At 37.1% G+C, this 230686-nt stretch carries 229 protein-coding genes, 1 tRNA gene and 1 pseudogene (2 of these 231 cut by a window edge); 102 read left to right on the forward strand and 129 right to left on the reverse strand.

Annotated features, from left to right (window positions below; all coding sequences use genetic code 11):
- Positions 1-408 carry the 3' portion of a hydrolase gene (locus AC4CVF_RS08020; RefSeq protein WP_336951288.1) on the forward strand. 273 nt of this gene lie to the left of the window's left edge, so only the last 408 of its 681 coding nucleotides appear in the window; its start codon lies beyond the left edge, outside the window; its stop codon occupies positions 406-408.
- A 127-nt stretch (positions 409-535) separates the two neighbouring features.
- Here AC4CVF_RS08020 and cpaB read toward each other — a convergent pair whose 3' ends face one another.
- Positions 536-1234, reverse strand: a complete 699-nt coding sequence (gene cpaB / locus AC4CVF_RS08025; protein ID WP_419820448.1) for a metalloprotease secretion chaperone CpaB — start codon at positions 1232-1234, stop codon at positions 536-538.
- Positions 1234-3030 carry a metalloendopeptidase CpaA gene (gene cpaA / locus AC4CVF_RS08030; protein WP_490789186.1) on the reverse strand — a complete coding sequence of 599 codons (1797 nt, stop codon included), beginning with the start codon at positions 3028-3030 and terminating at the stop codon, positions 1234-1236. The genes cpaB and cpaA overlap by 1 nt, the downstream gene beginning before the upstream one ends.
- A gap of 562 nt (positions 3031-3592) precedes the next feature.
- Here cpaA and AC4CVF_RS08035 point away from each other — a divergent pair.
- Positions 3593-4516: a metal-dependent hydrolase gene (locus AC4CVF_RS08035; protein WP_490789187.1), complete on the forward strand. Its 924-nt coding sequence runs from the start codon at positions 3593-3595 to the stop codon at positions 4514-4516.
- Between the two features lie 163 nt (positions 4517-4679).
- Here AC4CVF_RS08035 and fumC read toward each other — a convergent pair whose 3' ends face one another.
- Together fumC and AC4CVF_RS08045 are read right to left on the reverse strand one after the other, a co-directional pair.
- Positions 4680-6074: a class II fumarate hydratase gene (fumC, locus tag AC4CVF_RS08040; protein WP_004821410.1), complete on the reverse strand. Its 1395-nt coding sequence runs from the start codon at positions 6072-6074 to the stop codon at positions 4680-4682.
- Between the two features lie 156 nt (positions 6075-6230).
- Positions 6231-7235 (reverse strand): SDR family NAD(P)-dependent oxidoreductase, encoded by a 1005-nt coding sequence (locus AC4CVF_RS08045; RefSeq protein ID WP_490789188.1) that lies wholly within the window; start codon positions 7233-7235, stop codon positions 6231-6233.
- A 69-nt stretch (positions 7236-7304) separates the two neighbouring features.
- Between AC4CVF_RS08045 and tusD the strand changes: the two genes are divergently transcribed.
- The 4 genes from tusD (at position 7305) to AC4CVF_RS08065 (ending at position 8785) form a co-directional block, all read left to right on the forward strand.
- Positions 7305-7673 carry a sulfurtransferase complex subunit TusD gene (gene tusD / locus AC4CVF_RS08050; protein WP_004720599.1) on the forward strand — a complete coding sequence of 123 codons (369 nt, stop codon included), beginning with the start codon at positions 7305-7307 and terminating at the stop codon, positions 7671-7673.
- Between the two features lie 43 nt (positions 7674-7716).
- Positions 7717-8067: a hypothetical protein gene (locus AC4CVF_RS08055; RefSeq protein ID WP_336951300.1), complete on the forward strand. Its 351-nt coding sequence runs from the start codon at positions 7717-7719 to the stop codon at positions 8065-8067.
- Positions 8068-8087: 20 nt separating this feature from the next.
- A complete protein-coding gene (locus AC4CVF_RS08060; RefSeq protein WP_490789189.1) occupies positions 8088-8372 on the forward strand; it encodes a DsrH/TusB family sulfur metabolism protein in 285 nt (94 codons plus the stop codon).
- 101 nt (positions 8373-8473) lie between these two features.
- Positions 8474-8785 carry a TusE/DsrC/DsvC family sulfur relay protein gene (locus AC4CVF_RS08065; RefSeq protein WP_419820453.1) on the forward strand — a complete coding sequence of 104 codons (312 nt, stop codon included), beginning with the start codon at positions 8474-8476 and terminating at the stop codon, positions 8783-8785.
- Positions 8786-8860: 75 nt separating this feature from the next.
- Here AC4CVF_RS08065 and AC4CVF_RS08070 read toward each other — a convergent pair whose 3' ends face one another.
- The 3 genes from AC4CVF_RS08070 to AC4CVF_RS08080 form a co-directional block, all read right to left on the reverse strand.
- Positions 8861-10159: a hypothetical protein gene (locus AC4CVF_RS08070; protein ID WP_490774016.1), complete on the reverse strand. Its 1299-nt coding sequence runs from the start codon at positions 10157-10159 to the stop codon at positions 8861-8863.
- Between the two features lie 420 nt (positions 10160-10579).
- Positions 10580-11059: a winged helix-turn-helix transcriptional regulator gene (locus AC4CVF_RS08075; protein ID WP_336951305.1), complete on the reverse strand. Its 480-nt coding sequence runs from the start codon at positions 11057-11059 to the stop codon at positions 10580-10582.
- 250 nt (positions 11060-11309) lie between these two features.
- Positions 11310-12527, reverse strand: a complete 1218-nt coding sequence (locus AC4CVF_RS08080; RefSeq protein ID WP_336951307.1) for an alkane 1-monooxygenase — start codon at positions 12525-12527, stop codon at positions 11310-11312.
- A gap of 191 nt (positions 12528-12718) precedes the next feature.
- Here AC4CVF_RS08080 and AC4CVF_RS08085 point away from each other — a divergent pair, with 191 nt between their 5' ends.
- Positions 12719-13639 carry a cupin domain-containing protein gene (locus AC4CVF_RS08085; protein ID WP_490789190.1) on the forward strand — a complete coding sequence of 307 codons (921 nt, stop codon included), beginning with the start codon at positions 12719-12721 and terminating at the stop codon, positions 13637-13639.
- Positions 13640-13755: 116 nt separating this feature from the next.
- On the opposite strand, the gene AC4CVF_RS08090 is transcribed toward AC4CVF_RS08085, so the two are convergent.
- The 3 genes from AC4CVF_RS08090 to AC4CVF_RS08100 form a co-directional block, all read right to left on the reverse strand.
- Positions 13756-15630, reverse strand: a complete 1875-nt coding sequence (locus AC4CVF_RS08090) for a SurA N-terminal domain-containing protein (RefSeq protein ID WP_490789191.1) — start codon at positions 15628-15630, stop codon at positions 13756-13758.
- 129 nt (positions 15631-15759) lie between these two features.
- Positions 15760-16032, reverse strand: coding sequence for an HU family DNA-binding protein (locus AC4CVF_RS08095; RefSeq protein ID WP_004720620.1), 273 nt, complete (start codon positions 16030-16032; stop codon positions 15760-15762).
- 160 nt (positions 16033-16192) lie between these two features.
- Entirely contained in the window at positions 16193-16678 is a 486-nt protein-coding gene (locus tag AC4CVF_RS08100; RefSeq protein ID WP_419327510.1) for a phasin family protein, read from the reverse strand.
- A 267-nt stretch (positions 16679-16945) separates the two neighbouring features.
- Between AC4CVF_RS08100 and AC4CVF_RS08105 the strand changes: the two genes are divergently transcribed.
- From AC4CVF_RS08105 to fdx, 8 genes are all read left to right on the forward strand, one after another.
- Positions 16946-17599 (forward strand): hypothetical protein, encoded by a 654-nt coding sequence (locus AC4CVF_RS08105; RefSeq protein WP_336951315.1) that lies wholly within the window; start codon positions 16946-16948, stop codon positions 17597-17599.
- A gap of 150 nt (positions 17600-17749) precedes the next feature.
- Complete coding sequence (locus tag AC4CVF_RS08110; protein WP_336951317.1) at positions 17750-18223, forward strand: Rrf2 family transcriptional regulator; 474 nt, start codon at positions 17750-17752, stop codon at positions 18221-18223.
- A 1-nt stretch (position 18224) separates the two neighbouring features.
- Positions 18225-19442 carry an IscS subfamily cysteine desulfurase gene (locus tag AC4CVF_RS08115; protein WP_336951319.1) on the forward strand — a complete coding sequence of 406 codons (1218 nt, stop codon included), beginning with the start codon at positions 18225-18227 and terminating at the stop codon, positions 19440-19442.
- Positions 19443-19552: 110 nt separating this feature from the next.
- Entirely contained in the window at positions 19553-19939 is a 387-nt protein-coding gene (gene iscU / locus AC4CVF_RS08120) for a Fe-S cluster assembly scaffold IscU (RefSeq protein WP_004720629.1), read from the forward strand.
- A 45-nt stretch (positions 19940-19984) separates the two neighbouring features.
- Complete coding sequence (gene iscA, locus AC4CVF_RS08125; RefSeq protein WP_034610390.1) at positions 19985-20305, forward strand: iron-sulfur cluster assembly protein IscA; 321 nt, start codon at positions 19985-19987, stop codon at positions 20303-20305.
- Positions 20306-20405: 100 nt separating this feature from the next.
- A complete protein-coding gene (gene hscB / locus AC4CVF_RS08130; protein ID WP_336951322.1) occupies positions 20406-20921 on the forward strand; it encodes a Fe-S protein assembly co-chaperone HscB in 516 nt (171 codons plus the stop codon).
- A gap of 65 nt (positions 20922-20986) precedes the next feature.
- On the forward strand, positions 20987-22846 hold the full coding sequence (hscA, locus tag AC4CVF_RS08135) for a Fe-S protein assembly chaperone HscA (RefSeq protein ID WP_419327508.1): 1860 nt from the start codon (positions 20987-20989) through the stop codon (positions 22844-22846).
- Positions 22847-22861: 15 nt separating this feature from the next.
- Complete coding sequence (gene fdx / locus AC4CVF_RS08140; protein WP_336951326.1) at positions 22862-23200, forward strand: ISC system 2Fe-2S type ferredoxin; 339 nt, start codon at positions 22862-22864, stop codon at positions 23198-23200.
- Positions 23201-23301: 101 nt separating this feature from the next.
- On the opposite strand, the gene AC4CVF_RS08145 is transcribed toward fdx, so the two are convergent.
- From AC4CVF_RS08145 to AC4CVF_RS08185, 9 genes and pseudogenes are all read right to left on the reverse strand, one after another.
- The gene (locus AC4CVF_RS08145; protein ID WP_336951328.1) at positions 23302-24750 is read right to left on the reverse strand and encodes an adenylate/guanylate cyclase domain-containing protein; all 1449 of its coding nucleotides are present in this window, start codon (positions 24748-24750) and stop codon (positions 23302-23304) included.
- A gap of 53 nt (positions 24751-24803) precedes the next feature.
- Positions 24804-25238, reverse strand: coding sequence for an HIT domain-containing protein (locus AC4CVF_RS08150; protein WP_336951330.1), 435 nt, complete (start codon positions 25236-25238; stop codon positions 24804-24806).
- A 229-nt stretch (positions 25239-25467) separates the two neighbouring features.
- Positions 25468-28929: a transcription-repair coupling factor gene (gene mfd / locus AC4CVF_RS08155; RefSeq protein ID WP_336951475.1), complete on the reverse strand. Its 3462-nt coding sequence runs from the start codon at positions 28927-28929 to the stop codon at positions 25468-25470.
- A 296-nt stretch (positions 28930-29225) separates the two neighbouring features.
- Entirely contained in the window at positions 29226-29582 is a 357-nt protein-coding gene (locus AC4CVF_RS08160) for a hypothetical protein (RefSeq protein ID WP_336951332.1), read from the reverse strand.
- 106 nt (positions 29583-29688) lie between these two features.
- Positions 29689-30631 (reverse strand): annotated as a pseudogene (locus AC4CVF_RS08165) (Dyp-type peroxidase).
- A 183-nt stretch (positions 30632-30814) separates the two neighbouring features.
- Positions 30815-31297, reverse strand: coding sequence for a DUF6678 family protein (locus tag AC4CVF_RS08170; protein WP_490789192.1), 483 nt, complete (start codon positions 31295-31297; stop codon positions 30815-30817).
- A gap of 50 nt (positions 31298-31347) precedes the next feature.
- Positions 31348-32133 (reverse strand): glutathione S-transferase N-terminal domain-containing protein, encoded by a 786-nt coding sequence (locus tag AC4CVF_RS08175; protein ID WP_336951336.1) that lies wholly within the window; start codon positions 32131-32133, stop codon positions 31348-31350.
- Positions 32134-32175: 42 nt separating this feature from the next.
- Positions 32176-32688, reverse strand: a complete 513-nt coding sequence (gene rraA, locus AC4CVF_RS08180) for a ribonuclease E activity regulator RraA (RefSeq protein ID WP_336951337.1) — start codon at positions 32686-32688, stop codon at positions 32176-32178.
- Between the two features lie 12 nt (positions 32689-32700).
- The gene (locus tag AC4CVF_RS08185) at positions 32701-33366 is read right to left on the reverse strand and encodes a Rossmann-fold NAD(P)-binding domain-containing protein (RefSeq protein ID WP_490789193.1); all 666 of its coding nucleotides are present in this window, start codon (positions 33364-33366) and stop codon (positions 32701-32703) included.
- A 213-nt stretch (positions 33367-33579) separates the two neighbouring features.
- Here AC4CVF_RS08185 and rpsT point away from each other — a divergent pair, with 213 nt between their 5' ends.
- The gene (gene rpsT / locus AC4CVF_RS08190; protein WP_004720657.1) at positions 33580-33846 is read left to right on the forward strand and encodes a 30S ribosomal protein S20; all 267 of its coding nucleotides are present in this window, start codon (positions 33580-33582) and stop codon (positions 33844-33846) included.
- A gap of 153 nt (positions 33847-33999) precedes the next feature.
- Here the strand turns inward: rpsT and ispF are convergent, their stop codons facing one another.
- On the reverse strand, positions 34000-34491 hold the full coding sequence (gene ispF, locus AC4CVF_RS08195) for a 2-C-methyl-D-erythritol 2,4-cyclodiphosphate synthase (RefSeq protein ID WP_004720660.1): 492 nt from the start codon (positions 34489-34491) through the stop codon (positions 34000-34002).
- Positions 34492-34591: 100 nt separating this feature from the next.
- Here ispF and AC4CVF_RS08200 point away from each other — a divergent pair, with 100 nt between their 5' ends.
- The 6 genes from AC4CVF_RS08200 (at position 34592) to AC4CVF_RS08225 (ending at position 39083) form a co-directional block, all read left to right on the forward strand.
- Positions 34592-35242, forward strand: coding sequence for an A1S_1983 family putative colistin resistance protein (locus tag AC4CVF_RS08200; RefSeq protein ID WP_004720662.1), 651 nt, complete (start codon positions 34592-34594; stop codon positions 35240-35242).
- A gap of 26 nt (positions 35243-35268) precedes the next feature.
- Positions 35269-35952, forward strand: coding sequence for a hypothetical protein (locus tag AC4CVF_RS08205; protein ID WP_490789194.1), 684 nt, complete (start codon positions 35269-35271; stop codon positions 35950-35952).
- Between the two features lie 45 nt (positions 35953-35997).
- Positions 35998-36597, forward strand: a complete 600-nt coding sequence (locus AC4CVF_RS08210; protein WP_224965442.1) for a hypothetical protein — start codon at positions 35998-36000, stop codon at positions 36595-36597.
- A 21-nt stretch (positions 36598-36618) separates the two neighbouring features.
- On the forward strand, positions 36619-37257 hold the full coding sequence (locus AC4CVF_RS08215) for a DUF4304 domain-containing protein (RefSeq protein ID WP_419327496.1): 639 nt from the start codon (positions 36619-36621) through the stop codon (positions 37255-37257).
- Positions 37258-37458: 201 nt separating this feature from the next.
- The gene (locus AC4CVF_RS08220) at positions 37459-38499 is read left to right on the forward strand and encodes an AlbA family DNA-binding domain-containing protein (RefSeq protein ID WP_419327494.1); all 1041 of its coding nucleotides are present in this window, start codon (positions 37459-37461) and stop codon (positions 38497-38499) included.
- Positions 38500-38540: 41 nt separating this feature from the next.
- Entirely contained in the window at positions 38541-39083 is a 543-nt protein-coding gene (locus AC4CVF_RS08225; protein ID WP_336951351.1) for a CbrC family protein, read from the forward strand.
- Between the two features lie 259 nt (positions 39084-39342).
- Here AC4CVF_RS08225 and AC4CVF_RS08230 read toward each other — a convergent pair whose 3' ends face one another.
- From AC4CVF_RS08230 to AC4CVF_RS08260, 7 genes are all read right to left on the reverse strand, one after another.
- Positions 39343-39714 carry a GNAT family N-acetyltransferase gene (locus AC4CVF_RS08230; RefSeq protein WP_419360409.1) on the reverse strand — a complete coding sequence of 124 codons (372 nt, stop codon included), beginning with the start codon at positions 39712-39714 and terminating at the stop codon, positions 39343-39345.
- 148 nt (positions 39715-39862) lie between these two features.
- On the reverse strand, positions 39863-40471 hold the full coding sequence (locus tag AC4CVF_RS08235) for a GNAT family N-acetyltransferase (RefSeq protein WP_336951353.1): 609 nt from the start codon (positions 40469-40471) through the stop codon (positions 39863-39865).
- Between the two features lie 61 nt (positions 40472-40532).
- Entirely contained in the window at positions 40533-40964 is a 432-nt protein-coding gene (locus AC4CVF_RS08240; RefSeq protein WP_336951355.1) for a hypothetical protein, read from the reverse strand.
- Positions 40965-41028: 64 nt separating this feature from the next.
- Complete coding sequence (locus AC4CVF_RS08245) at positions 41029-41880, reverse strand: EamA family transporter (protein ID WP_419327490.1); 852 nt, start codon at positions 41878-41880, stop codon at positions 41029-41031.
- Positions 41881-41996: 116 nt separating this feature from the next.
- The gene (gene fba, locus AC4CVF_RS08250) at positions 41997-43034 is read right to left on the reverse strand and encodes a class II fructose-bisphosphate aldolase (protein ID WP_004720677.1); all 1038 of its coding nucleotides are present in this window, start codon (positions 43032-43034) and stop codon (positions 41997-41999) included.
- Between the two features lie 128 nt (positions 43035-43162).
- Positions 43163-43441, reverse strand: a complete 279-nt coding sequence (locus AC4CVF_RS08255) for a hypothetical protein (RefSeq protein ID WP_004821354.1) — start codon at positions 43439-43441, stop codon at positions 43163-43165.
- 148 nt (positions 43442-43589) lie between these two features.
- Positions 43590-44777, reverse strand: coding sequence for a phosphoglycerate kinase (locus AC4CVF_RS08260; protein ID WP_490789195.1), 1188 nt, complete (start codon positions 44775-44777; stop codon positions 43590-43592).
- Between the two features lie 139 nt (positions 44778-44916).
- On the opposite strand from AC4CVF_RS08260, the gene AC4CVF_RS08265 reads away from it, so the two are divergent.
- The 3 genes from AC4CVF_RS08265 to AC4CVF_RS08275 all read left to right on the forward strand — a co-directional run bounded on the left by AC4CVF_RS08265 (position 44917) and on the right by AC4CVF_RS08275 (position 47718).
- Entirely contained in the window at positions 44917-45300 is a 384-nt protein-coding gene (locus AC4CVF_RS08265) for a DUF2237 family protein (RefSeq protein ID WP_004720680.1), read from the forward strand.
- Positions 45301-45321: 21 nt separating this feature from the next.
- Positions 45322-45915, forward strand: a complete 594-nt coding sequence (locus AC4CVF_RS08270; RefSeq protein WP_490789917.1) for a Maf family protein — start codon at positions 45322-45324, stop codon at positions 45913-45915.
- Between the two features lie 639 nt (positions 45916-46554).
- Positions 46555-47718 carry a ribosomal protein uL16 3-hydroxylase gene (locus AC4CVF_RS08275; protein ID WP_336951362.1) on the forward strand — a complete coding sequence of 388 codons (1164 nt, stop codon included), beginning with the start codon at positions 46555-46557 and terminating at the stop codon, positions 47716-47718.
- 280 nt (positions 47719-47998) lie between these two features.
- Here AC4CVF_RS08275 and AC4CVF_RS08280 read toward each other — a convergent pair whose 3' ends face one another.
- Entirely contained in the window at positions 47999-48454 is a 456-nt protein-coding gene (locus AC4CVF_RS08280) for a DUF6896 domain-containing protein (RefSeq protein WP_336951364.1), read from the reverse strand.
- Between the two features lie 99 nt (positions 48455-48553).
- Positions 48554-48769, reverse strand: a complete 216-nt coding sequence (locus tag AC4CVF_RS08285; protein ID WP_336951366.1) for a hypothetical protein — start codon at positions 48767-48769, stop codon at positions 48554-48556.
- Positions 48770-48955: 186 nt separating this feature from the next.
- On the opposite strand from AC4CVF_RS08285, the gene AC4CVF_RS08290 reads away from it, so the two are divergent.
- From AC4CVF_RS08290 to AC4CVF_RS08300, 3 genes are all read left to right on the forward strand, one after another.
- A complete protein-coding gene (locus tag AC4CVF_RS08290) occupies positions 48956-50626 on the forward strand; it encodes an FMN-binding glutamate synthase family protein (RefSeq protein WP_336951367.1) in 1671 nt (556 codons plus the stop codon).
- A gap of 212 nt (positions 50627-50838) precedes the next feature.
- Positions 50839-51462: a hypothetical protein gene (locus AC4CVF_RS08295; protein ID WP_336951369.1), complete on the forward strand. Its 624-nt coding sequence runs from the start codon at positions 50839-50841 to the stop codon at positions 51460-51462.
- Positions 51463-51474: 12 nt separating this feature from the next.
- Entirely contained in the window at positions 51475-52062 is a 588-nt protein-coding gene (locus AC4CVF_RS08300; protein ID WP_336951371.1) for a hypothetical protein, read from the forward strand.
- A 54-nt stretch (positions 52063-52116) separates the two neighbouring features.
- Here the strand turns inward: AC4CVF_RS08300 and prpC are convergent, their stop codons facing one another.
- Both prpC and prpB read right to left on the reverse strand, forming a co-directional pair.
- Positions 52117-53253, reverse strand: coding sequence for a bifunctional 2-methylcitrate synthase/citrate synthase (prpC, locus tag AC4CVF_RS08305; RefSeq protein ID WP_336951373.1), 1137 nt, complete (start codon positions 53251-53253; stop codon positions 52117-52119).
- A 4-nt stretch (positions 53254-53257) separates the two neighbouring features.
- Positions 53258-54142, reverse strand: a complete 885-nt coding sequence (gene prpB / locus AC4CVF_RS08310) for a methylisocitrate lyase (RefSeq protein WP_419820463.1) — start codon at positions 54140-54142, stop codon at positions 53258-53260.
- 236 nt (positions 54143-54378) lie between these two features.
- Here prpB and AC4CVF_RS08315 point away from each other — a divergent pair, with 236 nt between their 5' ends.
- The 4 genes from AC4CVF_RS08315 (at position 54379) to ppk1 (ending at position 58959) form a co-directional block, all read left to right on the forward strand.
- On the forward strand, positions 54379-55032 hold the full coding sequence (locus AC4CVF_RS08315; RefSeq protein WP_336951375.1) for a TetR/AcrR family transcriptional regulator: 654 nt from the start codon (positions 54379-54381) through the stop codon (positions 55030-55032).
- A 128-nt stretch (positions 55033-55160) separates the two neighbouring features.
- Positions 55161-56081, forward strand: a complete 921-nt coding sequence (gene argF / locus AC4CVF_RS08320; RefSeq protein WP_336951376.1) for an ornithine carbamoyltransferase — start codon at positions 55161-55163, stop codon at positions 56079-56081.
- 95 nt (positions 56082-56176) lie between these two features.
- A complete protein-coding gene (locus AC4CVF_RS08325) occupies positions 56177-56647 on the forward strand; it encodes a hypothetical protein (RefSeq protein ID WP_336951377.1) in 471 nt (156 codons plus the stop codon).
- A 206-nt stretch (positions 56648-56853) separates the two neighbouring features.
- Positions 56854-58959 (forward strand): polyphosphate kinase 1, encoded by a 2106-nt coding sequence (gene ppk1, locus AC4CVF_RS08330; RefSeq protein ID WP_490789196.1) that lies wholly within the window; start codon positions 56854-56856, stop codon positions 58957-58959.
- Positions 58960-59108: 149 nt separating this feature from the next.
- Here the strand turns inward: ppk1 and AC4CVF_RS08335 are convergent, their stop codons facing one another.
- The 3 genes from AC4CVF_RS08335 to AC4CVF_RS08345 form a co-directional block, all read right to left on the reverse strand.
- Positions 59109-60338, reverse strand: coding sequence for a CaiB/BaiF CoA transferase family protein (locus tag AC4CVF_RS08335; RefSeq protein ID WP_336951379.1), 1230 nt, complete (start codon positions 60336-60338; stop codon positions 59109-59111).
- A gap of 78 nt (positions 60339-60416) precedes the next feature.
- Positions 60417-61733 carry an MFS transporter gene (locus AC4CVF_RS08340; RefSeq protein WP_483769949.1) on the reverse strand — a complete coding sequence of 439 codons (1317 nt, stop codon included), beginning with the start codon at positions 61731-61733 and terminating at the stop codon, positions 60417-60419.
- A 247-nt stretch (positions 61734-61980) separates the two neighbouring features.
- Complete coding sequence (locus tag AC4CVF_RS08345; protein ID WP_336951382.1) at positions 61981-63204, reverse strand: acyl-CoA dehydrogenase; 1224 nt, start codon at positions 63202-63204, stop codon at positions 61981-61983.
- A gap of 345 nt (positions 63205-63549) precedes the next feature.
- Here AC4CVF_RS08345 and AC4CVF_RS08350 point away from each other — a divergent pair, with 345 nt between their 5' ends.
- Complete coding sequence (locus AC4CVF_RS08350; protein WP_336951383.1) at positions 63550-64503, forward strand: LysR substrate-binding domain-containing protein; 954 nt, start codon at positions 63550-63552, stop codon at positions 64501-64503.
- A 235-nt stretch (positions 64504-64738) separates the two neighbouring features.
- On the opposite strand, the gene AC4CVF_RS08355 is transcribed toward AC4CVF_RS08350, so the two are convergent.
- On the reverse strand, positions 64739-65074 hold the full coding sequence (locus tag AC4CVF_RS08355; protein WP_419360394.1) for a hypothetical protein: 336 nt from the start codon (positions 65072-65074) through the stop codon (positions 64739-64741).
- A 121-nt stretch (positions 65075-65195) separates the two neighbouring features.
- Here AC4CVF_RS08355 and AC4CVF_RS08360 point away from each other — a divergent pair, with 121 nt between their 5' ends.
- From AC4CVF_RS08360 to AC4CVF_RS08380, 5 genes are all read left to right on the forward strand, one after another.
- Positions 65196-65624 (forward strand): guanosine-3',5'-bis(diphosphate) 3'-pyrophosphohydrolase, encoded by a 429-nt coding sequence (locus AC4CVF_RS08360; protein WP_419360392.1) that lies wholly within the window; start codon positions 65196-65198, stop codon positions 65622-65624.
- A gap of 88 nt (positions 65625-65712) precedes the next feature.
- A complete protein-coding gene (locus AC4CVF_RS08365; protein WP_336951387.1) occupies positions 65713-66612 on the forward strand; it encodes a LysR family transcriptional regulator in 900 nt (299 codons plus the stop codon).
- A gap of 161 nt (positions 66613-66773) precedes the next feature.
- Positions 66774-67856 carry a tRNA (uridine(54)-C5)-methyltransferase TrmA gene (gene trmA, locus AC4CVF_RS08370; protein ID WP_419327482.1) on the forward strand — a complete coding sequence of 361 codons (1083 nt, stop codon included), beginning with the start codon at positions 66774-66776 and terminating at the stop codon, positions 67854-67856.
- Positions 67857-68098: 242 nt separating this feature from the next.
- Complete coding sequence (locus tag AC4CVF_RS08375; protein WP_336951389.1) at positions 68099-68329, forward strand: hypothetical protein; 231 nt, start codon at positions 68099-68101, stop codon at positions 68327-68329.
- Positions 68330-68461: 132 nt separating this feature from the next.
- Positions 68462-69529, forward strand: a complete 1068-nt coding sequence (locus AC4CVF_RS08380) for a hypothetical protein (protein ID WP_490789197.1) — start codon at positions 68462-68464, stop codon at positions 69527-69529.
- Positions 69530-69542: 13 nt separating this feature from the next.
- On the opposite strand, the gene AC4CVF_RS08385 is transcribed toward AC4CVF_RS08380, so the two are convergent.
- Positions 69543-69896, reverse strand: a complete 354-nt coding sequence (locus AC4CVF_RS08385) for a YnfA family protein (protein ID WP_004720731.1) — start codon at positions 69894-69896, stop codon at positions 69543-69545.
- 220 nt (positions 69897-70116) lie between these two features.
- On the opposite strand from AC4CVF_RS08385, the gene AC4CVF_RS08390 reads away from it, so the two are divergent.
- Positions 70117-71025 (forward strand): alpha/beta hydrolase, encoded by a 909-nt coding sequence (locus AC4CVF_RS08390; RefSeq protein WP_419327478.1) that lies wholly within the window; start codon positions 70117-70119, stop codon positions 71023-71025.
- Positions 71026-71084: 59 nt separating this feature from the next.
- On the opposite strand, the gene clpA is transcribed toward AC4CVF_RS08390, so the two are convergent.
- From clpA to AC4CVF_RS08415, 5 genes are all read right to left on the reverse strand, one after another.
- Positions 71085-73361: an ATP-dependent Clp protease ATP-binding subunit ClpA gene (clpA, locus tag AC4CVF_RS08395; RefSeq protein WP_336951392.1), complete on the reverse strand. Its 2277-nt coding sequence runs from the start codon at positions 73359-73361 to the stop codon at positions 71085-71087.
- Between the two features lie 9 nt (positions 73362-73370).
- A complete protein-coding gene (clpS, locus tag AC4CVF_RS08400; protein ID WP_004720737.1) occupies positions 73371-73796 on the reverse strand; it encodes an ATP-dependent Clp protease adapter ClpS in 426 nt (141 codons plus the stop codon).
- A gap of 21 nt (positions 73797-73817) precedes the next feature.
- Entirely contained in the window at positions 73818-74561 is a 744-nt protein-coding gene (locus AC4CVF_RS08405; protein ID WP_336951393.1) for a DUF6776 family protein, read from the reverse strand.
- Between the two features lie 82 nt (positions 74562-74643).
- Positions 74644-75693, reverse strand: a complete 1050-nt coding sequence (argC, locus tag AC4CVF_RS08410; RefSeq protein WP_419327475.1) for an N-acetyl-gamma-glutamyl-phosphate reductase — start codon at positions 75691-75693, stop codon at positions 74644-74646.
- Between the two features lie 135 nt (positions 75694-75828).
- Positions 75829-76914 carry a GGDEF domain-containing protein gene (locus AC4CVF_RS08415; protein WP_336951478.1) on the reverse strand — a complete coding sequence of 362 codons (1086 nt, stop codon included), beginning with the start codon at positions 76912-76914 and terminating at the stop codon, positions 75829-75831.
- A 332-nt stretch (positions 76915-77246) separates the two neighbouring features.
- On the opposite strand from AC4CVF_RS08415, the gene AC4CVF_RS08420 reads away from it, so the two are divergent.
- From AC4CVF_RS08420 to AC4CVF_RS08430, 3 genes are all read left to right on the forward strand, one after another.
- A complete protein-coding gene (locus AC4CVF_RS08420) occupies positions 77247-77384 on the forward strand; it encodes a hypothetical protein (RefSeq protein WP_336951395.1) in 138 nt (45 codons plus the stop codon).
- A gap of 298 nt (positions 77385-77682) precedes the next feature.
- Positions 77683-78435: an HD domain-containing protein gene (locus AC4CVF_RS08425; RefSeq protein ID WP_490789198.1), complete on the forward strand. Its 753-nt coding sequence runs from the start codon at positions 77683-77685 to the stop codon at positions 78433-78435.
- Between the two features lie 3 nt (positions 78436-78438).
- Positions 78439-79260: an alpha/beta fold hydrolase gene (locus AC4CVF_RS08430; RefSeq protein WP_490789199.1), complete on the forward strand. Its 822-nt coding sequence runs from the start codon at positions 78439-78441 to the stop codon at positions 79258-79260.
- Here AC4CVF_RS08430 and AC4CVF_RS08435 read toward each other — a convergent pair.
- The 5 genes from AC4CVF_RS08435 to rpiA all read right to left on the reverse strand — a co-directional run bounded on the left by AC4CVF_RS08435 (position 79250) and on the right by rpiA (position 82036).
- Positions 79250-79681 (reverse strand): GNAT family N-acetyltransferase, encoded by a 432-nt coding sequence (locus AC4CVF_RS08435; protein WP_336951399.1) that lies wholly within the window; start codon positions 79679-79681, stop codon positions 79250-79252. The two genes, AC4CVF_RS08430 and AC4CVF_RS08435, sit on opposite strands and share 11 nt — an antisense overlap.
- Positions 79682-79736: 55 nt before the next feature.
- On the reverse strand, positions 79737-80159 hold the full coding sequence (locus tag AC4CVF_RS08440; RefSeq protein WP_336951401.1) for a bleomycin resistance protein: 423 nt from the start codon (positions 80157-80159) through the stop codon (positions 79737-79739).
- Positions 80160-80188: 29 nt separating this feature from the next.
- On the reverse strand, positions 80189-80545 hold the full coding sequence (locus tag AC4CVF_RS08445; RefSeq protein WP_336951402.1) for a VOC family protein: 357 nt from the start codon (positions 80543-80545) through the stop codon (positions 80189-80191).
- Between the two features lie 52 nt (positions 80546-80597).
- The gene (locus tag AC4CVF_RS08450) at positions 80598-81272 is read right to left on the reverse strand and encodes a M48 family metallopeptidase (protein WP_419327471.1); all 675 of its coding nucleotides are present in this window, start codon (positions 81270-81272) and stop codon (positions 80598-80600) included.
- Positions 81273-81364: 92 nt separating this feature from the next.
- Positions 81365-82036 carry a ribose-5-phosphate isomerase RpiA gene (rpiA, locus tag AC4CVF_RS08455; RefSeq protein WP_336951404.1) on the reverse strand — a complete coding sequence of 224 codons (672 nt, stop codon included), beginning with the start codon at positions 82034-82036 and terminating at the stop codon, positions 81365-81367.
- A 115-nt stretch (positions 82037-82151) separates the two neighbouring features.
- Between rpiA and ilvA the strand changes: the two genes are divergently transcribed.
- The gene (gene ilvA / locus AC4CVF_RS08460; protein WP_336951405.1) at positions 82152-83690 is read left to right on the forward strand and encodes a threonine ammonia-lyase, biosynthetic; all 1539 of its coding nucleotides are present in this window, start codon (positions 82152-82154) and stop codon (positions 83688-83690) included.
- An 81-nt stretch (positions 83691-83771) separates the two neighbouring features.
- Here the strand turns inward: ilvA and AC4CVF_RS08465 are convergent, their stop codons facing one another.
- Positions 83772-84272 (reverse strand): hypothetical protein, encoded by a 501-nt coding sequence (locus AC4CVF_RS08465; protein WP_336951407.1) that lies wholly within the window; start codon positions 84270-84272, stop codon positions 83772-83774.
- A gap of 48 nt (positions 84273-84320) precedes the next feature.
- Positions 84321-84866 (reverse strand): hypothetical protein, encoded by a 546-nt coding sequence (locus tag AC4CVF_RS08470; RefSeq protein WP_483771074.1) that lies wholly within the window; start codon positions 84864-84866, stop codon positions 84321-84323.
- 245 nt (positions 84867-85111) lie between these two features.
- Between AC4CVF_RS08470 and AC4CVF_RS08475 the strand changes: the two genes are divergently transcribed.
- A complete protein-coding gene (locus AC4CVF_RS08475; protein WP_004720766.1) occupies positions 85112-85762 on the forward strand; it encodes a potassium channel family protein in 651 nt (216 codons plus the stop codon).
- 8 nt (positions 85763-85770) lie between these two features.
- Complete coding sequence (locus AC4CVF_RS08480) at positions 85771-87123, forward strand: TrkH family potassium uptake protein (protein WP_336951408.1); 1353 nt, start codon at positions 85771-85773, stop codon at positions 87121-87123.
- Between the two features lie 203 nt (positions 87124-87326).
- On the opposite strand, the gene zapE is transcribed toward AC4CVF_RS08480, so the two are convergent.
- Together zapE and AC4CVF_RS08490 are read right to left on the reverse strand one after the other, a co-directional pair.
- On the reverse strand, positions 87327-88475 hold the full coding sequence (gene zapE, locus AC4CVF_RS08485; RefSeq protein WP_004720770.1) for a cell division protein ZapE: 1149 nt from the start codon (positions 88473-88475) through the stop codon (positions 87327-87329).
- A gap of 108 nt (positions 88476-88583) precedes the next feature.
- Positions 88584-89594: an AraC family transcriptional regulator gene (locus AC4CVF_RS08490; protein WP_336951409.1), complete on the reverse strand. Its 1011-nt coding sequence runs from the start codon at positions 89592-89594 to the stop codon at positions 88584-88586.
- Positions 89595-89748: 154 nt separating this feature from the next.
- On the opposite strand from AC4CVF_RS08490, the gene AC4CVF_RS08495 reads away from it, so the two are divergent.
- On the forward strand, positions 89749-91272 hold the full coding sequence (locus AC4CVF_RS08495) for a flavin-containing monooxygenase (RefSeq protein ID WP_336951410.1): 1524 nt from the start codon (positions 89749-89751) through the stop codon (positions 91270-91272).
- Positions 91273-91359: 87 nt separating this feature from the next.
- The gene (locus AC4CVF_RS08500; protein WP_419360379.1) at positions 91360-92268 is read left to right on the forward strand and encodes a LysO family transporter; all 909 of its coding nucleotides are present in this window, start codon (positions 91360-91362) and stop codon (positions 92266-92268) included.
- A 203-nt stretch (positions 92269-92471) separates the two neighbouring features.
- On the opposite strand, the gene pyrF is transcribed toward AC4CVF_RS08500, so the two are convergent.
- Both pyrF and AC4CVF_RS08510 read right to left on the reverse strand, forming a co-directional pair.
- Positions 92472-93167 carry an orotidine-5'-phosphate decarboxylase gene (gene pyrF, locus AC4CVF_RS08505; RefSeq protein ID WP_490789200.1) on the reverse strand — a complete coding sequence of 232 codons (696 nt, stop codon included), beginning with the start codon at positions 93165-93167 and terminating at the stop codon, positions 92472-92474.
- 103 nt (positions 93168-93270) lie between these two features.
- Positions 93271-93819, reverse strand: coding sequence for a helix-turn-helix domain-containing protein (locus tag AC4CVF_RS08510; RefSeq protein WP_419360377.1), 549 nt, complete (start codon positions 93817-93819; stop codon positions 93271-93273).
- A 116-nt stretch (positions 93820-93935) separates the two neighbouring features.
- Here AC4CVF_RS08510 and AC4CVF_RS08515 point away from each other — a divergent pair, with 116 nt between their 5' ends.
- From AC4CVF_RS08515 to AC4CVF_RS08540, 6 genes are all read left to right on the forward strand, one after another.
- Positions 93936-94598 carry an AzlC family ABC transporter permease gene (locus AC4CVF_RS08515; RefSeq protein WP_490789201.1) on the forward strand — a complete coding sequence of 221 codons (663 nt, stop codon included), beginning with the start codon at positions 93936-93938 and terminating at the stop codon, positions 94596-94598.
- 1 nt (position 94599) lies between these two features.
- A complete protein-coding gene (locus AC4CVF_RS08520; protein WP_336951416.1) occupies positions 94600-94935 on the forward strand; it encodes an AzlD domain-containing protein in 336 nt (111 codons plus the stop codon).
- A 1075-nt stretch (positions 94936-96010) separates the two neighbouring features.
- Entirely contained in the window at positions 96011-96547 is a 537-nt protein-coding gene (locus tag AC4CVF_RS08525) for a fimbrial protein (RefSeq protein ID WP_004821263.1), read from the forward strand.
- Between the two features lie 87 nt (positions 96548-96634).
- Complete coding sequence (locus AC4CVF_RS08530; protein ID WP_419327461.1) at positions 96635-97339, forward strand: fimbrial biogenesis chaperone; 705 nt, start codon at positions 96635-96637, stop codon at positions 97337-97339.
- Positions 97340-97363: 24 nt separating this feature from the next.
- Positions 97364-99868, forward strand: a complete 2505-nt coding sequence (locus AC4CVF_RS08535; RefSeq protein WP_490789202.1) for a fimbria/pilus outer membrane usher protein — start codon at positions 97364-97366, stop codon at positions 99866-99868.
- Between the two features lie 15 nt (positions 99869-99883).
- Positions 99884-100951 (forward strand): fimbrial protein, encoded by a 1068-nt coding sequence (locus AC4CVF_RS08540; protein WP_490789203.1) that lies wholly within the window; start codon positions 99884-99886, stop codon positions 100949-100951.
- 141 nt (positions 100952-101092) lie between these two features.
- Here AC4CVF_RS08540 and AC4CVF_RS08545 read toward each other — a convergent pair whose 3' ends face one another.
- The 27 genes from AC4CVF_RS08545 to AC4CVF_RS08675 all read right to left on the reverse strand — a co-directional run bounded on the left by AC4CVF_RS08545 (position 101093) and on the right by AC4CVF_RS08675 (position 122502).
- Positions 101093-101458, reverse strand: a complete 366-nt coding sequence (locus tag AC4CVF_RS08545) for a lipopolysaccharide assembly protein LapA domain-containing protein (RefSeq protein WP_336951420.1) — start codon at positions 101456-101458, stop codon at positions 101093-101095.
- Between the two features lie 24 nt (positions 101459-101482).
- Positions 101483-101785 (reverse strand): integration host factor subunit beta, encoded by a 303-nt coding sequence (locus AC4CVF_RS08550; RefSeq protein ID WP_004720793.1) that lies wholly within the window; start codon positions 101783-101785, stop codon positions 101483-101485.
- A 159-nt stretch (positions 101786-101944) separates the two neighbouring features.
- Positions 101945-103627, reverse strand: coding sequence for a 30S ribosomal protein S1 (gene rpsA, locus AC4CVF_RS08555; protein WP_490789204.1), 1683 nt, complete (start codon positions 103625-103627; stop codon positions 101945-101947).
- 119 nt (positions 103628-103746) lie between these two features.
- Positions 103747-104436: a (d)CMP kinase gene (gene cmk / locus AC4CVF_RS08560; RefSeq protein ID WP_419327458.1), complete on the reverse strand. Its 690-nt coding sequence runs from the start codon at positions 104434-104436 to the stop codon at positions 103747-103749.
- An 11-nt stretch (positions 104437-104447) separates the two neighbouring features.
- On the reverse strand, positions 104448-104882 hold the full coding sequence (locus AC4CVF_RS08565; RefSeq protein WP_336951423.1) for an SRPBCC family protein: 435 nt from the start codon (positions 104880-104882) through the stop codon (positions 104448-104450).
- 85 nt (positions 104883-104967) lie between these two features.
- A complete protein-coding gene (gene tadA, locus AC4CVF_RS08570) occupies positions 104968-105492 on the reverse strand; it encodes a tRNA adenosine(34) deaminase TadA (protein ID WP_336951424.1) in 525 nt (174 codons plus the stop codon).
- 6 nt (positions 105493-105498) lie between these two features.
- Positions 105499-106620, reverse strand: a complete 1122-nt coding sequence (locus AC4CVF_RS08575) for an enoyl-CoA hydratase/isomerase family protein (RefSeq protein ID WP_336951425.1) — start codon at positions 106618-106620, stop codon at positions 105499-105501.
- On the reverse strand, positions 106617-107330 hold the full coding sequence (gene ung, locus AC4CVF_RS08580) for a uracil-DNA glycosylase (protein WP_419327453.1): 714 nt from the start codon (positions 107328-107330) through the stop codon (positions 106617-106619). The genes AC4CVF_RS08575 and ung overlap by 4 nt, the downstream gene beginning before the upstream one ends.
- 73 nt (positions 107331-107403) lie before the next feature.
- Positions 107404-108000 (reverse strand): 6-pyruvoyl trahydropterin synthase family protein, encoded by a 597-nt coding sequence (locus tag AC4CVF_RS08585; RefSeq protein WP_336951426.1) that lies wholly within the window; start codon positions 107998-108000, stop codon positions 107404-107406.
- A 220-nt stretch (positions 108001-108220) separates the two neighbouring features.
- Positions 108221-109177: a type II secretion system minor pseudopilin GspK gene (gene gspK, locus AC4CVF_RS08590; RefSeq protein ID WP_336951427.1), complete on the reverse strand. Its 957-nt coding sequence runs from the start codon at positions 109175-109177 to the stop codon at positions 108221-108223.
- A 48-nt stretch (positions 109178-109225) separates the two neighbouring features.
- Complete coding sequence (gene gspJ, locus AC4CVF_RS08595; RefSeq protein ID WP_336951429.1) at positions 109226-109882, reverse strand: type II secretion system minor pseudopilin GspJ; 657 nt, start codon at positions 109880-109882, stop codon at positions 109226-109228.
- On the reverse strand, positions 109882-110265 hold the full coding sequence (gene gspI / locus AC4CVF_RS08600) for a type II secretion system minor pseudopilin GspI (protein WP_336951430.1): 384 nt from the start codon (positions 110263-110265) through the stop codon (positions 109882-109884). Before gspI ends, gspJ begins: the two co-directional genes overlap by 1 nt.
- Entirely contained in the window at positions 110252-110818 is a 567-nt protein-coding gene (locus AC4CVF_RS08605) for a prepilin-type N-terminal cleavage/methylation domain-containing protein (RefSeq protein WP_419327450.1), read from the reverse strand. The genes gspI and AC4CVF_RS08605 overlap by 14 nt, the downstream gene beginning before the upstream one ends.
- Positions 110819-110823: 5 nt before the next feature.
- Positions 110824-111438: a TetR/AcrR family transcriptional regulator gene (locus AC4CVF_RS08610; RefSeq protein WP_004821232.1), complete on the reverse strand. Its 615-nt coding sequence runs from the start codon at positions 111436-111438 to the stop codon at positions 110824-110826.
- An 89-nt stretch (positions 111439-111527) separates the two neighbouring features.
- Complete coding sequence (locus tag AC4CVF_RS08615; RefSeq protein ID WP_419327449.1) at positions 111528-112301, reverse strand: TatD family hydrolase; 774 nt, start codon at positions 112299-112301, stop codon at positions 111528-111530.
- A gap of 27 nt (positions 112302-112328) precedes the next feature.
- Entirely contained in the window at positions 112329-112670 is a 342-nt protein-coding gene (locus AC4CVF_RS08620) for a PilZ domain-containing protein (RefSeq protein WP_336951434.1), read from the reverse strand.
- Between the two features lie 26 nt (positions 112671-112696).
- Positions 112697-113677: a DNA polymerase III delta subunit-related protein gene (locus AC4CVF_RS08625; protein ID WP_336951435.1), complete on the reverse strand. Its 981-nt coding sequence runs from the start codon at positions 113675-113677 to the stop codon at positions 112697-112699.
- Between the two features lie 52 nt (positions 113678-113729).
- Positions 113730-114491 (reverse strand): 3-deoxy-manno-octulosonate cytidylyltransferase, encoded by a 762-nt coding sequence (gene kdsB / locus AC4CVF_RS08630; protein WP_336951436.1) that lies wholly within the window; start codon positions 114489-114491, stop codon positions 113730-113732.
- Between the two features lie 4 nt (positions 114492-114495).
- Positions 114496-115512, reverse strand: coding sequence for a tetraacyldisaccharide 4'-kinase (gene lpxK, locus AC4CVF_RS08635; protein ID WP_419359222.1), 1017 nt, complete (start codon positions 115510-115512; stop codon positions 114496-114498).
- A 6-nt stretch (positions 115513-115518) separates the two neighbouring features.
- Complete coding sequence (gene msbA, locus AC4CVF_RS08640) at positions 115519-117249, reverse strand: lipid A export permease/ATP-binding protein MsbA (protein ID WP_490789205.1); 1731 nt, start codon at positions 117247-117249, stop codon at positions 115519-115521.
- Between the two features lie 3 nt (positions 117250-117252).
- Entirely contained in the window at positions 117253-117675 is a 423-nt protein-coding gene (locus tag AC4CVF_RS08645; protein WP_336951440.1) for an ExbD/TolR family protein, read from the reverse strand.
- A 20-nt stretch (positions 117676-117695) separates the two neighbouring features.
- Positions 117696-118328: a MotA/TolQ/ExbB proton channel family protein gene (locus tag AC4CVF_RS08650; protein ID WP_336951441.1), complete on the reverse strand. Its 633-nt coding sequence runs from the start codon at positions 118326-118328 to the stop codon at positions 117696-117698.
- A gap of 35 nt (positions 118329-118363) precedes the next feature.
- Complete coding sequence (locus AC4CVF_RS08655) at positions 118364-119254, reverse strand: ParB/RepB/Spo0J family partition protein (protein WP_490789206.1); 891 nt, start codon at positions 119252-119254, stop codon at positions 118364-118366.
- Positions 119251-120033: a ParA family protein gene (locus AC4CVF_RS08660; RefSeq protein ID WP_004720853.1), complete on the reverse strand. Its 783-nt coding sequence runs from the start codon at positions 120031-120033 to the stop codon at positions 119251-119253. Before AC4CVF_RS08660 ends, AC4CVF_RS08655 begins: the two co-directional genes overlap by 4 nt.
- A gap of 24 nt (positions 120034-120057) precedes the next feature.
- Positions 120058-120690, reverse strand: a complete 633-nt coding sequence (rsmG, locus tag AC4CVF_RS08665) for a 16S rRNA (guanine(527)-N(7))-methyltransferase RsmG (protein WP_336951442.1) — start codon at positions 120688-120690, stop codon at positions 120058-120060.
- A gap of 106 nt (positions 120691-120796) precedes the next feature.
- The gene (gene murU, locus AC4CVF_RS08670; RefSeq protein ID WP_336951443.1) at positions 120797-121486 is read right to left on the reverse strand and encodes an N-acetylmuramate alpha-1-phosphate uridylyltransferase MurU; all 690 of its coding nucleotides are present in this window, start codon (positions 121484-121486) and stop codon (positions 120797-120799) included.
- On the reverse strand, positions 121483-122502 hold the full coding sequence (locus AC4CVF_RS08675; RefSeq protein WP_336951444.1) for an aminoglycoside phosphotransferase family protein: 1020 nt from the start codon (positions 122500-122502) through the stop codon (positions 121483-121485). Before AC4CVF_RS08675 ends, murU begins: the two co-directional genes overlap by 4 nt.
- 119 nt (positions 122503-122621) lie before the next feature.
- Here AC4CVF_RS08675 and AC4CVF_RS08680 point away from each other — a divergent pair, with 119 nt between their 5' ends.
- The gene (locus AC4CVF_RS08680; RefSeq protein ID WP_096734006.1) at positions 122622-125072 is read left to right on the forward strand and encodes an LPS-assembly protein LptD; all 2451 of its coding nucleotides are present in this window, start codon (positions 122622-122624) and stop codon (positions 125070-125072) included.
- Positions 125072-126388, forward strand: coding sequence for a peptidylprolyl isomerase (locus tag AC4CVF_RS08685; RefSeq protein WP_336951445.1), 1317 nt, complete (start codon positions 125072-125074; stop codon positions 126386-126388). Before AC4CVF_RS08680 ends, AC4CVF_RS08685 begins: the two co-directional genes overlap by 1 nt.
- 435 nt (positions 126389-126823) lie before the next feature.
- Here AC4CVF_RS08685 and hfq read toward each other — a convergent pair whose 3' ends face one another.
- From hfq to tsaE, 4 genes are all read right to left on the reverse strand, one after another.
- Positions 126824-127339: an RNA chaperone Hfq gene (gene hfq / locus AC4CVF_RS08690; RefSeq protein ID WP_004720864.1), complete on the reverse strand. Its 516-nt coding sequence runs from the start codon at positions 127337-127339 to the stop codon at positions 126824-126826.
- A gap of 90 nt (positions 127340-127429) precedes the next feature.
- A complete protein-coding gene (miaA, locus tag AC4CVF_RS08695; protein WP_490789207.1) occupies positions 127430-128374 on the reverse strand; it encodes a tRNA (adenosine(37)-N6)-dimethylallyltransferase MiaA in 945 nt (314 codons plus the stop codon).
- Positions 128375-128380: 6 nt separating this feature from the next.
- On the reverse strand, positions 128381-130390 hold the full coding sequence (gene mutL / locus AC4CVF_RS08700; protein ID WP_490789208.1) for a DNA mismatch repair endonuclease MutL: 2010 nt from the start codon (positions 130388-130390) through the stop codon (positions 128381-128383).
- Positions 130391-130454: 64 nt separating this feature from the next.
- Positions 130455-130913 carry a tRNA (adenosine(37)-N6)-threonylcarbamoyltransferase complex ATPase subunit type 1 TsaE gene (gene tsaE, locus AC4CVF_RS08705; protein WP_419820483.1) on the reverse strand — a complete coding sequence of 153 codons (459 nt, stop codon included), beginning with the start codon at positions 130911-130913 and terminating at the stop codon, positions 130455-130457.
- Positions 130914-131060: 147 nt separating this feature from the next.
- On the opposite strand from tsaE, the gene AC4CVF_RS08710 reads away from it, so the two are divergent.
- From AC4CVF_RS08710 to AC4CVF_RS08720, 3 genes are all read left to right on the forward strand, one after another.
- Complete coding sequence (locus AC4CVF_RS08710; RefSeq protein ID WP_490789209.1) at positions 131061-131978, forward strand: pseudouridine synthase; 918 nt, start codon at positions 131061-131063, stop codon at positions 131976-131978.
- Positions 131979-132085: 107 nt separating this feature from the next.
- On the forward strand, positions 132086-132397 hold the full coding sequence (locus AC4CVF_RS08715; RefSeq protein WP_419327440.1) for a type II toxin-antitoxin system RelB/DinJ family antitoxin: 312 nt from the start codon (positions 132086-132088) through the stop codon (positions 132395-132397).
- Between the two features lie 94 nt (positions 132398-132491).
- Complete coding sequence (locus AC4CVF_RS08720) at positions 132492-132935, forward strand: GNAT family N-acetyltransferase (protein ID WP_490789210.1); 444 nt, start codon at positions 132492-132494, stop codon at positions 132933-132935.
- A 132-nt stretch (positions 132936-133067) separates the two neighbouring features.
- On the opposite strand, the gene AC4CVF_RS08725 is transcribed toward AC4CVF_RS08720, so the two are convergent.
- From AC4CVF_RS08725 to AC4CVF_RS08735, 3 genes are all read right to left on the reverse strand, one after another.
- Positions 133068-133292 (reverse strand): peptidyl-tRNA hydrolase, encoded by a 225-nt coding sequence (locus AC4CVF_RS08725; RefSeq protein WP_336951451.1) that lies wholly within the window; start codon positions 133290-133292, stop codon positions 133068-133070.
- Between the two features lie 2 nt (positions 133293-133294).
- Entirely contained in the window at positions 133295-134017 is a 723-nt protein-coding gene (locus AC4CVF_RS08730) for a pseudouridine synthase (RefSeq protein ID WP_419327439.1), read from the reverse strand.
- A 107-nt stretch (positions 134018-134124) separates the two neighbouring features.
- Positions 134125-135033 (reverse strand): NAD(P)/FAD-dependent oxidoreductase, encoded by a 909-nt coding sequence (locus AC4CVF_RS08735; RefSeq protein ID WP_336951453.1) that lies wholly within the window; start codon positions 135031-135033, stop codon positions 134125-134127.
- 101 nt (positions 135034-135134) lie between these two features.
- On the opposite strand from AC4CVF_RS08735, the gene AC4CVF_RS08740 reads away from it, so the two are divergent.
- Entirely contained in the window at positions 135135-135593 is a 459-nt protein-coding gene (locus AC4CVF_RS08740) for an RrF2 family transcriptional regulator (RefSeq protein WP_336951455.1), read from the forward strand.
- Positions 135594-135701: 108 nt separating this feature from the next.
- Positions 135702-136160 (forward strand): DUF441 domain-containing protein, encoded by a 459-nt coding sequence (locus tag AC4CVF_RS08745; RefSeq protein WP_490789211.1) that lies wholly within the window; start codon positions 135702-135704, stop codon positions 136158-136160.
- Between the two features lie 213 nt (positions 136161-136373).
- On the opposite strand, the gene AC4CVF_RS08750 is transcribed toward AC4CVF_RS08745, so the two are convergent.
- The 4 genes from AC4CVF_RS08750 to AC4CVF_RS08765 all read right to left on the reverse strand — a co-directional run bounded on the left by AC4CVF_RS08750 (position 136374) and on the right by AC4CVF_RS08765 (position 141446).
- Positions 136374-137387 carry a diguanylate cyclase domain-containing protein gene (locus AC4CVF_RS08750; protein ID WP_336951459.1) on the reverse strand — a complete coding sequence of 338 codons (1014 nt, stop codon included), beginning with the start codon at positions 137385-137387 and terminating at the stop codon, positions 136374-136376.
- A 913-nt stretch (positions 137388-138300) separates the two neighbouring features.
- Positions 138301-139521 carry a sodium/glutamate symporter gene (gltS, locus tag AC4CVF_RS08755; RefSeq protein WP_490789212.1) on the reverse strand — a complete coding sequence of 407 codons (1221 nt, stop codon included), beginning with the start codon at positions 139519-139521 and terminating at the stop codon, positions 138301-138303.
- Positions 139522-139829: 308 nt separating this feature from the next.
- Entirely contained in the window at positions 139830-140282 is a 453-nt protein-coding gene (locus AC4CVF_RS08760) for a hypothetical protein (RefSeq protein ID WP_419820486.1), read from the reverse strand.
- Between the two features lie 180 nt (positions 140283-140462).
- Positions 140463-141446, reverse strand: coding sequence for an ion transporter (locus AC4CVF_RS08765; protein ID WP_419327435.1), 984 nt, complete (start codon positions 141444-141446; stop codon positions 140463-140465).
- Between the two features lie 481 nt (positions 141447-141927).
- Here AC4CVF_RS08765 and AC4CVF_RS08770 point away from each other — a divergent pair, with 481 nt between their 5' ends.
- Complete coding sequence (locus AC4CVF_RS08770) at positions 141928-142413, forward strand: Lrp/AsnC family transcriptional regulator (protein WP_336952998.1); 486 nt, start codon at positions 141928-141930, stop codon at positions 142411-142413.
- A gap of 317 nt (positions 142414-142730) precedes the next feature.
- Positions 142731-144377 carry a malate dehydrogenase (quinone) gene (mqo, locus tag AC4CVF_RS08775; RefSeq protein ID WP_419820488.1) on the forward strand — a complete coding sequence of 549 codons (1647 nt, stop codon included), beginning with the start codon at positions 142731-142733 and terminating at the stop codon, positions 144375-144377.
- Between the two features lie 1454 nt (positions 144378-145831).
- On the opposite strand, the gene AC4CVF_RS08780 is transcribed toward mqo, so the two are convergent.
- From AC4CVF_RS08780 to AC4CVF_RS08795, 4 genes are all read right to left on the reverse strand, one after another.
- Complete coding sequence (locus tag AC4CVF_RS08780; RefSeq protein WP_490789213.1) at positions 145832-148471, reverse strand: bifunctional aconitate hydratase 2/2-methylisocitrate dehydratase; 2640 nt, start codon at positions 148469-148471, stop codon at positions 145832-145834.
- Between the two features lie 697 nt (positions 148472-149168).
- A complete protein-coding gene (locus AC4CVF_RS08785) occupies positions 149169-149438 on the reverse strand; it encodes a hypothetical protein (protein WP_004720907.1) in 270 nt (89 codons plus the stop codon).
- A 317-nt stretch (positions 149439-149755) separates the two neighbouring features.
- Entirely contained in the window at positions 149756-150130 is a 375-nt protein-coding gene (locus AC4CVF_RS08790; protein WP_336953003.1) for a hypothetical protein, read from the reverse strand.
- A gap of 71 nt (positions 150131-150201) precedes the next feature.
- The gene (locus tag AC4CVF_RS08795; RefSeq protein WP_483769969.1) at positions 150202-150966 is read right to left on the reverse strand and encodes a glutathione S-transferase family protein; all 765 of its coding nucleotides are present in this window, start codon (positions 150964-150966) and stop codon (positions 150202-150204) included.
- Between the two features lie 396 nt (positions 150967-151362).
- On the opposite strand from AC4CVF_RS08795, the gene AC4CVF_RS08800 reads away from it, so the two are divergent.
- The 7 genes from AC4CVF_RS08800 to AC4CVF_RS08830 are packed head-to-tail and all read left to right on the forward strand — an operon-like array spanning position 151363 to position 158775.
- The gene (locus AC4CVF_RS08800) at positions 151363-152568 is read left to right on the forward strand and encodes an SfnB family sulfur acquisition oxidoreductase (protein WP_483769970.1); all 1206 of its coding nucleotides are present in this window, start codon (positions 151363-151365) and stop codon (positions 152566-152568) included.
- 35 nt (positions 152569-152603) lie between these two features.
- A complete protein-coding gene (locus AC4CVF_RS08805) occupies positions 152604-153836 on the forward strand; it encodes an SfnB family sulfur acquisition oxidoreductase (RefSeq protein ID WP_483769971.1) in 1233 nt (410 codons plus the stop codon).
- A complete protein-coding gene (locus tag AC4CVF_RS08810; protein WP_490789214.1) occupies positions 153836-155269 on the forward strand; it encodes an LLM class flavin-dependent oxidoreductase in 1434 nt (477 codons plus the stop codon). Before AC4CVF_RS08805 ends, AC4CVF_RS08810 begins: the two co-directional genes overlap by 1 nt.
- A 55-nt stretch (positions 155270-155324) precedes the next feature.
- Entirely contained in the window at positions 155325-156206 is an 882-nt protein-coding gene (locus tag AC4CVF_RS08815) for a MetQ/NlpA family ABC transporter substrate-binding protein (protein WP_490773983.1), read from the forward strand.
- A gap of 10 nt (positions 156207-156216) precedes the next feature.
- Positions 156217-157053 carry a MetQ/NlpA family ABC transporter substrate-binding protein gene (locus AC4CVF_RS08820; protein WP_419327427.1) on the forward strand — a complete coding sequence of 279 codons (837 nt, stop codon included), beginning with the start codon at positions 156217-156219 and terminating at the stop codon, positions 157051-157053.
- A gap of 11 nt (positions 157054-157064) precedes the next feature.
- Complete coding sequence (locus AC4CVF_RS08825; RefSeq protein ID WP_490789215.1) at positions 157065-158135, forward strand: methionine ABC transporter ATP-binding protein; 1071 nt, start codon at positions 157065-157067, stop codon at positions 158133-158135.
- Positions 158116-158775: a methionine ABC transporter permease gene (locus AC4CVF_RS08830; RefSeq protein WP_336953011.1), complete on the forward strand. Its 660-nt coding sequence runs from the start codon at positions 158116-158118 to the stop codon at positions 158773-158775. The genes AC4CVF_RS08825 and AC4CVF_RS08830 overlap by 20 nt, the downstream gene beginning before the upstream one ends.
- 101 nt (positions 158776-158876) lie before the next feature.
- On the opposite strand, the gene AC4CVF_RS08835 is transcribed toward AC4CVF_RS08830, so the two are convergent.
- Positions 158877-159338 (reverse strand): hypothetical protein, encoded by a 462-nt coding sequence (locus tag AC4CVF_RS08835; protein ID WP_336953012.1) that lies wholly within the window; start codon positions 159336-159338, stop codon positions 158877-158879.
- A gap of 324 nt (positions 159339-159662) precedes the next feature.
- On the opposite strand from AC4CVF_RS08835, the gene ychF reads away from it, so the two are divergent.
- Together ychF and AC4CVF_RS08845 are read left to right on the forward strand one after the other, a co-directional pair.
- Positions 159663-160754, forward strand: coding sequence for a redox-regulated ATPase YchF (gene ychF / locus AC4CVF_RS08840; RefSeq protein ID WP_336953014.1), 1092 nt, complete (start codon positions 159663-159665; stop codon positions 160752-160754).
- A 465-nt stretch (positions 160755-161219) separates the two neighbouring features.
- Entirely contained in the window at positions 161220-161831 is a 612-nt protein-coding gene (locus AC4CVF_RS08845) for a superoxide dismutase (protein WP_419327426.1), read from the forward strand.
- 222 nt (positions 161832-162053) lie between these two features.
- On the opposite strand, the gene AC4CVF_RS08850 is transcribed toward AC4CVF_RS08845, so the two are convergent.
- Positions 162054-162596, reverse strand: a complete 543-nt coding sequence (locus tag AC4CVF_RS08850) for an Mpo1 family 2-hydroxy fatty acid dioxygenase (RefSeq protein WP_336953017.1) — start codon at positions 162594-162596, stop codon at positions 162054-162056.
- Between the two features lie 330 nt (positions 162597-162926).
- Between AC4CVF_RS08850 and AC4CVF_RS08855 the strand changes: the two genes are divergently transcribed.
- Complete coding sequence (locus AC4CVF_RS08855) at positions 162927-163628, forward strand: Crp/Fnr family transcriptional regulator (RefSeq protein WP_336953018.1); 702 nt, start codon at positions 162927-162929, stop codon at positions 163626-163628.
- A gap of 168 nt (positions 163629-163796) precedes the next feature.
- Positions 163797-164204 (forward strand): hypothetical protein, encoded by a 408-nt coding sequence (locus AC4CVF_RS08860; protein ID WP_419327424.1) that lies wholly within the window; start codon positions 163797-163799, stop codon positions 164202-164204.
- A gap of 79 nt (positions 164205-164283) precedes the next feature.
- On the opposite strand, the gene AC4CVF_RS08865 is transcribed toward AC4CVF_RS08860, so the two are convergent.
- A complete protein-coding gene (locus AC4CVF_RS08865; protein ID WP_419327423.1) occupies positions 164284-164766 on the reverse strand; it encodes a hypothetical protein in 483 nt (160 codons plus the stop codon).
- 102 nt (positions 164767-164868) lie between these two features.
- Between AC4CVF_RS08865 and AC4CVF_RS08870 the strand changes: the two genes are divergently transcribed.
- From AC4CVF_RS08870 to dapC, 6 genes are all read left to right on the forward strand, one after another.
- Positions 164869-165606: an AzlC family ABC transporter permease gene (locus tag AC4CVF_RS08870; protein WP_004720941.1), complete on the forward strand. Its 738-nt coding sequence runs from the start codon at positions 164869-164871 to the stop codon at positions 165604-165606.
- A 1-nt stretch (position 165607) separates the two neighbouring features.
- On the forward strand, positions 165608-165943 hold the full coding sequence (gene ygaH, locus AC4CVF_RS08875) for an L-valine transporter subunit YgaH (protein WP_004821146.1): 336 nt from the start codon (positions 165608-165610) through the stop codon (positions 165941-165943).
- A 168-nt stretch (positions 165944-166111) separates the two neighbouring features.
- Positions 166112-166609: a metal-dependent hydrolase gene (locus AC4CVF_RS08880; protein ID WP_336953021.1), complete on the forward strand. Its 498-nt coding sequence runs from the start codon at positions 166112-166114 to the stop codon at positions 166607-166609.
- A gap of 191 nt (positions 166610-166800) precedes the next feature.
- Positions 166801-168009 carry a formate-dependent phosphoribosylglycinamide formyltransferase gene (purT, locus tag AC4CVF_RS08885; protein WP_336953022.1) on the forward strand — a complete coding sequence of 403 codons (1209 nt, stop codon included), beginning with the start codon at positions 166801-166803 and terminating at the stop codon, positions 168007-168009.
- Positions 168010-168035: 26 nt separating this feature from the next.
- Positions 168036-170702 (forward strand): [protein-PII] uridylyltransferase, encoded by a 2667-nt coding sequence (glnD, locus tag AC4CVF_RS08890; RefSeq protein WP_490789216.1) that lies wholly within the window; start codon positions 168036-168038, stop codon positions 170700-170702.
- A 28-nt stretch (positions 170703-170730) separates the two neighbouring features.
- The gene (gene dapC, locus AC4CVF_RS08895; RefSeq protein WP_490773979.1) at positions 170731-171900 is read left to right on the forward strand and encodes a succinyldiaminopimelate transaminase; all 1170 of its coding nucleotides are present in this window, start codon (positions 170731-170733) and stop codon (positions 171898-171900) included.
- A gap of 50 nt (positions 171901-171950) precedes the next feature.
- Here the strand turns inward: dapC and AC4CVF_RS08900 are convergent, their stop codons facing one another.
- The gene (locus AC4CVF_RS08900; protein WP_419820497.1) at positions 171951-174173 is read right to left on the reverse strand and encodes a TonB-dependent receptor; all 2223 of its coding nucleotides are present in this window, start codon (positions 174171-174173) and stop codon (positions 171951-171953) included.
- Positions 174174-174604: 431 nt separating this feature from the next.
- Between AC4CVF_RS08900 and AC4CVF_RS08905 the strand changes: the two genes are divergently transcribed.
- Both AC4CVF_RS08905 and AC4CVF_RS08910 read left to right on the forward strand, forming a co-directional pair.
- A complete protein-coding gene (locus tag AC4CVF_RS08905; protein WP_442892794.1) occupies positions 174605-175780 on the forward strand; it encodes an efflux RND transporter periplasmic adaptor subunit in 1176 nt (391 codons plus the stop codon).
- Position 175781: 1 nt separating this feature from the next.
- Positions 175782-178952 carry an efflux RND transporter permease subunit gene (locus AC4CVF_RS08910; protein ID WP_490789217.1) on the forward strand — a complete coding sequence of 1057 codons (3171 nt, stop codon included), beginning with the start codon at positions 175782-175784 and terminating at the stop codon, positions 178950-178952.
- 137 nt (positions 178953-179089) lie between these two features.
- On the opposite strand, the gene AC4CVF_RS08915 is transcribed toward AC4CVF_RS08910, so the two are convergent.
- The 4 genes from AC4CVF_RS08915 to msrB form a co-directional block, all read right to left on the reverse strand.
- A complete protein-coding gene (locus tag AC4CVF_RS08915) occupies positions 179090-179710 on the reverse strand; it encodes a LysE family translocator (protein ID WP_490789218.1) in 621 nt (206 codons plus the stop codon).
- 72 nt (positions 179711-179782) lie between these two features.
- Positions 179783-180628, reverse strand: coding sequence for an AraC family transcriptional regulator (locus AC4CVF_RS08920; RefSeq protein ID WP_490789918.1), 846 nt, complete (start codon positions 180626-180628; stop codon positions 179783-179785).
- Between the two features lie 35 nt (positions 180629-180663).
- Entirely contained in the window at positions 180664-181146 is a 483-nt protein-coding gene (locus AC4CVF_RS08925) for a glutathione peroxidase (RefSeq protein WP_419359263.1), read from the reverse strand.
- Complete coding sequence (gene msrB / locus AC4CVF_RS08930) at positions 181143-181562, reverse strand: peptide-methionine (R)-S-oxide reductase MsrB (protein ID WP_004720961.1); 420 nt, start codon at positions 181560-181562, stop codon at positions 181143-181145. Before msrB ends, AC4CVF_RS08925 begins: the two co-directional genes overlap by 4 nt.
- A gap of 151 nt (positions 181563-181713) precedes the next feature.
- On the opposite strand from msrB, the gene AC4CVF_RS08935 reads away from it, so the two are divergent.
- Positions 181714-182949 (forward strand): pyridoxal phosphate-dependent aminotransferase, encoded by a 1236-nt coding sequence (locus AC4CVF_RS08935; protein ID WP_336953032.1) that lies wholly within the window; start codon positions 181714-181716, stop codon positions 182947-182949.
- A gap of 306 nt (positions 182950-183255) precedes the next feature.
- Positions 183256-184314 carry a type II asparaginase gene (locus tag AC4CVF_RS08940; protein ID WP_490789219.1) on the forward strand — a complete coding sequence of 353 codons (1059 nt, stop codon included), beginning with the start codon at positions 183256-183258 and terminating at the stop codon, positions 184312-184314.
- Positions 184315-184563: 249 nt separating this feature from the next.
- Here AC4CVF_RS08940 and AC4CVF_RS08945 read toward each other — a convergent pair whose 3' ends face one another.
- Positions 184564-185910, reverse strand: coding sequence for an esterase-like activity of phytase family protein (locus tag AC4CVF_RS08945; RefSeq protein WP_419359265.1), 1347 nt, complete (start codon positions 185908-185910; stop codon positions 184564-184566).
- Positions 185911-186020: 110 nt separating this feature from the next.
- Between AC4CVF_RS08945 and AC4CVF_RS08950 the strand changes: the two genes are divergently transcribed.
- The gene (locus AC4CVF_RS08950) at positions 186021-186560 is read left to right on the forward strand and encodes a hypothetical protein (protein WP_336953034.1); all 540 of its coding nucleotides are present in this window, start codon (positions 186021-186023) and stop codon (positions 186558-186560) included.
- Between the two features lie 67 nt (positions 186561-186627).
- On the opposite strand, the gene tsaD is transcribed toward AC4CVF_RS08950, so the two are convergent.
- Positions 186628-187644 (reverse strand): tRNA (adenosine(37)-N6)-threonylcarbamoyltransferase complex transferase subunit TsaD, encoded by a 1017-nt coding sequence (gene tsaD, locus AC4CVF_RS08955; RefSeq protein ID WP_336953035.1) that lies wholly within the window; start codon positions 187642-187644, stop codon positions 186628-186630.
- A gap of 145 nt (positions 187645-187789) precedes the next feature.
- Between tsaD and rpsU the strand changes: the two genes are divergently transcribed.
- Both rpsU and AC4CVF_RS08965 read left to right on the forward strand, forming a co-directional pair.
- On the forward strand, positions 187790-188005 hold the full coding sequence (rpsU, locus tag AC4CVF_RS08960) for a 30S ribosomal protein S21 (RefSeq protein ID WP_001136722.1): 216 nt from the start codon (positions 187790-187792) through the stop codon (positions 188003-188005).
- A 38-nt stretch (positions 188006-188043) separates the two neighbouring features.
- Entirely contained in the window at positions 188044-188490 is a 447-nt protein-coding gene (locus AC4CVF_RS08965) for a GatB/YqeY domain-containing protein (RefSeq protein ID WP_004720970.1), read from the forward strand.
- A gap of 106 nt (positions 188491-188596) precedes the next feature.
- Here the strand turns inward: AC4CVF_RS08965 and AC4CVF_RS08970 are convergent, their stop codons facing one another.
- The 6 genes from AC4CVF_RS08970 to AC4CVF_RS08995 all read right to left on the reverse strand — a co-directional run bounded on the left by AC4CVF_RS08970 (position 188597) and on the right by AC4CVF_RS08995 (position 193365).
- Positions 188597-189175, reverse strand: a complete 579-nt coding sequence (locus AC4CVF_RS08970) for a GNAT family N-acetyltransferase (RefSeq protein WP_490789220.1) — start codon at positions 189173-189175, stop codon at positions 188597-188599.
- Between the two features lie 38 nt (positions 189176-189213).
- Entirely contained in the window at positions 189214-189573 is a 360-nt protein-coding gene (locus AC4CVF_RS08975; RefSeq protein ID WP_490789221.1) for a hypothetical protein, read from the reverse strand.
- A gap of 149 nt (positions 189574-189722) precedes the next feature.
- Positions 189723-191120, reverse strand: a complete 1398-nt coding sequence (locus AC4CVF_RS08980) for a M48 family metalloprotease (RefSeq protein ID WP_419330590.1) — start codon at positions 191118-191120, stop codon at positions 189723-189725.
- Between the two features lie 172 nt (positions 191121-191292).
- Positions 191293-192258 (reverse strand): 2-hydroxyacid dehydrogenase, encoded by a 966-nt coding sequence (locus AC4CVF_RS08985; protein ID WP_419327416.1) that lies wholly within the window; start codon positions 192256-192258, stop codon positions 191293-191295.
- Positions 192259-192292: 34 nt separating this feature from the next.
- A complete protein-coding gene (locus tag AC4CVF_RS08990; protein WP_419820504.1) occupies positions 192293-193000 on the reverse strand; it encodes a hypothetical protein in 708 nt (235 codons plus the stop codon).
- A 152-nt stretch (positions 193001-193152) separates the two neighbouring features.
- Entirely contained in the window at positions 193153-193365 is a 213-nt protein-coding gene (locus tag AC4CVF_RS08995) for a hypothetical protein (protein ID WP_419327414.1), read from the reverse strand.
- A 732-nt stretch (positions 193366-194097) separates the two neighbouring features.
- On the opposite strand from AC4CVF_RS08995, the gene AC4CVF_RS09000 reads away from it, so the two are divergent.
- A complete protein-coding gene (locus AC4CVF_RS09000) occupies positions 194098-195726 on the forward strand; it encodes a long-chain-fatty-acid--CoA ligase (protein ID WP_336953043.1) in 1629 nt (542 codons plus the stop codon).
- A gap of 372 nt (positions 195727-196098) precedes the next feature.
- On the opposite strand, the gene AC4CVF_RS09005 is transcribed toward AC4CVF_RS09000, so the two are convergent.
- Entirely contained in the window at positions 196099-200628 is a 4530-nt protein-coding gene (locus AC4CVF_RS09005) for a translocation/assembly module TamB domain-containing protein (protein WP_490789222.1), read from the reverse strand.
- A gap of 35 nt (positions 200629-200663) precedes the next feature.
- Positions 200664-203408, reverse strand: coding sequence for an autotransporter assembly complex protein TamA (locus tag AC4CVF_RS09010; RefSeq protein ID WP_419359274.1), 2745 nt, complete (start codon positions 203406-203408; stop codon positions 200664-200666).
- A gap of 175 nt (positions 203409-203583) precedes the next feature.
- Between AC4CVF_RS09010 and AC4CVF_RS09015 the strand changes: the two genes are divergently transcribed.
- On the forward strand, positions 203584-204903 hold the full coding sequence (locus tag AC4CVF_RS09015) for an MFS transporter (RefSeq protein WP_490789223.1): 1320 nt from the start codon (positions 203584-203586) through the stop codon (positions 204901-204903).
- A 2-nt stretch (positions 204904-204905) separates the two neighbouring features.
- Complete coding sequence (gene coq7, locus AC4CVF_RS09020; protein ID WP_419820507.1) at positions 204906-205541, forward strand: 2-polyprenyl-3-methyl-6-methoxy-1,4-benzoquinone monooxygenase; 636 nt, start codon at positions 204906-204908, stop codon at positions 205539-205541.
- A gap of 154 nt (positions 205542-205695) precedes the next feature.
- On the opposite strand, the gene AC4CVF_RS09025 is transcribed toward coq7, so the two are convergent.
- From AC4CVF_RS09025 to AC4CVF_RS09045, 5 genes are all read right to left on the reverse strand, one after another.
- The gene (locus AC4CVF_RS09025; protein WP_490789224.1) at positions 205696-206220 is read right to left on the reverse strand and encodes a COG3650 family protein; all 525 of its coding nucleotides are present in this window, start codon (positions 206218-206220) and stop codon (positions 205696-205698) included.
- A gap of 27 nt (positions 206221-206247) precedes the next feature.
- Positions 206248-206679: a 2-amino-4-hydroxy-6-hydroxymethyldihydropteridine diphosphokinase gene (locus AC4CVF_RS09030; RefSeq protein ID WP_490773972.1), complete on the reverse strand. Its 432-nt coding sequence runs from the start codon at positions 206677-206679 to the stop codon at positions 206248-206250.
- On the reverse strand, positions 206636-207016 hold the full coding sequence (folB, locus tag AC4CVF_RS09035) for a dihydroneopterin aldolase (protein WP_419327409.1): 381 nt from the start codon (positions 207014-207016) through the stop codon (positions 206636-206638). The genes AC4CVF_RS09030 and folB overlap by 44 nt, the downstream gene beginning before the upstream one ends.
- 108 nt (positions 207017-207124) lie before the next feature.
- Positions 207125-208423, reverse strand: coding sequence for an ABC1 kinase family protein (locus tag AC4CVF_RS09040; protein ID WP_336953054.1), 1299 nt, complete (start codon positions 208421-208423; stop codon positions 207125-207127).
- A gap of 39 nt (positions 208424-208462) precedes the next feature.
- Positions 208463-209245, reverse strand: a complete 783-nt coding sequence (locus AC4CVF_RS09045) for a HesA/MoeB/ThiF family protein (protein ID WP_336953056.1) — start codon at positions 209243-209245, stop codon at positions 208463-208465.
- A 299-nt stretch (positions 209246-209544) separates the two neighbouring features.
- Here AC4CVF_RS09045 and AC4CVF_RS09050 point away from each other — a divergent pair, with 299 nt between their 5' ends.
- Positions 209545-210018: an Lrp/AsnC family transcriptional regulator gene (locus AC4CVF_RS09050; protein WP_336953058.1), complete on the forward strand. Its 474-nt coding sequence runs from the start codon at positions 209545-209547 to the stop codon at positions 210016-210018.
- A 162-nt stretch (positions 210019-210180) separates the two neighbouring features.
- Positions 210181-210654: a GrpB family protein gene (locus AC4CVF_RS09055; protein WP_419359281.1), complete on the forward strand. Its 474-nt coding sequence runs from the start codon at positions 210181-210183 to the stop codon at positions 210652-210654.
- 55 nt (positions 210655-210709) lie between these two features.
- On the opposite strand, the gene AC4CVF_RS09060 is transcribed toward AC4CVF_RS09055, so the two are convergent.
- Positions 210710-211459: a YebC/PmpR family DNA-binding transcriptional regulator gene (locus AC4CVF_RS09060; protein ID WP_004821088.1), complete on the reverse strand. Its 750-nt coding sequence runs from the start codon at positions 211457-211459 to the stop codon at positions 210710-210712.
- A 106-nt stretch (positions 211460-211565) separates the two neighbouring features.
- Positions 211566-212129, reverse strand: a complete 564-nt coding sequence (locus AC4CVF_RS09065; protein WP_336953062.1) for a 1-acyl-sn-glycerol-3-phosphate acyltransferase — start codon at positions 212127-212129, stop codon at positions 211566-211568.
- 622 nt (positions 212130-212751) lie between these two features.
- On the opposite strand from AC4CVF_RS09065, the gene AC4CVF_RS09070 reads away from it, so the two are divergent.
- The 3 genes from AC4CVF_RS09070 to AC4CVF_RS09080 all read left to right on the forward strand — a co-directional run bounded on the left by AC4CVF_RS09070 (position 212752) and on the right by AC4CVF_RS09080 (position 215173).
- Positions 212752-213180, forward strand: coding sequence for an MAPEG family protein (locus tag AC4CVF_RS09070; protein WP_419359284.1), 429 nt, complete (start codon positions 212752-212754; stop codon positions 213178-213180).
- A gap of 441 nt (positions 213181-213621) precedes the next feature.
- On the forward strand, positions 213622-214728 hold the full coding sequence (locus AC4CVF_RS09075; protein ID WP_419820510.1) for an OmpW/AlkL family protein: 1107 nt from the start codon (positions 213622-213624) through the stop codon (positions 214726-214728).
- A gap of 211 nt (positions 214729-214939) precedes the next feature.
- The gene (locus AC4CVF_RS09080) at positions 214940-215173 is read left to right on the forward strand and encodes a DUF2171 domain-containing protein (protein WP_419820511.1); all 234 of its coding nucleotides are present in this window, start codon (positions 214940-214942) and stop codon (positions 215171-215173) included.
- Positions 215174-215979: 806 nt separating this feature from the next.
- Here the strand turns inward: AC4CVF_RS09080 and AC4CVF_RS09085 are convergent.
- Positions 215980-216147, reverse strand: a complete 168-nt coding sequence (locus tag AC4CVF_RS09085; RefSeq protein ID WP_419327405.1) for a hypothetical protein — start codon at positions 216145-216147, stop codon at positions 215980-215982.
- A 319-nt stretch (positions 216148-216466) separates the two neighbouring features.
- Between AC4CVF_RS09085 and AC4CVF_RS09090 the strand changes: the two genes are divergently transcribed.
- The 8 genes from AC4CVF_RS09090 (at position 216467) to AC4CVF_RS09125 (ending at position 222808) form a co-directional block, all read left to right on the forward strand.
- Positions 216467-216613: a hypothetical protein gene (locus AC4CVF_RS09090; protein ID WP_336953072.1), complete on the forward strand. Its 147-nt coding sequence runs from the start codon at positions 216467-216469 to the stop codon at positions 216611-216613.
- Positions 216614-217181: 568 nt separating this feature from the next.
- Positions 217182-217258 (forward strand) — tRNA-Ile (locus AC4CVF_RS09095).
- A 223-nt stretch (positions 217259-217481) separates the two neighbouring features.
- A complete protein-coding gene (locus AC4CVF_RS09100) occupies positions 217482-218126 on the forward strand; it encodes an SOS response-associated peptidase (protein WP_490789225.1) in 645 nt (214 codons plus the stop codon).
- A gap of 92 nt (positions 218127-218218) precedes the next feature.
- A complete protein-coding gene (locus AC4CVF_RS09105) occupies positions 218219-218836 on the forward strand; it encodes a LexA family protein (protein ID WP_490789226.1) in 618 nt (205 codons plus the stop codon).
- A complete protein-coding gene (locus AC4CVF_RS09110; RefSeq protein ID WP_490789227.1) occupies positions 218833-220128 on the forward strand; it encodes a Y-family DNA polymerase in 1296 nt (431 codons plus the stop codon). The genes AC4CVF_RS09105 and AC4CVF_RS09110 overlap by 4 nt, the downstream gene beginning before the upstream one ends.
- A 71-nt stretch (positions 220129-220199) precedes the next feature.
- Positions 220200-220817 carry a hypothetical protein gene (locus AC4CVF_RS09115; protein ID WP_490789228.1) on the forward strand — a complete coding sequence of 206 codons (618 nt, stop codon included), beginning with the start codon at positions 220200-220202 and terminating at the stop codon, positions 220815-220817.
- A gap of 287 nt (positions 220818-221104) precedes the next feature.
- The gene (locus AC4CVF_RS09120) at positions 221105-222031 is read left to right on the forward strand and encodes a potassium channel family protein (RefSeq protein ID WP_490789229.1); all 927 of its coding nucleotides are present in this window, start codon (positions 221105-221107) and stop codon (positions 222029-222031) included.
- A gap of 246 nt (positions 222032-222277) precedes the next feature.
- Positions 222278-222808 carry a hypothetical protein gene (locus AC4CVF_RS09125; protein WP_490789230.1) on the forward strand — a complete coding sequence of 177 codons (531 nt, stop codon included), beginning with the start codon at positions 222278-222280 and terminating at the stop codon, positions 222806-222808.
- Positions 222809-222891: 83 nt separating this feature from the next.
- On the opposite strand, the gene AC4CVF_RS09130 is transcribed toward AC4CVF_RS09125, so the two are convergent.
- From AC4CVF_RS09130 to AC4CVF_RS09170, 9 genes are all read right to left on the reverse strand, one after another.
- Positions 222892-223392 (reverse strand): hypothetical protein, encoded by a 501-nt coding sequence (locus AC4CVF_RS09130; protein WP_490789231.1) that lies wholly within the window; start codon positions 223390-223392, stop codon positions 222892-222894.
- Positions 223393-223689 carry a ubiquitination-like system serine protease family protein gene (locus AC4CVF_RS09135; RefSeq protein ID WP_490789232.1) on the reverse strand — a complete coding sequence of 99 codons (297 nt, stop codon included), beginning with the start codon at positions 223687-223689 and terminating at the stop codon, positions 223393-223395.
- Positions 223690-224193, reverse strand: a complete 504-nt coding sequence (locus tag AC4CVF_RS09140) for a lysozyme (RefSeq protein ID WP_490789233.1) — start codon at positions 224191-224193, stop codon at positions 223690-223692.
- Positions 224180-224452, reverse strand: coding sequence for a holin (locus AC4CVF_RS09145; RefSeq protein WP_004823278.1), 273 nt, complete (start codon positions 224450-224452; stop codon positions 224180-224182). The genes AC4CVF_RS09140 and AC4CVF_RS09145 overlap by 14 nt, the downstream gene beginning before the upstream one ends.
- A 69-nt stretch (positions 224453-224521) precedes the next feature.
- Positions 224522-225274 carry a hypothetical protein gene (locus AC4CVF_RS09150; protein ID WP_490789234.1) on the reverse strand — a complete coding sequence of 251 codons (753 nt, stop codon included), beginning with the start codon at positions 225272-225274 and terminating at the stop codon, positions 224522-224524.
- Between the two features lies 1 nt (position 225275).
- Positions 225276-227171 carry an SGNH/GDSL hydrolase family protein gene (locus AC4CVF_RS09155; RefSeq protein WP_490789941.1) on the reverse strand — a complete coding sequence of 632 codons (1896 nt, stop codon included), beginning with the start codon at positions 227169-227171 and terminating at the stop codon, positions 225276-225278.
- Positions 227086-229575: a phage tail protein gene (locus AC4CVF_RS09160; RefSeq protein WP_490789235.1), complete on the reverse strand. Its 2490-nt coding sequence runs from the start codon at positions 229573-229575 to the stop codon at positions 227086-227088. Before AC4CVF_RS09160 ends, AC4CVF_RS09155 begins: the two co-directional genes overlap by 86 nt.
- Complete coding sequence (locus AC4CVF_RS09165) at positions 229572-229994, reverse strand: NlpC/P60 family protein (protein ID WP_490789236.1); 423 nt, start codon at positions 229992-229994, stop codon at positions 229572-229574. Before AC4CVF_RS09165 ends, AC4CVF_RS09160 begins: the two co-directional genes overlap by 4 nt.
- A protein-coding gene (locus AC4CVF_RS09170) for a DUF2163 domain-containing protein (protein WP_490789237.1) crosses the window boundary here: on the reverse strand, positions 229994-230686 show its 3' portion. The gene runs 165 nt beyond the window's last position; 693 of the gene's 858 nt are visible here — the last part of the coding sequence; its start codon lies off the right edge, out of view; it ends in the stop codon at positions 229994-229996. The genes AC4CVF_RS09165 and AC4CVF_RS09170 overlap by 1 nt, the downstream gene beginning before the upstream one ends.

Raw genomic sequence — 230686 nt, forward strand, 5'->3', positions numbered from 1 at the left:
GGTGAAATTAATGCTTGGCATAATCAAGAGTTCGTTGACGCTGTTAAAGCAACGGGTAAGAAGACCTTGATTATTGCGGGTACGATTACCAGTGTATGTATGGCATTTCCTGCAATCAGTGCAATTGCTGATGGCTATAAAGTTTTTGTTGTGGTTGATGCATCAGGTACGTATAGCAAAATGGCACAAGAAATTACCTTAGCGCGTGTGGTTCAAGCAGGTGCGGTACCGATGGATACAGCGGCGGTTGCTTCAGAAATTCAACAAACTTGGAACCGCGAAGATGCTGCTGAATGGGCTCAAGTGTACACTCAAATCTTCCCTGCTTATCAATTACTGATTGAAAGTTATTCAAAAGCACAAGAAGTTGTAACAAACAAAGAAGTACTTGATTCGGTACGTAAATAATTTTAAATAAATGATGATTTTAGACACCTTTCGAGGTGTCTAAATCTGCGCTATGACGCAATAATTGCTACTTTCATTTTGTTACTACTTCAAGTTTAGAGAATAAATCATATCTTTAGATTAAAAATTAATGTACATGATCCATCTCCTTTTCCGCTGCCTCAAGCGCAGCAGATTCATTGGCAACGTCATTGACCCATCCATAGCCATTTTTCATCAAAATGGCATAGGTTTTATCATCTGCTGTAATCGTACCCATGGTAAAATTATCTTTAATCGTTTGAGTAATATGAAACTTCTCACTATTTTGATCTCCTCCTTCTAGTGAGCCTGACCAACTGATAATATCTTCATCTGGATCAACCTCTATACGTTCTATAACGGCCTGTCTGTTTAAACCATAGCCCGGCACATTAAACACTATTTGATCACCAACATTCTTCGCCTCTAAGGTATATAGATCATTCCTTAGAAATATTCGCCCATCTTTTTTTTGTGCATCTGTCAAAGGAATAGGATTATACATAGACACCGTATCCACAGTACTCAAATAGAACATTTGTTGATTGAAAATTCCTGCACGTAATTTGTCCTCATCTAGCGATACAAGTTTACGGCGAGCATGGCTGTCTTTTATACGTTGCAATACTTGTGTTTCACTTAGATTTGCATTTAGCTTCGGTGAATTCACTTGATCAATTTGATCAGATTTGTTAGACGTCATCGTTTCAGCGGTATCCTCTTGACCTGAGATGAACCAAGCCAACAAAGAAACCACCAGAACAGTTAAAACAACGAAAATAATGAGATACATCCGTTTATTCATTATGGATTAACTGCCACTAAAAATTTTGAAATAGCTTCAACATTCTCATTAATTTTTCTCAAGCCATCAAATTTGTCAGTTTCACCTAAACGCACACCATATTCAGGGCTATAGATATCGGGGCTTGAATATAAGCCAATTTGATTTCCCCCCATAATAGTGCTGCCTAAAGGATGACCAAATCCCCAGTTATAACCTGTGGTTCGATCAAAACTATGTCCTAGCCCCATGTTATGCCCTAACTCATGCCGCATTGCGGTGATACCACAACCATAGTTATGTGATCCGATCATGTTGTACTTGCTCGGTGTGCTATTTATATAAGCTAAACCGCAACCTGAATGATCTGTAATGGTATATATCGCATCAGCAGCTGTTCTGGTTCTTTCCGCTTGTACGGTGGCATCTGAACGTCCTAAATTAATCGCATCACCGAGTGTCGTTCCAGGGATTCGATAATCCAAGTATCCAACTTCTTTGTAGTAGGCTTTTGCTTGCGAGTTTTCAAGCGCTTGATTGGTTAATCTAAGTGCTTCACGGGCTTGAATTTTTGCAGCTGTTGCACCGAGTTTTTCATTGACTACCGGGCTATTCACAAGTAGTAAATCAATTTGATAACTATCGATGTTCCAAACACCATTGTTAAATACTAAACGGATTTTATCGCCTTTTTTCAAACTTGCACTAATGTTGCCACCTGAAACAGTAAACGCTGTATCCGCAGAATTCGATAAGATGACCTTGTCACCCGACTGAGCCACTGGCAAGTTTACAACAGGTGCCCATTGTGCATTATCAGCGGTTATTTCAACGACAGGGGTTTTAAATGTAAAACCCTGTGCAGCGGCGTTTGCAGTTAATACGGTTTTAGGAGCCGAAGCCAACACCCAATACGATTTATCTGCAATATAAATGAACTCGTAACGATCGCCTTTGTTGAGTTTTAGCGTCGCTGTGGTATTGGTATTTTCATTTTCAATTACGGACTGCCAACTCGCACTTGAGCTAACAATGATACGATCACGGTCGTTAGCAATTTTTGGTAGTTCCAATGAAGGAACCCATGCTCCATCTCCAAAACGAATTTCGGTCTTAGGTGCAGTTAAATTCTGCAAAGCTGTGTTTAATACAGTAGTATTACCGTTTACAACGTTTACTATACGTGTTGGAACAGACAGTGGTACCCATTTACCCAGTTCTTGATTGTATTGAAAAATATAAGTGTCATTTTTATTGAGTACCAGTGTACTTGGAAACAAAGCATTCGCTGCATTAATTTTTGAAGCTTTAAGTGCATTAGACTTAACCACAAGAATCTGGCCATTCTGAGCTGACTGCGGCAAATTGATTGTATCAATCCAAGCAGCATCGCTTACAGCATACTCAGCCTGTGATTGTTGAAATACTGGAATAGCATTGCCGTTTTTTTCAGGATTAAAGCTGGCAGTTTCTGTTGCATAAAACGCCCACTTTCCATTACTAAATTTGAATCGATAACTGTTTCCAGATTTTAAAGTGAGGACCCCTTTTTTTTCAATATTTATATTCGTTAAATCAATATCACTATCATAACCCGCCGTTGATTGAATTGTAATTAATGCACCATCTTTTGCTACATTGGGTAAGGCAATATTCTTCACCCAATTGCCATTGGATACACTAAATATCAGCTCATCATAGCCTGTTGGGATATTCCCACTCTGGTTATTCTGGTTGGGTGATAGTGTGGTTGCGGCTATGGCAAAAGTGACCATGCCACTTGTAATGAAGACTGTAATAACTTTTATTTTATTCATATTATACCTGAGTCAATATTATAAAGTTGAGCTGATACTATAAATTAATTTTTATTGAAAAATAAAATTAAAAATTGTTAATAAAATCTATAAAACCAATAACAACCCCAAGCGCTATAAAATTTCAAATATTTGATATATATAAAAAAATTAAAAATAACATCCAAAAAAATGCAGTGATTTAAAAATAAAATTTAGTAAAATCATCAATATAAATCAATCAATAATTCGTGAACTATCATTCTTTTTATTGAATAATCAATGTGTTTAAATCTCAGTGTTAAAAGATAGAAATTTGATATTTTTATAGCTGATTCAACCCATTAAAATTATTTTATATCATTTCATCCACATTAATTATCACATCTTAACTTTCTAGATTTACAAGTTAAAAAATAACAATATCAATGATTTAAAATATAAAATTAAACCCTTAAATTAATATTTCCTACTCAAAAGAATAAAAATCATAAAAAAAAGTGTCCCTAAAGGATATGGTCGCAAATTATTCTAAATGGTAAAAACTTTTAATCGTTTAACAGTTTCATGTTGGATAACCACAATGATCACGGAAAGTCATCAAATTAAAGCAAGAAAAGTATATTTCGATTTTTCTGAGTCTTCTGTATGTTGGATGCCAGATGATCCATTATGTTCGCATATCGCCAATGGTATCAATATGCTTTTGCCTGCCGGTGAATTTTGGTTCTGTAGAGTATTTAATAAAACCCTTCCACATATTACAGATAAAAAATTAAAACAAGAGGTTATTGGCTTTGTCCGTCAAGAAGCTGCACATGCACGCGCACATGAAAAAGTACAAGATTTTTTAAGAGAAAATGGCTATGACATACAAGAACCATTAAATCGTGCCCATCTTGTTTTCAACATTTTATTAGGTGACAAACCATTAGGAATTCCATTTTTAAAACTAAAGAAATTTGACGAATATTGGTTAATCTTTCGTGTAGGTGTCATTGCAGCGATCGAGCATTTTACAGGTACGATTGGGCAATGGACGCTGGATAGCAAATCTTGGGATAAAGCAGATCCAGCCATGGCTGATTTATTCCGCTGGCATCTCGCTGAAGAAGTAGAACATCGTTGTGTCGCTTATGATTTGTTTGAGCATTTATTACAACAAAAATTAGGTTTTTATGTTTCCAGACAACTCATCATGATGGGAATTTTTCCACTCTTTATTTATTTCCTTGTTGATTTTGCTCGCAGTCTTGGACAACAAGATACTGAACATCAACACATTCAAAAATTAATGCGCCGTGGGTTCTTTTCTTTTATTCGAGAGTTTGAAAAAACTGCAACGAAAACAGATCACCTACCAACCATTAAATATTTATGGAAAGCCACTCTACGTTGGACATCTCCAAAGTTTAACCCAATTCATGAAGGTGATACTGAGCAGGCTTTAGCTTATATGTCACGTTCACCTGCTGTTCAATATTTTGAGAAAACGGCGCTCAATTAGAGGCTCATAACAAAATAGAGCGACCATAAAGTTAGCGAGAAACATGGTTAATGCGAGTCCTATAACTCCTCCAAATTCAAAATAAAAAAGCACCTTAAGGTGCTTTTTTAAACGACTGATGCTTTCTCAATAAATCATCAATAGTATAGTCGCTTACAACTCATTATTTCGCGTTTGGACGTACCATTTTTTCAGGTTGTACCACTTCATCAAACTGTTCAGCCGTGACAAAGCCAAGTTCTATCGCGACTTCTTTTAAAGTCTTATCTTCTTTATAAGCCGTTTTGGCAACTTTAGCGGCATTTTCATAACCAATCACAGGATTCAGTGCTGTTACCAACATCAATGAATTATGTAAGAAGTAATCAATTTTTTCACGATTTGGTTCAATACCTACAGCACAGTGTTCATCGAAGCTGTTACATGCATCGCCAAGCAATTGAATCGACTGAACAAGATTATATGCAATCACAGGCATATAAACATTCAGTTCAAAATTCCCCGCTGCACCTGCAAAGTTAATCGTGGTGTCATTCCCCATCACTTGCGCAACCACCATGGTCATTGCTTCACATTGGGTTGGGTTGACTTTACCAGGCATGATGCTTGAACCAGGTTCATTCTCAGGAATACGCAACTCGCCCAAGCCACAACGTGGTCCACTTGCTAACCAACGTATATCATTGGCAATTTTATTTAAACTTGCAGCTAAGGTTTTCAATGAACCAGAAGCAAATACAGCAGCATCACGACCAGCAAGTGCTTCAAACTTATTGGGATTACTTATAAATGGTAACCCCGTCAGTTTGGCTAATTCTTCCGCTGCTTTGTCTGCATATTCAGGATGCGCATTTAAACCTGTACCAACAGCTGTACCACCAAGTGGTAACTCATAGAGCCACACCAAAGCCTGTTGTAAACGTTTTAGTCCATGATCCAGCTGTGAAACATAGCCACTGAATTCCTGACCTAATGTAAGCGGTGTTGCATCCTGTAAATGAGTCCGACCAATCTTAACAATATCGTCAAACGCTTCAGATTTGCGATGTAAAGTGTCTCGTAAACGTTTTACTGCTGGAATAAGCAACTCATTGATTTGTACCGCAGCAGCCACATGAATCGCTGTTGGAAATGAATCATTGGTAGATTGCGCACGATTGACATGATCATTCGGATGCACCGGCTTTTGCGAACCTAATGGATTACCTAATTTTTGATTGGCAATATTGGCAATGACTTCATTACAGTTCATATTACTTTGCGTACCTGAACCTGTTTGCCAAACCACCAAAGGAAATTGTGAATCCCATTTGCCTGAAATTACTTCATCGGCAGCATCGACAATATACTGTGACAGATCATGCGGAATTTGGTTTAAGCTGGCATTGGTTATTGCCGCTGCTTTTTTAACCAGACCCATCGCTCGAATCATCGGGCGTGGCATATGTTCTGTACCAATTTTAAAATTTTCTACGCTTCGCTGAGTTTGTGCGCCCCACATTGCTTCGCTTGGGACTTCAACATCGCCCATTGTGTCATGTTCAATACGTGTTTGCATTTTCAACCTCTTCTTTATCCATATCTTATTTTCAAGTTAAAGCTTGTTTTGACAACATCTGCGTAAAAACACCAGCTTCAGCGAAGCGATTATGCTAAACAAATCAATTAAACATGTAAATGATAATTATTTACAAAAATAATCTATTCTGGATTTTTACCGATTATTTAAAGTATTTTGATAAAAACGCCATTCATCTTCGATCATTTGTTTAAGTGAGCGCTGAGCTTTCCATTTTAAAACCTCGAATGCTTTTTTGCTGGTAGATGCAACCTGATCCAGTTCATCTAATTTATAAACTGCATCAATTTGATGGATTTGACTTGACGTAACCTCTTCGATCAAGTGAATCAAGTTCTGTATCGAACTGACAGAACCTGAAATATCAAAACTTTGGTAAACATTGCCCTGCTCATGTAGCCAAAGAATAGTGGATCTAATTGCTTCACATAGGTCAAGAACATGTACAAAGCTACGCTCAGTCGTTTTATCCTGAGTATCTGAATTACGTTGTACTTCAATCAGATCACGTTGCTGAGCCGCAACTTGTAGAGCCAAAGGGACAACATTTTTAGGAAGTGGTACAACAAACTCCCCCAAGACACCATGCTCAAATGCACCGACAACATTTGAAACCCTTAAAATGGCAATTTTCCATTCTTCGTCAGTTTTAAATGTGTCTTTAATGATTTCTTCAATCATTTGCTGAGATTTTATATAAGGATTCGGATAACCATAATTAAATACGGTTTGTTCATTCAGTTCTAAACTCGATTGAGCATAAACCATAAGGCTAGAAAGATGTACTAAATTTCTGACACCGGTACGCTGCATCGCGCGTAATAAACTCATAATACAACTGAGATTGTCATTATAATATTCAAGTGGTTTTAAATTTGACTCTTCAATGGATTTAAATCCGGCACAATGGACAACGGTATCTATTGAATATTGTTCAAATACTTTATTTAAAGCGGGAGTATTACGAATATCAATTTTGACAAAGGGAATATACATTCCTGTAATAAATTCTAAGCGCTCTAAGCATTGCAGATTGGCATTGGCTAGATTATCCACAATGACGACCGCTTGCCCTTGAGCTAGCAAACTTAAAACCACATGCGAGCCTATAAAGCCTAAACCACCAGTCACTAAAATCATTGTATACTACCTATCATTATCAAGTTTGAATGTTGCAAACTGTCCATTCTCCAAGTGAATCGCCATCAAATGAGTACTTTATTACTAATCACCGCAGCACCGACTTCAATCCATGCATGGCATGCATTGGGTTTAGCGCAGGCACTGCAAGCTGAAGATCAAGAATTTCGTGTTTTCTTTTATCAAGATGGTGTACAAGTTGCGAACAACTTGCAATGGGTTCCTGACGATCAACGTAATTTATCTGTAGAATGGCAAAAACTCTCAATTCGACTTCCTGTCTGTGTGAGTGCTGCATTAGCGCGGGGGATAACAGATCAAGAGAATGCCAAACGTCACCAAATTCCAGCCGATAATCTTGCAAAAGGTTTTGAGCTTGTGGGTTTAGGCGAACTTGCAGATGCTGTTCAATCTACAGATCGTATCATTCAATTCTAAGTTGATCATCCCATTAGCGTGTTGCATTTAAAAGGTAATTTGTGTGAATACTGTGCTCGTTGTGATAACTCAAGCAAATTTAAATACATTGCAGATACATGAAAGCTTGTCAGCAACCATGGTGCTTGCAACTTTTGGCTGTAAAGTCAAAGTGTTACTTAAAGACGCTGGATTAAGCCTACTTAAATCAGAAATGGCTTTTGACCAATTAAATCACGTATTTAAGCTTGCTTCGAATCTAGTCGATAGCTTTGAATTCTATGATTTAACACCAGTTTTAGTAGAAAATATGAATAAATCCTCGAATTTTGTTACTCAATCACAACAAGAGTTGAAATTTGTAGAACTGAATGCTGAATTTATTCAGTCTTTTGATCATGTGTTGTATTGGTAAGCTGTAGATGGAAAGTTCAAATGTCAGATAAAACACTTTATTTAATTCAATCTTCTTTTATACATACAGACCATATATTGAATCAGTTGGATCAACTGTATGGTTCTCATGATCACATTGTTTTAATGGGTGATGCGGTACTGTTTGCAGCAGATCAGCGCTTAACAAACAAACAGAATCTTTATCTTCTTGAAAATGATGCTGAGATTTTATCTGAATCCATTCCTGAAAATTTTAAATCAATTTCTTACTCACAATTTGCTCAGTTGGTTTTAGACTTTAAGCGTTGTATCAGTTTAAAATAGTGGGCTAGGTTGTAAATTATCTTCGATTTTTTAAAAATCAATCTTTGATGTTTTATTGATCAAAAGTTGCATTGTTTCGTTTGTTTTATTTAGGTTGTTTTATGAGCTTTGAGTTAGACCAAGATGGACATTTAGTAGATTATACCATTTGGAATGAACAGGTTGCCCAAGAGTTGGCACAAAGTTTAGATCTACAACTGACCCCATGGCATTTTGAAGTGTTGTATGCAGTACGTCAATTTTATACCCAGTTTGGCCACTCTCCTGCAACTCGTCCACTGATTAAATTTTTAATGAAAACGATCAACCCAGCAATTGATAATGCTGTTCTACAAGAGAAGTTTAATACAGGACTGGTTGCCCGCCATTTAAGCCGTTTGGCAGGTATCCCGAAACCTGCAAATTGTTTATAACTTAGTTTATATAAATTGATTTGTTCACTTGAGAACCAATCACTGTAGACAGGGCTTATATCTTAGATAAATAGATTATTTCACTTTTTTTCTAAGTAAATCCCATTGGTATTTGAAAAAATATTTTAGTGTTTGATTTGGATTGACTGCAGTTTTATTTTTTAAATTTACGCCATCCGAATGATCATAATCTAAAAAATTAGCTGTAGTACCCTGTATAAATTGAAAGCTCGATCCTTTGGCTGTAATTTTCTGTGATTCAAACAAATGATCTAATCCAAAACGATGCCCTAATTCATGTACCACGACTTGATTAAATATATTTTGAGGACAGTTAAATAAAGTAACACTGTCACCACCAGCACCAACTGCATTCTTTATTTCTACAGTTGTGACGAAAACATAATTTTTAGTCGCTAAGTTTTTATCTTGATATTTTTTATAAAACTTAGTTAAGTCACTTAAAAAATAACCCGTGTCATTTATATTTAATTTATTCAAAGATATATTAACATCATCGTCTTTGCTACGATATTTGTTTAAATCAAATGTTGGGGCATTTTTTATTTCTACATTAATTAAAGCTTGGTTAAATGAGTTATGCTTTAAAAAATTTTCATAATCATGTGAACGGCTTGGTTTTTTTCCATCAGTTATAACGTCTACAAAGATAACTGATATAGTAGGAATCACAGCATTATGATAAAGCATTAGCTTCCCAACTTTCTCTTGGGTCTCTCCTTTTATTGCTGTTACAATGATTTCTTCATGTTTTTGCAAAGCACCTGTGCACTTAATATTCACTATTTCTGAAGCTAAATAATAAATCTCTTCTTCTCTTTTAGTATCTTCGCCTAAATCTCGCGTCATTTTTTTGGCGTAAATAAAATCTTCGACACTGAACTCTGCTGGTTCAATAATAATATTCGGATTTGAAACTTCAAACTTAATCTTTGTTCCATCATTTTTTAATGAAAAATTATTTTCTGAATCTAATAGTCTCAACTCTAAATTAAGCCTAACCCCTTGATTGACAGGGTTAGAACTATTGTTATCCTCCTGTGAGCTTGGGTACATTGCTAACCATGCAGGGATATATTCTGTGCCAAATGGGCTAATTTTGGTAATTTGGTCTTGAGTATATGTCGCTTTTAATGATTGTATCGAACCGCTGACTAAAGCAACTTTGTTTCCAAATTTTGTTGCTGCATTCGGTCTATAGTTGGTTAATTTTTTAAAGTATTCAGGTCTGTACCAATCAAAACCATAACTTCCATCATATATGTTATCTTCACATCTTCGAAAATGAATCGTAAACTTCTGTAGGCACGTATCACAAGTACTTCCGACTGTTGGGCTTGAACCAATTCCCATTCGATTACTCCATATTAAATATTTTATAAATTATTAAAATTTTGCATCAGTTAAATAAGTATATAAAAGTGAATGACTTGATCAAAATTATCTGTTTAAAAAATCGCTCTATTCTTTATCAAGCAATAATCCTTATTTTCTAAACTAAGATTACAGTTACTGTTTTTCATACTTTTACTTATTAATTTAAATTATATATTTTTTAAATTGAACAATCACATATTTTATATCTTGTTAACAAAAATCAAAAAACAATATAAGTAATTAAAAGTTCAAATTACTTGCAACGCTTCATCTAAACATTCTCACAAACACTTAAGATAATGAGTGCACCTGCTTTTAGATTTTTATGATATTTACCAACAACTTAATCTAAAATTAATTCATGATAAATATTAAAAATCATCTAAGGAATAGCAATCAAGCTAATTTTTTCTGCGCTAAGTATTGGAAAAACGCAGACGTAACGATTGGCTTCACCTGTCTCGCATTCACAGCCTGCTGACATTCTGAACATACCAATATCGGAGTAAACTCATGTCCACAGACGCTATGTTGATACACCATAGGCGCACCCAGCCCCTCATCCATCCATTTATCCGCCCATGCCACCATGGTTAATAAAATAGGATATAGATCTAAACCCTTATCAGTTAAGCGATATTCATAACGCTCTTGTCGATCTACATAAGCCACTTTAACCAATATTTCATGCTCAACCAAACGTTTTAGGCGTTCAGACAATACATGTCTTGTCACACCTAAATTTTCTTGAAAATCATCAAAACGACGTAAACCCATAAAAGCATTACGTAAAATAAGCATGGTCCATCGATCACCCAATACAGATAATGTACGCGCAATTGAACACGGTTGATTGCCTATTTCTTCCCATTTCATACGAAGTTCCAAATTACATTTGTAAATTTAAAATACCATTAATGAATACTATGAAATAAACAGAAAAAGAAAGATAGTATTTCAGGGATTTTTTTTACATTCATTGAAATTGAGTTACAAGTGCTTATGCTTTAACAAGGATGACTCACAACTAAAAGTAGCGTTAGTCAACATTTAAAATGCTGGGATATTTTTTAATGCTCAAAAACAATAAAAGCCCAATTCTGGGCTTTTATCTTAAAATTAAATTTTATTTATTCAACAATTTGTCCACGACCCCAAATTTTTTGAAAATGTTTGCTCGGCGTTTTGGATAAATACTGGCCTTATTTAAATCACCCTTGTAATGATCAAATACCCGCTTATCCATGATTTTAAACCACCACGACGGGATCATCGCTGGCAACAGCATACTTGCATAACCGCTTGGCAATTCAGGTGCTTCATCAAAGTGACGTAACGCTTGGAATGGGCGTGTCGGAAAGGCATGATGGTCTGAATGACGTTGTAACTGATACAAGAATAAATTCGTTACGATGTTGTTATTGTTCCAACTATGCTCAGGCATTGTGCGTTCATATTTGCCATTTTCATCTTTTTGGCGCAACAAACCATAATGCTCAATATAATTAATGATCTCAAACAACGTAATACTATAAGCTGATTGAGTTACCAAATAAGGTAAAATACCTTTACCGAATAACCCAACCATAGATGAATGGAATGCTGCGGTCATTGTCCAGCCTTGCAATAACTCATTATCTTTAGACCAAAATCCAAGGCCCTTACGTTTAAGACGATTGGTTTCAATTTCAATCGCTGATTTAAATGAACCAATGACAGTACGTGGTAAAAACTCATAAAGCGTTTCACCCATTTGCGATGAAGCTGGATCTTCAGGTGTAGCAGCGCGTTTATGGTGTCCATAAGGATGTTCGATACGGAAATGGTTATAACCTGATGGAACCAATGCTAAATGCGATAAAATATGATCCATACGGTCATGCTTATGGCTTAACTCATGTGCTGTGTTAATAGCAATACCATTAATTGCACCCATTGAGACACCAAGCAAAATCTTATCTAAAAGAGATGTTTGTTTACGTCCAACCAAATAACATGCATAAACATTGGCGACATATTGGATCGGAATAAAGGATTTGACCAAACGTGAATAATACGGATCTTGCTCAAGTAATTTTACATCTTCACTGGTCGGATTGTTTTTATCCTTACCAATCAATGAATCTATGGCTGGAATAATCACATGCAGTACAAGTGGCCCACCCAATGCAAAAACTTTTTTCAGTGGCTTAGGTGCAACATGATATCCCGCTAAAATTCCTAACCCAATCACGGGAAGTGATGGGCTAATCATCCAAAGATAACGCTTTTTATCAAGTGCCAAACCTGACTTTGGTTTTAATTCTTGCAATTGCTGCTCTGTCAGTTGAACTGGTGCATTCATGGCTATATCTTCCCTATCTTTCTACTTAGTTATATATTTATGTAAAATTCAACTTAAAGACAGTTGTAAGCGTCCATAAAACCTATGAAAAAGTCTTTGGCATCTTCAACATAGAGTTTGTCCTTTGCGCACATGTTTTAATAGCATGAAACATTTTTATTATTTGAGAACAGGAAATTTGAACTGAATCTATGGATGCTTTAAGTAAAATTTTTGATGATATTCATCTCAACCATTCAGAATATATTTACCTTCAAGCTCAAGGTGATTGGTCATTTCAGAGCCCAAAACAAGATGCCGTGATCGCGCATATTGTTCTGTATGGAAATGCTTATTTAGAATTTTCACCCAAAATGAATGTTGCACTACAAACCGGTGATATGTTTTTAATTCCAGCAGGTTTAGCACATACTGTAAAAAATCACTTAGACACGCAGTTGGTTGAAAGCCTAAATATAGAATCACTCTTTGATGGATTAAGACAAGACGCAATTGAATTTGGTCAAGGAAGTTCTGAGAAGACATTAATCCTCTCTGTACGTTGCCATATGAATGCAATCATGGCTCGCCCATTGATCAATGCACTCCCACCATATTTGCATATTCAAAATGCCTTGAGTGATGAGGCGCCTGAATGGCTTAAAATTGGATTATATTTTGTTTCTGCTGAAACGCGTAGAACTATAGCGGGAAAAAATAAAATTATGGATCATGTCGTCAGTATTTTGATGATTGAGTGTGTGCGTGACTATATTGAGCAAATGCAAGATCACAATAACTGGTTAAATGCCCTCGTACATCCAGAACTTTCAAATGCACTAGCAGCCATCCACAGTCGCCCAGAACAGAGTTGGACCGTAGAAAGCTTAGCTGAAACTTGTTGTATGTCACGTTCTAAATTTGCCAGCTTATTTAATCAAATTATTGGTGAAACACCTTTAGCTTATTTGCAACAGCATCGCTTACGTCTTGCCAGTCAGTTGATCAAACAAGGACAACTGCCTATTCAACAGATTGCCCACCAAGTGGGATATTCATCTGAAACTGCATTTAGCCAGGCGTTTAAGAAACAATTTGAACTTAGCCCAAGCCAATATCGCAATCAGATCTAAAAAAAGATTAAAGACATACGCTAATCAGATCTGACTGATATAGCTCCTGTACTAATTTTATATTTAATTTCACATAAAAAAAGCGCCGAGGCGCTTTTTTTATCCAAGAAGATCAATTATTTAATTTTTGCTTGTGATTTTAAATAACGCGAATAATCATCTAATAATTGTTCACCACGGAACTTCTGATACATTTGCGTAAGTTGTTGAATTTCAGCTGGATCCATCTGAGCAGTGTCTACTTTTTTCACATTCGCTACAGCTACAACAACTAACTCATTTGGTAGCTTGGCAGTGCTGACAGACCACATGCCTGCTTTAGGTACTGGCTGGCTAAAGGCAACACGCTCGATCTCACGCTTAAGGCCTTGTGAACGCGTAAATGTTCCCGCATGGACAAAATTAGATTGGTATTTCGCAGTAACTTCTTGAGCTGGTAATTTTTTGAAATCCGCAATCATGGCATTTAATTTTGCATGGGCAGCATCGAACGCTTTTTGTTCAATCAATTGTGCTTTTACACGTGCAGTTGCTTGCGCTAGAGGTTGTATACCTGCTGGGTGATACTTACGAACTTTAACCCATACCACATCGCCGTTGGCAGTTTGGATGTTACTTGAAGCCGTCGTATTTCCGCTTTTCACATCTTCATTAAATAATTTAGATTTAACAGCAGGATCAGCAAGAACTGGATTGGTTGTCGTTAAATTCACATTATTCGCAGATTGAATTTGAACTGTCTTAACTGCTTGTGAAACTACATCCAATGCATCACTGTTAACCACTTGCTCATTTAAACTATTTACAGTATCAGAGAAATAGTTAGCAGATTTATTCTTTAAAACCTCAGCAGTCAATTCAGCTTTTTTTGAATCAAACGATGGTACTGAATCTACGGGTGTATTCACTTCAATCAAGTGATAACCGAATTGAGTTTTAACAGGCTTAGAGACTTGACCATTGCTTGTTGAATTCACAGCTTTATCAAAATCATCACCAAAGGCACCTGGCGCATAGGCAGCAAGTGCACCACCTTTCGCCTTAGAATCAGGATCTTCTGAATATTGCGCAGCAGCTTGAGCAAATGACATACCTGCCTGAATTTTTGCATACACTTCATTTGCAAGTGTCGCAGCTTGCTCAGGCGTACGAGAATCAGTTGTAATCAGGATATGTTTAACATCTCGTTTCAAACCTTGCTTATATTTTTCTGTAAACTGTGAATATGCCTGTTGTAATTCAGCATCAGTCACTGCAACATTTGGCTGTGTCAATGCCGCAGGGCTTAACACCACATAATCCACATCCACTGAAGCAACTTGTTTGAACTTATTTTGATGCTTGTTGTAATAATCAGTAATTTCCTGATTGGTCACATTAACGTTGGTTTTATAGTCATCAAGTTTAACGCTTGATAAAAATAATTCACGTTGTTCAGATTGCAGATTGGCAATTTGTTGGATATCTAATTTACTAATCAATGCATTATCTGAAATTGTAGAACTTAGAATGCTTAAAGCAAAATCTTGGCGAATATTTTGGATAAATGCTTGGCTTGTTAAACCCTGTGAACGTAAATAGTTTGCATACAATGTATTGGAAAACTTACCATTTTCCTGAAAGGCAGGAATTTGCGCAATTTTCTGTTCAATTTGAGCATCGCTCAAAGTCACACCCAATTTATCAGCTTGCTGTCTTAAAAGACTTTGACTAATCAGATAATCAAGTGCTTTATTTGCAATAAATTCTTTATTCAATAATGATTCATCCCCATGAACAGCAGGATTTGCCAATAATTGATCTGTATAGCCTTTTGTAACCGTTTCTAACTCTTTTTTAGAAATATCTTGACCATTAACAGTTTTAGCTACGTCTGCTTTTTGCCCACCGCTGAAATAGCCTTCAATACCAACCACAGCAAATGGCGCTAAAAATAACACAAGGAGAACTTTACCAAACCAGCCCCTTATGAGAGTGCGAAACGATTCCATGAGTATTCCAATATTATATTTCGTAAGGATTCTAACTGAAATTGTGAAATGAATGAACGAGCAATCACTGATAATTTAATATATTTCATAAAAAACGCGCCACGAAGGCGCGCTTTCAATAAGCTCAGATTAAGCTACTGAGTCTTTTAAGCCTTTACCAGCTTTAAAGCTAGGTACTTTGCTTGCTTTAATCTGAAGCTCTTCACCAGTTTTAGGGTTACGGCCAGTACGAGCAGCACGGTCTTTAACACTGAATGTGCCAAAGCCGACTAAAGTCACTGTATCGCCTTTTTTAAGCGCTTCACCAATTGAAGCAATAGTCGCATCTAATGCTTTACCAGCATCGGATTTTGACAATCCCCCTTTTTCTGCAATCGCATCGATTAATTCTGATTTATTCATGAAGATTACGTCCTCTTATATCGTTTGTTTAAGTTCCAAGGCTGTAGATCAAAGGCCATGACGACTTTATAGCAATGCTTTGGGGGGAAACGCAAGACTCCAAACCCGCTTTTCACAAAAATTACGACTAAAATTTACGATTTTTTTGGATTAAAGGTAATTATTTCATTTTTTTTAGCAATTGTTCACGTAAGTTTTGGTTATCTTCTGCTAGCGCATCAACCTTATTGTGGAGTTCCAGTATCAAACTTTCCAAATGCTGAAGATCTTTCGCAGTTACCAAACCGATTCTATTTAATGAATGATTTACACTCTGATCTAAAAGCTTTTCAACCTTATCTTTGGTTTCTGCAACAGATTCTTTGGTTTTTTCAGTTACTTTATTGACTGTTTGATCAGTGACTTCAACTGTCTTGGACTCCAGCTCCTCCCCCACTTTGACTAAGGAATCGAATAGTTTGTTGCCCTCTTCTTCCGCTCTTGAGAACGCTCCCAATCCAGCCAACCAGATTTGTTTTGTATATTTTCTGAAATCTAATGCTGACTTTTTATGATTTCTAGGCTTTATTTGAGATTCATTAAATTCATTTTGATCTTGGTAAAGATCAGGTTGTTCCTTGTTACTCTTTTTCATATCTTGCTCCATTTACCCCAAACTCCAGCGTGTAATGACCCATATGACCAAATTAGGTAGAAAATATTGCTATATTATCAAATAAAACTATTGAACCTTTTGCTAAACTGTTCTACAAAGCAAAGTAATTGTTTTTAATGTTAAGGAACACTTGGCAATTCGACAATGCTTATTAAGATAATTTTTATATCATTGTTGAAATATTGTGTTTCATGTCATGGATGAGATTGTTTTATTTTTTAGAGATCGGACTCTCTGTTTTTGCTATAGGAATTTTTTATGAATGAATCGCAACAAAAGCAAGGTCATTCTCGTTTGTTGCTAAACATTGTCATGATTATATTGGAAACCATTTATTCTTTTGTATTAAAGCATGATCGTGTTGTTCGCTTACAGGCAAAAAAATTCGTCGAACAGCAGATTACAATTAAAATGAATAGCTATATTCCTTATTTTGACTTTTATGTTCAATTTACAGATCGTGGTATTCTTTTTGATTTACAGCCTCCAGAAAAAGCCATTGACCTTTCTGTGAGTAGTACACTTATCGATTTCATCCAAATATTTGTCTTTGCTAATCGTCGTAGCATGAAAAAAATGCGCCTGGATGGCGATAACCTCCTCAAGGAACAGTTTCGTGATCTCGTTGTACACTTAACTGCACCTAAATTGCTTTCAGACTGGAAGCAATGGCTAACCAATCCAGATGATGATAGCCAGACAAAAGCATCAAAAAAACGCATTGCTCCTTTGCTTGAAAAGATTGATCAGCAACGTTCTAAGATCAATACACTTCAAGTTGAAGTAAAACAATATCAAAATCGTGTTAAACGCTTGCAGCTCAACCAACAACGTTTATATACGGCTTTAGGCGTATTGGGCTTTCTATTTATAGCATTAGTCGTGTATAATCTTTGGCAAATATTTTCATAAAACTTGAACAAAAATTGAAATTTAGCCGCATTTTTTGTTCAAGTAATAAATTCTGACTAAATTAGTCAGAATTAAAATTAAAAATACTTGACTATTTTAGTCAGGATTCATAAAATTCATACATCTAGTCTAAAACATGTGTATCGAATCATGCGCCTAACTACTCGCGGTCGCTATGCAGTGACTGCACTACTTGACTTAGCACTGCAGCCACCTGAACAAACGATTACGCTTGCAGAAATTGCAAACCGCCAAACGATATCTGTCGCTTATCTTGAACAATTGTTCGCTAAGCTTAAGCGTCACGGCTTAGTTTCAAGTGTTCGTGGAGCAAATGGCGGTTATCACTTAGCGCGCCATGCTGAAGAAATTACTGTCTTAGAAATTATTGAAGCTGTAAATGAAACTGTCGATGCGACACGTTGTGACCACAAAGGCAATTGCCAAAATGGTGCAATGTGTTTAACTCACGATTTATGGCAAGAACTCTCTCTCCATATTGCCGATTATTTAGCTAAAATCACCCTTGCGGATTTAGTCGCTCGTGACAATGTACAAACCGTTGCGGTCCGTCAAAATTCAGCACCTCTTGATTCAGCCCTTTTATCGGTTACAGGTATTTGACATGAAACGTCCGATTTATCTTGACTATGCAGCAACTACGCCTGTTGATCCTCAAGTAGCAGAACGCATGATGGAGTGTTTAACCTTTGATGGTACATTCGGTAATCCTGCTTCTCGCTCACATGCTTATGGATGGCAAGCTGAAGAAAAAGTTGAATATGCACGTGAACAAGTCGCAAATTTAGTAAAAGCTGATCCACGCGAAATTGTATGGACTTCAGGTGCTACTGAATCTGATAACCTTGCCCTTAAAGGTGTTGCTCAGTTTTATGGTTCTAAACGCAAACACATCATCACAAGTAAAATTGAACATAAAGCAATTTTAGATACTTGTCGTGAATTAGAAGAAGAAGGTTTTGAGATTACTTATCTTGAACCTGAACCTAAAACCGGTTTAATTACACCAGAAATGGTTCAAGCTGAACTTCGTCCAGATACGCTACTTGTTTCATTGATGATGGTGAACAATGAAATTGGTACTGTGACAGATGTTGCTGCAATTGGTGAGTTAACACGTGCCAATAAAACTTATTTCCATGTAGATGCAGCACAAGCTGCGGGTAAAGTTGAAATCGATCTTTCTACCATGAAAGTTGATTTGATGAGCTTCTCAGGTCATAAGGTTTATGGACCTAAAGGTATTGGTGCTTTATTTGTACGCCGTAGCCCACGTGTTCGTATCAAAGCACAAATTCATGGTGGTGGCCATGAACGAGGTATGCGCTCAGGCACACTTGCAACCCATCAAATCGTCGGTATGGGTGAAGCATTTGAACTTGCTGGAAAATCTTTACAAGCTGAACAAACACGTTTACGTGTACTGCGTGACAAACTTTGGAACGGTTTACAGGATTTAGAACAAGTCTTCTTAAATGGCCACCCTGTATACAATGTTGCAAACTACTTAAATGTTAGTTTCAACTTTGTTGAAGGTGAATCATTGATGATGGCGTTAAAAGATGCTGCTGTATCTTCTGGTTCAGCATGTACATCCGCAACACTTGAACCTTCTTACGTACTTCGTGCCCTCGGCCTTTCTGACGAGTTAGCACATAGTTCAATTCGTTTTAGCTTTGGTCACTATACGACTGAAGAAGACATTGATCATGTAATTAAGATTACTAAAGCTGCTGTTGAGAAATTGCGTGAGCTTTCTCCGCTTTGGGATATGTACAAAGAAGGGATCGACTTAAGTTCAGTTGAATGGGCTGAACATTAAGTTCCTTGAAATCAAAACGCGGCATTTTATTGAAAATCAGTAAAATGCCACCAAATTAGATTGTAGAAATACATATTATCAACGCTGACCCCGAGGTTTGGAGAAGCAACATGGCTTATAGCGAAAAAGTAATAGATCATTACGAAAATCCTCGTAATGTAGGTGTTTTGGATAAAAATGCAGAAAATGTTGGTACAGGCATGGTGGGTGCACCTGCATGTGGTGATGTAATGCGTTTACAAATCCAAGTGAATGACAGTGGTGTAATTGAAGAAGCTCGCTTTAAAACTTATGGCTGTGGCTCAGCAATTGCGTCTAGTTCACTCGTAACTGAATGGTTAAAAGGTAAAACGCTTGACGAAGCACAGGCGATTAAGAACATCGATATCGCAACTGAACTTGCACTTCCTCCTGTAAAAGTACACTGTTCTGTGCTTGCAGAAGACGCAATTAAAGCTGCTGTTGAAGATTACCGTAGCAAGAAAACTAAAGCCTAGTATCTGTTCGTCAAATTTAGCAGATGATTTTTTAACGGAGTTTTCATGATCAATCTAACTGAAAATGCTGCAACTCATATCAGCAATTACTTAAAGAATCGCGGTAAGGGTGAAGGTATTCGTCTTGGTGTGAAAACTTCAGGCTGTTCTGGCTTAGCTTATGTACTTGAGTTTGTTGATGATATCGATACGCATGATCAAATGTTTGAACAGTTTGGTGTAAAAGTTTTTGTAGATCCAAAAAGTTTGGTTTATCTCGATGGTATGGAAATGGACTATGTTAAAAATGGTCTAAATGAAGGCTTCGAGTTTAACAACCCAAATAAAAAAGGTGAATGTGGCTGTGGTGAATCTTTCACTGTATAATCCGCCCTGCTTTTTCTCATGTTAAAACAGTGTCTTGCACTGTTTTAATCACATTTAATTACACCGTTTTCCTGTAAAACATCGTGGATGAGTATCCCCCATGAGTCATTTTGAGTTGTTCGATCTCCCAGAAGCACTCGATATTGATTTAGCGATATTAAAAGCTAATTTCTTAAAACTACAACAGCAATATCATCCAGATAAAGCTGAAAATAAAGACAAAGCTTTGATTAAATCAAGTGAAATTAATCAGGCATATAAAACTTTGTCCAATGTAGACAGTCGTGCTGCTTATCTACTTTCACTCAAAAAGCAAGATCACCACTTAGATCAATCGATTAGTGATTTTGAGTTCCTTCAGTCTGCTTTAGAAATTCGTGAGCAGCTTGATGAAGCAACTAATACCGAACAGTTGCATTCTTTAAAAAAAGAAGTGCGACAATGGATTGATGGCTTAGTTCGTGAATTCAAAATTGATTTTGAGGATGAAGATTGGGCTGAAGCGCGTGACACTGTGCGAAAGTTACGCTTTTTTCAAAAAGTCATGAATGATATCGATAAAGCTGAAGATCAGCTTTTAGATGATGAAGATTTTAATTTAGATGATGATTTCTAAATTTTAGCTTTGAATATATGTTTTAACCGAATTTGTTTTTAGTATTTATTTTAAGGATGTGACAAATGGCACTCTTGCAAATTGCTGAACCAGGACAATCAAGTGCGCCACACGAACACCGTATTGCAATTGGTATCGACTTAGGGACAACCCATTCTCTAGTTGCTACGGTATTATCAGGCAAAGCCAAAGTGCTGAACGATGAGCAAGGTCGTGTGTTACTTCCTTCTATTGTACATTATTCTAAAAATTCAACCGAATACGGCGATGCAGCAAAACCATTCATCACTGCTGACCCTAAAAATACCATTGTTTCTGTTAAGCGCTTTATGGGCCGTTCCAAAGCGGATGTTAAATTTCAACATCCATACACACTTGTTGGTGCTGAAAATGAAATGCCAGCTTTTGAAACAGCTCAGGGGCGTAAAACACCAGTAGAAATCTCCGCAGAAATTTTAAAACAACTTAAAGACCGCGCTGAACAAAGCTTAAGCAACCCTGTAAATGGGGCTGTTATTACTGTTCCTGCATACTTTGATGAAGCACAACGTCAAGCTACACGAGATGCAGCTGAGCTTGCTGGTTTAAATATATTACGCCTACTCAATGAACCAACAGCTGCGGCTGTTGCATATGGCTTGGATCAAGAGAGTAACCTAACAACAGATCGTAACTATGTCATTTATGATTTAGGTGGCGGTACATTTGATGTATCTATTTTACGCTTTTCTCAAGGTGTGTTTGAAGTTTTAGCCACAGGCGGTCATACAGCACTGGGCGGCGATGACTTAGATCGTCTTATTGTTAAGTGGGCAAAAAAACAACTCAATATTGAAGTTTTAGATGATGCAGAATATGCGCACTTTATTGTTTCTGCACGCAAAGCCAAAGAAGCATTAAGTGATGCAACATCGGTTGATATTAAAGTTCTGACACATCACCTCACTTTAGATCGCACAACATTTGAAGAAATCATTCAAGTGGCATTAGATAAAACGATCAATGTATGTAAACGTGTCATGCGTGATGCAAAACTTGAACTCGATGATATTCAAAATGTAGTTCTTGTTGGTGGATCAACCCGCTCTTATGCTGTACAGAAAGTCGTGCGTGAAGTATTTAAGCAAGAGCCACTTTGTACTATTAATCCTGATGAAGTTGTAGCGATTGGCGCTGCCATCACTGCAAATCAGCTCATTGGGAACTCTAAAGATGGCTCATTACTTTTAGATGTTACTCCGCTGTCATTAGGTTTAGAAACCATGGGTGGTTTGATTGAACGTTTAATTTCACGTAATACAGCAATTCCTGTTGCACGTCGTCAAGAATTCACCACATATCAAGATGGTCAAACTGCGATGTTAATCCATGTCTTGCAAGGTGAACGTGACTTAGTTGAACATTGCCGAAGCTTAGGCCGTTTTGTATTGCATGGTATTCCACCAATGACTGCGGGTCAGGCACGTATTGAAGTTACTTTTCAAGTCGATGCTGATGGTTTACTTACTGTTTCGGCCAAAGAAACCACATCAGGGGTCAATGCTCAAATCGACATTAAACCTTCTTATGGTTTATCTGAGACAGATACTGAACGTTTACTTTTAGACGGTTATAAATTTGCTGAAGAAGATAAAAATCTTCGCCATCTCAATGAAACCAAAGTTGAAGCTCAACGTGAACTTGAAGCTTTAACACAAGCGTTAAAGGTGGATTCTAAACTTCTCAGCACTGAACAACTGACTGCGCTCACTCAAGCGGCTGAAGCCTTAAAAACTGAGCTTGAAACGAACGATATCAAATTAATTGAACATGCTGTTGAACAGTTAAAAACTTATAGCGATGCCTTTGCAGCAGAACGTATGAATCAACACATTGATCATGCACTCAAAGGCACCAAACTTGATGATTGGTCTAACTCAAACTAATTTAAGGTAACGACTATGCCACGTATTAAAGTACTACCTCATGCAACGATTTGTCCAAACGGTGCTGAGTTTGAAGTTAAACCAAATGCCAATCTATGTCAAAGCCTGCTTGATAATGGTATTAAAATCGAACATGCCTGTGACATGTCTAAAGCATGTACCACTTGCCATGTAATCGTACGCAAAGGCTTTGATGAGCTTGAAGAAATGGATGATATTGAAGCCGATTTACTCGATCGCGCTTGGGGCTTAGAACCCGATTCGCGTCTGTCTTGCCAAGTTAAAATTACTGATGAAGATATGGAAGTTGAAATTCCAAAGTATACGATTAACCATGCTTCTGAAAACCACTAAGTTGCTTTTCATATAGACATAAAAAACCACTCTTTATGAGTGGTTTTTTATGTCTAAGCAATTTTTAATGGCCTAGGCATTTCATTTAATATTTAATAATTTTACAAATAATTTGAGTTCACTTCATCTTCAATATTAAGCTTTGCAACGCCTTGAGAGTTGGTAAGTTTTTGCTGAACCTTAATCCGTTCTACCATTTTTTCTAATACTTCAACCAGCTCAGGATATTCAAAGTTTTGTACTTCTTCTAAATTCAGCACTAGGTGGAAGCCTTTATACTCATAATCAAACCATTGCTGATTTTCATTCTTGGTTGCAGAGTATTTTTCCATCACTTGCCAAGTGCGCACCTTACCTTGAATCCCTTTCAGCTCAATCGGAGTTTTTGGTGCACAAAGATAATCATTTTTAATCAGCTTATAGGTTTCGTCTGAAACCAAAATTTCATCTATATCCGCAGCATATTGCAAACGCGCTGCTAAATTAGCATCTCGACCAACAATGGTATAGGCCATGCGATGTACAGCACCATAGTTTCCGACGTGACAATAACCTGTACTTACCCCCATTCGAATATGTAAAGCTGCATAGCCCATTTTCACCCAACGTTCACGAAGAAATTTCATCTGCTGACGCATTGCAATTGCCATATCAATACAGTTTTTCGCATCCTGCTCTACCCCTTGTGAATCAGGATCGCCAAAGAAAATCAGGATTGCATCCCCCATAAACTTATCAATGGTTGCACCATATTGCTTGGCAATTTCAGTCATATGACTTAAATAATCATTTAATACAAAGGCCAAATCATCTGGAATCAAAGTTTCTGATAGCTCAGTAAATCCTTGAATATCAGAAAAGAAAACTGTAATTTTTTTACGTTTATATTCAATTTTTGCTTCAGTATCGCCGCGCATAATCGCTTGCCAAAGCTGTAATGGCGCATAACGACTGAGTTGATTTGACAACTCAATATAGCGATTCATTTCATTAAAATAGGTGTTTTTCTTTGTTTCTACACTTTTGATACGACGATTTTGATAATAATTTCCAATATTTACAAACAAGATGATACTAATAAAAGAAAGAACGGATAGTTCAGGGCTAGTTTGCTGAAAATAATCATAAAAACCAAAGATAAAAATAATATTGGTATAAAACACAACAAAGGCAATTAAAATTGCCAGAGAGCCCATCATAAAAGAAATTTTATTATTAATCGCAGTATAAATCAGGGCAAATAACAATACAAAAGTCACCACCAGACTTAAATGAACAGCAGCCAATGCTGTAGAAACAACAATGATATCAATTAAAAAATAGACATTTTTTCGAATTTTAGAACCATATGAATATTCCAGCCAGCGTGATAACTTAGGACTGATAATAAAAATAAAGCCAATGAAAAAAGGCACGTAAAATTGATAACTTGCAATTGGGGAAGTGAAATAATAAACCATAACCAACAAAGCAATGATTAAGTACCCCATAAATCGCTGGAATATTTCAAATTGCTTTGGTTCTTTATCTAACATACGTTCAAATGGCAAAATATTTTACCTCGAATGTCATTTTATTAAACACTTCCTTGTGCTGTTTACACTTAATCCATACGCCAATCGAATGGCATATCACCTTGGCCACGTAACGCCAACATTAACGTTTGACGCATATGTGCTAACACTTCATTGCTATAAGGAACTGCTTGCAGACCAAATACAGGCTTAGGCCAAGCTACATCATTCTGATAACGAACTACATGATGAAAATGTAATTGTGGCACCATATTTCCAAGTGCTGCGACATTCATTTTATCTGCACGAAAAACACGAGACAACTGGCTAGATAACCAGCTAGATTCTCGTAAAAACTGCTCTTGGTCAGCTTGACTTAGTTCATATAACTCAGTGATACCAGGAACACGTGGAATAAGAATTAGCCACGGAAATTGCATATCATTCATTAAACGACATGTTGAAAGCGGAAAATCGCCTACAAAAAAAGTATCTTGAGCAAGTTGTGGATGCAAACTAAACATATCTTTATAAATGACGCAAAATTAAAAGGATGGCTAATACTAACACATCGGTTTTCGTGTGAATATTGGTTATCTTGTGTTTTGGTACAAATAAACACAGTTTGTTTTGAACCTGATCACAATTACACTTTAAAGAATCACAGAATTTTTTCAAGTGATTTACCAGAAAAAATTCATAAGCACTTTCAATCTCATACTGAGCATTATTTAAGCTCAAATTCCAGATAAATTAACGCTTTAATTCTGTCAGTAAATTGTTTAACAAATCCTGAATAAACTGAATTCTTTTGTCATTCTCTTCAAGCATCACCATCACTTTTAAGCGTTGCCCACCGTCCATACGAAACCAAGTTGGATGCTTTTGCATGAGTTGAATAATACTGATCGCTTGCACCGGAGTATCAGGTGAAAATTCGATCACTCCACCGTTAGCTCCTATATCAATTTTAGTAATTTCCAACGCCTCAGCCTTAATCCGAATTTGATGGACACTAAACAGCTGTTTTACTGGCAATGGCGGTACACCAAACCGGTCAATCAACTCCATACGTATATTGTCAAGTTTATCTTGAGTATCGGTATTACTAATACGTTTATAGAACATAAGACGCTGATGTACATCTCCCAAATATTCATCTGGGATCAAAGCAGGCATATGTAGTGTAATTTCTGAAGTGAGTGAAAGTGGTGTATCAAAATTAGGGGTCTTACCCTGTTGAATTGCTTTGGTCGCTTTGGCCAACATTTCCATATATAAGCTATAACCAATTGCATTCATTGAACCACTTTGTTGTTCACCGAGTAGCTCACCAGCACCACGAATCTCCAAGTCTTCCGTAGCCAGCATAAAGCCAGCGCCAAGATTTGAAGCTCTCTGAATGGCATCTAAACGTTTTTCTGCATCACCTTTAAGGCCTTTAATCGATGGCACCATCAAATATGCATAGGCTTGATGATGTGAACGTCCAACACGACCACGCAATTGATGTAATTGAGCTAGGCCAAGTTTGTCTGCACGTTCAATAATAATCGTATTGGCATTAGGAACATCAATCCCCGTTTCAATAATCGTTGAACAGACCAGCACGTTAAATTCTTTGTGATAGAACTGTTGCATGATTTGCTCAAGTTCACGTTCACGCATTTGACCATGTGCAACAGCGACACGAGCCTCTGGTACAAGTTGACGAATATTTTCCGCAGCACGCTCTATGGTATCCACTTCATTGTGCAATATATAAACCTGCCCACCACGTAACAATTCCCTTAGAATTGCCTCTTTCATGGTTTCATTGGTTTGTTCATTGACAAAAGTTTTAACGGCTAAACGACGTGCTGGTGGTGTAGCAATAATCGAGAGATCACGCATCCCACCAAAAGCCATATTCAATGTACGAGGAATTGGTGTTGCAGTTAACGTTAACATATCAACATCTGCGCGCATGGCTTTAATACGCTCTTTATCACGTACCCCAAAACGATGTTCTTCATCAACAATCATTAAACCTAAGTTTTTAAACTGCACATTTTCCTGAAGAATTTTATGCGTACCGATAACAATATCGACTTTACCATCGATTAAGTCATCAATGATTTTGGTATGACTTTTATTAGTTCCAAAACGAGAAAGTACCTCTATACGAATTGGCCAATCGGCAAAGCGATCTTTAAATGATTCAAAATGTTGTTGCGCCAATAAGGTGGTAGGTACCAAGACAGCCACTTGCCTATTATTTTGAACAGCAACAAATGCCGCCCGCATCGCCACTTCCGTTTTACCAAAGCCAACATCACCACAAACCAGTCGATCCATTGGTTTGGCTTGTTGCATATCATATAAGGTCGCTTCGATGGCATTGGCCTGATCCAGTGTTTCCTCATAAGCAAAACCACTGGAAAATTGCATATATGCACTTTGATCCAACTCGAAACTAATCCCAGGTTTAGACTGACGACGTGCTTGGATATGCAACAATTCAGCTGCCACATCATGAATCTGTTCAAGTGCTTTACGTTTTGCTTTATTCCATGCATCTGTACCCAATTTATGTAAAGGCGCTAAATCAGGATCACCTCCACTAAAACGGCTAATCAGGTGTAAATTGGTCACAGGAACATACACTTTTGCATCATCTGCATAGTTTAATTGCAGAAACTCATAGTCTTGTTCATCAATATTTAAGGTAACTAAACCTGCATAACGCCCAACACCATGATCAATATGCACCACTGGCGCACCAATATTAAGTTCCGTCAGACTTCGAATAAGAAACTCTTCTGAAACCTCTTGTTGACGTTTTCTACGGCGCTGTACTACACGGTGTTCATATAGTTGGTTTTCAGAAATAACCGATAGATCATTGCTGATGACCAACCCACGATCCAAAGGTGCATTGGTGATCGCCACAGAGAAATTAGATTGTTGAAATACAGCAAAACTTTCGACAACTGGAATTTCACCTAAACTTGCACGTAAAGCATCTTTTAATGTTTCACGACGTCCAGCACTTTCAGCCACCAACAACACTGGATGATTGGCCTCATCCACGTACTGTTTAACGGCTTTAAATGGCTGCTCTTGTTTAGGGTCTACAGGCAATCTTGGCGGTAATTCAACCGACAAATTGATACAACCTGCTTTTAATTCAATGGCTTCTGTTGAGGCAATAATTCTTGAAAATTGATTTAAATATTCGAATAGTTGATTCGGTTGTATAAAAATTTCTTCAGGTGGTAATAACGGCTGATCAGCATTATGGCGTCGGTCTTCGTAACGACGAATTACATCTGTCCAAAAACTCAACAATCCTTCATCAATGTGCTTATCTGTAATGACAATAGAATTACTTGGGAAGTACGAAACCAAACAACTTTGTGTTTGCATGGCTTGCTTTGAGAAGAATAATGGGAAGTAGAAATCTAATCCCGGAGAAGCAATACCTTCTAACACATCTTGATAAATTGGATTTTTTTTAGGATTTGCTGTTGGAAAACTTTCGGCATAGCGATCACGAAATGTTGAACGCGCTTCTTTCAACGGAAATTCTTTTGCAGGAAGTACAGTAAAACGTTCTAACTTTGTCGTTGTTCTTTGCGTTTCAGGATCAAAAAATTTTAAACTGTCTATTTCATCATCAAATAAGTCAATACGAATGGGTGCATTCTGCCCAGAGGCATAAATATCCATAATACTACCACGTACCGCAAACTCACCATGGTCATAAACAGTATCAACCAAATGATAACCCGCTTGAACTAATTTTAATTTTTGTTGTTCTAAAGCAAATTTCTGACCAACACGGATATCAAAATGCTCACCCAATACCCATGATGTAGGGGCAACACGTTGTGCCAAAGTGGTTGCTGATACCAATAAAATACCTTTTTGTGGCATATTGGAAAGTATCGACAGTCTTTCAGAGACAATATCTTGGTGTGGAGATAAACGATCGTATGGCAATATCTCCCAATCTGGAAATATTGTTGGTTTTACCCCATAGAATTCTAATTCACTTTCCAACTGCCCTAAGTGCTGATTATTTTTCGCAACCAAAACAAAGAGCTGATCCGATTTCTCTGCAATCTCCTTAAACAATAAGGCAGCAGATGAACCGAGCATTGTGCCGATCCAGCGTTTTTCGCCTGCTTTCAGTTGTTTTAAATTGAGGTCAGAGATTTCTTGTTTAAACATAATCGCATAGGGTCTAAAAGACATGAGCAATAGTTTAACATGATGACTTTATTCAGTTGAGTGATTTTATTTATTCTATTTGTCTAAGTAATGACTCAACTACAGTATTTTTCCCATCAGAACATAATCCACGCTTACTATAAGACAAACTAGCAGGATCACGAACCCGTGGAAGCTCTTGCCAAATGAGTTGCGAATAACCATTTAATAACAATTAAAAATCTAAGCAACATCACATATGATTCTTTGATGAAATATTCTGATTCCATCAAATGTTATCCATGCCTTAAGTTGATTTATTTTTCTCGTTTAAATTGTTTATAATAATCATTGAGTTTTTGTATAATTTTTTTGAATTGTTTTAAATTTTCTTCTGTATTGCCAAGCCTTTGCACATAGTTGTTTGTTGCGATTTCTAAATCAATCTTTTCATTGATCAAAATTGTTTTATAAAACAAGGCCTTTAAATCATCAAAATTATTGAGTTTTCGGTTAGAAAAGTATTCCAGCCTTTCAGATAACTCACGATTTAAAACAATACCATCTACAATAAAACCGTGCTCAGCATCAATTTGAATATTATTTTCTTGTAGAAAAACTTGCTCAGGACCGTTTTTACTACCCTTAAATAAGGTTGCAATTTTATCAAACATCATTAAAACCCAATTAAATCAATGATTCATCATAACAAACATGACTCAAGTTCGCAGTAAAAGGCCACTTTAAAGTGACCATTTACCTAAACATAAACCATCAGCGTTATTCGTCACCCAAATCATCTAAGAAATCGACAGTAGGCACAAAGAATAAAGTTCCTGTCACTGCTGTACTAAAATCTAATAAACGATCTAAATTACCCTCTTCATCACCTTGAAACATGTGCTCTAACATTTGTCGAGTCACACTAAATTTGCGTGCATAACCAATAAAGAAAGTACCATACTCATTTTTAGATGGATTTGAAAACGGCATATTTGCACGCATGATTTTAATTTCATTACCATCCGCATCATGTGCCTTACTTACTACATTGTGTGCTGTTTTAGGTTTTACATCATCACTCAACTCAAGATCATTAAACTTTTTTCGTCCGATGACTTTTTCTTGTTCTTCATCACTTAGCGCGCGCCACTTGTCCATATCATGCATATATTTTTGAATAAATGCATAACTGCCACCTTTTAAAGTCTGGATCTTCATCACCCACTAGTGCATATTCAGCCGCAATTTCAGGCTCTGGGTTTTCGGTCCCATCGACAAAGCCAATAATCGCTCTACCGTCAAAATATCGAAAACCATTCACTTCATCTACTGGGTAACTTACAGCTTTTAATTCAGTATTGATCATATCTGCCATTTCAAAACACAACGCTTGGCGATCAGCGCGAATATGGAAAAACAAATCACCTTCCGTTGAAACAGCCGTATATTTTGGCCCTTTAATTTCTTTAAACTGTTCTAATTCTTGTGGTTTAGCCTGATCAGGAAATAAACGCTCCCACGCATTTGCCCCAAATCCCATGACCGCACTAAATTGTGCATCTGGATAACGGTTGGTTAAACTACGCGTCAATGCAGAAAAATTTGCCGCAAAATCAATTACTGTATCAATTACTTCAGCCCCAAGCCTTAATCCTAAAACAATAAATAAGGCATTTTCCCCTGGACGATTCATAACAGGTTGAATTCGAGTTGAAGTCATAATATATCTCAAAATATTCTATTGGTTACAATCTAACATAGGCTGTTTTAAAGCTTAAGTTTTTATCGTTAACAATCCACTAATTCACAATATTTATATCGATATAAATGTTATGGAAAATAATTAAAGCAATAAGTTTTGACTTATTTTGTTTAGGCACATCGATTGTAAGTATTTTTAAAACTACTTTAGGTGATAAGCATAAATTTTAAAATAACAGTCTTTCTGATCAAACACGATATTCAAATGCTGCAACAAAGTACGAAATTGATCTGTTTGATCTAAAATCAAATCACTGATCAATCTCCCCCTCGACTTGCTCAGCATAGGCTTTACAATTAAATATTCAATTCCAATAAATACAGGCATAGCATCGTGATAGAAAGGATGCCAATCACCTATATACCACGGAATTTTCTTCACAAATTTATCTTCAGCTTGTTGATCTTTATTTTCAGTCACCAATTTGACAATAAATGCAGGTGGAAAATCCAAGTCTTTCATTGTATGTAGAAGTTTGAGCCATTTTGAATCACTCATACAAGATACCAACTGCCGTTGATACACGACCTGTTGAATTTTCAAAATATACTTTAAATAGGCTTGTTTAGTCTTTAAAGCATTTATATGATTTCGATATTCAAGATAATTTTCTTGTAAACCCATATTTATCCTTCAATTAAAAGCACCTGTTTAGATGCTTTTAACACATAGAGTTAACCATATTGTTTCTGTAAATAACGTACGATTACTGCTGACTCAAAGAGTTTTTCACCTGTATTTGGATCTTCTAAATAAGGCACTTGAATATCTTGCTTTGCACGCCCCATAACAGGAATAATTTTTTCACGTTTTCCGCCCACCAAAGCAAAATATTTACCAGGTTTTAAACGTAAAACTGCTGGTCCTAGATCTTGCCAACACTCTTTAGCCACATTATGAAAGATAAATGGAATTTCTAATTCAGTTAACTCAGCACGCACAACACGTGTATAGGGACTTGCTTCAAACCCCCATAACTCCAATAATTGCGCTGGGCTTATACGATCAACAATTTTTTTATTTACCCAAACCCCTCGCGCACCATTAATAATAGTTCCCACCATGGCGACCGTTGGATATTTAGGATAATGAGAATATTTCTTTGGCGTTTTGCCGGTTTTACCATAGTGCTTAAATAAGTAATCAACAATCTTTTTTGATTCATACATTGCTGTTCCCGTGTTTTCATCAACGAAATACGGAAAACGCAATTTCCCCCCTTTTTCTTTTACAACCTGACGATATTTAGTCCCACCTTTAGGGCATGGATAGACTTCATAATCCAAATTGAGCAAGGTCATTACTTCTCGTACACGGCGGCAAAATGGTGAACCTTCAAACTCATATAACTTTAAGGCCTTTTCTGGCTGGTTTGGAAATGGTGTTCCAGTTACACCACGGCCTCCCTCAGTCAGTGATGAAGCCAAAGCTTGTACAACTTTAATTTGATGATGTACCATTTTATACCCCCTAGATGATTGTTTTCGCTTAAATAAAGCTTTTTATAAATCCACTAATTTTTCTTTTGAAACCACAATTCCATTGTTATCTACATAGATATATTCACCAGAATTGAAAGTGACACTACCAAAATACACAGGAATATCGACCTCACCTATGCCTTTACGATTGCTTTTTTGTGGAATTGTAGCCAATGCATGAACGCCTAGATCAAGTTCAACTAGTGCATCTACATCACGTACACAGCCATAAATCACTACACCATTCCAGTGATGCTTAACCGCTGATTCAGCAATCATGTCACCCATCAAGGCACAACGCATGGATGCTCCACCATCCACAACCAAAACCTTGCCTGTTCCATCTGTAGCAAGTAACTCTTTCACTCGTGAGTTATCTTCAAAACACTTGACTGTCACGATTTGACCACCAAAGGTTTTACGAGCTCCATAACTTTTAAAAAATTTGCCATCGAGAGATGGAATCAGGGTTTGGATGTCTTGGTCTGGGTGATCATCTAATAAATCACAAGTTACAAAAGGTACTTTAGTCACGTTATCACTCCATTATTTGCTATTTTGTATACGTAAATTATCATAAATTTCAATTTTTTGAGTTTGTGTTTGAGCAGCCTCGACCATAGTATGAGCCACTTGTTGTGCTGTCACTGGCTTATATTTAAAAGAATTGGGTACCAAATGCGAAAATTTACCATATAACTTTTGCGCTACATCTTCCAAGAATCGCTTTTCATTCCGATCACCAAGGAGTAATGATGGGCGAATAATAGAAAAACGATATAAGTTCAACTTTTGTATATAGTCCTCAAGTTCACCTTTGACTTGATTATAAAAAATTGGCGAGCTGGCTTTTGCCCCCATCGCACTGACTAAAAGTAAATGAGTTTCAGTCATTTCAAATAAATCTGCAAAATGTGCATTGATCTCAAAATCAATATTATAGAAAGCTTCTTTAGAACCTGCCTTTTTAATGGTCGTTCCCAAACAACTGAATGCATGAGTGTAACCGCTGACATCTTGATCATTGAGTAGAAGTAAGTCATCCAATACAAATTGTTCAACTTTTTTAAATTTTGAAAAGTCTGGATTTTCTCGTCGCACAACAACTGTAATTTTTTCACAATCAGCCAATAAATTGAGCTGCTCAATGAGACGCTGTCCCACTAAACCTGTTGCTCCAATCACAATCGCATTTTTTATCGAATTAGTCATTTTTTAAACAATCTCCTAGATTTATTACTAATCTAACGTTTTATTTCAAATTTTTCTTCAACAAAAATGTTGTCAAAGCATGTCAACACTTGACTTTACTGGCCTCTTTAATCACAATATGGCACTTGTTTACGGGCTGGTGATAATCCTCTGATGTGGTTTTCAGATGTGGTTTCAGCCCGCCCAGACCCATCTAATTCAAGGAGTGCACGAGTGGCAAACTCTGCTCAAGCAAAAAAACGTGCTCGTCAAAACGTTAAAGCACGTAAACACAACGCAAGCTTGCGTTCAATGGTACGTACTTATATCAAACGCACAATCGCTGCTATCGCTACTGGTGAATATGCTGCCGCAACTGAAGCTTATAAAGCTGCAGTTCCAGTTATTGACCGTATGGCGGATAAAGGTATCATCCATAAAAACAAAGCTGCTCGTCACAAGAGCCGCTTGAATGCACAAGTTAAAGCGTTAGCTAACTAATTTTTGCATGTAAAAAGAGCCCTTTAAAGGGCTTTTTTTGTATGTAAAATTTGACTATAACGCTTTAAAATTAGAAAACATCAAAACTTATCTACCACTTCATCATTATTTCTCAGCAGATAGATAAGTAAGAGTTCTAAACTGTAAAAATAATTACTTTGCTAAATGTGAAATTAAGACTGTTGCAGTGGATAAAATACCTTCCTGACGACCAGTAAAACCCAATTTCTCTGTGGTTGTTGCTTTAACGCTAATTTGAGTCACATCAACATCTAACACATCTGCAATACTTTGACGCATTTCCAAATTGTGTTTGGCTAATTTAGGCCGTTCACATGCCACAGTAATATCGGCATTATTTAATTTATAACCACGGTCTAAAATTAATTGATAAACATGTTTTAAAAGTTTACGGCTATCCGCACCTTTAAATTCAGCATCTGTGTCTGGGAAATGCTGTCCAATATCCCCTAAAGCCAATGCACCCAATAAAGCATCACATAATGCGTGTAACACAACATCACCATCAGAATGTGCTTTTAAACCATGCGTATGTGGAATTTGAACGCCTGCCAAAGTTACAAAATCACCTTCTTCAAAAGCATGTACATCCATTCCCTGCCCAATACGAATCGGTATGATCATTCTTAGCTCCTTTTGCAGTTTTTAAAATTTAAAAATCTTGTATTCGTACTTTCTCTTTCGCTATAGTACGTATGCAAACATTGTGAAAGTATAAGCGATCATGCTGTTGAATACAGAATTTAATCAAATTAAAACACTCTTGTCTGGTCTCATTTTGAGCTGTATCAGTACATCAGCTGTTTATGCCCTGCCTCTTGACTGTAAGCATCAAGATTCATCACTTTTAAAAAAGTTATGTGGTTCACAGTATAGTGAACTACGCGCTCAATTGAATGAGAGCTATCTCACTGCATATCTGGTCACAGACGCACCAATACGCTTAATCAATGATACGCATCGTTTGTGGCTCAACCGTTTAAGCCAATGTAAAAGCAACGATTGTTTTAAACAACAGTTCGATATTCGCCTAGAAGACTTAAATTTTTACACCTCAATGAATCAAAGTTTAACCCAACATTTCATCAAATATGAACATGGTAAAATTTCGAAGCAACCCGCCCATTTACAAATCCATCAACTGACTAAAGATCGGATTAAAGTTGAAGGCATCGCCTATCGAAATCCCAATAACCGTAAAGATAGTCAAATCGTCTCATTGTTGGCTTACACCACGCCTGAAAAAAAGAATCAAATTTTGGACAATGAACATGACTGTAAATATGTGCTTAATTTCCAAAAAGCAATTTTGTCTGTGACAACAACACAAAAAGGCTGTGAGCGCTTTACTGGAATTTACCGTTTATATGATTAAGAATTATAATTAAATTTGGCAAAACCATGAGTACAAAACTAGCGTTAAGTAAAGAAAGATTAAAAATATTATCTGAATGTATGCAGAATTATGATGTGGGTGCTGATACAGATGAATGGCCTAACAATATTATTTCGCGCTTTACTAGCGTTTATAATGATGGTTCTATCTCAAAGCACAATATCCCATTGCAGCATGAAATTGATCCCGATGAATTAAAACTTTGTCAAAAACTAAGCGCTGAAATCGCCAATATCATGACAAATGTTGAAGTTGGTATGGGTTCAAACTCGGGTGATTATTTTCAAGATTTTTATATCATGCATTCACAAAACTCAGCTAGCCAAAAAATTACGCCTCAGCTGATTCAACAATACTTTGCCAATACTATTTTTCCTTTGGCGAACATTACGACTGAACCGCTTACAACAAATACACAGTGGTGGAAAGAAGTTGAACAAGATGGTGAAGAATCTCCAGCAGAATATTTTCAACCTTGGCACAAGATGATAAATTGGTTTGCAGCACAACACGATTTTATCGACTGTGCATTTGTTCGGATTGGAGACTCAGCACTTTTAGAACAAATCGATTCTGATGATTACCCTAAAGGAACAATCATTACAGGTTGTGTCTTGCCTCGACTTGCATTGGGCTTAACCCAGAATAGCAATTTGGTTGGAATCTTTGGATATGTTGTACACAGTTAAGATCTAACTAGCTTAATTAAAATATAAATAAAATAGGGAATAACAATGACTCAACTTTTAATTTTAGACCAAGTCTCACAACACCTTGATCAAACCTCTTTTGGTGGTCTTCCTGTTAAAACAATTGGCTTACAGGTTGAATGGCCTTGCTGCACAAATTGTGATGGTGCAATGCAATACCTTGGCAAAGTAAAAACTGATCTCGGTTTAGAATTGATCTTTATGTGTAGCCAAGATCCGGGGATGTGTGATGACTGGGATGCAGATGGTGGTGGTAATAAAGTGATTGTCATTACAGAGATTCATGCTCTTGAAAAATTCCAACCTTTAGAACCTGAAAATACCTTACGTGAAACGGAATATGGCGCCAAGATTTTCCAAGATTCGCAAGAAGAATATTCACAATCACGTGAACTTTGGCAAGGACCCAAGAGAGAAATTTTAGGTCAGCTTTCTGGCTCAGCTGAGTGGCTGCAAAATGATGAAACACCTGAATGTGATTGCTGCCAAAAGCCTATGCGCTTTGTTGCTCAACTAGAGACCGGACCTGATCATAGAACTGAGATGAATTTTGGTGGAGGAGGTTCCGCCTACCTATTTGATTGCCCTCAGGGTAAAACTGCTAAATTTCTATGGCAATGCTAGCCTCTACCATGGATATATCGAATGGATAAAAAAGTCATTTCCAAACTATTACAAAGCCAGTTTTATCCCATTTTAAAAGCACAGGGCTTTATAAAAAAAGGCGATGTATTTAGACAGGTTGAGGGGGAAGTTATTCGAATCGTCGATATACAACACTCCATTAAAAGACATTGTTTTCAAGTTAATCTCGGTATTCACCTCATCACATTAGGTGAATATGTTATGCGATGTACAGGTAACGCTTTAGATATTGAAAAAATGCGTGATTTCGATTGTGCATGGCGTAGTTCGATCCTGCCTTATTTGATCAATGATCATGACAACGACTGGTCATATACCTCAAATGAACAAGATGCCAACGAAATGGTGCAATTTCTAATATCTGAGTGGAATCGTCAAAGCCAAAATTTCTTTAATCAATTAGCACATTGGCCTGAAGATTTTCTCAAGAAAGCGCATCAGGCCTGTATAAATCCCTTACATCCCGCACACATGTGTACCCTCTGCTATGTGGCTGCTGCAGCTGGTGATTTACAATTGGTCAAGAGGCTCGCTGAGATTGCAATTGATGCTGTTCCTGAACGAGCCACCTCATTAAAAGAACGATTAGCATCATTTATCCAAAATCCAAGTTTAGCGATTCCGCAAATTATCGATTAATGACGAAATGAAGCAGTCAAATGCGCTATTCACCAAATTGAAATATTTGTTATATTTTCTAACAACTTTCACGATCCGATTTAAAGTTTTACGCTTTATTTCCTGACTTAATTAACTTATAAATAACTATATATAAATAGTCTGATGACATATTTGTTGTAAATACCGAACACCAAACAATAGAGGATCAAAGGTGTTGCTATGGATTTGAACATGTATCTCACCAATAAATTTAAGAATTTTAATGAGTTTCTAGAAACGCATTGGCATGACTACCCCAAGAAATACAAAGAAATCCAAACCCTGCTGTTTTTTCAAGCTTATACCACTAAGCCACTTTCTGAGAAATTTGAAATCAATATTGATCAGGCCTTAAAGTATCCAACCTTAAGATATTATTTCCAACAGATTGAAAAATATATCCATATACCGCCCAAGCAACTGTTTCCTAACTCATTTCATCGCCCTTATGAACATATTTTAAATGAGTTTAAATATTTAAGCTTTTACCAAGAAGCTTTTGAATTTCACAAAAATTTAGAAAAAATTAGAAATACTTTTAATAAAATTTCCATTCCAATTGCCAGTCATGCTATTTACACAGAAATTTTACAATATCTCAATTTGAGCTTTGAATACCTTGCTGATCCAAACTTAACAAACGATCTAAAGATTAAATTAATTTACCAATGGCAAGATATTCATAATTTAGAAACTGTTGCCGCATATAAATCATTAGAGAAAATTAAAACCACACTCAATCATTATCGGCAAAATTCCTGTTCAGAGTACTATTTTAATTTAATTCAACTGGGTGAAAATCAACGGATTGAATTTAAAGAACGTACCACAGACCTATTAACCAACCGCAAATCAGATAAATGGGTCAAAGCCTGCTTTGCATTTATGAATACCCGCAATGGCTATGTCTTTATAGGTATTGCTGATGATTTAACCATTGTAGGGATTGAAAATGAACTTGCGGAACACTTTAATAATTCACTCGACTTAATGAAGCGGAGTTTGATTGATAAACTGGCACACGAAAGTAACAAAATTTCAAATATTTATACCACACTAGAAGAAATACAGATTCAAGGAAAAACCATATTGGTCTTTAAATGTAATAAATCGGACCGTCCGTTGTATTACAAAGGCGAATTATTTATGCGTACCAATGGACAAACAACACGCGTTCCACCTGAACTGATTGAAAGTTTTCGTGTAGAATTTTATTGTTAGCATTCAATACTTAAAAATCTTTACCTAGAAGAATCAAAAATATGGATTATCCTCAGTTTAAATATCATCCCAACGCATACACACTTGATCTGTTTAAAAAAGAAGACGGTATTTGTTCGATTTGCAATCAACAACGTGATTTAAAGTACGTAAGTTCTTTTTATAGTGTAGATGAACCCGAGTATATCTGTCCGTGGTGTATTGCCAATGGTGCAGCAGCGCAAAAATACGATGGAGAATACAATGACTATTGTGGCATTGAAGGTATTTCTTCAAACCCAAATGTTCCATCCGAAAAAATCAACCCTGAATTTTTAGATGAAATCTGCTTCAAAACGCCAAGTTATCATAGTTGGCAACAAGAAGTTTGGCTCGTGCATTGCAATGAACCATGTCAGTTCATCGCTTATGCGGATAGTGAAAGGCTTAAACCAATTTGGGATGAGGTTAAAGCCGATATCGAAGAAAATGGTTATCCAGTAGAGCTTATCCAAGATCACCTCAGTATCGACGGTGATTTAACAGGCTATCTGTTTCAATGCATTCATTGCCAACAACATCGCTTACATATAGATTGTAGTTAAATACATAATTAAACCTTATAAGTTAAAGCTTATAGCTTTGGCTAAGTAACTGGCTTAAATGCTGTTTAATGCCCTGCCATTTATCTTTGATTATGCTGTATATAACAGTATCTCGAACAGTTCCATCTTTTCGTAGCTCATCTTGATGTTGCACATCATCATAATGCGCACCTAGACGCTCAATGGCGCCTTGACTTTTAACATTGCGAATATCCGTCCTTAATACAACCGAGTTGGCTGGTAGTTTTTCAAATGCTTACTAAAGTAATAACAACTTACAACGGGTATTGATATGACTGCACTGTGCTGATTCTGCATACCATATATAGCCAATCTGACCACGGCGCACCTCCCAAATCAAATCGCGAAAACTGGTGGTTCTTACAATACGACCATTCCGCTGATTTAAAACAACAAAAGGTACGTGTATTCCCAAAGATTTTTGTTCAAGTGCCTTGGCAATATAATCCTTGATCTGAGAATAATGTGGAACTAATGTATATTCTAATTCCCACAATCGGCCATCTTTACATACCTCAATTAAAGCATTTTCATGTTCTATTTGTAGTGGTGAAAGCTGCACTTGATGGGTTTGTAATGATGTATGCGTTGAAAAGATATCTTGATTCATAGCAATTACACCATTGTAAAGAATGCTCCTCCATTGTCCGCTATGTTTGAAAGTTTTATGATCAAAATATGAAATCACCATGACGATCTTTCAAATGATTTCAAGGGCATTTGCATGCCCTTGAATCGAATAAAATTCAATAAAATAGTTATTTTTTATAGTGTGCCAACATGTCTTGTAAATGTGCTTTTACATTGTTCCACTCACCTTGAGCAATACTGTACAACACTGTATCTCGAATAGTGCCATCTTTACGCATTTGATCGCCCCGAATAATGCCATCTTTTTTAGCACCTAAACGTTCAATGGCTTTTTGGCTTTTAAAATTAAATTGGTCAGTCCGCAACGCCACGGTATTGGCTTGAAGTTGTTCAAAAGCGAAACCTAATAGTAATAGTTTACAAGTTGTATTGACATGAGTCCTCTGTACAGATTGTGCATACCATGTATAGCCGATTTCAAAACGTTTTACGTTTAATAAAATATCGTGATAACTAGTCGTTCCCAAGACTTTCCCTGAGCTTTGCTCTATGACAACAAAGGGATAACGACTACCTTGTGCTTTTTGTATTAATGCTTTTTCAATATAATTTTTAACTTCTGTGTAATGTGGTGTTGAGGTAATTCGTAGATTCCACAATTCACCATCACGACACGCTTCAGCAAGTCCTTGCTCATGTTCAAGAGATAATGGTACTAAGCGAATATTATTTAGTTGTAAATCTAAATGAATAAATAATTGTTCAAATGCATCCATCTCATATCCACCAATTTAATCAATAAAGTTACCGTTTAATTTTATTGTAAAGTGATCAACATCAATATATATCACACTTTAATTTTACATCTGATAATGGTTTTATATTCTTAATAAAAGCACTCCCAGATGATGAACTGCTTAAATCATTTCTAGAAACGAAAACATCATCAAGAAAAATCTCTGCCTGAGCTTGATAAAAGCATCCATGTTTTAACGGAACACTGGGTAATTTTAATAATTTAACGTATTTTTTTGACTCATCATCAACTAAAAAACGTGTATGACCTAAATATGTTCCTTGAGTATCTTGATCTAAAAATTGAATTTTTAAATTATTCTCACCATAATCTGCATCATATCCATATAAATACTCAACAACTAAAGGAGATATTGCTTTATAGGTATAAGTCGTCATGGAAGGATTATCGCGATCTCCTTTTTCTTGTTCAGTCTTCACCAATGTTAAATTAGCTGCAAAAACATCTATCATGATAAATGTACCCAGTATTATGAATAGTATTCTTATCATTTTAATCTTTCATTCTCTTAAATCATTATATTGCCAAGGCTAAACATACCACTCCAGCCAAACCTAAAACCAGTCCTAGAGCTGTAATCACTTTAAGCTTTTCTTTAAAAATTAACAGCCCTGCAATTACTCCAAATAACACCACAAGGATATTCATCCCTGCAAAAACAATCGCTGGAGAATCTTTTAATAAAATATGCGCTTTGACATATAAAGCAATATTGGCAAAATTTAAAATCCCCAACGCCAAACCAGCAAAAAAGTTCTGAAGCTTCCACTGAGTTTTTCGAATCAGTAAATAACCTACAGATAATAGGAATGAACAGATAAACATCAAGGTTAATGTAACAGGAAACTGTAAACCAAGGCTGGTTGTATATTTTAATAAAACATCAACCAAAGCATAACCCACCCAAACACTGAGTAAAGAAAGGATACCTTTCTGATTGAGTAATGAATTTGATGGACTCGACTGAGAAAGTACAATACATAAAACTGCCACGATACCCAAACCGATACCAAGCATTTTTAATTGGTTAAATTGTTCTTGGAATAAAAAATATGCAGCCAATAATGATAAAACCACAGATAATCGCTGTGCAATTTCAGTTTTTAAAATTCCTGCACTATGTAATGATTTTGCTAAGCATAAAAAAATACTGGGTAATACAACACCTAAACCAAGAATCAACCACCACGGTGTATTTGAGATTGAAATATGGGCCAAATCAGGCTTAAACCAAATATAGCTCAATACACTGGCGATTGCATAATTCCAAGCAATCATTTGCAATGCATCAAAACCTTTTTGTTTGGTCCATTTTAAAAGCATTGAAACCAGCACACTACAAAGTGCTGCTAAAAATATGAGTTCCATAATTTACTTCTTATCTCACCAATCATTGCAAAATTTATGCGAAACCGAGTTCCTATGATTCAAGAAAAAGCCCACTAGCATGAGTGGGCTTTTAGGTGATCAACAACCATCAAAGATTATTTATAACGATCAACCATTTTTTCTAAAGAAATTGGGCGAATCTTGTCTGCATTACCCGCAGTACCAAATGCTGTATAACGATCTACACAGATTTGTTTCATTGCTTCAACCGTTTCACCGAAGAATTTACGTGGGTCGAATTCACTTGGTTTTTCAGCCATCATACGGCGCATTGCACCTGTAGATGCTAAACGTAAATCTGTATCAATATTGATTTTACGTACACCATGCTTAATTGCTTCAACCAACTGTTCAACTGGAACACCATAAGTCTCTTTGATGTCACCACCATATTGGTTAATGATCGCTAACCATTCTTGTGGTACTGAGCTTGAACCATGCATAACAAGGTGAGTATTTGGAAGCGCCGCATGAATTTCTTTAATACGGTCAATTGCCAAAATATCGCCTGTAGGTGGACGAGTAAACTTGTACGCACCATGAGAAGTACCGACTGCAATTGCTAAAGCATCTACATTGGTATCTGCAACGAATTGACGAGCTTCTTCAACAGAAGTGAGAAGTTGAGAATGATCAAGTACACCTTCTGCACCAACACCATCTTCTTCACCAGCCAAACCTGTTTCAAGACTACCCAAACAGCCAATTTCGCCTTCTACAGAAACACCACATGCATGTGCCATTTCAACAGTACGACGTGTTACATCAACGTTATACTCATAAGACGTTGGTGTTTTACCGTCTGCACCTAAAGAACCATCCATCATTACAGATGAAAATCCAAGCTGGATCGAACGTTGACAAACATCTGGGCTTGTACCGTGGTCTTGATGCATTACCACTGGAATATGTGGCCATTCTTCAATTGCAGCTAAAATTAAATGACGTAAAAATGGAGCACCTGCATATTTTCGTGCACCAGCAGAAGCTTGCACAATTACAGGTGAATTTGTTGCGTCAGCGGCTAACATAATTGCGCGCATTTGTTCTAAGTTGTTCACATTAAACGCTGGAACGCCGTAACTATGTTCACCGGCATGATCCAAGAGTTGGCGCAATGAGATAAGAGCCATAATATCCTCCCAAGTAATGCCCCATATTCTACATGTTGCTTTATTTCAATTCAGCAACAATATTGACTATTTCATAAAAAATCCCCGCGTTTGCGGGGACTTTTAACAAATAACAACATTTAGAAAGATTATTGAGCTTTAGGTGCTTCTTCTTCAGTCGCTGGCGTAGCCGCATCTGCTGGAGCATTTGCTTTTTCAGCAGCTACATCTGTATTTTTTTCATCCAAAACAGGCTGATCAAGCGCATCAATCACAGCTTGTTGTTCTGCAGATGTATTTGCTGATTCTGCTGAAGCAGCTTCAGAAGAAGATGTTTGTTCTGAGGCTGGTGCTTTTTCTTGTTTAGAACATGCAGTAAATGCCAAAGGAGCAATAAGAAGTGCTGCAAGTGTAAATTTAAATTTCATCACATTTCCCAGTGTTGGTGATTGGATTTGATCTAGTTTATTGCAGTTATATTTCATTTTTATTACTTTAAAATGAATCTCTCAGATAAAAAAGGCTGACACGAGGTCAGCCTTTCATATAAACGTCATAATTAAAATAATTTTTCAATTAAGCACGTTCAAGCAATACCGCTACAGCTGGAAGTGTCTTGCCCTCAACAAATTCAAGGAATGCACCACCACCAGTTGAAATATAACCAATTTTGTCTGCAACATGGTATTTATCAATTGCAGCCAAAGTATCACCACCACCAGCAATAGAGAATCCTTCAGATTCAGCAATCGCTAAAGAAAGTGTTTTTGTACCTTCGCCAAATTGATCCACTTCAAACACACCAACTGGACCATTCCAAAGGATCGTTTTAGACGTTTTTAAGATTTCAGCAAAAGCTTTCGCCGTTTCAGGACCGACATCCAAAATCATGTCATTGTCTGCAACATCTTCAACTTTTTTTACTGTTGCTTTAGCATTTGCTAATGAACCTAAGAAATCTGCAAAATCGATTGCAGAAGCATCTGCTACAACAACATCTGTTGGAAGTGGAACAGATACTTTTGCTGCAATCGCTTTAGCTGTATCAATCAAATCATTTTCACACAAGGATTTACCGACATTGAAACCAGCTGCGGCTAAGAATGTATTGGCGATACCACCACCAACGATCAATTGATCACAAATATCAGAAAGTGAAGTTAAAACATCAAGCTTAGTAGAAACTTTAGAACCTGCAACAATTGCGACCATTGGTTTTTCTGGTGTTTGCAGCGCACGACCTAAAGCATCTAATTCAGCTGCAAGCAAAGGGCCCGCTGCTGCGACTTTTGCTAAACGTGCTACGCCTTCAGTTGATGCTTCTGCACGATGCGCTGTACCAAATGCATCCATCACAAAAACATCACAAAGTGCTGCATATTTTGCTGAAAGTTCAGCATTATTTTTCTTTTCACCCACATTGAAACGACAGTTTTCAAGTAATACAACTTGGCCTGCTGCAACTTCAACCCCATCTAAATAATCTGTGAATAATTTAACGTCTTGACCAAGTGCCTCAGTTAAATAAGAAGCAACAGGAGCTAATGATTGTTCCGCTTTTGGTTCACCTTCAACGGGACGACCAAGATGAGAATACACCATGACCGCAGCACCCTTCTCAAGTGCCAATTTAATTGTCGGTAATGCAGCACGTAAACGTGCATCACTTGTAATCACACCATTTTTAACAGGTACGTTTAAGTCTTCACGAATAAGTACACGCTTGCCTGCTAAATCGAGGTCAGTCATACGCTGAAAATTCATGTATAGCTCTCTTATAGATATTAAAAATCGCGTAGATTCTAAATGATTACACAAAAAAAGGTTAGATACTTTTGTAGAAAAGCTGTAGAAAAGTTGAGATTTGATTATTATAGGGCGAACTTTTAAATTCTATACGCTTATGTCTTTTCATCCCGATCCTAAAATCAACGGTTTAAATGTCTTAGGTGAACCTTTAGCAAGTTGTTGTTTTTCTCCAATCACAGGTTATTTTCGTAACGGTTTCTGTCATACAGCAACAACCGACCTTGGTCAGCACACTGTATGCGCTGAAATGACTTCAGAATTTTTAAATTTTTCACAAAAAGTAGGAAATGACTTAATTACACCACTGCCAGAACACGGCTTTCCGGGACTACAACCTGGTGATTTTTGGTGTTTATGTGTGACGCGTTGGGTTGAGGCCTATCAAAATGACATGGCACCTCGTGTAAAACTACAAGCCTGTCATCAAGCAGTTTTGGCGTATGTTCCCTTAGATCTCTTGATGGAATATGCAGTATAACTAGGCATGAATTATTCAAAGATGAATCACTATGAAATTATTTTGGCTTCATCGAGCCAAACCCGTAAAGATTTAATGAATCGTTTGCGCTTAGACTATCATTGTATTTCTCCTGAAATCGATGAATCACCACGGGGTGAATCTCATGCCGATGATTTGGCTAAACGCTTGGCTTTTGAAAAAGCTCAAGTCATTGTACAAGACCATCCAAATGCCATTGTGATTGGGTCAGATCAGGTGGCTTGGCGTGAACATGCACCACAAGATTTTATTGGTAAACCTTTATCTGTAGAAAAAGCCATTCAACAGCTACAAGCCAATTCAGGAAAAAATGTCTTTTTTAGTACTGCCTTAAGTGTGCAACATTTAGCTTCTGGTTTTGAACAAACCTTGGTCGAGCATTATCATGTTAAATTTCGTGACTTAACTTTGGCTGAAATTGAGCGTTATATCGAAATTGATCAACCTCTGCATTGTGCGGGTAGCTTTAAGTGTGAAAGTCTTGGTATTGGTTTATTTGAGCAAATGATTGGGCAAGACCAAACCACTTTGATGGGTATGCCAATGATTCAGTTATGTGGAATTTTAAGGAAGTTGGGAATCCCGCTACCTTAATTTCCACACTGTATAATAAGCTCGATCTTATTATAAATTTCCATAATTACATGGGATTTGTGTTATTTGCTCATGCATTAAAAAGGAAGAAGACTTTTTGAGTTAATCCCATAAATCCTGATAATGCGTTGCAAATAACATCAACCCTTCTTTAATCTTAGCCTTAGATTCTGTTTAGCAGTCCCCAATCAAGACCAACTCAAAAGCAAGAATCATCTTGTTTAAATACTCTAACCCAATTTGATTTAATTGCGCCTCACTAAAATCATTCACTTGCGCTTCATTCACCACCCAAGTTGGAATAGAAATATTTTTGCCCTAGATAATCAATTATCGATACGAACGCAATACTAAAAGTGTTTTGTCTGCAATTTCTTTTTTTGGATCAGAATAATACGAAATAGGAAAAAATCTATATTCCTCAACCCAATTGAAAATGCTTTCTTTTAAATTAGGCAAATCTCGGATATATTATGAGATATTTTATAAAATCATGAATTTACAACTCCTTTAATTTTTCAAAAAGCAGGGCTGTTTTTATATAAATATATTTTGAATAAATTTACAAATACTTGCACCACCTGTCATCTCATAAGACAATAGCCGTATTATAGATTCAAATTTGCTTAGGCTATTTTCATGTCCCTACCTTTAGATGTTCTTGGCGGAATTACTGCTGAACAATTCCTCTCAGAATACTGGCAAAAAAAACCATTATTGGTTCGTAACGCTTTACCTGAAATTGCCAATATCCTTGTTCCAGACGATGTCATGGAGCTTGCTCTGGATGAAAACATCACAGCACGCCTAATTAAGCAAAAAGACAAAGATCCAAATCAATGGTCAGTAAAATCATCACCACTCATCAAAGGTGATTTTCAGAAAATGCCAAAGCTTTGGACTTTATTGATTCAAGCTGTAGATCATTATTCATTTGATTTAGCTGAACTTTGGAAGAAATTTCCTTTTATTCCACAGTGGCGTCGTGATGACATTATGGTCTCTTATGCTGCTAAAGGTGGCTCTGTAGGTCAGCATTTTGACTTTTATGATGTATTTCTTGTACAAGGATATGGACATCGTCGTTGGCAACTTGGACAAATGTGTGATGCTGAATCTGAGCTTGTCGAAGGACAGCCGTTAAAGCTACTTCCAGAAATGGAGATCCATTTTGATGAAGTTTTAGCGCCAGGCGATTTACTTTATGTTCCACCAGGATTGTCGCATTACGGAGTAGCAGAAGACGATTGCCTAACCTACTCTTTTGGTTTCCGTATGCCAAATATTGCCGACATGATGGATCGTGTCAGCGATAAATTTATCGAAGATCAACAACTACGCAATCCGCTTCTCGACATATTGCGAAATAAACAAACCCCGATTGGGCAAGTAACACAAGCTGAACTCGATTATTTAAAAGCTGAATTGTTGGCGAAATTAAATAATTCTAAAGTGTTAGAAGATGCCATTATGAGTTTAATGGCTGAAGCAAAGTACCCTGAAAATATTCCAGATGCTGAAGCGATTGGCACTGGCGATATAGCAGAAGTTCTTGAACAAGGCTATTTACTACAAATTGAGCCAGCCTCTCGCTTAATTTATCTTGAACAGGATCGTGAATTATTATTCTGGGCAAATGGTGAATCGATCTGTATTTCTGAACAATTTGCACTACATTTAAAGCAGATTGCAGATGGACAAAGTGTCAAACTCAATCATGAATTGTCTGATGATGAAATATTAGAAGACATTGCTGGATTGTTGAATGAATCTATCTTGATGCTTGTTCCCACTGACGAATAAAATTCGCAATCTAACAGAATAACACTCAAATAAAGCCTGAAAATTCAGGCTTTATTTCTATCAATTTATTTTCAGCATAATTTTAAGAAATAATTCATTCATCCTTGCTCAAGCTGATATTTGAATGAGCTTGAGGACTTAACCGAAGTATTGAGTTTAAGTCACTTCAGTTCTGCTAAAGTATAAATTTTCATAGGCATTAGAAAAGTAAACACTTCATCCCACTAGAGATGAAGACTTTGCTGTGACTTTATTGTCCTTTTATCAGACTGTTTTATACTCATAGTTTTCGATAAACTCCGAAATCTATTATCAATATTTTTTGTCGTTCAAGTTTTTCAAAAAAGTCTAAAGTACTACTAAAGGGATTAACGAAGTATTTTGTTAAGTGATTGAATTCAACTGTTGTCTTAAGAAAATTATAAAAAAAATATGGATCAAGATTACCAATACTTTCTTTGTTTCCAAGCGAAACTTCAAGAATTTGCCCTGTTATTAAATTCTCAAACATACAATGCTCTCCATGCACAAAAAAAGACCAATCTCCCGATAGCGTTTTTTGTCCATTTAAAAAATCAGCATCTTGTATTTCGTAATAGTGTCCCGCGTTAATTTTTACTTTTTTAGGTTGGTCTGTTTCTGTAATTAATTTATCAATAAGCACTTCAGCAATGGCTTTATAGTTGTCCATTGCTGTTAATAATTCCTGTTCTACATCAGAAGTAAGGTTGATCATATAATTACTGTCAAAATTTCAAAGCTAAATAATTAAAACTTATCCAATAAAGCCTGAAAATTCAGGCTTTATTTGTATCAATTTACTTTCAGCATAATTTTAAGAAATAATTCCTTCACCCTTGCTCAGGCTGATATTTGAGTGAGCTTGAGAACTTAGCTGATGTTTTAGCGTCTCATTTTCCTGCTTTAGATTTTTAATTTTAAAAAACTGGAAGAACAGTCCGATATACGCAATGATAACGATCACAGAAACATAAATGGCTAAAAAACTGATACTAGGGTTTAACAATTTTGTCAGAAACTCTTCAAACATTTTCGATTCCTTTTTGTTTTCATCGCATATTGAATAAATATTTCAGTTAAATTAACTCATATTGTTTAGAAAATAAATATTTCAATTATTAATCTAGAACCATTCTCAAGTCTAACAAATCATTACTTGAGCTTTTTCATCAATTTGGGCAATTTAGCGCTATATAAAGAATGAGATATTCACTTCATGGCAAGTCCTGCTCAAGCAATTCGACATCAACTTCTCAATACTTTTTTCTCCCGTTATTCTGTTTGGTTCCTTTGTATATTTGTATCTTTATATTTGACTTGGATTATTTTCTTTAACGAAGGTCATTATATTTATTACTTTTTTTCAGATACTGTACTGAATTTAGCTTGGATTATTTCATCCATACTGGCCGCAATTGGCTTTGCCGATATCATCCAAACACAACATTCTATTTTAAGAAATTACCCTTTAATGGGACATTTTCGATTTTTCTTTGAAGATATACGTCCTGAAATTCGTCAATATTTCATTGAATCTGATGATGATGCCTTACCTTTTTCACGTGCACAAAGAAGTTTAGTTTACCAACGTGCTAAAAATGAAAATGCAGATAAGCCTTTTGGTTCAATTATTGATGTCTATCAAGATGACTATCGTTTTTTAACCCATTCGATGACACCCAAAACACCTGCTGATTTTAATACATTTAGAATTAGTATTGGTAATGATCAATGCTCACAGCCTTATAGTGCTTCGATTATGAATATCTCAGCGATGAGTTTTGGTAGTTTGAGTGCAAATGCTATTCTTGCTTTAAATACTGGTGCAAAAAAAGGTAACTTTTATCATGATACAGGTGAAGGGAGCTTAAGCCCTTATCATCTGGAACCAGGTGGTGATATTGTTTGGGAAATTGCTAGTGGCTATTTTGGATGCCGTACTCTAGATGGTAAGTTTGATCCTGAAAAATTTAAACAACAAGCAGCTCTGCCACAGATCAAAATGATCGAAATCAAACTGTCACAAGGAGCAAAACCAGGGCACGGTGGTATCCTTCCCAAAGATAAAATCACCAAAGAAATTGCCGAAATACGCGGTGTTTCTATGGACGTGGATTGTATTTCTCCAGCGACACATTCTGCTTTTAGCAATCCTATTGAAATGATGCACTTTATTCAGCAATTACGTGAGCTATCCAACGGCAAACCAGTTGGTTTTAAATTGTGTATTGGGCAGCCTTGGCAATTTATGAGTATTGTAAAAGCTATGCTACTGACTAAAATCATTCCAGATTTTATCGTGGTTGATGGTTCCGAAGGCGGTACAGGTGCTGCCCCTATTGAACTGATAGATCATATGGGTACGCCTTTACGTGAAGGCTTGCTTTTTGTAAACAATACCTTGATTGGCGCAGGTCTACGTTCTCAAATCAAGATTGGTGCAAGTGGTAAGATTATTAGTGCCTTTGATATTGCCAGTACTATGGCTATGGGTGCCGACTGGGTCAATTCCGCACGTGGCTTTATGTTTGCAGTGGGTTGTATCCAAGCACAAAGTTGTCATACCAACCAATGTCCTGTTGGCGTTGCAACGCAGAACAAAGAACGTCAAAAAGCACTTGATGTGCCATCTAAAGCAGACCGAGTGTTTAGTTTCCAAAAAAATACCTTAAAAGCGCTCGCGGAAATGATTGCTGCAGCTGGTTTACAACATCCTGCTGAGATTAAAGCACATCATTTAGCACAACGAGTCAATGACCGTGAAATCAAGAACTATGCTCAATTGCACTTTTGGATGAAAGACGGCGAATTGCTCAGTTGTGAAAATAAAGATGAAGAAAACTTCTATTTTAGAATGTGGAATTTAGCAACTGCTGAACATTTTTAATTATTCGTAAGCGAAGTTTAATTAAGGAGATCAATACGATCTCCTTTTGTTATATCTAGTATTTATGGAATTAAAAGAAGCCTAATCATGTGCTTTTTTATTCTTCAGTATTTTATTTAAGTTTGTATTGTCATTTATTTTTACTCAAACACCATTTTAATCTAAACAATATTTAAGCAAGATACATTAAAACATATTAAGAATATTTGCGGATGAAATTTCTACAACATATAATCACCACCACTATCCTTACAACGTCATTACATTGTTATGCAACTGTCGGTGGTGGACAAACAATAGAAGTATTAGGTTATGAAGTAAAACAACAAAAACTTTATCTGTTACGACATTATGAAGATGGGCGTGGACGCTTGCCGCAGTTATATTATTATCAGCTCAACAGCAAAATACCAGATCATCTGATCGAAGTGCGATCCTTATATATCAATCCCAAAACGCATAAAATTGACTATGATCAAGATGGTATCCAGTTTGAAAAAGATCTAAACAAAATTAAAAAGCGTTTAATACCTTTACTCGTAGGAAATGCCAATAAAGCAAAAATTCAAATGGTGAAAAATCAAACTCATTACATTCCTGCTTGGCATGATCCATCCCAAAAGGTTCCTCAATATAAAACCATATACAAAGTTACAACAGCTTCTTTAAAAAGTAAAAATGAACAAGCTGTGCAATATGCTAAAACAATAAAAATCACTCAGAATTACGTCGTGCCACATCAGAATAAGATGTTAGTTATTGTCAAATACTTCGGAATCCCTGAGGAAACGGGTTATGATATTGAAGATGCTGTTTTGCTCTTACCAATAAAATAATGAGGATAAATCGTGTTAAAAATAATCACATCGACGCTCTTATTCAGTTTTAGCTCTCTCGCTTTTGCAAAAAGTTATAGCAATATTTCACTTGAAGTCCTCGGCTATGATTCAAATAAAAAAGCGGTTTTAATTCTTGAAAATTCAGCAAGCTATGAGATTCCAAGAGTTTATCGCTATTCACTGAGTGAAAAACGCTATGATCTTCTCAAATACGATGAAAATTTTACAGGTATTACAGATCAACAAGCCTTCCAGCAAAAACTTTTAAACATAAAGACTCAGCTTAAACCACTTAAAAATATCGTGCTTCAAGACGTTAATGTTAATCTACTCGAACAAAGATCTTCTGATACTCAAAGCTCTGCCCCATTTAAAACAATTTATGGCTCGATATTTACAATATCCACTCCGCAATATCAAAGTCTTCAACAGAATTTAACCAGTTACAGTCCAGAGATTAAACTTAAACAGGCTTTTGAACTGCCAAAAAACAAAGGGGTGCTGATTACCTTTGAATCACTCAGCTTACCTTTTGATGAAGGATATAGCCGTGAAGAAGCTGTGGTTTTATTTCCTGCGGGTCAGCCTCCCAAATAAAAAAAGCCTCTTAGGAGGCTTTTTTTACTGCTTTTATCAATCTTGATCAACTTATTACGCCGCAGAACGCTCAGTGATCGGTACAACTTTGCGGAGTTCAGGACCAGTATAATCCGCGCTTGGACGAATAATACGATTGTCAGCACGTTGTTCCATTACATGCGCAGCCCATCCTGTAACACGCGACATCACAAAAATTGGTGTGAATAGTTTTGTTGCAATATCCATGAAATGATATGCAGATGCGTGGAAGAAATCCGCATTACAGAACAACTTCTTCTCACGCCACATCACTTCTTCGCAGCGTACTGAAACTGGGTAAAGCACTGTATCACCAACATCATTTGCTAAACGCTCAGCCCAAATTTTAATAATGCCATTACGCGGGTCATTGTCTTTATAAATCGCATGACCAAAGCCCATGATCTTTTCTTTACGCTCAAGTTTACCCAACATTTCACGTTCAGCTTGTTCTGGAGATGTCCAGTTTTCAATCATTTCCATCGCAGCTTCATTTGCACCACCATGCAATGGTCCACGCAATGAACCAATTGCGCCAGTAATACACGAATGCATATCAGACAATGTTGAAGCACAAACACGCGCAGTAAATGTTGAAGCGTTAAACTCATGCTCAGCATAAAGAATTAACGAAACATTCATCACTTGTTCATGTAATTCATTTGGCTTTTCACCACGCAGTAAATGCAAGAATTGTGCACCGATTGAATCGTCATCAGTATTTTCTTCAATACGTACACCATCATGACTAAAACGGTACCAATAACAAATGATCGCTGGCAAAGTTGCAAGAATACGATCTGCCACATCTTGCTGTTGATCAAATGATTTTTCAGTTTCCAGATTACCTAACATTGAAACACCTGTACGCATCACATCCATTGGGTGTGAATCAGCAGGTATACGCTCCAACACTTCTTTTAAAGCTAGTGGTAACTGGCGAAGTGATTTTAATTTGGCTTTATATGTCGCCAACTGTTCTGCTGTAGGCAATTCACCAAAGAAAATAAGATATGCAACTTCTTCAAATTGGCAATTTTCCGCAAGGTCTTGCACATCATAACCACGATAAGTTAAGCCTGCGCCACTCTTACCTACTGTAGAAAGTGCTGTTTTACCTGCAACTTGACCGCGCAATCCTGCGCCTGTAAGTACTTTTCCTTCAGCCATTTTATTATTTCTCCTGGGTGAACAGTTTATCTAGAGTGTTTTCGAAAGTGTGATAATCAAGGAATTCGTAAAGTTCTTTTCGTTGTTGCATGCTATCCAGTACATTGACTTGTGTACCATTTTCACGAATTGAACGGAAGACTTCTAGGGCAGCCTTTTGCATTGCACGTGTTGCAGACAGTGGATACAACACCATGCTAATGCCCTGTTCAGCTAACTCTTGAGTGGTGTAATAAGGTGTATCACCAAACTCTGTAATATTTGCAAGAACAGGAACACCTACTGCATCACAGACTGTTTTATACATGGTAATGTCCGTCATTGCTTCAGCAAAGATCGCATCTGCGCCAGCCTCGACACATGCACAAGCACGATCAATCACGGCTTGCAACCCTTCTTTTTGCAATGCATCTGTACGTGCCATCACGACAAAGTTAGAATCTGTTTTTGCATCAACTGCTGCTTTAATGCGGTCAACCATTTCTTGTTGAGAAACAATTTCTTTATTTGGACGATGACCACAACGCTTTTGTGCAACTTGGTCCTCAATATGGACAGCTGCCGCACCAGCACCAATCATTTGTTTAATTGTACGTGCAATATTAAATGCACCACCCCAACCTGTATCAATATCAACAAGTAAGGGTGTATCTACACGTTCTGTAATACGACGAACATCTTCCAATACGTTGTCTAAGCTGGTCATACCTAAATCAGGTAAACCATAAGAATAGTTTGCCACACCAGCACCAGAAAGATAGATGGCCTTATAACCCACCTGTTTCGCCATCATCGCTGCATAAGCGTTGACTGTACCAATAATTTGTAATGGTTTTTCCACTTCTAGAGCTTGTCTAAATCTTAAGCCTGCAGACGTCTGTTGTGTCATATTCCCTTCCACAGTGGTCACTTGTTTATTGAGTTTTGAGTATAGTCATAATTTATATTTCGCATATGACCATTTAGGTATATTACTCTAAAACTTTAGTCAAAGAAAAATGAATTTTGATTCATTTTTTCATTTTTATACACTTTTTTTAATCATTTTTTCCAATAGCATGTTTGCTAAGAAATTTATTGACATCTTTGATATAATAGTTACAACCCATTTTTCATCAGTAATTTATGAACGAAGATTTAGCACAAGTTGAAGCTACAGGATGTGATTTTCCACAAACTAAACGTGGGCATGAACGTCGCTTGGCATTACTGATTAGTGCAAACGATCTTTTTTTAGAGAACGGTTATGATGCAGTATCTTTAGATGACATCGTGAATCATGCAGGCGGATCAAAAGCCTCGATTTACAAATATTTTGGCAGTAAAGAAGGTCTATTTACAGCGATCTGTGACTATCGTCGTGATTTATTTTTTAAGGATATCTGTATTCCATTTAACCCCGCGTTGAATGAGCTCAGAGCATATTTGATCAATACCTTAATTAACTTTTATAAGCATATGATCATTCCTGAAAATATTGCTTTCATACGCTTGGTTTTAGAGCGCTCCCAAAAGGATCCACAATTAGCTGTCTATATTCATGAGAAGGGACCAAAGCAAGTACAACTTTCTATTGCATGCGCCTTAGAGCGTTGTGTAGAAAATCAAATACTCACTTGCCCAAACCCCTTATTTTCAGCACAATTTTATTTTGGAATTCTCAGAAATTTAGAATGGCGGATTTTAATGGGGATTGAAATCAAAGATTCTGATCAAGAAATACTCAACTGCGTAAGTTATTGTGTAGATCGCTTCTTAGAGGGACATCAAAAGGTCTAATTTTTTTGCGTTTTCATATTCATATAGTATATTAGCTGATTCTCCTTTTTATTTTCATCAACCACCAACAATGAATTGTTGGTCAATTTCCCTATTGGTTTTGACTAAACAATTATTGTGGAGTAACCATGGCTCTACGACATTTTCTTACTTTACGTGATTTATCCACTGCTGAACTTAACCGTATCATTGAACGTGCTCAAGAGTTAAAGCGAAAACAACACAACAACGAAGTATTTCAACCCTTTGTTGGAAAAGTCATGGGGATGATTTTTGAAAAGTCGAGTACCCGTACTCGTGTATCTTTCGAAGCTGGTATGAGCCAATTTGGAGGCAGTGCAATTTTCCTTTCATCACGCGACACTCAATTGGGTCGTGGTGAGCCAATTGAAGATTCTGCACGAGTAATATCCAGCATGCTTGATATCGTGATGATTCGTACATTTGGTCATGATATTGTTGAACGTTTTGCTGAATACTCAACAGTCCCTGTTATCAATGCGTTAACTGATGACCACCACCCTTGCCAGCTACTTGCAGATGTACAAACATTTGTTGAACATCGTGGTTCGATCAATGGCAAAACGGTAGCATGGATTGGTGATGGCAATAACATGTGTAATTCATATATTGAAGCTGCGCACATGTGGGGCTTCAAGTTAAAAATTGCTTCACCGAAAGGCTATGAACCAAAACCTGAATTTCTTTCTGAATTTGCACATTGCGTTGAACTTTTTGAATCGGCAGAAGACGCAGCAGTGAATGCAGATTTGATCGTGACTGATGTTTGGGCAAGTATGGGCCAAGAAGAAGAACAAAAAATTCGTGAAAAAGCCTTTTCCGCTTACCAAGTCAATGAAAAACTAATGGATTTAGCACATCCAGATTGTCTATTTATGCATTGTCTACCTGCCCATCGTGGTGAAGAAGTTTCAGAAAATATGCTGGATCACAAAAATGCGGTGGTTTGGGATGAAGCAGAAAACCGCTTACATGCACAAAAAGCCTTGGTCGAATTTTTAATCAATGAAAATTTAAACAAAGACTAAACTATATTCTTTCAATAAAAATAAGCACCGACTATGGTGCTTATTTTTTGTTTCAGTATAATAAAATCCATACTTTTAATATGTGTATAATTCAAATGAAATTTAAAATAATTCCTTTATTCGCAATGTCAGTATACTTACTCATTTCTCAGAATAGTTATGCAACTGAATTAGATGATTATTTGATTCAAAAGAAGTTGATTGGGCAGCATTATAAAATTATAGATCAACAAAATTTAGATGATGTTTTAACTGCGTTAAGTGAAGAAGACTCTCGCGTACTTCCTGTACAAATTGATCAAAACACGGTGATTGAGAAAATTCATATGTATCATGATCATGTTGATTTGCAAGGCTTAATTACATCAGCAGATTTTAACCAATTTTCAAACAGCGTGGGTAAAGAAAAGACCCTGCAACTTTTAATGGAAGGTATGCTTGAAAATTGTCATTTACTTTTTGAAAATGAGTTCCAACGCCAAAATCCCTATTATGTAAAAATAAAACTGATGTCTGAACAGAAAACATATGAGCTCAAACTCAAAAATGAGCAATGCAAATTTTAATTTGTAATAATATTGTCTTGGTACATCGTATCAATTGGCATTTTGTCTAAACAGATTTTATTTTTTTCTACATGATTAAACGATTAAAAAATTAATATTTTTTAATCGTTTAAGTTTAAGACAATTTTCAACATTTTAGCTATCTGTAACAAATTTGTCATGTAGAATACTTACTATGCCCTTCAAGGTCGTTAAGACAGTTTCAAATGACGCAGATCATGCCCGCTTCAAAAAGTTTAACCACGCCTGAATTTCAACATAGCTCAAGCAGCTATATTAATCGTGAAATTTCCTTACTAGAATTTCATAAACGTGTGTTAGCCCAAGCAAAAGATGAAGCTCATCCTTTGCTTGAACGGTTGAATTTTCTCATTATTTTTTCACGTAATTTAGATGAGTTTTTTGAAATTCGTGTCGCTGGATTAATGAAACAACTGGATTTCAAAACCCTTACCACGGCACCGGATGGTATTCCAAACGAAGTGATTCTTGAGCAAATTTCGCATAACGCACATCTTGCGATTCAAGAGCAATACGACACTTTAAATCATGTGTTATTGCCTGCATTAGAAAACTATGGCATCAAATTCATCCAATATAATGACATTTTAGAAAAACACACGGAATGGATTAAAAATTACTTTTTTAAGCAAGTACAACCTGTTGTAACACCAATTAGCTTAGATCCTGCTCACCCTTTCCCGCGTTTGGTCAATAAAAGTTTAAACTTTATTGTCACCTTAGAAGGAAAAGATGCTTTTGGTCGTCAAATAGAATTGGCCATTGTACCCGCTCCGCGTTCTTTACCGCGTGTAGTGCGCTTACCGAACGAGCTCACAGACGGTGCAGAACATTACATTTTATTGTCAGCCATTATCCAACAACATATCAGTGATTTATTTCCCGGTATGACAGCAACAGGATGCTACCAATTCCGTGTCACCCGTAATGCTGATTTAACCTTGGCAGAAGATGTCGATGATTTGGCAGTGGCATTGAAAGATGAATTATCTTCACGTCGTTTTGGTCGCGCAGTTCGTTTAGAAATCGCAGATAATTGCCCAAACTCAATTAATGATTATTTATTAGAACAATTTGATTTAGATCCACAACATCTTTATCAAGTAAATGGTCCTGTCAATTTAACGCGACTGATTACCGATTTTGATATTCCAGAATTAAGATTTAAGCCTTATCAAGCTGTTATTCCAAAAGCCCTAAGAAATTCAAATAAAATATTTGAAATATTAAGCAAGCAAGATTTACTCTTACACCATCCATTTGATTCTTTCCAGCCCGTTATCAATCTACTCAAAGAAGCGGCAAAAGACCCCAATGTTTTAGCAATTAAACAAACCTTATATCGTAGTGGCCCAGACTCGGAAATTGTACAAGTGCTGGCAGAAGCTGCTCGCAATGGGAAAGAAGTTACAGCGATTATCGAGTTACGTGCGCGTTTTGATGAAGAATCCAATATTATCGTCGCAAATCTTCTGCAAGAAGCTGGCGCAGTTGTGGTGTATGGTATTGTCGGTTATAAAACCCATGCCAAAATGATTTTAATTGTGCGACGAGAAATCGATAAACTTAAACGTTATGTACATCTTGGTACAGGCAACTATCATGCGGGAAATGCACGAATGTATACCGACTATGGTTTACTCACCACAAATGATGAAATTTGTGAAGATGTACATAAGATCTTCCAAGAGCTGACTGGTATGGGTAAATTGTTAAAGTTAAAAAAACTCTTTCATGCTCCCTTCACCTTACACTCTCAGCTGTTACATTTGATTGAGCAAGAAACGGCACATGCAAAAGCAGGTAAAAAAGCCCGTATCATCATTAAAGTCAATGCATTGACTGAACCTAAACTCATTACAGCTTTGTATAAAGCATCTCAAGCTGGGGTTAAAATAGAGCTGATTATCCGTTCAATCTGTTGTTTAAGACCACAAATTGAAGGGCTTTCTGAAAATATTAAAGTTCGTTCGATTGTTGGGCGCTTCCTAGAACATACTCGTGTTTATTATTTTTATAATGATGCGAATGAGGACTTATACTGCGCAAGTGCTGACTGGATGGGTCGCAACTTATTTTCTCGGGTCGAAACTTGCTTCCCGATTGAAGATAAAAAGCTTAAAAAACAGATTATTGAATATGGGCTACTCAGTTATTTAAAGGACAACATTCGTGCTTGGGAACTCAATGCCAATGATCAATGGCATGCAATTCAACCCAAAGATAACGAAAAACCTTATATTGCACAACAAGTGTTGATGCAACAACGGATTATTCCCACTACAGCGTAATTCTTTCATATTGTTATTTTAAATGATTCAGGATGCCCTCCTTAAAAAAGGAGGGTTTGAATGATTAATGCGGCATTGAAGAACTCCAATTAAGACATAACTTTGATTGATCATATGCTTTGATTTCAATATTTCTTAAAATCAGCCGATTATAAGCCAATACCCTCAATAACCCCTTGTTGCTTTAATTGTAATAATTCATCATCTGAACAAAATTCTTCTAAAATCACTTTGGTATGTTCTCCTAAGCGTGGTGGCGCATTGCGATATTCAACAGGTGTTCCTGTCATTTTAATCGGTGAACCAATCACATTAAAATTAGGATTATCTGAATGTGGAATATTGACCACCATTTTACGATATTGAATTTGAGGTTCATCTAAAGCATCAGCAACTGAATTAATCACGCCAACAGGTACTTTTACCGCATGAATTACATCGACCCAATGCTTTGCGGTATTTGATAAAAAATATTCGGACAACAAACCGACCAATTCTTGACGATACTTCACTCGATCTTGATTACGGAGATAATTGGGTTGATCTAACAATTCAGGTTTTCCAATAGCAATACATAAGTCTTTAAATTGTTTATCATTACCACAAGCTAGAATAAATTCCTTATCTTGCGCTTTAAAAGTCTGATAAGGCACAATATTGGGATGATGATTGCCCATTCTTTGGGGAGCGACACCTGAACTTAAATAGTTCATACCTTGGTTGGCGAGTCCAGCAACCTGTACATCCAGCAAAGACATATCAATATATTGCCCCACACCAGTTTGCTGACGAGAAATCAGTGCTGCCTGAATCGCAATTGTTGCATATAGCCCTGTTTGGATATCGACCACTGCTACACCAACTTTTTGTGCGCTTGCCCCAACCTCACCTTCTTTTTCGCCAGTAATACTCATCAAGCCAGACATACCTTGAATGATAAAGTCATAACCCGGTTCTTCTGCACGCGGTCCATCTTGACCAAAACCAGTGATAGAGCAATAGATCAATTTTGGATTAATGTGCTTGAGGGTTTCATAATCCAATCCATATTTTTTCAAGGATCCTGCTTTAAAGTTTTCAATCAAAATATCTGCGGTTTTCACCATTTGTTGTAATAATCGCTGTCCATCTTGCGTTGCCATATCAATTGCCACTGAGGATTTATTGCGATTCGCAGATTGGTAATACCCAGATTCTCGTGTCGCTTTACCCTGTTGATCACGCATCCAAGGCGGACCCCACATACGGGTATCATCACCCACTTTAGGGCGTTCAATCTTAATCACTTCGGCGCCTAGATCTGCAAGAACTTGTCCACACCACGGACCTGCCAGTACTCGACTCAAATCTAAAACTCGAACTCCTTGTAATGCACCCATATGTTCTACCTCTATGTAAGGAGTAAGTGAATACTCCTCAATTTTGCGATTTATTAAATCTGTTTAAACAAGCGTTGACTAATGTTGTTGTGGGTCATATTGACGATCTTTGATAAATAAGCCAGGCAGTACCCCTGCAACAAAGTAAGCTGCGCCCATCACGATAAATGCCGTCATAAATGTTCCGCCCGAAGCAAGGAAACCAATGGTTGCTGGGGCAATAGCTGCACCCACTCGCCCAATGTTATATGCACCACCAATTGCTGTACCTCGCACATCAGTAGAAAATGATTCCGCCATATAGGTCGCATTTACGCCATAAGGAATGCCATATAAGAAACCAAAAGTGATCAATAAGTACAAAATATTGTCTGGTGTATTAAAGATAATAATCACAGGTAAGAAGACAGCGCTGGCTATAGTACCGAACACAAATACTGCACGACGATTAAATTTATCAGCCAGATATCCCGCTAAGATCTTACCTAAAATCATTGCTGTGTATGAACCCACCATATAACTGGTCATATTCTTAAAGTTCATATGCACTTCTGTTTCTAGATAACTTGGCATCCAATTGTTGATTCCGTAGTAACCAAATTGTAAGAAGAATGCCGTAGTCATCCACAATAAAAACATTTTACGATGCTTAAAGTTGGCAAAAATTTGTTTATAAATACTGCCACTTTTCGGTTTCTCTGGTACTGTGGCTTCAACTGGTTTTTTGCCTTGAAGCTGATTGATTTTGTTGAGCTGCCAAGACTTTGGTTCAGGTACAAAGCGTTGCAAGAAAATATTGATAAAAGCTGGAATAACCGTGATAAAAAACAAGACTCGCCAACCATGCTCAGGAATAATTGCACCAGCTAATAATGTGGCAACAATATATCCAACGGTTTGCCCTGTTTGTAATGTACCCAATACCGTAGTTCGATACGTTGTAGGAACGTATTCAGCCATAAGGGTATTGCATGCCATATAAAGGGCCCCAATCCCTAATGCGCCAATAAATCGTAATGCCATAAATTGTTCAAAACTTTGGGTAAAGCCTAACAAACATGTTGCAACTGAAAAAAACGATACAGAATTGGCAATGGTACGTACTCGGCCAAACTTATCACATGCCCATCCACCTAAAATCCCACCAATCCCCATGCCTGCTAGAGATGCACTGCCTAAAGCCCCTGCCTGAAAAGTAGATAATGCAAACTCACCTTTTAAACTGGTTAAGCTATAGGATAACAACATGATATCTACGCCATCGACGACCATAGCGAAATAAGCGAATAAAAGTGCCCATTTCCAAGTATTTGGGCCTATTTTTTCAAAAGTTCCAATATTGGATGGCATGGATAATTTTGTTGAAGTTGTAACTGATCGAACATCATTGTTCATTTTCCTCTACCTCATTTTCCCAAATGAGTCATCGGTCACTTTTTATCTTTCTCTCTACTTATTTCTTTGTTATTTTTATTGCATGAATCTAGAGTTAAGTATGAGAGTTAAAAGAATAATCAGATATTTTTCACGATGAATCCTTTTATCATTGATTTATTTTTACCTTAGTTTTTATAAAATTTAAGGCAAAAAATCCTATAAGGGATGCTAACTTTAAGCATCCCTGTTTTAAAACAGTTGATTTTTAGTTACTAAAGGCAGCAATACCTGTTTGTGCACGCCCGAGAATTAAGGCATGTACATCATGTGTACCTTCATAAGTGTTGACGACTTCAAGATTGACCAGATGGCGAGCAACACCAAATTCATCACTGATGCCATTGCCACCCATCATGTCACGAGCAACACGTGCGATATCTAAGGCTTTACCACAATTGTTTCGCTTAATCAGTGAAGTTCCTTCTACAGAAGCGATGCCTTCATCTTTCATACGTCCAAAGCGTAATGCGATCTGCAGTCCTAAAGCAATTTCAGTTTGCATATCTGCAAGTTTCTTTTGCACCAATTGATTTGCGGCCAGTGGACGTCCAAATTGTTTACGATCCATCGTATATTGATGTGCTGTATGCCAGCAAAACTCTGCCGCCCCCATCGCGCCCCATGCAATACCGTAACGTGCACTATTTAAACAAGTAAATGGTCCACGCAAACCACGAATTTCGGGAAATGCATTTTCTTCAGGAACAAAAACATTGTCCATTACAATTTCACCGGTAATCGATGCACGCAAACCGACCTTGCCGTGAATCGCAGGTGCAGAAAGTCCTTCCCAACCTTTTTCTAGAATAAAACCACGAATCTCACCAACATTGCCTTCAGCAGAAACTTCTTTAGCCCAGACCACAAATACATCAGCGATTGGACTATTGGTGATCCACATTTTTGCACCAGTCAAACGATAACCACCTTCGACCTTTTTGGCACGGGTAATCATACTGCCTGGATCTGAACCATGATCAGGTTCTGTTAAACCGAAACATCCAATAAACTCGCCAGAAGCTAATTTTGGTAAGTACTTTTGTTTTTGCTCTTCATTACCAAATTCATTGATAGGCACCATCACTAATGAGCTTTGTACACTTGCCATTGAACGATAACCCGAATCTACACGTTCAATTTCACGGGCAATGAGACCGTAGCTGACATAGTTTAAACCTGCGCCCCCATATTCTTCAGGGATTGTCGGTCCCAACAAACCCAATTCACCCATTTCACGAAAAATAGAAGCATCTGTTTTTTCATGTCGGAATTGTTCCAAAACTCTTGGCATCAGTTTGTCTTGAGAATAGGCATAAGCAGCATCACGAATCATGCGTTCTTCAGAAGTAAGTTGCTGTTCCAATAAAAATGGATCTTGCCAGTTAAATTGAACGCGTGCCGTTTTTGTAGAATTAACCATTTGATTCATAGCATCCTTTGCTGAACATATCTTGTTGTCTTAGTACTGATGTTAGGTGTGAAAATTCATACTTTCAAACGATTAATACTCACTCAGATATTCCATTTACGCATATCTTGTGTTTTTATAACATGGCTCGCTCAATGACTACTGTTCAATTATGTTGGTATTAAACGAGGCTTTTTAGCGAACTTTTATCACCTTTACGTCCTCTTATAAATTTTTATTTTAGATAAAACCAAGTGGTTTGATGAAAGTTTCATTGCAAACATCTACTTTGGTTTAAGCTCTTTTTGCTAGATATAAATAGATTAAATTTAGCCATTATTTAACTTTGATATTCAAGGAATGAATATGCGTAGAATGATTCCTTCATTACAATCACTGATATGTTTTGAAGCGGCTGCCAAGCACCTAAGTTATACCTTTGCAGCTCAGGAGTTGCATCTTACTCAAAGTGCCATATCTCGCCAAGTACAACAACTCGAAGATTTTTTAGGACTCAATTTATTTAACAGAACACGGCATGGCGTTGAATTAACCCAAGCAGGTGAGCATTATTATAAAAACATCAAAACTCATTTATTGGGTATTGAGCAAAGCACACTCGATTTAATGAGTCATAAGGGTTTAGGTGGTACTCTAAAATTGGGGGTTGTACCGACATTTGCAACACGCTGGCTCTTACCCCGACTGTATAAATTCAATGAAATATACCCTGAAATTACCATTCATTTAGAAACCAGTACCAAACCTTTTTTGTTCAGTGAGCATATTTTTGACGCTGCAATATATACAGGTACGCCTGCACAAATTGAAAATTGGCCAGGTGCAAAAGTCCACTATCTAATGAATGAAGATGTTGTTCCTGTGTGTTCTGCTGAGTTAATTTTTAAGCATTTTCCAGAGCTAAGAGAACCTTCTGGAGATTTACGTCGCAGCTTATCGGCGGAAGAGATTGCCACGCTGCCCTTACTTCAACAAACCACACGCCCCTATATTTGGAAAGAGTGGTTTGAAGTTTCTGGTTATGAGCATCCTTTTACATTAGAAGGACAACGTCATGAATTATTTTCGATGCTTGCGGTGGCAGCAATTCATCATATGGGGGTTGCACTTATTCCACAAAAACTCCTGGAAAAAGAACTGCGCTCAGGTGATTTAATTATCGCATCAGAAATAAAACTAAAAGGTTCACGTGCCTATTATTTTGTCTATGCAGAACAACAGCAAACGCCTCTCATTGCTAAATTTGTTGAATGGTTATTGACTGAAGTTGAGCGTTCAAAAAGTGCTTTTTTAAAATAACGCGATTTCGAGTTAAACAATAGCTTATTCAAGATTTATAGAATGTAGCTTAATTTCTATATTGTAATGATAAAACTCAAGTTGTAGGAGATGAAATCAACAGCGCCTACAACAGAAAATATAAGCCTACTCCGCTATTTTTAATTACTATTTGGAATTTTAATAAGAGTAGGCTAAAAGAAACACGATATTCAATTGCGCAGTATTTAAACCGAATAACTACCAATCTTAAAATTTAAGCGCCAAATCCAATATAACGATAAAAATCTTGATCCCCTACAACACCTAAGCTTATTTTATAAATCAGATAATGAGGATAACTACTCTCAGATAATTCATTTAAAATATTCAATCCCTGATCATCATGAGCATGGATTTCATCGACGCTACGCTGCATGGTCGCTTCAAATGCATCTGAAATATATTCAAAGCCCAAATCCATCGCAATAAACAAGGTATGCATACATGGTTGTAGATATTGTTCTTCATTCCAATCAATGACCGCATGTCGGCAATGTGGGCATGTAACATTTTCTTGAGAATTTTCTAAAGTGATCAGTTGAAATGGCATACGCTTTGGAACAGAATAAAATTGTATTTTAAACGAGTTAGAGAAATTTAACACTCGTTTTAGATAAATCTAAAACTGCTTTTAATATTTAATAAATACACGAAACAAAGCTAAGGATATTATGTCAACGATTGAAAAAGCGATTGCTTTAGCAGCTCGTAAACACGCAGGCCAAAAAGATAAAGCACAACAGCCTTATATTTTTCACCCTCTGAGGTTGATGTTCAAAGTTAAAACACCCAATCAACAGATTGTTGCTGTATTACACGACATCTTGGAAGATACCGATACCACTGTGGTCGATTTAATCTCACTTGGCTTTAGTCAAGAAATTGTCGATGCCGTTGTTGCCTTAACCAAAAAAGAAGGCGAATCTAGAATCGAAGCTGCCTACCGTACAGTAAAGAATCCAATTGCACGTGTGGTAAAACTGGCAGATGTTGCTGATAACATGGATATCACCCGTATTCCACACCCGACGACTAAAGACCTTTTGAGATTAGAAGAATATAAGCAAGTTCAGAATATTCTCATGACAGGCAATGCCTAATCTTAGAAAATTTTCACAATTAATAAGTTGACTTGATGCAACAGTTAAGTTTAATAGTGCATCATTGTTGCAATTATGGAATGTATTTATGCTCACTGATTTGGATGACTTTTACTGCTTTGGTTTGGTTGTAGAGCATGGGGGATTCAGTGCGGCTGAACGTGCAACGGATATCCCTAAATCCAAGCTCAGTCGCCGTGTATATAATTTAGAAGAAAAATTAGGAGTTCGTTTAATTCAGCGGAGTTCTCGTCATTTTGCTGTTACTGACATTGGTATGAATATTTACCGCCATGCCCAAGTGATGATGAATGCTGCACAATCAGCGCATGATTTGGTCGATCATCTTAGCGAACAACCTCGTGGTGTTATTAAAGTAAGTGTCCCTGTAACTGTTGCACAAAGTGAATTATCCAAAATTCTTCCCGATTTTTTAAAAGCTTACCCTGAAATCAGAGTACAACTTCTAGTGAGTAATCGCCGAGTAGATATTATCAATGAAGGTTTTGATGTTGCCTTGCGTGTTCGCGCAAATCTAGATGATGACCCGAGCTTAGTGCTGAGAAAATTTGGACAAATTGAACAGCATCTCCTTGCAAGTCAAGCATATTTAAATGAATTTGGTATGCTGAAAAAACCTGAAGACTTGTCTGAACACCGCATTTTAAGTATGGTTGATGAACATTTAGACCAACAAATGGTGTTACATGACAGTGAAAACCAGCAGAAAAAAATTAAAGTTAACCCTATACTCATGGGTTCCGATTTAATGATGTTGGCAAAATTAGCCAGTCAAAATTGTGGTATTGCCTTACTTCCAGACACCATTGCCAATGATTTTGTCGCAACAGGTGAATTGGTCCGTGTCTTACCTAACTGGAAAGCACCGCATGGGATCTTTCATGCTGTTTATCCTTCGCGCCGTGGCTTACTTCCTGCAGTAAGAGTTTTTATTGATTATTTGGTTAAGCACTTAAGCAAGTGTTAAACGGTTGCTCCACATTATAGTTTTGCTAAAGAAAACTTAGGATTATTAAATACACAAGCCATTCTCAATAAATTGACAAAGATGGACTGCAATATTGTGTCCATCTGTTCCTATTTTTGATACCATCGCTACTGCTTAATTCCAATGTTTTTCTGATTTATATGACTTCATCTTATCAACAACAGCTTGATGCCAAAATTGAACGAATCCAAACTCAATTCGCAGAATTTAATCCACCATCATTAGAAGTATTTGCTTCACCTGAACAAAACTTTCGTATGCGTGCAGAATTCAGAATTTGGCATACCGAAGATGATATGTTCTATGCCATGTTTGAACGAGATGAAAATCAACAAAAAACCGTTGCTCGCATTGATGAATTTCCGATTGCAGATCGAAGTATAAATCAGCTCATGCCAGTTTTATTGGCTGAGCTAAAAGCCGATTTAGTCTTATCAAAACGTCTTTTTGAAGTGCATTTTTTAGCAACGCTCAAGGGCGAAATGCTGGTTTCATTGATTTATCGTGCACCACTCAGTGAAGAATGGGAAGTTTTAGCAAAACAATTGGCTGATAAGTTGAATGTTAAAATCATTGGCCGCAGTCGCGGACAAAAAGTTATCTTAACCGATGAATTTGTTGTTGAAGAATTAAAAGTCTTTGAGCGTAAATTTCAATATAAGCAAATTGAAAGTAGCTTTACTCAACCCAATGCACAAGTTTGCCAAAAAATGTTGCAATGGGCTTGTCAGTCAGTAGAGGGCAAAAATAAAGACTTACTCGAGTTATACTGTGGTAATGGTAACTTTACCCTACCCTTATCCTTGAGCTTTAACCGTGTTTTGGCAACTGAATTAGCAAAATCTTCGGTGTACGCGGCACAGTGGAATATTCAACAAAATCAGATCGACAATATTCAAGTTGCACGTCTTTCAGCAGAAGAGTTTACTCAGGCCTATAACGGAGAACGTGAATTCCGTCGTTTACAAGAAGCAGAAATAGACATTCAGGGCTATGAGTTTGATACAGTTTTTGTCGATCCACCGCGTGCAGGGATTGATGACGATACGTTAATGCTTTTGCAAGGTTTTCAACGTATTCTTTATATTTCATGCAATCCGGATACATTACACGACAATTTAAAAACCTTGCTTAAAACCCATAAGATTGTGAAATTTGCGATGTTTGATCAATTCCCTTACACCCATCATGTAGAATCTGGGGTTCTTCTCGAAAAAATTTAAACAATTTATTACAAGATTTGACTGCCATGTAAATTGACATGGCAGCTATTTGTTTAAATTATTTATTGATATATCATTAAGTTATAATTCATTTAAATCATGGTCTTTTAACAAACCGTTTAAAACATCTCAAATCATCGAAAAAATCAGCCTATAACTCGATCATCTATTTCTCTCAGATCTTGTATTTTATTAAAAAACGGCTATATTTCGAACTATGTTAGGTTGTGTATGAAGGCTCTATGAGTTTTTGGCAAAAGCTGTTTACGGCTGAAGATACATTGCAAAATGAACATAAAAATCAAATTGCATGTGTTGAAAATGATTGCTCTTGTAAATCCAATGATCAACTTTTATCAGCTTTGATGAAAGCGACAGATCAGGATGTGATTACTGGGATTAAGAAGGTACTTGTCTCTAGAGGTTTCAGTAAAAAAGAGTTAAACCAATTACAGCATCCACCTATTCAATAGTCATGGATGACCGCTAAGAAAAAAAGCATTCAGTTTACTGGATGCTTTTTTAATTCTAATAGAACAATTTTTGATGTTTCTTCTTGGCTTGTATACAATTATTTCAAAGAATAGATAAACGCAGAATCAACAATGAAAATTAAAATTCTTATTTTTTTATTATCACTCAACGCTTCAATTAGCTATGCAGATATCAACGATGATGAAATTCAAGCCATAGAAGATTTAAGCGATCAAGTATTAGCAACCAAAAATCTGGCCAAAATTGAACCACAGATTAAGGCTCAAATCCAGAAGGCCCAACCCAATGTGCAAAAACTGTTAAAAGCCAAAGACATTGAATACAACGATTCTGTCTATTTACACAACTATGCAATTCTGACTTCTGGTTATGCTGAATATTTGCTTGAACAACATTGCACCACGCTCTCTCAGCCTTTTCAAGAACTTACTGAACAGGCTTATTTTGCACTAAAAAAACGTGATCCCAAAGATACAGTCGCAATCAATAACTTAGGTTTATTCTACGCGCAAATGTCAGTGTATTATCGGAAAAACATAGACCCAACCCCACGTCTAGACTATTTACTAAAGGCTGAACAACTATTTAAGACCTTAATGAAGTTGCAACCAGACAATGAGGAGTATGAGAAAAATTATTATGCTGTACTCAGTGACAAACTGATGCTGTTACAGAAATATCATCTTGAGGAGAATGAGCAAAAACGCCTCATTAATATACTTAAAAAGCCTTTATTTCACTATTTATCTGATCCCAATCAAGCTTTCGATGCAGGAAATTTTATTATTTTAGCGCAACAGTATTTTAAATATCTCAATCATGAAGACCCGAAGCTTGCTGAAAAATGGTTGCGTGATAATCAGATTGAAATTGAAGCTGTGGTGAATAAGAACCGTAAGCAAACTCAACGAGAAAAGGAATTCCTCGCTGAATTCTATGCGCTGCTTAGTCAAACGGATAGAGCACTCTCCTACTTAAAACAATTGGAATTTTCTGATGAGAACAATACAGAACCATCCTCTTTTGAAAATGAACCGAATCTTGCCAATTTAAGGCTGAATCCTGAATATCAGAAATGGTTTAAACAATATAAACAGGATTATGCTGCATATCGTAAAGCAATTCCCAAAGTATGTAAGATCAATCAACTTGAAGCAACACAAGATACTGTAAAATGATGCTGTTGAAGACTTAACGAATCAAACCTTGCGGTTGCAGAATAATCACCAAAGCCCCAATGATTACAATACAACCACCAAACAAATCCCAGCGAGTTAAACTGACTTGATCGACAAATTTCAGCCACATCAGTGCACTAAAGATATAGATACCGCCATATGCGGCATAAATACGCCCTGAAGCAGCAGGATGCAAGGTCAATAGCCAGACAAATACCGCCAAACTTAAAACGGTAGGTATCCATAACCAATGACTTTTATTTTGATTCAGAATCAAATAAGGAAAATAACAACCTAAAATTTCTGCAACAGCTGTGACAAGAAATAATAAAATCGTAGTTAAAATTTTAGTAAATGCAATGTCCATTGATACTCAAAGAATAATCATGAAGTTAGAGTATATGTGATTTTCACGCGAGCTAAGCAATAAAATTTTGAGCATACTAAAACGGCTAAGCTTTTATCTATAAATTGTACTTATTGTTTGCCTCATCCACAAAAGCATACATTTTTAAAATATATTGATGAGTTTGCCCTGTTTAAAACAGGATAAAATATCAGCATCTACAATTTTTGGCTTTTTATGGATGAAAATAAATCATTTCGTGTTTAATTTCTTCATTTTCCTATGGCTTAGCCAAAATGTAGATGCAGCAACACTGAGTCTTCCGCTATGGCCCAATAGCGCGACACTGGCACCATCCAATGAACAATTTACGATAAATAAGCATGGTGCTATTGAGCATATCAACTCTCCTCAACTGTGGGTATATTGCCCCAAACAGAGCAATCACATCGCTATTTTAGTCATTAGTGGTGGGGGTTATGCCAGAGAGGAATTGGCCAAAGAAAGCACGCCAACTGCACAGTTTTTACAAAAACAGGGATTTACCGTATTTGAATTAATTTACCGCTTACCTAATCAGGATGGTAATAATCTGCTTGTGCCCTTTGAAGATGGCCAAAGAGCCCTGCGTATCATTCGTTATCATGCAAATCAATTCAACATTGATCCAGACAAAATTGGTGTACTGGGTTTCTCCGCAGGTGGGCATTTAGCTGGCATCATTGCGACACAATGGCAACAACAATTTTCGAGTTTAAATGATCCGATTGATCAAATTTCCGCTCAGCCTAATTTTGTGGCGCTACTCTATCCAATCATTAGTATGCAAGCGCCGCTAGATCATACCCATGCTTATAAAAGCTTATTTGGATCAAAACATGATTTAGCCAAACAAATCTTGTTTTCAGTAGATTTACAAGTCAAACAGAATACACCTCCAACCTTTTTAGCACACGCCATCGATGATCCGATTTCACCTGTTCAGAATAGCCTCAATATGCAAACCGCTTTGCAGCAACACAAGATCGCTTATGAATTACATCTTTTCAAAAATGGTGGACATGGCTGGGGCTTAGGCAAAGCCAATACTGAAACAACACAATGGCCGACATTATTCTTAACTTGGTTAAAGAAAATTGATATTTTATAAGCGCATAATTCAAAAAATAACCCGCAATCAATGCGGGTTATTTTAAAGCTCATTCACAACTATGCTGGTTCAGCAGTCTGATCTTCAAAGACTTCTAATGTCAGCCCTACAGCCTTACCATTTTCTTTCTTCACAGAGACAGCAACGTTACCACCATGATCTGCAAGCTCACCAAATAGAATCATCTCAGCAAGTGGTTTCTTCAAATGTTCTTGAATCAAACGTTGCATTGGGCGAGCACCCATTAAACGATCATAGCCATTCTCAGCCATCCAATCTCGAGCAGATTGATCGACTTCAAGTACCACTTTTTTATCATCTAACTGGGCTTGAAGTTCAGTTAAGAACTTATCAACAACAGACTCAATCACTGTGGTAGGCAATGCTTTAAACTGAATTACGCCATCTAAACGATTACGGAATTCTGGTGCAAATGCACGTTTCATCGCTTCCTGATTGTCATGACTGTTGTCTTGTTCAGTAAAGCCGATACTGTTACGAGAAATACTTTCAGCACCAATATTCGTAGTCAATACAATAATCACATTACGGAAATCAGACTTACGTCCATTATTGTCAGTTAAAGCTCCATGATCCATGACTTGCAATAGCAAGTTAAAAACATCTGGATGTGCTTTTTCAATTTCATCTAATAACAGGACACAGTGTGGATTCTTATGAATGGCGTCAGTCAGTAAACCACCTTGATCATAACCAACATAACCTGGAGGCGCACCAATCAAACGAGAAACCGCATGACGTTCCATATATTCAGACATATCGAAACGAACAAGCTCTACACCCAACTGTTTTGCCAACTGCTTGGTCACTTCTGTTTTACCAACACCTGTAGGACCAGCAAAAACAAAACTACCTACGGGTTTATCTGGTGCTTTCAAACCTGCACGTGACAGTTTAATCGCAGAAGCCAAAGCTGTAATCGCTTCATCTTGACCAAATACCACACGTTTAAGATCACGCTCTAGATATTCAAGTACCGATTTATCATCTTTAGATACTGTTTTTGGCGGGATACGTGCAATCTTCGAAATAATATCTTCGATATTTTCAACTGTAATCAAGGTATCATCTTGTTCAGCTTTTAAACGACGCTGTGCACCAGCTTCATCAATCACATCAATCGCCTTGTCTGGCAAGAAACGATCATTAATAAATTTAGCAGACAACTCAACCGCTGAAACTAGCGCAGTATCTTCATATTTAACATGATGGAAATCTTCAAACTTGCTTTTCAAACCACGCAAAATATCAATTGTCTCCGAAATAGAAGGCTCATTCACATCGATCTTTTGGAAACGGCGTGATAGTGCATGATCTTTTTCAAATACTTGGCGATATTCTTGGAATGTGGTTGAACCAATACAACGTAAACTACCATTTGCCAACGCAGGTTTGATTAAATTCGATGCGTCCATGGTACTGCCCATACTTGAGCCAGCACCAATGATCATATGAATTTCATCAATAAATAAAATTGCTTCTGGTTTCTTTTTCAAAGCATTGAGAAGCTGTTTCAAGCGTTTTTCAAAGTCACCACGGTATTTTGTACCCGCAACCAATGCACCGATGTCTAAACTAAACACTTCAGCAGTCGCAAGTGGCTTAGGCGCTTTACCATTCACAATCAACCATGCCAGACCTTCAGCAATCGATGTTTTACCCACACCAGGATCACCCACAAGCAATGGGTTGTTTTTACGGCGACGGCAAAGAATTTGAGCAGTTCGTTCAATTTCTTTTTCACGCCCAATTAAAGGATCAGTTTTGCCTTTTTGCGCTTCAATATTTAAATTCAAGGTATAAAGTTCAAGAGGTCCAGCATTTGCTGAAGCACTTGATTCACCTTCTAAATCATCAGATTCTTCTTCAACTTGAATTTCTTCTTTACGCGCACCGTGTGACAAATATTGGGTTAAAGTCAAACGATTGATTTGATGTCGTTTTAGTAAATAAACGGCAAAAGAATCTCGCTCAGAGTACATCGCAACCAGTACATCTGCACCCTCTACTGTGCGGTCACCACCACTTGACTGAACGTGGAAAATTGCACGTTGTAAGATACGGTCAAAACTTTCAGTTGGATGAGGGGCTTGGTCGTTGTTTTCTCCTAGTTTAGGCGTATGTTGTTCTACATACTCCTCTAACTCTTTGCGCAAACTGATAATCTCAGCACCACATGCTTTTAGTGCATTTACCGCTGAATCGTTATCAAGTAAAGCCAATAATAAATGTTCAACCGTAAGAAACTCATGTCTCTTTTGACGAGCCATGCTAACAGCCAAACGGAGTGAAACTTCTAATTGACGACTGAGCATGAAACCCCCTTATTCTTTTGGCTCAATCTGACAAAGCAATGGATGACCTTGAGATCGAGCGTAGTTATTAACTTGGTTGGCTTTAGTCTCCGCAATGTCTCTTGGATAAACACCAGCTTCACCTTTTCCTTCATAATGTACTGTTAACATTACTTGAGTGGCTTGGTCAAGATTCAAAGCAAAGTATTGTTGTAAAATTTCAATTACAAAGTCCATCGGAGTGTAATCATCGTTCAATAAAACGACAGAATACATCGGTGGTCGTTTCACTTCAGGTGGTGCAGTTTGTACTGCAACATCCGCTTGATCATGGTCTGGATGGTTTGGATCTTCTGAATTACTTATACGAATACTCAAGTGCCAATCTATAAATCCTGAATCACGGAATGATGATTTCACTTCATTTAAACTCATTTGACGTTTATTAGTTCGCATATTTTTCAAAATACTTATGATTTATTGAGAATTAGCCGCAGCTTGAGGAACCTCTGCAGCGAACGCTGCTGCACTGTCTACAGCTTGCCCACGTGACCAACTAAAACGTTTAACCACTGGTGTGGCACCATTTAGACGGATTTCGATAAATTGTGGATTAAAACCCTTAGGCATAGTCCAACGTCCCGTTAAACGCTCATAATCAGTAAAGTTATAATTCGCATCTGCCATTGGCACTGTTAACACCTCAGTACCACTAATCAAACGAATTTCAACGGAACCGGTCGCACGTCTTGGACTGACTTGAATAAGATCAAGCTGATATTCATAAGCGTTTTCAGGTAATGGCTTAACGGCCAAATTTTGAATTGTTAAACTCAAACCACCACGTTGTTTTAACACTTCACGATAAATTGCACTCATCACATCTACTTGTGATTTTTCAGCATTGGCTTTGTTCAATGACTCTAACAAATCGTTAGAATTCGAAACAGCCACGTCTCGTTCCTGCACAGCAGCATTTAAGCTTTTGTTTAAATTAGCCAGCGTTGTTTTTTGTTGCTTCACAACTTCTACCAACTGTTCTGCATCTGCATCAAAACCGACTACCGTTAGCCCTTGGCGATGTCCAACTGTATAACCTAAAATCACACTGCCAGCACATAATACAACCCCACCGATCACCAAAGGCATATTCCCTTTTAAAAAAGGCTTTTTCGGTGCTTGAGCTGGTTGTGACGCGGTATTTGTTTCTGTGTTCTGCATCATCATCTCTAAGTATTATTGATAGAATCAAAACACACATTTAACCGCAAAGTTATATGTGTGTGAAGCAATAAAGCGTTTTTTATGGTAATAATCCGATACTTTGTAGACCAGCATCTTCAGTAAAACCAAACATTAAGTTCATATTTTGTACAGCCTGTCCTGCCGCACCTTTGACTAAATTGTCTTGAACAGACAAAACAATTAACTTGTTCGGATGCGGTTTATACAGTGCAATTCTCAGTTGGTTTGCACCACGTACAGAACGTGTTTCTGGTGAACTATTTGCAGGCATTACATCTACAAACATTTCATTTGCATAAAATTTTTCATAAAGACTTTGTAAATCTGCTGCTGCGCCTTGCTCTGTCAAATCAACATAGATTGTACTGAACATACCACGAATCATCGGAACCAAATGTGGTACAAAAAGAATCTGATCAAATACATTTTTTTGACCCGAAATATTTTCTAATGCTTCTACAATCTCAGGATGATGACGATGTCCAGCAACGCCATAGGCTTTAAAATTATCTGCATTTTCAGAATAAATCATGCCTAGACTAGCTTTACGCCCTGCACCTGATACACCAGATTTCGCATCAATGATAATACTTTCTGGTTTAACCAATGTTTCAGCTTGCTTAAAAAGTGGCGCTAATCCCAACTGAACAGTGGTTGGGTAACAACCCGGGTTACCGACAACATTGGCATTTTTAATTTGTTCACGATTAAGTTCCGATAAACCATAAACAGAGTCTTTCAGTATCTCTGGGCAGGCATGCTGCATCCCATACCATTTTTCAAACTGTGCTAAATTCTGCAAGCGAAAATCAGCGGCTAAATCGATAACTTTGGTATTTGCTGCCAAAAGTTGTTGTGCATGCTGCATTGCCACACCATGCGGGGTCGCAAAAAACACAACATCACATTTTTTTAATTCATCAATGTTTAAATCTGAATACTTAAGCTCTGTGTGCCCACGTAAGCTTGGAAATATATCATCCACACGGCGACCATCTTCGGTACGTGATGTCAGTACATTCACTTGAACATTTGGATGTCGTAGTAAAAGACGCAACAATTCAACGCCTGTATAACCTGTTCCACCGACAATACCCACTGAAATCACGTTTTTTACCTCGATTTAAAAGTATCCATTTTGTAGTGCTGTAGTATGACAGGTAGTTGATGCTTTCTAAACTATTTTACTGGGTTTTTATAATGTTTTAGCATTATGACAAAGTTAAATTCCCATAAATTTAATTCATGCATCTTGGGCAATACAGTTTCGTCCTCTACGTTTGGCCACATACAAAAGTTTGTCAGCAGCTTCTATACCACTCGCTAAATTACGATGTCTCACTTGTGTTAAGCCAAAGCTGGCTGTCAATAAGATGGATTGAGTTAAAAATTGCTCAGTTTCAATAGCAATCCGCATGCGCTCAGCAATTTTATAAGCCTCACTGAGATCTTCAACTTGTAATAAAACAATAAACTCTTCACCACCAAAACGTCCAACTAAGCCCTTTTCACCGACATGCTGACTGACAAGACGACCTACACTTTGCAAAATCTGATCACCGACCAGATGTCCATAGGTATCATTAATTTTTTTAAAATGATCAACATCACACATTAACAAAAAATATTGTCTATCTGATAAATCAATTAAATTTATTTTAGCTGCATCATAAAATCCACGGCGATTGAGTAGATGCGTTAATGGATCTCTACAACGTTCATCATTTAATTTCAAAATAATGTCTCGAACTAATGTTCCTATAAGTACGATCGCAAACCACATGCTCAGGATAATACTGGCAGCAAGCATCATTAACCACCATACTGAATTTACAAGCATATTGGCTTGAATATTTTTCAAAAAAAAGAAAATAATAATGACGCGAAAAAAAGTATATAAAACAATAAAAAGGTAAGAATAATCGACCAGCTTATTTAACCAATCACTTTGCTTATCATTTTTAAAAATTGAAGCCAAAACCAAGGATTCAACTACGGCAATGCTAAGGTTTAAAATCAGCATCCGCATCCATAGCTGTTCATCAACAAAAGAATAATAGACCAACAAGCATATTGTGATGAAGATCAAGATAAAAGCGGCTAAAGTATGTGAACTGGCGTTCTTTCTTAATGCCATAGTATATGCACTGGCCCACGCGCCAAATAGGTATAAACCACCTAAAAGTGGAGCAGAAAATGTTAATTGTTGGTTAGACATAAAGCTTTGTGCAGCTAAAGAAAATGATGGCACGATATATCCGAGACCCAACCAAAATAAATATGTAGGTGCCTTAAAAAAATAATGGCAGATCAAAAGTAAACTGCCCATTAATATCAGGCAGAACGGTACAATCAAAATAAAGTAATGAGTATCTGCAAAATTCACGTCTGATATCTTTATGATAAGAAATAGGAAATATTGGCAATTCGCCAAGTTTAGAGTATTTTTTTATTCACTCCCAACTTATGCTTAAAATAATCAGACTATTTTGTAATTTAACAGTTTTTATTAAGAAATACTTTTAAGGCATTATACTCTTACTTAAAATTTATGATGATCAATATACACACGCAGACTATTCAATGACATTGTCTATAAATCTATCAATCCAAAAATAGTCAACCCACCTAATTATTAATTCGTTTTTGTGTTTTTAAATCATGGATGGTTATTCTACCACGGGGCGACATGGATGTCGCCGTTGGACGGGGGTACAGGACGTACCCTTCGCCCATGAGCAAAAACAAAGCACTGCTTTGTTTGCAGCGCAAGGTTTGGCATCACCTACGCAAAGGTAATTAAACCTTAAATGTAAGATGTGGCATTGCAAGTATTTTTATAACCATCTCGTTTATTTTTCTATATAATTGATTTAAATAAAAATATTAATTGAGAAAAATTATATTCTTATGTCTGAGTTTTTTGACAGCTTGGCTATTTCAAAAAAAATAGTAAAAGGACAAACAATTTTAATTCTCATTTTTGGCATAAAAGACTATTCAAAAAATTCAAAGAAAACGGTCTTGTCTTGCTAAATGATTTATGCATAATAATTTAGAGTAATTACTCTAAATTCAACAAAAGGACCCATTGATCATGATTGGATCACGAGCGTGGATGAATACAAGCAATGGAAAACTTAGCTTTAAAGAAAAAACTCGGTTAATAAAACAAGTTCTAATCCCTGTCACATTGAACTATGGCAAGACATTTCTCAAAGCACCTCATGATTCAACTTTATTTACACTGGATAATTTTCATATTCCTGACACAGCAATTGCCAAAGAAGCGATGAACGAATTAGAACAAACGGCTTCACAAGCGATCATCAATCATTCTTGGCGGAGCTATTTTTGGGCTGTTGCTATTGCCCACACCAAACAATGGCAATTTGATCAAGAGAGCCTTTTTGTCTCATGTTTGATGCATGATTTAGGTCTAGTTGATCATTTGGATCAATATGCATGTCAATGTTTTAGCTTTGAAAGCGCCTTAAGAGCTGAAGCACTCTGTACCAAACACCATTATCCCAAAGTCAAAATAGATAATATTTCAGATGCGATTTGTTTACATATGAATGGGAATTTAGATGAGAATGAGCCAAGCCTTACTAAAGAAGTTCTATTATTACAAAAAGCCACTTCATGTGATGTGATTGGGACTGATCTCAGCTTATTTTCAAACAGTTTTAAAAACAAAATTTTAACCCAATATCCGCGGGTACATTTTAATTCAGAAATGCGTAAACTTATCTCAATTGAAGCAAAAAGAAACCCTCAATCACGGACTGCTTTAATGCACAAACTCGGACTTTCAAGCATGATTCAAATGAATATTTTTAAGGACTAAATCATGAAAAATACCTCTTTTACCCAAAAGAAGATTGATTTTGGGCCATATCCAATTGTAGTCGATATTTATTCAAACACTGAAAATAGCCAGAGTGTTATTTTGCTGGCTGCGCTAGGTATAGCAATCAGTAAATACGAGGTACTCATTACAGCTTTAAGCCAAAGTGGCTTGAATGTTATTGTGGCTGATTATCCTCATTGCGGGCGCAATACTCCACCTGTTTCAGCAAAGGTTGATTATGGTTATGCTGATTTACTCAATGAATTTATTCCTCAACTGGAAAAGCTGGCCTTAGAATTGAACCAGCAAGCCCCAATCTTATTTGGACATAGCTTAGGCGGACATTTAGCAACACTTTATGCACAAAATCATGCAAATAAAGTCATTGGTGTTGCCACTGGCAATATCGGTTTAAAAAATTGGGACTTAAAAGGTAAAATCAATATTTTAAAAGCAGTCACAGCGATCAACACCATGATTTTAAAAGATGGTTATTTTGCAGGCTATAAAATTGCTTTTGGGAATAAAGAGACAAAATCCTTAATGCGTGATTGGTCTAAAGTTATCTTTACAGGAAATTATGCACATATTATTGGGCAAGAAAACGTGGTGAATAACGCTGCCTTATTTGTCTATTTAAATGGCGATGATTTTGCACCAATGTCTTCAATGCTTGGCCTAAGTGGTTATTTTAAAAACCCACAAATAAACACGTTGGATTTAACCCATAAAACCAAAGGCAATCAACATAGTGCATGGATTAAACAGCCTGATGAAGTCGTCGAAATAATTATAGAATGGGTCAATAGTTTTACTGAATAAGTTTTGCTTTTGACATCAATATATATCCACCTTCTTCACTTTCTCCAGTGCTGATTGCTTCCCAGCCATGACCTAAATAAAAAGACAAAGCTTTTTTATTTTCAGATAAACATTTGAGATAGCCTGTACCCGTAAACAGTTGTTCTGCTGCGTGTAGCAATGCTGTCCCTACACCCTGATTTTGAGCATTTGGGGCAATAAATAGATGATGTAAAAAGTTCTCTTGCAGAAAAATAGATGCAAATCCCAAATATTCTTGGTCTTTTTCAGCTACTAAAATCATTTCATTTTGGGTGTATTTTTCAAAATCACTCAGCTCCCATTTTGAAGAATTCAACCACGGCCAACTTAATTTTCTGGTATTTAAAAAAAGTTCACTCAATGGTGCTCGGTCATAATACTGAAAAGATCTGATGTGCATCGCTGTACCTCAATTAAAGTCCCTATAACCTGACCTTATTTAAGCCAGCCTTAATTTAATCTAACGTTATCGCCCTTTCTCCAATCACCTCAACAATTCGTAATAAATAACCATCTGGATCTTGAACTAAAAATTGCTTTTGTCCATGCTCTATAGTTTCTGCACGGTACCAACGTTCTTCTAATGCTTCAAACAGCGGCCATTGTGCGACATCCAAACGATTTAAAATACTGTCGAGTTGGTCTACTTCGAACTGAAAGTTAATCCCTCTTCCCAATGGGTAGGCCAATACTCCTGTTAACCATTGCCCTTGTTGTTGTTGCTCCAACATAAACTGAACACCATCAAGTTCCACATAGATAAATTTTTCTTCAGTCCGTTGATACATTACAGAAAAACCCAATATTTCCACCCAAAAATGATAACTTTTATCCAAATCGGTGACGATCAGTTCTGGAACCAATTTATTCCACTGCATTTAAAAATCCTACTTAATTCATTAATTTTTTAATATTCAATATGTTGTAAAATATTTACAACCTTTCCAAATGGATCTTTGACATAGAATCGCCTAACGCCCCAATCCTCGTTAGTTAAGGGATAGAGGATGTCTAAATCTAATTTTTTGGCTTTTTCATAAAGTTCATCCACATTGTCGACCTCGATTGAAAAATCGGGTACATCTGTATTATTTCCCCCTTCGGAAGCAATACTGATTTGTGGATGCATCATTTCCTGACTGGCAAATGTTTTGATCCAGCCATGATCCATCACCAAGTCCATCGCTAAAAAATCACCATAAAAAGCTTGCGCACTGGCTAAATCTAAAGCTTTAATATTACCTATGATTCTTTTTACACTCATACGCTTTTCCTCATTTTTTGTTTTAATGCAATCTAGAAATTTACTTATTTTATTACGCCCACCACCAAGGTATTACGCTACCTTTTAAAACTTTACGATGTTGCTGATAGTGTTGATCATGCTTTTCAACTTCAAACCAAAAAGCAGCGCTATGATCAAAATGTTTGGTATGTGCCAATTCATGTACACAGACATAACGGGTAATTTGTTGATCAAATAAAACCAAGGCACTATTGAGCATAATATCATGACGGGCTGTACAACTTCCCCAACGTGTTTTTGGGTTTCGAACAGCACACTGTCCAAACTTTAAACGAGTTTCATCACTGACTTGCTTTAAATAGATTGGTAAATAATGCTTTGCATAAGCAATTACAAAAGCTTTTAAATAGTTTTCAGGCTGACGGTCGCTGACAAATAATTGAGGCTTTTGCTCATCTAAAATATAGCTATTTTTTTGAGTTTTATAAATAATTTCTATGGGGTGTTTTAAATTAAACAGTTGCAAGCTTGTCGGTAATATCTGATCAACTTGCTGTATTTTTTCCTGCTGTTTATGCCAGGTCTCAATCATCCATTGTTTAGACTCGTGTAAAAAATGCTGAATCTGACGTTGGCTACAATACTTAGGCACAGTTAAGCGAATCTGTGTTGGTTCAACACGTAAACGCAAGCGTGTTGCCCGTGCATGATGAGTGATTTTAATTTCAGGAAGATTTGCAGTCATAATACGCTTATTTTTAGAATCTCCCCCAACCGTTCTTTAAAGGCAAGGAGGAAGCCTCATCTTTACTCGAGCAGAAGTTAGGGGAAATTTTTTTATCCTGCGGTACGCTCTTCAATACCGTTATTGGTCGCAACTACAGCAACATCAGCTTTATTGATCGCAAAAATACCGTTACACACCACTCCAGGAATATCGTTAATGGTTTTTTCGACCTCTAATGCATTCAAAATATTTAAGTTATACACATCTAGAATGACATTACCGTTATCCGTTACCACACCTTCACGATAAACTGGGTCACCGCCTAGTGATACAATTTTACGTGCTACTGCTGAACGTGCCATAGGAATCACTTCAATAGGCAAAGGAAATTCACGGCCTAACTGATCGACCCATTTCGAGTCATCAACAATACATACAAACTTTTTCGCAATAGATGCCACAATTTTTTCACGCGTGAGTGCAGCCCCCCCGCCTTTAATCATATGTAAATGACGGTCAATTTCATCAGCACCATCCACATAAGCATCTAAACCACTGACATGGTTCATATCAACCACCTCAATACCTAATTTCTTAAGACGTTGAGCCGTTGCTTCTGAACTGGCAACTGCTGCTTCGAGTTGTAACTGAGGTAATAATTCAATTAAGAAGTTCACTGTACTACCAGTACCAACTCCCAAAATGCCCCCTCTTGGTAAGTGTTTTAAAGCGGCTTGGGCTGCAGCTTGTTTTTTCTCGTCCTGGGTTGCATAAAGGCTCATGACATCTCTCAATAAAATTTCAATTTCCTGCACATTTTGCATAATTTTAAAACGCAAAGGTACAACGGTTTGTTACAATGAGCGCTCATTTTAAACTGTTAGATGGAAAATTAACATGCTGTCTCGTTTGGTTCGACAAATATTACAGGCAACGGTGTATGACGTTGCAATCGAAACCCCACTCGAAGCAGCGCCACGAATTAGTGAAAAACTAAACAATAACATTCGCTTTAAACGCGAAGATTTACAACCTGTCTTTTCCTTCAAACTACGCGGTGCGTATAACCGTATTAGTCAATTACCGAAATCTCAGTTGGAACGTGGCGTTATTACTGCTTCAGCAGGTAACCATGCTCAGGGCGTGGCTTTATCTGGTCAAAAGTTAGGTATTCGCGCCATTATTGTGATGCCAAAAACCACCCCTGACATTAAAGTTCAAGCAGTAAAGCGTTTGGGTGGTGATGTTGTGCTTCACGGCGACTCATTTGATGTTGCTAATAAATATGCGATTCAACGTGCAAACGACGAAGGTTTAACCTTTATTCCGCCTTATGATGATGAACTGGTCATGGCCGGCCAAGGTACAATTGCCAATGAAATATTGCGTCAATGGCGTGATGTTGAATACGTATTTGTTGCTGTGGGCGGTGGTGGTTTAATTGCAGGTGTAGCAGCATATCTTGGTGATGTTGCTCCGCATGTCAAAATTATTCCTGTCGAATATGATGAATCTGCATGTTTAAAAGCAGCATTTGAAGCGAATCAACGTGTGGTACTCCCTTCTGTAGGATTATTTGCAGACGGTACAGCTGTTGCTCAAATTGGTGAAAAGCCATTTGAAGTGATTCAACTACAAAAATCTGATAACTCAGGTCCAATTGTTGAACGTGATGTCGTCTTGGTCAACACAGATGAAATCTGTACAGCAATCAAAGATACCTATGATGAATGTCGTAGTATTGTAGAACCATCAGGTGCGATGGCACTTGCAGGTATCAAAAAGTACGTCGCTGAGCATGGTCTTGAAGGCAAAAATATGGTGTCAATTGTTTGTGGTGCCAATATGAACTTTGACCGTTTACGTTATATTGCTGAACGTACCGAACTTGGTGAACGTAAAGAAGCTATTTTTGCAGTGACCATTCCAGAAGAAAAAGGTTCTTTCCTTAATTTCTGTCGTGCTTTGCAAGGACGTAATATCACTGAGTTTAACTATCGTGCCAGTGATGCATCTGCCGCTCAAGTCTTTGTCGGTATTAGCTTAAAGGCTGGTGAAAAAGAACGTCATGACATCTATGAAGCAATGAAATTACATTATGATGTCGATGATTTATCGGATGATGAAGTTGCAAAATTGCATATCCGTTATTTGATTGGTGGTCATGCTGATATTGCCAATGAACGTTTGTTCCGTGTTGAGTTTCCAGAACGCCCAGGTGCTTTATTAACATTCTTAGAGCGTCTTGGTCCAACCCATAACATTAGCCTATTCCATTATCGTAATCACGGTGCAGCAGAAGGCCGTGTTTTGGTTGGCTTGGATGCAGAAGATGCGGTACAGAATCCAGATGGACTGATTGAGACTTTGGAAAATATCAATTACCCATATCAAGAAATTACCAATAACTTAGGTTATCAACGTTTCTTAAAATAGAAAGAGCTTCAAAATAGAAATAGCCTATAAATTTTTTATGGGCTATTTTTTATAAAATCAGAACAATTCGAAAAAGTTAACTTAATAAATCGCCATATTTAAATCACCATCATCATTAAATGCGTCATTAAAAGCATCCACAATTTGATTTAACTGTTGCTCATCTTGTGTCGGCACAAGCATCCAATATGGATTCTCTCGATAGACCACCAATAAAGAAAGCTGATGTAGATTGGCAGTCACTTTAATTTTATCAAAAATAATTTCTTCGGTTTGTTCCATCGCATCGATTTGATTATCAAATGAGACGTCATCATCTTCCTCATCGTACTGATCAAATACTTCTGCTATTGCAACTTCGATTTCATTTTGCAATTGCTCAGTATCAATATTGTACTGGTTAAAGTAGAAATCATTTTCAATTCCATTGTCATAATATTCTTTTAATTCAATATAATGCAGGAAATCATGCTGTTGATTTATCCATTCACTAAAACTATAAAATTCAGTATTTTGAGGAATTTTTTGTGCATTTAGCTCGGGAATTAAATGTTGAAGTAATGAATATATTTTCTGTGACATGGATATCTCTCTATTTTATTATCAATAAGTTGAATTAATAGCAAAAAACTAAGTCGATCTTGAACAGTCAAATAATGCATAGTGTTCTATACTGACATCTTCATCATGAAATTGCTTATTAAAACACTTGCAGAACTTTTCAATTTTATATTCATGATTCGGTACAATCAACCAATAATAGTCTTCAGCATAAATCAGCAACAGTTCATGATCATGTTGTCTGGCCTGTTTTAATATTTCTTCAAAAACAACATCATAAACTTGATCTTGAACATTGTAATAGCGTCCAATAACATCTTTGTGTACTTCATAATGATCAAATAAAGGCTTCGCTCTTGCACGAATTTGAGTTTGAATTCCTAAGCTATCTACTGCATATTCATGAAAAACAGCACAACGCTCAATCTCATTTTCATGAAATTGCATACGATCAATTTTCATTAAATATCCACGAAATCGCCCACCAAACTTTTCAGCTTCGATCCAACTGAGAAACTCGACAAAACGTTTACGATATTTCTTTTTGGGAATATCTCTTTGCTCCAATGCTGGGAACCAATGTTGGAGAATTTTAAAAATTTTCTTATCGTCCATTTTTTTATCATCCATTTTTTATTCTTGGATCAAAAGCCCAATCTTGGCTTTGCATTTTTAAATTTCAAAGCAATGATATCGGATCAATTTTAAGTTTTTATGACATAAATCTGGTTTTATTTACATTTATCGCTTTTTATTCTCAGTTTGTAGATTGGCGTTGCAATACTTTAAAGATAAAATATATAAAAATTGAATATGATCATACCAACACAAAATCAGTGTCGGGATAAGGACTTTGTAGAATGGCGCAATTCGCTGTCATCGGTTTAGGCAGTTTTGGTGAAGCAGTTGCACTAGAACTCACCAACTTAAATCACGATGTAATAGGTATTGATACATTAAAGAAAAATGTAGAAAACATTGCCGATAAAATCAGTCATGCAGTTATTGCAGATGCTACCGATGAACATGTGTTAGATGAACTGAATATCAAAAATTGTGATGCCGTGGTGGTTGCCATTGGTGAAGATATTGAAGCCAGTATTCTATGCGTACTGCATTTAAAAAATTTGGGTATCGAAAAAATCTTTGTAAAAGCCAAATCTAAATCACATCATATGATTTTGTCTCATTTAGGCATTACAAAAATCATTCACCCTGAAGAAGATATGGGGATTCGTGTTGCACAATCACTTAGTTATCCAATGGTGAGACGTTATATGGCGTTAAATAATGATCGCTATATCGTCAAAATTGAAATAGGTGCAAATTTACAAGGCGCGCAATTTCAAACGGTCATGGAAAATACCCCCGAACTTACAACCTTGTTATTACAACGCGGTTCACATGTACTGTATGATATTGCACCGGGGACGATTTTACAGGAAAAGGATATTTTAATCCTTGAAGGGCCTGTAGAAATGTTAAGACAATTTTCGATTCGTTTCTTATAGTTATAACTATGCGTTTATCTAAAAAAGAACTAATCAACAAAAAACACAATAGTATTAATCTCAGCCCACCGAGCTTACTTGCTTTAGGTTTTTTAAGCTTCATTATCATCGGAACACTATTCCTTAAACTTCCCTTTGCTAATCAAGGCAATTTGACATGGCTAGAGGCCCTGTTTACTGCAACCTCTGCTGTAACTATCACTGGGCTATCTGTCGTCAATATTGGCGACTCCTTAACCACTTTTGGTCAAGTTGTGGTGATGATACTGATCCAATGCGGCGGCTTAGGTTTTATGACTTTTGCAATCTTAGCTGCTTTGAGTCTTTCCTCAAAAGTTGGTATTCGGCAGCAAGTCATGGCACAGGAAACTATTGGTCAAACCAGTTTGGCCAAAGCGACCTTTACAGTAAAAGGGGTTTTTCTTTACTCATTGTTCTTTGAAGCGATTGGTACAGGGATTCTAACCATGGCTTGGTCACATCACTATGACCTTGAACATGCATTTTTTTATGCGCTTTTTTATAGTATTTCTGCTTTTAATAATGGTGGGTTTTCTTTATTCCCCAATAGCTTAATGAGCTTCTCTGACCAGTATATGGTGACATTTACCATCAGTATGCTGTATATCATCGGTGGAATTGGTTTTGTTGTCTTGATGGATATAAAAAGAGCCAAGCGTTGGAAAAAGCTTTCTACCAATAGTAAGTTAATTCTGTCTACGATTGCTGGCTTAAACCTCTTTGCTTTTATTGTTATTTGGGCAATCGAAGCTTCTAACCCCTTAACACTTGCCCCCATGTCTATTGGTGATCAAGCTTTAAATGCATGGTTCCATGCCACTGTACCTCGTTCATCAGGTTTTAACAGCTTGGAAGTCAGCAGCATGACCAATGCATCAACCTTAATTACCATGGTATTGATGTTTATTGGTGGCGGCTCATTAAGTACTGCGGGTGGAATTAAAGTCGGCACATTCATTATTATGATTTTAAGTGTCATTACCTTTTTAAAGCGTTCAGATGAAATTACTGTTTTTGGACATTCTGTTTCTCATCAAGCCACGTTTAAAGCTCTTGCAGTCATTTCGATTACATCGTTACTGATCTTGATTGGCTTTTTTACCCTACTGATTCTAGAACCTGATAAAAAGTTTTTAGACTTACTATTTGAAGCCGTTTCTGCGGCTTGTACTGTCGGCCTATCTCGAGGGATCACAGAAAATTTGCATGCAGGAAGCCAAATCGCTTTAATTTGTCTAATGTTTGCTGGACGCTTAGGACCACTAACACTTGCGTATTTGATTGCGACACCGAATAAAAGTCGTGTTCGCCATCCAAATACTGAAATTCAGGTGGGTTAATTGTTTTAATCATCAAGTGAATACAACTGAAACTGCTTTGTAGGATCATTTTAATCTTATCACGTATATCTAAAATAGGCTGAGACTCCTTAAATAGATTGCTCAGACAATCCTTGCAAAATGTATACTGATGACAGTATCCCCCATAAAAAAAGCGATCTTATCAATGATAGGATCGCTTTTTTACATCTTTCTAAGGATGATTATTCTACTTCTAACTCACTATTGCCTTTAATCAAACGATGCTCTGACTGCAAATATTCATCTGATTGCATTTCGAGTAAACGAGAACGTGTACGTTCAATTTCAAAAGCCAGCTTCTCTCCATCATAAATTTCAATAATCGAGTCTTGAGAGGTCAGTAATAGCTTTACTCCACGATCATAAAACTCATCTACCAGATAAATAAAACGACGTGTACCTTCTGACAGCAAATCAGTTAAGTGCGGAACATTACTCACCAAAACGGTATTATAAATATTGGCAATTTCAATAAAATCCGATGGGCTACGCGGTTTCATACAGAGTTCTCTAAACTCACACCACAATACATCTTCGGTATGGCCTAAAGTTTCAACAACACGGTTATTAATCGTAATTGGTTCTTCTGACACTGTTTGCGATGTGGTTAATGCATTAAAACGCTTTGCCATCCAGACTTTATTATCATCTGTCAGTGGTGATTTAAACAATTGCGCTTGTTTTAATACCCGTAAACGATAGTCAACACCCGCATCAACATTCAATACCACACAGTGTTTTTTCACCATTTCAATCGTTGGAATAAAACGATCACGATGGATTCCATTTTTATATAAACCATCTGGGGCAATATTTGATGTGGCAATCAAGGTAATGCCACGGGTAAATAATTTTTGAAATAAATCACTGAGAATCATTGCATCCGTTACATTCGACACAAAGAACTCGTCAAAACAAATTACTACAGCTTCTTTATAAATTTGATCTGCAACGATATCTAACGGATTACGCTGCCCAGAAAGCTTGTTTAACTCCTTATGCACAAACTGCATAAAGTGATGAAAATGCATACGGGTTTTACGGCGAAAAGGAATCGAATCGTAAAATTGATCCATGAGCCATGTTTTTCCACGCCCGACACCGCCCCACATATATACACCTCTCGGTGCAGTTTGACGACGGAAACGACGAAAAGCTTTCTTCGATGCTTTATAACGATTGATCAATTCTTGCCATACCCGCTCCAACTCATGTACTGCTTGAGCCTGAGCATCATCTGGTAAAAACTGTCCAGATGACAATGCTTTTGCATAACGCTCAGCGGGTGATACGGGAGTAAATGCTGTTGAAGTTGTATTCTGATCTAACATATCATTTTGTTACTTTTAAAGGCTAAAGGAAGTATATCGAATATTCATTTTTGATAAATAAAACTTTGGGATAATTCTAACTCTATATCTCATATCAGCACTACCTGTTTATTTACCATATTGACGCGGGCTTTGCCCAAACCAACGTTTAAAAGCATGATTAAATGCAGCGGGTTCTGAGTAGCCAAGTAATTCAGCAATCACCTCAATTGAATATTCCTTATATTCAATTAATCGCAATGCTTTGTGCTTAATCAGCTGTTCTCGAATTTGTTTATAGCTGGTATTTAATTGCTGCAACTGATGGCGTAAGGTTCTTTCAGGCACATTCAACGCCTGAGCTACTTCGGCCATCGAGGGAATAATCCCTTGCTGTAATTCCAAATAATCATTTACCCGTTGAATCAATGGCGCAATTTTCTGTTCTTCAGCATTTAATCGCTCAATTTCAGCAATACACTTGGCTTCGTAAACCCGATGTGTGATCGGATCTGCGGAGGGAATCGGCAGTTGCATCACATCTTCATTGATCCAAAAAGCAGCTTTTTCACAATTAAAATGTAAATCCGAACCGTAATAATCATGATATTGCTTTAATACATTTAAATCCTGAGGCTGCTGAAAGGGTAATTCGATTCTCACGCTGGGCGCTGTAAGTCCCATCATTTTATAAATATCATCCAGAAATTTATAAGTGCCAGAGATTTCGCATTGTGCTCTCAACAAACCCATTTCTGTTTCTAAATCTACTGGTTTGTAAGTTAATGCAATTTGATGATCACCTTTCTCAAGTCCTAAGACACCGTATAAATAGGTTAGACCTTGATAATGAACACCATTTTGAATCGCATCACCAACATTACCACAGGTCACCAAGAGCATAAGCAATGGACCATAGCCCGCCAAAGAATAATGCTGACCAATAAACAACCCCGTTTCTGGCTGCACACCCTGCCCAATCACTTTTTGTATATCCCACTCTAAACTGGGGTGAATGATTGAGCTGGGATCGAGTGCATCTGCTTTGATCCCAATGCTAGAAAGTCGTGAATCTACATCGATTCCAGCATTACGCATACCATGAATTAAATACATTAAACCGAGAATCGAGCGTTTCATTAGATCATCATTTGATTTCTACCCAAACTTTGTACTACAAAGATGGTTTTTTGCAAATTGCCGAATATATCAATTTTTGTGTCAGTGCAATCATATTTCAAGCACTGCATTTCCGATATTCTATGCAAAACTGGAAAAGTCAGAGCGAACAAAAATGAGTACAGCCCCTACGACTGAAACAAAAACCCAATCAACGCAAGTTGCAATTATCGGATCGGGATTTGGTGGTTTAGCCATGGCGATCCGCCTATTGCAAGCCAATATTGATGATTTTATTATTTTAGAAAAAGCAGATGATGTGGGCGGTACATGGCGTGAGAACCAGTATCCGGGTGCGGCGTGTGATGTTCAATCACATATGTACTCGCTTTCTTTTGCACCCAAAACGGATTGGTCAAAACGTTATGCCGAAGCACCTGAGATTTTTGACTATATTCAAGATTTAATTCAGCAATTCAATTTAAAGAAATACATCCAATTTAATCAAGAAGTGGTTTCTACACATTATGATGAGCATAATTTCAATTGGCATTTAACACTAAAAAGTGGACAAAAAATTGAGGCTCAATTTGTTATTTTTGCATCAGGGCCATTGCATGTACCACAGATTCCTAAAATTAAAGGGCTTGAAAAATTCAAAGGCGAAGTTTTCCATTCATCACATTGGAAGCATGACTATAATTTAAATCAAAAAAATGTAGCATCCATTGGTACTGGTGGTAGTGCAATTCAATATATTCCTGAAATTGCTGCAAAGGTGCAAAATCTTTATGTATTTCAAAGAACCCCTGCTTGGGTAATTCCTCGTGATGAACGTGCCTATAATGCACTTGATAAAAAACTATTTAGTCGCTTTGAATGGTTTAGGAAATTACACCGTGCACGCTTGTACTGGTCAAATGAATCACGTGTCGTCCCCATTGTAAAACCACAAATCATGAAATATGGTCAGAAACTTGCTGAAGCTTATATAAAATTCCAAGTTAAAGACAAAGAAATCGCCAGAAAACTGACCCCTGACTATATTATGGGCTGTAAGCGTATTCTGATTTCCAACAAATACTTTCCAACATTCAACCGTAAAAATGTTGAATTAATTACCGATGGAATTCAGGAAATTACTGAAAATAGCATCATCACCAAGGATGGCAAAGAACGTCAAATTGATTGTTTAATTTATGGTACTGGTTTTATTACAGACCCACGCATCTATTTAAAATCATTTGATTGCTATGGTGAACACGGCGTTGAATTAAAAACGGCATGGAAAGATGGTGCAGAAAGTTTTTATGGGATCAGCACCAAAGGCTTTCCAAATCTATTTCAATTGCTTGGTCCAAATACCGTACTGGGGCATAACTCTGTAATTTTCATGATTGAATCTCAAGTGAATTATATTTTGCAGTTGATTCAAATGGTTGCAAAAACACAGACTCAAGCAGTGACGGTAAAAGCTGAAGTACAAGATCAATTTAATGAAAATGTACAGAAACAGCTTGAAGGTACTGTATGGCAATCAGGCTGTGTCAGTTGGTACCAACAAGATGGTGGTAAAAACTTTGCATTATGGCCAACCTATACCTGGAAATTTTGGCTCAGCACTCGCAAAGTAAACCCAGCAGATTTCCGCTTATTAGGCCGTGAGCAAAGCGCAAAGCAAAAATCAAAAGCTGCATAAACTTGGTTAATATTCTTCTATAAATTTTCAACCGCGTTTCTGTGCTTCGACTATAATAGATAGGTATCCATTGCCTATCTATTTTTCATGCAATCACTTTGGCTTATTTTCCAACTTTTATTTTGTTTATGCTTAGGGTTTATTTTAGCCCGCAGAATTCCACAATCCATTGAAAAAATAGCTTTTAAAATACTGCCTTATTTTACCTATATTCTTTTAATTGCGATTGCAATGGAGTTTTCTCAAACAATTCATAATATTGCCAGCCCTGCACAGATTCTCACCAGTTCCATCACAATTGCATTCAGCACATCATTGGGTGCATTTTTTTGTTGTTATCTGGTATTTACAGCAATTGGCTACAAACCATCACAAGGTAAAGTTTCTGCTGAATTATTGATGGGTTCATTACTCAACATCAGCTATGCATTTATTGCACTAGCTGTAGGGTATGGCTTAGCAGAGTTGGCCCACCTTTTCGATGTTCCACTACATGTCAGCACATGGAATTTACTTTTAGTTTACATGTTACTGATCGGCTTGGATCTGGCTTACTCGCCACTGGATCGTTCTTGGTTAAACTGGAAAATTATGCTGGTACCGATTGCCTGCGTGATTGGCTCACTATTGGGTGCTGTTGCGGCATTTTTCTTGATTCAAGACATCAGTATGAAAGATTTAATCATGCTATCGCAAGGTTACGGCTTCTATTCTATGACAGGGATTGTGGTGACTGAATTAAAGAATGCCCATCTGGGAAGTATTGCGTTAATGAACGATTTATTTAGGGAGATTTTTGCCATTTTATTTATGTATATGATTGGATGGCGTTATCCACGTTCAGCAATTTCTTCTGCTGGTGCAACCGCAATGGATGTCACCTTACCTATGGTGAAACAAGCTTGCGGCAATGATTATATTCCACATGCAATGGTCAGTGGTTTTGTTCTGTCGGTATTGGCACCAATTGCGGTAAGTGTTCTAGCTGCACTTTAAAATTAAGTGCTGAATGTAGCATCCATCGTACTTTATCTGACGAGATAGCAATACTGATCAATAGAATCACTGGAATAAAAAGTTTTTTAAACTTCTGAAAAAAGACCTAGTAACGCAGATACACTACAGTGTATACACAGCAATTTTTATTATATAAATCAAAAAATCACCCTCTTAATCCAATGACAAAGAGGGGTTTATTTTTATAGAGTCGCTAAAATATCTTGTATGGTTTTACTTGGATGTTCAGATTGAGTAATTGGACGACCAATCACTAAATGAGTAGAACCATCAAGCATGGCTTGCTTAGGTGTTACAATACGCTTTTGATCATCTGCATTTGCACCAGCTGGACGAATTCCAGGTGTTACTAAAGCAAATTCGGCACCTAAGTCCTGACGTAACATCTTGGCTTCCTGGGCCGAACATACCACGCCATCCAGACCACTTTGTTGAGTCAATTTAGCCAGACGTTTCACTTGTTCAAATGGCTCAATATCTAAACCAATATCACGCAAGTCTTCACGTTCCATTGAAGTAAGAACAGTAACCGCTATCAATTGTGTTTTATAGTTACCTGCTTTTAACCGTTCTACACAAGTTTCCATCATTTTACGCCCACCAGAGGCATGGACATTGACCATCCATACGCCCAAATCAGCCGCAGCACAAACCGCCTGTGCGGTTGTGTTTGGAATATCATGAAATTTTAAATCGAGGAATACTTCAAAGCCCTTATCATGTAGTGCCTTCACAACAAGAGGGCCTTCATGAGTAAATAGTTCTTTACCGACTTTTAAACGACATAGTGATGGGTCAAGCTGATCAGCAATTGCTAGGGCGTCATATTGGCTTTTTGCATCTAAGGCAACAATAATACTCACGAATCTCAGTTCCATCACATAAATTTTCGCTCATTATAAAGCGATTCACTCAATGTACAAAGTCAGAAAATCGACTTCATCACAAATCAATCAACTTTTCTTAAATATTAAGAATGATTTATCTCTGCTCTGAAATCAAAATTGCACGTGTATCTTGCTCTAGTGCTTCAAAAATATGCGCTTGATCTGCGGGATAAGAAATATAGTCCCCTGCTTGAAGCAACTCAGCACTGTCTAATAAACCGACTTTGGCAGAGCCCTGCATGATAATAATATGTTCAACACTACCAATAGGATGCGGTTTACTGCAACGCGGCTCACCCGGTTGGGTTGTAAGCATATACACGTCTCGTCGTGCATTGGGTGGGCATGTCGCCAACAAAACAGCCTGATAATTTGATATTTCAGAAACAACTGAAGCACCTTCGCCATAACGAATCACTTGTGTAGTTTGGGCTTGTGCTTCCATAAGTTTGGCAAAAGGAATATTTAAAGCCACACAAAGTGCCCATAAAGTTTCTAGACTCGGATTACCCTGCCCAGATTCAAGTTGCGAAAGCGTGGATTTCGCAATGCCTGCACGTCGAGCAACTTCTCCCAAAGATAATGCAGCACTTTTTCTTTCTTTTTGCAGATTATTTGCAATGATTTCAATTGGTATAGACATTATTCTTCCAAAAAATACGATCGTTCTGTTTGACGAACAATAACAATCAAACTATTATAACAAATGATCGTTCATTTTATCGAACGATCTTATTAACCCAAGCAAGGCTCATCTAAATGAAGTATAAAGAAATAAAAAATTTACCCAAGGCCCTGATAAAATCAATCGTGATTCTCTGCATCGCAACCGCACTGATCGGGATTTCATTAGGTACGCTTGCAGTCAATTATCAACTACCGATCTGGATACCTTTACTACTTTCGATCTGTGTCTTGGCTGGTGCTGCCGAGTTTACTTTCATTGGCATGATTGCTACTGGAAGCAGTCCGATTACAGCTGCGATTGTAGGGTTGCTGATTAATTTACGACATCTGCCTTTTGGTTTAGCGATTACCCATTTTATAGAAAAAAATAAATTAAAATATTTTGCTACACATATTATGAATGATGAAAGTGTTTTATTTGGTTTAAGCCAATCTTCAAATGAGCTAAAACTGAGTGCTTATTGGCTGTGCGGAGTCGGAATTTTATTTGCTTGGCCCATAGGCGTTTTAAGCGGTTATGTATTGGGAAGTCATTTAGCTTATGCAAAATTACTGGGTATCGATACGATTTTTCCTGTCGTATTGTTTGCTCTTACCTTTAAAGCACTAAAAAGAAAATCTGCTCGAAAATCGGCAATGACTGGTGCAGTCATCAGCCTCGCTACTTTTCCATTTCTACCCTTAGGGATTCCGATACTTATGTCATTATTTGGCTTGCTTGTAGGAAGAAAATAACATGCATCAACAATTTATTATTTTGATCGGGATCATGCTGCTGGCGATGGGTACTTATCTGATTCGATATGCGGGACTTTCCCTCAGCCAATATTTCACAATCACTCAACATCAAGAGCAACTCTTTAATGATGCCGCAACAACTTTACTGTTTTCTATTGCGATTCTCAGTACTTTTTTTGAAGGTGCGGATTGGGCAGACTTAGGCAAAATCATGGGGGTATTGGTGGGTTTATTTCTGATTTGGAAAAATCACTCCCTTATCACGACGATTGTGATCGCAATGCTGACCACCACAATATTTCGCTTTGCAGAGTTTTTCTGGCTAGCCCAATAAAACTATTAAAGCTTAAAAAAGCGTTTTACAACAATCAAAGCGCTTTTTTAACAGCATAATGCAAATGATTACGCATGCTTAATTATTGATTAAATATACTGTTTTAATCTCTATGCTTATTTTTTATGGATACTTATTCAATCAATCTTAAAGCGCTTAAAATTCGTTTTATATTTGATCATTGTGAAGTACCTCACTTACTCCACCAAATAAAAATTTTCAAAACACTGCCTTTTCTAGATTTTAATCCTTACAACAGATAAATTCTTTTTCATATATTTAAAAACCTATACAAACTTAAAATAATATTAAATTAAAATTATATTTTTCTTATTCATTGCATCCATGTTTACACTAAATTTTTTATTTTTAATTTATCTATCTGCGCTATTTCCAAATATATTCTTTATAACTAAACAAACATTACATCATAACTAAACAATTAATCTCTTTGATAAAAAAAAAGTAATCATATTAAGTGAAGCAAAGTCGCATTAAAAAAACCTTCTGTTTTTAAAAGCAATCTAAGATGAACGCGATTTTATGATGATTTAAGCATTTAAAAATAGTTTACAGAGAAGCTAAATAAAATACTAAAAAATCATTTAAATTCAAGTTAATAATTTTTTTAATGAAAATGATCTAGTACAATGCAGCGTATTAAAATAAAATCCAAAATTTAATTAATCATGATAACAAATTATTTTAGAAAATCTTAAAAACTTATTCTCGCTTAATATAAGCAGATCAAAATAATTTGCTATAATATGACGCTATTCACAAAAAGTGACATTTTTAGTCACTTTTTAGTAAACAGAAACAAATTCTTGTTAAAATAAATAAACATATTAATTATAAATATCCTCTTGTATTTAAATAATAAAAAATAAATCCAAAACAAATAACGTTATATTGTATTTGTAACACAAAAATAATGTGATATTTGTCTCTTTTTTTCATTGTTTTTATTTAGGAAAAATTTATAGTAGCCCTTATTGTTTAGCTCCTAAACACTTCCCCTTTATTAGGAAAGTACCAGTAAAGGGCAAATCAACGCAGTATTGAGAGAAATTCTATGAAAAATATTCAATTGGGTTTAGCGATCATTGGCTTAGGTTTAGCATCTTCAACAGTTTTTGCGGCTGCTGATGGTACAGTAACAGTTACAGGAAAAATCGTTGATCAAACCTGTACAGTTGGTGGTACTGCTGGTAACTACACTGTTGTTTTACCGACTGTAGGTAAATCAACTTTAGCGACAGCGGCGACAACAAATGGCGACACTAAATTTACTATTAATTTAACAGCATGCCCTGTAGGTAATGTAGGTGTTTATTATGACAACACCAATGCAAATATTAATACTGCAGGTCGTTTAAACAATACCGTAACCACTGGCGGTGCAACAAACGTAAATATTCAATTATTAAACTCTGCAAAAGCAGTGATTGACCTAACTAAAGATCGTACAGGTCAAAACATTGTGACTTCAAATGTGGCAACTGCAAATGGTTCTGCAAATCTTGATTTTTATGCACGTTACTATGCAACAGGTGCAACAACAGCTGGTGATGTAAGCACAACTGCAACTTACTATGTTGTATATCAATAATTAAACATTTGGGTCTGTAAGTTTTTTAAACAGGTCTGGTTAATTTTTATATCTTAACCAGACTTGCATCTTCCCAAGGGTCTTTCAATGAAAAAACTATTTTTTATTTCTAGCTTGTTAATGCTCAGTACTTTGATTACATCCGCTCATGCTGGTATTGTGATTACAGGTACCCGTGTAATTTACCCAAGTGATAAAGAATTTGTATCTGTGCAATTAACCAATGTAGGTGATCAAATTGCATTAGTACAATCATGGGTGGACAGTAAAGACATTATTGCAGATCCAACCACAACCCAAGCCCCATTTATTGTTACCCCTCCAATAACCACGATTGAAGCTGCTAAAGGTCAATCTTTACGTGTCATTTTCAATCAAAAACAAAAACTTGCTACTGATCGAGAAACATTGTTTTGGCTCAACGTACTTGATATCCCAGCCAAGCCAACAGCTGAAGCAAATTACTTACAATTTGCGATTCGTAACCGCTTAAAACTGTTTTACCGACCAACTGGCATCAAAATGGAACAGCAACAAGCGTTTCAAAAAGTTGAAGTACAGCGTGTAAATAACCAATTACAAATCAATAATCCGACACCTTACTACCTAAATTTTGGTAAATCGAATCTTGTTTTAAAAAATGGTACGCCAGACGAAATTAAAAATCTAAGTTTTATAGAACCATTTTCAAAACAACAAATTGAGGTCGAAAATTTATCAGACGCTAAGTCCGTACAGCTTTATTTAATCAATGACTACGGCAGTTTATCGACAATAGAGAAACAGTTTTAATCTAAATTATTGGGAGAATTGTGCTTGAAACATTTCACACTTAGGTATAGTGTTTTGGCGCTAAGTCTATATCTATGCAATCAAAATGTTATAGCGCAAGCACCACAATTCGATAATAGCTTTTTATACGGCCAAAATTCTAAAACAATTGATCTTGAAAAATTTATTTCAAGCGATAAAGTCGCGCCAAATGATTACATCCTTGATATTTACCTAAATGGTCGTTATATCACTCGCTCTATTGTGCATATTTCAGATGATCCTGAATCACCTGAAAAGCAACGCTATTGTATTCCACGCAGTACTGTTAAGCAGCTTGATTTCAATCATAAACTTATCGATTTAGATAAAGTGAGCGGAGACTGTATCGATACACGCTTAATGAATCATGTCGTATTCTGGAAACTGAATATAGCAGAACAACGTGTGGATGTTTCAAGCCCTCAATCGATGTTAAATGAGCGACCATTTGGCTATATAGATCCATCACTTTGGGAAACTGGTGGAAATAGTGCTTTTCTCAAATATTACTACAATTACTATAATTCAGATTATGGTCAGGACAACAAACAAGCTTCTAGTTTTCTCAATATTAATTCTGGTATCAATATTGATGATTGGCAATTCCGTCATTCTGGTAGCACCAGTATGGGAGATAGCAGTCATTCAGGCCAATATACCAGCTATGAAAATAAACTTATGCGAGTACTGCCTAGTTTAAAAACCCAGCTTACTCTTGGTGATTTCTATACCAATACAAAAACCATCAACAGTAATTCGAGTATTGCCATTCGTGGTGTACAACTTGCTAGTGATGACAGAATGCTTCCGATTTCATTGCAAAGTTACGCACCCACAATTTCAGGTTATGCAAAAAGTAATGCTTTAATACGCGTTCGCCAAAATCAACAAATTATTATGGAACGCACTGTTCCTGCTGGTGCATTTAATATTACAGATCTCCAAACACCTGGGACGGGTGGTACATTAAATGTAGATATTATTGAAGCAAATGGTGAAATCCGCAGTTTTGATTTACCTTATAATAATTTTATTCAATCTATCCGCGCACAACAGTATCGTTATCAAATTGCAGCAGGTACTTTTCGTCAAAATAGCAAATCCTATGATGAGAAATTAATCAATGCATCTTTTGATTATGGATTAAATGATTTTATCTCAGTAAGCAGTTCAGCACTGGTCAGTGATCATTATCAATCCTATATTCTAGGAACCGCATTCAATACTAAACTCGGTGGTATTGCTTTAGAAAGTAATTATGTTAAAGCAGATATAAACCAGTCCAACCAAAATTTAGACAGTTCTTTGGTTACGCTACGCTATAATCTTGCACTAAACAGTGCGAAAACAAATATCAGTTTAAACAGTACTATTTATGGAAATGATCAGTATTATTCCTTTGATGAAGCCATGCAGAATCGTTATATTCAAAAAAACAGTGCTGCATTGGTACTTAATGGTCGGCCCAAGTCATCAAACTATATTCAACTGAGCCAGAACCTAGGTCATCAGTTTGGTGCTGTTTCAGCCAGTTTTTCACAGTATGAATTCTGGCATCAAATCAATACACAAAAATTTTATCAAATTAGCTATAGCAATAGTTTTAAAGGCATCAGTTACTATGTGGGTATGCAACATACTCAAAATGATCAATACAAATTAGATAAAGACACTCAATACTTTGTGAATGTGAATATTCCTCTGTCGTTTAAAAAGAAAAATAGTAATTTACGTCTAAGTAGTGAAGTCTATCCAGATAATAATGCACTCAATACCAATCAAGTCGGCATATTTGGAAATTTAGGTGAAAATCAGCAGTTCGGCTATAACTTCAATTATTCAAATAGTAAAGATAAAGATCTCTTCAGCAGTTCTTTGAGTTATCGAACTAATCCGGTTTATTTAGCATCAACTTATGCAACCGACTTTGACCAACAGCATCAATACTCTTTACAAGCACAAGGCGCTATTGTTGCACATCAACACGGCATTACTTTAGCCAATGATTTAAATGATACTTTTGCAATTATTCATGCCAAAGGCTTAGAGGGAACCAGCCTCTCCAATGGAAATAATATTAAAATTGATCGCTGGGGCAATGCGATTATTCCCTATCTAAATCCTTACCAATACAATAGTATCAACTTAAACCCCAATACAATTCCACTCAATACCGATGTTGATGCTACCCAATTACAAGTTGTACCTAAATTAAACGCCAGTATTTTGGTGGATTTTAAAGCATTAAAAAGCACAAAAGCCTTAATTGAACTTAAACACGCAAATGAGGTGCTCATTCCAATGGGTGCTCAAGTGAAAGATGCTTTGGGTAATGCAGTGACTACAGTAGGACAAGGTCAGCAAATTTTTATGCAAAATATAAATCCTGGACGCTATAGCGTTTATTGGAGTAATACTGATTCTTGTCAATTCGATATTTCCAAAGAAATATTGGAGCAAAGTAAAACTCAAATCCCTTTTGCAAGCTTTAACTTAAACTGCAAATAAACACGGAGTAATTTTATGCTGAAATATAAATTGTTATTTATGTTATCTATACTCCCTGCAAGTTTTGCAGTATTTGCAGATTGCAGTGTCGGTAGCAATTTCACCAGCGGTTATAGCATGCCAACGATGAATGCCAGTACCATGAATATCAATAAATATGAAGGAACATCAGTACAGTCCAATGTATATTCCCGCGAAGTTGCTTCAGCAAATTTTGATATTTTCCGTGTCTATACTGGATGTACTGTTGGGGTAAATAGAACCATTTTTGGTAATGTTTTTGCCACCAATGTGACGACCTATGATGCCAATATTTCGCGCTTAAATGCTTACCCAGCTTTAGGGATTAAAGTTGAAATGGGCGATGCACCGACGAGTGGTACATTAAAAACACTAAATACTACTGAATTAGCAATTTATAGTTATAGTGGTGATACGCATGGTGTAAAAATGAGGGTGACATTATATGTTTTACCCAGAACATCAACAATGACCTCATACCCAACCACGATCAATGTTTCGAATCTACGAATAGCAACCATCAGTTTAAAACGCGTTAGTGATAATGTTCTTATTCCTGCAAATACACAAATTCCAGTGTATTTAAATGCAACAGTCAATATCTCTGAATCCACATGCTCACTGAGTCAAAGCAGCTATACCATTGCGCTACCTGATGTTAGTGTACGAAACTTGGGTTTAGTCGGAAATGAAACCGCATTGAGCTCAAGCAATACAGCAACCCTCAGTATAAATTGTGCAAATTTAAATGATGGTGCAGGTCGTGAAATAAAAGCTTATACCACCGATGCATTGAATCAATCCAATGCAACAAATATATTAGAGAATCAAATCGGGGCTGGATATGCTACAGGTGTGGGGATTCGTTTACGTGATAAAAATAATGCGATAATTAGTCTAGACCCAAACCAATCAAGAAGTACCAATAAATGGACCTTTGGTAATTTAAATACATCACAATTGATTCAGCATGTAATTAAAGCCAATTACGTAAGAACAGCAAATACCGTAACACCAGGTTTGGTGAGATCTCAAGCTTATTTAAATATCGTATATGATTAAAAAATAGTGAAATTATATTCTTTTGTTTTATTTGATGATATTAAACAAGGTTTTTGATGTTAAATAATCAACAGACTCAGAAATCAGTAAAAATAAAAAAGCGCTTTCCAGTGGTGGTAAAGCGCTTTTCTATCATAATGATTAAAGCGGATTGACATTCTTATTTTCTGGTTGAATATCTAATACCGTCTTTTCATGACGAGCACTTGCGGCAGCTTCAGCAGCGGCCAATTGTGCTGTCTGTATTTGTTCTTTTCGAAGATGATCAATATCTTTACGAAGACGCTTAACTTCCCATGCGTTTTGGAATACACGAAATACCTGTACGCCAAGCAACAATCCAAGAACAATCCCGAGCACCAAAGTTAAGAGTAGCAATAACCCTAAACGCATTGCTGGTACTTGAGTAAACAATAAATCTACAGGTAGTTCCGCTGGATTCTGCAAGACTAATGCTAAAGCGTAACCAAAGACTACCAGTAGTAATGCAATTAAGAAATAGCGCATACTCACCTCATTCGAATTTTTTTATTAATTAGCAGATTCGTTTACTGCATCACGGAGTGCTTTACCAGGTTTAAAGTGAGGTACAGCTTTTGCTGCAACTTCCACTGATTTACCTGTTTTTGGATTACGACCCACGCGTGGCTCACGGTGATGTAAAGCAAAACTACCAAACCCACGAATTTCAATACGGTCATCTGAAGATAATGATGCAATCATTTGATCGATCATAATCTTAACTGCTTCTTCGACTAATGGCTCTGCTAAATGCGGATTTTTGAGAGCAATTCTTTCTATTAAGTCAGACTTATTAAGTGCTTCAGTTGTCATTTAAGACCTCATTAATTTTAATGCTAATTGATATACACCAGATAATATCCTTTTTAAATACAAAAAGGTAGCGCAGTAATCATATACTACGCTACCTTTTACACTATTTGAATAAAAAATATTAATTAATTACATTAAATAATACTTCTTAACAATCACTTAGTGGTTCATCTGCGCTTTGATTAAATCACCAATAGTCTTAGGACCATTGTCTTGACCAGTAGGCGCAGTTGTAGTTTTCAAGTTTGCTACAGCTTCTTTTTCTTCAGCTTCGTCTTTAGCTTTAATCGACAAGTTAATAGAACGTGATTTACGATCTACATTGATGATTTTAGCTTCAACTTCTTGACCAACTTCTAAGAATTTAGTTGCATCTTCAACGCGATCGCGGTTGATTTCAGATGCTTTCAAAGAAGCTTCAACTTCGTCAGCTAACTTAATTGTTGCGCCTTTAGCATCAACAGCAGTTACTGTACCTTTAACCAACGCACCGCGTTCGTTAGTCGCTAAGAAGTCATTGAACGGATCGCTGTTCATTTGCTTGATACCAAGACTGATACGGTTGCCTTCAGCATCTACAGACAAGATAACTGCTTCAACTGTATCACCTTTCTTGTAACGACGAATAGCGTCTTCGCCTTGCTCATTCCAAGAAATATCAGACAAGTGAACTAGACCATCGATACCGCCAGGTAAACCGATGAAGATACCGAAGTCAGTAATAGACTTGATCGTACCAGAAACTTTTTCACCTTTGTCGTGTGACTTAGAGAACTCTTCCCATGGGTTCGCACGAGTTTGCTTGATACCCAATGAAATACGACGACGCTCTTCATCAACTTCAAGAACCATAACATCAACTTCATCACCAATCTGAACAACTTTAGATGGGTGGATGTTTTTGTTTGTGTGATCCATTTCTGAAACGTGTACTAAGCCTTCAACGCCTTCAGCGATTTCAGCGAAACAACCGTAGTCAGTTAAGTTTGTAACACGTGCTTTAACGATAGAACCTTTAGGATAACGGTTCATGATCGCTAACCATGGATCTTCGCCTAATTGCTTAAGACCTAAAGATACACGATTACGCTCTTTGTCAAATTTAAGTACTTTAACAGTAACTTCTTGACCCACTTCAACAACTTCTGAAGGGTGTTTGATGCGTTTCCAAGCCATATCTGTGATATGTAGAAGACCATCAATACCGCCAAGGTCAACAAATGCACCGTAATCAGTAAGATTTTTGATCGTACCAGTAACTGTTTGACCTTCTTCCAATTGAGAAAGAAGCGCTTCACGGTCAGCTGAAGATTCAGCTTCCATTACAGCACGACGAGATACAACAACGTTGTTACGTTTAGCATCAAGTTTGATTACTTTGAATTCTAACTCTTTGCCTTCAAGGTGAGTTGTATCACGAATAGGGCGAGTATCTACCAATGAACCTGGTAAGAATGCACGAACTGGACCGATGTCAACAGTGAAACCGCCTTTAACCTTACCAGAAATGACACCAGTAACGATTTCGCCGTCTTCAAAGATTTTTTCAAGTTTAGTCCAAGTTTCAGCACGTTTCGCTTTTTCACGTGATAAAACTGTTTGACCCATACCGTTGTCAAGCGCTTCAACAACAACATCAACTTCATCGCCAATTTGAACTTCAAGTTCACGTTGTTCGTTTAAGAATTCTGAACGTGCGACAACACCTTCAGATTTAAGGCCAGTGTCAACAGTAACCCAGTCAGAGTCGATGCTAACAACGATACCTTTAATAACGGCACCTTTGTCGATATTGAGAGTTGATTCGCTTTCTTCAAAGAGGGCTGCAAAAGATTCGGTCATGATATACCTAGTAAAGTCAACGGTCTTGGATCAGACAAGGCCGGTTTAGTTAAGCCATCCACATAGTCCGTATAAAACTGATCAAGCTATGCTTTGGCTAATATTTGATTAAATATTCTTTATTTAGCTAAATGTAACTCAACATAATCAGTCATCAGTTTAAACACTTCATCGATATTCATTTCTGAGCTATCAATGATATAAGCGTCTTCTGCTGGCTTGAGTGGAGCGACTGTGCGTTCCATATCTCTTTTATCTCGAGCTTGTATATTTGCTAAAATGTCGCTTATTTTAACATCCAGCCCCATTCCCTGCAACTGTTTTACACGACGCTCTGCTCGGGACTCTGCTGAGGCAGTGAGATAAATTTTTGCTTGCGCTTGCGGAAAAATAGAAGTGCCCATATCACGCCCATCTGCAACTAAGCCAGGCAACTGAGCAAAAGCATGTTGTCGATCTACCAATGCCGCTCTAAGCACTGGAATTGCTGCGACTTTTGAAGCAAATTCACCAACGCGTTCAGTCCGAATCGTTTGTGAGACATCTTCACCATCCAACAAAATCACGATTCCGTTGTCAGTACTCTTAAATACGATATCTAAATTTGTTGCAATCGTCACACTTTGTTGCAATACAGATTCAGTATCTAATGAGTCCAACAATTCTTTTTGATGCAGTGACAATCCAAGCAAACGATATAGCGCACCAGAGTCTAATAAATGGAATTGATAGTAATTCGCAAGTTTTGCTGCAAGTGTTCCTTTACCAGAACCACTTGGCCCATCGATTGTGATAATTTGAATTGTCATTGAATTTCCAATTAAGCTACAGACTTAGCAAGTTTCTTAAATCCAAGTGTAATCGCTAGTTTAAGCTGTGCAAGTATTAATTTACTCACAAATGGTGCACGTGCTTGTAATTCAATCGTATAGTCAACACGGGTTTTGTTCGCATCAAGCGCTGTAAACTCAATAATTCCAATATGATGTTTAATCAATGGATTCTTAATTAACTTATATTCAATACGTTTATTGACATCCAGATGAGTAATTTGCTCTTGAATCGGTTTGATCGGACCAAACCCCATACGACGGATAGACCCCAATCCATCTGGGCGTTCAGGATCAGCAGCATCTTTCACTCGTATAACTTGGATGGGAGCAAAAGCCACATTATAAGTTGAATGTTTTGCTAACAAGTCAAAGACTTGATCGATTGGTGCATCAAACTCTTGTTTTACTTGAATAGAATTCATTGTTATATCCTTTTAAACTTTAACTATATTTTTAAACCTTTAAGTTGACAATTTTAATTGTCACTAAAATCTTGTGTATTCTAGATCATTTTAATATGTCATTTAAGGTCTTTTGTTGTAACTTTAATTGTTTTTTTTGCTCACGACGCTTTTTAAAAAAATCAGACAGTTGGGTTGAACACTGTGATTGTAAACAGCCCCCTTCAAACTGAAATATATGATTGTAATAGCCAATCTCTAACAGTTGACGACTACTGATGAGTGAACCTGCTTTAGGTTCGACCGCGCCAAAAACCACACGTTTGATTCTTGCATGGATTAATGCACCGACACACATAGTACAAGGTTCAAGTGTGACATATAAAGTTGCGTCTTCAGGTAGGCGATAATTTTCAATCTTTTGACACGCATTGCGCAGTGCCTGAATTTCCGCATGGGCTGTTGGATCATGCTGAGCAATCGGTTGATTATAACCTTCACCGATAACTTGCCCCTGACTTACAATCACAGCTCCTACTGGAATTTCACCGATAGATGCAGCAAATGCAGCTTGCTCTAAAGCCAGCTGCATCCATTGTTGATCTATGTATTGTTGAGCTTCTTCAGTCATACGACCTTAAATAATACCATACTGACTTAGAAGCGCATTCCAACTGTCAATCGTTGTGACAGGTGGATTTTTGGCAAGTATTCCACGCAATGTTCGAGACTCAACCTGTTCCCACTCTGGGGATAAATCTTTATCAACCAAACGTGCACGTACACCCTCAACAAAATCAGGATGACGAATTTTCCAATCAGAAATTTGTTTTTCTAATTCAAAAACCTCAGACCAAGGATGAACTTGACGTCCCCACTGCCATAATAACCACGTAATCGCAGCAGTACTTGGTGAGCCCTTTTGTAGATTCTCGCTGGCTTGACGCAACCAATCACTACGCGCATCGCTTAGACCAATAATCGCTTCATAATCATGTTCAAAGTTTACACCACGACAAACACTATGAATCACATCCAAAGAGTTTTGCAACGGGCCTGGTGAAACAGGACGATGTAAACTATTTAAGGTGTCATCTAAAGCACGGAAATCACCAGCAGGATAATGCTCCCAATCGATATCAATCAGTTTCTGTAAAACCACATCACGTTGGGCATCACAAATATGAGTTGCCCAGCCAATCCCATAACCACCCGCTGCAGTCATGATCGAACCTGTTAACCCCGTGAATAAACCTATTGGACCACGATCTGCCAAGAAACGTGTAGCTCCCACATCTGGATATAGACCGATATTCACTTCAGGCATAGCAAGACGCGAATATGGCGTAACCAAACGGAATGGGGCCGCCATAAATAAGCCTAAGCCCCCCCCCATAACATAACCTTCACCCCAAACTACTATAGGCTTAGCATAATTATGCAACAGTAAATCTAAAGCATATTCCGTTTCAAAAAACTTATTGGCTGTTTCAACTTCATTGTTGATCACCAATTGGCGAAGTTTACGAACATCACCACCTGCACAAAAAGCTTTTGGCGTGGTTGAGTCCAACCAAATTGCCTTAACCGAGTCATCATGATGAAAATCCTCAAATAGCTTCAATAATGCCGTAACGATGGATTCATCAAGTGCATGAAGCGACTTAGGACGATTTAAGCGAATAATTCGCCATCCCTTTTTTGCTTCTTCGATAATCAGATCTGGGTGATAATTATTTATTTCGGGAGAGTTTGTCATGCGTCCAGCTGCCAGTCGATTGGCTCAATGCCATATTGTTTCAGATAATTATTTGTTTTTGAAAAAACCTTACAACCAAAAAAGCCACCACGATTTGCCGCCAATGGAGATGGGTGTGCAGCTTTTAATACCAGATGCTTCGTTTGGTCTATACGTTGCCCTTTTTTCTGAGCATATGCGCCCCAAAGTATAAATACAATGTGCTCTCTATGCTCATTCAACACATCAATCACATGATCTGTAAAATTTTCCCAACCGCGTTTTTGATGTGATGTTGGTTGCCCCGCTTCCACTGTCAACACGCTATTTAAAAGCAATACACCCTGTTGAGCCCATTTGGTGAGATCACCATGTCGGGATACAGGCACAGCTAAATCTGTATTTAACTCATGAAAGATATTACGTAAAGACGGAGGCAATGCAACGCCTCTCTGTACGGAAAAACTTAACCCATGCGCTTGATCAGGACCGTGATAAGGATCTTGTCCTAAAATGACCACTTTTACATGATTCAATGGCGTTGTGTCTAATGCATTGAAAATAAGTGAGCTGGGTGGGTAAATAGTTTTATTTGCATTTTTTTCAGTAACTAAAAAAGAACGCAAATCATCCATTTGCTGACTCAAAAGGAACTCAGCTAAACCTTCTTTCCAACTTTGATCTAACCGAACTTGATTTAATTTTGTTTGTTCGAGTTCAGATAATTGCATCAACTTTCATCCTAAATTTCATTTTCCTAAAAATTTATTTGTCCTAAGATAGATTTCACTCAAAAATCATCATTTAAATTTTAACCTGTAAATCCACTTCAGGGTTTTGAAACAGAATACCTTGTTTCAATTTTTCATACATGTCTGGGTCAGACCATTCAGATTTAACTTGCTCAGAAAAAATAATTTTATCCAGACTCAACAGCCCCATCTGAGCATTTTCAATATCTTCTTGAAAACTTTGCGCATAACCTGTATCGGTTTCATGCACAATCACAGAATAGACTTCAACATCCCCTTCCCCATTTTGGGTAATGGTTGATTTTAAAATCTGTTGAGCAAGGAAAAAGAATATCCGTGAAAACTGTTCAGCTGATGGAGAAACAGGCAAAGCCACCCAACGTGCACTAAAAGTTTTACAAGCCTGAATATATTCAGGATTATCTTCTTGCCAAAAACAGATCGCATGGTCAAAACTGTCGAAAATTTCTTTGATTACACCTTTAAGCAATCCAAAGTCATATACCATTTGACCATGATCAAGTTTTGAAGCTTTAAGTAGTAATTCAACTTTATAGCTGTGCCCGTGTATAGACCGTTTGCAACGATCTGACGTGCAATTCCGCACAATATGTGCATTTTCAAACTTAAATAACTTACGAATTAACATGAGCCAAATTTTATAAACAAATCGGTAAAGAATCTCGATTATAAAGCAAAACTCGAACCCTGAGCATTAATTTTCACGTTGATTGCAATTAGCAAAAAGGATAATCTCATTTTTTAGGCCTATTTAGCTTATCGAATCATATTTACGCAATCAACCAACCTTTTAACTACCTTTTATAGTTATTTAAAATCATATAGTTAAAAAATATTTAGCAAAATTTTCAAAATGGCGCAAGGCTACGTGAATAAACATAAACTTGCGATTTATCATTACGCATAAAGCGCGTGGTAAATTGGCGCTTTCGATTGCTTAAAGATACTTCTATCTTAGCTTTAAAATAATTGGATGTTACACCGAAAATCTTGTCTGCTTCGGTTTTGCTTGTAGCCTCCAAGGTGTCAAATGGTGCGACTTTCATCAACTCTCCCACATTGGCAAAGTGCTCCAGTTTTTCTTGTCGCGCTTTTAAAGCTGTTTGTATACTATTTACGTCTAATTTTTCATCTATGGCTGCCAAAACCATTGCAGGTGCTGTATTGACATTAATTCGTGTGGCAATATCAGGCAGTGCCGATATATATGGTGCGATTAAATCATACTTCTTTTCTTCAAAACCACGTACTTGTTTAAGTTCTTCAACACTGGCAAATTTTCGATTTGCAGCCAAATAAGGTTTAGGCAAACCTTGGTAATAACTTGTTTCAGCGCCTAAGGAACCTATCGTTTCATTATCTGGATCTTGCCAATCAATCACTGCTTGAACAGCATCAGCGGGTAAACCGACACGAACCAACAGTTTAGAAAAATATTTCTGTGCAGCATCGTTGGGCTTACCTTCATTGGTTAATAAACTGTTTAAATTGAATTTACCTGACTCATCTTCTAACACACCTGCAACATATCCATCTTCAACCGGAAATGCTGGCATTGGTTTTGCCCAAGTTTCCTGTAAATAATCTGCCTCTTTACTGTTTTCACTGTCTTGCACCAATATTTCAGAGTAAAACGCTTCTGCACTCTTTGCATAAAAAAGGGCTTGGCTTTGACGTTTTAAAAACCCTGTACTTTCATTGGTATAATTTTGACGTTTAGCAATCGTCGCGGCAATGATGGTTGCTAAAGCAACCATTACTAAAATCGTAATTAATGCGATACCCTTTTGCTGCTTCAATTGCATGATTGATTTACCTAAATTTAGTGATCCGCATCTACCACAATACTGATTTTAAATAGCTGGGCTGTTATTGATCAAATAGTCAGAATTGAGCAAACTAAAAATCCATTCATATTCTATATCACGAATCGTGACTTTGATTTTAATCCCACGTGGTAATTGCCCTTCATTTTTAATCATATCGTTTGGCCAGCGATCTAATTCAGTTGGATTTAAAGCATCAATACGATACTGATCCACATCTGCCAATAACACACTCGACAAAGGTTGTTCTGAATTATTTCGATTTAAATTTGAATATTTCAGACGGTAAAGTTTTTTCTCTTGTGGATTGTAAACATATTCAATTCGTTCATAGGGTGACAACCCTTGTTTAAGCGGATCGGTTACACCAGTTTTACTGAAAGATAGTTTTTGGTTATCTAAGCGTAAAGCGGGTTCAATTTCCTCACCATTTCTTGCAGAAATGGGAACAATTTGCAAAGTATCACGTTGAATCTGTTGATACGCGCCTTGTAATTGGCCTAAATTTTCCTCATGCATAACATTGCGATCTTTAACTTTTATCAAATAGTCAAATATTTTCCACCCCAATGCTGACAAAACAGCAAAGATTGCGATGGCCACCAAAAGTTCAATTAAGGTAAAGCCTGTGCTTTTCTGTGAATACACAGTTTGATTTTTTTTATGCTTGATTAGATTCATCATTATTTTTCTTTGATCGGATAATTAAAGAACACCATATTGGTAATCCCTGCTTCTACTTTACCCGTATCAGGATCAAAAAGGCTCACTTGCACATCTATTTTTTGTACATTTGGGCTCAGTGTAGTTTCTGCTTTTTTATCTACCTGCCAAGTTTCACCTTGTGTGGTGATTTGTTTGGATGACGTTCCTGACAGCCATTCACGATTAATCATCATCATCGAAATTTCGTTCTGTGCAACAAACTGAGCCTTGGTTCGTAAAATCGCATTGGCTGTCGACTGTGTATATTGCATAGCTACTTTGGTCAATGCCATTGCTGCGACTGCAAAAATCGCCAAAGCCACGACCACCTCAATTAAAGTAAAGCCTTTATTTTTCTTCATCTACCTTACCCAAATAATCAACTCGAATTACCTCACCCACTGGCTTTTGCTGATAATACATTTGAATTGTGACAGGTTTGACTTCACCATTTCCAAACCAAATCAATTTAGGTGCATTATTGCCCAAAAGTTCTGAGTTATTTGCATTTTGGAATTGATGATCTTCCGTTTCAATAGAAAATGAAACGTATTCTGGTAACGCTCTTTTAGGAAAGTCTGTCACTTCTTTCCATGGTTTATTGTCAACCACTCGGGTAGGTTGTTCGGCATCTTCATTTACTTGAATATATTCAATAACGCCATATTGTGCATCCGCAACATCTGTAGCATTGTGTAAATCGAGTGCATAAATACGCGCTTGATCATTGGCTTCACGATTAATCTGCTTTAAATCCAGCAACAACATCTCACGCGCTTGCATAGCTTTACGCTGATCTACACCATCAATATTTAAAATGATCAATGAGGCTATAATACTGATGATGACGATCACCACCATCACCTCAATTAAGGTAAAACCTCGCAATTTTTGAGATGATCGTAGATTTTTCATTGCAGCTAAGCAACCTGTTCTGAGGCTTGTGGATGTTTTGGCACAGCCAATGCCTGATCAATCAATGCGACACGCAAGGTATCTCGACAACCTAAATAACGCTGATAGAAGCTTGAATTCAGTATCGCGGCTCCACCATGAGTAATTGACCAAATTGAAGCCAAATAATCACGTACAGACATCAAACTTTGAATTGACTCTAGATAACTTTCAGTCATTCGAATAATGATACGTAAACGTTGTTTACGCACTTGATAAAGTTCACTAAATAAATGATGGATGCCTTGCCCAGTGGTGGATAATCGCTCTTCGATCTGATGGAATAACACTGCACGTTCAGGATGGTGTAAATGGTGCAACATAAAAAAAGCCAAATGCTCAGGAAATGCTTTTTCAGTATCACGAACCATTTCAAGTAACATACGTTCATTACGAATGATGAGCAATATATACAACTCATCCTTACTCTGAAAATGCTTATAAAGTGTTCCCTTGGCTAGATCTAGTTCTGCAGCAAGGGCATCCAATGTCATCCCCGCTTCACCATTTTCTAAAAGCAGTTGTTCAGCAACCTGAAAAATCAATGCTTCTCTTGCTCTAAACTGAGCCTGTCGATCCATCTTCACCCGATAAACTCTCTTGTTAATTCTATCCGTTAATAAATTGAGGCACTTCTATTGATTGCTTTTTAAAAATCAGTACTTTTCAATCACTTTTGTCGAAGCAGGTTTTCAAAATTTTGTGTCGTAATGAAAGCGATCTCTTCAAGCGTTTTATCATATACATCACTCAGCGCTTTGGCTACATAAGGAACATATTTTGGTTCATTAGGCTTTCCTCGATAAGGCATAGGTGCCAAATAAGGACTATCCGTTTCAATCAACAAGCGATCTAAAGGCACTTGCTTTGCTACATCTCTTAGATCTTGTGCGTTTTTAAATGAAACAATTCCAGAGAAGGAAATATAATAGCCACAATCTAAAACGGCCTTTGCAGTCTCCCAATCCTCTGTAAAACAATGCAAAATACCATGTGTTGATTTTTCAGCTCGAATAATATCTACAGTTTCATGTTTTGCTGAACGGGTATGGACAACTACAGGTTTTTTAACCTGTTGCGATGCGTGAATATGTCGTGCAAAACAGGCTTTTTGTTCAGTAATAAATTCTGTGCTATGAAAATAATCCAAGCCTGTTTCACCCAAGGCCCAAACTTTTTCAGCTTGCGCCAGATCAACCAGTTTTTCAACACTTGCTCGTTGCATCACAGCAGGATCTTCACATGGATGCACACCGACACTATAGCCTACATCTGAATGTCTTGCGGCAATTTCTGCAAGTGCGATATGGTCATCCAAATCTACAGAAATCCCCATAAATTTGGACACACCAGCATCTCTTGCTTGTTGTAATGCGGCATCGAGATCCCCAGCATAAGGTTCAAGATTTAACATGGTTAAATGGCAATGCGTATCAACAAACACAGAAATTCCTAAAAATTGAAAATTGGCTTACATTGTAAAGCTAGGACGGTCTAAAGACATACTGCCTGCGAGTAATTTTTCAGCTTCCATTTTGTAATAGATGCCTTTTTCACCAGTGAGTTGAATCGCAAAACCTTGTGGCTTAATTCCATTTTGCTTTTGCGAAATCCAAATCACTTTCCCTGTTAAAGGAATTTTCTGCGATTGATCCGGCAAACCTGCCAATACAAACACTTCATCTCCCATTTTTACAGGATTCTTTGACGGTACAAATAAACCACCACCTAAAATATAAGGCATATAACTGGCTTGTAAGGTTGCACGATCATTGATGTTAACTTGAATCAAACCGCCCATACGTGGTTGCATGATTATTCCCCCTGAATATTCAAATTTTATGTCACATTCATTAACTGAATCGACAATTGATCAATAATTAGATTTGTTTGTACATTTTGATCAACTTTTAGCTTCGATTGTTGTAAGTCTTGATAAATTGAGAATAAAGTTTGCAATTGATACTGCGCTGCAAGCTCATCTAATTCCAAATCTGAATTCTTTACAACTTGATTCAGCTTGACACAAATTATATCTGACAACAAGTATTCAAACATTTGTAAAAAATCATAAAAGCTCAGTTCTTTATTCCATTTTGAAGCAAACTGTAAAGGCATACTTTTCTGACTGACCAGTTTTTGCCAATCCTGTAAAAACTCCCCACGTCGGTTTAACCAATCTAGCTCAGCAAGCGCCAATGCTTGCAGTGGCATATTATTAGATAAATTCATCAACAAGTTAATTTTAGAATGCATTTCAGTTGGTAAATGCTGTTGCAAATATTGTTCTGAAAGCGTGGGGCTAATACGATCCATGGCAAAATGCTGTAATCGACTACGAATTGTTGCTGGGAGCTTTAGATAATGTTCCGCAAGTAAAATAATCTGTACCCGGTCACCTGGCTCTTCTAGCGTTTTTAATAATGCATTTGCAGAAGCAATGTTTAAAGCTTCTGCAGGTTCAATCACAATAACACGCCAACCATCTACTGTTTGCTGCACAAATGGTAGTAGATCACGGATCTTCTCGATCTTAATTTTCGCGTTTTGCTTCTTATTCTCTTCATCGGTCGTGATATTAACATAGTTAGGGTGGGTATCTGATTTGAGCCACTGACAACTTGTACACTCGCCACAAGCACCTTGAGGTGTTTTATTTAAACACAAAACCCATGACAAAAAATGTTGGGTAAATGCATGTTTACCACAACCGTTTTTACCATAGAACAATAAACCATGCCCTAATTTTGGAAAGCGACCTGTTAAGGTTTCCCATGTCTGTTGCTGCCAAGGATAAACCTGAGAATTAGAAGCATCCATGAATCAAAAACCTAAATACAAGTGAGGTAAAAACAAGTGACGCAAATTCAAACTATTCAAAAACCGCTGCATCTAAAATGTTTAAGCGATCTAAATCTTCTTGAGTATCGACACCTGGTGGTAAATTTACTTGTGCGATATCAATCGCAATACGATGTCCATTTTCTAAAACACGTAATTGCTCTAAGCTTTCCAATTGCTCCAAAACACCCATATCCCAACTGACATATTCTTGTAAAAGCTTGACACGATAAGCATATAAGCCCAAATGACGATAAGCATGTTGATGTAGCTTTTGCTCAGCCTGTTTAGCACCCTCTCGATCATAAGGAATTTGCGCACGACTGAAATAAAGCGCTTCTTTAAACTTTGACATCACTACTTTTACAATGCTGTCACGCTGAAACTCATCAAGCTGATGTATAGGCTCACATAAGGTCGACATTGAACAATCCGCTTTCTGCGCCAATAGCTCAGCAACTTGAATCACCAATTGTGCAGGCAACAACGGCTCATCACCCTGAACATTCACAATAATATCCTCAGCATCCCAACCTTTGATTCGAGCAACTTCACTTAAACGGTCTGTGCCCGAAGGATGATTCGGATCTGTCATCACAACATCCACACCTTCTGATCGACAAAGCGCTGCAATACGTGGATCATCTGTCGCTACACAAAGATCATCAAAACCCTGTACTTTTTTTGCTTGGTCGACCACACGTAAAATCATGGCTCGCCCATGAATTTCTAAAAGAGGTTTACCTGGAAGGCGTGAACTCGCAAAACGCGCAGGAATAACAATATGTTTCATCAAATTAACCTTGTATTAGATCAATACCAAGTTGAGTAAGTTGTTGGTTGAGTAATAGATAACATTCATCAGACAAGACCGCTCCAACTGGAACCACCCAAATCTCACGACTAAATGTAGAATGATTTTTCAATAAGGGTAAAAGCTTTACCGCATCTTTTTCAGTGGTGATAATGGGATTATTATCCTCAAACTGTAAATCATCAATTTCATAATCATAATGGTCTGGAAACTCATGACATTGAAATTGAGTTACACCTATACTTTCCAAGGTGTTATAAAAGCGTCGAGGAAAACCAATTCCAACGACTGCATAATAATCGAGTGTAGGATCAAACTGCTCAGATTGGTCAAAACTTGGATTTAATAGATAAGGTTCAGTCACCTCTAAATGCATATTCAGAGATGAATGTGGCTGATGGGCATGCTCAATCACGGTACCGTGTTTTAAACGACTCACAGGCTCGCGTAAATAACCTTCAGGAAGCAGCTTCTGATTTCCCAGCCCACGATTATTATCCAGCACAATCCATTCGATTTGACGCTCTAAAGCCCAATGCTGTAAACCATCATCACTAATGATTAAATCAAGTTCATAATATTGAAGGAGTAATTCAATATTTTTTTGGCGATTCGCACCCACCACCATGGGAACTTCTGTAGACTGAACAATTAAACAAGGTTCATCGCCTACTTGATCAGGCACAGAATCTAATGTAACCAGTGCTGGAAAAGGTCCTTGACCACCATAACCACGACTAATCACGCCAACACGCACATGGTTATGTTTCAAATGCTTCACCAACTGAATCAACAGTGGTGTCTTGCCACTCCCACCCACAGTAATATTTCCAATAATCATTACTGGGACAGGTGCTTTATAGGTTTTTTTTATACCTGTTTGATACAGCTGCTTATTTACCGTAAAACCGAACTGATATAACCATGATAATGGCCGCAATGCAATCAACCACTTGGACTGTTTATTCCAAGCATCTTGAATGATTTGCGCAATAGACATGTTGGGTTATTCCTCAAAGTTACGTTCATACAATTGATAGTAAGCGCCATGCTTCGCCAATAACTCAGTATGAGTACCTTGCTCTATGATACGCCCTTTATCCATAACCACAATCTTATCCGCTTTCTCAATCGTGGATAGACGGTGAGCGATCACAATCGTAGTTCTGTTTTGATCAAGCATCGCTTCATCAAAAGCTTTTTGAATAAAGTGTTCAGACTCATTGTCCAAAGCACTAGTGGCTTCATCAAGAATCAGAATAGGTGCATTTTTAAGGATTGCACGCGCAATGGCAATACGTTGACGTTGACCACCAGAAAGACTTAAGCCTTGCGCACCTAAAGGCGTGTCATAACCTTTAGGTAATTCCATAATAAAGTCATGTGCATAAGCTGCTTTAGCTGCTGCAATAATGGCTTCTTCAGATGCTTTTTCTAACTGACCATATGCAATATTTTCACGCACCGTTCGATCAAATAAAACAACTTGCTGGTTAACCATCGCAACTTGAGTACGTAAACAACTCAGTTCAATGTCTTTTATAGGCAACTGGTCTAAATAAATTTGTCCTGCACTAATCTCCTGAAAGCGCACCAACATATTCACCAATGAAGACTTACCCGCACCTGAACGCCCAACCAGAGCAACCGTTTGTCCAGCCTGGATCTCTAATGAAAAATCATCAATTGCTTTCACTTTATTTTTATATATCAAAGACACATGATCAAACTTGATATCACCCAATAATTTAGGTGTTAAATTTCCAGTATTCTCTTCTTGTGGTAAGTCTAGAACTTCAAATACAGAATATGCTGCCGCAATACCACGTTGTAATTTTTCATTAATATCAGTGAGGTTTTTAATAGGTTTAGCCAGCAACCCAGCTGCTGTAATATAAGCAACAAACTCTCCTGCAGAAGTATCACCTAGAATTTGTGGACGTAATGCCAGCCAAATAATGATACTCAGAGCAAAGGCCATGACCAATTGTACCAATGGACTATTTAAGTTTTGTACGACGACCATTTTCAAACCACGTTTTAAGTTTTCTTCTGAAGACTTATAAAAACGTTTTTGTTCACTTTCTTCGCCAGCAAAGCTCTTTACAACAGCATTACCGCTTATTGTTTCTTGAACAATATGATTCACATCCCCCATAGTGTTTTGCACTTGAATGGAGAGTTTACGCATACGTTTTGAAGCTTTACGCACCAACAAGCCAATAATTGGCATAAAAATAAAAATACATAAGGTCAAACGCCAATTGGTGTAAAGCAGATAACCCAATAAACCTAAAGCAATTGCACCATCACGAAGTAATATTTTTAATGATTCAGATGACGCTGCGGTTAACTGCTCTACGTTATACATAATTTTTGCAGTGATATGACCTGATGAATTATCCAAATAATACTGTGCTGGTAGTTTTAAAAGTTTGGCATAAACCTCTTGACGAATACTAAATACCAAACTTCTTGAGATGACTGCGGTAAAGTAGCCTCCCATAAACAACCCTAAGCCACGGAAAAAGATCAACAGGATAATCAGTGCAGGAAACCAATCAAGATCACCACGATTGCCACCCTGAATTGCATCAATTATATATTTAAGTAACTTCGCTACGGAGACTTCAGTTGCTGCATTTATGCCAAATCCAACAATAACGAGTAAGGCTGCCCCCCAATACGGCTTTAAATACGCCAAAAGACGGACATAGACCTTAAAATCCTGATTCACTAATTAATAACCTCGAGATGGAACTTTGGTACTGATATTGATGTTAACGAAACCTAGCTGTCCTGCAACATCCATCACTCGAATAACATCTTGATGGGTTGCTTTAGCATCTGCAGCAATCACAAACATCAGATCACGATTATCATTTGCTGCTTGCTTAATTGCAGTACTTAAATCAGCAGACTCTTTACTCGAAAGCGCCTGCCCATTTACTGCATAATGTCCTGCGGAGTCTACCATGACTTCAATTTTATTTTTGTATTCTTTTGGCGGAACACCATGTGCATCAGGCAAAGAAAGATTGATTCGACTTTGCTGATTAAACGTGGTGGTCAGTAACAAAATCACCAATATAAATAATAAGCAATCAATCAGTGGAGTAAGATTGATATGAATATCTTCAACTGTTTTGCGTCTAAATTTCATGAAACACCCCTAAAACGGATTTAACCAGCTTTCTTTTTTTCACTTTCAAGGTGCGTCTGAAAAAATAAGGCTGCATGAAATAAAGTCGACTGCTGCTCTAGTTCAGCCACATATTCCTGAACTAAACGCTGATAATAACGATAAGCAAATAGTGCAGGAATGGCGATAACCATACCAGCAGCTGTGGTAATTAATGCTTTAGATATCCCTGGAATCATCATGGTTGGATTGGCATTGGAACCCAAATCAATGACCAGAAAGGACTCGATAATCCCTATCACTGTACCCAACAAACCCAATAAAGGTGCAACAGCGCTCAATGTACCTAAAAAATTTATATTTTTTTCTAGATATCCAATTTCGCGGGAAGCTGTAGCTTCCATTTGAGCACGCGCAAACGCTTCACCTTGAGTATAAGCATCTATACCATCTTTAAAAATATAGCCTAATGCTGTTTGGCAAACAGTTTGATCTTGTTCCATTTCATCTAAAACATCGTCAACATTGCGACCTTTTTGCATTATAAGAGACTTAGGTAGAACTAAAGATCGTTTCAGCCGTATAAATCTCTCGATTGAAATCGCAACAGTAAAAATTGAACATAAAACCAATGGCAGCATTAACCAACCGCCGGCTTTAACAAGTTCCCACATCTTTAGTTCCCCAAATTAATTAAATCGCTTAAACATTATTGTTCTGGTAAACAGATATTTAAAATTCCATCTAACTCATCAAGCGAGTTATAACTGATGACCAGCTTGCCTTTACCCTGTTTGTTATAGTCTAATTTTACACTTGCACTAAAACGTTCTGACAATTTTTGGGTCAGTTGCTGTACATCAGGCGCAAGTGGATCTTTAGATTTTTCCTGCTTTGGCGTATTCCAATCACGCACCAACTGTTCGGTTTGACGTACAGACAAACTCTTATCAATCACAATTTTTGCAATTTGCAATTGATCTTTAGCTTTTAGGGTCAATATCGCACGAGCGTGCCCCATGTCTAATAAACCTTGTTGCATTAAATCTTTGATTTCATCTTCTAGGCTTAATAAACGCAATACATTACTCACGGTAGTCCGTGCTTTACCTACAGTATCTGCAATTTCTTGATGACTCAAACCGAATTCTTCATGAAAGCGTTGTAATGCCAGTGCTTGATCAACAGGGTTTAAATCTTGGCGTTGAATATTCTCAATCAATGCCAGGGCAATCGCAACTTGATCGGTCAAATCACGTACAATTGCAGGAATTTCTGTCAAACCCGCCAATTGTGCCGCACGCCAACGACGTTCACCAGCTATAATTTCATATGGAGTTTCGTCATTTTCAATAGGACGAATTACAATCGGCTGCATTACACCATGTTTTTTAATTGATGCTGCAAGTTCTTGCAAATCTTGCTCACCAATAAAACGACGGGGTTGATAAGCGCCACGTTTTAATTGGGTTACATCCATCTGTTTTAATTGGCCATGATCCAATGCTTGAACTTCAAGTTGTAATTTTTCTTTTTGGATTGAACCTAATAACGCATCTAAGCCACGACCCTTTGCCAACCCTCTTTTTTTCACGGTCATGCTTTATTTCCTTTTTTCACTTTACTCTTTTTCAACATTTCAGCTGCTAAATTTAAATATGCAATTGCACCTTTAGAGCTTTTCTCAAAATAAATAATCGGCAATCCATGTGCTGGCGCTTCGGCCAACCTCACATTACGCGGAATCACTGTATCATAAAGTTTCTTACCAAAATACTGTTCTAATTCGGCAGAAACATCACGGGTGAGAGCATTACGCGCATCATACATCGTGCGAAGTACCCCAATAATTTCCAACTCAGGGTTTAAAGCTTGTTGAATTTTATCAATAGTCTGCGTCAGATCTGCCAATCCTTCTAATGCATAGTACTCACATTGCATTGGAATAATCACTGCATCCACTGCTGCTAAAGCATTGACCGTAATTAAACTCAAACTTGGCGCACAATCAACAATAATATAATCAAAGTCTTTTTCAATTTGCTGTAAAGCGTTACGCAAAATAAACTCACGTCCATCTTGCTCTGCAATTGCTAACTCAACACCTGCCAAATCACGATTTGAACCAAGCACTTTATAACCAACTTCGGCTTTACTAATTGCAGTTTCAATCGGTACTTCACCCAGAAGTACATCGGTGACAGAATACAACAAATCATTTTTTTGAATACCCGACCCCATTGTAGCATTACCCTGAGAGTCCATATCCACCAATAAAACACGCTTTTTCAACACTGCCAAAGAGGCAGCCAAATTCACGGCTGTCGTGGTTTTACCTACGCCACCTTTCTGGTTTGCGATAGCAATAATTTGAGCCATGGTAACCCCAACCCTTAGTCTGTTTTAAATCTGTTTTAATAAAAGTAAATGACGTTGTTCGTCCAACCGAGGTACATGCAATTCAATAATGTCACAACTCCACTTATCTTTTAAAGCATCAACTTCTTCAATGGGAATCAAACCTTTCATTGACGCAATGATACTGCCTTCATGCATATAAGGTTTTGAAGCTGTCACAAAATCTGTCAATGAAGCAAATGCACGACTGGTGATCACATCAAATTGCCCTAGATCATGGATACTATCTTCGTTTTCTACACGAGTCTGAACTGCGACAACATTTTTTAGTTTTAAATCTGCAATAAATTGTTTCAGAAAACGAATTTTCTTACCATTTGAATCCAACAAAACACATTGGCGTTCAGGTTGACACAGTGCAATGATCATCCCTGGCATGCCCCCGCCAGTACCAATATCGAGTAAACGACCAGCGGGTAAATCATTTAAAATACTTAAGCTATCCAATAAATGCTTAACCAACATTTCTTTTGGATCGCGAATCGCTGTTAAGTTATAAGCTTTGTTCCACAGGACGAGTGCATCTTGATATTGCAACAATAATCCTAATGCTTCATCACTAAGTTTTAAGCCAAGCTTTAGACTGCCTTGCTTTAACTCTTGAAAAAATGGATGCATGATCAAATAACATCTTTAAAAAATTAGCTGAAAGTATACCTATTTCTCGCCCGTGGAACAGTAGTTAACGATGAGTTAATACGCACTTAGGCCTATTTATTCGCACTTAAGTATACTCACCCTGTCTTATTTGCAAATCTAAGGCTGTTAAACGCTCAGGTGTACCAACATCAACCCACGCCGCTTGCATTTTCTCTGCCGAAATTTTACCGTCTAGCATGCCTTGTTTAAGCAAAGGTGCAAGTGGTCTTTTACCATGCTCCAGCCCATCAAACATTTTTGGATTGATCACAGCGATACCACTGTAAGTTAAATTTTCTCCTTGCTGATTTTGATCAAAGGTATAAGCACGACCATTTGCCAAGGTAAAATCACCTTGTGGATGTTGTTCAGGATTATTGACAAAAACCAAATGCGCAAGATCATCAGCAAGATCCATATTCAATAATGATGTAAAATCAAAAGTGGTCCATACATCGCCATTGACCAGAATAAAAGGTTGATCACCGAGAAGTGCTAAGGCATTGATAATCCCACCTGCGGTTTCCAAGCCCTCATCTTCACGCGTCCAGCGTATAGTCACACCAAATTGTGAGCCATCACCTAACGCACCGATCAGAATATCTGCCAACCATGCAGAGTTAATCACGATTTCAGTTACACCCATTTTTTTTAATTTTTCAATATGCCATACAATTAGTGCTTTGCCGCCCACTTCCAATAAAGGCTTTGGCTTATAGAGGGTCAAAGGTCGCATTCTATTGCCTAGACCAGCTGCTAAAATCATCGCTTTCATGCTGCAACCACCTCATATGCGCCATATTTTTCTTCAAATTTTGGCAAAACCCGTGCACGAATAAAACTCATGAACGGTTGTAATTCTGGGTAAGATTTTGACTCTTCCAATAAATACCACATGACACGAGGCAAGTCCTTGAGATAACCAGATTTACCGTCACGCTCAAACAAACGAACAAAAATACCTAAAATTTTGATATGGCGCTGAATTGCCATGAAGTCAGCATCTTGTTTGAATTGATCAAAATCACGATCTTGCTTCGCAGATTCTGGCAATAAGTCATAAAATACTTTAAACCACTCATACACACGCTCAGGACTCCACTGTACGTAGGCATCACGGGTAATCGAAATCAAGTCATAAGTGTCAGCACCAATCACTGCGTCTTGAAAATCAATCACACCTTGATCTTTCTCAGCTTCAAGAATCATCAGATTACGACTATGGAAATCACGATGTACGATTACTTGAGGTTGTGCCAAAGCAGCATTGGCAAGAATAGCAAAAGTTCGTTTAATTAATCCAAGCTCATCATCTGTTACTTGGATTGCTAATGATGGTAACAACCAATCTGTTAACAATTCCATTTCTGAGATCAGCTTTTCATAGGCATATGCGGGCAAGTGTGATGAATCAGCAAAAATAGATTGCAACTGCACCAACTGTTTAAAACTTTGTGCATAATGTGCATCTACCGTTTGATCATTCAATTGTGTAGATAGCAAGATATCGCCAAAATCTTCAAGCAACAATAAACCTTGATCTAAATCCTTGGCAACAATATGAGGTACACGCACCCCATTTGTGTCAAAGAACTCATCAATCGCAACAAAAGGACGACAATCTTCCTTCTCAGGAGGTGCATCCATAAGCATAAATGTTTTATTATTCAAGGTAATTCGTGCATAACGACGGAAACTCGCATCGCCTGCTAAAAAATTGATTTCAAATTGATCTGAACTGAGTACAGATGTTAACCATGTTTGTATCAATTGTTCACGTTGTGTATTCATTTGCAATTTAATCTAATTCAGGCTGAATTTTTGAAGTGCTAAGTGTAGCTACTTATCGACTTTTTCTCTATGATGCGACAATAATTAATTGCGATTAGCATATTTGGTTAATGAGACAAATGAAGCATCAGTTTAAATTTAATCCTTTAGCGACTGCTATTTTGACACTTCTTTGTGGAAGTTCAGTATCCAGCTATGCTGAATCGACAGACACTGTTTCTGAAGTTAATAATAAGCAACTGAATGCAGCCATCAAAGAAAGCTTTGCAGGGCAAAATTTCTTTGAACAATATTATGTGGACAAAAACTCGCCTGAAGCACAGGTACGTGATTTAAAAAATCCAAGCACGCGTTATTGTGAAGGTGTTTGGGTTACTCCTTTTAGCACCCAAGCTAAATCGACAAACCCAGAAGAAGCATCATCTGTGATTACCGCAGACAATGGTTATTACAATCCCAATGGTGACTCTTTCCTGTCTGGTGATGTGGTCATTGACCAATCTGGACGTATGATCCGTGCTGATGAAGTGACCATTGATAAAACACAAACTTTCGCCAAAGCGAAAGGCAATGTACAAATGGCACAAGGCGGTATCATCGCGCAAAGTGATCAAATCGATTACAATCTGAAAGATGAAACTGGTCAGTTAAATAATAGTTTCTATATTGCAGAATTGACCCACGCACATGGTCATGCAGAAAAAATAGAAAGAACTTCACCAACCAATATCGTTCTTGAAAATGCCACCTACACCACCTGCCCACCCGATGAAAAACCCACTTGGAAAATTCAGGCCAATAAAATTGAATTGGATCAAGATACGGGGCGTGGTGTAACGCGTGGCACCAAACTCTATGTTAAGGATGTGCCTGTACTCGCAGTTCCATATTTCAACTTCCCAATCGATGACCGCCGTACTACAGGGATTTTAAATCCTAGTTTCGGTTTTACTAATGATGGTGGCTTTGAACTCGCAGTTCCCGTTTATTTAAATTTGGCGCCCAACTATGATGCCACCATTACACCACGGCTGATAACTGACCGTGGTCTTATGGCTCAAGGTGAGTTTCGTTATTTAACTGAGAACTTTGGTGCTGGTAGCGTTTGGGGAAGTTATTTACCTTCTGACCGTGATTATAATGATGAAGATCGTAAAGACCTACATTTCCTACACAAGTGGGATATCACCAAACAATGGTCAACCAATTTAGAATACAATTATGTTTCTGATAAAGATTTTTTCTCGGATCTAGATAACAATCCAAACACACGAACAGAACTTAACCAACGCCGTGCTTGGGAACTCAATTACAATCACGGTATTCCAGGGTTAAAAGCTCAACTTAAAGTTGAAGACTTCCAAACACTCGATAAAACCATCAAAGATGTTGATAAGCCATATGCCCGCCTACCGCAGTTTTTACTCAACTATGTAGCTGGAAATCCACAAGGTTTGGAATACGAGTTTAACAACGACACTGCTTATTTCCAAAAAGACATCAATGATGCCGATTATAATAACCAGCCAAGTGGTACACGTTTATATAACCAATTTGCAACACGTTATAATTTCCGTAATCCATGGTCTTTTGTAATTCCAGAAGTCTCTGTACGTAGTTTAAATACCTTTTATGATCAAACTACTGTAGATCAACTTAACTTAAATAACCAAAGCCAAGATAGCAAAAATAAATCTGTTGTTGTTCCTCAATTTACCTTGGATACGGGTTTAACTTTCGAAAAGGACGGAAAATTCCTCCAGACCATTACACCTCGCGCTTTCTACGCCTATGCACCATATAAAAATCAAACAGGTTATCCAAACTTTGATTCAACAACAGCTTCTATTAGCTATGATCAATTGTTTAGCCCGTACCGTTTCTATGGACACGACCGCTTAGAAGACAATAACTTTTTATCGCTTGGTTTAAGCTATAGCTTGTTTGATACAGTGGGCTTAGAGCGTTTAAGAGCAAGTATCGGTCAAAGTTATTATTTTGATGATCGAAAAGTTACCTTACTCAACAATACAGATGATTTAGATAGAGAAAAACATACTGGTCCTGTGCTGAGCCTTTCTAGCCAACTTTCACAAAACTTCACACTGAGTACCAATTCAGCATGGATGTCAAATGGTGATAGCGCTCAACATGACTTTCAATTGTATTATACAGGGCAACGCGGAAACCTTTATAATGTTGGTTATTTTTATCGTAATAACCTCCCTGACCGTCAACGTGCATATGATCAAGCAGTTGCATCATTTATACAGCCTGTAAAAGACAACTGGCGTATTATGGGACATGTTCAATATGACCTTGACAACCATGTCGCACGCGAATATTTATTGGGTGTGAATTATGAATCTTGTTGTTGGGGAATTTCCGTCTATGGTCGCTCGTATTTTAATGATCTAGATGATGTTTCTCTTCCTGATACAAAGCCAAAACGCGCAGTGATGGCTGAGATCACACTAAAAGGACTTGGTGGTTTGAACAACAAGTTAAGTTCATTACTTGAAAATCGTATTTTAGGTTTTGATAAAGCTAATCAATCTTGGACACATTAATGAAGACGCAAAAATTTAAAAAATTATTTAAAGCATCAACCTTAGCTTTACTCATCTCCACCGCGGTATCAGTTTATGCTGCTCCGCAGGACCAAATCATAGCAATTGTTGGTTCTACAGCAATTTTAAAAAGTGATTTAGACCAAGGTGTTGCTGAAGCGACACATCGACTTCAGGCACAAAAGAAAGAAATCCCACCACAAAACATTCTGCAACAGCAAGTACTGAGTCAGCTCATCACCCATGATGCACAGCTTGAACAAGTGAAGAAGTATGGCTTAAAAGCAGATGAAAAAAGCTTAAATGAAGCCGTATTGAAAGTTGCCCAACAATCTGGTGCAAATTCTTTAGAAGCTTTTCAAAAAAAATTAGATGCTGTTGCGCCTGGTACTTATGAATTACTGCGTAACCGTGTTGCGGAAGATTTACTCATTCAACGATTGAGTCAACAACAAGTAATGTCTCGTATCAAGATCACTGACCTTGATGTTGAAAACTTCTTAAAATCACCTGAAGGTCAAGCTGCTGTTGGTAGTCAAGTTCATGTACTACATATGCGTATTTCAGGAGAAGCGCCAGCAAGCGAGTTAGAAAGTATTGCAAAAGCAGTCCGTACTGACTTAAAAGATAGCAATGACGTAAAAAGCTTAGAAAAGAAATTTACTACAGCACAAATCAAAGTCGATGGCGCTGATATGGGCTTTCGTCCGCTTTCAGACATTCCAACAGATCTTGCTGCACGTGTGACTACCCTTGAACCAGGTCAAACCACTGACTTAATTCCAGCAAAAGACGGGGTTCATGTTTTAAAATTATTAGAAAAAAAATCGAATGAACAAAAAGCATTGGTTTCACAGTTTAATACTCGTCATATTCTGATTAAAACATCAGAAGTTGTTAGCCCTGAAAATGCAAAGCAAACCATTGACAGTATTTATAATCGCTTAAAAGCGGGTGATGATTTTGCTACGCTTGCTTCAACTTATTCAAATGATCCAGGTTCTGCTCGTGATGGCGGAAGTCTTGGCTGGGTAAGCCCTGGCATGATGGTTCCTGAATTTGATAAACTCATGCAGAGCTCGCCAGTCAATGAAATTAGCAAACCATTTCAAACTCAATTTGGCTGGCATATTCTTCAAGTCACAGGTACACGTCAACAAGATATGACTTCAGAATACCAAAAGCGTATGGCACGCCAAATTTTAGGCGAACGTCAATTCGAATCAGAATATGACGGCTGGCTACGAGAGTTACGTGCAAATACTTACATTGAAATCAAAGATCCCAGCTTAGATCCAAAGAAAAATGAAAGTTAAGCCTGCGCTTAGTATTTAAATTAAAAAGCCAGTGTTCTACACTGGCTTTTTAATTTCAAAATCTTGGTTATCTTATTATTTCATAAATGGCTTGCATTGTTGATTAAAATTGAGCTGATGAAGCATGAAGCAAAGAGAATAGCGAGGCTATCTTCAGGTTTCATAACGTAAACCCAAGAAAATTTTAAACACAACCCCAAGCAAGAACAATGCGTGGCTTTATTTGCAGCGCAAGGACCAACGTTTTTACCATTACGTCGATACTCAGCGAAATGACGTTTACATCATTCAGAATGACTAAATTTCGTATCATCTAAAAACGGTGTAGGTGCAAACATAGATAAATTTCAACATAGTCTCATATTAAGAGAAGCCAATAAAAAAGAGACACCAATTTGGCGTCTCTTTTACAATCGTTCTTGTTAAATCAAGAAATTAACGATTGTTTTCATCTTCTTGTGAATCTTCAAATTTTGTTTCGCCGCCAAAGTCAGTACCTTGACCGCCGAAGCCACCTTGACCACCGAAGCCACCTTGACCACCGAAGCCACCTTGACCACCGAAGCCACCTTGGCTACCGAAACCACCTTGACCACCGAAACCGCCTTGTTGACCACCAAAGCCGCCTTGTTGACCACCGAAGCCACCTTGACCACCAAAGCCACCAGCTTGACCGCCGAAGCCACCAGCTTGACCACCAAAGCCACCAGCAGCGCCTTGAGCACCAGCAGGAGCACCAGCAGGACGTGGATTACGTGCAGGTACAACAGTTGAAATAGCATGCTTATAAACCATTTGGCTTACTGTGTTTTTCAACAAAACAACATACTGGTCAAAAGATTCAATATGACCTTGTAATTTAATACCGTTTACAAGAAAAATAGAAACAGGAATACGTTCTTTACGGAGAGAATTTAAGAACGGATCTTGTAAAGTTTGACCTTTAGACATTTTATACTCCAAAAAAAATTAAAATCAGCGCAAAAACTACCTTTATTTTTCAATTAAAATTTATAAAAAAGGTAGTTGTTAAATTTTGCTTTATCCGTATAAGTTTCGCAAGTCTTCTTGTGCTTGGTTTATCGTAAAAAAAGTTTGAAAAGAGTGTGTTTCTTGCAAAGATCGTAACCAAGTGTATTGACGTTTTGCTAATTGTCGTGTTGCAAAAAGTGCTTTATCCTTCATTTGGCGTTCACTTTCTTGACTCAAATCACTGTTTTTTAAAAAATCTATCGCTTGTCTATATCCAACTGAGCGTGAAGAAGGTAAATTTTCTTCAAGATCGTATTTTTTCATAAGATTTTCAACCTCATTTAAAAATCCGATTTCCCACATTTTTTCCAAGCGTAACTCAATTCGCTTGTGCAGCTCAAGACGATCAGGCAATAAAGCATAATTATGAAAATGATAACGGTAAGGTTGATTCTTCGGTTGTTCTGCCTGTAGTTGAGTAATAGGACGACCAGTAATTTTATACACTTCTAAAGCACGAATGATTCGTTGCTTATCACTGACTTTAAATTTTTCACCTGCCAACACATCAACAGATTTTAATTCATCATACACCGATTGCCAGCCTTCCGTTTCACCTTTTAACTCAATCGCAGCACGAATCGCGTAATCAGCACTCGGTAAATTTGTAGAGAGCCCCTCAAGCAACGCTTTAAAATATAGCATTGTACCGCCAACTAAAATAGGTGTTTTACCGCGTGCATGGATACCATCAATCAGTTGACAAGCATCCTCGACAAATTCAGCAGCGGAATAAACCTCAAGTGGGGTAATAATATCAATCAAATGATGCGGATAACGCTCCTGCTCTGCTTTAGTCGGCTTTGCTGTACCGATATCCATATCTTTATAGACCAAGGCAGAATCTACAGAAATGAGCTCATAATCCCCATGATCATACAATTCACATGCCAAAGCAGTTTTTCCGCTTGCGGTTGGTCCCATTAAATTGATGACTGGCAATTGATTTGACATGTACAACTACTCTCCTCGAGCAAATAATTTATCTAATTGGAGTAATGGAAATGCACGCCATGTTGGTCGACCATGATTACACTGACTTGCAAATTCTGTATGTTCCATTTGTCGCAGCAAAGCATTCATTTCTGAAAGACTTAGCATTCGATGTGCGCGCACTGCGCCATGGCATGCCATTCCTGCTAAAATTTGATCACGCTTCTGCTGTAGTGCTTGAGCTTCATCATTTGGATCTAAATCATTGAGCAATTCAGGTACTAAGGACTCAAAATCAGCTTTATGCAAAATTGCAGGCACGCCACGCACAATTACTTGATCATCACCATATTGATCAATTTCTAGACCTAAGCGCTCCAACTGCGGTTTTAAATCATCAACACGGGTTGCCTGCATACGGGTAATCGAAATGACTTTAGGAATAAGCAACTGCTGTGAGGTCCAAAATTCTGGTTTATCCCATGCAGATTTCATTTGTTGTAGCAAAATACGTTCATGCGCTGCATGCATATCGACAATAATCAGGCCTTCCGTATTCTGTGCAAGAATATAAATTCCATGTAATTGCGCTATTGCAATTCCCAACGGATATTCATCAACCTGATGGACCTGTTTATTTTGGATTTCTTGTACAGATCGCTCATAGGACGCTTGATCAGTTAATTCTTGACCAGCATCCTCAGACTCACGTAAAGGGGCTAAATAGCTTTTCAAGGCGTTATTGAGTTGTTGAGTGCCACGATACTGCTGTTGTGGTTCATAGTGGGAATAATTGACTGTTTGGGCATGTGCATCACTAAAATCTGTTAGACCACTATGCTGTATAGACCCATCTGAATTGCTTCGGTTATTTTGATCACTTACATCTTGCTCAGTTGGTACATTGCGATGTAAAGGAAATTGTTCCTGATAACGTGGCTGCGCTGGCAATGCTTGATTTTCTGTTGCGCCATCCTGCTTCATTGCAGAAGACAAATCCGCAGTTGCAGTTTGGAATTGAGATAAAGTATCTTTAGCAAAATGTCGTACAAACTCATGCACTTCACGCTGATTTAGAAAGCGAATTTCATGCTTAGTTGGATGTACATTCACATCAATATTTTCAGGATCTACTTCTAAAAATAGCAAATAGGCAGCATGTTGATGCCCATGCAAAATACCATCATATGCCATCCGTAAAGCATGTGAAATGGTTTTATCTTTGACGATACGACCATTTACATATACATACTGTAAATCTGCTTGTGCACGCGCATCTGAAGGATGACCTAACCACCCTGATAAACGCATACTAATACTATCTGCATCAATCCAATACGCATTTTCAGTGAATTGACGACCTAATAATTGCTGTACTCGTTGAAATCTCAATTCACCACTGTCGGCAATCGGCAAATTGAGACGAATATTATCATTATGTTCTAAAACAAAACGTATATCGAAATGCGTGAGAGCCATTCGACGCACGATCTCTTCAATATGACCAAACTCAGTAGCTGGTTTCTTTAAGAATTTACGCCGTGCCGGTACATTAAAAAATAAATCTTGAATACGAATATGTGTACCCTGTTGGGTAGCTACAGCCTGAATATCTTGATGATCGAATGCTGTACCATTGACTTCAAGTTGATAACCTACACCCGAATCATCCTGACTACTGGTTAAGGTTAAACGCGAAACAGCGGCAATAGATGCAAGCGCCTCACCACGAAAGCCCAAACTCATAATTGCTTGTAAATCTTCAGCAGATTGAATTTTACTGGTTGCATGTCGAGTGACTGATAGCGCTAAATCTTCAGCATGAATACCTCGTCCATTGTCAATAATTTCAATCAGGGTACTTCCACCATTTGCCACACGTATAATCAGCTCTGTCGCACCTGCATCTATCGAATTTTCAAGTAACTCTTTCACTACAGATGATGGGCGTTCAATCACCTCGCCTGCAGCAATTTGGTTGGCAAGGGCTGGATCTAAACTTTGGATACGTCTTAAACTGATATCTTCACGTTGCATTCAATTAACCTAAAATATAAATAAATCAGAATATCTGGTTGCTTTAAAATGCTGAAAACATTGATCAACTCAACGCTTCAATCAATTCAGCAGAAACACTTTCAATTATCACTTCACGAGCAACTTCATCGTCTGTTTTTAAAATAGTAATCACATGATCTGCTTGTGGGATCTCATCAGCGCCTTTAGAGGGCCATTCAAATAAAAATAAAGCATTCTCGACTTCTAAATAATCTCGAATACCCATTAGTTCGAGTTCATAAGGATCATTTAGACGGTACAAGTCAAAATGAAAGACATCTTTCACATTGATCTTGTAAGGTTCTACCAATGTATATGTGGGACTTTTCACAGCACCTTGATGCCCTAAACTTTGCAACCAATAACGCGTGAGTGTGGTTTTTCCCGCACCTAAGTCACCGATTAAATAAATTACGCCTTTTGCAATATGTTGAGCGAGCTTTTGTGCCAACATTTGGGTGTCTTGTTCATTGCTCAGAGTTAATTTATATGAATATTGCATAACGCTCACGATATGATTCAAACTAGACAATATGATAGCATTGCGTGACTTTAAAACCTATGTTGCATTGTTTAGAAATCATGTTTTGATACTTCATAACACGCATACATAACCTACTTTAATCTTATCTGCATAAAAAATACGCTTATGAAATCAGTCACTGCTCTTTCAGAATATCACCCCCCCATGAGAGATGGTGTAACAGCTTCAAAAGTTTATCTCCCTAAATTAGAAAATTTACCTAAAAATTTATTCAGTTATTTATGTAACCATTTTCCGCATATTTCAACCAATGAATGGCAACAACGTTTTGAAGATCAACTCATCTTGGATATGCATGGTCAAGTATTAACAATAGATCACCCCTATCTAGCAAATACTCATATTTACTATTATCGATTTCTAACGCATGAGATTTATGTGCCTTTTCAAGAAAGTATATTATTTGAAAATGAGGACTTCATTGCCGTAGATAAACCTCATTTTTTGACCATCAGTCCCTCAGGCCAATATATACAAGAAACATTATTAGTCCGTTTGAAAAAAACCACGAATAATCCTGACTTAACCCCCATCCATCGTTTAGATCGTGAAACTGCTGGCATTGTATTGTTTTCTAAACGCCCACAAACACGTGGTCTATATCAACAAATGTTTGCACAACGACAAGTCAATAAAACCTATCAAGCAATTGCAAAATTTGATTCTGAGTTAAGCTTTCCACGTTCTGTAGATTTAAGAATGGAAAAGGGCGAACCTTTTTACACCATGAAAGTTGTTGATGGAAAATCAAACTCATATACCGAAATTGATCTCATTGAACATAATCAAATTTGGGCAAAATACTTACTTAAGCCATCAACGGGTAAACAGCATCAATTAAGGGTACATTTAAATTGGTTAAATATTCCAATTAAAAATGACCCCTTTTATCCGCGAGTTCAACATAAAGATGCTGCTGATTTTTCACAACCTTTGCAGCTTTTAGCCAAAAAAATTCAGTTTCTTGACCCGATTAGACAAGTAGAATATTGCTTCTGTTCTAACTATGAATTGACACTGTAATTTTGACGTAATGACAAATATATGACTTTTTGGCGATTAAGCATTGAAATTCCGAAAGCTTTGATTAAAATAAGCATTCAAACTCTAATTTTGTTTGGTCACTATTCATGAGAAAAACCGAAGTCTATCAAGTACGTCTTGATTCACAAGAAAAAAAACTAGCATTTGCTGTTTTTAAACAATTGGGGATTACGCCTGCACAAGCAGTTCGACTGTTTTTTAAACAAGTTGTCATCACAAAATCCATCCCTTTCGCTATAGAAAATCAAAATATCAATATGGATCAGTTACTCAAGCTGAGAAAACTTAAGCAAGACCAACAAAACGGGCAACTCAATTCATCTGTTGATTTAAATGATGACGATGAAGATCTATTTGCAGAGTTAAATGCCATCTTGGGTGAAAGTGACAAAAAATAACACTGTCGCATTTTTAAACAAATAATTAAGTTTACTTTTCTATTTTTTGGTTATGCTCTTTTGCAAAGATAAAAATCATTGCAAGGAGTAATAAATGATCGTTAGACGAGCGACCAAAGAAGATTTAAATCAACTTGCTACTTTATTTGATGAATATCGCCAATTTTACGGCGCATCTTCCAATATCCAACAGTCCTTTAATTTTTTAAAACAACGTTTTGAAAATAAAGAAAGTGTAATCTTCATCCATGTCAAAGATGATGTTTTTACAGGCTTTGTGTTGTTATACCAAGGCTTTTCATCTGTTTCTTGTTCAAAGTACTATATTTTAGATGATGTTTATGTAACACCTGTTTTTCGTCGACAAGGTTCTGCCAAGCAACTGATTGATACTGCAATTCTTTTTGCACGTCATGAAGATGCGCAACGAATCAGTTTACAAACCCAGAAAAACAATTACCATTCACATCAGCTCTATGAGCAAATGGGTTTTGTTAAAGACAATGAATTCCAGACATTTCATTGTTTTCTTAAGTAATTTGTACTATACAATTTTTAATCAATTCAATACAGGTTTCAACATCTTTGCGAATTTAAGTACATTGGGTATCGTGTCCTGTGAAATAGGAAAGACCACAGCACAGGATTTTTACTATCCAATACTGTACTTTCATGTCCTAAATAACACTTTAATTTGAGCAATTTTATCAAATTCTTTTTGATTCACTTTAACCACAACTTTACGAAAAGAATGTTCTAACCAATTTTTATAACTTTCGGCATCAGCATCTTGAACAAATTGTAAATGCGCAGCCAAAACTGCATGCGCAACAAGAGTTGGAACCATAAAGTCTGGCATTTTATCTAAAACAGCAATAAAGAGCTTTAAAGCCATGATCAAATCACTATTTGTTCATTTTGACTATTTCTAGCAGCATTCACCTGATCTTCTGTCAAATAAACCCACTCGCCTTCAACCAATTCTTTAAGTGCTAATTGTCCGACTTGTGCACGATGCAAGCTTTCAACCCTATTACCCACTGCAGCTAACATCCGTTTGACTTGATGATAAACCCCTTGGTGTACAGTCATTTGTAATGCATATTCAGCCAAGCGCTGTACATCTGTTGCTGCAAATGTACCTTTTTCATTGCGTAATTCTACACCCTGTTCAAGTTGTTGAATCTGATCATCTGTAATTGGATCTGCTGTTTGTATTTGATAAACTTTAGCCACGTGCTTTTTAGGATGAGTCAATGCTTGCAAAAACTGCCCATCATCCGTGAGTAGCAATAGACCCGTCGTGTCCTGATCTAAACGACCAACAGTTTGTAAACCACGGTTCATAAGTACATCATCGAATAAATCAAAAACACTAAAATGGTGTGTTGATTGATGGGAACATTCGTAATCCTGCGGTTTATTTAAGGCAATATAGACTTTTTCACGGTATTTAAATGTTTCGGTATAGACTGAAAATACTAGATTTTGGGTATCAAGCTTAAATTTAGGGTCTGTAACGACCTCGTTTTGGATTTGAATTGCACCATTTTTGATGAGTTGTTGGCAATGCTTACGTGAACCAAAGCCTTGTGATTGCAACATTTTTTCCAAGAACATAAATCAATACCTTAAAAATTCACGATACATTTTAAAGTATCGTGAATTGAAACCCAAACAACATTCAGGCTTTTTTAGCCTTATTGATTAATCAATATATGCTTTTATCAAGTATTAAAGATAAATGACTTATGTACAGCAACACCCGCCAGTGCTCCATCTGCAACTGAAAAAGCAACTGAACCACCTGAACGGGTGATATCACCACAAGCATATATCCCTTTAAGATTGGTTTCTTTCATGGCTGTGGTTTGAATGGCTTCGCTATATTCATTTACATCAAGCGCTACACCCAGTTTTTTGATCCAAGGGGCATTGATGCGCATAAAAGTGGAAATGAATAATCCATCTAATTGAACCTGCTCACCATCTTCCAAGACTAAATCACAATGATTGTGTATTTTAAGAATTTTGCGGGTATTTAATTTCACATTTCTTTGTTTAAGCTGTTTAAGTATGACGGGATCTAATTCAGCTTGTGAAATTGCATCATTTAAAAATAAAGTGGTATTGCCCCAGTCGGGTAACATCAGTGCCATATGGATCGAATGTAAACCTGAACATAACACTCCAAGTGTCCCCAGATTTAACTCATAGCCATCACAGTATGGACAATGAAAAATACTTTTCCCCCACCGTTCTGCTAAACCATCGATTTTAGGTAAATCATCGTTAACGCCTGTAGCAATAATTATTTTTTTGACTTGAATGGTTGTACCCGTGTCATCGGCTTGGTCTATTTGAATCTCATATTGCTGCCCGACAGCTCTCACATCGGTGACTGATGCGTTAATACATGACAAAGTTTGGTATTTGTCTAACTGTAATTTTGCATCACGAATAATTGCTGCTGGCGTATTGCCATCTTGGGTTAAGAAATTATGCGAATGTTCAGCAAAACGATTACGACGCATGCCTGCATCAATCATTAACACTTTTTTTCTAGCACGAAGCAATGGTAATGCTGCTGATAAACCTGCATAACTCCCACCAATAATTACGACGTCATAATTCATTTTCAACACCAATAAGTAACTTTTAAAGTTACTATATTTAGTTATTTTTATAATTGCAACTTTTAATGTTACAATTAGAAAAAGAACATTGACTTAAAACTATGCGTAAAGACAGTAAGCTTTCTCGAATGTTGCATGTGCTATTACATATGGCACGTGAAAAAAAACCGTTCACCTCTGAACAAATTTCAATCATGTTAGACACCAATCCTGTCGTAGTGCGTCGTACCATGTCTGGTTTAAAAAAAGCAGGCTTTGTCCATGCAGACAAAGGCCCTGGTGGTGGTTGGACTTTAGTGCAAACCTTAGAACAAATATCATTATTTGATATTTATCAGGCTGTTGGAGAACCTACTATTTTTGCGATTGGCAATGAACAAGAAACACCCAACTGTCTGGTTGAATTGGTGGTAAATAAGGCTTTAAACCAAGCCATGCAAGAGGCACAAAACATTTTAATACAACAGCTTAAATCAACGAATCTGTCTAAACTAGCACAAGACTTTGAGTATGAATGGAATTTATTGGGTGCTGAAACTCAAAAATTTATTGTCCATTAAATCCGCATTCAGCTGAATTTAAATGTAACTCATCGCCTGACAAGACAAATTCACATGCTGCTTTTCAGTATAATGGGGCGATATATTAATTTTTAATGATGAATATTGATGAGTTTTTCTAGTCTAGACCTAAATTTAATTGTGCTTCTTGTTTTATTGGTCTGCGGCATTTTCAGTCACAATACTGCGGTCACCATTGCAGCTGGGATTTTGATCGTCTTTAGAATCACACCGTTAAGTGAATTTTTCCCATTATTACAGACCCACGGTTTAGAAGTAGGCGTTATTATTTTAACTATTGGTGTGCTTACTCCAATTGCCAGTGGCAGAATCCCTGGTGATGTCATTTTAAAATCATTTATGCACTGGAAATCATTAACAGCTATTGCGATTGGTTTATTAGTTGCATGGTTAGGTGGCCGTGGAGTTTCCTTAATGACCAGCCAACCCAATGTCGTTGCAGGTTTATTGATTGGAACTGTCGCTGGAGTTGCTCTGCTCAGAGGTGTACCTGTGGGTCCCTTGATTGCTGCAGGAATTCTATCTTTACTGATTGGAAAAACTTAAAGTATTTTAAAATATACTCTCTTAACCCTGATCTGATAGTTTCGAGATTTGCTTAAAACTATCAGGTTAAGTAGAGCTACATTCAACTCATAAAATTGATAAATGCTTATACATAACGATTGGCAGATACTCTCAATGCATATGATCCACATAAATGATATTGAACAAACCTAAACTATACTAAAATTTATTTCAAATTAAAGATTTTAAAACTCAAGTGTTTAGGTTGATGATTTTTCTAGAACGTTTATGTTCATACATTTTAAGGTCTGCAAATTCAATCAACTTATTGAGTTCAATGCCATCTTCAGGAAATAAAGCCAGACCTACACTTGCACCCATAGTCAATTTGACGTTTTCAAATACAAATGGTAATCCACATGCTTCAACAATACGATTCATGACTTTTTTTGCCAACTGTTGATCGCCAAGACTGCTTAAAATCACTGCAAACTCATCGCCCCCCAAACGTGCAACCAAATCATCGTGTCGCGTAGTATTGACAATACGTTTACCAATTTCCTTTAATGCCTCATCACCTAAACGGTGTCCATATTGATCATTGATTGGTTTCAAGCCATCCATATCAATGATCAAAATCCCAAGTAGTTTTTGTGTACGTTTCGCTTTTTCAACACCTTGTCTTAGACAATCAAGAAACAAAGCACGATTGGCAAGTCCTGTTAACTGATCCTGTGTGGCAAGTTTATAGAGTTCTTGGGCACCAAACTTACTAGCATGATACATTGCAGCAGCAATCAGTTCAGACATGAGAGTAAGTAAATTTATATCACTTTCTTTAAAAGCATTTACGCGTTCTGAATAAATTTTTAATACACCAATCGGTTCATCACAATGAATTAGTGGTACAACAGCCATAGAACGCAGCCCAACCCGTCTACATGCTTCACGATCTACACGCGCATCAGTTTCACTATCTTTACAATACAAAGTCGTATTCTGCGCGATACAGAGCCCTGAAAGGCTAGAGCCCATCTTTAATCGTAGGCCTAGAAATTGATTAGCGCCATTTGAAACGGCACGATAAACCATATCACCTTCTTCAGCGAGCTCTACAATTGCACCTTTTGCATGGGTAATCAATTGAACTTGCTCTGCCACTAAAGTCATGACAGCATTGATATCTAAGCCTAATTTTGCAATTGCTGTCTGCGTCTGAATCACTGACAGTAATTGTTTTGAGGTTGGTTGTTTCGTTTTAGACATACATCATCCTAGACGAGGGTGATCCAATTTAAGTATATAAGGTCAAACTCTACATTGATGAAATAAGTATGAGTGCCTACTAGCGCTAGCTTCATTTCAAAGCCTGAATAAGTAAATTATTATCAAGCACAGAGTTTATGACATACATATTATGATGATTCATATTTAAAGTATATTACTGTGTTCATTAAATTTTTGAGTAAAAATTCAATCCATTACATCTTTTAAGCTTTAATTTAACTCAAACATTCAATCACTCATCTAATCATTTTTGAAAGTTTAAAGTCTTAAATAGAAAATCTTAGTCTAAATCAAGATTTACCACCCCAATATAGATCTTATAAAACTGTTTCATATTCAAATGAGTAATGAGTAATGAGTAATGAGTAATGAGTAATGAGTAATGAGTAATGAGTAATGAGTAATGAGTAATGAGTAATGAGTAATGAGTAATGAGTAATGAGTAATGAGTAATGAGTAATGAGTAATGAGTAATGAGTAATGAGTAATGAGTAATGAGTAATGAGTAATGAGTAATGAGTAATGAGTAATGAGTAATGAGTAATGAGTAATGAGTAATGAGTAATGAGTAATGAGTAATGAGTAATGAGTAATGAGTAATGAGTAATGAGTAATGAGTAATGAGTAATGAGTAATGAGTAATGAGTAATGAGTAATGAGTAATGAGTAATGAGTAATGAGTAATGAGTAATGAGTAATGAGTAATGAGTAATGAGTAATGAGTAATGAGTAATGAGTAATGAGTAATGAGTAATGAGTAATGAGTAATGAGTAATGAGTAATGATAAAACTAATTGAGTAATGATAAAACTAATTTAAATACGAAAAACAGCCACTTTTATGGCTGTTTTCAAATCCTTAAGTGATCGCATCACTTTTTGTAAAAGAACATTTAAAAAAACTTTGTGATGGTTTGAATGACTATAGCATTCACAATATCAACAAAAAATGCACCTGTTAGAGGGATAATTAAAAAAGCTTTATGCGATGGCCCATAAGTATTCGTCACTGCTTGAATATTGGCAATGGCAGTTGGTGTTGCGCCTAAATTCACCCCACACTGACCTGCACACAATACTGCCGCATCATAGTTTTTACCCATAACACGGAAAGTAACAAAAAACAGATATAAAGCAAGAAAAATAGTCTGAACAATCAGAATAATCACCAAAGGACCTGCTAAATCAGCAAGTAGCCATAATTGTAAAGACATCAAGGCAATAGCTAAAAATAATGCCAGCGACGCATTACCAAACACATCAATACAACGGTCAAACAGTTCAATTTTAAATACATATTCCAACGTATTACGTAAAAATACTCCACATCCCAATGCCCATACAAAGGTCGGTAGCTCAAACCATTGCCCTTTGGCAAAACCTGTCATAAAGTTAGCAAATACAATACACAGTGCAAACATTCCTATGGTTTTAACTGCATCATCAGCGGTGATTAAACGGGTTTTTTCTGGATATTCAAATGGCGCTGTTTCAGCCGATGGGGGAGCTTGCATACGCGTTGCTGATGGCGCAATTTCTTCAGCCAATTGATAGCGACGAATCAGAAACTTTGCAACTGGACCACCCATCATTCCACCAATGACCAGACCAAATGTCGCACTCGCCATTCCTAAGACAACCGCACCTTTGATACCATAATTTTCTTCAAAAATACTGCCCCATGCTCCAGCTGTACCATGTCCACCAGTTAAAGTGACGGATCCTGCAATCAAGCCAATCAAAGGATTTAAATCCAATACAGTTGCCAAACTTATACCAACAGCATTTTGCAATAACACATAAATCACCACGCAAACCATAAAAAGAAGCAGCGATTTCCCTCCTTCTTTTAATTTAACCAGACTTGCACTCAGTCCAACAGAAGTAAAAAACATCAACATAAAACTTTGTTGAATATTGGCATTAAAATTTACGGTTAAATTAAATTGCTTAAATAGTACAAATGTTACAGCAGCAGCAATTAACCCACCTACGACAGGTTCAGGAATATTATATCGCTTCAATATACTGATCTTATTTACAAGAAAATAACCAATAAAAAGAACGGCTACAGAAATTGCAATCGTGCCAAAAATATCAACATTAATGTTCATTGTTAACCATTCAAAACTTTTATGGCGTTATTAATACTTAAATTTACTCAATAATTCATTAAAAAATATGTAAAACTATTATTAGTCTATTCGTTGGTCAAAATATTCAGAAGAATTTTCATCACTAAACAGATTGAAATTATCACTTTTATTGTGAAGCTTTTAAAGCACGGATTGATTCGTCTCAGCCAATGTAAGAATCGATAGAGCTATACAGATGATGACCTAATTAAACATTGATAAAGGTACATTAAAATAAAACAGGGAAGCGATGTGCTTCCTTGTTTCTATTCTCATAAAGTATTCATCTATTTTTTAACTTCTATTTCAGCTGTAGAATTTGAATCATTTCTATACTCTGACATTGTCAATAATTTAGAGCTTTCTAAACGATCATCAGCATCAAAAACCATTTCATAAGAAGTTTTTTTCCCATTAAAAGCTGATTCTGTTGGTGTGCCAATAATTTCCCAAAGTCCTAAAGTGAAGACATCTGCCGCACCGTGCCAAACCGCACGGCTTATTTTATTAGCCTTTGAATATCCCTGCATAAATGTGTAAATTTCATAACGTTTACCATTTTTAAATTCAGATGTAATAGGTGCCCCAATTTCAGCAATAATTAAACTACGATCTACGCCTTTATTAAATATTGATAAATCTTTTTTTGTTGGTTGCTTTGTTGCCATGACAGCAGCGCAGCCTGTATTTAGAGAAATTACAGCAAATAAAACAATTTTTGATAAACTTTTAATTTTCATACTTAATTACAATCCAATGCGTTGTGTCGACAATCCATTCTTTTGTTCAGTTGTAATTGCCTGATCTTTTACATTGTATCTGAAGTGTAACTTTAGAAAAAGTTATTTTTAATCGTTACACTTCAATTTTTCATTTATTTTTCATTTATTTTTTATTGTATAAATCCCTTTTAATCATACTCACTCAGGTAACTTATATCCGCAATTTGGACAGAAACAATACTTGTTTTTTTCTCTTTCCAATTCCTGCTCTTTACGTTCACGAATCAGTTGTAAAACAATATCTCGCGTCTGCTCAGCAGATAAGCCAACATCTCTACGAATCTCATCAATTTTGTCTTCATCATGAATAATATCAATTTCGCAACTTTCTAACAGATCTCGAAACTTCAACTCCAGTTGTTGTTTTCTTAACTCTAATTCATTGGCTAAACCATTTGCCAAAATACCTGCAGGTAAAGCGGCTAATCCGACGCCAAGTATGGTAATCAATGCACCAAGAAAACGTCCAAGGGGTGTAATCGGTGTTACATCACCATAACCAACAGTGGTTAATGTCACCACGGCCCACCACATAGATGCAGGGATTGAGCTAAAGACATCAGGTTGCGCTCGACCTTCCACGACATAGATACCTGCTGCTGCCATTACGATCATAATGACCAAAATAAAAATTACTGCTTGAAATGAACCTTTTTCACGTTCTATAACACGAAGTAAAATCTGTAGTGAAATGAAATATCGGGTAAGTTTCAATAAACGTAATAAGCGTAAAATCCGCAAAAATCTCAAATCAATATGTACAAAGAAGTTGATATATGCAGGTAAAATCGCCAGTAAATCGATAATCGCAGCACCACTGGTCACATATTTCCAGCGTACTCTCCACTCAGAATCAAACGGTTCTTTTTCTACAACACTCCAAAAACGTAAAATATATTCAGCTGTAAATACAATGATTGAAAAATCTTCAAAAGCATCGAAATAAAGTTGATAGGCTTTATAGACATCATTGATTGATTCTAAAAGTACCGCAACAACATTACCAATAATTAGAAAAATCAAAGAAAAATTGATCGCACGACTAAACCATGTTTCATAATCTTCATTATGCAAATTGTCATATACAAATTTTCGAAGTGTGTACCAAGCTGTGAATCGCATGCATTATTCTTTATTTTAAAGATAAAGCATCTTAATACTTCTCGATTTAATTGCACATCTTCAGCTACTTGAGATTACAATTTTGTTGACTATTTTGAATGTTAAAGCCTCGAACTCAAAGTATAAATATATCTTATTCATTGCATAATTTTTTGTTATAGAATAAATAAGATTACAATGTCTTATTGAATCATATGCATTTTGTGAAGGCGCGGTTGAATTTTATCGTTTTAAAGCTATTTTTATAAATTTTTTAAAGCGTAGAATAAGGTCGCGGACAGTATCGTTAAAGGCACCCTTTCCTCTAAAGATACTATCCGCTAAATCAAAGCCAGTCTCCCAAATGTCTTTGATTTGATAAGTTTATTCTAACGTTCTACTGAATAGAATGTTTCCCGTATTTAATATAAATCTCCAGTATTTTTGGAATGATTTTTCACATATTCCATTATTATCGAAAATATTTTCTGTGGTAAAGCTCATGAATGAAAGTCAGTACAGTTTAGATAGGATTGATCGCAAAATTTTATCGGCACTTCGAAAAGATGGACGTTTAACAGTCGCCCAGCTTTCTGATCTGGTTGGACTCTCCTCTTCACCATGTTGGACACGCGTTAAACGTCTAGAATCTTTAAATGTCATTGAAGGCTATACTGCAACCATTAATGCCAAAGCCATCGGGATTAATGAGCTATTTTTTATTGAGATCACTTTAGAACGTCATGACGACGAGATCTTAGAACAATTTAGTGATGCGCTTAGTCAAATGCCTGAAGTTATAGAAGCGCATTTGGTAACAGGTGATTATGATTATTTGGTCAAAGTTGCGGTGAAAAATGCTGAACATTATGAACGCTTTTTACGTAAAAACTTATATTCAATGAAAGGTATTCGTCATACCCGCTCTATTTTTGCTTTACGTCCTTTAAAGCTTGAAAATAAATCAGACCTAATGATGATTGAATGAGCAAAAAAACTGAGAAGAGTTTTCATATTTAGACTGAAAACTCTTGTTTTTAGCATATTTTTCAGCCAATTTAAAGATACAAAAAGCTTAACACCTACAAAAAATAGTACTTTAGTCTAAGACTTTTTTGAATATTTATTACACAAATATACTAATCAAATTTTAATCTGGTTGTTTTTCGTACACATCTTTACAAATTTAAAAACAAATTATTTCATATATTTAAATCATTTACGAAAAAAATCATTACACAAACTAAGATTTATGTAACTTTTCTACATTACAATATTATTAAAACTTGATGAAACAGGAAATATATGAAGAGATTTTTTAAATACCTACTGATTGTCATCGGGGTTATATTTGTTATTGGATTGATCTTTTTATTTAGACCAATTGCTTCTAAAAAAGTCAACACAACAGCAGATGAACCAGTTGTAGATGTGGTACTTGTTGGTGGCGGTATTATGAGTGCAACCTTGGGGACTTACCTCAATGAAGTTGAACCAGACTGGACCATCAATATGTATGAGCGTTTGGATCAAGTAGGTCAAGAAAGTTCTGCGGGATTCAACAACGCAGGAACGGGACACTCTGGCTTTATGGAAATGAACTATACCCCTGAGAAAGACGGTAAAGTTGATATTAAAAAAGCCATTGATACTGCTTCACAGTTTGAAGTAAGTAAACAATTCTGGGCTTATCAAGTCAAAAATGGCGTGCTGGGTCAACCAAACAGCTTTATTAATCCTGTACCACATATTGCCTTTGTTTGGGGCGATAGCGTGAACTACATGAAAAAACGTTATGAAGCGATGAGCCAAAGCCCAATGTTCGAAGGATTAAAATATACTGAAAATCCTGCTGAAATTAAGCAATGGGCGCCTTTAGTTATGCAGGGCCGTGATGCAAACCAAAAAGTTGCTGCAACACGTATGGACGTAGGTTCTGATGTAAATTATGGTTCAATTACGACTCAATTAATTGATCATTTGAAAAAACAGCCTAAATTCAAACTTGAAACTTCATCTGAAGTAACAGGTATTAGTCAAAATGCAGACAAAACTTGGACTGTATCGTTTAAAAATCTAAAAACCAACACAACCAGTCATGTTAAAACTCGCCATGTGTTTATTGGTGCGGGCGGTGCTGCAATTAGATTATTACAAATGACAGGTCTGGAAGAAACTAAGCAATATGCTGGCTTCCCGATCGGTGGTATTTTCTTGATGACAGACAATCCAGCTGTTACATCACAACATACTGCAAAAGTCTATGGTAAGCCTGAATTAGGTGCACCTCCGATGTCTGTACCACACATTGATACTCGTTACGTTGATGGTAAAAAGTATGTATTGTTTGGCCCATTCGCAACCTATTCAAACAAGTTCCTAAAAAATGGCTCTCAGTTTGATTTAATTGATGCGACCAACAAAAACAATGTGATTCCGATGGCAACCATTGGAATAGAAAATCTGGACTTGGTGAAATATTTAGTCAGCCAAGTGGCGATGTCTAAGCAAGATCAGTTCAATGAATTGAAAAAGTATTATCCAGATGCAAAAATTGAAGACTGGACTTTAAGCCAAGCTGGCCAACGTGTTCAAATCATCAAAAAAGCACCGGGTAAACCAGCAACACTTCAATTCGGTACTGAGATTTTCACCTCTAAAGATGGTTCAATCACGGGCCTTCTTGGTGCTTCACCAGGTGCATCAACCTCTCCATACATTATGTTGAGCTTGATGGAAAAAGCGTTCCCAGAGCAAGTGAAAGGTAAATGGAATCCAAAATTGCATGAGATTGTGAAGTCTTATCAACAGGATTTAAATACCAACCCTGCTCTGCTTGATCAAGTGCGTACATATACCAGCTCGACTTTAGGTTTAAACTATACACCTACTCGTAAAGCTGCAAATGATGCGACAGCCGCTGCTGCACCTGCTGTAGCAAATGCACATTAATTTTCTTGTGTAAAAAAGATGAGCTACAGCTCATCTTTTTTATAGCTGAATATCTCATTTTGTGTTTTAATAGACTCAGTATGAGATGAGCCTTATATAAGTATAGAGTGATCTATACGACTAGCCCCTGAATAAGGGGCTTTTTAATGCCTACTCAAAAACTTTCTGATTAAGCAAATGGTTATTAAAGAAAATTAAGCTTTACCCAATTGATTAATTTATAAAAAATGATCAAAAAATTTATTTATTTTCACTGAATCTAATTGATTTAAAACAGATCATTAAAATTTTAGAATAATAAAAATTTGAATGTAATAATTTACTTATAAAAATAGATTACGAGGATTTATTTTGAATCAAACTATATATCAGTTGTTTTAAGTTATCTTGAATATCTTTGGGTAATTGTATAAATAAAGCATCGATAGGCATCTTATCCCAATTTTCTGAGACATTCTCTTGCTCATCTAAACTCTCAGCCAATAAGAATAGCTGTGCGACAGAACAATTAAAAGCTTCCGCAAGGTATCGGAGTATTGCAGGACTGTACCCTTGATTACCATTCTCAAGATTGGAAATATTACTTTTTGAAGTATTGGAAAAAATCGGCTAATTGCTGTTGAGTCCAGCCCTTCCGTTTTCTCAAATAACATATTGGATGACCTAGAGATCAACTCATTAACAAATGCATTATTTGATTTCGTGAACACTGATTTTGATCTATCGAGCATTAATCATTATGTCGTTATTTTAGATTTTAAAGATATGATGGCTGACATTTTAAAAATGTATAGTTAACAAATTATTATTTTTATCAAAAAATATCTGTACTAAATTCCTAAATGAAAAATATACAATTGCCGATTTGAATCAATGATTTGTTTAATACACTCTTTCATTTGGTCAAACTGATCCACCACTTTATATTTCTGAAATATTAATTTTTCTTGCTCTTCAACAAATTTATAAGTTTATCCTTTACTAAATTTTAGAAATTTCAGAAATAATTTTATAACATTTATAATACTGCTGATTATGTTATATGCAGCTAAAGCCCCTTTCGAATCAATAATCGTTTGAACATAGTAATTTAAACCAGTATGTCTAACCTTTTTAGATGGATTATAAGTTGGTATCTGTTGTAAGAAACCATAAAAAACATAATTTGATTATCATGTATAGATACATCATAAGGTACTTGATTAACCAGTTGCATATGATCTTCATATGCATATGTTTCTTTATCTAGGACAACAAAATCGTGTACTTGAGCCATTTCTCACCAGTTTATATAACATTGATGTAATTCCTTTACTCTATTGTATAAACCATTCGAATATCATTTTAACCATTATATTTAAGTAAATAGCACATATAAGCATTTTTATACATAAAACTAAGGGCTGAATAATCAGCCCTTAGTTTCAACTCAATTTAATATATTTTTCAATAGATTAGCTTAATTGAGCAGCAGCAATTTTCTTAGTATCGATACCTTTAGCAGCATCTGTATACTCGCCCATCTTGTCGAAGTTCAAGTATTGATAGATGTCAGCAGACATGCTGTCAATTTGAGCAGCATATTGTTGATACTCTTCAGGAGAAGGTAATTTGCCAAGTACCGCAGCAACAGATGCAAGCTCAGCAGAAGCTAAGTATACATTTGCACCTTGACCTAAACGGTTCGGGAAGTTACGCGTAGAAGTCGATACACAAGTAGTGTTCGGAGCTACACGTGCTTGGTTACCCATACATAATGAACAACCTGGCATTTCAGTACGCGCGCCAGCTTTACCATAAATGTTATAGAAACCTTCTTCCATCAATTGATGCTCGTCCATACGTGTTGGTGGAGCCAACCATAATCGAGTAGACAATGAACCACCTGGTACTTTATCAAGTAATTTACCAGCTGCACGGAAGTGACCAATGTTCGTCATACAAGAACCAACGAATACTTCATCAATCTTAACGCCTTGAACATCAGAAAGAAGTTTAGCGTCATCTGGATCGTTCGGGCAGCAAAGAACTGGTTCTTTAATGTCAGCAAGATCAATTTCATACACTTTAGTGTATTCAGCATCAGCATCAGCTTGAAGAAGTGATGGATTCGCTAACCATTTTTCCATGTTCTCAACACGGCGAGCCATAGTACGTGCATCGCCATAACCTTGAGAAATCATCCACTTCAACATGGTGATGTTAGAGTTCAGGTATTCAGCAACTTTCGTTTCAGAAAGTGTGATTGAACAACCAGCAGCAGAACGTTCAGCAGAAGCATCAGAAAGTTCGAATGCTTGCTCTACAGTTAGGTCAGTTTCCATTTCTGTTAAGTCGATTTCTAAGATACGACCAGAGAAAATGTTTTTCTTACCTTTTTTCTCTACAGTTAAGTCACCCGCTTGAATCGCGTAGTAAGGAATTGCATGTACAAGGTCACGTAGCGTGATACCAGGTTGCATTTTACCTTTGAACTTAACAAGTACAGACTCAGGCATATCTAATGGCATAACACCAGTTGCAGCAGCAAACGCGACTAGACCAGAACCCGCTGGGAATGAAATACCGATTGGGAAACGTGTATGTGAGTCACCACCAGTACCAACTGTATCTGGAAGAAGCATACGGTTTAACCAAGAGTGAATAATACCGTCACCTGGACGTAATGAAACACCACCACGGTTCATGATGAAATCAGGAAGCGTATGTTGCATTTGAACGTCAACTGGTTTTGGATATGCAGCTGTGTGACAGAAAGATTGCATCACAAGATCAGCAGAGAAACCTAAGCAAGCTAAGTCTTTCAATTCATCACGTGTCATCGGACCAGTCGTATCTTGCGAACCAACAGTCGTCATTTTCGGTTCACAGTAAGTACCTGGACGAACGCCTTGACCTTCTGGAAGACCACAAGCACGGCCAACCATTTTTTGAGCTTGAGTAAAGCCTTTACCAGTGTTTTCAGGTTGAACTGGAACACGGAATAAAGTAGATGCTGGCAGACCTAAAGCTTCACGCGCTTTAGTTGTCAAACCACGACCAACGATTAAGTTGATACGACCACCCGCACGAACTTCGTCAAGAAGAACAGGCGTCTTCAACTCAGATTCAGCGATTTGCTCGCCTGCTTTAAATGCAGTTACTTTTGCTGCAGCATGATCAATTTTAAGAACGATTTCATCGCCCATGTTCATGTTAGCAACATCAATTTCAACAGGTAACGCACCAGCATCTTCCATTGTGTTGAAGAAAATTGGAGCGATTTTAGAACCTAAGCAGTAACCACCGTCTTTTTTGTTCGGGATGTGAGCAATGTCATCACCAAAGAACCAAAGCACTGAGTTAGTCGCTGATTTACGAGAAGAACCGGTACCAACAACGTCACCAACATAAGCAACTTGGTTGCCTTTTGCGATGAGTTCTTTGATTTGGTTTAATGGACCAACTTCACCAGGAACTTCTGGGTTGATACCATCACGTACGTTTTTAAGCATTGCGTTTGCATGCAATGGGATATCTGGACGGCTCCAAGCATCTTGTGCAGGAGACAAATCATCAGTATTTGTTTCGCCAGTTACTTTGAAAACAGTAAGTTTGATTTCTTCTGGAACGTCTTTACGGCTAGTAAACCATTCAGCATCAGCCCAAGATTGCATAACGGCTTGTGCATTTGCATTACCCGCTTTGGCTTTTTCAGCAACGTCATGGAACGCATCAAATACAAGAAGCGTTTTTTTCAATGCTTCAGCAGCTAAGCTTGAAAGTGCAGCATCATCAAGTAATTCAACCAAAGGTGCTACGTTATAACCACCAAGCATAGTACCTAATAAGTAAACCGCACGCTCTTTAGAAACCAATGGAGAAGTCGCTTCACCTTTAGCAACAGCAGTCAAGAAAGCAGCTTTTACATATGCAGCTTGGTCAACACCTGCTGGAACACGGTTTTCAAGCAAATCTACTAAAAATGCTTCTTCACCCGCTGGTGGATTTTTTAGTAATTCAACCAAGTCAGCAGTTTGAGCATCGTCAAGTGGCTTCGGTGGGACTCCGAGTGCGGCACGTTCTGCAACGTGTTGGCGGTAAGCTTCTAGCACGGTGTAATTCCTCTTTTTAAAAATTTACCTGTGAATTCCTGCTTATTAAAGCTTCACAGGCAATATGGACTGTCAAATTTTACTAAAAATCAAGCCAAAAGTTAATGCAATGAGCGTATTAATTCGTGATGACCATTATTTTATAAATAAATACTCATCACTTTTCGCTTCATTTAACTACAGATCTACACAGTACGCTTTCATCAGACGTTTATGTAAATTATTTCTCAAATTAAATCGAAAAATCCCTAAAAATACAGGGTCTGTTGACAATTCGTCTATGTTTGCGACTACGGGTGTTTTTTAGATGATACAAGGCATGAAATATGAAATTTAGTCATTCTAAATGAATAGTTCGTAACGATGTAGCAGCAAAAAACACTCTAGTCCCCCCGCTGCGCCTTGCGCTGCAAACAAAGCAGTGCTTTGTTCTTGCTCAGGGTTGTGGCTAAAATTATCTCAGTCTGCGTTATGAAACTCAAAAATAATCTCGCTATTCTCTTCGTTTCATACCTTGCCTGCTCAATTTTAGCCTACAACTCAAACCATTTATGAAATGCCAGCAGACCCTTATCTTTGTAAAACATGAACTTCTCTTTAATCCGAAAGAAGTTATGCCTACATGGCTTTTAGACTGTTTTAGCCATAAAAAAAGCAACATATGTTGCCTTTTTTTTAGAGCAAAGTACATTCCACCTTAGTGGACTGTTGTACTGTCTACATACTTTTGAAATTCTGTACGACAACCTTCAAATTTCATTTGCACTTCATCTTCATGAAACATTGAATGTTCAGTACACGCAAATGAAATTTTTACTTGGTATAACTTCGCTCGTTCGTCAATGACTTCTTGGAAAAAAACTTGATCACCTAAACTCAGCACATAATGACTTCCGCTAATCACAGCGACACCATTGTCATCTTCTAAGAGCAAATCTGCATTATGTAAATAAGCAACTACTTCCATTGTCTCACTCCTATGCTACTTTTTGTTTTCTATTTCTATATTGTATATATGCTTTTCAATTTATATGCTAATCATTTTTTGTGACGAGGCTTGTCGATTACTTAGAGATTCTCGATAACCCAACATAAAAAACACGTCATGGTAATCTTTATGCAAAAAACACATATAAATGATTTAAAGGGATGGACACTCAAAAGTGTGAATGTATTGACCATTCACGATTCGCATTTCTAATTTACACAAATTCTATTCTTTCATTGTCTGCTAACCAAGCATATTGCCTATTTTGGTACTTTAAGCCATAAAAAAACCGCTCCTTAGAACGGTTTATAATCTGGCATTTTTTTGGGATCATGCGGTGTATTTAAACACTGTTCAAATGCTTCGTTCTTAAACTTTGCTTGAACTGCATCTTTATCCGCTTTTAGCTCTGCATCTGATAATGCATAGACTTTTTCTAAATACTCAAGTACAAAGCCTTTAGTCGTTGGATCAGTGACTTTATTTGCATACTCAATTGCTTCTTTCTTGGTAATCCCATTTTGACGATCTAGAGTAATAGAGCGTGCAGCATTACCAATACTGGTACAGTAACCTTTCCAAATTTCTTCAGGAGTTGCAGGCTTTTTCTCAGTACAACCCACCATCAATAAAACAGTGCTTATCGCACCTAAAATTACGAACTTCTGCATTAAAAAATCTCCAATTCCACACTATGATACTTAATTTTTTAGTAAATTGGAGAGTTTCTTGCTTTGAAATCTTACATTCCTCGCCAATCTATACGTGCATTGCGCTCCGTGGCATAAATTCTTTTCACGTATTGCCCTAAAGGCAGTTCTAACAAATGTTGGCTAAATTCGGTAAATTCTTGAGAAATATTTTCTGCATATTCCTTTTCCCACGGTGTCGCAGGTAATTCTAATAAAGGCGCAAGAATTGAACATACAGAGATATCTGCTAAACCAAGACGGTCACCCACAAAATAACGGCAACCGTTATCAATCAAAATCTTATTTAAACTGTCGATAGTCAGCTCTAAATTGTATTTAGATTCTTCGACTTTCTCTTTATCTAATTGATAACTTTTTGAAACCATGGTTTTTAGAATAGGCTTTGAAATTTTTTCAAATTGACGTAAATAGCCTTTTTCACCAATCATAATCTCTAGCGGTTCATCGCCTTCTGCTAAAGCATGTGCCAATCCCCAACGACGTACATGAATACCTAACTCATTGGCAATCAAATCAATTTCTAAGGTTTTTTCACGAAGCGTATGATCGGTACGAAGCAGTCGATGTTCAGGATAAACGTCATCTAGATACAATGCGATTTGAGTCGACCCCGCAATAAAACGTTCTCCATCTTTTAAAATAGGCAGCTTGTTTTGCCCTGTTTTAAGTTGTGCAAATGCACGATGGACACCTGGGATTAAATTCTGCGCAACAAAATCCAATTCTTTATGATCAAGCAACCAACGAGCTTTTTCACAGTAATGCGAGAGTGGGAATTGGTACAACGTACGCATGTAATCTCCAAATTATTTTTTTAATTAAAAGCTTAGATAAATCTAAAAGTTAAGATTAATCCTGAGTAATCTCCTGTACTTTAGACATTCATCGTCTGAATTACAATGTACTTTTTACTTCAATCGCTCGTCATATGACCCAATGCTTATTCTATGGTTATATCTGTTTCTTTATTCTTTATTCTTGATAGGAATAACAAAGCTGACTCAAACTAAAAATCAGACTAGAATAACTTAAACTAAATTATAAATTTCAATTATTTAACTTATACTCAATATTAAAAAACTTTGCGATTTTTATCCTAACAATAATTTTAGATAAGTTAAGCACAATAGTTCGTTTAATTTTTACCACAATATTGCTTAGTGTTTTGGTATCTATTGAAAGGTGCCAATATGTCTAGTTTGAATTCTTCTACCTCAGCCTTTGTGATCCAAAACGATCAACAAGCAATAAATGCAGCTTACCAAGTTGCTGATTTTGCTTTGGTAGAACGAAATATACGTGATCAACAACGAATTTTACCTGTTGATGTCATTCAAGAATTAAGCCTCAAAGGATTAGGCGGAATTCGTATTGCCAAAAAATATGGTGGCGCTCAAGTTTCAAATAAAACCCTTGCGCATGTTTTTCGTATTTTATCTAAGGCAGATGCCAGTGTTGGTCAGATTCCTCAAAATCAATTTGGCTTGTTAAATGCCATTGAGCATATCGCCAATGAACAGCAAAAACAGTTTATTTATACTGAAATTTTAAATGGTAAACGTCTTTCTAATGGTGGCCCAGAACGCAATACTAAAGATACCCGCACTATTGAAACACGTTTAGAACAGATCAATGGTCAATATTTTTTAAATGGTGAGAAGTTTTATTCAACGGGTTCATATTTTGCCGATTGGTTGGCGATACGTGCAATTCATCCAGATGGACATATTGTTTTAACTGTTATTGATGCAAAAGCCGACGGTGTGGAAATTGTTGATGATTGGGATGGCTTTGGACAACGTACAACGGCAAGTGGCACAGTGCGTTTAAAGAATGTTGTGGTTCACCCAGATCTTATTATGGATGAAAAACCACTTGCTGATGCGTCAAAATATCGTGGGGCGTACTCACAACTGATTCAGGTTGCGATTGATGTGGGTATTGCAGAAGCAGCCTTTGCTGATACTTTATCTGCAATCCATAAAGCGCGCCCAATCATTGATGCCAATGTGGATAAAGCCAGTTTTGAAGCGTATACCCTACAAGAAGTCGGTAAGCTCAATATCTTACTCGATGCATCGATTTTATTGCTCGATGAAGCCGCAGAATATTTAGATCAGTTAGATTCTCAAGACATCGTCAGTCCTGAACAAGCCAGTAAAGCCTCCATTATCGTTGCTGAGGCAAAAGTGTATGCCAATGATGCAGCACTACTTATTTCTGAAAAGCTACTTGAATTAGGCGGTAGTCGTTCAAGTCTAGCAACACATAATCTAGATCAACACTGGCGTAATGCTCGTGTACATACCTTACATGACCCTGTGCGTTGGAAACTTCATGCCATTGGAAACTATTACTTAAATGGTACGCAAAATCAGCGCCATGCGTGGATTTAAAGTTAAACGACTTTGTTACTCATCAGGGAAATATTATGACAACTTATCAAGATATCAATAAAACATTGGATGTACACAATCATCCCTTTGCACAAGCACATATTATTCAAAATGATCAAGAAGCTTTAGAAATCGCGCAACAGTTGAGTCAGCAATTTAAAGAGAATGCGGTACTCCGTGATGCTGAAAGAATTTTACCTTTTGATGAGGTTGAAGCTTTTAGTCAATCAGGGTTATGGGCCATCACAGTACCACGGCAATATGGTGGTGCAGAGGTCTCTAGTCATACTGTTGCTAAAATAATTGCATTATTCAGTGGCGTAGATGGCTCTATTGGTCAAATCCCACAAAACCATTTTTATGCACTAGAAGTATTACGTAATACAGGCACAGAACAGCAAAAGAAAAAACTTTATAGCGAAGTACTTCAAGGCGCACGTTTTGGCAATGCCCTCGCTGAATTTAAGACCAAGACTGCTGCACAAAAGCATACCCAAATTAATCAAACTGAACATGGTTATGTGGTCAATGGGGAAAAGTTCTATTGCACGGGCAGTCTATTTGCCCATCGTATTCCGACATTAGTCCGTGATGCTGAAGAACGTGAATATTTGGCTTTTATTTCTGCAGATGCACAAGGCTTACAACGTATCAATGATTGGTCAGGCTTTGGACAAAAAACCACAGGTAGTGGTACCGTAAAATTCAATCAAGTTTTTGTTGAATCTGAATATGTCATTCGTTTTGACACTGCATTTTCTGAACCCACCCTTGTTGGGCCATTTGCACAAATTATGCATGCTGCGATTGAAACAGGCATTGCGCGTGCAGCATTTGAAGAAACAATAGAACGGGTTAAACAAGCACGCGCATGGATTGATGCCAATGTAGAACGTGCAGACCAAGATCCACTGACCATTTATGAATTAGGTCGTGTTGCTGCTGATGTAAGAGCAAGTGAGGTTTTATTAAAACAAGCTGCTCAATCTATTGATGCAGCAAAACCACAACCTACAGTTGAAAATATTGCCAAAGCCTCACTAGATGTTGCTAAAGTCCGTGCACACAGTACAGAAACAGCATTAAAAGCGTCTTCAAAATTGATCGAATTGGCTGGAAGTCGCGGTAGTCAACGTGCCGATGGCTTAGATCGACATTGGCGCAATGTACGGGTACATACACTGCATGATGCATCACGCTGGAAATATTATTTTATTGGAAACTATGTATTAAACAACATCCTTCCACCACGCAGAGGGACATTGTAATGACAAATACATCTCAACATACAGCACCTAAAAAACAAATTTTACTCAATGCTTTTGACATGAACAGTGTCGGCCATATCAATCACGGCTTATGGACCCATCCGCGTGATGAATCTCATCGTTTTAATGAGCTCAATTACTGGACTGATCTCGCTAAGACCTTGGAGCAAGGTTTATTTGATGTGTTGTTTATCGCAGACATTACCGGTGTTTATGATGTCTACCAGAATGGTATAGATTTAACCTTAAAAGAGTCCATCCAACTGCCGAGTCATGACCCATCTACCCTGATTTCCGCAATGGCAGCTGTAACCCAAAATCTAGGTTTTGGCGTGACCGTAAACTTAAGTTACGAAACTCCGTACCAATTCGCACGGCGCTTCGCGAGTTTAGATCATCTGACACAAGGTCGGATTGGCTGGAATATTGTGACGGGGTATTTGGACAGTGCTGAACGCTTAATTGGGCAAAAAGGTTTAAAAGATCATGACTTACGTTATGAACAAGCTGAAGAATTTTTAGAGCTTTGCTATAAGTTTTGGGAAGGTTCTTGGGAAAATGATGCAGTACAAAAAGATAAGCAAAAGCGTATTTTTACTGACCCTAAAAAAGTTCATCAAATTAACCATCAAGGGCGTTTTTATCAAAGCCAAGGTGTTTTCCAAGTCTCACCTTCACCACAGCGTACCCCTGTGCTCTTTCAAGCAGGTGCTTCACCACGCGGTTTAGCATTCTCCACACGTCATGCGGAATGTGTCTTTATTGGGGGTGATCAACCTGCAAAAATCAAACAACAAGTGGACAAGATTAGAGAATTGACTGTGCAACAAGGCCGTAATCCCGAAGATATTAAAATCTTTGTGGGAATCACAGTGGTTACAGCAGAAACAGATGAATTAGCTCAAGAAAAATTAGTTGAATATGCCCGCTATGCAAGTCCAGAAGCAGGTTTAGCACATTTCTCAAGTTCAGTCGGTATAGACCTATCCAAATATGCTGATGATGAGGCAATCCCATATCAACAAACCAATAGTATTGCTTCAGTCAATAATAAATTTAAGGAAAACCAGATCACGCCTAACGATCTTAAAGCACAGCATCAACTCGGTGGTCGTTATCCACTGATTGTTGGAAGTGGTGAAACAATTGCTGAAAAATTAATTCAGTTGATTGATGAAACAGGTATTGATGGCTTTAACTTAACTCGTACTGTTGCGCCTGAATCACATCATGACTTTATTCGTTTTGTTATTCCTGAACTTCAACAACGTGGCAGATTTAAAACCAAATATGAAAATGGTTCTTTACGTAACAAAATCTTTAAACAGGGTGATCATTTAACTCAACAACACCCTGCTGCTGATTTTCGATGTCAAAACTCAAATCATAACAACAGCATCGAAACGGCAGATCGGCAAAAGCAAACTGCCTAAATAACCTAATCAGCAAACATGATGAATTGAATAATTTCACTTTAAGGGGTGTCACATGACTCAAATAAACTCACCTGCAAATGGTAATCCATCCAAAAAATCAGGCTCCAAGAATAAATTTATTCTGTTTGGTGTGATCATTATTGCCGTGATTGCAGGACTTTTTTATTGGAACCAACATAAAAAAGCCGGTTCAGAAGAAATCACCATTGGTATTAGCCCACCCTTTGCCAAGCCTTTACAAGTTGCAGCAGAGGAAGCCAAGAAACAAGGGATTCATATTAAACTGGTAGAATTTTCAGATTGGAACACACCGAATATCACACTAAATCATGGTGATATTGATGCAAACTATTTCCAACACCAACCATTTTTAACCAATGCATTAAAAGAAACTGATTTTAAACTGAAACCGATTGCCACAGGTGTGGCAACTCATGTGGGCTTATATTCTAAAAAATATGATTCCTTAGCGGCTGTCCCTGAAAATGCACGAGTAGTAATTCCAAATGACCCAGTCAACCAAGGTCGCGCACTGTTGCTTTTGCAACAGGCAAAACTCATCACCTTAAAAAATCCGAATAACCATTTATCGAACTTACAAGACATTATCTCAAATCCTAAAAACTTTAAATTTATTGAAGTTGAAGGACCTCAAACTGCGCGTGCTGTAGATGATGCTGATTTAGTATTTAGCTACCCGCTTTATTTACGTCTTGCAAAAACCATTGATCCAAACAAAGCATTATTACTCGATGATAATACCAATACCCGTTATGCGATCTTGTTTGTCGTAAAAGATGACTATGAGCAAAAGCACCCAGAAAAAGCCAAACAGTTAAAAGAGTTTGTAAAAATTTACCAGACTTCGGACAAGGTCAAACAGGCTTTGAATGATGATATTGGTGAAAATTTATGGTTCCCTGGTTGGAAATAAGGAATAACTCATGTCCCAAGTTTCCAAACTCAAAAACAAGAACCTGCTGATTGGTCTTGCTGTTGTCATCGTATTATTGGGGCTGTTTACCTATCGTTATGTACAAAATCAACAAAAGGATAATGTACTCACGATTGGCATTAGCCCACCTTATGCAGAATTACTACAAACAGTTGCCAAAGAGGTAGAGAAAGATGGTATCCATGTCAAACTGGTCGAATTTTCAGATTGGCAAGCGCCCAATGTTGCGGTGCAAAACCGTGACATTGACGCCAACTTTTTCCAACAAAGTGTATTTTTAAAAAATGCCATTAAACAAACCAATTACGATTTGCATGCTTTTGGTACAGGTAGCGGCAGCCATGTCGGTTTATATTCAAAACAATATAAATCCTTAGCAGCTTTACCTCAAAATGCTCGTGTTGTCATCCCCAGTGACCCCGTTAACTCTGCGCGTGCTTTGATCTTGCTACACCGCGCTGGGTTAATTCAAATCAAAGACATCAACAATGAACTTTCAACACTTCAAGATATTGTTACAAACCCAAAACACTTGAAGTTTTTGGAAGTTGAAGGTCCACAAACAGCTTTAGCTTATGATGATGCAGATCTGATTTTTGGTTTTCCGCATTACTTAAATATGGCAAAAAAAGCCGATCCGCATAGTGCGCTGTTTTTAGATCCCGTTGATAAAAAGTACGCCATTCTTTTTGTGACACGTACCGATTATCAAGACAAAAATCAAAAGTTAGAGAAATTTATTCAAGCTTTCCAAAACTCACAGCAAGTTCGAGATATTTTAGATAAAGATTTCGGCAAAGATATGTGGTTTGCAGGCTGGAAATAAGGAGAATAGAAATGGTGAGTTTCGGTTCGAATGTTGATTTTTCAGTCCCTCATATCAAAATTCGTGATCTGAATAAATACTATGATGGGCAAGATCAACAGATCCATGCATTAAAAAATATCAACTTAGATATTCCTCAAGGCAAGATTTTCGGCATCATCGGTAAAAGTGGTGCAGGTAAATCTTCCTTAATCCGAACCTTAAATGGTTTAGAAGGTATTTCTGAAGGCAGTATTCATATTCATCAACAGAATTTGGCTGAACTCAGTCATGCTGAATTGATTCAAACACGGCAAAGAATCGGGATGATTTTTCAGCATTTTAATTTAATGTCTGCCAAAACCGTTTGGGACAATGTGGCATTGCCTTTAAAAATTGCCCATGTCGATAAAGCTGAAATTGAAACACGTGTCAACGATGTTTTAGATCTGGTCGGATTGGGAAATAAAGCACATAACTACCCTTCACAGCTGTCTGGTGGTCAAAAGCAACGTGTTGGTATTGCTCGTGCGCTGGTGCATCATCCAGAAATATTATTGTGTGATGAAGCAACGTCTGCACTTGATCCTGAAAGTACCTCAGTGGTTTTATCCTTGTTGAAAAAAATCAATCGAGAATTGGGGATTACCATTGTTTTAATTACCCATGAAATGCAAGTAATTCGTGAAATTTGCGATCAAGTGGTGGTGATTGAACATGGTGAAATTGTTGAGTCAGGACAAGTCTGGTCCGTGTTTTCACAGCCTCAGCAGAAAATCACACAAGAATTGTTAAACCTAGAACAGCTCGATTTGCCCTTTCCAGTGCATACAGAGCTGCAACAAGATTCCACCCATAGCATTTTAAAACTACGTTATGAAACCGATCCGAAAAACTCACCTGATTTAGTGGAACTTTTTAAAGTTTTTGAAAAATCGGTACATTTATATCAAAGTCACATCGACAATATCCAAAACCATTTGATTGGAACACTGATTGTCGGTACTGAACAAACCCATTTAGACCTGCATAATTTACAAGAAAGGTTAAAACATCAAATTGCGCAAATAGAGGTACTTGGCTATGCAAGAACAACTCATTGATTTATTGCTGACCGGAACCATAGATACCTTACTGATGGTTGGTGTATCTGCCATTGTTGCCTTTTTGATCGGTTTACCTTTAGCCGTGATTTTGGTCAATACATCTGAGCAAGGGATTTATCCATCTAAAAAGATTAACCATGCATTAGGCACGGTGATTAATATTACCCGATCTGTTCCCTTTTTGATTTTAATGGTGGCACTGATTCCTTTAACCCGTTGGATTGTCGGAACCAGTTACGGAGTCTGGGCAGCTGTTGTTCCATTAACGTTAGCCGCGACACCTTTTTTTGCCCGTATTGCAGAAGTTAGCTTGCGTGAAGTTGATCAAGGTCTAATCGAAGCTGCACAAGCGATGGGCTGTAACCGTAAGCAAATTGTTTGGCATGTGCTTTTACCTGAAGCCCTTCCCGGTATTGTGGCAGGTTTTACAGTCACAATTGTCACCATGATTAACTCCTCTGCAATTGCGGGTGCAATTGGTGCTGGTGGCTTAGGTGATATTGCCTACCGTTATGGTTATCAACGCTTTGATATGCAAATGATGTTTGCTGTGATTGTAGTCTTGGTGGCTTTGGTCATGATCGTTCAGGCATTTGGTGACAGTTTGGCAAGCCAGTTGGATAAGCGGAAGATTTGAACGGATTGATCCTTTTTTAAAATACGAACCCTATGACGTTATTTAAAAGGAAGATTTAGTTCCTTTTAAATAACGATTATTCTAAAATTATAACATTTGCATTAATCGCAATTACATTTTTTAAATGCTGAAGCCGGTTGAGGTTCAGTCGCTATACCAGACAATATCAACTCTTGTTCAAATTGTTCAGCAAGAAGTGAAGGCTCATATAAACCAACATAGCAACTACTGGACTTGGCTGGTTTAATATACATTTTGTCAGTATGCACTTCGACAGTCACATCTTTACCACCATCTTCTGACATTAACGTACAAAAGAAATTAGCCTTGCAAGTATATGTTTTATTTTCGAGTTTAAATTGGATCCACCAATAATCTACACCGACTCTTAGAAAACCTGTCCAATATTCTGCGACACAAATCAAATAAGGTTTTTCTTTCTCTAAAATGTCCTTATCGCCATAATTATATACATCTGAATCATAACGATGTAAAAACTTGATTTCTGATATAGTCTTATTTGTCTTATTGACAAGGTTTACATTTGAATAATGTTTAGTCATTTTAAGTACTGCTATTCAATAAGGAAGTTAAAAAATAACCAATAAACATTGATCAACATATCCCTGAAATCAGGTAAATATTGTATAGATATAAGCATACTAGGGTTGGGAATATCCTAGTCAATAGAATTTATATGCCTTCACAATTTCTCTAACTGCACTATTATTTTTGCTCAATAAAACTCTATTTACACTCAAATATTTAGCACAGGATATAATATAGTCATGATCTGTTTAAAAACTTATAGGTCGCAGACCTGACTTTGTCATGGCTTTCATGTAAAATCATCCGCAATTTTTATATAACACTTTGTGAGTTATTTCATGGGTTTTAATTGCGGTATTGTCGGCTTGCCGAACGTTGGTAAATCTACACTTTTCAATGCATTGACTAAAGCTGCTATTGCTGCGGAAAACTTCCCATTCTGTACCATTGAACCAAATACAGGCATCGTACCTGTACCTGATCCACGTTTAGACAAATTAACAGCCATTGTTAAACCACAACGTGTTATTCCAACTACGATGGAATTTGTCGATATTGCAGGTTTAGTTGCAGGTGCATCTAAAGGCGAAGGTTTGGGTAACCAATTCCTTGCAAATATCCGTGAAACTGATGCAATTGCACACGTTGTACGCTGTTTTGAAGATGAAAACGTAATTCATGTAAATGGTAAAATTGATCCATTAGATGATATTGCAACGATTAATACTGAACTTGCACTTGCTGACTTAGAAACCGTAACGAAAGCAGTTACACGTTTGGCAAAATCAGCTAAAAGCGGTGATAAAGAAGCGCTTGCAACAAAATCTGTTTTAGAAAAAATTCTACCTTTACTTGATGAAGGCAAGCCTGCTCGTGCAGCTGATTTAGATGATGATGAACGTAAACTTGTGCGTGGTTTTGGTTTAATGACATTAAAACCAACCATGTATATTGCAAACGTTGCAGAAGATGGTTTTGAAAACAACCCACACCTTGAAGCTGTGAAAAAGTTAGCTGCTGAGGAAAATGCAATCGTTGTTCCGCTTTGCAACCAAATCGAAGCTGAAATTTCATTGTTGGATGATGAAGATCGTGCTGAATTCCTTGAAGCATTAGGTATGGAAGAACCAGGTCTAAATGTGGTGATTCGTGCAGGTTATAGCTTACTTGGCTTACAAACTTACTTTACAGCAGGTGTTCAAGAAGTACGTGCTTGGACTGTAAAAGTGGGTGCAACTGCACCTCAAGCTGCGGGTGTAATCCACACTGACTTTGAGAAAGGCTTTATTCGTGCAGAATGTATCGCTTATGATGATTTCATCCAATACAACGGTGAAAACGGCGCTAAAGAAGCAGGAAAATGGCGTTTAGAAGGTAAAACTTACATCGTTCAAGATGGTGATGTCTTGCACTTCCGTTTTAACGTATAAGCAGATCTCATTCTTTGATGAGACAGGTTGAAGACTTCTTCAACCTGTTTTTTTTCATCATAGAATCTTTCGCTGGTTTTAGTTTGGTTTATAAATGTCTGACGAATACTTAAAACTTGTTTTTTAAATCTAGATTCAACGATCTGTTGATTGATTTGCGGATCACTTTGACCATTCCCCTTATCGATCTAATTTTAACTCTGCTTTTTAATGAAACACGTATTCAGGTTTTTATAAAAAAATATCAACATTTAAAATTATAATATTCCAGTAAATATACGCGATATTTATTTACATCTTAAAACGCGCCAAGCGTCTATCGCTAAGCCCCTGCCTCAATTGATCATCTCTATTTTGAAATCAGCTACACAATAATAAAGTTAAGTTGGTTGCACTTTTGATGCTCATATATAATAATGATAATTATTAGCATTATCACTATACTTAACATAACAGGATTGATTCATGGCTTACTCGCTTCCACAACTGCCTTATGCATACGATGCACTTGAACCTAATATTGATACAAAAACAATGGAAATCCACCATACCAAACACCATCAAACCTATATCAATAATATCAATGCTACAGTTGAAGGTACGCCATGGGAAAAGTTGTCGATTGAAGAACTGGTTTCAAAAGTGAATGAAGTTCCTGCTGATCTTAAAAATAGCGTGATTAATAATGGTGGTGGACATGCTAACCACTCTTTATTCTGGACAGTAATGAGTCCTCAAGGTGGTGGAGAGCCAATTAAACAAATCGCTGAAGCAATTGACAGAGATATTGGCGGTTTTGAAAACTTCAAAGAAGCTTTTACCAAAGCAGCACTGACACGATTTGGCAGTGGCTGGGCATGGTTGAGCGTTACCCCTGAAAAGAAAGTCATCGTAGAAAGCAGTGCCAATCAAGATTCACCACTGATGAATGGAAATATCCCGATTCTGGCTTTAGATGTCTGGGAACATGCTTATTATTTAAAATACCAAAATCGTCGTCCCGAATATATTGCGGCATTTTATAATGTTGTGAATTGGGAAGAAGTGAATCGCCGTTATTTAGAAGCAATCCAATGAAATACTATACAGACCATATGACGATGCCAATCTTCAATTCTTCAATGATTAAAAAAATAAAATTTTATATTGGTTGCGCCATTTTTTTCTTTGGTTTAGTGATTTTTATCAAAGAATTCTTATTCTAAGACAAACAAAAATATAGAAGTCGATACCCTTTAAGTCAGTTTAAATTCCTGACTTAAAGGGTTTTATCATGAACTAGATTCTTTATCTTTCTAATTATTTCGCGTGTAAAGCGTCTAATGATTTTTCATCCATAGCAGTTCGTTGCTTTCTCGCTTCTGTTAGCATTTTTTCTTGTAGATCTTTACGAAAACCCAGCAAGAATACAAATTCAGCTAAAACAAATAATGGACCAATTGCTAAACCGACTAAATCGTCAACAAATGCGGGTTTTTTCTTTTCATAAAAATGCCCTACAAATTGGAATACCCATCCTACAACAAAAGTACCAATACTAATACTTAACCAAGTTCCCATGCCCAATTGCGCAATTTTATAGGCAAATGGATAGGCTACTGCATAAATAACCAACATTAAAAAGCCCAATGATTTATCCAGACTCAAATAATAAATCACACTTAAAACCAATAGAATCAATGCCAAAGTGATTTCAAAACTTGAAAGCATCACCCCTGCTCTAGCCGTTAAACACATGATTGAAAATACGATCATCGGAATACCAATAAAATGCGTAAATACATTTTTATGGTCTAAATGATAAGCTGCGTATTGGCTAAGAAGTTGCTCTAATCTATTCATTTTCAGCGTCCTTGTTAATCTCTTCATTTCACTATATAAAAGCGCTAAGATAAAAGTTGTCGTCTACCTGACAACTTGAATTGATTTTTCATTTAAATTTTCAAAGAAGTAGATAACAACAGCTTTCACAATAAACTTATTGATACATTATGGCCTGTGATTGTGTCATATTTCCGCTAAATTATTGCTCTTGAAGGAGGATTGTAAATGGTTCTACTCAGCGCTTATCGTTACTGATTTTATCTAAGGTAATTTCTACCCTACTAACTGCTGTTAGATATATTTTAAAATCAAAGCAAAGATTAACCATGATATATAAAAGGACATATTGTGCTGAATTCAACGGATCTTGAATTATTATCAAAGAATTTATGGTATTCACAACTGCCTATTCCTTTTCAACAATTGATTCAACAACGAGCCCATTATCAAAAATTTGAGCGTGATCAAGCGATTTTCAGATCAGGCGATCTATTTAATGGCATCTATGCCGTCTTAGATGGTCGGGTACGCTTAGGATATATTGATATTGAAGGAAATGAATCCGTTGCTGCTATTGCAGAACCAATTATGTGGTTTGGAGAAATTTCTTTGGTGGATCAGCAACCACGTTCTCATGATGCAATTGCTGTTGGAAAATGTTTAATTTTACATCTCCCCAGCCAAGCGATTCAGAAAATTTTAAATGACTATCCGCAATATTGGTTCCATATCGCCCAATTGACCAGTCAAAAACTTCGCTATGCTTTTTTAGAACTCATTTCAATTCAAACCCAACATATACGACAACGATTAGCTCAGCGTTTGATGTTTATCTTAAACGGCTATGGCAATCATATCCGTATTGAAAATAACATCATTCATTTATCACAAGAACAATTGGCATTGCTGCTCAAATGCTCACGTCAGACCATTAACCAAGAATTACATTTACTCGAACAACAAGGCGTTTTAAAAATTGCCTTTAAAAAAATAGAAATTTTAGATATCAAGCAATTACATTCTATTGCTCACTCACTAGGCCAACTCTAATTTAACACATCACTTTTCTACTTTTAGATAAATATTAAATTCACCTTAAACGGCTGGAATATATAATCATTTCATAAATAAAATATACAAATAATCTATTCTACTTTGTGAAAAATACAATTATATTTTAGCGAGGCGCTAATGCCATCTCAATAAAAGTTGAAATAAATGAAAAAAATCACAACATTGCTCACAGCGGGATTATTCACTGTACTTAGCGCTTCTGCTTTTGCTTGTCCTAAAGGTACAACATTGGTTGGTGGTACAGGCCCAAACCATAAAGGTGGCAAATGCGTCGCTGCAAATCCTGCAGCTCAAGCGACTCAAAAAGCGACCGCTGCAAGCACAAAAGCCAAAGCAGATGTGACTCAAGCCAAAGACAAAAGCATAGCTGCAACCAAAGCTGTTGAAGCGAAACCGAAAGAAGCAGCGACAAAGCTAAAAACAGAGACTGCCGCAAGCAAAGCAAAAACGGAAGCAACAACCAAAGCAGTGAAAAATGACGCTGCTGCAAAATCAACTGCTGCTAAAGACAAGGCCGTGAAAACAGCATCGACCAATCCGTTAAAACCTTAAGCAACGAAAAGCTTACTTAACGAACGTTCATATGAATTAAAAAAATGGCGCATATTTGCGCCATTTTTTCTAAGACCATTTAAAAAATATTATTATTTGCTTTGGTATTGCCTAAACTTGGATTTTCAATTGCATCTTTGCATTGTGCTTTATCACGTTCATATTGCGATTGATTTTTTTGCATCTCACCATCTTTTTCAAGTGTCGATCTTGCCCAAGTATCTAAACTGGTCATGGCTTTACGACACAAAGCGTATTTACCTTCTGTCACTGAATCGGTCATTTTGACGTTGATACGCCAGTCTGTACTTAACTTTCTTAAAGGTTTACGTACATTATCTTCAATCAAATTTAATTGCTTACGGTAGACAAAGGGTTCAACCTGATTAATCAATTTCCATGCTTCGTTGGCATAGGTTGTCGCATCATTGGTTAGTTTTGGCGCAGCTTTAATTTCAACTTTTTCTTTAGGTTCAGAAGATGAATTACCACATGCTTGTAAACCTAAAACGCCTAACATCAAGGTCATACTCAATAATAATTTCGACTGATTTGCGAACATAAAGTTACGCCTAAATAAACATTTCGCTACTATGCTAGTAAATTCGGGTAGAATACACAATCTTGATTTTACCTTTTGTTTTACTCTCGTTTTAGGTGTCCTGTGTCAGAGCACAATCCCTCAGTCCAAACTGCTGGCTTTTGGCAAGGCGCTAAAGACAGTCAAGCCATCATCTTTACTTATCTGCCTGTATCTTTTGCCTTTGGTGTATCCGCGACCCAATTTGGTTTTAGTGCATGGGAAGCCTTATTTCTATCTTGCTCTATGTACGCTGGGGCTAGCCAATTTCTTGTGGTTGCATTATTGGGCAGTGGTACATCTATTTGGATGACAGCACTTACAGTCATTGCACTGGATATTCGCCACGTACTTTACGGGCCAGCCTTACAAAACCTGATTCAGGACCGTTTAAACCTAAAAAAGACTGCAGTATGGGCATGGGGTTTAACCGACGAAGTTTTTGCGGCTGGAATGATTAAACTTTCCCAACGTCGTCAAGAATGGTCAGAGTCTTGGATGCTAGGACTCAGCTTGTTTAGCTGGATGTCATGGGCCTTAGGTTCATTTTTAGGTGGTTTATTTGCAGATCAAGTCAGCGACTTGCCGCAATTTTTACAAGCCGCTTTAGACTTCTTGTTACCTGCATTGTTCTTAAGCTTCTTACTGGCAGCCTTTGAGAAAAAACATACTTTTGTGGTTGCCGTATCTTTAGTGGTTTCCGCATTGGCCTGTTATTTTATCAACATGTCTGCAGCAATTTTTATTGGGATTGCGTCTGGAATTTTAGCGGGATTATTTAAACATTATGTTTTAAAGCAAACTGATGAAGTGAGTATTTAAAGTGGATTTACAGATTATTTTGGTGGGGATATTGGTCGGTATTGCAAACTTTGCTTCACGCTTTGGTCCATTCTATCTGCTGCAAAAAAGCCAACAACACACACAATCTCGTGGCGCAACATGGTTAAAAATTGCATTAGGCAGTATCGGAATTGCAGCAATCAGTTCAATGTTAATTGTTGCCACTCTTCCGCCATTGATCGAAACCCCAAATAAAAGTTTTGCGATGTTGGTGGGCTTTATTGTACTCACAGGATTGTATTTTAAATTTAAAAGAATTGTCTTGGCGACTCTCACAGCAGCATTAGCCTATGGTTTGGTCTATACCTATTTGTAGTTTTGTTGATTGTAGTTCATTTTAATGCATCAGTAAATCAACGTTTAAATTTAAAGTCTCTAGGATTTAAAATGCTTTCATCTAATCAATTTACAATAAAAAACCATGTGAATTAATTGGTTGTGTATGATTTCTTTCCAATATAATATTTAAAATACGCAACTTGATATGTTTATCGCACACTTACCTTCTGGCTATATACTGGCTAAACTTTTACTCCAGAAATTTAAACAGACAAAAATCACCAATAAAGCTTTTTTTACGCTAATTATGCTTGGTGCAGTTTTTCCTGATATTGATTTATTCTATTTCTATTTATTCGATCATAGATCGGTACACCACCATAAGTATTTTTTACATTGGTTTTCGTTTTGGATTCCAATCTTTCTAATTGCTTTATTTTATTTCATCCATTCAAAATATACGGCTAAACCTGCCCTAATGATCAGTCTTTTTTCGGGTGCTGCCCTGCTACATATCGGGTTGGATACTTTTGTAGGTGATGTTTGGCTTTTTGCACCGTTTATTGATCAACCCTATGTGTTTTTTGAAGTAAGCTCACGTTATCAGCCGTGGTGGTTAAACTTTATTCTGCATTGGTCGTTTTTTATAGAACTACTGATCTGCCTTATTGCATTGATTATGTTGGTTGGTAAAAAGAATTGATCAAAAAATTATTGATCAACTTTCTTGCGAAAATTCAAAGCTACTTCATTTGCAGTGACAAACAATCTAGAAGCTAAAGACTTTATAAAAAAATCTGTTAGACAATATCATTATTTTATGTCAATCAGCCCTTAACACACGCCTGAGTTCTGCTATGCTAACAGTCCATAAGACAAGCATGGAAGAATAGCATGAGCGTTACTATTGGTACTCCACTTCAATCATCTGCCTTTAAAGTTTTACTGTTAGGTTCAGGAGAGCTTGGTAAAGAAGTGGTGATTTCATTACAACGACTTGGTGTTGAAGTTCACGCGGCAGATCGCTACGAAAATGCACCTGCCATGCAAGTTGCTCATTTCTCTTATAGCTTAAACATGGCGGACGCAACAGAATTAAAAGCTTTAATTGAAAAAGTAAAACCTAATCTTATTGTCCCAGAAATTGAAGCGATTGCTACTCAAGTATTAGTCGAAATCGAACAACAAAATATTGCAACAGTGATCCCTTCAGCAAAGGCAGTGAATTTAACGATGAACCGTGAAGGGATTCGTCGATTAGCGGCGGAAGAACTTGGTTTACCCACTTCCGCTTATCGTTTTGCCAATACCTTAGAAAGCTTCCGTTCTGCATGTGATGACATTGGTTATCCGAACTTTGTTAAACCTGTAATGTCTTCCTCTGGTAAGGGGCAATCTCGTGTCAAAGAATATGCTGAAGTAGATGCGGCTTGGGAATATGCTCAAACTGGTGGTCGGGTAAATCAAGGTACAGTCATCGTTGAGTCACAAATTGACTTTGATTTTGAAATCACCTTACTCACTGTACGTTCGAAAAATCCAGAAACAGGTGGAATTGAAACCGCTTATTGTGATCCGATTGGACACCGTCAAGACTCAGGCGACTATGTAGAAAGTTGGCAGCCCCAAGCAATGACAGAAGCAGCTTTAAATGAAGCCAAACGCATTGCCAATAAAGTCACTGTAGCACTTGGTGGATGTGGGATTTTTGGGGTAGAACTGTTTGTAAAAGGTGATAAAGTATGGTTTAGTGAAGTATCACCGCGTCCACACGATACAGGCTTAGTCACACTTGCATCACAATTCCAAAGCGAATTTGAATTACATGCACGTGCGATTTTGGGTTTACCTGTCAATACTGAACGACATAGTATTGCTGCAAGTGCTGTAATCTATGCAGGTATGGATGCAAAGAATCTTTCATACTCTGGCTTAAATCTTGCTTTGCAAAATCCTGCGACAGACTTACGCCTGTTCGGTAAACCTGAAGGATTTAAACGTCGCCGTATGGGCGTGGCAACAGCACGTGCTGAAACAACAGACCAAGCACGTGAACTTGCACAAGAAACGGCTGCAAAAGTCACAGTTCATTTAAACAACTAGCCAATATATTTGCGGACAAGACATCCATGATCAACACCTCTCCTCTGTTGGAATATGTAACTGATATACATGACATTAAAGCGATTAATCAATGGCGTAGCGATGTCGAACAACAGTTAAATGAGGCTTATGATCATGGTACAACAATACGCGAAATTGTCCGTACCCGCTCAAATGTGGTAGATGAAGCCCTTATGTTTCTATGGAAACATTCCGGGCTGGATCAAACAGATCTCGGTTTATTTGCTGTTGGCGGCTATGGACGGCGCGAAATGTTGCCCTATTCCGATGTCGACATCATGATTCTTTCAGAAGAAGATCTTTCTCCTGAACAAGAACAAACGGTGACGCAATTTATTTCTACACTTTGGGATGTGGGGAATTTTAAACCCGGTATCAGTGTACGTACTATCCGAAGTTGTTTTGAACAAGCCACCAATGATCTCACTGTTGCAACCTCACTGATTGAAGCACGATTGATTATTGGTAATCAACATCTGGCAAGATGGCCTCGTCGTGTCGTTTCACAAACTTGGACAGATAAGACTTTCTTTGATGCCAAGATGGATGAACAAGCGCAACGTTATGCGCAACATAACAATACTGAAAGTAATTTAGAACCCGACATTAAAAATGCACCCGGCGGTATTCGGGACATTAACCAAATTGGCTGGATTGCCAAACGGCATTTTCGAGTCAATCGTATTTACGACTTGGTTCATTTGGGTTTTATTTCTGAATTTGAATTGGGCGTTCTAGAGGAAGCTGAAAACTTTCTTTGGGAAATCCGCCATCATTTACATCGTTTAACTAAACGTGATGAAAATCGTCTATTGTTTGATTATCAACGTGATATTGCTGCTAAATTTGGCTATACGCGAGAAGATGATCATCATCCAAATTATCCAATTGAACAGTTCATGAAGCGTTATTATCGTACCGCGCAGCAGGTTTCGACCTTAAATGAAATGTTATTGGCTTATTTCAATGAGTCGGTGATTACTCCACGTTTACCCGACTATGAACGTAAAATCGAAAATATTAACGAACATTTTAAACTGGTTGATGGCAAGCTCGCAGTTCAACAACATAAAATTTTTTCCGAAAATCCAAGTGCGATTTTAGAAATTTTCTATATCTTAGCGAATCGCCCTGAAATTGAGGGTATTCGTGCACGTACACTGCGTCTTTTGACCTTAGCTGCAAAAAGAATTGATCAAGCATTTCGTGATAATCCAACCCATCAAGCACTATTCATGGCGATCATTCGCTCTCCATATCGTTTATACGAAACCATGGTGGCAATGAAGCGTTATGGTGTATTAGGAAATTATATTCCTGCTTTTGGGCAAATCATGGGACTGATGCAATATGACTTGTTCCATATTTATACCGTCGATGCACATACCTTACTGTTAATTCGTAATTTAAATCGTTTTAAAGAACCCGGCTTTGCCAAAGACTATCCTGTTGTCAGTTCTGTATTTCAACGCTTAGTCCGCCGTGACATCGTATTCCTTGCTGCATTATTCCATGATATTGCCAAAGGCCGTGGTGGAGATCACAGTGAACTTGGCGCTGAAGATGCAATTGAATTCTGTCTTGCGCATGGGTTTACTGAGCGCGAATGTAATCTGGTTGCTTGGCTCATCCAAAACCATTTACTGATGTCGATGACCGCACAGAAAAAAGATATTTCTGATCCAGATGTGGTGAAAGAGTTTGCTGAAAAGCTTGGTGATATGGAGCATTTAGATTATCTCTATACACTGACAGTTGCCGATATCAATGCCACCAATCCAAAACTTTGGAATACATGGCGCTCTTCTTTGATGCGTCAACTCTATACCCATGCGCGTGATGTAATTCGTTCTGGTTTGGGTCGACCTGTTGATTATCAAATGCTGATTGAAGATACCAAATTCTCTGCAAGCGAAGTCTTGGTGGATGAGTTTCCACTCGATCAAGTTGAAAAGGTTTGGCAAGAGCTTGGGGACGAATACTTCCTTAAAGAATCCGCAGATGAAATTGCATGGCATACTCGCGCCATTTTGCAACACGGCGACAACCCTGCACCATTGGTGCTCATGCGTGCGCACCGTAAAGCCGCACAAGATGCTGTACAGATCTTTATTTATACTCAAGACCAACCCAATCTGTTTGCTACCACAGTGGCAATTTTGGATCGTATGAATTTAGATGTCCAAGATGCACGGATTATCACTGCAACCAAAGCCTTTAGTTTAGATACTTATGTGGTCTTGGATCGTTTCGGTACCTTATTAACCGATCCTGAACGTGAAGAAACAGTCAAACAGGCGTTAATTAAAGCCTTAAGCGAATCAGATAAATATCCGGGTTTGATGCAACGTCGTATTCCACGTCAACTTCGCCACTTCGATATTGAAAATACCGTGGATATAACACTGAACGAAGCTTTGCAGCAAAATATGGTAGAAATCTCTACTCTCGACCAACCGGGCTTACTCGCACGCGTTGGTGGTTTATTTATGATGCAAGGTTTAGACATACATTCTGCTAGAATCGCCACGCTGGGTGAAAAAGCAGAAGATATTTTCTTTGTCACCAAAAAAGATGGCACCCCCCTCACTGAAGCTGAGGCTGAAGTCTTTACCGCAAAATTAAAAGCGGCATTAGACGAAGCATCCAATCAAATCTGTGGGCAACATTAATCTTACTTTCTATCGTGGTAATTGTTTCATGAACTCTAGTTTGTCTTTATTACATCCTTATCCATTTGAAAAGTTAAGCCAGCTTTTTCAGGATGTTAAACCTGCAGATTTACCTTTGATCCCACTTTCAATTGGAGAACCAAAGCATCCTGCTCCTGAGTTTGTGAAGCAAGCGATCATTGATAATTTTCAGCACCTTTCAACTTATCCAAACAGTAAAGGTTTACCCGAACTTCGTGAAAGTATTGCTCAGTGGCTAACCCGTCGTTTTAAGCTGAATGCGATCAGTGCGGAAGATCATGTTCTTCCGGTAACAGGTACACGTGAGGGAATTTTCTCTTTTGTACAAGCCTTGATTAATCGTGATGACGCACCTTATGTGGTAATGCCTAATCCGTTCTATCAAATTTATGAAGGTGCGACTCTTTTAGCTGGTGCCAAGCCATACTTTGTCAACTGTACCGACGACAACAATTACCTTGGTGATTTTGATGCTGTACCTGCTGAAGTTTGGGAAAAAACCGCACTTTTGTTTGTTTGTACGCCGGGAAATCCTACTGGTGCGGTACTTTCAAAAGCACAATTTAAAAAGCTAATAGCACTTTCTGACCAATATGATTTTGTGATTGCGTCTGATGAATGTTACTCAGAATTATGGTTTGATGAAGCACCTATCGGCTTATTGGAAGTCTGTGCTGAATTAGGTCGTGACGATTATAAAAATTGTATCGTGTTCCATTCTCTGTCTAAGCGTTCAAACTTACCGGGTATGCGCTCAGGTTTTGTTGCTGGTGATGCAAACTTACTTAAACCTTATTTAAAATTCCGTACTTATCACGGCGCTGCAATGCCAGTCCAGCATCAATTGGCTTCAATTGTTGCTTGGAACGATGAAACACATGTTGAAGAAAATCGTAGACTGTATCGTGCTAAGTTTGATTTGTTCCAAAATGAACTCGGTCATCTTTTACCATTACAAAAGCCTGATGCAGGTTTCTATTATTGGTTAAAAGTCGATCATGATGAAAACTTTGCCAAAATGTTAATGGAAAAAGCCAACATTAAAGTTTTACCGGGGCGTTATTTGTCTCGTGATACTGAACAAGGCAATCCTGGTGAAGGTCATGTTCGTATGGCATTGGTCGCAGATATTGCTCAATGTGAGCAAGTGATTCAGCGTCTGAAAACCATTTTATAAAAAATGTTGTTATAAAAAATGCCCCAAATTTGGGGCATTTTTTGTGGTGTTTAAAAATCAAATGCAGCACTTAGCATGAATGTACGAGGTTGCCCAGCAACCAAGTAACCGTTATTGGTGTTAGAAGTACTGTTGATGTTATCGAATAGACCAACTGATGACCAATAGTTTTTATCGAAGACATTATTTACACGGAAATTAAAAGTTGTCGGCGTTTGCCCCAACTGAGTTTTATATGTCGCACCAAGATCTAAAGTTGTCCAATCACCTACTTTCAATTTGTTGTCTAAACTCGCATAAGTCGAACCTGTATAAGTGACTTGAGCATTTAAAGACACATCGTTAACTGTTGGCAATTTCCAATCAGCACCAACATTTGCTTGAAATTCTGCAACACCCACTTCCTTTTTATTATCGTAGTTAACATTTCCTGTATTTTTTTGCTTTGCATCAATCCAAGTTGCACCACCTAACACTTTTAAAGAATCAGTCAATTGACCAAAAGTATTGAGTTCAACACCACGATGTACATATTTACCCGCATCACTAAAAATACTGTTTTCAAGTACTGCGCGCTGCTTATCGATATCAAACAAACTTAGGCTTGCACCAAACTGATCATTTTCATATTTGGCACCAATTTCTTTTTGTTTAGCAACGAATGGTTTGAGTGTTGTGGTTTCTTTCGTCGTTGAATTGGTATTACTCAAACCTTTAGCTAAAGATTCAATATAATTTGCATAAACTGAAACTTCAGGCAGAATTTTATAACTTAGACCCAAAGCAGGGGTAAACTTACTTTCATCATACTCACCTGATTTAGTTGAAGTTCCATAATTATAGTTTTCTTGCATGATGGTTTGATAACGTCCACCCAGCATGACTGTTAATTTATCATCTAAAGCTTTGAGGTTATCGCCAATGGCAATACTTCTTAAACGCGTCCTAGTCGTTAATTTAGGTGTATCTAAGTTATTCCCAAACAACGCATTTTGTGAATAAGCAGGTTGATCATACTGGATTGGATTATAGATATTGTTGGCTAATGTATTTTTATAGTCCATCACATAAGCATTGCGGATGTTCTGTTGAAATGCCGATGCAGATAGCACTAAATTATGTTCAATTGAACCTGTGTTTACTTTACTACGCACACCAACTTCACCAGTATTGACCATATCTACACGCGTATTGTCAAATCGATAAATGGTTCCCGCGCCTGTTTTCTGATTGGTCAATGTCATATTTGCTAAACTGTTTTGCTCTTCGCCATGTCGAAAACCATAAGCAGCATAAGCTGTTAAATTATCTGCTAAATCATATTCAGCACGATAACTTCCGAAGACATCCTCTTCATTTGAATACGTCCATTTTTGTGCAAAGTTATCTGAGCCATCAATTGCTTTCGGAATCTCGGTAATACCCGCGCCTAAAGTCACGTTTGGACGAGTCGATTTTAAACGATTATTCACATAACCCATATCTCCAGAAACACGTAAACGATCACCACGGTAATCCAAACCTATAGAAGCTAAGCCTAAAGATGCTTTTTCATTATCAACAGCAGTATCGCCCCCATGATATGCTGTGTTTACTCGTACGCCGAATTGTTGATCTTCACCAAAACGGCGAGAAATATCATTGGCAATATAACCGCCATTAAAGTCCGTACCTACTGTGACACGATTAAGTGGTTCGTTACTTGCACGTTTCGGCAATAGGTTAATTGCACCACCAATCCCACCATTACTTGGCATTGCTCCATTTAAAAATGAGGATGCCCCTTTTAACACTTCAACACGTTCAAACAGCTCTGCAGGAATATACTGACGTGGTAAAATTGAATATAAGCCATTATAGGCTGTGTCATCTGAGCCCAAGTTAAAGCCACGAATATAATAATTTTCTTGGAAATTACCAAAACCACGTCCGACACGAACACTTGGATCCGCTCTTAAAATATCCCCAACACTTTTTGCTTGTCGCTCTTGAATATATTGATTGGTATAACTGGTTAGATTAAACGGTGTATCTATATTTTTCTGATTGCCAAATATCCCAACTTTACCACCAGAAGCCACCTGTCCTCCAGCAAATGCTGGCATTAAGCCCTCTGCTGATGCATCTGCACTTGCGACTACTGTAATCGTACTCAGTTGTTTTGCATTGCCATTATTCGACTGAGACAATGAAGCATCTTGTTGTTCAGCATGCGCAATTGCAGCACTTGTCGCCACTGCCATCATCACAATTAAGGGTTTAATTTTTCGCATAGGAGGCTCTAAAACAGTCATCTAAATTAAGCCGCCATATTAAATGATAATCACTCTTACTTAAACTTACTTTCTCATTTTGTAAGCGTGATTTTTTAAATAAAAAAGCAATATCTCATGGTATTTATTTATTAAAAAATATTATAAATTGCGAATGGTCTTGTAGTTTTCATACAAAATTATGCTAATCTTGATAGTATCTATATTAAAAACATATAAATAATTTTAACCGCTCAAGCCATCTAATAATCAAGGCCTTAAAACAACAAATATCGCTAACTTCAACTGCCTCTCTATAGCAAAATTTAACCGCTTAACTTTCAAAAAATCACATTAAGCGCTGTATTGCAACTTGACCAAACATAGAGCCTTTAGAGATACTCAACTTATCTCTACTCATTTAAAAAACTAAAATGAAATCGCATGACCCAATGAAAAAAAAGCGCATAAACTCAAAACTCGGGATCATTATTGCAATTATTTTTATTGTGCTAATCGTCGCTTTTATTGGATGGAAATCTTCAAATAAAAAACAGACTTCTTCAGAAAATGCAGCAACATCCGCTTCTAACGCAAAACCAGCACTAACTGTAACGGTGATACAGCCCGAGCTACAAAACTGGAAGCAAAACTTTACAGCCAATGGCAATATTGCTGCATGGCAAGAAGTGGTGATTGGCAGTGAACTTTCGGGGCAACGAATTACCAAAGTGAATGTCAACGTTGGAGATAGCGTACAACGTGGGCAAGTTTTGGCTGAAATTAATAGCGAAAGTATTCGTGCAGAATTGGCGACAGCAAAAGCCAATTATGCAGAAGCGAAAGCTGTGCTAGCGGATGCCAGTATCAATAATCAACGTATTCAACAACTCAAAAATACCGGTGCAATTTCACAACAAGAAGCGACAAAATACCTGACTTCTCAAAGTACAGCTCAAGCCCGCTTAGATGCAGCCAAAGCCCAAATTGACACCAATCAGCTTCGTTTAACACAAACTCAAGTGATTGCACCCGATCATGGAGTTATTTCAGCACGTACAGCAACAGTTGGCTCATTGGCACAAACGGGACAAGAACTGTTCCGCTTGATCCGTGATAACCGTTTGGAATGGCGTGCCGAAGTAACCTCGACAGACTTATATAAACTTAAAAAAGGCATGACAGCGCATATCATCTCACCTGATCCTAGCCGTTCTGCCGTTTCAGGTAGCGTTCGGATGATTGCACCAGTCATTGACCCGCAAACACGTTATGGCTTGGTCTATGTGGATATACCTACCACTGATGCTGTTCGTATGGGTATGTTTGTCAAAGGTGAGTTTGATCTAGGCGAAAAGCCAGCACTAACAGTGCCTCAAACCGCAGTACTTTTACGAGATGGTTTCTCTTATGTGTTTATTGTCAATAAAGATAATCGAGTAACTCAACAGAAAGTCACACTTGGTCGACGTTTAAATGATCGTGTTGAAATTGTTGATTTAGCAGCAAACACTCAACTGGTTGCCTCTGGAACAGGATTCTTGTCAGATGGTGATTTAATCAAACGTGGGCAAGCGATTCCAGATACACCATTGACCAAACAACTCGTTAGCACGCAGGAGAAATAACATGAATTTCTCCGCTTGGTCGATTAAGAATCCGATTCCCGGTATTTTGCTTTTTATCATGCTTGGTTTAGCGGGTTTGATGTGTTTTCATTGGATGAAAATACAACAATTTCCCGATATTGAACTACCAATGGTCACGGTCACAGCGGCTTTACCAGGTGCAGCACCTCCCCAACTGGAAACTGAAGTTGCACGTAAAATTGAGAACTCGATTGCAACCTTACAGGGGCTTAAAAATCAATATACCAATATCCAAGATGGTGTAGTCACCGTAACCGCAGAGTTTCAACTGGAAAAACCACTACAAGAAGCTGTTGATGATGTACGTAACGCCGTTTCACAAGTACGTTCAGATTTACCCGCGGATCTTCGTGATCCAATTGTCAGTAAAATTAACCTTTCAGGTTCACCAATTCTCACCTATACCATCCAATCCCCCCGTATGGATGAGGAAGCATTGTCTTGGTTTGTGGATTATGACGTTGCGCGTGCTATGTTAAAAGTCAAAGGGGTTGGTGCGGTTTCTCGTGTAGGCGGTGTCACTCGCCAAGTTGAAGTTGAGGTTGACCCTGAAAAACTCTTGGCATTAAATGCCACAGCAACAGACATCACCCGACAATTACGCCTTGTTCAACAAGATGCTTCTGGCGGACAAACCAAAATAGGTGGCAGTGAACAGTCTATTCGTACTATTGCCACAGTAAAAACTGCTGCTGAAATTGCAGCAATGGATATTTCCTTGAGTGATGGTCGCCATATTCGGCTGGATCAAGTTGCCAGTATTCGCGATGGCATTGCTGAACGACGCTCTGCTGCACTGTTAAATGGTCACCCTGTGATTGGCTTTGAAATTACTCGCAGTAAAGGTGCAAGTGAGGTTGATGTTGAAATCGGTGTAAAAGAGGCGCTTGAAACATTAAAAGCATCTCATCCCGATATTAAAATCACAGAAGCATTTAACTTCGTAAACCCCGTGGTTGATAACTATAAAGGTTCGATGTCTTTACTCTATGAAGGTGCGCTTCTTGCAATCTTGGTGGTTTGGCTATTTCTACGTGATTGGCGTGCCACGATCATTGCTGCAACTGCTCTACCTTTGTCAATTTTACCTGCCTTAATTGGGATGTATTACTTAGGTTTTACTTTAAATATTGTCACACTATTAGCCATGTCTCTGGTTGTTGGGATACTGGTTGATGATGCCATTGTAGAAATTGAAAATATCATCAGGCATCTTCGAATGGGGAAAACACCTTATGAAGCTGCGATGGAGGCAGCCGATGAAATTGGTTTAGCCGTGATTGCCACAACCTTTACCTTGATCGCAGTGTTCTTGCCCACTGCCTTTATGAGTGGAATTGCGGGTAAATTCTTTGTGCAATTTGGCTGGACAGCGGCTTTGGCTATTTTTGCCTCGCTCTTGGTGGCACGCTTACTGACGCCTATGATGTCAGCCTATATTCTTAAACCATGGGTTGGTAAAGTTGAAAGTCATCATGATAATCAAGTATTAGATGATCAAAGCCAAACAATCAAAGATCATGGTGATCTTGAACTTCAACATGACCGTGCCAAAGATGGTCGGATGATGCGCGCATATATGCGGATGGTTACGTGGTGTTTAAATCATCGTTGGATTACCTTAAGCAGTGCGATCATATTCTTTATTGCTTCACTGATGCTCATCCCATTACTCCCTACAGGCTTTGTTCCACCACCTGACACTGGGCAAACCCAAGTGCGTGTAGAGCTTCCACCAGGTTCACAATTTCCAGATACCTTAAAAGCAGCAGAATACGCCCGTAGTTTAATAAAGGATCATCCTGAGATTAAAAGTATCTATACCACCATTGGAGGTGGTTCAGCAGGTACAGATCCATTTGCGGGGGGTGCATCGAGTGAACCAAGAAAAGCAACATTAACCATTCAAATCACAGCACGTTCTGACCGCGCTGCGAGTCTACAAAAAATTGAAAATGACTTGCGACAACGTTTAGCCCCACTGCCTGGCGCACGGATTCAAGTCGGTATTGCAGGCAATAACAGCCAGTATCAAATTGCGCTGTCAGGAGATGACCCAGATGTATTAATCACGACAGCACGTCAAGTAGAACGAGAAATTCGTACTATTCCAAATATTGGCAGTATTACCTCAAGCGCAGCATTGATTCGCCCTGAATTGGTGATTCGCCCTGACTTTGCAAAAGCTGCGGATTTAGGCATTACCACGCAAAATATCGCTGAAACTGTGCGTATTGCCACGGCGGGAGATTTTGATCAGAACTTGGCAAAATTAAATCTTTCGCAACGACAAATTCCAATTTTCATCAAACTGCCATTGTCTGCACGTCAAGACCAAGATCTAATTAAACGCTTGATGATTACAGGTAGTAAAGGTCCAGTGATGTTAGGCACCATTGCACAAGTCAATATTGAAAGTGGTCCTTCACAAATTGACCGTTTTAACCGTTTACGTAACATCAACTTTAATATTGAGCTCAATTATCAGCCTTTAGGCGATGTTGCGGCTGCTGTAGATAAACTTCCAACCATCAAAAACTTACCACCGACAGTAAAACGTACCAATCTGGGTGATGCCGATGTGATGGAACAGCTCTTTGCAAGCTTTGGTTTAGCTATGCTGACAGGCGTATTGTGTATCTATGTCGTCTTAGTGCTACTGTTTAAAGATTTCCTACAACCGATCACCATTTTAGTGGCATTACCTTTGGCGCTGGGTGGTGCGTTTGTGCTACTGCTTTTAGCAAAAAGTAGTTTTTCGATGCCAAGTTTGATTGGCTTAATCATGCTGATGGGAATTGCCAGTAAAAACTCTATTCTTTTGGTCGATTATGCAATTATAGCCCGCAATCAACGGCAATATTCGCGTATGAATGCCCTATTAGATGCCTGTCATAAGCGTGCACGCCCCATTATTATGACCACTTTAGCAATGGGCGCGGGGATGTTTCCAATCGCATTAGGAATAGGTACAGATCCGAGTTTTAGAGCACCGATGGCAATTTCTGTAATTGGTGGACTGATTACCAGTACCTTTTTATCATTATTAGTTATTCCTGTTGTGTATACTTTTATTGATGATATTCACAACATGTTATTTAAGCGTAATAAAGCCAATAAATCGAACGAAGCAAGCGTATCTCATTCTTGATTTTTTAAATTGAATCAGATGCCCAACCAGAACTAATTGTTAGACCCAATGGACGAGATGACAACATAATGTAAAAGAAAATGCCTATCTAGATCGTTATTAGATAGGCATTTTTATTGGGTCTAATTTTATTTAGGTTAATTCAGCAATAAAGCCACAGCAAATAAGCTAAAGCATAAAGATGAAAGATAATAAATATATTTGATTTTGGATTTAAACCAATGCATAGCTTGGTTATGAGCCATTAATCGCACCAAAAACAAGTTCCAGATCAATACCACACTCACCATCCACAGACAGATTAAAGTCAGTTGAACAACATTATAGCGTTGATAAATTGCCATAATAATACTGCTATAAAACAGAATGTTTTTAGGATTTAATAAACTCGACTGTATCCCCAACAAGAGATATTTCATCCATGCAAAGGTTGATTTATTTTGGTGCTCCAGATGGTAATCCACTGTTAGCTTAGCTTGTTGCGCTAATATGAAACACCGATAAGACAAATAACTTAAATAGGTAATACAGCCCCATTTTACCAACTTTAAAATTTCATCATCGAATTTGCCAAGAAAAAATAATGAGCTCAAAACAAGACCAATCACGGCAACATTTCCCAAGACGATTCCTAAGCAAACAGCTCTCGCCGCGCGTGGTCCATTTCGAAACAATGAGGTTAAAATAAGAAAAAAATCAGGGCCGGGTGAAAGTAAAGCAATGAAATGGGTGACAATCACAATAATGAACAGTTGCATTACTCGATCCAAAAAATATTTAGATGAGCTTAAATATTTTTAGAACGTGTTATCTTGTAGATAATTGCGCAGTTAGAGCATGACAAACTGAGCTTGAAACTGCTTCGGTGTGATTCCAGTATGCGATTTAAACACATGATGAAAATGACTTTGGTCTGTAAACCCTAAATCATGAGCAACTTGAATAATTGCTTCTCCATATTTCAAACGCTTTCTGGCTATATTTATTTTTTGATTTAATTGATATGCATGTGGTGTTAAACCAAAATTATTTTTAAACAAGCGGATAATTGCATAACGACTAATCCCGAGGCTTTGACTGAGATCTTCTAAAGAAAGCATCTTTTTATTGTGATCCATATCATCAATTATTGCACCCAAATGCTTTTGAAAGTAATCAGACTGCTTTAATAACGTAAATTCAAAATTCGGCAATAAAATTTCACTCAGAACTTCAATTAATTGTTGTTGTTTGAATAAAATCGAAATGGCAGGATCAAATAACAACTGATTTAATTGCGTAAATGCTTGGTATATATGTGGGTTTGTTAAAATTTGTGGTTTTAGCAGTGGAATATGATGAGGATAAAGCTGCTCGATATCTTTGACTAATTCTGAAACGAGTTGAGCAATCCAATGTGCATCTAGATGCATCATCTGATAGCTCCATGCTTGATTTTCTAATGGATTACATGCGTGTTCTACCTCCGCAGGAATGATTACTACGCTTCCTGTTTGAATGTGCTCCTCTCTGGCAAAATAGCTACTAAAACGGCTTATTCCACAATCCACAGCACCAATCGAGAATGTCGGGTGGCTATGTGGTTTATAGCAAATACGGCTTTGACATGCCCTACGTGTTTCGACATAGGGCATTTGCGGATCAGTCCAAAATTCAACTGTAGTGTCTAATTGCATCATATCCTCAGTCTTATTTTGGTCTTTACAACAGGTTATTCTGCTAAAGCTTTTTCAATATCCTGTTCTATATCCTCAGGCTTCGTGGTTGGTGCATAGCGGTTAATCACTTCGCCTTTCTTATTAATTAAGAATTTGGTGAAGTTCCATTTAATACCATTGCCAAGTATGCCTTTGCTGTTATTGGTTAAATAACGGAATATCACATGTGCTTCAGGCCCTTTTACATTCACTTTAGCGAACATGGGAAAAGAAACGCCATAATTGCGTTGGCAATAAGTGCCGATTTGCTCATTTGTACCAGGGTCTTGTCCACCGAACTGGTTACAAGGAAATCCTAAAACTTCAAGACCTTGGTCTTTATATTTCTCGTAAACCTTTTCTAATCCTGCAAATTGTGGAGTAAAGCCACATTTACTTGCAGTATTTACAATCAATAAAACTTTTCCTTTATAATCAGAAAAAGATTTATTTTCACCCTCTAACAGCTCAGCCTCAAACTGATAAATGTTGGTCATGGATACGTTTCCTCGTCGCCTTTTTCTTGTGATTTTAATTCTAAAGAAGCGGAATTTACGCAGTAGCGTAAGCCGGTTGGTTGTGGTCCATCTTCAAATACATGCCCCAAATGAGCGTCGCAATGATGGCATATAATTTCTACACGTTCCATACCATGTGAATGATCATCTTGTTCTTCTATAACAGTATTATTGATTGGTTTAAAAAAGCTTGGCCAACCACAACCACTGTCATATTTGGTTTCTGAAGAGAATAATTCTTCCCCACAACATCGACATACATAGGTTCCATGCTGCTTGGAATTCCAATACTTTCCAGTAAAGGCAGGTTCAGTGCCCTTTTGTCGAGTGATTTTAAATTCCTCTGGTGATAACTCTCTTTGCCATTCTCGGTCTGTTTTATTGAGTTTTCCCATCATTAAACTCCTTTAAATCTTTGACATTCAATGTCATGCTTCAGTACTTCCATATTTACGCTAGAGCTTGGAAAATTTCTAGCTAAATTTCAACATAGATTGTGATATTTCAGTAATCTATTTTTTTAACTCAAAATAATTGGATAAAATTATGTCCGTTTTAGGTAACACAACCCCACGTGAAATCAAGAAATCGTCAAAGCTAGAGCATGTTTGCTACGACATTCGTGGACCAGTGTTACGAGCGGCCAATGAGATGGAAGAAGCCGGTCATAAAATTATTAAATTAAATATCGGTAACCCCGCCCCGTTCGGCTTTGAAGCCCCGCAAGAAATTATCAATGATGTGGCTTTAAATTTGCCTAATGCTGTGGGTTATACAGATTCAAAAGGGATCTTTCCTGCACGTAAAGCCATTTGTCAATATTATCAGCAAAAAGGTATCTTAGATTTACATGTTAAAGATGTGTATATCGGCAATGGGGTATCTGAACTGATCGTTATGGCGATGCAAGGTTTATTGGATGATGGCGATGAAATGCTGGTTCCAATGCCGGATTACCCATTATGGACGGCAGCCGTAAATCTATCAGGTGGTACAGCGATTCACTATAAATGTGATGACCAAAACTACTGGTATCCTGATATGGCGGATATGGAAAGTAAAATCACCCCGAATACACGTGGTATTGTGGTGATTAACCCAAACAATCCAACGGGTTCAGTCTATCCGCGCCATGTTTTAGAACAGATTGTCGCGTTGGCAAAAAAACATGATCTGATTTTATTTGCAGATGAAATTTACGACAAAATTGTTTATGACGGTATCGAACATGTCTCTATTGCAGCATTAGCTGGAAACCATTTATGTGTTTCTTTTAATGGTTTATCTAAAGCCTATCGTATTGCTGGCTACCGTTCTGGTTGGATGGCGATTACGGGTGATAAGTCACGTGCAATGGATTACATTGAAGGCTTGGACATGCTTGCCTCTATGCGTTTATGTGCCAACCATCAAGCTCAATATGCGATTCAAACCGCTTTAGGAGGCTATCAATCAATTAATGATTTGATCCGCCCAGGTGGTCGTTTATATGAACAGCGCAATATTGCTTGGGAAATGCTTAACGATATTCCTGGTGTATCGTGTGTAAAACCAGAAGGTGCAATGTATTGTTTCCCTAGACTGGATCCTGAAATCTATCCAATTGAAGATGATGAAAAATTCATGTTAGATTTCCTCAAAGCTGAAAAAGTTTTACTGGTTCAAGGAACAGGTTTTAACTGGCCTACACCTGATCATTTCCGTGTGGTATTTCTCCCCGCAGAAAATGAATTACGTGAAGCAATGAACCGTTTAAGTCGTTTCTTGGCAAAAATGCGTTAATCTTTATAAAGTAAACATAAGCTATAAAAGGCATTCAAAATTGAATGCCTTTTTTATTGCTCAAGCATCTGTACAACTAAAAACTTATTCATTGACGTTATATTGTGCAACATCTTTATTGAATGCTGAAAAAACACACTGGCAAACACTTTATCCAGTTTTAATAGTATGTAACTATAAATTTGAGTGATTATTTGAAAAATTACATTTTTAAATAAGTATGGGCAACAGCTCAGTATTTATATAGATTTAAAAACTGGTACAAAAAATGCTTATGATCAGAACAATGATTGAAAAGGATAGTTTATGAAAAAGACGGTTACTGCACTTACACTTGTAATTGGCATGCTTTTACCCTTTACGAGTTATGCAAAAAATAATGTCGTTGTCGTCGCAACTGGCGGTACGATCGCAGGTGCTGGAGCAAGTTCTACAAATAGCGCAACATACACTGCTGCGAAAGTTCCTGTAGATGATTTGTTGAATGCAGTTCCGCAAATTCAAAATCTTGCCAATGTTACAGGGGTACAGGCTTTACAGGTTGCTTCAGAAAGCATCACTGACAAAGAGCTTTTAACCATTGCACGCAAAGTGAATGAGTTGGTTAAAAAGCCTGATGTAAATGGCGTGGTGATTACCCATGGTACAGATACTTTAGAAGAAACTGCTTATTTTCTAAGCCTTACGGTTCATACAGATAAACCAATTGTCGTTGTTGGTTCTATGCGTCCACCTTCAGCGCTTTCAGCTGATGGCCCTTTGAACCTTTATAGTGCTGTTGCGCTTGCTGCCGCAGACAGTGCCAAAGGCAAAGGCGTTTTTGTGTTAATGAATGATGATATTTTTGCAGCACGTGATGTGTCAAAGACCATCAATATTCATACCGATGCTTTTGTCAGCCAATGGGGCGCTTTAGGTACACTGGTTGAAGGTAAGCCTTATTGGTTTAGAAACGTTGCAAAACGTTTTAACAATAGCTCCGAGTTTAATATTGAAAATATTCAAGGTGATGCGTTACCAATCGTTCAAATCGTTTATGGTTCAGGCAATATGCTTCCCGATGCCTATGTGGCCTATGCAAAAGCGGGTGCTAAAGCCATTATCCATGCAGGTACAGGTAATGGTTCCGTTGCGAACTATATTGTTCCGACATTAAACCAACTTCAGCAACAAGGTGTACAAATCATTCGTTCTTCACGTGTTCCACAAGGTTTTGTGTTACGTAATGCTGAACAGCCTGATGATAAATATGGTTGGGTTGTTGCTCACGATTTAAATCCGCAAAAAGCAAAACTCTTAGCGGCTTTGGCACTCACTAAAACCAAAGATGCAAAAGAAATTCAACGGATGTTCTGGGAATACTAAGCTTAATATTTAAATTAAGCTTAAGACCAGCACAAAGTTAATTGTAAAAGAATGCATTAAACCGTCAAATTAATTCGGCGGTTTGATTTTAGATTGAATGGATAATGAGTTAGGGTCTGTTGACGATTCCTCTACGTTTGCGACTATGTGTGTGTTTTAATCGATATTAGACGCGAGTTACGATATTTAGTTACTCTAAATGATGAAAAATATCGTTTCGCAAGGTAACGCGTAGCGGCAAAAAACACGCTAATCTGCTGTTAAATCCAATTGATCAAGGATATAGAGTGTATTGCCATCAATGATATTTTTATCGTGATCCAAATACTTTTGTTCCAATACCCCATCCGTTTCAGAAAAAGCATAATCATCATCATTGAGAACCCCTAAATGCTGTTCATCAATCACCCATAGACCTTCAATTTTATCGTGCGGATACTGTAAACGCGCAACCAAATCCACCACTAAAGTTTTTTCTACTGGGTAGATACCCTGTTGAGCCAGACCAGTCCAGCCTGCTGTTAACACATATTGTTCTAAGGTTTTTTCAGCTATTAACAACCCGAGTTGTTCATCTTGCCGAATCGCTGAAGTTGGCTTTAGCTTTTCCAAATCAGTGGCATGTTGCAGATTTATTTTATAAATCCGTTTAAATGCTTGAGGATTATCTTTATAGAAATCATCATCACGCTCTGCGACTAGAAATTGTGAGGAACTCAATGCGGTAATAGCCGTATTTGAATAAGCCTTAGGACCTCCTTCTTGTTGATACAGATACTGAGAAACGACTTTGCTTTCTAAATCAATCATCACAATACGTACAAGATCTGATTTACTTACCGAAGCATCGGGATTGCTCATAGTGGATTGCATGATGCCCACCAGCTTTTTTTGATCAGGTGTAATAGTTAAACCTTCCATTCCTCGATTCTGGCGTCTATTGGCATATTCTTGAGGCAATAAATAACCCGATGTTCTTCGCTCATCTAATACATAGGCATTGATACGATCAATTTCTAGCCCATCAGCATTAAAATGCACAATATGAGGACCATATTCATCGCTGACCCAAAAAGTACCATCTTTGAGTGCAACCAAACCTTCAGCATCCAATCCAAATTCATCTGTCCCTATGGCTAATTTCTTTCCATCTTGGTCATAGGCGATTTCTTTACTTGCACCAAAATGCTGATTAGGCAAACCAGTAATATTTCTGCCTGTTGGATCTTTTAATAAAATTTCTTTTATTTTCTGAATAGTTCCATCATTTTTTAGCTCAAATAATCCAATTTTAGGGGTATAGTCAGGAGCTAAAAAGATTTTCCCATGATCCTGATTGACGTTATACGTGGTATTCGGTCCACGATCTGTAAGTGCATAAAATTGATGCTTTTCTATAGGGTGTGCTGAAATTTCTGAACCAAACCCACCACAACGAACTTCAATAAAATGACCAGGTTTTGCACCGTCAGATATATTATGAATGTTTAAAACCTCATAAGGTAAACGCACACCTTGACTAAATTTTTTATAAAGCTGAAGATCTTTGTCAATATTGCTTAGGTTGATATGCTGTTCAGAAGACAATAAGTCCATATGCCAATCTCATTTTTTAATATTCTGTTTATTTTCTATCATGAAATCAGATAAACCACAGTAAAAGAAATGCGATAAACTGTATATATACACATTCAAAGTCAGTATAAATGAAAAGATTTTTTGCCCTATCGCTGATTGTTTGTTCTACATCCCTACAATTGGCAAATGCTGGGACGACGTTTAAAAAAGTTTCTGAGTGTCAGAGTGATTATTTTAATGGCGATTATTGTTCTAAAGCCAACCTTGCCAAATACAAAAATGCGCTTAAATCAATGCCGCCCAATTTTGATAAAAAATATATTTTACTCAATACGGGAAATTCAGACTCTTTAGAAATGGTTGCTTTAGATACCCAAACGGGTATTGCCTATCCACTCAATTATCAGTTCACGGGTTGGGAGGATAATGAAGGCAATGTAAAAAAGAAGCCTACTTATACATTTTCATTGAATGACTCCAAATTATGCTTGATGGGCTCACAATTCGATGGTGATCATCCTGGAACACATGAAACCTATAGCAATATCAAAAATTGTTTTAGCATCAGTCATCAATATGGCCATACAAACTTTGAATCAAATTACGCTGACCAAGTTCAATATGAATATGACAATAAAAGCAAAACGTGGAAGCCTTATCCGCGTTAAATTTTAGATCCACAAAAAAGAGGCTTTCGCCTCTTTGCTGAATTTAACAATCCTTTAAATATGAGACTTAAACTGATTCAGGTTTAGTCAATTCAGTCATTGGCCAACGTGGTGTTGTTGTCACCGATAAACCATCTTTTTGTCCAGCTTTTAAACGCTGATAGCCTGCAAACGCAATCATTGCGCCATTATCTGTACATAAAGCAGGTTCTGCATAATAAACCGTTGCTTTAATTTTGGCTAAGTCTACTTCCAAACGCTCTCTTAACCGTTTATTGGCACTGACACCGCCCGCAATTACCAAACGCCTTAAACCCGACTGTTTTAAGGCTTTAATCGACTTTTTAACCAAAGTATCCACTAAAGCTTCTTGGAATGAAGCCGCAATATCTGCATCACGTTGTTCTTCACCTAATTTTTTTAACTGCACTGAAACAGCAGTTTTTAGACCACTAAATGAAAAATCTAACCCTTGATGCAACATTGGACGGGGAAATTCAAAAGCATTTTTGTCACCTTGTTCCGCCAATTTTGAAATATTTGGACCACCTGGATAAGGTAATTTCAACATTTTTGCGACTTTATCAAAAGCTTCACCAGCGGCATCGTCAATCGACTCACCTAGAATTTCGTACTCACCAATTGCGTGTGCTGCCATCAATTGCGTGTGTCCACCTGACACTAATAATGCGACAAACGGAAATTCAGGTGGATTTTCGGATAATAATGGAGCAAGCATATGACCCTCCATATGATGCACACCAATTGCGGGTTTATTCAGCGCAAAAGCCAAGGTGCGACCAAATAATGCCCCTGTCATAAGTGCACCCATTAAGCCAGGGCCGCGCGTATACGCCACTGCATCGATCTCTGATTTTTTTACATCGCTTTGCTCAAGCAACTGATTAATCAATGGAATTAACTTCCGAACATGATCTCGAGAGGCCAACTCAGGGACCACACCACCATACTCTGCATGCAATTTAATTTGACTATATAACACCTGTCCTCTTAAGCCGACTTCATTGTCATAGAGCGCTAATCCTGTTTCATCACATGAAGTTTCTAAGCCCAGAACGATCATTAAATTGCCTTTTACCCATTTCAAAATATTGCTAAAGCTATTATAGACTTGTGGTATGAGATGTAAATGAGTAAAATACTGACCTTCACTTGTGATCTAGGGTAATTCGACCCTGATCTTATCCATAACTTAATGAGGATTCTTCATGCCACAAGTTAAATTGAAAGAAGGCGAACCAGTAGACGTAGCTATCCGTCGTTTCAAACGTTCATGCGAAAAAGCTGGTGTTTTAGCTGATGTTCGTAAACGTGAATTCTACGAGAAACCTACTCAAGAACGTAAACGTAAAAAAGCTGCTGCTGTTAAACGCTACCAAAAGAAATTGGCGCGTGAATCAGTACGTACTACTCGCCTTTACTAAGATTAATTTGTGATTGATTGACTCACCTGGACAGATAAATGACTACTTTAAAAAACCAAATAACTGATGTTTTAAAAGCAACAATGCGTGCTAAAGAAATGGGTAAGTTAACGGTAATTCGTGGTCTACAGGCAGCAATCAAACAAATCGAAGTCGATGAGCGCATAGAGCTTGACGATACTCAGGTTCTTGCGGTCATTGAAAAGCAAATCAAACAACGTAAAGAATCGGTCAAAGCCTTTGAAGGTGCAGGCCGTGAAGATTTAGCTAGTAAAGAACAAGCCGAAATTGAGGTGTTATCTCAGTTTCTACCTGAAGCTATGTCAGAGGACGAGCTTGATTCTCTCATTGCGCAAACTATTACTGCGCAAGGTGCAACTAGCATGAAAGATATGGGTAAGGTGATGAATTCTCTACGTCCGATCATAGCCGGACGTGCCGATCCAGCACAAGTTTCTGCAAAAATTAAAGCAAAACTTGGCTAAACCCAACGTTCTTAAATCTGAATTTCTGTTTGATTTGGTCTATTTAACAACTTAAATAAAAATTATTTTGCAATGAAATAGTTTCTTGTTAAATAGCCCAAAATCTTCAATCTACAATATCACTTAATTTATTTTCTATCTGATAATGGCAAATATCTCTAAAGCCACCATCGACTGGATTCCATACAGATTGATATTGAATATTTTTAAGTAAAAACCCTGCTTTTTCACATAATTTTCGTGCCAATATATTTTCTGCATCGACATAAGCATTTAAACCGACAAAATTCCATTTCGAAAATAAATTACTTACAAATAGTATTAGTGCTTGTGACATGTAGCCTTTTTGCTTAAATTTTGAGTTTCCCCAAAACCCAATAGATGCAGTATTTTCCAACCAATTAATTTCATGGATATCGACAACCCCTAAAAAATCATCAATTTCTTTTAAACGGATAATAAATACAAAGTTCTCTTTATTTAACAACGCCACCAAACGAGATTGGCAAAATGCCATTGAAGCATGCAAATTAGGTTCTTCCAATGCCCATACTAAACTTGCAGGAAACTTTCTAAGCTCAGTTAAGCTATTTTTTATTGCGCTATATAAATCTTCAGCATCAGATACTTGAATGATGTTGAGAACAATTTGCTCATTCTCAATTTGAAATTGGCTAAAATCCATAAATAATCTGGCTCAGATGTAAGATGTTAAAGATAACCCTATTTCAAATCACACTGAATATTATATTTTTTAAGTAACTGCATTTCAGGTGACAACATCACTTTATCAATCACATTTTGTTTGGTCATAGATTGCGCTGATGGTGGGAGGGATTGACGATTTTCATCTGCCGTTTTATACATATCATCGACATATTTTTTAACAATGCCACAGAATTGTGACTCTTGTTGTGGGTTAAACTGGCTCAATTTCGGATCTAAACTACGTAAAAAAAATTTCATATCTGCACTGTATTGCGCCGAAATACGCTCAACTTCTCGAACATAGCTTTCTGGTACTGCTGCAAATGTTGAGTGAGCATAGAAAAAAATACTGAATGCGATTAAAAATTTCTTCATGTGAATCAAATACTTTATTATAAATTTAAGTGATTTTAGCTTAACCTGTTCAAGCAAGAATAGAAAGTAAATTTTCTTTAATGGCTCATTTAAAATCACTCATTATTTTTAGTTTTTTAATCTAAGCTTTTAGAGTTTTAACCAGGCTTTTAAATTTTTAGCTTCCGTTCATCTTGCATCACTTTTAAACGTGTATCGATACGGGCACTCATCGCATTATTTTCTTTAGCCAAACGCTTGGCATGTAAAAGTGATTTAATTGCATTTTCTTCATCACCAGACCAATATTGAACTTCCGCCCGATTTCTTAGCACATTGACTGTACGCATTGGATTCTTTTTATCTAAATTTGCCGCTTGTTGTAACAATTGCCAGCCAATAATGTCCTTATTATTTTTATTCACAAAGCGATTAACCAGTTGCTCAGCTTCTTTGGACTTTTGTTGTCGAATATAAACTTCAGCTAATTTATAACTTAATGCACGATTTTCTGGGGTTATGATTTGCTTACTGATGATAGTTTGATAGGCATCGTCTAGCTTATTTCGCCCTAAATAAATATCAGTTTGAATCAATGTAACCAACGTATGCTCAGCGTTAACCTTCTTAGCTAAATTCAGCTGGGTTTGCGCATTGTCATAATCACCTTGCAGTAAATAAAATTCACTTAAAGCCAATAAACCCGCTAAATTATTGGATTGTGCTAAAGCCAGCAACTGACGATCAGTCGCTTGTCCCGAAATCACTGCAGTATACCATTTAATAATATTAAAATCAGATTGTTGAGCACGAAAAGGAACTTTTGGAAATTGATTTGCCCTTAATCTTGCTTCACTCATACGCTCAGTTGTTAAAGGATGAGTTAACCAAAAATCAGGTAAAAAACTCAAACGACTGGTAGACCGATGCATGGTTTCAAAGAAATCAGCCATACTTTCTGGGTCATATCCTGCTCCATACATAAACTGCATGCCAATCCGATCAGCTTCACGTTCTTGATTTCGGCTATAACTGAGCTGCTTGTCCATTAATGCAGCTTGTGTACCCATCATCACCGCCCCACCAATATCACCATCCGCTTTGGACGCCAATGCAGCACCGACAATAATTCCAGCAAGTGCCAACAAACCTTGCCCTTTAAATGCTTCTTGTGAACGGCTGTAATGACGTTGTGTGACATGGGCAATTTCATGTCCCATCACACTGGCAACTTCATCCATATTACTTGAAGCTGTAATCATTCCACTATTTAGGGCAAACATACCGCCAGGTACTGCAAATGCATTGATCTGAGCATCTTTGATCACCACCAAGCCTACTGGCTGTGAAAGTTGGGTCTGACTGAGAATTTTTGAAAAAACCAGCATAAACTGGTCTTCCAGCCAAGGATCTTGAAGAACTGGCATTTGATGTTGAACTTGACGATAAACTTTTTCACCAATGGTTTTTTCTTTTTGTTGATCAATAAACCCTACTCCACTGCCAATCTCAGGTACTTCAAATTGAGTACTATTCTGAGTTGGCAAAAAATCATCAGCTGAGCTCATTGAAGTGCTTAAGCAGAGACAAAGGCTGAGGAAGGTCTTGTTCAATTGATCATCCCAATTATTTTAATATTCTAAATATAACATTGAATTTAGTACAAATTCGCAATGAAGTGTTAGGGGGCTGTAAACATTTCATATGTAATTTGCATTGTCAGCAAACATTCAACATCAACTAAAAGTTTTCATTGACTAAATATCTTGGTGTGCGTTGTTCCAAAGCATCGACTAAATTTTGAAAAGCCAGTTCCGCCATTTTCTTACGCGTCTCGGCGGTTGCTGAACCGATATGCGGTAAAGTCACGACATTGTCCAACTCAAACAATGGCGATTGTTGCAACGGTTCTTTTTGGTATACATCTAGACCCGCAGCAAAAATTTGACGGTTCCGTAAAGCCTCTGTTAATGCATATTCATCCACTACTGAACCACGAGCAATATTGACAAAAACAGCATGCTTTTGCATCAAAGCAAATTCTTGAGTCCCGATTAAGGCTTTAGATTGGCTATTTAAATCTACCGCGACCACAACAAAATCGGCTTGTTTTAGCAGTGCTTCAAGACTTTTATATTGTGCATTAAACTGTTGTGCCACTTCGATTTTTTCACGACGATTATGATATAAAATATTCATATTAAAGCCATAAAACCCACGTCGCGCAATAGCTGCACCGATATGACCTAAACCGATTATTCCTAAAGTTTTACCGAAAATTTCTTGACCAAATTGTGTCGCATTGACTGTACGCTGCCACTCACCTTGTTTGGTCCAGTGATCTAGACTTGGCACTTTACGTGCAGCACTCATTAACAAAGTAAAGGCTAAATCCGCGGTCGTTTCTGTTAATACATGTGGTGTATTCGACAGCCAGATTTTCTTTTGATTTAAATAATCAACATCGTAATTATCATAGCCCACACTAACAGAGGAAATAATTTTTAATTTTTCTGCAGTTGCGATATTGCTTTCATTAAGCAAACGACCCGCACCAATCATTGCATCCGCATCAACAACTGCTTGACGAATTTGTACATTGATATCTCCTTGCTTAGGATTCAATACAACCAACTGATATTTTTCTGCTAATTTTGCTTGAACTTCTGAGTCGATTTGACTAAATACAACCACTTTTTTATTCATATCCCAGAAAACCTCTCAGTACAGATTTTTAAAGCTAATTCACTTTATTTTGCATAAATTGCCATAGACGGCGTTTTAATAAAGGTTGCTCAATCATCTCTTGTAAACTTGCCAATTCGAACATTTCAGTATTATTTAAATAAGGCAATTGACCAAGACTGATGACTTTGCGCTCTTGTCTTAAGGCATCAACAAACCCTTGAATATATATCGCAGCCCCTCTTCCATCTTGAAGCTGCACCATTGGAAAAGGCCATTTCAAATCATAAAAGTGCCCTACAAAGGCTTGCTGTATATTGCTCCATAGCGTGAATTGGTCAGTGCTGATTTGAGTACAATCGACAAAGATGACACAGCTTTCAATGCAATAGGCTTGGATTTCAAATGGCGCAATTTGTAATGCAGGCTCAATAGTAAAGTTTGTCTGTTGCTGAATTTGCTCAGGTGCTGAAACTTCTTCAGTTTGCTGTGTTTCAGGATTTCGTTTTAATAGAGAAACTTCAGGCTGATGTGCTTTTTCAATCTGTGACGGATGTACATTTTGATTTTCTAGTTTTGCATTAGATTGAGTTGAATGCATGTTCAACTCAGGCACAACAGCAATATTCTGTTCAACTTGAGCAATATCACGGTATAGCGCATTTTCATAATGACGTGTTTGAACATCAACCTTGGGGATCCAAAGCTCTATTCCCATCGTAGCCAAAATGCTACGCTGATGTTCTGATACATTCATATTCATTATGGATTCAATACACACTATTCAAGCTATATTTTAGCTGTGTTTTGACTTTTTTGTCGCACTAATCAAAGTAAAAAAACACGATAAATTAAATTTAAGCGCAAGAAGATGTTACATGCTGATTTTAGCGACAATCATTGAGCACCAACTCACTATAAAGATGTGATTAAAATTCCGTACTTTGCCGTAAGATACATCCCCTGACGAATGATATCTGTACCATTGGCATGATCAACTTTGAGTTCTTGAGTCAACACATCAAATTGAAAAGCATCATAACAATCTTGATGTTGGCATAACCAATTTAAAGTATCAGCAAGATGTTCATCGACAATATAATTTTCAGCTAAAAAATCTTTAGACATTATGATTCAAAGACAATAAAAGAAGAATAGCGTTATTCTAACGCAAATTTAGCAACACCTTAAAAAAAACAGGCTTAAGCATTAAACATATACAAGACATAAGCAATCAACCGAGTACGCCGATGAACATAAGGATGAATAGATAATCTTAAAAACTAGATTTTTATTATTTTCATTTAGAGAGGTAACGCTTTCTAAATATCACCATATTTTCTCGTATGATCATAATATAGTGATATTTTGCAATCGCTTCTAGAAAATTAATGATGAGCACCACACTTACGACACTCTTTCACCACACTATTATGTCCAATTTCATATTCAAAACTGTGGATACACAATAATTTTCTGATTTTTTGAAACATTTTAAAACTCCTTTTAATATCTTACACCAATATAGTTTCATCCTAAAACATCAATGCCTTAACAAGACATGTGATATGTTTAGCATATCTACATATATCTGAGTAATACTTTTTCCTAGTTCTTTAGTCTGATACCGCAAATTTCATCATCAAATTTTCAAATCGTGATAATCCAACTAAGTTATTGTTTTTTCTTGGTTAAAACTATAAAAATATTGCAAAAATATATTGTTTTTAAGCTTGATTTAATCTGACTTTTATATAGGATGAAATGATAGCTTTTTTTATTTAACAATTTTTTTCACTTAGAGAGCTTCAGAGAAAAAAACAATTTAAGCCTATCAACAAGATTATAAAGGAATTTTATATGCAAGGACGTATGATGCAGCAACCATTATTAATCAGTAGCCTCATTGAGCATGCTACTCGTTATCATGGTGATACTGCGATTATTTCAAAAAATACTGATGGTACGATTACAAAAACAGATTGGACACATGTAAGTGAAAACGCGAAACGCTTTGCCAATGCGCTTGCTGGACTGGGTTTAGGTTTAGGCGACCGAGTTGCAACGATTGCATGGAATAATCATCGTCATCTTGAATCTTGGTATGCAATTTCCGGAAGTGGTTTGGTCTGCCATACCATTAACCCTAGACTCTTTCCTGAACAATTAATCTTTATTATCAATGATGCTCAAGATAAAGTAGTTTTATTTGATAAAACATTTTTACCACTAATCAAAGCTGTGAAAGCCCTTACCCCTAATGTAGAGCATTTCGTCTATCTGGGTGCTTTTGACCAAGATATTGCTGATGCCCTCCCAGAGGTTAAATTCTATGATGTGCTGATTGCAGAACATTCAGTACAGTACCAGTGGCCAAATTTTGAGGAAAATACCGCAAGCTCACTATGCTATACCTCAGGGACAACAGGTAACCCCAAAGGCGCATTATATAGTCATCGCTCAACCATTTTACATACCTATGCGATCGCACTACCCGACTCTCTAAATTTATCTGCAAAAGATATTATGTTACCTGTTGTTCCAATGTTCCATGTCAATGCTTGGGGTACACCTTATGCCGCAGCTATGGTTGGTTGTACATTGATACTCCCGGGGCCAGGTTTAGATGGCGGCAGCTTAGTACAAATGATTGATGAATATAAAGTCAGCATTGCGCTTGGTGTACCAACCATTTGGCAAGGCTTGCTTGCAGCAGCAAAACAATCTGGTAGTACTCTTGAAAGCCTTAAACGCAATGTCGTTGGCGGTTCAGCCTGCCCACCTGCGATGATGAAAGCATTTAAAGACATTTATCATTGCGAAACTATTCATGCATGGGGCATGACTGAAATGAGCCCATTGGGCACAGGTAACCAACTCAAAGCCAAACACCTAAATTTAAGTGAAGAAGAACAATTCAAAGTTCGCTTATCGCAAGGTCGCCCACCTTTTGGCGTAGATTTACGTATTACCGATGAAGAAAATGGCACACATGAAGTTGCTCGTGATGGACATAGCACTGGGAATTTGCAAGTAAAAGGTCATTGGATTATTGAATCTTATTATGGAAAATCTGAAAAAGCGTTAAGTGCTGATGGTTGGTTTGATACTGGTGATATCGCTACGATTAATGAGGATGGCTATCTACTGCTAAGCGATCGTGCCAAAGATTTAATTAAATCAGGTGGCGAGTGGATTTCTTCTGTTGAGCTTGAAAACATTGCTATGAATCATCCTGAAATTGCTATGGCTGCTGTAATTGCAGCAAACCACCCGAAATGGGATGAACGCCCTGTGGTAATTGCGATTAAACAACAAGGTACTCACATTACTGAACAAGATTTACTGGATTACTATGCAGATAAAATTGCAAAATGGCAAATCCCAGACAAAGTCATTTTTGTAGATTCCATTCCTTTAACAGGTACTGGCAAGATGTTAAAGCGTGATTTACGTGAACAATATAGTGATGTGTTATTAACGGAATAAATCCTTTGAATAAGCTTTAAAGAATTACTAGCGAATCATATCGAATTGAAAAGCCCAATGTGCCATTGGGCTTTTTCTATTTCACAAAAAAAAACTAGATATTTAAACCAATGATTCACTTTGAACAACTAGCTTAAATAAGCAAAATAAATACAAGATAAATACTCCTAACATATACATTTTTTGGCTTTTCAATCGTATGTACAATATTTTGCGCTACGCACATTCAAACCATTTAACGATCTGCGCGGTTTACCTCAATGACTCATCTCATTTTATATAAGCATAAAAAACTCGGATCGAAATCCGAGTTTTTCAATATTGTTCAACTACATTTCAATGCCAATCGCATCTAAAATGTTTTATCAATGTCTAGAACCGCCAATGATAGAACACATCAATGGCTTTTTCTAAGGACTGACTTGCTTCCAAATACAAACGTTTATTCATTTGATAACGTAAAGTCAGTTTATTCACTGGTGTAAATACCCCCACACCATAACGAATATACAAGTCTGGCGTAATATATCCAGTCAAACTGACCTGAGTATCATCACCTGTACCCTGCGCATCAAAAGATAAACCACTTAAACCAAAAGTACGTCCAATTTGATTGGTAAATGCTCGCGTTCCACCTAGACCCAGACTAATCCCTGCTGCCGCAATAGTATTGTTTACATCCGATTTAAAGCCTTCAGCATTACTTAAACCACTCGAACCTTCATTAATACGTCCTGTGATTAAAGCATTCATTGCTTCCTGATCTGACAGTCCAGCATCGTTATAAACTTGGATATTTGGACTTGAAGCAGTACCTGTAATACGAAGTCCTACTGTGCTTCCAGAAATACTCTTATTGGTATCGACATCTAATGTAGGATTGGACAATGGTCCATTAAAACGAGCAATCGCACGATTCAAATCCAAGCGTTGACCATAAGCCTCAATAGTTACTTTCTGACTAACACCAATTGCGCCATTGGCACGCATCGCAGTTTCTAAACCGCGTTGAGACAGGTATAGACGTCCAACCAATGGAATACGACTGTTAAACCCTTGGAAAATCACCTTATCACCTAAGTTTACCGAGACATCTGCACGTATAGACCACGGTTGTGCTGCTTTAAGCACAGCCAACTGATTTTGACCTTCTTTCACAATACGAACATCAGGTGATACATTGACTACTGTTGCACTTGATTCAGGCATTGAAATTAATGCACTAGGAACATCAACCTTACCTTTCACTGTAATTTTTTTACTTAAAGGTAATGCATCCAATTCGATATCTGTATCAACAATTGCAGTAATGAGTGGTGCTTGACGAATCAGCAATTTATCGCCATTTAAACGTAATTGTACATGAGGGTCATTTTTCCAATCGATACTACCGCTAATTTTACCTACACCACGACCACTATTAAAAGCACCATTAATTGTTGCAACATCTTGACGAATTGAAGTGTAAATCTGAACATTATTTAAGTTCACAGGCAGTGAAATCATACTAATTTCACCATTTTTCAATCGCATTTCGCCATCAAACAATGGCTGTGTGAGTGTCCCGTTAATTTTGCCTGCAAGTGATAACGTTCCATCGAGTTTACGAACATCGGCTATAAACGGTTTTAATATTTTCAACTGAACTTCGTTAAATGCTACCTCTCCACGCATCGGCTTAGACGCCACATATGGGTTCACAATAACGCTGGCATATCCCGTCCCCACATTAGGAGCTTTCAAATCAACACGTAATAACAATCCATCTTTTATGCTTTTCGCAATTACACTGGCTTCGTCATAGTTCATTGAAGTCGAAGGGTCATTAGTATCTTCAGCAGCAATACCAATTTGCCCATTACGGGTAACAAGTTTAGCATCCAGTTTAGGTTGTGCACCTTTAGCCCATGATGCTTTTGCATAACCATTTAATTTGCCAGTTAATGCTAAACCTTCTGGCATAAATGCTGCAAAATCATTCAGATCCAGATTCTTGGTGAGGAACGAAACATTACCATTTTGCTGACTTGCACGTATGGGTTGATCAAAACACAATTGGCTTTGCTGGCTTGACCAACAATGTTGACCTACATATAGCTCCGATTTTGAGGCATTAAAAATGACCGGTGCATTTTGCTGTTGCAATAAATGCGCTCTTACAGAGTCAAATTCGCCTTTCTGAATCTGACCTAACCAATCGTTTTGGGCATTAAATCCGCCTGCAAGTTGCACATAGAACTTAGAATAATAATTCCACGCCTGAATCTGCAATAAATGTGCTTTACGAGTTCCTGAAAGTGTAATCCCTGCATGCTGGATTTCACGATTCCCACTACGCAAAGTATCCATTTGCGCAACCATTTTAGAAGCTACAGTTTCTGAGGTTGGCAGTTCACCTTTCAAGCTTAATTTTTTAATGCTTAAACTGTCATTAAAACTAAAATTATCGACAGTGAGGTTGGCAGTTGCACTCAAACGCGGCTGGGCTTGTAAATTTAAATAACCATAAGCTGTACCACGTAATCCTGGATAAAGCTCATATAATGCAGGTGCATTGACTTTTAATCTTAGATTCTGTGCATTTCCTGTAGCCTGTACTTGATTGTTAGCATAAGACAAAAATAAATTATTTGCCTCAAATTGCTGTGGCATGAGACCCTTTAAATCAGAATTCAAAACGACTGCAAGGTTACCACGCCCTCTCAATGGCTTATTATTGATCATGCCTGCAATATTCAATTGTTGAATATTGATTTTCTTCATACGATCTGACCAATTCCCCTGAGTATTCACATTACCAGAGATTTCACCACGTACAGAAGAGACAAAATACTGCGGTTTAAAACGCACCAAAGATGCATTGATGTCCCAACCGATACCATTACTGATATGAACCAAACCATTGGCTAAAATTTTTCCTGCAATACCATCATGTTGTAGCTCAGATATTTTGATTAGCTCAGGTGTACCCGAAACTCTAATCTTCAACAAACCACTACCTTGTTTCATCTGTGATGCATTTAATGCACCATCATAATTCACTGCAAAGCCTTTAAAAGCACCACCGGCATTGGCGTCATTGAAAATAACTGCTGCAGTACTTTTACCAGTCAATTGGATTGTTTCAGGATTGGCTTGATTTGCGAGTCTACCTGTTAAATTAATCGCATCAAAGTTAATCAGTTGTTGATTTGGTTTTGCAAATCCATTGGCTTTTATTTGTCCATTGATTAAATCTACTGGTGCAGTTGCAATGATACTTTGTGGATTGAAATCTTTTGCATTTAACAAAGCATTCCATTTTAACTGACGTTTTTCAGTTGGTAATTCCACAACTGCATTCCCAGATAAACTGCCTTTAGCAGCCACATATTCAAATGCAGGGACATGTAAATCATTACCTTTTAAGTCCAGCTGAGCTGTGTATTTACCCTCAGGCAAACTGCCTTTTTCATGCTGACGCACAACGGTTGCCACATGAATGTTTTGCTGATCATCAACCAGTGCAACTTCAACCTGACCTTGTTCACTACTCAACCAACCAACATAAGGCACTGCTCGGTCAATATTTTTCCAGTTCACACCCAATAACATAGGTTCAGGCTTTTTACCCTTTTGTTCAGCTTGATCTAATTTAACGTTCCAAGCTTCATATTTGTCAAAATCCACATTGGCGGTTAAATGCATACCTTGTTTAAGTGCACCTACTGATCCAATTTTGGCATCAAGTGAAACAGGTAAAAAGTCTTGAATCACTTGTGGAATAATTTTATCTTTTGGATTAATTCGATCTAAACGACCTTGTACATCCCAATGTACATGATCTTGCCAATTCACCAAGCCAGCAAGATTTAAAGCACCACCCATCAATTGACCATTTAAGTTATTAATATTCAACTGATTGGTTAAATCGGTATGCGCTAAAGCAGTATATTGACCTTGCGGAATATTTTTACCACTGATATCAGTATTGATATCTAGGTTTAGGCCTTTAACATCACCATGGAATTTTGCCAAACCATTTTTAGAAAGTAATTCTTGTTCCTGTAACAGCGGCCAGTGATAATCTTTAAACACCAAAGCACCATTCATTGGAACATCGTGACGCATTGGGTGGATTACTGCCCAACCTGTTAAAAGATCGGGAGTTTTGGTTGCAACGCCAGCTTTAATAGTGTCGAGTGAGCCGCGCGCATGTACATAAATATCTTCAACATTTAAACTTTTTAAACTTGGGATTTTTAAAATAGCTTTAGCATTAAGCGGATAATCTCCTTGTTTAAAGTCCATATTACCTGTTGCGTCTTTTACAGATAGATAGCCCATGTCCATTTTAGAGTTTTCAAATTTAAGCTCTGTACCAGACCACAATGCGTTTTCTAAATGAATATCCTTAAAATCAATTTTTGTAGATGATGTTTGAAACTGCATGTGATCTACATTTGCCTCATCTAAACGTAAAACAAAAGGTAGTTTGATTTCGCTAAATTTAAATGGCTCATCACTTGGAGGGGTTTTACTGATAATTCTTAAATTATTGACATCGGCATGGCTGAGATGAATTTCTTTGTCTAATATTGCTCTCCAACCTAATGAAATATCTGCACGATCAATTTTGACATCAACCGAACTCAAGGTAACCAAAACATTTTTTAGAATAATCCCTTGAAGTAGATTTCCACTTTCATATTGATAATCAATAATTTTCTGACTTGAAGCTACCCGATCCAATAAAAACTTACTGCCTTTATCGGTACTAAACATCACAGCCAATGCAGCAATCAATAAAATAATGACCAAAAGCAATGACATCAGAATATTACGTAATATATTACGCTTCTTCGGAGCTTGCTCTTGCTTTAGTTGATCATTTTGAACATCTTGATGTTCTTCATCAGCCATAATATTTCCAGTATTTCTCTTATATTTTTAGTTAATTAAAGTTGTGAACCAATAAAGAAGTGCAGTCGAATTGGATGTGCAGGATCTGAAACACCTGATGCAACATCAATACGAATCGGACCAATTGGTGACTTCCAACGTATTCCTAAGCCTAAGCTATATTGGGTATCGTTACTAAATGATTTATCGTAAGCATTACCAAAATCGCTGAATATAGCTCCACGCCAACCCTCTTTAAATTGATAATTGTATTCCAATGACCCAACAGCCAAACCTTGACCACCCACTTTATAGCCATATTCTGTTGGGGAGAGGCTCTTATAGTCAAAACCTCGTAAACTTTGATCGCCACCAGCAAAGTATCTTAAATTATAAGGAACTTTTTCAAAATCCTTAGCAAAAATATAACCAACATTTAAGCCACCTACAAACTGATGATTATCATTTTCACCGAACGAATATAAGCCTTTCCAATCCGCGCTCGTAATTGCCATATCAGTATCTGAAAGTAAGGATTGACTTCCAAGCTGAATTTTATAACTTTGTTTATATCCTCGTGTTGGATTGATACGATTATCACTGGTTGTTTTGGTTGCTTCATAACCCAATAACAATGACTGTTGTTCTTGATTAGAGCCAGGAATTAAAAAAGCGTCAGGAATATTGGCAATATCTACAGGGCCATTTTGAGTGACACGGTCTAAACGGTAACGCACACCTAGAATATGTTGCCACTCTTTTCTTGAACCTTTAATAATACGGTCAACCCCAGCAACAGCAGACTCGATGACCAAGTCCATGTCATTACCAATACCATCACGAGTTTCGCGTTCATAACCTGCAACTAGACTAAAGTAATCATTTAGTGGATGTTTATAAGGAATGTTATAACGAGCATCAATAGCTTGGCGGATTTCTGACAATTCCATATTGGCATCAAAAGAATGTCCCAGATGATTGACAATCGCACGTCTATATTGACCACGTAAACGGACGCCCGTATCCGTCCCATAACCAATACCCGTTTCTAAGCTGTTTAAGCGGTCCGCATTTAAGGTCACGATCACTGGGATCTTTTTATTCTCACGAGCCTGATCTTTGAGTAGATCTTCATCTGATTCTTTTTCTTTCTGTTGCGCTTGAAGCTGCTTTAAGTTTGGATTGACTTCTTCCCCTTGCGTCCCCGCAAACTGATTTTCATTGACCACATTTTGAGTCACTTCTTTATCTGACAAATGTGCTTTATCTGCATTGGTTTGAGCAGACAATGTAGTTTCAGTAATTTTCTGCTGGTCCACTAAGGCTTGCAGGTCTGCGGGAAGTTCAAGTGGTTTTACAATTGCATCCGGCTTAACCGCATCAACCAAGGTATAGTTAAAATAACGCGAGTTGGTTAAGTTGTTGGCCAAACCATTGACACGCCATGCGGTATAATCCGCTCCATCTTCCCACGGTGCTAAGGTTTTTAGTATTTTTAAATCAATCGGGAGTGGCTTAGAAGGATCACTCATTCTAAACTCCACATCTTGCAATTTATAACGATCACCCGTTTCGTATTTTAAATCAATTTTGGCTTTGTTTTGCGGTTGCTCAACTTTGACATCATGTAAACGCCAATAACCATCAAAAAATCCGTTATTTGAGGCTGCATCCACAATTCGGCTTTTTGTAGATTCATAGGCGCCGTGATTGAGAATATCACCTTCTTCTAAATCAGGAAGTACGCCAATAACTTGGAACTGTGCCAGTTTAGAACCTGCCCCAGTAAACTCAATATTTTGTTCAGCCACTTTGACTGGATCATGTGGCGTGACTTTAACACCTAAATGAGTATCATCAATTTTGCTAAATTTGAATTCCGCATTGTAATAGCCCACCGCTTGGGCAGCCTGTACAGCGAGTGTTCTCAACTGTGGTACTGAACCGTTAAAATCAGAATATGCTTCTTGGGTAAAGGTGCCTAACTTTGCTTTTAAATTAGTTGCAAGAACCGCAGGCGCACCCGTCACTGAGACACCGATTTTTGGAATTGGTACACCGTTGTCTTGTGGTCCACGAATTTTATTGACTAAACTTTTAAAGAAGCCAGGTTTAGCCTTTTCTTCATCAGTATTACTCTGTGTATTATCAACCAAAGTTTTACCCGATTGATTTTCTTCTACAGAAATTTTGTTGTCTGCACGAATAGTTTGTATAAGTTCATCAACATTGACCGGTGCTTGCGTAATTTCATTCAATTCTTGCTGGGTCGCATTAGTCACTTCAACTTGAGGTGCTTTGGTCACCCCATTACGAAAATTCTGTGCATCCGTTTTTGCATCTTCTGCAACTTTATAAATTTCATTTGCTAAAGACTGATCCACAGCAACAGCAGGTAACTCTTCAAGATCTTCAAATTGGATCGGCTTAAAATCATCTTGCACCCCCATATTTTTTTCTTGTTGTTCAAGCATTTTAACGCTATCTATTTGATCAGTTTGTTGAGCTTGTTGAATTTTCTGATCTAACTGGTCGATCTTTTCGTTGGATACGCCTTGTTGAATGGCCGCTGATTCTAATTGTTCTTGAGTATTGCTGATTTTTTCAGAACTTGTACTGATGGTTTCAGAGCTTGATGGCAAGTTCTGATTGCTTTGTATTTGATCGGCATAACTGACAGGGATCGCAAAAACACTTAAAAAAACACTTGAACATATCAGTTTATTGATATGATAACGGTCAAAGTGTAAATGTACACTATGTGAAAGCACAGATTTTTTAAAATTAATTTTTGCTGGCATACCAAGCTCGAATGACCTAAATTTATTTGTAGAAAGATCAATTATTAAAAATCTTTCAAATACCCAAACCAATTGGTTTTACACATGATTTAAGTTAAAAACATGATACATGATTTTGAGAGATAGTTACCATTTCAACACATTTCTTATATATAACTAAATGAAGTCGTCTACAATGGAAAAAAATGAGCATATTTTAGGGACACGACGTTTTTTACCGATGTTCCTTACCCAGTTTTTTGGCGCCCTGAATGATAATGTTTATAAACAATCATTATTACTCGTCATCACCTATGGTTGGATTCATCATCAGTCTGCCAATATCAGCACACTCAACAATCTCGCTGCATTACTGTTTATTCTACCCTATTTCATCTTCTCTGCGACCGCAGGTCAAATTGCAGATAAATACGAACGCTCATTTTTAGTCCGAAGTATTAAAATTTTAGAAATCATTATCATGCTGATTGCCTCAGCGGGTTTTTTATTGGGCAATCTTTGGATTTTACTCTTCGCTTTATTTTTAATGGGTACGCATAGTACTTTTTTTGGGCCAATCAAATATGCGATTTTGCCTGAAATCTTAAAACCGAATGAACTGATGTCTGGTAATGCCTTGTTTCAGTCAGGCACATCCATTGCGATTCTAATTGGGATGATTTTAGGAGGTGCAGTCATTTCGCTATCACAAGGCAATATGATCTGGATTTGCTTAACCATCGTATCTATTGCAGTGGTGGGTTATTTATCCAGTCGTTTTATCCTTACACAATCTATGTCAAATGAAGACTTTGAAATCGATTGGAATTTCTTTCGAACCAGTTTCCAAACCATTCGTTATGCTAAAAGTTTACCGTTAATTTTTATCGTACTTTTAGGTAATTCTTGGTACTGGTTTTATGGTGCAACATACCTCACACAAATTCCTCAGTTAACACAGCAATATCTGCATGCCAATGAAAATGTCGTCAGTTTATTGCTTACATTTTTTTCTGTCGGAATTGGTGTAGGTTCATTGTTGTGTCGTAAAATTGGTGGTGCAGAAGTAAATATCAAAATGGTACCGCTTGGTGCAATTGGCTTAACGGTATTTGCGCTTTATTTGGCAGGTAGTTTGGCCTTTGTTCCAGAACGAACTGGTGATCTGATTGCGATTTCTGATATGTTTAACTCAGGGGCAATTTATTATCATGTGATGTTTGCAGTCACTTTATTGGGTATAAGTGGAGGTTTTTATATCGTTCCACTTTATGCGATGATGCAAGCCTATGCCCCTAAATCACACCGTGCACGTGTGGTTGCGGCAAATAATATCTTTAATGCAATATTTATGGTTTCATCGGCAATTTTTTCTATTCTCATCTTAAGTATTTTGAAAATAGACATTAAAATATTATTCTGTATCACAGCTGTGCTGAGTGCTATTTTTAGTACTTGGTTATTAATTCGTTTAAAACCATTAATAGCGACAACTCAGGTTTCTTTGGAGGACTAATTATGCGTCAATTTACTGGCATCGATAAATTGATCAATTCTTTTGACCAAGCTTTAAGAAGTTTAGTACCTGGTGCAACTTCAGCACAAAGAAGCAATCCATCCAATGCAGTCGAAACCAAACTAGCTGTCAGCGAAGCACGTCATGTTGCAGGTTTAATGCGCGTTAACCATAGTGGTGAAGTTTGTGCACAAGCACTTTATCATGGGCAAGCATTAACAGCCAAACTTCCAAATGTACGTCGTGAAATGGAATTTGCAGCGATTGAAGAACAAGATCATTTGGCTTGGTGTGAAGATCGCCTAAAAGAACTCGACAGTCATACCAGTTTGCTTAACCCTGTATGGTATGGTCTTTCTTTTGGTATGGGTGCACTTGCGGGCATTGCAGGTGATAAATATAGTTTAGGATTTGTGGCTGAAACTGAACGCCAAGTCAGTTTACATTTACAACACCATATCAGTCAGCTTCCAGCTCAAGACGAGCGCTCACGTAAAATATTGGTGCAGATGAATGAAGATGAACTGCATCATCGTGATACAGCATTAACTGCTGGTGGTGTCGAGCTGCCTATTCCAGTGAAGATCACCATGACTGCAATTTCCAAACTGATGACCAAGACCAGTTATTTTATCTAACAACATGATTTAACTGATTTAAAAGTCCAGTTTCTGGGCTTTTTTAGCATTTTTATTCGCATCACTTTTACAGCAAAGAAGTCAAAATAATTTTAATGCAAGGATTCCGTGTAACCCACATTTTGATATAAAGATGTGGGTTACACATAAAAAATTAGTCAGCAACACCCAAAAGAAATTTAGCTGTATTGGGTGCTAACTTTACTGTAGCGACTGGCAATAAAGATGGATTTAACGGATATTGAGTTCCATCAAACTTCAACATTACTTGCCCATGCTTTCGGCTATAGACCAGTAATTGCTTCCATCCATTATGTATATATGTTGTAGAGTAAACTGGCGTATTCACCAATGTTGTTTTATTTAAAAAGTCAAACTGCTGATTAGGTTTGCCTTGAAAGATCAGCATTGTACAACCACCAGACCCACACCAATCTAACCCTTTTAAAAGCACGATGGCTTCATCTTGCCCATCTTGATTGAGATCATCAAAAGCCACATCAAATAAAGTTTGATCTTGTGTAAAGGCATGTACTTTTTGCTTCAGGTTGTTATCCCGACGTTGTAAGGTTTGCGATTCACTTACAACTTTTGCCGGTATAATAGATTGTTCAGGTAAATGGCGACATGCGCTGAATAAAATCACACAACTGAATAATGCCAAGGGCTTAAAATACATTGTTTTTTAACCTAGTTATTTTAAAGACTATAAAATGATAACTGGAAATTGATCTGCGGAATGTGTGAATAATGCATCTTCCCAAAGTTCAGACATCGGTACTTTAACATCTAACGCCAATGGTAATTTCTTTGGATTAAATTGCATTGCAGTTAAATGAGTTCCCCATGCAATGAGATCGATATCCAAGGATATTTGATGTGATGGGCGTACACGACCTGAGTCTGCTTCCATCTTTTTTAATAAAGATAGCATTTCATCTACAGACAGCTGACTTTGAACCAAACATGCAGCATTCCAATAATCTGCACCAATTCCATCACGACATGGAATCAAATAGATGGAAGAAAACGACACCATTCCCAAATGTGCAATCTGAGCAAATGCTTTTCGAAAATTTTGTTGTGGATCGCGATTACTCGCTAGAGCTAGGGCGAATATCATTTCGGTGTCGTTCAAGACGAATTCCTACAGAATTTGCTTGCGGGATAATGGCAGGCTTACGGACTGTAATCATAATCGATTCAATAGATTTAAAGGTAGAGAAAAGCGTATTTAATACTAATTTGGCCGCATGTTCGATCAATTTTGGTGCAGCATCCTGAATCACTTTGGCAGAAATTTCACAAATTTCAGCATAGTTCAATGTATCGACTAATTCATCTGAGTTAGACGCTTGTTCTAAACTGGTTTGAATGTGGAGATCCAACATTAAAGGTTGGATAATTTGCCGTTCCCAATTGAAGCAGCCAATCACAGTCTCAACTTTTAACCCTTCAATGATAATTGCATCCATGACGTTTATAAATTCTCAATTTAAATAAAAAATGCCCTTTTAAAAAAGGGCCAAGCAAGATTATACAATCAGACCTAGCCACTTTTCCACAAGGAGAAAACATCTATATCAATGTTTTAACAATGACACAGGATCAATATTTTGCACCATCTGTAAACGTTGATCAGCATAAATATCGGTATATGGCGCAAGAACACGCATAAAACGATCAAAATATAGCATTTGCTTAAATAATAACGCGAAGTCTCGTGGGAAACGAATACCATGACGCTCGCCTACACCCACCATATCCATCATGATGTCATTTAAATCTGATGGATTAGACGTCATAATTTTTTGTGGATCTGCAAGTAGTACCCCACTAAATAGACGCTCTAAATCTTCTGCCAAAACCTGAGTATCGACTTGAGTACTGGTCATACCCATACCCAACATATTTTCAGCCATCAACGTGTAATCTGTCTTTTGCAAAGCATCCATAAATGCCATACATGCTTGCCAAACTTCAGGTTTTAACTGTCCTACGATACCAAAATCAATAAAACCAATACGGCCATCTTCAAGTAACATCAGATTACCCGCATGCAAATCGGCATGGAAAGACTGGCATAACATTAAACTACCAAACCAAGTATTCATGGCGGTAATCAGCACTTGAGATGGATCTTTCGCGACTTTTCTGACTACATCAAAATCAGTCAGTGGCACACCATACAAGCGTTGCATGGTGAGTACACGGCGTGTTGAAAATTGATGATAGACCTTTGGAGCTGTTGCTGCCGTGTTTTGAGATACATTGAGATAATTCACAAAATCATCCAAATTTTGTGCTTCTTCAATGAAATCAACTTCACGCACCATACGTGTTTTAATTTCATCAACAATATCTGCCAATGAAGCAAATTTTACTTTTGGAATCGCTTTTTCCAAAACCTTGGTTGCCCAGTGCAATACATTTAAATCGGTATAAAGAATAGTTTCTACACCAGGTTTTTGCACTTTAATTACAACATCTTCACCAGTCACCAATTTGGCAGCATGAACCTGGGCAATAGATGCTGAAGCAAGAGGCTTTTCATCGATAGATGCAAAGATTTCACTTAAATTACGCCCAGCAAATTCTTGTTCCAACACGCCCTGAACATAGCTAAAAGGTAAATAAGGCGTTTGGTCTAAACAGCCTTGAAACTCTTCAACATATTCACGAGGAAATAAAGATGGCGTACTGGCAATAAATTGACCCAATTTAATATAAGTTGAGCCTAATGATTCAAAGGTTTCACGCATCAGTTTGGCATTACTTGGTTTTTCAGTGGCATATTTAATACCTGCTTTGGCCGCGATAACAGCAGTTTCCCCAACTCGGGCAACTGAACGTAGACCATCTAAAAAGATATTATTTTTCATAATGTCAACATTAAATTGAATTTGTATAAGTGTAGCAAATTAATCAGCATTTGCAGTATGGCTTGCCTGACAGTTTGTACAATCTCTATCTTTTTCAAAGGCTAAAATTCGTTGTTTCATTGTTAACCCATCCCATAGCAACAGTTTTTGCTTCAATGGGGTTTTCGCTAAACCTAAAAATAGAAGAGCATGATGTGCCTGTAAACTTGCCATGACATTGGGTGTGGTGGCTAATACACCTGAGTCAGCACAGCGAAGACTTTCATTATGCTGTTGCGCTTTGGGAAATAAGCATTCATAACAAGCTGAATCACCATCAATCATAAAGAGCTGACCTTGAAAACCAATCGCAGAAGCGCTAATCAATGGAACATGCAGCTGGGTACAAATGTGGTTCACCAGATAACGGGTGGTAAAGTTATCACAACCATCTAAAACTAAATCCTGCTGAGCAATCAAAGCTTGCGCATTATTTTCATCCAATTTACTGATATAACTTTCTACTTGGATAAAAGGATTAATTGTTTGCAATCTCTTGGCCAATATCTCTGCTTTATAAAATCCTACATCTTGCTCAACATAAGCAATTTGTCTTTGTAAATTACTCATTTCAATTGTATCAGCATCAATCAGACTAATTTTCCCAATACCTGCACGTGCCAACAATTCGGCAGTGGTACACCCTATTCCACCGCAACCAACAATCAGTACATTGGCGAGTTTTAATTTTTCCTGTGCCTCAATATCCCAACCATCAAGTAAAATTTGACGAGAATAGAGATGCATTTCAGATTCGGTAAGTTCTAGATCATGTTCAAGCATTGGTGGATAAACTTTTCAATTTTAAACAGTATAAAGTAAAAACTTTATAGATGAGAAATAACTAAAAATAAGCTTCAATCCTTGTGATTAAGCTTTATCAATTAGCTCAATGTTTTCAACAGCCCATTCGCAAGTGCATTAGGATATGGACCAACCCAGAATACTTTCAGAATTAAACTGATTCATTTTCTATAAATTATATTTTTATGATATTTATTCTCAAAATTCATTCAAATATTGAAAAAATATAAAAATCAATCTACATTAATACAGAAAATTTTTTCAAGCTGGATAAAAATATGGAATTGGATCGTTACGACAAACAAATTTTAGAAATTTTAACTCATGAAGACATCAATCTAAATGAATTGTCAGAACGTATTAACCTATCTGTAAGTTCTGTTCATCGTCGTATCAAACACTTGATCGAAACCGATATCATGACCAATCTAAAGCGTGATATTAATTTTGAAAAGTTAGGCTTTAAATTACATGTCATTTTACAAATTTCCCTAAGTAAACATGACACAGATACCTTTGCTAAATTTTTAGAAGAACTCGAAAACATCCCTGAAGTGATTAACGCCTTTTTAGTGACTGGGCAAACCGCCGATTTCCTTGTCGAAGTGATCGCAAAAGATATGGAGAATTACAGTGAAATTTTACTCAAGCGAATTGGTAAAATTGAGCATGTGGTTGCACTACATTCAAGCTTCGTGATTAAAGAATATAAACATGTGTTTAATTGTACTGGCCTACTCAATCGAATTTAAATTTTGTATTGAACCAGTTTAGCTTTTGCATGGTGCATCCAACCAAATTAAAACCAATAAAGTAAAGCTACTCTCATTGGTCTTAAACATTTATTTTATGATGTTTTAGAAAGGTAGAATTTAGAATCAAAGATATCACATTGTATTTGAATGGATCTTTTTATGAGATTTTATTTAGCTGAAGAATATCAACCCCAATGTAATGCACGGTTTGCGTATTATAAAACTCAAATCAATGCACTTTTAATCAATGCAAAAATTGAGCACATTGGTGCCTCTTCGATTCCCAATGCAATCTCTAAAGGAGATTTAGACGTTTATATTGCAGTGGATCAATCTGAATTTAATGATGCAATTCAAAAACTTTATCGATTAAATTTTCAAGAGAAATTAGAAACACTGAGAACAGATCAATTGTGTATGTTGGAATCGCTCAATGGTGATGATGTCGTCTTTCAACTTGTTGTTAATGGTTCTGAATTTGAGTCATTTATTAAATTTAGAGATACACTCAGGCAGTCCTCTAAACTGGTGCAAACTTACAATGATCTAAAAAAGCGTTGTGAAAATTTAGATATGATCGATTACCGGATTGAAAAAAATAAATTTATTTCCTCTGTTTTAAATCAGCAATAAATTTTCTCTCAATAAAAACGCACCCCAAGGTGCGTTTTATCTACTTAAATCAGACTTAACTGTCTAATTCAGCCAATACTTCATCTGTGAATTCAACGTTGGTATATACGTTTTGAACATCATCAAGATCTTCAAACATATCAATCATTTTAACAATGAGTTTTGCTTGATCCACATCAGCGATCAATGCTTTTGTAGATGGACTCATAACCACTTCTGCATTATCTGATTTTAACCCAGCAGCAGTTAATGCATCTTGTACATCACCAAAACTTTCAGGTGTAGTGATTACTAAGATTTCATCTTCGTTCACTTCGATATCTTCAGCTCCAGCTTCCAAAGCCACATCCATGATTTTGTCTTCTAAAGAAACATCTTCAAAAGTAATCTCACCACGTTTGGTAAACAAATATGCCACTGAGCCTGCTGTACCTAAGTTACCATTGGTTTTAGAAAAACAATGACGAACATCAGGCACAGTACGATTAAGGTTATCTGTCATGGTTTCTACAATCACCGCAACACCACCAACACCATAACCTTCATAAGTGACTTCTTTTAAGTCATCGTTGTCTTCACCACCAGCACCACGTTGAATAGCACGGTTGATCGTGTCGCGTGTCATATTCACTGAAAGTGCTTTTTCGACAACAGCACGTAGACGAGGGTTACTTCCCACATCAGGACCGCCAAGTCTTGCTGCTGTGGTTAATTCACGAATATATTTGGTAAAAACTTTACCACGACTTGCATCTTGTTTTGCTTTGCGATGCTTAATATTGGCCCACTTGGAATGACCCGCCATGCGAAATATGCTCCTGTAGATTGGCTTTATGCCATATCAAATTGCGACAATTCTACCATAAGCACTTTTTTATGAGAAAGTGCTTATTTTTTAGATTTAATGCAAATTAAGAATTTTTTGCCTCAGGAATCATAATATCGAGTCCTGTATGTTCTTTATATAGACGTTTAATTTCTGCTAAGTCTTGATCTAGATCTGTTGGGTAAATCTTTCCAAAGATTCCACCTTGTTTTGTTTTTGAGTTTGCATACATCAAAACAATAGGAACACCAGCTGCTTTTGCGATATGCCAAAAACCAGTCCGAATCGGTTTACGAGCTTGCCCACGTTCTGCACGAGTCGCTTCTGGCGCAATCACCAAATTAAATTCGTCATTACTCTGAAATAGATCAACCATTTGTGAAACGACGTCTTTGTTTGACTTACGATCTACAGGAATGCCACCAATTTTTTCTAAAAATGGTTTCAATGGACCTTTAAATAATTCTTTTTTAATTAAAGTATGGATTTTAAGGTCATGAATTTGAAAAATTGCCAATGACAATACTGCATCCATCATGGAGGTATGTTCAAAACCGATGATCACTTGTTTTTTTTCTAATACACTTTGATTAACTTCATAGGACCAACCTGAGAGCTTAAAAGTAAGTTCTCCCAACAACTTTTTCATAACTACCTAACATAATAAAATCAGAATTTGCGAATTGTCCAAGTAAAAGCTTAAAAAGACAATCTCTATTGTGCTTATTTTTTACATTTATATATTTATTTTTGTCATTTTAAACACTTGTTTTGCACACAAAAATAGTCAGTTAAAAATGTAAAATTGTTAAACGCCTTACAGTACATTTAACTCAATTCAAATTCTAAATTAACAATAAAAAATAAATAAATTTAATTTGTATAAAAATTTAATTGATTTTTTCTATCTTGATTAAATCATTTCAACTCCTCTAATCCTAATTACACCCCCAGACGGAAGAGTTTTCAGGTAAAATAATTGCAAAATTTTTATGCTCCTTTTTCGCATAATTGCCTTATTTTTTATTTTGATTTACAGGTGAAAAGCATTTAAATTTATTTAGAAAAGCGATAAAAATAACTCCTTATTAATCATGCTCGATATTCACAATTTTAAATGTATCATCTTATACCGCAATCATCTAAGCAATATTGATGAAGATGGGAATCTTAAACCACGTAAAAATATTTTACTCTAAAAGAATTACAAGTCACCTTAAATAGATATACTTATTTAAATACATCTTAAGCATACCAATAAATGAGTACCTATGAATAATTTACTGCATATCTATGCATTTTGTGTAATCTTACTTTTTCTTAAAATGCTTGCAATCTCTTGTTATCAAGGATTTCACCGTATTAAGAATAAAGCGTTTAAAAATACCGAAGACGCTAATTTTGTCAGTGTAAAAGTTAGGCCAGAAGACTTGCCGCTGGTAGTTAGAGCGAGTCAAGCTTGGGCAAATGATTTAGAAAATATTCCCGTGTTTTGGGTGCTTGGAGCGCTTTGTATTGCATTAAACCTAAACAGTGATTTTATTGTCTGGGTATTTTGTATTTTTACGATTGCAAGATTCACACATACAGTCACCTATCTCAGTGCAATTCAACCATGGCGCAGTATTTCTTATGCTGTTGGAATAATCTGCCTCATTCTTTTGGCAATTAAAATCGTGATGAGATGTATTGGATTTTAAATAAATGCAAATCAATAGGCATTTATTTATCATTTTCTATTTTAGTTTAAGTTGTATTTTAGATCTTGAAAAATAATAAAATTTATATCGACAATTAATTAAAAAGATTTCATGAATAATAATTAAATTTAGATTTTCTAATTTATCCTGTAATTTTTTTAATATAATTAAGAGTAAAGTAAATTTATCAAAAAGTAAAACTATGTCACTATTTTGTAATACTTTATTTATATAAAAAATATACCTACAAATACATTGTTTTTAAACAACTCTATGATTTTATGTTTTTTATAATACTTTTCAACCATTATTTATTAGCTTTTAAGTCTTAATGCTATTTCTAAATTAGAGTTTTTACCCTACTTATTGGTTGTTTTATGTAATTTTAATAGTCTCATTTGTCAAGAAGACAGTGATTGTATTTAAAAAGGATGAATTCAAGTGAAAACAAAAAAGATCTTTCAAAAAGTCATAGTTACAACCTCACTATTTTGTATTGCGGGAATCAGCCAAGCTGAAGATTTTAAACGCTTCTCGGTTTCTTCAGGTTGGTTGCATATGTCATCAATGGGGAAAGCACAACCTTTTAGAATCAATACTTCTGTAGGTGATGGTACTAAAGCTTCCGTAGGTGTAATTTCAGGGAAAACCATTTTAGATAATGTTGATCAATCTCGCATTGATGCGATGGACCCCAACCTAATTAGCTTACTCAATGCACCCAGTAATGAAGAAGGACGCTATTTATTTGATGACCTGCTAGATGTAATCATGGCAGAAGATCCAACCTTAATAGACCAATTAACAGGAATTGCTGAAATCGATGGAATTGCCCACTGGTCAGCAGATGCTGGTTTGGAAGTTGAAGATGTAGACACGCTAGGTATGATGTTTACTTATAATGTCACAGACAATGTTGCCGTTCAATTGATTGCTGGGATTCCCCCAAAAGTTGACTTAAAAGGTAAAGGAACTGTCTATGCACCTTTTTCAGCGACTTCACAACCACTTCAGGGCCTAGTGGGCGATTTATATTTAAAAAACAATCTTTTAATTACAGATTTGGATAGTTATGACACTGCCGCATCTGCTAGAGCTTGGACGCCTGCAATACAAGCACAGTACTATTTTGGTAAATCTGGTATCAATAAGTTCAGACCATTTGTAGGTGCTGGTTTAATGTATGCCTACTTCAACGATATCGAAATCAATTCAGGAATTGAAAATGATTTGATACGTGCTGGACATATGATTCAAAATATTCATGATGGTAAAGCTGGGGCTTCTTTGGAGGGAAAACCATCGAGCGGCAATATGAAAGTTAAAGTAGATGCTACTGATACCATTGCGCCCATTGTTACAGCTGGTTTTACCTATGACTTTAAACAAAACTGGTTTGCAACTGCCTCTATTTCTTATGCGAAGTTAGACAATACGGCAACCATTACTGTCCTTAATACCAATAACAATGCCAAGCTTATTCAGGCTAAAACTAAAATTGAGATCGATCCACTGATCACTTACCTTGGTGTAGGTTATCGTTTCTAAGCCTATCTGTTAGAACTTGAAGCCATTACAGCAACTTAAAATACTGTAATGGCTTCATTTATAATTAATTTCAAAAATTACCATGTATAAAATTTAATTCATTAAGTAATTATTTTGACTGTCTTGTAGCCTTTTCATTTCAGACCAAGACTCACCCAAATATTTCATATAAGGTAAATATTCAAATCACATTTCAATAGGAAAGTATCAAATGACTTCTATCAATGTTGAAAGTATTAAGAATCATGCCGATGTTATTGCGTCTTGTGGAACCAAAGTTGGTGAGGTAGATCACCTTGTTGGTGCAGAGCAAATCAAGCTAACCAAACATGGAGATGGACATCATCATCTTATACCAACATCTTGGGTTGGTGAGATAAAAGGCGAAAAAGTTATCTTAACTAAAGATTCTCAAGAGGTTAAAGACGCTTGGCTAGAAGTATAGATTTGGCCGATTACAACTGAGTTATATTCAATTTTATATGTGTTTCATTGTACAGTAGATTGACACTTATTTGATATAAAACGCTCAATGAATTTCATCGAGCGTTTTATATTTGATTAAACCTTATTTTTAAGACTTTCGTGTCCTCATCCAATCTCAATTGGCGCTGTCTTTCATCTTCATTGATAAGGTCAAACCGGTTCTCCAAGTATTGAATTTCCTATTGATATTTTGCAAAAATGCAAAAAACATAAAGTTTAGAGCTGAACCTAAAACAATTTTATCTACTTGACCTGTGAATTTCTGATAGATCGCCATGCCGAGCGCACAAAAGGTTAAAACCATAAACATAAAGAAGCTAAATTTTAAAAAATTATCGAAGCTTTTTCCTTTAAACATAATCAAGAATACATATCATTATCATTTTTTAGCTTGTTATAGGAGATAGAAACTAATTTTCAAGTGATCCGTATTAATTTTGAACTAATAACGAGCAGCTATTTTTCTGACTTAGAATCTTCTTCAATCATTGTATTTAGATCCGCATGCAGGTCTAAGAATTTACTTTTACGTCTGTCTAAGTCAATTATACTTAATATTTGCCCTGTTTACATTTTGATATATTTTCCATTCTAGAAATTATGAGTAGCAATTGATAATGACTAACGGCTTAATATTTAAAAATAATACCCATAAATAATCCTATATAAGTTTTAAAAAACATCTTTATAACTCTATTATCTAATTTTTCAAAGTTAGCAGTTTATCTAACAAATAAAAAAATCCACCGAAGTGGATTTAAGCAGTTAAGAGTGGTGGGATTTTCTCCCACCTCCATCCTGCTTATTTACGGTCGCCCAAGCAATACGTTCCGCATCTTCATCCGAACGACCTTGTTTTTTCTCACTTTCATAAATATGTTGGGCTTGTCTTTTCTGCTTTGCAGTATATGCAGATTTATCTCCTACAGGCATAATCACTTCTCCATATAACGATAAATAATAGATATAAACATAGTTTTTATAGCATGGATTATTTTATTCGCTGTTTAGTGTTGTAAGTACTTGTGAATTTAAGTCATGCTTATTTATTTTTAATCAATATAGAATATCAATTAACACTATGTTTTTTATTTTTAAAATAACTAGCCCTTATTTTAAAGTATCATTTCATTCAATACTTAAAATTTCATTCAATCCACACTGCTCACTTTTTAACAACATTTATTCACACAGTAGTACTGAGATTAGTCCACCATATAAATTAATCACTTGATAAATCTTAGAGGTTAATATGCAACATGATAACAACCCATCAACCGCTCAAGAAAGGTCAGAAAAAGCACAAGAAAAGCGTAGGATCCCTAAATATATTTTACTCTTGGTGGGTCTATTTTTGCTTGCGATTGCGATCTATATGCTTGCGAGTTGGCAAGGCTAAGTTAGCGTAATTTGTAGCTATTTTTATAAGCTTAGCATTTTAGAAGTGCTTAAATTAAACTAAGAAAAGCAAGGTGTTTCCTTGCTTTTCTAATAGTGAATTAATTGAAATACTATTAAAATAAAAAATCTTTAATTAAGATTCTAATCACAATTTCAATACCACCCTTTTTAAAACGTTCTATTTTTGAATGTATAACCCATGATTGATTTTGATTTAAGAAACTTTAAATTGGAGTAATTTATAAAAGCTTCGTTTGCTGTACCAACTGTAGACTTTTCCTCTTGATATTTATAAGTTTTATAGTTGGTATTCACACCTACAACAAAGCCAATCAACTCATTGACTCGATAAATCGTATAACTAGGCTCCGATTGATCAATAAATGTCTTTGTCAGCTTTACTCTTGGTGTTGACCTATATAGAATCACTAGCTATCGCAATGCTAAATACTATATCAAGCTATTCTCTACAGTCTAATTGTAAAAAAAACTTGATAAACTCTAAAATCTTAGATAGTATTGCTGACGTTCCAAGTAGTTGATAATTAATCAATTCACTTGATAAAGGGCCTGTAGCTCAGTTGGTTAGAGCAGCGGACTCATAATCCGTTGGTCCCCAGTTCAAGTCTGGGCGGGCCCACCATATTAAACAACCACTTAGGATGATTATCACCAAGTGGTTTTTTTGTGCCTACAGCTATGTAAGCATTATGTAAGCAATAAAAATAAATATGGAATTTTCTAAAAATGAAAAACTGGATCTACTTCTACATTAAATACATTTTACAAATTGGTGTACCTTTCAAACAGTATCAAGGGTATGGTATTTATAAAGAATTGTTTGTTTTTTGGTTGGAGAATAAGAAATGTGCTCAAACTATGAAATTCCCACCCGACAAGCCATTACCCTACTTGATGTCGAACCTAATCAGTTAGATCTTGAATTAAAGTCACATATTTATCCAGGCTATCATGCACCGATAATCATGCGTGGGTTTGATTTAGATATTGGTAAATTCGGTCTATTGCCATCGTGGGCAAAAGACTTCAAGTTCAGCTCTCATACTTATAATGCTCGAACTGAAACTGTCGCAGAAAAACCAAGCTTTCGACACGCTTGGAAATACAGTAAATTTTGTCTTGTGCCTGTGCAAGAATTTTACGAGCCAAAATATATTGACGGTAAACCACATTGGTACACAATCAAGCGAAAAGATGATCAGCCATTTACAGTCGCTGCCATTTATGAGGACGCTGTAATTAAAGACTCAAAAGTAAGATCATTTTCGATGCTTACGATCAATTCTGACAATCATCAGTTCATGAAGCAATTTCACGCGCCAAATGACGAAAAAAGATCGATCATTGTAATTCCTGAAGAGTATCGAAATGATTGGCTCAATGTAGACCGTGAAAATGCACATGAATATTTTTTTGAAATGCGTGATGAGTTTGTCACTTTTCCCCGTGACCATTCATCTGAAGTAGCTAAACAAAGTGATCTATTTTAGATCAGCTATGATTATCCACAACTTTTAAATTTGAAATTTTAAAACATACAAACTAAACTCTTGAATATGTAACGTAATCAAGTGGTGGTTCTATGGATACTAAATTAGATGACAGTTCATCAAAAGCAAAGTTGTTAAAGCTAAATGAAGCAAGTCTAGCCCACTTGAAAGACTCAAAAGTAATTGATATCAAAGCATATTCATCTAAATCAAGATGCCTATCTGATATATCCAATATCTCATCTTTTCAAGCAATTACAAAATATTCTATTCCTCTTGTTCTCAATAAAATTGCTGCTGGCTTCCCTTCGCCGGCTGAAGATTACATAGACAAGACTGTCGATATGAATGACCTTCTAATTTCAAATAAAGAAGCGACATTCATTGTTCAAGTTGAATCGCTTTCCATGAAAGATATTGGGATCGATATAAATGACTATTTGATTGTTGATAGAAGCATTCGCTCACAGCACCAAGATATTGTTATCGCATTCATTGATAATGATTTCACCGTGAAAAGAATGATGATTACACAAAGAATGTCTCATCAAGAATTGTTTGATATTTTTCATAATGAAAATGATCTTAGAAATTTACCAGCTGTTTGGCTCAAACCTGAAAACATCGAATACAAACCCATCCTCCCACGAAATGAGCAAGAATTAGTAATTTGGGGTGTTGTCACAAAAGTTATTAAGAACTTCAAATGAAACATGAAGAAAAGATATTTGCTCTTATTGATATCAATAATTGCTATGTCTCGTGTGAACGTTTCTTTAACCCGAAGCTTAATAATGTCCCTGTCATAGTTTTATCAAATAACGATGGGTGTGCAGTTGCTAGATCAAATGAAGCGAAAGCAATGGGGATAAAGATGGGCGTTCCTCTCTTTCAGATCAAAGATGTAGTTCAGAAAAATCATGTACAGGTTCTTTCAAGCAACTACGCGATATATGCTGAAATGTCACGTAGATTTCATTCAATCTTAGCCGGATATGTCGCACCACATGAGCAAGAGATTTACAGCATAGATGAATGTTTTCTGGATATGACAAGCTTTAAACATAACTATGATTTGGTGGAATATTGCCAAGGTATGCGCGAACGTATCCAAGAATGGATAGGTTTACCGGTTTCGATCGGAATCGGCCGCAGTAAGACTGAAGCTAAGATCGGTAATCACATGGCTAAGAAAGGAAAAAGATTTAATGGGGTGTGTGATTTAGCAAATATGGCCCCAAGGCACCGTGATTATTTTTGGTCGCTGGTTGAGGTTGGCGAAGTATGGGGAGTAGGGAGAAAGCAGAATAAAAAGCTGAACGATATGGGGATTAAGACTGTTTTAGATTTATCTAAAGCGAATCCTCCAATCATGGGAAAAATGTTCACTGTCTGCATGCAGAGAACGGTTTTAGAGCTTCAAGGTATCTCATGTATGCCAATCGATGATCAGCCAAAACCAAAGCAGCAAATAGTGGCTAGTCGTTCTTTTGGAGTGAAAATCACTGAGCTACAAGACCTTAAAGAAGCAATGTCGAAGTATGTACAGGATGCTGTTGGGCGCTTGAGAAAAGAAAAACTATTGTGCGGTGTTATTACGGCTTTTGTTCAATCAAATCCTTTTGATGCATCAATGCCCTATTACAGCAAAGCACAGACTTATAAGTTTGCTGAACCAACTGATTGTGTTTTAGATTTGGTTGAAGTTGCTTACTTACTTTTGGAAAGAATTTATAAACCAGACATTAAATATAAGAAGTGTGGCGTTTTTTATTCAGAGTTAATTCAGAAAACAAACCATATTCCCGATCTGCTTTCAGATCATGAACAACGAATACAGAATGAAAATTTGATGCAGGCCTATGAAGAAATTCAAACAAAATTTGGCAAAGCTAAGATTTCTGTAGGTCCTTGTTATTTTAAAGATCGAAAGTGGTCAATGAGTCGAGATATGTTGTCTAAGAATTATTTTACGAAGAATGGGATGATTAAAGTTAGGTAAAATTTAAATAGGATGAATTTCTACAAATTTATAGATAGAATAATCATATCTGATCTTATTTGAAACTGAACATGAAAGATGACGTTAAAAAAATGCTTGTAAATACTTTTGGAAGAATTTCATACCTATTTGTAATCTTTTTTTTCTTTATTTTTATTTTATACACGCATAACAATCTAAATGATCCTTTGAAAGAAGCATGGACAACCAGCCTAACTTTTCTTTCTATTTTAGCAACAATATCAGCTACTATTGTTGCTTCTACATTATTTATAGATTGGACTAGAAATGCAGCATATACTAGAAATGAAAATATAATAAATGAATTTTGGGGTTATTATATTGAATCAAAAATAGATCTTGTTTCACTTCAAGATCTATTAAAAAGACCTACCTATAGTAACAATATCCTAAAAATCACTGAACTATTTGATTCTATAAATAACAAACTTACTAGACTATATTTTTACCAACAGAAACTTGAAATAATGCTTGAAATTGAGATTGAAGATCATATATTCTCCGAGATTGAAGAAATTATAAAGCAGTACATACTTATTCTTGATGTCCACAACTTTAACTTAAACCTATTTCTTATCGAAGATCAAAAACTAATCGACAGATTAAACATATTACAACCTAAGCTATTAAAGTATATGAAAGAGTTAAATGAAAAAAACTTAAAATAATTAAGTTAAAACTCTCAATTAAACAATTAAAATCAATATTTTGGCTAGATTAAAGTGAGTGATTTATTTTACAAATGATCAGTTTAGCAATAAATATTTTTAATGGATTTAAACAATAATTTCACAAGTCTTTTCATAAATACTTAAATTTATCTTTAGTCTAGGTTAAAAATTTAAAAATAGTAAGCATTAGTAAAATTCTAAGGTAGTAATGAAAAATAATTTTTAATTTAATATTATTTGGAATATCATTCCTATTGTCAATCTACCCATATAATGAATTAATCATGAATAATATTTTTAAAGCTCTTGGTAGCATTCATCCATTAAAAATAGGTTTAAGTTATTTAGCACTAATTATTATTTCAGCATTCTTATTGTATTTGTGCCCAGAGTTTAAGTTGATTTCTTCAACCATCAATGATCCAAATAGCTTCTCATCATCTATTTATTTCACTCTTGTAACCATTACAACACTAGGATATGGAGATATCTTACCTGACAACGAGTTAACCAGAATTTTAGTAATTTTTGTTTCTTTTTCTGGGGTAGCTTTAACTGGTTTATTCTTGAACTCGCTGGCTCACACAATTTCTAAAATCACACAATTGGAAGATGCAAAAAAGGTGAAAAGTGAAAAACTTGAAAATGAAGTCGAAAGATTTATGGATTTAGCTATACTTTTAAAACAAAATTTTGATGACTTTAAGTTAGCAGCAACTAGTTTAATTACACCTTGGGAAAAATACAGTGCAATCATTGATACATCACCACTCATGAAATTGGATTTTAAAATAAATGATTTGAAAGATTTATTTAAAATTAATACTTTAAGAAAATTCCCGCTTTCAAAAACTAAAATAGAAGTATTTTATAGTAATTTTGATATATTAAATAACAACTTAGATCAATTATTAAAATTAGGTTACTTTAACTTCAATAAAGAATTATTGCAGCTTGTTATTAATTATTTAAGCAGTTCAAAACTAATTGATACAAGAGATAATATTTTACATTTCGCTAGATCAAATCAAGAAACAAAAGAATCAATACACCTTATGCTTTCAACTGCAAAAGAAGATGTTCAAATTACGGAAATGGCCAACGTAATAGATGATTATATTGTTCTAATGGGTCAAATTCAACAAACTGTCAATTTAATATTAAATATTGAAAGCCTGATAGCTTTAATTCAAAAGACAAAAATATTATGAGTAAAATTTATTCTTCGAATCATTCAAAGCGCTACACTCATTGTATTTAGCAACTGTATCAATGATCCATAGCGTGATTTCTTTGCCCTGCCCTGACTCTAATTTTAGGAGTTAGGCATGCGATCAATTACGGATAATATTTTTTAAAAGTTATCTAATTTCAACAACTTATACTAGGAATAACTTTAATTGAAAAATTAGGTTATTCTAGTAGATATTTAATCAATGCCTTATTTGAGATATTAAATGAAAATGTATATTTTAAGTATTTTATTTATCATTTGTGGGAATTCATATGCAAACAGTGACTCTCAACCTGATGACTATAGCTATCAAGATGTTATAAAATATAGGAAAATGCTAAACAAAATACCTGAAGATAAGTTTCTTACCAATACTCTTTCAAGTCTTTATGCAATCCCTCCAGAAATAAATAAAAACACTATACTTAGACCTAACGACATTATTTTAAAAAATGATAATACTATTACTGTTTGGTTTACTCAAAAAGTTTTAAAAGATGGACCTATTTTGCAGTCAATTAAACTCAGAACTGGAGATAAATTAAAACAACAATACAATATCGACTGTTATAACTATAGTTCAGCCTTACTGAATATGATTGTTTATCGAGGAGATAGCGTTTTAACAAGCCAAAAAGAATCCTACATTTATTTTAATGATATAACCCCCCAAACAGTATTAGCATCTGTTGCGACGAGAGCATGCATGTTTCAAACTGCATTAGAAAGAAAAAAAGCACTAACAAGTGAATAAGCATTAAATGCAGAAAAGCTTTAACTATTTATATTTTGAATAATGCTAAATTATGCTCAATGATCATTAGACTAAATTTCCCATCATTCAGAAGGCCATGCCTCCCTCAATCTTTCTGCATCAGCTGCGTGTCCATCAGCTTTTTCTGCCACTGTTCGATATTCAGTGACGCACTTTTCGAGTATGTCACTGTTGGCAGTGGAGTATTCAATGATGGTTTCTTTGGAGGCACTGGGCAAGCGGTTGCTTGCAATTTTGAGTTGCTTTGACAGGCTGTTAGCGCTGGCACTAGCAAGGCGACTATCAGACTCAATTTGTTTAATTTTAGCATTATAGTTTTGCTCCGCTTTTAACTGTTGTTCAGACCATTGTTTTTCTTTGATTGCTGCAGAAGCTTTAGCTTGTTCTGCCAGTGCTTTGGCTTCAGCAGCTTCTGTTTTGTATTTTGCATTCAATAATGTGTATTCGCTTTTAAAGTGGTTTACACGCCATGATTGAACACCTGCAGTTGTTATGGCCAACAATAAAAAAACCGCCATTGTGATAATGACGGTTTCATAAAATTTCGCTAAGAATGCTTGCATTTATAGTTCCTCAACTTCTGGCAGATCAACAGTTTGACCAGCCAATTGATGATGGCAATCAGAGAGAAATTGAATCTGACCATTTCTAATAAATGAATGACATTGATTTGCATGACCACTGTTGACCATCAAACTTGGGCTAAAAGTTGGCTTATCTAAATTCCCATCAAACTCCCAACGTATTTTATGCTGTGGACTAACATGTAAGGGATGAAGATAATTACAGCCAGGACATTCAATGAAGTAGATCCCATTCGATTCAAGCATGACATTGCTTACTTTTTTGAATTCGCTCATCTACTGCGCCCCCATACATTTCTTATGCCGCTCAACTTGTCGAGTCCAAACCCCATAACATCCGTTAGATCGGATTGAGCAATCACGCTTGGCAACATATTTATATTTCAGTAAAGATGAACAAGCTTGTTTATATTGCCCTGCTTTCAAATTACGAAGCATCGATGACCCATTCCAATTGACTTGACCATAGTTGTAAACGAAGTCTAGGTACACATCATATTCAGTCTGAGTAAGCTTCACGCCTGATAATGATTTGCGAAATGCAACTTCATCCTTGGCAATATGAGCCTTGGCAATTTGAACCGCACGTTCCTTTGTAATGGGCTTATCAGTCATTTTGACCTTGGTACCATTTTCATATGATGTTGACCCGATACCTATTGTTGCAACTTTAGCGCTATCTAAATATGGCTTTGATTTGTACCCCTCATAGCCAATTAAAGATGCAAAAAAAGCAGCCGAAGCTGCTAGACCAACTGCCCAAACTTTAGTTTTTGACATTACATTCATCCTTTAATTTTAAGATTCGTAATTGATGTTCTGCTTTACGCATTTCGTGCTCTACTTTTTCGCGTCGATTTTTAGCAATCGCAAAGTACAGCTGAATAAATAAGCCTATCAATGCCACACATAAACCGCCCCAAGCGATTACATCAACCTTGGCCAAGAATGCGAAGAATGATGTTGCGCCACTTGTAACCGTAACTTTTTGAGTGATTGCGACCGCACTCGCTTCAATTGCTGCCTGTGTTTCAGACATGTAACCCCCTATTTTTGGCAATAAAAAAGCACCCCTATTGGGTGCTATTTGATTTTTAAAGCTAAAGCTCTAAATAGTGAGATTCTTGAGATTCAGTAATTCTTGTCTGATGCTTAAAGCCCAGCTTTCTAACTCTGCTTTAGAAAAGCCTTTATTGTACAAACAAGCATATAAAATCTCTCGTTGATTCACATCCCAATTTAAAGTTGCTGCTTTTTTTGTCCAACCAATCCCGACTGTGTTATTAACCACATTCGAAAGATTTGTTGCTGTCCTTTCTGAGAATATGTCTCGTCCTCCCTGCAAGTTCGCATAAGTTTGTAGATGGCTTGAATCACTTCGTTTTGTACATGAATATATAAATAAAGTTAAATCACCTGCCACATTCGTATCTTGTAGTCCGAATGCTTGAGCAAGTCCTGTTGATACACCTGCATAAACATCACCACGACTTGACAGACTTGTGCCCTGCTCAACACCCGTTGATGAGAGTGAACTATGAATATAATCACCCATTAAAAAACCGCCTAAAGTGGCGGTTCTTGGTGCGATAACTAAATAAGTATAATTTTCTGATTTTTGAATACCAGTATCAATAAAGGATGAACTATTTAAAAATAGACCATTTGCACCTTTTCCTGGTTGACTTCCTACAAGCTGAGAATTTGTGCCTGTAGCAAAGTTAAAAACACTATTTTCTTTTAAGGAATACCCAGCCACCAAACCTTCACGATTTAGTGAGGGTAACAGAGCGATATCCGTGATTTTTTTATAGTTGGGGTTGGTTGGCAATACACCACCAATTTTAAGATAACCATTCATATTAAATCTCCAAAAACCGTTTAAAAATTTGTCGCGAAAGTCTATATGCTCCAGACTTGCTAACATGTAAAGTATCTACCCATTGACCATTTGTATTTTCTAAAACGTAAGAACCCCAATCATCAAACATGTTGTAGACTTCTGTTTGTCTGTAATAGATCAGCTCGAATGCTGCTTCCACAAAATTAACCAAAGGTATTGGCGGTGATGCAACACTTGATTGTGCTGGTGCGATCAGAATAACCGCACAATTTGGTGCTGATGATTTAAAACCGTCAATCATGGCCATTATTCCCGCTTGATAATTAGCAACAGAATGCCCCCGTCGATAATCATTTGTGCCCAAAATAATAATCAATACATCAGGATTTAAAAAACTGGCCACTTCAGACTGTCCAGCTGGAGAAATCTTTAAATAGTCCTGGCCTGTACTATTCCCGTTGCCGACTTTATTCAGCTCGACACCGCTACCCGTTGTCTTTCTCATATGCATCCCAAAGAAGCAAACAGTTCCGCTGATCACTTTAAGAATTACAGAAGTAGCGCTGTTTAAAGTAATTTGTACTTTCTTTACTGAGTTTGCAGTGACATTCGTTTCGACACCATTAATCGTGTATGAGAACACACCGCTTGTGTTTCCAAAGAATATTGTTAGTTGATCACCCTTAGTCAAATTAGCAAGCGTGATTGTTGAACCTGCTGTGGTGCTGGTTCGCGTAAATCCGTCTGGACCACTACCGTATGGAAATGCAGCAGCCGTATTATCAAGATCATTTACAGTCCAACCAGATCCATAGGTAATAGTGATACCATCAAGCATATTTCGCTCAGTACCAAGATTGATCCAACCTGAACCAGCTTCACCGTATGCTGTCTGGAGAATCGTTTTAAGTTCAGTAGCTATCGTGCTATGTTCAGCCCAACTATCACCAGCAAGAACTACTCGCAATTGATCATTAATACCTGATTTAATCTTGGCAGCTTTGGCTTTCCATTGACGTAATGATGTTGAGTCCGTATAGATCGGCCTTTGCCCCATAAAAACATTGGTTTGATATTTACGGGATTGAAAATAATTCGAAAGAAAATTAAGCGTATTTAAACTTAATGAGGAAAACCCTAAAGATCCATCTTCAAGCCAAACAGGTATATTTCCAGCCGAATCAACTGCAAGTGGGATGATGGATGAAAATGAACTTTTCCCAATGGTTTTGCTGCCTGCAAAATCAAGATCTCCATTTTCGAGCCAAACAGGTATATTTCCCATTTCATCCATTGCCAAAGGAATAATGTTGTTAGTAGGAATACTGCCAACTCTTCCATCAGTATGAGAAATGGCATTAGTTTCAGCTGCTAATGCTTTATTTGAAGCATCTTCTGCAGCAGATGCAATTGCATTGGTTTCGGCTTCACTTACCAATTCAGTGAAATTCTCTGCAGCGCTACTTAATTTTTCATCAGTATAAACTTTCGCTTGATCTAGCTCACCTAAACCTAAGTCCGTCCAAGCACCTGTAATTGGAATTGCACCACTTGCACTGGTACGATTCCATTCAAAAACTTTCCCCGTGTCTAAAGCTTTGGCTCTCAATTTAAGCTGTTCAAGCTTGCTGGATTTTAACTCTGATTCTGTATCATAAATAGCAGACTGATTTTCTCTTTGCTTTAAGCTGTCAACCATTACACCCATGGCGATCTTAAATCCTTTCTCAGTGACACTAGCTCCTATGAGTGTGTCTTTTTCAGGAATTGGCATAAATTTAATCCATAAAAAAGCACCCTGTTGGGTGCCATTAAGTTGATTTAACTTTCTAACTTTCAGTCGTAGACTGTGTAATACGCGTAGAATAATTCCAAGATGTTGTTTTCCAAACATCTCGCGCTGTAACACGAACATAATAAGTGGTCGTAGATTGTAGTTTATTAATCGTGCAAGCATTCTCTGTCCCTGTCCAACTTGCAAGTAATACATCTGGATCAAAATTAGGATTCGTACTCACCCAAACTTGATAATCTTTTAAATCAGGTGCTTCACTTGGCATCCAAGTTACTGTGATAGAGTCTTTCGTTGCTGACGTATAAACATTCAGTAATTGAGGTGGTACAGGATTGCTAATATTTAACTCAGCATAAGAACTTGTTACGTCTCCATTTTTACTGGCCACGCGAATCGTATAAGAACGCTGAACACCATCAACTTTTGCTTCTTCTGTTGAATAACTATAGTCCGTATTAGTAGTTTCAATTGTCCTTAAGAGATTTCCACCTGATAAAATTTGAACAATATAACTAGATGCGCCTGCAGTACTTTGCCATTGAACTTTAAAACTGGTTCCAATAAATGCAGATTGCAAAGAAAGCCCTTTAACACTAGAAGGTGTACCACCACTAACTGTGTGACTATAAGAAGCCACCTCATCAAGAGTTTGTTCCTTTTGTTCTAACCCATTAAAACTTGTGAATTTTAAAAAGACCTGCTTACCAATAAGATTTTGATTAAAGTCATATTCAAATATGGCCCGATCAATCCTAACAAAATACTCTCCGGCTAAATGAGATTGGGCAGTGTTAAATCGGCCTCGATATAATTCACTTAAAGTATATAAGCCTGATCCGTTTAATGTTGCCTCAACATAATTGACAAATTCATCTCCAATTTTACAGAGTGTTGCGTCTACTTGTGCTTCCTCTACTGTACCGCTAAAAATCTGACTCGAAGTATTCAACTGAATTTGTGCTGTGTTTGTGCTGGAATTGATATCTGTTGTGAGTATGCCATATCGAGCTGAACCATAAATCGTACCAATACGCTCATAAGTCGTATTATCTAAACTCACCCAAACATTACAACCACCCCAATTAAGCCCACCTGATGCTGCTATCCATATTTGATTTACACCATTGGTTAAGTCTAAAGGCGGTTCGAAAATTACAGGTGCATTCACATTGCCTGGTTCTTCATTGCCTCCTTGGTAGCCATTTGAAGATTGCAAATCATATTCAACCGCTGATCTAGAGCCTACTGCTAACTCATCAGCGGTAATTGTGAGCATTCCTTCTTCATCTTCTTCAACACGTGTGATTCGTACAGGAAATTTATCTAAACCTAATGATTTATCTGTAATGGTTACGATATCCATAGGCTCAAGACGACAATACTTCCAACCTAAATTAAACTCATATTCATTCCGAACATACAAAAGTCGTTGCAAACGCAGTTGCACTGCATGTCTGGCAATTTTAGGCTCGCAGAACATCTCAAGTTTTACTGGATCTTCAGTACGCAAACCAAACATTTCAATATTCGCCTGGTCTTTTGCTTCTACCGTTTCAGTATTGTATTGATTAAAACGGTTTATATATTCAATCTGTGTATGATTAAAAGCATCAGTATCACGGCTACGGCGTACCCGTACAGGCTCATCTTCACCTATGAAATCATCATCAGTTAAGTGATATACCGGTTCTAAATTAGGCGTAAAGGTATGGCCATTACCAGTGAGTGCTGAATCACCAAAAGTCTTGATTTTCAATCCATCTGGACTTGGTACGACCGCACAGTTAACTGCCTCAACAATTTCATTGATAATTTCATGTGCTTCACGTTGTTCTGTCAAAGCTGGACTGATTAATAAATTTGCTGCAGCGCAGTAGGTCCTAAACTCTGAAAGATCATTCATGCTTAAATAAGGAGAAGCGCCATAACGTGGATTGGTAATCAAGTCCTCAATTACATCTGCTGGATTAGCATCATGAATCGTATTTGAAAATGTAATGTCGCTAATTACTTCAAAGTTATGATTAGCAAGACTTGCACTGCCACCTAATTCATAATTTGCACATGCTACATATCCAAGATATGGGTAATTAATTGCCTCGTTTGGATGTTTGGATTGTAGATAACCCCAAATTGGATTAGCATTTCCGTTGTAAAGCTCAAATCCAATTTGATCTATTGGTTTAAGCTGAACCCCCTTTTCAGTCTTGGTTACAATCTGCTCCTTATCACGCCAAATAATCCCAATATCTTTGATTTTATTTTCACAAAGCCCTAGCATTAATGAAGTGTAATACGTGTAAGTTGTATTCTTGGTTTTAGATCCACCACCTTTACCACCTGACTTGGTTGTTGTAGTTTTGGCAATAGAATGAAAATCACCATACCAAAACATATTGGCGGCAAGTCTATTTTTACCATAAACAAGTGGCTGACATAGACCATATGCAGATTGCTGGACTCGCATAGAATTAATGCGAGTATCAGAAGTACTTATTGTGTTTCCACCAAATAATCCACTCATTCTTTTAGCCTCTTCATACGAAAAAACCCAGCTATTCGCCGGGCTAAACTTCCTTTTGTACCATCCTGAATAATGACTCCAAGATTGATATAGGAATGGATTATAGTAGGCCACTCGATCACAATTGCGCCATGACTAACGCATTTGCCAATCTTATAAAGAACGATGTCACCAGGTTGCGGTTTTTTGACTTCAAAACATACACTTTTGATGTGCTCTAAATACCGTTCACCCATTTGATGCATATGCCAATCAGGTGGATATGGCCGTGGATCAAGATAATCCATCAATCCTACTTTTTCATAGACTTCACAAATTAATGTCCCACAATCTACACCAACACCTTTTACTCGTCCTTGGTGGTGATAAGGTGTACCAAGCCAAGTTAAAGCTTCATCAACAGCTTTCAAATTTTTCATTAAATTGAAGTCTCAGGAACAGGAACAAAAGGAGCACCACGAAACTTTGCTTTATTGCTAAAACGATTCATACAGGTTTCTAAGCGTTTATCACAACCAGGATAAACTTTAATACGCTGACCTAACTGAGGGGCTTCAAGCAACGGTAAAGTCAAAAGCAATACACCAGACTCATGCAAACGCACTGTTCGTTTTAACCCAGCATTACCACCTTCCAAAAATTCAATTACACCTTGTGTAAACCATCCTTGTGGCTGAGTGATATTGCAAATAATTCGAGAAGATGTGCTTCCTGATTGAATGGTACTTTCTACAACATAGTTAAGCCGATTTAAGCCACATGCACCATCGAACAATGTATTAGAACAACTTGGCTGATATAAGTTACGAGGCATTTGTACGCTTAAATCATCAAGGTCAGAAGCTACATTAAGCTGGATCATATATCGATCAAGATCAGGCTCAATAATTCGTCCCTCAAATAACAATAATGCCCCTGCACTAGTATCTGTAGGTGTATTAATATCCATAAAAATACGTTCTAATTTGAAGCGAGCGCCATCCATTTGTCCATTGTGAAACGCTTGGACTATAGGTAACAGATCAAATTTAACATCGTCAGTCGTTTCTATCGAAACTGATAAATTATCGACTTCAACACCTAGTGACAGATTGAAACCTTCGCGCTTGAT

Source organism: Acinetobacter sp. LipI_19 (assembly GCF_058242925.1).

What these genes read in the sequence shown, in the direction of transcription:
- cpaB (WP_419820448.1), bottom strand. Translation starts at nt 1,234, where the DNA reads ATGAATAAACGGATGTATCTCATTATTTTCGTTGTTTTAACTGTTCTG.
- cpaA (WP_490789186.1), bottom strand. Translation starts at nt 3,030, where the DNA reads ATGAATAAAATAAAAGTTATTACAGTCTTCATTACAAGTGGCATGGTC.
- AC4CVF_RS08035 (WP_490789187.1), top strand. Translation starts at nt 3,593, where the DNA reads ATGATCACGGAAAGTCATCAAATTAAAGCAAGAAAAGTATATTTCGAT.
- fumC (WP_004821410.1), bottom strand. Translation starts at nt 6,074, where the DNA reads ATGCAAACACGTATTGAACATGACACAATGGGCGATGTTGAAGTCCCA.
- AC4CVF_RS08045 (WP_490789188.1), bottom strand. Translation starts at nt 7,235, where the DNA reads ATGATTTTAGTGACTGGTGGTTTAGGCTTTATAGGCTCGCATGTGGTT.
- tusD (WP_004720599.1), top strand. Translation starts at nt 7,305, where the DNA reads ATGAGTACTTTATTACTAATCACCGCAGCACCGACTTCAATCCATGCA.
- AC4CVF_RS08060 (WP_490789189.1), top strand. Translation starts at nt 8,088, where the DNA reads ATGTCAGATAAAACACTTTATTTAATTCAATCTTCTTTTATACATACA.
- AC4CVF_RS08065 (WP_419820453.1), top strand. Translation starts at nt 8,474, where the DNA reads ATGAGCTTTGAGTTAGACCAAGATGGACATTTAGTAGATTATACCATT.
- AC4CVF_RS08070 (WP_490774016.1), bottom strand. Translation starts at nt 10,159, where the DNA reads ATGGGAATTGGTTCAAGCCCAACAGTCGGAAGTACTTGTGATACGTGC.
- AC4CVF_RS08075 (WP_336951305.1), bottom strand. Translation starts at nt 11,059, where the DNA reads ATGAAATGGGAAGAAATAGGCAATCAACCGTGTTCAATTGCGCGTACA.
- AC4CVF_RS08080 (WP_336951307.1), bottom strand. Translation starts at nt 12,527, where the DNA reads ATGAATGCACCAGTTCAACTGACAGAGCAGCAATTGCAAGAATTAAAA.
- AC4CVF_RS08085 (WP_490789190.1), top strand. Translation starts at nt 12,719, where the DNA reads ATGGATGCTTTAAGTAAAATTTTTGATGATATTCATCTCAACCATTCA.
- AC4CVF_RS08090 (WP_490789191.1), bottom strand. Translation starts at nt 15,630, where the DNA reads ATGGAATCGTTTCGCACTCTCATAAGGGGCTGGTTTGGTAAAGTTCTC.
- AC4CVF_RS08095 (WP_004720620.1), bottom strand. Translation starts at nt 16,032, where the DNA reads ATGAATAAATCAGAATTAATCGATGCGATTGCAGAAAAAGGGGGATTG.
- AC4CVF_RS08100 (WP_419327510.1), bottom strand. Translation starts at nt 16,678, where the DNA reads ATGGAGCAAGATATGAAAAAGAGTAACAAGGAACAACCTGATCTTTAC.
- AC4CVF_RS08105 (WP_336951315.1), top strand. Translation starts at nt 16,946, where the DNA reads ATGAATGAATCGCAACAAAAGCAAGGTCATTCTCGTTTGTTGCTAAAC.
- AC4CVF_RS08110 (WP_336951317.1), top strand. Translation starts at nt 17,750, where the DNA reads ATGCGCCTAACTACTCGCGGTCGCTATGCAGTGACTGCACTACTTGAC.
- AC4CVF_RS08115 (WP_336951319.1), top strand. Translation starts at nt 18,225, where the DNA reads ATGAAACGTCCGATTTATCTTGACTATGCAGCAACTACGCCTGTTGAT.
- iscU (WP_004720629.1), top strand. Translation starts at nt 19,553, where the DNA reads ATGGCTTATAGCGAAAAAGTAATAGATCATTACGAAAATCCTCGTAAT.
- iscA (WP_034610390.1), top strand. Translation starts at nt 19,985, where the DNA reads ATGATCAATCTAACTGAAAATGCTGCAACTCATATCAGCAATTACTTA.
- hscB (WP_336951322.1), top strand. Translation starts at nt 20,406, where the DNA reads ATGAGTCATTTTGAGTTGTTCGATCTCCCAGAAGCACTCGATATTGAT.
- hscA (WP_419327508.1), top strand. Translation starts at nt 20,987, where the DNA reads ATGGCACTCTTGCAAATTGCTGAACCAGGACAATCAAGTGCGCCACAC.
- fdx (WP_336951326.1), top strand. Translation starts at nt 22,862, where the DNA reads ATGCCACGTATTAAAGTACTACCTCATGCAACGATTTGTCCAAACGGT.
- AC4CVF_RS08150 (WP_336951330.1), bottom strand. Translation starts at nt 25,238, where the DNA reads ATGTTTAGTTTGCATCCACAACTTGCTCAAGATACTTTTTTTGTAGGC.
- mfd (WP_336951475.1), bottom strand. Translation starts at nt 28,929, where the DNA reads ATGTTTAAACAAGAAATCTCTGACCTCAATTTAAAACAACTGAAAGCA.
- AC4CVF_RS08160 (WP_336951332.1), bottom strand. Translation starts at nt 29,582, where the DNA reads ATGTTTGATAAAATTGCAACCTTATTTAAGGGTAGTAAAAACGGTCCT.
- AC4CVF_RS08170 (WP_490789192.1), bottom strand. Translation starts at nt 31,297, where the DNA reads ATGGGTTTACAAGAAAATTATCTTGAATATCGAAATCATATAAATGCT.
- AC4CVF_RS08175 (WP_336951336.1), bottom strand. Translation starts at nt 32,133, where the DNA reads ATGGTACATCATCAAATTAAAGTTGTACAAGCTTTGGCTTCATCACTG.
- AC4CVF_RS08185 (WP_490789193.1), bottom strand. Translation starts at nt 33,366, where the DNA reads ATGACTAATTCGATAAAAAATGCGATTGTGATTGGAGCAACAGGTTTA.
- ispF (WP_004720660.1), bottom strand. Translation starts at nt 34,491, where the DNA reads ATGATCATACCGATTCGTATTGGGCAGGGAATGGATGTACATGCTTTT.
- AC4CVF_RS08200 (WP_004720662.1), top strand. Translation starts at nt 34,592, where the DNA reads ATGCTGTTGAATACAGAATTTAATCAAATTAAAACACTCTTGTCTGGT.
- AC4CVF_RS08205 (WP_490789194.1), top strand. Translation starts at nt 35,269, where the DNA reads ATGAGTACAAAACTAGCGTTAAGTAAAGAAAGATTAAAAATATTATCT.
- AC4CVF_RS08210 (WP_224965442.1), top strand. Translation starts at nt 35,998, where the DNA reads ATGACTCAACTTTTAATTTTAGACCAAGTCTCACAACACCTTGATCAA.
- AC4CVF_RS08215 (WP_419327496.1), top strand. Translation starts at nt 36,619, where the DNA reads ATGGATAAAAAAGTCATTTCCAAACTATTACAAAGCCAGTTTTATCCC.
- AC4CVF_RS08220 (WP_419327494.1), top strand. Translation starts at nt 37,459, where the DNA reads ATGGATTTGAACATGTATCTCACCAATAAATTTAAGAATTTTAATGAG.
- AC4CVF_RS08225 (WP_336951351.1), top strand. Translation starts at nt 38,541, where the DNA reads ATGGATTATCCTCAGTTTAAATATCATCCCAACGCATACACACTTGAT.
- AC4CVF_RS08230 (WP_419360409.1), bottom strand. Translation starts at nt 39,714, where the DNA reads ATGAATCAAGATATCTTTTCAACGCATACATCATTACAAACCCATCAA.
- AC4CVF_RS08235 (WP_336951353.1), bottom strand. Translation starts at nt 40,471, where the DNA reads ATGGATGCATTTGAACAATTATTTATTCATTTAGATTTACAACTAAAT.
- AC4CVF_RS08240 (WP_336951355.1), bottom strand. Translation starts at nt 40,964, where the DNA reads ATGATAGATGTTTTTGCAGCTAATTTAACATTGGTGAAGACTGAACAA.
- AC4CVF_RS08245 (WP_419327490.1), bottom strand. Translation starts at nt 41,880, where the DNA reads ATGGAACTCATATTTTTAGCAGCACTTTGTAGTGTGCTGGTTTCAATG.
- fba (WP_004720677.1), bottom strand. Translation starts at nt 43,034, where the DNA reads ATGGCTCTTATCTCATTGCGCCAACTCTTGGATCATGCCGGTGAACAT.
- AC4CVF_RS08255 (WP_004821354.1), bottom strand. Translation starts at nt 43,441, where the DNA reads ATGAAATTTAAATTTACACTTGCAGCACTTCTTATTGCTCCTTTGGCA.
- AC4CVF_RS08260 (WP_490789195.1), bottom strand. Translation starts at nt 44,777, where the DNA reads ATGAATTTTCAGCGTATGACTGACCTCGATTTAGCAGGCAAGCGTGTA.
- AC4CVF_RS08265 (WP_004720680.1), top strand. Translation starts at nt 44,917, where the DNA reads ATGTCTTTTCATCCCGATCCTAAAATCAACGGTTTAAATGTCTTAGGT.
- AC4CVF_RS08270 (WP_490789917.1), top strand. Translation starts at nt 45,322, where the DNA reads ATGAATCACTATGAAATTATTTTGGCTTCATCGAGCCAAACCCGTAAA.
- AC4CVF_RS08275 (WP_336951362.1), top strand. Translation starts at nt 46,555, where the DNA reads ATGTCCCTACCTTTAGATGTTCTTGGCGGAATTACTGCTGAACAATTC.
- AC4CVF_RS08280 (WP_336951364.1), bottom strand. Translation starts at nt 48,454, where the DNA reads ATGATCAACCTTACTTCTGATGTAGAACAGGAATTATTAACAGCAATG.
- AC4CVF_RS08285 (WP_336951366.1), bottom strand. Translation starts at nt 48,769, where the DNA reads ATGTTTGAAGAGTTTCTGACAAAATTGTTAAACCCTAGTATCAGTTTT.
- AC4CVF_RS08290 (WP_336951367.1), top strand. Translation starts at nt 48,956, where the DNA reads ATGGCAAGTCCTGCTCAAGCAATTCGACATCAACTTCTCAATACTTTT.
- AC4CVF_RS08295 (WP_336951369.1), top strand. Translation starts at nt 50,839, where the DNA reads ATGAAATTTCTACAACATATAATCACCACCACTATCCTTACAACGTCA.
- prpC (WP_336951373.1), bottom strand. Translation starts at nt 53,253, where the DNA reads ATGGCTGAAGGAAAAGTACTTACAGGCGCAGGATTGCGCGGTCAAGTT.
- prpB (WP_419820463.1), bottom strand. Translation starts at nt 54,142, where the DNA reads ATGACACAACAGACGTCTGCAGGCTTAAGATTTAGACAAGCTCTAGAA.
- AC4CVF_RS08315 (WP_336951375.1), top strand. Translation starts at nt 54,379, where the DNA reads ATGAACGAAGATTTAGCACAAGTTGAAGCTACAGGATGTGATTTTCCA.
- argF (WP_336951376.1), top strand. Translation starts at nt 55,161, where the DNA reads ATGGCTCTACGACATTTTCTTACTTTACGTGATTTATCCACTGCTGAA.
- AC4CVF_RS08325 (WP_336951377.1), top strand. Translation starts at nt 56,177, where the DNA reads ATGAAATTTAAAATAATTCCTTTATTCGCAATGTCAGTATACTTACTC.
- ppk1 (WP_490789196.1), top strand. Translation starts at nt 56,854, where the DNA reads ATGACGCAGATCATGCCCGCTTCAAAAAGTTTAACCACGCCTGAATTT.
- AC4CVF_RS08335 (WP_336951379.1), bottom strand. Translation starts at nt 60,338, where the DNA reads ATGGGTGCATTACAAGGAGTTCGAGTTTTAGATTTGAGTCGAGTACTG.
- AC4CVF_RS08340 (WP_483769949.1), bottom strand. Translation starts at nt 61,733, where the DNA reads ATGAACAATGATGTTCGATCAGTTACAACTTCAACAAAATTATCCATG.
- AC4CVF_RS08345 (WP_336951382.1), bottom strand. Translation starts at nt 63,204, where the DNA reads ATGAATCAAATGGTTAATTCTACAAAAACGGCACGCGTTCAATTTAAC.
- AC4CVF_RS08350 (WP_336951383.1), top strand. Translation starts at nt 63,550, where the DNA reads ATGCGTAGAATGATTCCTTCATTACAATCACTGATATGTTTTGAAGCG.
- AC4CVF_RS08355 (WP_419360394.1), bottom strand. Translation starts at nt 65,074, where the DNA reads ATGCCATTTCAACTGATCACTTTAGAAAATTCTCAAGAAAATGTTACA.
- AC4CVF_RS08360 (WP_419360392.1), top strand. Translation starts at nt 65,196, where the DNA reads ATGTCAACGATTGAAAAAGCGATTGCTTTAGCAGCTCGTAAACACGCA.
- AC4CVF_RS08365 (WP_336951387.1), top strand. Translation starts at nt 65,713, where the DNA reads ATGCTCACTGATTTGGATGACTTTTACTGCTTTGGTTTGGTTGTAGAG.
- trmA (WP_419327482.1), top strand. Translation starts at nt 66,774, where the DNA reads ATGACTTCATCTTATCAACAACAGCTTGATGCCAAAATTGAACGAATC.
- AC4CVF_RS08375 (WP_336951389.1), top strand. Translation starts at nt 68,099, where the DNA reads ATGAGTTTTTGGCAAAAGCTGTTTACGGCTGAAGATACATTGCAAAAT.
- AC4CVF_RS08380 (WP_490789197.1), top strand. Translation starts at nt 68,462, where the DNA reads ATGAAAATTAAAATTCTTATTTTTTTATTATCACTCAACGCTTCAATT.
- AC4CVF_RS08385 (WP_004720731.1), bottom strand. Translation starts at nt 69,896, where the DNA reads ATGGACATTGCATTTACTAAAATTTTAACTACGATTTTATTATTTCTT.
- AC4CVF_RS08390 (WP_419327478.1), top strand. Translation starts at nt 70,117, where the DNA reads ATGAAAATAAATCATTTCGTGTTTAATTTCTTCATTTTCCTATGGCTT.
- clpA (WP_336951392.1), bottom strand. Translation starts at nt 73,361, where the DNA reads ATGCTCAGTCGTCAATTAGAAGTTTCACTCCGTTTGGCTGTTAGCATG.
- clpS (WP_004720737.1), bottom strand. Translation starts at nt 73,796, where the DNA reads ATGCGAACTAATAAACGTCAAATGAGTTTAAATGAAGTGAAATCATCA.
- AC4CVF_RS08405 (WP_336951393.1), bottom strand. Translation starts at nt 74,561, where the DNA reads ATGCAGAACACAGAAACAAATACCGCGTCACAACCAGCTCAAGCACCG.
- AC4CVF_RS08415 (WP_336951478.1), bottom strand. Translation starts at nt 76,914, where the DNA reads ATGGGCAGTTTACTTTTGATCTGCCATTATTTTTTTAAGGCACCTACA.
- AC4CVF_RS08420 (WP_336951395.1), top strand. Translation starts at nt 77,247, where the DNA reads ATGGATGGTTATTCTACCACGGGGCGACATGGATGTCGCCGTTGGACG.
- AC4CVF_RS08425 (WP_490789198.1), top strand. Translation starts at nt 77,683, where the DNA reads ATGATTGGATCACGAGCGTGGATGAATACAAGCAATGGAAAACTTAGC.
- AC4CVF_RS08430 (WP_490789199.1), top strand. Translation starts at nt 78,439, where the DNA reads ATGAAAAATACCTCTTTTACCCAAAAGAAGATTGATTTTGGGCCATAT.
- AC4CVF_RS08435 (WP_336951399.1), bottom strand. Translation starts at nt 79,681, where the DNA reads ATGCACATCAGATCTTTTCAGTATTATGACCGAGCACCATTGAGTGAA.
- AC4CVF_RS08440 (WP_336951401.1), bottom strand. Translation starts at nt 80,159, where the DNA reads ATGCAGTGGAATAAATTGGTTCCAGAACTGATCGTCACCGATTTGGAT.
- AC4CVF_RS08445 (WP_336951402.1), bottom strand. Translation starts at nt 80,545, where the DNA reads ATGAGTGTAAAAAGAATCATAGGTAATATTAAAGCTTTAGATTTAGCC.
- AC4CVF_RS08450 (WP_419327471.1), bottom strand. Translation starts at nt 81,272, where the DNA reads ATGACTGCAAATCTTCCTGAAATTAAAATCACTCATCATGCACGGGCA.
- rpiA (WP_336951404.1), bottom strand. Translation starts at nt 82,036, where the DNA reads ATGAGCCTTTATGCAACCCAGGACGAGAAAAAACAAGCTGCAGCCCAA.
- ilvA (WP_336951405.1), top strand. Translation starts at nt 82,152, where the DNA reads ATGCTGTCTCGTTTGGTTCGACAAATATTACAGGCAACGGTGTATGAC.
- AC4CVF_RS08465 (WP_336951407.1), bottom strand. Translation starts at nt 84,272, where the DNA reads ATGTCACAGAAAATATATTCATTACTTCAACATTTAATTCCCGAGCTA.
- AC4CVF_RS08470 (WP_483771074.1), bottom strand. Translation starts at nt 84,866, where the DNA reads ATGGACGATAAGAAAATTTTTAAAATTCTCCAACATTGGTTCCCAGCA.
- AC4CVF_RS08475 (WP_004720766.1), top strand. Translation starts at nt 85,112, where the DNA reads ATGGCGCAATTCGCTGTCATCGGTTTAGGCAGTTTTGGTGAAGCAGTT.
- AC4CVF_RS08480 (WP_336951408.1), top strand. Translation starts at nt 85,771, where the DNA reads ATGCGTTTATCTAAAAAAGAACTAATCAACAAAAAACACAATAGTATT.
- zapE (WP_004720770.1), bottom strand. Translation starts at nt 88,475, where the DNA reads ATGTTAGATCAGAATACAACTTCAACAGCATTTACTCCCGTATCACCC.
- AC4CVF_RS08490 (WP_336951409.1), bottom strand. Translation starts at nt 89,594, where the DNA reads ATGAAACGCTCGATTCTCGGTTTAATGTATTTAATTCATGGTATGCGT.
- AC4CVF_RS08495 (WP_336951410.1), top strand. Translation starts at nt 89,749, where the DNA reads ATGAGTACAGCCCCTACGACTGAAACAAAAACCCAATCAACGCAAGTT.
- AC4CVF_RS08500 (WP_419360379.1), top strand. Translation starts at nt 91,360, where the DNA reads ATGCAATCACTTTGGCTTATTTTCCAACTTTTATTTTGTTTATGCTTA.
- pyrF (WP_490789200.1), bottom strand. Translation starts at nt 93,167, where the DNA reads ATGGAACTGAGATTCGTGAGTATTATTGTTGCCTTAGATGCAAAAAGC.
- AC4CVF_RS08510 (WP_419360377.1), bottom strand. Translation starts at nt 93,819, where the DNA reads ATGTCTATACCAATTGAAATCATTGCAAATAATCTGCAAAAAGAAAGA.
- AC4CVF_RS08515 (WP_490789201.1), top strand. Translation starts at nt 93,936, where the DNA reads ATGAAGTATAAAGAAATAAAAAATTTACCCAAGGCCCTGATAAAATCA.
- AC4CVF_RS08520 (WP_336951416.1), top strand. Translation starts at nt 94,600, where the DNA reads ATGCATCAACAATTTATTATTTTGATCGGGATCATGCTGCTGGCGATG.
- AC4CVF_RS08525 (WP_004821263.1), top strand. Translation starts at nt 96,011, where the DNA reads ATGAAAAATATTCAATTGGGTTTAGCGATCATTGGCTTAGGTTTAGCA.
- AC4CVF_RS08530 (WP_419327461.1), top strand. Translation starts at nt 96,635, where the DNA reads ATGAAAAAACTATTTTTTATTTCTAGCTTGTTAATGCTCAGTACTTTG.
- AC4CVF_RS08540 (WP_490789203.1), top strand. Translation starts at nt 99,884, where the DNA reads ATGCTGAAATATAAATTGTTATTTATGTTATCTATACTCCCTGCAAGT.
- AC4CVF_RS08545 (WP_336951420.1), bottom strand. Translation starts at nt 101,458, where the DNA reads ATGCGCTATTTCTTAATTGCATTACTACTGGTAGTCTTTGGTTACGCT.
- AC4CVF_RS08550 (WP_004720793.1), bottom strand. Translation starts at nt 101,785, where the DNA reads ATGACAACTGAAGCACTTAATAAGTCTGACTTAATAGAAAGAATTGCT.
- rpsA (WP_490789204.1), bottom strand. Translation starts at nt 103,627, where the DNA reads ATGACCGAATCTTTTGCAGCCCTCTTTGAAGAAAGCGAATCAACTCTC.
- cmk (WP_419327458.1), bottom strand. Translation starts at nt 104,436, where the DNA reads ATGACAATTCAAATTATCACAATCGATGGGCCAAGTGGTTCTGGTAAA.
- AC4CVF_RS08565 (WP_336951423.1), bottom strand. Translation starts at nt 104,882, where the DNA reads ATGAATTCTATTCAAGTAAAACAAGAGTTTGATGCACCAATCGATCAA.
- tadA (WP_336951424.1), bottom strand. Translation starts at nt 105,492, where the DNA reads ATGACTGAAGAAGCTCAACAATACATAGATCAACAATGGATGCAGCTG.
- AC4CVF_RS08575 (WP_336951425.1), bottom strand. Translation starts at nt 106,620, where the DNA reads ATGACAAACTCTCCCGAAATAAATAATTATCACCCAGATCTGATTATC.
- ung (WP_419327453.1), bottom strand. Translation starts at nt 107,330, where the DNA reads ATGCAATTATCTGAACTCGAACAAACAAAATTAAATCAAGTTCGGTTA.
- AC4CVF_RS08585 (WP_336951426.1), bottom strand. Translation starts at nt 108,000, where the DNA reads ATGTTAATTCGTAAGTTATTTAAGTTTGAAAATGCACATATTGTGCGG.
- gspK (WP_336951427.1), bottom strand. Translation starts at nt 109,177, where the DNA reads ATGCAATTGAAGCAGCAAAAGGGTATCGCATTAATTACGATTTTAGTA.
- gspJ (WP_336951429.1), bottom strand. Translation starts at nt 109,882, where the DNA reads ATGATGAATCTAATCAAGCATAAAAAAAATCAAACTGTGTATTCACAG.
- gspI (WP_336951430.1), bottom strand. Translation starts at nt 110,265, where the DNA reads ATGAAGAAAAATAAAGGCTTTACTTTAATTGAGGTGGTCGTGGCTTTG.
- AC4CVF_RS08605 (WP_419327450.1), bottom strand. Translation starts at nt 110,818, where the DNA reads ATGAAAAATCTACGATCATCTCAAAAATTGCGAGGTTTTACCTTAATT.
- AC4CVF_RS08610 (WP_004821232.1), bottom strand. Translation starts at nt 111,438, where the DNA reads ATGGATCGACAGGCTCAGTTTAGAGCAAGAGAAGCATTGATTTTTCAG.
- AC4CVF_RS08620 (WP_336951434.1), bottom strand. Translation starts at nt 112,670, where the DNA reads ATGCAACCACGTATGGGCGGTTTGATTCAAGTTAACATCAATGATCGT.
- AC4CVF_RS08625 (WP_336951435.1), bottom strand. Translation starts at nt 113,677, where the DNA reads ATGGATGCTTCTAATTCTCAGGTTTATCCTTGGCAGCAACAGACATGG.
- kdsB (WP_336951436.1), bottom strand. Translation starts at nt 114,491, where the DNA reads ATGAAACATATTGTTATTCCTGCGCGTTTTGCGAGTTCACGCCTTCCA.
- lpxK (WP_419359222.1), bottom strand. Translation starts at nt 115,512, where the DNA reads ATGTCTATTGCGCAAATCATTCAAGATGCTTGGAATAAACAGTCCAAG.
- AC4CVF_RS08645 (WP_336951440.1), bottom strand. Translation starts at nt 117,675, where the DNA reads ATGAAATTTAGACGCAAAACAGTTGAAGATATTCATATCAATCTTACT.
- AC4CVF_RS08650 (WP_336951441.1), bottom strand. Translation starts at nt 118,328, where the DNA reads ATGTGGGAACTTGTTAAAGCCGGCGGTTGGTTAATGCTGCCATTGGTT.
- AC4CVF_RS08655 (WP_490789206.1), bottom strand. Translation starts at nt 119,254, where the DNA reads ATGACCGTGAAAAAAAGAGGGTTGGCAAAGGGTCGTGGCTTAGATGCG.
- AC4CVF_RS08660 (WP_004720853.1), bottom strand. Translation starts at nt 120,033, where the DNA reads ATGGCTCAAATTATTGCTATCGCAAACCAGAAAGGTGGCGTAGGTAAA.
- rsmG (WP_336951442.1), bottom strand. Translation starts at nt 120,690, where the DNA reads ATGCATCCATTTTTTCAAGAGTTAAAGCAAGGCAGTCTAAAGCTTGGC.
- murU (WP_336951443.1), bottom strand. Translation starts at nt 121,486, where the DNA reads ATGAAAGCGATGATTTTAGCAGCTGGTCTAGGCAATAGAATGCGACCT.
- AC4CVF_RS08675 (WP_336951444.1), bottom strand. Translation starts at nt 122,502, where the DNA reads ATGAATACACAACGTGAACAATTGATACAAACATGGTTAACATCTGTA.
- AC4CVF_RS08680 (WP_096734006.1), top strand. Translation starts at nt 122,622, where the DNA reads ATGAAGCATCAGTTTAAATTTAATCCTTTAGCGACTGCTATTTTGACA.
- AC4CVF_RS08685 (WP_336951445.1), top strand. Translation starts at nt 125,072, where the DNA reads ATGAAGACGCAAAAATTTAAAAAATTATTTAAAGCATCAACCTTAGCT.
- hfq (WP_004720864.1), bottom strand. Translation starts at nt 127,339, where the DNA reads ATGTCTAAAGGTCAAACTTTACAAGATCCGTTCTTAAATTCTCTCCGT.
- miaA (WP_490789207.1), bottom strand. Translation starts at nt 128,374, where the DNA reads ATGTCAAATCAATTGCCAGTCATCAATTTAATGGGACCAACCGCAAGC.
- mutL (WP_490789208.1), bottom strand. Translation starts at nt 130,390, where the DNA reads ATGCAACGTGAAGATATCAGTTTAAGACGTATCCAAAGTTTAGATCCA.
- tsaE (WP_419820483.1), bottom strand. Translation starts at nt 130,913, where the DNA reads ATGCAATATTCATATAAATTAACTCTGAGCAATGAACAAGACACCCAA.
- AC4CVF_RS08710 (WP_490789209.1), top strand. Translation starts at nt 131,061, where the DNA reads ATGAAATCAGTCACTGCTCTTTCAGAATATCACCCCCCCATGAGAGAT.
- AC4CVF_RS08715 (WP_419327440.1), top strand. Translation starts at nt 132,086, where the DNA reads ATGAGAAAAACCGAAGTCTATCAAGTACGTCTTGATTCACAAGAAAAA.
- AC4CVF_RS08720 (WP_490789210.1), top strand. Translation starts at nt 132,492, where the DNA reads ATGATCGTTAGACGAGCGACCAAAGAAGATTTAAATCAACTTGCTACT.
- AC4CVF_RS08725 (WP_336951451.1), bottom strand. Translation starts at nt 133,292, where the DNA reads ATGGCTTTAAAGCTCTTTATTGCTGTTTTAGATAAAATGCCAGACTTT.
- AC4CVF_RS08730 (WP_419327439.1), bottom strand. Translation starts at nt 134,017, where the DNA reads ATGTTCTTGGAAAAAATGTTGCAATCACAAGGCTTTGGTTCACGTAAG.
- AC4CVF_RS08735 (WP_336951453.1), bottom strand. Translation starts at nt 135,033, where the DNA reads ATGAATTATGACGTCGTAATTATTGGTGGGAGTTATGCAGGTTTATCA.
- AC4CVF_RS08740 (WP_336951455.1), top strand. Translation starts at nt 135,135, where the DNA reads ATGCGTAAAGACAGTAAGCTTTCTCGAATGTTGCATGTGCTATTACAT.
- AC4CVF_RS08745 (WP_490789211.1), top strand. Translation starts at nt 135,702, where the DNA reads ATGAGTTTTTCTAGTCTAGACCTAAATTTAATTGTGCTTCTTGTTTTA.
- AC4CVF_RS08750 (WP_336951459.1), bottom strand. Translation starts at nt 137,387, where the DNA reads ATGTCTAAAACGAAACAACCAACCTCAAAACAATTACTGTCAGTGATT.
- gltS (WP_490789212.1), bottom strand. Translation starts at nt 139,521, where the DNA reads ATGAACATTAATGTTGATATTTTTGGCACGATTGCAATTTCTGTAGCC.
- AC4CVF_RS08760 (WP_419820486.1), bottom strand. Translation starts at nt 140,282, where the DNA reads ATGAAAATTAAAAGTTTATCAAAAATTGTTTTATTTGCTGTAATTTCT.
- AC4CVF_RS08765 (WP_419327435.1), bottom strand. Translation starts at nt 141,446, where the DNA reads ATGCGATTCACAGCTTGGTACACACTTCGAAAATTTGTATATGACAAT.
- AC4CVF_RS08770 (WP_336952998.1), top strand. Translation starts at nt 141,928, where the DNA reads ATGAATGAAAGTCAGTACAGTTTAGATAGGATTGATCGCAAAATTTTA.
- mqo (WP_419820488.1), top strand. Translation starts at nt 142,731, where the DNA reads ATGAAGAGATTTTTTAAATACCTACTGATTGTCATCGGGGTTATATTT.
- AC4CVF_RS08785 (WP_004720907.1), bottom strand. Translation starts at nt 149,438, where the DNA reads ATGGAAGTAGTTGCTTATTTACATAATGCAGATTTGCTCTTAGAAGAT.
- AC4CVF_RS08790 (WP_336953003.1), bottom strand. Translation starts at nt 150,130, where the DNA reads ATGCAGAAGTTCGTAATTTTAGGTGCGATAAGCACTGTTTTATTGATG.
- AC4CVF_RS08795 (WP_483769969.1), bottom strand. Translation starts at nt 150,966, where the DNA reads ATGCGTACGTTGTACCAATTCCCACTCTCGCATTACTGTGAAAAAGCT.
- AC4CVF_RS08800 (WP_483769970.1), top strand. Translation starts at nt 151,363, where the DNA reads ATGTCTAGTTTGAATTCTTCTACCTCAGCCTTTGTGATCCAAAACGAT.
- AC4CVF_RS08805 (WP_483769971.1), top strand. Translation starts at nt 152,604, where the DNA reads ATGACAACTTATCAAGATATCAATAAAACATTGGATGTACACAATCAT.
- AC4CVF_RS08810 (WP_490789214.1), top strand. Translation starts at nt 153,836, where the DNA reads ATGACAAATACATCTCAACATACAGCACCTAAAAAACAAATTTTACTC.
- AC4CVF_RS08815 (WP_490773983.1), top strand. Translation starts at nt 155,325, where the DNA reads ATGACTCAAATAAACTCACCTGCAAATGGTAATCCATCCAAAAAATCA.
- AC4CVF_RS08820 (WP_419327427.1), top strand. Translation starts at nt 156,217, where the DNA reads ATGTCCCAAGTTTCCAAACTCAAAAACAAGAACCTGCTGATTGGTCTT.
- AC4CVF_RS08825 (WP_490789215.1), top strand. Translation starts at nt 157,065, where the DNA reads ATGGTGAGTTTCGGTTCGAATGTTGATTTTTCAGTCCCTCATATCAAA.
- AC4CVF_RS08830 (WP_336953011.1), top strand. Translation starts at nt 158,116, where the DNA reads ATGCAAGAACAACTCATTGATTTATTGCTGACCGGAACCATAGATACC.
- AC4CVF_RS08835 (WP_336953012.1), bottom strand. Translation starts at nt 159,338, where the DNA reads ATGACTAAACATTATTCAAATGTAAACCTTGTCAATAAGACAAATAAG.
- ychF (WP_336953014.1), top strand. Translation starts at nt 159,663, where the DNA reads ATGGGTTTTAATTGCGGTATTGTCGGCTTGCCGAACGTTGGTAAATCT.
- AC4CVF_RS08845 (WP_419327426.1), top strand. Translation starts at nt 161,220, where the DNA reads ATGGCTTACTCGCTTCCACAACTGCCTTATGCATACGATGCACTTGAA.
- AC4CVF_RS08850 (WP_336953017.1), bottom strand. Translation starts at nt 162,596, where the DNA reads ATGAATAGATTAGAGCAACTTCTTAGCCAATACGCAGCTTATCATTTA.
- AC4CVF_RS08860 (WP_419327424.1), top strand. Translation starts at nt 163,797, where the DNA reads ATGAAAAAAATCACAACATTGCTCACAGCGGGATTATTCACTGTACTT.
- AC4CVF_RS08865 (WP_419327423.1), bottom strand. Translation starts at nt 164,766, where the DNA reads ATGTTCGCAAATCAGTCGAAATTATTATTGAGTATGACCTTGATGTTA.
- AC4CVF_RS08880 (WP_336953021.1), top strand. Translation starts at nt 166,112, where the DNA reads ATGTTTATCGCACACTTACCTTCTGGCTATATACTGGCTAAACTTTTA.
- purT (WP_336953022.1), top strand. Translation starts at nt 166,801, where the DNA reads ATGAGCGTTACTATTGGTACTCCACTTCAATCATCTGCCTTTAAAGTT.
- glnD (WP_490789216.1), top strand. Translation starts at nt 168,036, where the DNA reads ATGATCAACACCTCTCCTCTGTTGGAATATGTAACTGATATACATGAC.
- dapC (WP_490773979.1), top strand. Translation starts at nt 170,731, where the DNA reads ATGAACTCTAGTTTGTCTTTATTACATCCTTATCCATTTGAAAAGTTA.
- AC4CVF_RS08900 (WP_419820497.1), bottom strand. Translation starts at nt 174,173, where the DNA reads ATGCGAAAAATTAAACCCTTAATTGTGATGATGGCAGTGGCGACAAGT.
- AC4CVF_RS08905 (WP_442892794.1), top strand. Translation starts at nt 174,605, where the DNA reads ATGAAAAAAAAGCGCATAAACTCAAAACTCGGGATCATTATTGCAATT.
- AC4CVF_RS08910 (WP_490789217.1), top strand. Translation starts at nt 175,782, where the DNA reads ATGAATTTCTCCGCTTGGTCGATTAAGAATCCGATTCCCGGTATTTTG.
- AC4CVF_RS08915 (WP_490789218.1), bottom strand. Translation starts at nt 179,710, where the DNA reads ATGCAACTGTTCATTATTGTGATTGTCACCCATTTCATTGCTTTACTT.
- AC4CVF_RS08920 (WP_490789918.1), bottom strand. Translation starts at nt 180,628, where the DNA reads ATGCAATTAGACACTACAGTTGAATTTTGGACTGATCCGCAAATGCCC.
- AC4CVF_RS08925 (WP_419359263.1), bottom strand. Translation starts at nt 181,146, where the DNA reads ATGACCAACATTTATCAGTTTGAGGCTGAGCTGTTAGAGGGTGAAAAT.
- msrB (WP_004720961.1), bottom strand. Translation starts at nt 181,562, where the DNA reads ATGGGAAAACTCAATAAAACAGACCGAGAATGGCAAAGAGAGTTATCA.
- AC4CVF_RS08935 (WP_336953032.1), top strand. Translation starts at nt 181,714, where the DNA reads ATGTCCGTTTTAGGTAACACAACCCCACGTGAAATCAAGAAATCGTCA.
- AC4CVF_RS08940 (WP_490789219.1), top strand. Translation starts at nt 183,256, where the DNA reads ATGAAAAAGACGGTTACTGCACTTACACTTGTAATTGGCATGCTTTTA.
- AC4CVF_RS08945 (WP_419359265.1), bottom strand. Translation starts at nt 185,910, where the DNA reads ATGGACTTATTGTCTTCTGAACAGCATATCAACCTAAGCAATATTGAC.
- AC4CVF_RS08950 (WP_336953034.1), top strand. Translation starts at nt 186,021, where the DNA reads ATGAAAAGATTTTTTGCCCTATCGCTGATTGTTTGTTCTACATCCCTA.
- tsaD (WP_336953035.1), bottom strand. Translation starts at nt 187,644, where the DNA reads ATGATCGTTCTGGGCTTAGAAACTTCATGTGATGAAACAGGATTAGCG.
- rpsU (WP_001136722.1), top strand. Translation starts at nt 187,790, where the DNA reads ATGCCACAAGTTAAATTGAAAGAAGGCGAACCAGTAGACGTAGCTATC.
- AC4CVF_RS08965 (WP_004720970.1), top strand. Translation starts at nt 188,044, where the DNA reads ATGACTACTTTAAAAAACCAAATAACTGATGTTTTAAAAGCAACAATG.
- AC4CVF_RS08970 (WP_490789220.1), bottom strand. Translation starts at nt 189,175, where the DNA reads ATGGATTTTAGCCAATTTCAAATTGAGAATGAGCAAATTGTTCTCAAC.
- AC4CVF_RS08975 (WP_490789221.1), bottom strand. Translation starts at nt 189,573, where the DNA reads ATGAAGAAATTTTTAATCGCATTCAGTATTTTTTTCTATGCTCACTCA.
- AC4CVF_RS08980 (WP_419330590.1), bottom strand. Translation starts at nt 191,120, where the DNA reads ATGAGCTCAGCTGATGATTTTTTGCCAACTCAGAATAGTACTCAATTT.
- AC4CVF_RS08985 (WP_419327416.1), bottom strand. Translation starts at nt 192,258, where the DNA reads ATGAATAAAAAAGTGGTTGTATTTAGTCAAATCGACTCAGAAGTTCAA.
- AC4CVF_RS08990 (WP_419820504.1), bottom strand. Translation starts at nt 193,000, where the DNA reads ATGAATATGAATGTATCAGAACATCAGCGTAGCATTTTGGCTACGATG.
- AC4CVF_RS08995 (WP_419327414.1), bottom strand. Translation starts at nt 193,365, where the DNA reads ATGTCTAAAGATTTTTTAGCTGAAAATTATATTGTCGATGAACATCTT.
- AC4CVF_RS09000 (WP_336953043.1), top strand. Translation starts at nt 194,098, where the DNA reads ATGCAAGGACGTATGATGCAGCAACCATTATTAATCAGTAGCCTCATT.
- AC4CVF_RS09005 (WP_490789222.1), bottom strand. Translation starts at nt 200,628, where the DNA reads ATGGCTGATGAAGAACATCAAGATGTTCAAAATGATCAACTAAAGCAA.
- AC4CVF_RS09010 (WP_419359274.1), bottom strand. Translation starts at nt 203,408, where the DNA reads ATGCCAGCAAAAATTAATTTTAAAAAATCTGTGCTTTCACATAGTGTA.
- AC4CVF_RS09015 (WP_490789223.1), top strand. Translation starts at nt 203,584, where the DNA reads ATGGAAAAAAATGAGCATATTTTAGGGACACGACGTTTTTTACCGATG.
- coq7 (WP_419820507.1), top strand. Translation starts at nt 204,906, where the DNA reads ATGCGTCAATTTACTGGCATCGATAAATTGATCAATTCTTTTGACCAA.
- AC4CVF_RS09025 (WP_490789224.1), bottom strand. Translation starts at nt 206,220, where the DNA reads ATGTATTTTAAGCCCTTGGCATTATTCAGTTGTGTGATTTTATTCAGC.
- folB (WP_419327409.1), bottom strand. Translation starts at nt 207,016, where the DNA reads ATGGATGCAATTATCATTGAAGGGTTAAAAGTTGAGACTGTGATTGGC.
- AC4CVF_RS09040 (WP_336953054.1), bottom strand. Translation starts at nt 208,423, where the DNA reads ATGAAAAATAATATCTTTTTAGATGGTCTACGTTCAGTTGCCCGAGTT.
- AC4CVF_RS09045 (WP_336953056.1), bottom strand. Translation starts at nt 209,245, where the DNA reads ATGCTTGAACATGATCTAGAACTTACCGAATCTGAAATGCATCTCTAT.
- AC4CVF_RS09050 (WP_336953058.1), top strand. Translation starts at nt 209,545, where the DNA reads ATGGAATTGGATCGTTACGACAAACAAATTTTAGAAATTTTAACTCAT.
- AC4CVF_RS09055 (WP_419359281.1), top strand. Translation starts at nt 210,181, where the DNA reads ATGAGATTTTATTTAGCTGAAGAATATCAACCCCAATGTAATGCACGG.
- AC4CVF_RS09060 (WP_004821088.1), bottom strand. Translation starts at nt 211,459, where the DNA reads ATGGCGGGTCATTCCAAGTGGGCCAATATTAAGCATCGCAAAGCAAAA.
- AC4CVF_RS09065 (WP_336953062.1), bottom strand. Translation starts at nt 212,129, where the DNA reads ATGAAAAAGTTGTTGGGAGAACTTACTTTTAAGCTCTCAGGTTGGTCC.
- AC4CVF_RS09070 (WP_419359284.1), top strand. Translation starts at nt 212,752, where the DNA reads ATGAATAATTTACTGCATATCTATGCATTTTGTGTAATCTTACTTTTT.
- AC4CVF_RS09080 (WP_419820511.1), top strand. Translation starts at nt 214,940, where the DNA reads ATGACTTCTATCAATGTTGAAAGTATTAAGAATCATGCCGATGTTATT.
- AC4CVF_RS09085 (WP_419327405.1), bottom strand. Translation starts at nt 216,147, where the DNA reads ATGCCTGTAGGAGATAAATCTGCATATACTGCAAAGCAGAAAAGACAA.
- AC4CVF_RS09090 (WP_336953072.1), top strand. Translation starts at nt 216,467, where the DNA reads ATGCAACATGATAACAACCCATCAACCGCTCAAGAAAGGTCAGAAAAA.
- AC4CVF_RS09100 (WP_490789225.1), top strand. Translation starts at nt 217,482, where the DNA reads ATGTGCTCAAACTATGAAATTCCCACCCGACAAGCCATTACCCTACTT.
- AC4CVF_RS09105 (WP_490789226.1), top strand. Translation starts at nt 218,219, where the DNA reads ATGGATACTAAATTAGATGACAGTTCATCAAAAGCAAAGTTGTTAAAG.
- AC4CVF_RS09110 (WP_490789227.1), top strand. Translation starts at nt 218,833, where the DNA reads ATGAAACATGAAGAAAAGATATTTGCTCTTATTGATATCAATAATTGC.
- AC4CVF_RS09115 (WP_490789228.1), top strand. Translation starts at nt 220,200, where the DNA reads ATGAAAGATGACGTTAAAAAAATGCTTGTAAATACTTTTGGAAGAATT.
- AC4CVF_RS09120 (WP_490789229.1), top strand. Translation starts at nt 221,105, where the DNA reads ATGAATAATATTTTTAAAGCTCTTGGTAGCATTCATCCATTAAAAATA.
- AC4CVF_RS09125 (WP_490789230.1), top strand. Translation starts at nt 222,278, where the DNA reads ATGAAAATGTATATTTTAAGTATTTTATTTATCATTTGTGGGAATTCA.
- AC4CVF_RS09130 (WP_490789231.1), bottom strand. Translation starts at nt 223,392, where the DNA reads ATGCAAGCATTCTTAGCGAAATTTTATGAAACCGTCATTATCACAATG.
- AC4CVF_RS09135 (WP_490789232.1), bottom strand. Translation starts at nt 223,689, where the DNA reads ATGAGCGAATTCAAAAAAGTAAGCAATGTCATGCTTGAATCGAATGGG.
- AC4CVF_RS09140 (WP_490789233.1), bottom strand. Translation starts at nt 224,193, where the DNA reads ATGTCAAAAACTAAAGTTTGGGCAGTTGGTCTAGCAGCTTCGGCTGCT.
- AC4CVF_RS09145 (WP_004823278.1), bottom strand. Translation starts at nt 224,452, where the DNA reads ATGTCTGAAACACAGGCAGCAATTGAAGCGAGTGCGGTCGCAATCACT.
- AC4CVF_RS09150 (WP_490789234.1), bottom strand. Translation starts at nt 225,274, where the DNA reads ATGAATGGTTATCTTAAAATTGGTGGTGTATTGCCAACCAACCCCAAC.
- AC4CVF_RS09155 (WP_490789941.1), bottom strand. Translation starts at nt 227,171, where the DNA reads ATGTTCGTGTTACAGCGCGAGATGTTTGGAAAACAACATCTTGGAATT.
- AC4CVF_RS09160 (WP_490789235.1), bottom strand. Translation starts at nt 229,575, where the DNA reads ATGAGTGGATTATTTGGTGGAAACACAATAAGTACTTCTGATACTCGC.
- AC4CVF_RS09165 (WP_490789236.1), bottom strand. Translation starts at nt 229,994, where the DNA reads ATGAAAAATTTGAAAGCTGTTGATGAAGCTTTAACTTGGCTTGGTACA.